Below are 226,291 nucleotides of genomic sequence, written 5' to 3' on the forward strand. Positions count from 1 at the left end.
ACTTCGTGCGCGGGCTTCTCGCGGGATCGACCAAGGGGTAGGTCGGCGCGAGTGGGGGAACGGATGCCGCGGGCTGGGGGGCCTGCGGCATCCGCTCGTCTGGCCCCCCCCCCCCCCCGGCCCCCCCCCCCCCCCCCGCCCGCGGGGGGGGGGGGCCGTGGGGGGCGGGGGGGGCGCGGCGGGGGGGCCGTGGCCGCCCCCCCCCCACTTCTGCGAGTCGACGGCCGTGGGCCGTCCGGTGCTGGCGGGGTGCGAGGAGTCCTCATCTCGCACCCCGCCGGTCGTGAGGGCCCTGAGGCCCGGATGGATCAGATCGCGGCGTCGTCGAGGGCCCGCTGGAGCTCCTCGATGAAGCTGGTCGCGGCCTGCTCCGGGGTGAGCTCGCCGAACAGCACCTTCTGGGTGTGCTGGTCGATGATCGTCTCGACCGCGCCGCCGCCCGGGGGCGTGGCGGGCGGGGCGTCGCCGATCTCGGGGGCGAGGTCGTCGAGGTACTTCACGACGGTCTGGTTGACCTCGTCGAGCTTCGGCGTGATGTACTCGCGGATCTTCTCGTTGGCCGGCACGCCGCGCTCGGCGAGGAGCAGGTCGGCGGCGTCCTCGCTGTTGGCGAGGTAGTCGAGGAAGGTCGCGACCTCGGCGGGGTGCTCGGTCTTGGCCGAACCCGACCAGAACATCGACGGCTTGTAGTACGCGCTGCCGTCGGCCGTGCCCGGGACGCGGAGCGCGACCAGGTCCTGGCCGCTGGCGTCGCGGAGAGCCTGCACCTGGTTCGACCACCACGGGCCGAAGGCCGACTGGTTGGTCGCGGTGAAGGACTCGGCGAGGCCGCCGGACTCGCGCTCGATCGTCGCGGCCGGGTCGGGCGTGGCGCCCGCTTCGGTCGCGTCGAGCAGGGTCTGCCACCACGCGGCGAGGGTGTCCTCGGTCGCGGCGACGTCCGCGCCCTCGTACAGCGACTCGCCGTTCTGGCGCAGCCAGTTGTTCAGGCCGCCGTCTTCGAAGCCCCACGACTGGGTGCCGACGACCGCGCCGCCCGAAGCCTTGCTGACCTCGGCGGACGTCTCGATGAAGTCGTCCCAGGTCCACGTCGAGTCGTCCGGCAGGTCGATGCCGTACTGGTCGAGGAGGTCCTTGTTGGCGATGATCGTGTACGAGTTCACGCCGACGGGGATGCCGTACTGGGTGCCGTCGAGGGCGCCGGTGCCGAGCGTGGCGGCCGGGAAGTCCTCGGTCGACAGGATCGACGAGTAGTCGCCGAGGTCGGCGAGCACCCCGTTCGCGGCGTACGTCGAGAGCTGCTTCTCGTCCATCTGGATGATGTCGGGGGTGTCGCCCGCGGCGATCGTCGTCGACAGCTTGTCCCAGTAACCGGCCCAGTCGGTGTACTGCGGCTCGATCGTGATGTTCGGGTATTCCTCCTCGAACGCGGCGATGATCTCCTCGGTGGCCGCGTGGCGGGTGTCGTTGCCCCACCACGTGAACGAGAGGGTCACGGGCTCGTCACTGAGCTCGAGTGCGGGAGCGTCCGCGTCGGAGGTGCCGGCGTCGTTGCCGGCGCATGCCGTGAGCAGGAGCGTCGCGGCGCCGATCGCTGCGACGAACCCGGCACGGCGTCGTGTGATGCCTCGCATGGTCTGGTCCTTCCTGGTGCTGATTCGGGGTGCTCGGGTGGTGAGCGGGGTGATGCTGGAGGTGGTGCTGGTGGTGCTGGTGATGCTGGTGGTGCGACCCGGGTGTGCGGTCACTTGATCCCCGTCGTCGCGATGCCCTTGATGAGGAATCGCTGGCCGAAGAGGAAGATCAGGAAGATCGGGACGAGCGATACCACGCTCATCGCGAACATCTCCCCGAAGTTCGTGGAGCTCTGCGCGTCCTGGAACGCGTTGAGCGCGAGCGGAACCGTGTACAGCGACGGTTTCGTGAGGAAGATCAGCTGGCTGAAGAAGTCGTTCCAGGTCCAGATGAACGTGAAGATCGTGGTGGTCGCGAGGGCCGGCACCATGAGCGGCAGGATGATCTGCAGGAAGATGCGGGGGTGGCCGGCGCCGTCGATGCGGGCCGCCTCGTCGAGCTCCTTCGGGATGCCGCGGATGAACTGCACCATCAGGAAGATGAAGAACGCGTCGGTGGCGAGCATCTTCGGCACGATCAGCGGCAGGAAGGTGTTGACCCAGCCGAGCTGGGAGAACAGCACGTACTGCGGGACGATGATCACGTGGATCGGCAGCATGATGCTGAGCAGCATGATGGCGAACCAGAACCTCTTGCCGGTGAACTCGAGCCGGGCGAAGGCGTAGGCCGCGAGCGAGCACGAGACCAGGTTGCCGATGATGCTGCCGATGACGACGAGCCCCGAATTCAGGAGGTACACGTTGAACGGGTACGTCAGCGCGTTCCAGCCGTCGGTGTAGTTCGAGAGTTGGAAGCTGTCGAACGACAGGCCCGGCTCGCGGAAGATGAGCTCGGTCGGACGGAACGAGCTCACCACCATCCAGATGACGGGGTAGAGCATCAGCACGGCGGCCGCGATGAGGAACGCGTGGCGCATGAGGCTGGTGAGCGGCTTGCGGAACGGGTTCCGGCGGCGGCGCTGTTCGCGCACCTGCTCGGGCGAGAGGCCGGTCACGACCGCTTCGGTCAGCGGCGCGTCGACGGCGGGGTCAATCTTGGTCATCGTAGAACACCCAATACTTCGAGGCCCAGAAGTTGATCATGGTGAGCGCGGCGACGATCACCAGGAGGAGCCAGGCCATGGCGGAGGCGTAGCCCATGTTCAGGTTCGCGAACCCCTGTTGGTAGAGGTACAGCGTGTAGAACAGGGTGGAGTCGACCGGGCCGCCGGTGCCGCCCGAGACGATGAACGACTGGGTGAACGACTGGAAGGCGCCGATCAGCTGAAGGATCAGGTTGAAGAAGATGATCGGGGTCAGCATCGGGAGCGTGATGTGCCAGAACTGCTGGCGTCGGTTCGCGCCGTCGACGGAGGCGGCCTCGTAGTACATCGAGGGGATCTGCCGGAGGCCGGCGAGGAAGATCACCATCGGTGCGCCGAAGGTCCAGACGTTCAGGACCATCAGGGTGCCGAGCGCGGTCTCGGGGTTCGAGATCCATCCCTGCCCCTCGATGCCGAACCAGCCGAGCGCGATGTTCACGAGGCCGTCGACGCCGAAGATCTGGCGCCAGAGGATGGCGATCGCGACGCTCGAACCGAGCAGCGACGGCAGGTAGAACGCCGAGCGGTAGAACGCCAGGCCCCGCAGGCCCCGGTCGAGCACGAGGGCGAGCGCGAGGGCCAGGCCGAGCTGGAGCGGCACCGAGATGAACACGTACTGGAAGGTGACCACCAGCGACTGGTGCAGGCGGTCGTCCTCGAGCATGCGCACGTAGTTGTCGATGCCGGTGAACCGGGGCGGGCTCAGCAGGTTGTACCGCGTGAACGAGAGCGCGAGCGACGCGACCATCGGCCCGACGGTGATGAGCGCGAGCCCGATGAACCACGGGAGGAGGAACAGGAACGCGGCCTTGTTCTGCTTGCGCTGCTTGGCCGCGGGCTGTCCCTTCACGCGGCGGAGTTCGCCGAGCGCGCTCATCGAACGGCCTCTGGCGTGCCGGGGCCCCGTTCAGGGGCGTCGGCTCGGGTAGGGGAAACCACGGTGTCTCCAGTCATCAGCGTTGATCACATTTCTCAGAAAGCGCTATCTCAGCGCCACGTGACGTTTCTACACGAGGTTTCGGGGGCTTCGCAAGCGCTTTCCCGAAATCAGTGGATGAGAATGCCCCGATCTCGAGAAAGCGCTCTATCAGCGTCCTCCCGCGTCGCCGGTGCGTGCCGCCGCCCCGCGATCGGGGATCAGGCCGTCACGCGGGCGGTGCTTCCGCGCACGATCAGCCGCGTCGCGAGCGGCGCGCCCGAGTCGGGCAGCGGGTCGGCGACGGCGTCGTCGCCCAGCATCCGCAGGGCGACCTCGACGGCGAGGCGGCCCTGCTCGGCCGGCGTCTGCGCGATCGTGGTGAGGTCGAAGAGCGCGGCATGCTCGTGGTCGTCGACGCCGATGACCGAGAGATCGCCGGGCACCGCCAGTCCGAGCCGCTCGGCCGCCCGGATCACCCCGAACGCGGTCTCGTCGCTCGCCGCGAAGACCGCGGTCGGCCGGTGCGCCGGATGCCCCAGCAGCTGCAGTCCCGCCTCGAACCCGCCCGGCATGCCCATCTCGGTCTCGATCACGATGGCCTCGACGTCGCGGGCGGGCGCCGCCCCGTCCGACGCGGCCGCGACCGCCTCGCGGAACCCCGCGGCGCGCAGCCCGGCGACGCTGGCCGGGTCGCCCGCGGCGCCGATGCCGCCGAGATGCGCGATGCGCGTATGGCCGAGGTGCAGCAGGTGCTCGGTCGCGAGCATGCCGACGGCGCGGTCGTCGATCGACAGCCGGGCGGATGCCTCGCCGCTGCCGCCGATGCACACGATCGGCTTCTCTCGTCGTTCGAGCCCTTGCACCTCGGCCTCGGCGAGGTCGACGGCGATCACGATGACGGCATCGACGCGCTTGCGGGCGAGGAAGAAGTCGAAGACGCGCGCCCTGGCCTCCCCGGACACGGGCAGGTTGTAGAGCGTCAGGTCGTAGCCCGCGTCGAGCAGCGTTCGCTCGATGCCCTCGAGCACCTCGCCGAAGAACCAGCTGTTCACGAACGGGATCACGACGCCGACGTTCTTCGTGCGGCCCGTCACGAGGCTCGCCGCGTCGGGCGAGGCGATGTACCCGATCTCGGCCGCCGCGCGCACCACCCTGAGCCGGGTCTGCTCGGCGACGTGGCCGTGCCCGGAGAGGGCGCGGGAGGCGGTCGCCTTGGAGACGCCGGCGAGTCGGGCGACATCGCTGATGGCCGTCATCGTGCCTCCTCCGTCGGGGCAGCATCCGGTTCCGATGGTACCGGCCGAGGGCCGCCTTCTGGAATCGGTTCCGCATGGCGCCGCGTCTCGCCCGTTTCGGCCGAGAGAGCGTTCTCACCCAGCAGTGGCGGATGTCTCGGCATGTGGCCGGATCGTGACCGCAGACGGGTTGTGCGCGCTCGCGCACGTCGCCTAGCGTGGTCGATGGAACCGGTTCCGGTTCCGTCTGCGTCATATTCGGCACTCAACGAGGAGAAGACATGAGAAACGCACGGCATCGCCGATGGACGGCGTCGATCGTGGCGGCCGCAGCGCTCGGCCTCACGCTCTCGGCCTGCACCGGTGACATCGCAGAAGAAGAGGCGGGCGACGTCGATTGCGCCGACTACGAGTCGTACGGCACGTTCGACGGCGCCGAGGTCACGGTCGCCGGCACCATCCTCGACCTCGAGGCCGACAACCTGAACAAGTCCTGGGCCGACTTCGAGACATGCACCGGCATCGACGTCGAATACCAGGGCTCCAGCGAGTTCGAGGCCCAGATCGCCGTGCTCGCCGAGGGCGGCAACGCCCCCGACGTCGGCATCGTGCCCCAGCCCGGCCTGCTCAATCGACTCGCCGGCGGCGGCTGGCTGATCCCGGCATCGCAGGCGGTCGAAGACAACGTCGACGAGTTCTGGTCCGAGGACTGGAAGACCTATGGAACGGTCGATGGTACGTTCTACGCCGCGCCGCTCATGGCGAGCATCAAGGGCTACGTCTGGTACTCGCCGGCCGAGTTCGAGGAGAAGGGCTACGAGATCCCGAAGACCCTCGACGAGCTGACCACGCTCTCCGAGACGATCGCGGCCGAGGGCGACCACAAGCCGTGGTGCGTGGGACTCGAATCCGGCGAGGCGACGGGCTGGCCCGGCACCGACTGGGTCGAGGACTACATGCTGCGCCTGAACGGCCCCGATGCCTACGACCAGTGGGTCGCGCACGAGATCCCGTTCAACGATCCGCAGGTCGCAGCCGCGTTCGACGCGGTCGGCGGCTACCTCAAGAACGAGGACATGGTCAACGGCGGCATCGGCGACGTGTCCACGCAGGTCAGCGAGGCGTTCCAGACCGCGGGCCTGCCCATCCTCGACGGCGAGTGCTCGCTGCATCACCAGGCCTCGTTCTACGAGACCTTCTGGAACCCCGAGGGCGGCGATGACGTGAAGGTCGCGTCCGACGGCGACGTGTTCGGCTTCCTGCTGCCGCCCGCCAACGCCGACGACCCGCTGTCGGTCACCGGCGGCGGCGAGTTCCCCGTGGCCTTCCGCGACGCCGAAGAGGTCGAGGCGTTCCGCGCGTACCTCTCCAGCGACACATGGGCCAACAACCGAGTGAGCCTCGGCGGCGTCATCAGCGCGAACAAGGGCGTCGACCCCCAGAACGCGTCGAGCGAGCTGCTGACGCAGTCCATCGAGATCCTTCAAGATCCCGAGACGACGTTCCGCTTCGACGGGTCCGACCTGATGCCCGGGGCCGTCGGCACCGACTCCTTCTGGAAGGGCATCGTGGCCTGGGTCGGCGGTGAGGACACCGCGCAGGTGCTCGACACCATCGAGGGCACCTGGCCGACCAGCTGATTCATCCTCGTGTCGCGCCCGTCGCAAGGCGGGCCTGCGGCAGAGTCGAGGGGTGGGGTTCGTCGAACCCCGCCCCTCGGTGAACCGGTACAACTGACGGCGGAATTCAACGGAGAACGCGGGAGGCGCGATGACCACGGCCGATCTGCTCGGCAAGATCTTGCAGGTGGTGATGGGGCTCGCGGTGTTCGCCGCCATCGTCGGCCTCCTCATCTTCTTCATCGACAAGGCGCCCAAGCGAGGGCGCGACTACTGGCAGCTCGTCGGGTTCCTCGCGCCCGCGCTGATCCTCGTCTCGGTCGGCCTCATCTACCCCGCCATCCGGACGGCGATCCTGTCGTTCCAGACCTCGTCGGGCGACTTCACGCTCGACAACTTCGCTTGGGCGTTCACACAGCCCGCCGCCATCCGCACGCTCATCAACACCGTCGTCTGGGTGCTGCTCGTGCCCACCTTCGCGACCGCCGTCGGACTGGCCTACGCGGTCTTCATCGACCGCTCGCGGGGCGAGCGCATCTACAAGTCGATCCTGTTCATGCCGATCGCGATCTCCTTCGTCGGGGCGAGCGTCATCTGGAAGTTCGTGTACGAGTACCGTTCGGGCGACCGCGAGCAGATCGGCCTCCTGAACGCCATCGTCGTCGCCTTCGGCGGCGAACCCGTGCAGTGGCTCCAGACCGACCCGATCAACACCATCCTCCTCATCGTGGTCATGATCTGGGTGCAGACGGGCTTCGCGATGGTCGTGCTGAGCGCGGCGATCAAGGGCATCCCCGCCGACCAGCTCGAAGCCGCCCAACTCGACGGCACGAACGGCTGGCAGCGTTTCACCAACGTCATCGTTCCCGGCATCCGGGGCTCGCTGGTGGTCGTGCTCACGACGATCTCGATCGCGACCCTGAAGGTCTTCGACATCGTGCGCACCATGACCGCCGGAAACTTCAACACCAGCGTCGTCGCCAATGAGATGTACACGCAGGCCTTCCGCGCGAGCGAGATCGGGCGCGGCTCGGCGCTCGCGATGATCCTCGTGGTCATGGTGCTGCCGATCGTCATCTACAACGTCAACGTGCTTCGCAAGCAGAGGGAGATCCGATGAGCGTCGCCCCGCCCGACCTGCCGGTCGGCAAGAACCGCGGCAGTCTCGACGCGACCGTCGACGCCCAGGCCTCGGGCTACGTCGAGCCGAAGACGATGCGGGTGAAGAAGCGCCTGACCTCGCGCACCGCCACGATCGCGTCGCTCATCATCGCGGTGCTCTGGACCATCCCGACGTTCGGGCTGTTCATCTCCTCGTTCCGCCCGGCCGAGCTGATCCGCACCACCGGCTGGTGGACCATCTTCTCCAACCCCGGCCTCACCCTCGAGAACTACCAAGACGTGCTGCTCTCGACGTCGTCTTCGTCGCCGCAGCTCGGGTCGTACATCGTGAACTCGATCGCGATCGCGCTCGTGGCCACGATCATCCCGCTCGTCTTCGCGTCGATGGCGGCCTACGCCTTCGCGTGGATGCGGTTCCGCGGGGTCGGCGTGCTCTTCGTGATCGTCTTCGCGCTCCAGATCCTGCCGCTCCAGATGGCGCTCGTGCCGCTGCTGCAGATCTTCTCGACCGTGCTGCGGCCGATGCAGGCGTGGCTGCACGACGTGGTGCCGATCATCCCCGAGCAGAACTACCTGCCGCTCTGGATCGCGCACACGATCTTCGGGCTCCCGCTCGCGATCTTCCTGCTGCACAACTTCATCTCCGAGATCCCGGCCGACGTCATCGAGGCCGCCAGGGTCGACGGCGCGACGCACGGGCAGATCTTCCTCCGCATCGTGCTGCCGCTCTCGGTGCCGGCGATCGCGTCGTTCGCCATCTTCCAGTTCATCTGGGTGTGGAACGACCTGCTCGTCGCCCTGATCTTCTCCGGCGGAACGCAAGACGTCGCGCCGCTGACCCAGCGATTGGCCGAACTCACCGGAACGCGCGGGCAGGACTGGCAGCTGCTCACGGCGGCGGCCTTCATCTCGATCATCATTCCCCTCATCGTCTTCTTCAGCCTCCAGCGCTACTTCGTGCGCGGGCTTCTCGCGGGATCGACCAAGGGGTAGGTCGGCGCGAGTGGGGGAACGGATGCCGCGGGCTGGGGGGCCTGCGGCATCCGCTCGTCTGCCCGCCCCACCCGGCCCCACCCCGCCCCGCCCCTGCCCTGCTGTGCCTCTGCCAATTCAGGTTCGCGCACGTGTCGCGGCCCGGACTCGCGCATGCCGGCCGCCGACACGCCGAGCCCGTCCTGAATTCGCAGAGGGAAGCGGGTGGACGCGACGACCGCGGAAGAGATGCGGATGCCTCGACACGCCCTCCGCCCGCCGCCCGCCGGACGGCGCTCGACGCACACCGCTCGACGTACGCAGCTGCGAAGGCGGGCGGAGTCAGGCCGTGCGCCGCGTCTCGTCGAGCATGGCCCGGACGGCGGCCTCGACCAGATACCACTCGTGCATGACGGTCGAGTAGCTGAAGCGGAGTACCCGGTATCCGCGAGCGGTGAGCAGTGCGTCCCGCCGCCGGTCCTCGTCGTACTGCTCGCCGGTCAGGTGGGTGCGTCCGTCCCACTCGATGACGAGCCATCCGTCGATCACGAGATCCACCCGTCCGACGCCGGCGATCTCCACCTGATGCGCGCCGCGGATGCCTCGCCGGGCCAGCCTCACCCGGGCGACGGTCTCGAGGAAGCTGTGGCAGAGCGCCTCGCGTCGCGGGAGGTCGCGCAGCAGGTGCGGGGGAAGTCGTGCGATCCACTCCTCGAGCCGTTCGCTGCCGACGGGATCGCGCGCGAGGAACGAGTCGTAGGCGGCGACGGCGAACTCGCCGGCCACGCAGTGCGCGAGCTGAACGACGGTCTCGAACGGGTCGGTGACGAGCCGGGACCGGTCGGCGCGCGTCGTCGGCGACATCCAGTGCAGAACGAGGTGGTCGGGGGCGTCGGCGAGGCGAAGTCGCGACGCATTCTCGTGCACGACCACGTGGGTGCCGGCCTTCGGCGGCACGGCCCAGCCGTGGAAACCCGCGGCGGAAGCGCAGGCGAGTCGTCCGCCCACGCGGATGGCGGCCCGCAACGAAGGGTCAAGGGACGGCAGTGCGTACCACCCGCGACGGACCCGGTCGAGCTCGCCCCGGTGCACCGCCGCGCTGAGGGCGACCGGATGCACGCCCGCGGCACGGAGCTCCGCGGTGGTGGCGGCGCCCTCCAGTGCCTCGACGGCGGCACGAGGGTCCGTCCGAACGGAGATGCGGGGATCCGGCATCCTCTCTTCGTAGCCGGTTCGCGGCATCCGCAGCCCTGCTCGAGGCTTCGAGGGGTGCCGTCGTCGGCACAGCGACCGTGTGGAGGAGGAGTCCTCCCGCCCTGCTCCAGGCCCGCGTTCCCGTGCCGGTTCCGCAGGCCCTTTCGCAATTCAGGTCGGCGCTCGGCGCGTCGCCGGGCCGGCGGGGCGCGCCCGGGCACGACACGCGCGCGAACCTGAATTCGCAGTGGTGGCGGAGAGGCGGGGCGGGGCGGGGGTGGATGGGTGGGCGGCACGGCGCGCGCGGGCGGGGGCGACGGGCGGCGAGGCGAGGCGCGGGTGGACGGGGGCGTGGGGTGGATGGGGGCGCCGGGCGGGACGGGCGCCGGGCGGACGTAGGGTTGGCCCATGAGCATGCACGGAGGCGGCGGCGCGCCGGGCGGCCAGACCGGCAAGTTCGGCAAGCCGCGCACCCGCATCTCGGCCGCCGACGAGTCCGCCCAGCGCGCCGAGAACGCCGAGGCGCCCGAGATCCCGAACCTGCTCGGCCGCATCGCCGAGCTCTTCGCACCGCACCGCACCGCGCTGACGCTCACGGTCGTGCTCGTGCTCGTCGCCGCCGGGCTCAGCGTGATCCCGCCGCTGCTCACGCAGCGCGCGTTCGACGACGGGCTCTTCCCGGTGGACCCGTCGGAACCGGGGCAGGTCGTGGCCCCGAACCTCCCGGTGCTCGCGTGGATCGTGGGCGCGATGATCGCCGTCTACATCGTGTCGGCCCTGCTCGCCGTGTGGCAGACGTGGCTCACCGCGACGATCGGAAACAACGTGATGGGCGCGCTCCGGGTGCGCATGTTCACGCACCTCCAGTCGATGGAGCTCAGCTTCTTCACGCGCACGAAGACCGGCGTCATCCAGTCGCGCCTGCAGAACGACGTCGGCGGCGTCGCGAGCGTGCTCACGAACACCGTGTCGAGCGTGCTCGGCAACACGGTCACGGTGATCTCGGCGTTCATCGCCATGTGGCTGCTGAACTGGCAGCTGACCGTCGTGGCGATCGTGCTCATGCCGTTCATGGTCATCGCGCAGCGGCGCGTCGGCAAGGTGCGGGCGCGCATCGCCGGGCAGACGCAGGAGTCGCTGTCCGAGATGACCGCGATCACGCAGGAGACGCTGAGCGTCTCGGGCATCCTGCTGTCGAAGTCGTTCACGCGGCAGCAGAACGAGATCGACCGCTACGCCGACGAGAACCGCACCCAGATCGGGCTGCAGGTGCGCCAGCAGATGACGGGCCAGTGGTTCTTCGCGATGGTCAACATCTTCATGTCCTCGATCCCGGCCATCGTCTACCTCGTCGCGGGCCTGCTCATCGGCGGCGGTGCTGCGGATGTCACGGCCGGGACGATCGTGGCGTTCACGACCGTGCAGGCCCGGCTGCTGTTCCCCCTGATGGCGCTCATGCGCGTCTCGCTCGACCTGCAGACCTCGAGCGCCCTGTTCGCGCGGATCTTCGAGTACCTCGACCTGCGGCCGACCATCACGGATGCGCCGGATGCCCGCGATGCGGCATCCGGCCCCGCGCTCGGCCGGGTCGAGTTCGACGGCGTGACGTTCCGGTATCCGGATGCCACCGACGACACGGCGCCGACCCTCGACGGCGTGAGCTTCACGATCGAGCCGGGCCAGTACGCGGCGTTCGTCGGCCCGTCGGGTGCGGGCAAGACGACCGTGTCGTACCTGGTGCCGCGCCTGTACGAGGCGACCGGGGGCACGGTGCGCTTCGCGGGCGACGACGTGCGCGAGCTGCGGCAGTCCTCGCTGGTCGAGCGCATCGGCATCGTGAGCCAGGAGACGTACCTCTTCCATGCGACGATCGCCGACAACCTGCGCTACGCGAAGCCCGAGGCGACGCAGGCCGAGCTCGAGGCGGCGGCGCGTGCGGCGAACATCCACGAGACGATCATGTCGTTCCCGGCGGGCTACGAGACGACCGTCGGCGAACGCGGGTACCGGCTGTCGGGGGGCGAGAAGCAGCGCATCGCGATCGCGCGCGTGCTGCTGAAGGATCCGCCGGTGCTCGTGCTCGACGAGGCGACGAGCGCGCTCGACACGATCTCCGAGCGCGTGGTGCAGGAGGCGCTCGACGACGCGGCGCGGGGGCGCACGACGATCGCGATCGCGCACCGGCTCTCGACGGTGGTCGCCGCCGACGTGATCTTCGTGGTCGTCGCCGGCCGCATCGTCGAGCAGGGCGTGCACGCCGAGCTCATCGCCGCGGGCGGCGTCTACGCGTCCCTGTACCGGCAGCAGGAGCAGGCGCCGGCGGTGCGCTGACGCGGCCCGTGCGCCCCGTGCGCCCCGGCCGGGGGAGGCGATAGGCTCGCCCTACGGCCGAGGGGATGCGCCGACGGCGGCGAAAAGGGGGGCTCCATGAGTGACGGGTCTGCGGAACGGGATCTGCCCAAGGGCGTGAACGCGAAGGTCATCGGGCTCGCGGCCGCGGGCGCGGTCGGCGGGTTCCTCTTCGGGTTCGACTCCTCCGTCGTGAACGGCGCGGTCGACGCGATCCAGGACGAGTTCGCGCTGTCGGCCGCGGTCACCGGGTTCGCGGTCGCGAGCGCGCTGCTGGGCTGCGCGATCGGCGCCGAGCTCGCGGGGCGCCTGGCCGACCGGTTCGGACGCATCCCGGTGATGATCATCGGCGCGGTGCTGTTCCTCATCTCCTCCCTCGGCGCCGGCTTCGCGTTCGGCGTCATCGACCTCATCGTGTGGCGCGTGCTGGGCGGCATGGGCATCGGCATCGCCTCGGTGGTGGCTCCGGCGTACATCGCCGAGATCTCGCCGAAGGCGATCCGAGGGCGGCTCGCGTCGCTGCAGCAGTTGGCGATCGTGTTCGGCATCTTCGCGGCGCTGCTCTCCGACGCGCTGTTCGCGGCGGCGGCGGGCGGCGCCGATCAGCCGTTCTGGTTCGGGCTCGAGGCGTGGCGTTGGATGTTCATCGCGTGCGCGGTCCCGTCGATCGCCTACGGGGTGATCGCCCTGCTGCTGCCGGAGTCGCCCAGGTTCCTCGTCAAGGCGGGGCGCACGAAGCAGGCCGAGGACGTGCTCGAGCGCATCGGCACGGCCGACCCCGAGAAGGCGGTCTCCGACATCACGGGGTCCCTCCACAAGGACGAGGCGGCCGAGGCATCCGGAACCCTGCGCGGGCCGGTGCTCGGGCTGAAGGGCATCGTCTGGATCGGCATCCTGCTGTCGGTGTTCCAGCAGTTCGTCGGCATCAACGTGATCTTCTACTACTCCACGACGCTCTGGAAGGCGGTCGGCTTCGACGAGTCCGACTCCTTCACGATCAGCGTGCTGACCTCGGTCACGAACATCGTGGTCACGTTCATCGCGATCGCGCTGGTCGACAAGGTGGGCCGGCGGCCGCTGCTGCTCATCGGTTCGACGGGCATGGCGGTCACGCTGACGACGATGGCGGTCGCGTTCGCCAACTCGGTGACCGTCGACGGCGAGGTCAGCCTGCCGGGCGCATGGGGTCCGATCGCGCTCATCGCGGCGAACCTGTTCGTCGTCTCGTTCGGGTTCTCGTGGGGTCCGCTCGTTTGGGTGCTCCTCGGCGAGATCTTCCCGAACAGCATCCGCGGCCGGGCCCTCGGCCTCGCGGCGTCGGCGCAGTGGGTCGCGAACTTCCTCGTCACGGTGTCCTTCCCGCCGATGTCGGAGTTCTCGCTCTTCTGGACGTACGCCATGTACGCCGGGTTCGCGGTGCTGTCGTTCCTGTTCGTGCTCACCAAGGTCCCCGAGACGAAGGGCATGGCGCTCGAGGACTCCGAGTCGGTGTTCGCCGCGGGCACGGCCCGCGATCAACGTCGTCGCGCGAACCGGGCCGCTGCGGGGTAGGGTGATCCCGTGCTGTTCACGTGTCGCTGTTGTCGTCGCCCCTCGCGACCATGACCATTCGCGCCCTGCTCCCGCCGAAGCGGGTCTCGCGGGCGCCGCACGCTGACAACCAGGGGAGACCCCTCGCATGAAGTACGCAGAATCCATCGTCGACCTCGTCGGCGGCACCCCGCTCGTGAAGCTCAACCGCGTCGTCGAAGGCGTCACGGATGCCACGGTGCTGGTGAAGCTCGAATACCTGAACCCGGGCGGCTCCTCGAAGGACCGCATCGCCCGCAACATCATCGAGGCCGCCGAGCGCGACGGCCTGCTGCGCCCCGGTGGGACGATCGTCGAGCCCACGAGCGGCAACACGGGTGTGGGCCTCGCGCTCTTCGCCCAGCAGAAGGGGTACGCGTGCATCTTCGTGTGCCCCGACAAGGTGAGTGAAGACAAGCGCAACGTGCTGAAGGCGTACGGCGCCGAGGTCGTGGTGACGCCGACGTCGGTCGCGCCCGACAGTCCCGAATCGTACTACTCGGTCTCCGATCGCATCGTGCGCGAGACGCCGGGCGCGTTCAAGCCCGACCAGTACTCGAACCCCAACGGCCCGCGGTCGCACTACGAGACGACGGGCCCCGAGATCTGGCGCGACACCGACGGGGCGGTGACGCATTTCGTGGCGGGCATCGGCACCGGGGGCACGATCACAGGCACGGGCCGGTTCCTGCGCGAGGCATCCGACGACCGGGTGCGCATCATCGGAGCCGACCCCGAGGGGTCGGTGTACTCGGGGGGCACGGGGCGGCCGTACTTCGTCGAGGGCGTGGGCGAGGACTTCTGGCCGACGGCGTACGATCCGGCGGTACCGCACGAGATCATTGAGGTGAGCGACGCCGAGTCGTTCGCGATGACGCGTCGGCTCGCTCGCGAGGAGGGCATCCTCGTCGGCGGTTCGAGCGGCATGGCCGTGGTCGCGGCGCTGAAGGCGGCATCCGCCCCCGGGGTCACGGCCGAGGACGTGTTCGTGGTGCTGCTGCCCGACAGCGGTCGCGGCTACCTCGGCAAGATCTTCAACGACAAGTGGATGCGCGCCTACGGCTTCTCGAATGCGCCCGCGGGTCACACGATCGCCGACGTGCTCGCGTCGAAGGCCGATCGCACGGCGCCGCTCGTGTACGTGCACCCGAGCCAGAGCGTGCGCGAGGCGATCGACGTCATGGTCACGGCCGGCGTCTCGCAGCTGCTCGTGCTCTCGGCCGAGCCGCCCGTGGTGCTCGGCGAGGTCTCGGGCGCCGTGCACGAGGACGTCCTCCTCGACCTCGTGTTCACGGGCCGGGCGAAGCTCACCGACGAGGTGGGCGGGTTCGTGGGCGAGGGCCTGCCGCTCATCGGCGTGAACGAACCGGTGTCGACGGCGCGTTCGGCGTTCGCCGAGGCATCCGCGATGCTCGTGACCGACGGCGGCAAGGCGCTCGGCGTCATCACGCGCACCGACCTGCTGACCTATCTCTCGGCCTGACCGCCGCCTGCTTTTCACTTTTCAGGAGCGCTTCGGCCGGTTCGCCCGCCCCGCGCCCTGAATCAATGCTCCAGACTTCACTTCGACCAGAAACGGATGCTTCGACCATGAACCTTCCTGAAAACGGCGACCACGCGCAGGGCGCGCACGGCGCGGGCTTCGACACGCTCGCGATCCACGCGGGGCAGGCGGTCGACCCGACCACGGGCGCGGTGATCCCGCCCGTGTACCTGACCTCGACGTACGTGCAGGACGGCATCGGCGGACTGCGCGGCGGGTACGAGTACTCGCGCGGCGGCAACCCGACGCGCACCGCCCTCGAGACCCAGCTCGCCGCACTCGAGGGCGGGGTGCGCGCGCTGTCGTTCGCGTCGGGCCTCGCCGCCGAGGACGCGCTGCTGCGCTCGGTGCTCGCGCCGGGCGGCCACGTGATCGTCGGCAACGACGTCTACGGCGGGACGCACCGCCTCATCCGCCGGGTGCACGGCGCGTGGGGCGTGCGGCACTCCACGGTCGACCTCGGCGACCTGGACGCGGTGCGCGCCGCGATCGAGCCGGGCGCCACGAAGGTGCTGTGGATCGAGACCCCGTCGAACCCGCTCATGAAGATCACGGATGTCGCCGCGCTGGCCGCGCTCGGACGCGAGGCGGGCGCGCTCGTGGTCGTCGACAACACGTTCGCGTCGCCGGCGCTGCAGCAGCCGATCGCGCTCGGCGCCGACGTCGTCGTGCACTCGACGACGAAGTACCTGGGCGGGCACTCCGACGTCGTCGGCGGGGCGCTCGTCTTCGCGGCGGGGCAGGAGGAGCTGGCCGAGCAGGTCACGTTCACGCAGTTCGCGGCGGGGGCCGTCTCGGGGCCGTTCGACGCGTTCCTCACGACGCGCGGCATCAAGACGCTCGGCATCCGGATGCAGCGGCACAGCAGCAACGCGCTCGCGATCGCGCAGCGGCTCGAGGGGCACGCGGGCATCGCGCAGGTCTTCTACCCGGGCCTCGAGTCGCATCCGGGCCACGAACTCGCGGCCCGCCAGATGTCGGGCTTCGGCGGCATGATCTCGATCGCGCTCGCCGGCGGCGGCGAGGCGGCTCGTCGCTTCGCCGAGTCGACGACGCTGTTCCAGCTCGCCGAGTCGCTCGGCGGCGTCGAGTCGCTCGTGAACCATCCGTGGTCGATGACGCATGCGTCGGTGCGCGGCACCGAGGCGGAGGTTCCCGAGTCGATCGTGCGCCTGTCGGTGGGCATCGAGGATCCCGCCGATCTGCTGGCCGACATCGACGAGGCGCTCGCGCGGCTCTGAGCGATCGGATGCCGCGGGGCGTGCGGCACGCGGCATCCGTCATTGGCAGGAAATCACCGAACAGCGTCAGTGCTGCCAGCGGCTCGAGCGCCGCGGATGCCGCAGAATGACGAGGTGAGCACGAAACCCGCCCTCGACGCCGACGCACCGCACCGCGGCGGCATCGGCCTCGCGCAGGGCACGGCGCTGTACGTCGCGAGCGTGCTCGGCACCGGGATCCTCGTGCTGCCGGGCCTCGCCGTGGGGGCGGCGGGGCCCGCCTCGATCGTCGCGGTCGCCGCCGTGCTGCTGCTCTCGATCCCGCTCGCGGGCACGTTCGCGGCGCTCGCCTCGCGCTACCCCGATGCGGGCGGCGTCGCGAGTTACGTGCGCCGCGCGCTCGGCGACACCGCCGCCCGCATGACGGGGTACTGGTTCTACCTCGGGGTGTGCGTGGGCGCGCCCGTGGTCGCGGTGCTCGGCGGCGAGTACGCCGTCGCGGTCCTCGGCGTCGACCGGTCGGCCGTGCCGATCGTGACGCTCGCGATCTACCTGCCGCCGTTCCTCGCGAACTGGTTCGGCGTGCGCGTCGCCGGCTGGATGCAGTTCGTGCTCACCGGCCTGCTGCTCGCGGTGGTCGTCGGCGTCGTCGCCGTGTCGTTCCCGGTCGTGGCGCCGGGCAACTTCACGCCGTTCCTGCCGAACGGGTGGGCGGGCGTCGGGGTCGCGATCAGCCTGTTCGTCTGGGCCTTCGCCGGGTGGGAGGTCGGCACGCACATCGCCGGCGAGTTCCGCGATCCCCGACGCGACATCCCGCTCGCGACCGGCATCGCGATCGTGCTCGTCGGCATCGCCTACCTCCTGCTGCAGGTCGCGACCGTCGGGGTGCTCGGCGACGCGGCGGGCGACACCACCGTGCCGCTGCTCGCGCTCGTCGAGATCGCCGCGCCCGGCATCGGGCCCGTGCTCGTCGCGATCATCGCCGCGATCGTGTCGGTCGGCGTGCTGAACGCCTACCTGCCCGCGTTCGGCAAGCTCGGCGCCGCGCTCGGCCGCGACGGCGACCTGCCGCGCTTCCTCGCGAAGGGCGCCGCCGACGGCGAGATCCCGCGTCGGGCGCTCGCCGTGACCGGGGTGCTGATCCTCGTGTACTTCGGCCTCATGGTCCTGAACGGCCTCGACCTCACCGCGTTCATCCTGATCCACACGAGCAACATGGTCGCGATCTACGCCCTCGGCATGCTCGCGGCGACGCTGCTGCTGCGCCGCTTCTCGCTCGGCTGGTGGCTCGCGGTCGTCGCGACCGCGCTGACCGCCGGTCTGCTCGTGCTCGCCTGGCAGAACCTGCTCGTGCCGCTCCTGCTCGCGGTCGCCGCCGTCGTCGTGACGCTCGTGCGCCGCATCCGCGGTCGACCGACGCGCGGAAGCGGGCGAGCGGATGCCGCGACCGCCTCGCCCGCGCCCGAGGCGCCCGTGCTCGTGCCGACCGCCCCGGCTGCGGCATCCGTCGTCCCGTCCGCGGCCGGCGCCGCGCCGCCCCCGGCGACGTCCGCGGCACGCACGAGACATCCGCTCGTCGAAGGATCGCCGTTCGGCGCGTGACTGTGGCCGGATGCCCCGCGGTGCGTGAGGATGGGGGGATGATCCCCGAATACCCCCTGCTCGACGGAAACCGCCTCCCAGCGATCGGGCTCGGCACCTACGGGCTCAACGAGCAGAGCGGCATCGAGGCGATCTCGACGGCCATCGGCGACGGCTACCGCCTCATCGACACGGCCTACAACTACGGCAACGAAGACGTCGTGGGCGAGGCGATCCACCGGGCGGGCGTCGACCGGAGCGACCTCGTCATCACCACGAAGCTCCCGGGGCGGCACCACGGGTTCGACGAGACGCTCGCGAGCTTCGAGGACTCGCGCGTCAAACTCGACCTCGAGTGGGTCGACCTCTACCTCATCCACTGGCCGAACCCGCGCATCGACCGCTACGTCGAGAGTTGGAAGGCCATGATCCGCCTGCGCGAGAAGGGGCTCGTGCGCTCGATCGGCGTCTCGAACTTCACCGCGGCGATGCTCGACCGCCTCGAACGCGACACCGGCGTCGTACCCGTGGTGAACCAGGTCGAGCTGCACCCCTACTTCCCCCAGAACGAGCTGCGGGCCTATCACGCCGAGCACGGCATCCGCACCGAGAGCTGGAGCCCGCTCGGCCGCAAGAGCGACCTGCTGAGCGAGCCCGTGCTCGCCGACATCGCCGCGGCCCACGGCGTCACCGTGCCGCAGGTCGTGCTGCGCTGGCACGTGCAGCAGGGCTCGGTCCCGATTCCGAAGTCGTCGGATGCCGCGCGCCGGCGCGCGAACCTCGACGTGTTCTCGTTCGAGCTCGCCGACGCCGAGGTCGCCTCCATCGCCGCCCTCGAGCGCGGGCGCATCTGGGGTGCGGACCCCGACACGCACGAAGAGCTCTGAGGTCGCGCGGAGGCGGTGCGGCGCGGGGTTGCGCTGCGCGGGCTTGACGCGCGGTGCACGGCGTTGCGCGGTGCACGGCGCTGCGCGACGCACGGAGCGGCGTCGGATTGCGGATGCCTCGGTCGGCCGCCGTGTCGTCGGCAGCACGTAGGCTCGATCGAGTGATGCGAGGCGACAGGCGATGAACGACGGGCTCGAGACCGGCGACCACTCGGTCGCACCCGCCGCAGAGGCGTACGCGTCGGCCGAGGCATCCGCTTCCGCTGAGGCATCCGTGGCTGACGAGGCATCCGCCCACCAGGGCTCGACCCGCGAGGGAGGCGCGTCCGAGGCATCCGCCGACGAGGGCGCCGCCGACCCGCTCGACCGCCTGCCCGCCGCGAAGGGGCCGCTCGCGAGGCCGTACACGTGGCTGTCGATCGGCATGTTCGCGACCATCTTCCTCGCCGCGTTCGAGGCGATGGCCGTCACCACGATCATGCCGCTCGTCGTGCGCGACCTCGACGGGGTCGCCCTCTTCGCGCTCGCCTTCGCCGTGCCGCTCGCGGCCGGCATCGTCGGCATGGTGCTCGCCGGCAACTGGACCGACCGCTCGGGGCCGTTGCCCTCGCTCATCACCGCAGCCGTGCTCTTCGTGATCGGCCTCGTCATCGCGGGCACCGCCACCGACATGACCGTCTTCATCATCGGCCGGTTCGTGCACGGCCTGAGCGGCGCCGCCGTCATCGTGCCGCTCTACGTGATCGTCGCGCGCGCCTACCCCGAGGCGCTGCGCGCGCGGGTGTTCGCCGGATTCGCGGCGGCCTGGGTCATCCCGTCGATCATCGGGCCGGCGCTCGCCGGCCTCGTCGCCGAGGCGTTCAGCTGGCACTGGGTGTTCCTCGGCGTCATCGTCATCGTCGTGCCCGCCGCGGCCATGATGATCCCGCCGATCCTCCGCGTGCGCGACCTCGTGCAGGGCGACGCGTCGGTGCCGTGGAGCCTCGGGCGCGTGGGCTGGGCCGTGCTCGCGGCGGCCGCGGCCCTCGCCGTCTCGCTCTCCAAAGAACTCGACGACCCGTGGCGATGGGTCGCGGCCGGCGTCGGCATCGTGGTCGCGGCGTTCGCCGCACGACCGCTGCTGCCGCCCGGCACGCTGCGCGCCGCACGGGGCATGCCGGCCACGGTCGCGGTCAAGTTCGTCGTGGCCGGCGCCTTCTTCGGCAGCGAGGTCTACCTCCCGTACCTCTTCATCGAGCGCTACGACATGACGCCGAGCCTCGCCGGGGTCGTGCTCACCGGCGCCGGCATCACCTGGGCTGCGGCATCATGGCTCCAGGGCCGCCTCACCGACCGCATCAGCGACACCCGGGCGGTCGAGATCGGCACGATCACGCTCGCCGTCTCGCTCGCGATCGTGCTCCTCGTCGCCCTGTTCACGCTCTCGCCCGTCATCGCCTTCGTGGCCTGGGCGCTCGCGGGCGGCTCGATGGGCTTCATGTACCCGAGGTTCTCGGTCTCGGTGCTCGCGCAGTCGCGCCGCGACGAGCAGGGGTTCAACAGCGCGGCCCTGACCATCTCGGAGTCGCTCGGTGCCTCGATCGCGCTCGCGGTCACCGCGCTCGTCTCCGCCGCGGTCGGTGCCGGAGCCTTCTCGGCGGACTTCGCCGTGACGCTCGGCATCGCGATCGTCGCGGTGCTCCTCGCGAGCCGGGTGCGCCCGCCTGCGAGGTCTGCGGGCTGAGCCGCCGCCTCATGACTGCGGCGCGGCGTCCGCCTGCGAGGGCTGCGGGCTGAGTCGCCGCCTCAGAACGCGGGCGCGCCCGTGGACGCCCGCACGATGAGCTCGGGCACGATCGTGCCGCGGTGCTCGAGGGTCGAGGAGTCGATCGTGCCCACCAACAGGGCGACGCAGCGCCGGCCGAGCTCGGCGAAGTCCTGGCGCACGGTCGTGAGCGGCGGCCAGAAGTGCGCGGCCTCGGGGATGTCGTCGAACCCGATGATCGAGATGTCGCGCGGGATCTCGAGGCCCGCGTCGCGCACCGCGTGCATCAAGCCGAGGGCCATCTGGTCGTTCGACGAGAAGATCGCGGTGAAGTCGCGGATCGTCAGCAGCTCGCGCCCGGCGTAGTACCCGAACTCGGCGGTCCAGTCGCCGAGGATCGGCGCCGTCGTGGGCACGTCGCTCGCGCTCATCTCGTCGAGGAAGCCGCGCATGCGCGCCTCGGCCTCGATCCAGTCCTGCGGGCCCGCGAGGTGGTAGATGTCGCGGTGCCCGAGTTCGATGAGGTGCCGGGTCGCGAGTCGGGCGCCCGCGATCTGGTCGACCGAGAGCGCGTGCTCGGGGTCGCGCCCGGTCGACTGGAGGGTCACGTACGGCACGTCGATCGAGCGCTCGGCGAGGGTGTCGAACACGCGCACCTGCGGGGCGATGACGACGAGGCCCTCGATGCCCTGGGCGATGAGGTGGGCGAGCCCGTCGGAGATGGACCGGCCGTCGGTGGCATCGATGTTCGCGGTGCTGACCCAGTAGCCCGCCTCGCGCGCGGCGGCCTCGATCGCGGCGATGCTCGACGCGGGACCGTACTGCGTGCTCGACGCCGCGAGGATGCCGATGGTGTGCGACCGGCTCGTGACGAGCGCGCGTGCGGCGCGGTTCGGCTGGTACTGCAGCTCGGCCATCACGTCGAGCACGCGCTGCTTGGTCTCGGGCCGGATGCTCGGGTGGTGGTTGAGCACGCGCGAAACCGTCTGATGCGAGACTCCGGCGAGCCGCGCGACATCGCGGATGCTCGGCGCTCGGCCTTTGGGCGTCTCCTCTGACACGGCACTTCCTCGTCGGCGTGTTCGGGCATGTGCACGGTCACACGCCGCGCTGCTCATCATTATGCACGCCAGCGCCGGAATGTGACCGTCACACGACGAGCGTCACATGCCTGTCACATCCTCGCCCGGCCGTGCTCGGGCCCGTTCGCGTCGGCGCTCAGGCAAGACTCCGAACTCTTTGCCAATTCAGGATGGCGCCCGGCGTGTCGTCATCCTGCCGCGGAATTCCGGGGCACGACACACCTCCGAACCTGAATTGCGAATGCCGGCGGGGTGGTGGCGGGGTGCTGGCGGGGCGGTGCTGGGGTGCCGGCGGGCTGCGGGAGGGCTGGGTCGGGGTCGGGGCGGCAGCGTTACCGATCCGTGACCGGAGCGAGTTGACAGGCTCGACCGTCGTGGGGTTAACATGAGTGTCGCCATGTGAACGGTCACATCGACTGGCACATGCGAGATCGAAGACCGGCGCAACTGCACCGCAACCGCGCAAGACCATCGACGAGGGAGTCAGGACCGTGAGCCGAGCCGAGCTGCACACGACCGGGGCCGCATGCCGCGCGCCGGGTGCCGGTGCGCCGCAGGCGAGCGCGGATCCGATCGCCCGTGCCGGGTCCGGCGCCCACGCGGCATCCGCAGCGGCCGCCCTTCACGTGGTCCCCCGCATCACGGAGGCGGTCGCATGAGCTCCTACGGGCCCCAGGCCGAGGTCGCGATCGCGCGGGTGCGTACCGAGGTGGCGAAGTTGCATGCCGAGTTGACGCGGTATGGGCTGGTGGTGTGGACGGGCGGCAATGTCAGCGGTCGCGTGCCGGGCGCCGACCTGTTCGTGATCAAGCCGTCGGGTGTGTCGTATGACGAGTTGGCGCCGGAGAACATGATCCTGTGCGATCTGGACGGCAACGTGATCGAGGGCACGCCGGGTGCTGAGCGGTCGCCGTCGAGCGATACGGCGGCGCATGCGTACGTGTACCGCAACATGCCCGAGGTGGGCGGTGTGGTGCACACGCATTCGACGTATGCGGTGGCGTGGGCGGCGCGCAATGAGCCGATTCCGTGTGTGATCACGGCGATGGCCGATGAGTTCGGGGGGCCGATTCCGGTGGGTCCGTTCGCGATCATCGGTGATGACTCGATCGGTCGGGGCATCGTGGAGACGTTGTCGGGGCATCGCAGCCGGGCGGTGTTGATGGCGAACCATGGTCCGTTCACGATCGGGTCGAGTGCGAAGGATGCGGTCAAGGCGGCGGTGATGGTCGAGGATGTCGCGCGCACGGTGCATCTGGCGCGTGAGGCGGGCCCGTTGGTCCCGATCCCGCAGGACGCGATCGACCGGTTGTACGACCGCTACCAGAACGTCTACGGACAGAGCACGGATGCACGGCGGGTCTCGACAGGCTCGACCGGCGAAGGCCGCTCGACCGGCGGAGGCGGCTCGACCGGCGCGACCCGCTCGACCGGCGGATAACTCAACAACAAAGGCTTGCGGCATCCGATCGTCGGATGTCGCGGGGGAGCGGCGTACATGGACACCGTCGCTCCGACTGTCACCAAGACGATGACGTCCATGAATGACACAGTGAAAGGAAACACCGTGAAGAACACGAAGAAGGTGCTTCTCGCTACGATGGCGGCCGCTTCCATGCTCGCACTCGCGGCGTGCTCGGGCGGCTCCGGCGACGGCGGCAGCGGCGACGGCGGTGGCGACGGCGGCCTGATCGGCGTCGCGATGCCGACCAAGAGCTCGGAGCGTTGGATCCAGGACGGCGACGCCGTCAAGGAGCAGCTCGAGGAGCAGGGCTTCAAGGTCGACCTGCAGTACGCAGAGGACGACATCCCCACGCAGGTCTCGCAGATCGAGAACATGATCACCAAGGGTGCTGAGGCCCTGATCATCGCGTCGATCGACGGCACCACGCTCTCGCAGGTGCTCCAGGACGCGGCCGACGCCGACATCCCGGTCATCGCCTACGACCGTCTCATCCGCGACTCCGAGAACGTCGACTACTACGCGTCGTTCGACAACTACGTCGTCGGCGTGCAGCAGGCGACCTCGCTCCTCAACGGCCTCGGCCTGACCGACCTCGAGGGCGAGCCCGCCGCCGACGCGCCGGCCGGTCCGTTCAACATCGAGCTGTTCGCCGGTTCGCCCGACGACAACAACGCCACGTTCTTCTGGAACGGCGCGATCGACACGCTCCAGCCCCTGATCGACGACGGCACCCTGGTCGTCAAGTCGGGTCAGACCGACTTCGAGCAGGCCGCGACGCTCCGCTGGGACGGCGAGGTCGCTCAGGAGCGCATGGAGAACATCCTGACCTCCACGTACTCCGACGGCTCGACGGTCAACGCCGTGCTCTCGCCCTACGACGGCCTGTCGCGAGGCATCATCTCGGCCCTCACCGACGCCGGCTACTCGGTGGGCGACGGCTGGCCGATCATCTCGGGCCAGGACGCCGAGCTCGACTCGGTCAAGGCGATCAACTCGGGTGAGCAGTACGCGACCATCTTCAAGGACACCCGCCAGCTCGCCGAGGTTGCCGTGAACATGGCCTCCGCGATCCTGAACGGCGACGACGTCGAGGTCAACAACGAGACGGACTACGACAACGGCGTGAAGGTCGTTCCCTCGTACCTGCTCGAGTCGCAGATCGTCGTCAAGGACAACATCACCGAGGTCCTGGTCGACAGCGGCTACTGGACCGAAGAGGAAATCAACGGCTGATCGACCCCCGGGTCGACCCGCTGATGGGATGACGCGGCCGGTGCCTGGGGCGAGAGTAGTCTCGCCTCAGGTCCGGCCGCGGCATCCGCGTCCGACAGGGCACCGGCGATGAAGCAGGAGCAGATATGACCACGAACATTCTCGAGATGCGCGGCATCACGAAGACCTTCCCCGGCGTGAAGGCACTCTCCAACGTGACCATCGAGGTCGAGCGCGGCGAAGTCCACGCGATCTGCGGTGAGAACGGCGCGGGCAAGTCCACGCTGATGAAGGTGCTGTCGGGCGTCTACCCGCACGGAACGTACGACGGCGACATCGTCTTCGAGAACGAGACGGTCGAGTTCAAGGACCTGACGGACAGCGAGGCCAAGGGCATCGTGATCATCCACCAGGAACTCGCGCTCAGCCCGTACCTGTCGATCGCCGAGAACATCTTCCTCAACAACGAGTTGAAGGGGCCCATGGGCCTCATCGACTGGAACAAGACGAACTTCGAGGCCGCCAAGCTTCTCGCGCGCGTCGGACTCCGCGAGAACCCGACGACGAAGATCATGGACATCGGCGTCGGCAAGCAGCAGCTCGTCGAGATCGCGAAGGCGCTCTCGAAAGAGGTGAAGCTGCTCATCCTCGACGAGCCGACCGCCGCCCTGAACGACGAGGACTCCGACCACCTGCTCGACCTGATCCTGCACCTCAAGGGGCAGGGCATCACGTCGATCATCATCAGCCACAAGCTGAACGAGATCAAGAAGGTCGCCGACTCCGTCACGATCATCCGCGACGGCAAGACGATCGAGACGATCGCCAAGCAGGAGGTGACCGAGGACCGCATCATCAAGGACATGGTGGGCCGAGACCTCGAGCACCGCTACCCCGACCACACCCCCAACCTCGGCGACGAACTGCTGCGGGTCGAGGACTGGACCGCCCACCACCCGCAGGACTCGAGCCGCGTCGTCGTCGACAAGGTCAACCTGAACGTGCGCGCCGGCGAGATCGTCGGCATCGCCGGTCTCATGGGCGCCGGTCGCACCGAGTTCGCGATGAGCCTGTTCGGCCAGAGCTACGGCTCGCGCATCTCTGGCAAGGTCTTCCTCCGCGGCAAGGAGATCAAGACCCGCACCGTCTCGGAGGCCATCGACCAGGGCATCGCGTATGCGACCGAGGACCGCAAGACCTACGGCCTCAACCTCATCGAGGACATCAAGCGCAACATCTCGATGGCGTCGTTGAAGAAGCTCGAGAACTTCGGCCTCGTGCACGACAACGAGGAGTACAAGGTCGCGACCGAGTTCAAGAAGTCGATGAACATCAAGGCGCCGAACGTGCTGGTGAAGACCGGGAAGCTCTCGGGCGGCAACCAGCAGAAGGTCGTGCTGTCGAAGTGGATCTACTCCGACCCCGACGTGCTCATCCTCGATGAGCCCACGCGAGGCATCGACGTCGGCGCCAAGTACGAGATCTACACGATCATCAACAAGCTCGCCGCGCAGGGCAAGGGCATCATCGTCATCTCGTCCGAGCTGCCCGAACTGCTCGGCATCTGCGACCGCGTGTACGCCCTCTCCGAGGGCCGTATCACCGGCGAACTCCCCATCGCCGAGGCCACGCCCGAGTCGATGCTCAAGCTCATGACCATGGAAAAGCCGCGCTGACGCCCGGGCGCGCGCGAATCACAGGAGATCCCATGTCCAACCCATCTCAGGTCCCGACCACCGAGTCGATCCAGGCCGGCGGCAACGTGAACCCGCCGAGCAACAAGTTCACCGAGCGCATCAGCCACGTGCTGGCCGACCTCGGCAAGAACGGCATCTTCATCGCCCTCATCGCGGTGGTCGTGCTGTTCGCGATCCTCACCGACGGCATCCTGCTGCGTCCGCAGAACATCTCCAACCTGGTGGTGCAGAACGGGTACATCCTCGTTCTCGCCATCGGCATGGTGATGGTCATCATCGCCGGCCACATCGACCTCTCGGTGGGTTCGGTCGCCGCGTTCGTCGGCGCCTGCTCCGGCGTGTTCGCCGTGCAGTGGGGGCTGCCGTGGTGGCTGTCGGTCATCCTCTCGCTCGGCATCGGCGCGCTCGTCGGCGTCTGGCAGGGCTTCTGGATCGCGTTCGTCGGCATCCCGGCGTTCATCGTGACGCTGGCCGGCATGCTCATCTTCCGCGGCCTCGCGCTCGTCGTGCTCGGCAACGCGAACATCGGCTCGTTCCCGGCCGAGTACCGCGCGCTCGGCAACGGCTTCCTGACCGACCTGTTCGGCGAGTTCGAGATCGATCCGCTGACGCTCGGCGTCGGAGCCCTCGCGATCTTGATCCTCATCGTGCAGCAGGTGCGCACCCGCCGCGGCCGTGCGAAGTACGGCCAGGACGTCGAGCCCGTGGTCTGGTTCGTGGTCAAGCTCGTGCTCATCTCGGCCGCGATCGGCTTCTTCGCCTACTCGCTCGCCTCGTACAAGGGCATCCCGATCACGCTGATCATCCTCGCCGTGCTGATCCTCGTGTACGGCATCGTGATGAACCGCACGGTCTTCGGGCGCCACATCTACGCGATCGGCGGCAACCGCCACGCGGCGGAGCTCTCGGGCATCAAGACGCGTCGCGTCGACTTCTGGCTGTTCGTCAACATGGGCACGCTCGCCGCGCTCGCGGGCCTCATCTTCACCGCCCGTCTGAACCTCGCCGGCCCGAAGGCCGGTGACGGCTTCGAACTCGAGGCGATCTCGGCCGCCTTCATCGGCGGCGCGGCGGTGCAGGGCGGTGTCGGCACCATCGGCGGCGCGATCATCGGTGGTCTGATCATCGGCGTGCTGAACAACGGCATGTCGATCATGGGCATCGGCATCGAGTGGCAGCAGGTCGTCAAGGGCCTCGTGCTGCTGCTCGCGGTCGCGTTCGACGTCTACAACCGTCGTCGCAGCGGCGGTCGTTGACCCCCGCGGAGTGAACCGAGCGGAGGGGCGGATGCTGCGGCATCCGCCCCTCCGTCGTTCCGTCAGGCGGCGCACGGCATGGCTCCGCGCCGGCGCGGGTCGGTGAGCCGAACGCGGGGTCAGCGTGCCGGGCGCGGTGCGGCGGTGCTGCGGCCGTGGAGGAAGAGCACGAGCTCGGCGGCGGTGCCCTCGAGCACCGGACCGTGGCCGAAGCTCCAGTCGGCGTCGGTCGCGACGAGGGTGTGCCCGCGGATGACGGCCTTGATCTCGGTGGGCGCCTCGAGGGCGCGACGCAGGGCGACGGCGCCGGTCGCGCGGCCGGGGACCGCGATCGGCAGGTCGAGGGACGCCGAGACGTCGAGCGTCGCGACGACGGCTTCGGCGAGGGCGCCGATGCCGTGCTGGAGTGCTCCGGGCCCGGCGCTCGGCAGATTCGCGAGACGTGCCGGCAGTGCGGTGGGCGAGCCGTCGTCGGATGCCGCGACCCGGCGTGCGATCGCGAGGTCGGCCGCTACGGCGCTGAAGCCCTGCTCCGCGAGGGAGCGGGCGCTCGTGCGCCAACGTTCGCCGCGCGGGGTCGAGAGGCGCCAGGCGAGATGCGCGACGACCTCGTGCACCGTCCACCCGGGGCGCTGCGCGGCGCCGGACCATGCGTCGTCGGGCCGGGATGCGAGCGCGGTGCTCAAGCCGCCGAGCACCTCGGCGAGCTCGGCGTTCCACGACGGATCCACCGAGGACTCGTCGTGCCGCGGCCGGTTCGACAGCGGCAGGTAGCGCGAGAGATCCGACATGCCAGCAGCCTACGCGTGCGGCTGCGCCGCGGCATCCGTCGGTTCAGGCGGCGGAGGAGTCGGGCAGCTGCTGCAGGGTCCAGCGGTTGCCGTCGGGGTCGTGCAGGGTGATGAACCGACCCCAGGCCTGCTCGTCGACCCCCTCGGCCTCGACGCCCTTGGCGCGCAGCTCGGCGAGCACGGCGTCGGCGTCGGGGATGACGACCTGGATCGTGTCCTGGGCGCCGGGCGCCATCGTCATGCCGAGACCCGTGCCGATCGCGATCGAGCAGGCCGACCCCGGCGGGGTGAGCTGCACGAACCGCAGGTCGTCGCTGACCTGCTGGTCGTGGTCGGCGTTGAAGCCGAGCTTCTCGACGTAGAACGCCTTCGCCCGGTCGACGTCGGTGACGGGCACGAAGATGAGTTCGATCTTCCAGTCCATGGTGGAACCTCCGGTGGTCGCGCTCGGGTTCGCGGGATTCGTTCGGTGTCCCTCCATGCTCGCGCGGCCCACCGACATCCGCGGGTTCGAGGCATCCGCTTCGGTGGAAGGATGGGGGAATGGCACTGCACATCACCGGAGACCCTGCCGCCGACGAACTGCTGAGCGGCGACGCGTTCGCACTGCTCACCGGCATGCTGCTCGACCAGCAGGTCACGATGGAGTCGGCGTTCGCCGGGCCCGTGAAGATCCGCGACCGGGTCGGCTCGATCGATCCCGCCGTCATCGCGGACCTCGCGCCCGACGACCTCGTCGCGGCGTTCAAGCAGACGCCGGCCGTGCACCGGTTCCCGGGTTCGATGGCCGAGCGCGTGCAGACGCTCGCGACGGCGGTGCGCGAGGAGTGGGGCGGCGACGCGAGCCAGATCTGGACCCGCGGCGAGCCCACCGGCGCCGAGGTGCTGAAGCGCCTCAAGGCGCTCCCCGGCTTCGGCGACCAGAAGGCGCGCATCTTCCTGGCCCTGCTCGGCAAGCAGTGCGGGCTCGAGGCATCCGGATGGCGCGAAGCCGCCGGCGCCTACGGCGAGGCCGACGCCTACCGCTCCGTCGCGGACATCGTCGACCCCGAGTCGCTCGCCAAGGTGCGCGCGACCAAGCAGGCGGCCAAGGCCGCCGCGAAGGCCGCGAAGGGCTGACGCGGCCGGCTCACCGCGTCGCGTACTCGGCGAGCCAGGCGTCGACCATCCACTCGGCATCCTCCGCCCGGGCCGCCGAGTCCACGAACTCCGCGTCGGTGATCATGAGGAACTCGTTCGCTTCGGGGGCGTCGTTCCAGGTGACGTCGACCGCGCGCCAGGTTCCGTCGACCTGCACCTTGTTCCAGGCGTGCCTGCCGCCCTCGAGCACGTCGCCGGTGACGACCACCGACTCGACCCCTGCCTCGCCCGCGAGGGCGTGGAACGCGTCAGCGTAGCTCGCGCACACGCCGAGGCCCTGCAGCAGGACCCCGTCGGCACGCCACGCATACCGGTCGTTCGGCGCGATCTGACCGCCGTTCGCGTCCCTCGCGGCGAGGGCGCGGTGATCGTATTCGGCGTTCTCGGTCAGCCAGTCGTTCAGCGCGACCACCTTGTCGGCGTCGGTCTGCCCCTCGTCGACGACGGATGCGACGACCTCGGCGACCTTGGCTGCGAGCTCCGTCTGGAGCTGCTGGGCCTCGGCGGTGCGCAGCTGGTACTGGACGCCGACGCGGTCGCCGTCCGCTGAGAACGTGTAGCTCTCCACGCCCATCGCGTACGGGTTCTGCAGGAGCGCCTCGAAGAGGGCGTCGGCCAGGCTCGGCGCGCCGGGCAAGGAGACGTAGGCGGAGACGTCGATCACCGGCGTCTGAGCGATGAGGTGCTTCGCGAGGTAGGTCACCATCTCCGAGCTGCCGAAGACCGGGAGCTCGGTTTCGGGGGCGATCTTGGAACCGGCGGCGACTTCGGCGACGCTGCCCGAGACCGCGCTGAACCCCGTGCCGCCGGTCGTCGGCGCCTCGGCCGCCGCGCGCTCGTTGAACGCGGCGATCGCCGCCGGCAGGTCGGGGGTCGAGGACTTGCTGAGCGGCACCCACTCTCCGATGCGGGTGCCACGCCCCATGAGCGGCAGCACCCAGCGGTCGTCGTAGTCGCGCACCTCGGCGAGGTCGACCGTGGCGACCGTGGATCGGGTTGCGCCGTCGAGCGAGGTGAAATAGACCGAGGTCTGCAGGTTCTCGACGCCGTCGATGTACCCGCTGTCGCCCCACAGCTTCGCATTGCGCGAAGCGTCGAAAGCGATCTCGTACGGGAGCGCGCCGGCGATCTCGACCGCGTCGTAGTCGCGATACGGCGAGTACCGGGTGCCGTCGGTCGCGATGACCCCGAAGTCGTAGTACTCGGTTCGGCCTCCGGTACCCCATCCGGCGATGATGGTGTCGGCGCTCGAGCCGTCGAAGAGATCCATGTCATCGTTCTGCGTCAGGACGAAGGGGGCGTCGATCGCCTCGAGGGTCTGGTCGGTGCTCGTCCACTCGGTCTCGGCGGTCGTGGCGAGCACGGTCTCCATCCTCAAGCTGCTCTCGGTATCCAGCGAGGACGTGTACACGAGATAGCGGGTCGCGCCGGGCACCTCGTTCCACGCCATGTGGAGATCGCCGGTCTGGGCATCGGTGCTGAAGGTCACGATCGGCGCCTCGAACTCGTTGGCGATGGTGAACCGCGTCACGCGAGGCTTGGCCAGAGCCGCACCTTCGTCGTCGAGTCGTTGCACGAGGAAGTACTCGTCGTGCAGGCCCCAGCCGGTGTTCTCCTCGGACTTGTACCGCACGTCGTCGATGGTCATGTCCATCTCTCTGGGCAGTACGGCGATCGGCCTGCCCGGGTCGTACTGGATGATCGTCGCCTCGGCCCGCCTCGTGAAGGCCGGGTCGGTGTAGACGGCCACGGCGAATGACGTGTCGATGTAGCCGGACTCGGGATCGGGTTCGACGTAGTCGGCAGAGATCTCGTCGAGGTCGTAGGCTGCGGGCACCTCGAAGACGTGATCGGGCTCGAGGTCGAGCATCGGCTCGGTCCAGTCGTAACGGTCGTCGAGGTTCTCGGCGGCGGCCGCCGAGGATCCGCCGGCCCCGCCGATGCCGATGACGACGATCGTGGCGGTGACGAGGGCCGCCGCGGTCGCAGCGGCGATGCTGCCGATGAGCCAGCCGCGACGCGCTCGACCCGTCGCGCTCGGTGCCGCCGAGGGTGCGGGGATGGGCGCTGGTTCGGGTTCGGGTGCGGGTGCGGGTGCGAGCGCTGCCACGGGCATCGGCGCGAGATGCTCGGTCCACTGCGTGCCGTCCCAGTAGCGGAGATGTCCGCTGCCGGCGGGGTCGGGATACCAGGCTGGAGGAGAGGACTGCGGCACGGGTGTGCTCCTGTTCGACGGGGCGCGGAACGGTGCGAAGCTCGGGTCGGGTACCGCCTCGTCGTCGGACAGGCAGCCCGTTCAGACTGGCACAACCTCGGCGGCCCGACGATTCCGTGACGTGCGGCAACCCCCCGCCGTCGCATTCCGCGAGTCGGCGCGCGCGACACGCGCACCGCACCCGCGGCAATGTCGGCGGGTGGTGGGAGCATGAGGGCACAACACCATATGTAGGGGTCGCAGCATCCTGAACCCCCCAAGTGTCGTGCGGGCGAGATCTCGCGACACGCCCGGGGGTCCATCCACAAGCTGGAAATCGGTTCGGTCGCCGGCTGTGGATAACCTCGGTCGGCTCCGCGAGAATCCGCGGGTCACCGGGGCATCCGATTGGGGATGGACTGTGGATGAAGCGGTGGAAAACTACAGTGATGTAACTACAGCATGTTGTGTCGGTTCAGTTCGACAGCCACTAGATGTAGTATTGAAGTCGTTGGAAAACCACGGGGGCGGGCTCCTCCGGAGCCCGAGAAGAACAGGGGAGAACATGACGGTCACGGTCTACACCAAGCCTTCTTGCGTCCAGTGCAACGCCACCTACCGGGCGCTCGACAGCAAGGGCATCGAGTACGAAGTGCTCGACGTCTCGGCCGACGAGAACGCGCTTGCACAGGTCAAAGAGCTGGGCTACCTGCAGGCCCCGGTCGTCATCACCGACGAAGACCACTGGTCGGGCTTCCGCCCCGACAAGATCGCCGAGCTCGCCTCGCGCCTGGGCTGATCCCCGATCCGCCGCCCGTGAGCTCAGCAGAGTGAAACGGAACGCGAAGGGAGCGCACAGAGCGTGACGAACCTGGTCTACTTCTCGAGCGTGTCGGGCAACACCGCGCGCTTCATCGAGAAGCTCGGACGCCCGGCCGATCGCATCCCGCTGTTCGCGAAAGACGAGCCCCTCGTGGCATCCGAACCCTTCGTGCTCGTCCTCCCGACCTACGGCGGGGGCGACGGCAACGGCGCGGTGCCCAAGCAGGTCATCCGGTTCCTCAACGACGAGCGCAACCGGTCACTGATCCGCGGGGTCATCGGCGCCGGCAACACCAACTTCGGCACGGGCTACTGCCTGGCCGCAGACATCATCGCGGCCAAATGCCATGTGCCGCCGCTGTATCGCTTCGAAGTATTCGGAACACCTGACGACGTGAACGCCGTCAACGAGGGATTGGACGCATTTTGGTCAACGCAGCAGCTTCTGACAGCGGTGTAGCCGTGATCGACGCACCGCGCGTGGGAATGGACTACCACTCGCTCAACGCGATGCTGAACCTCTACGGCCCGAACGGCGAGATCCAGTTCGACAAAGACCGCGAGGCGGCGCGCGAGTACTTCCTCCAGCACGTCAACCAGAACACGGTCTTCTTCCACTCCCTGAAGGAGCGGCTCGACTACCTCGTCGAGAAGGAGTACTACGAGCAGGCCGTGCTCGACCAGTACTCGTTCGAGTTCATCACGAAGCTCAACGACCTGGCCTACTCGAAGAAGTTCCGCTTCGAGACGTTCCTCGGCGCGTTCAAGTACTACACGAGCTACACGCTCAAGACGTTCGACGGCAAGCGCTACCTCGAGCGCTTCGAAGACCGCGTCGTCATGACCGCCCTCGGCCTCGCGCAGGGCGACGAGCAGCTCGCGGTCAACCTCGTCGAAGAGATCATCGGCGGCCGGTTCCAGCCGGCCACGCCGACCTTCCTCAACACCGGCAAGGCGCAGCGCGGCGAACTCGTCTCCTGCTTCCTGCTGCGCATCGAAGACAACATGGAGTCGATCTCGCGCGGCATCAACTCCGCGCTGCAGCTCTCCAAGCGCGGCGGCGGCGTGGCGCTCTCGCTCAGCAACATCCGCGAGGCCGGCGCCCCGATCAAGCAGATCGAGAACCAGTCCTCGGGCATCATCCCCGTCATGAAGCTCCTCGAAGACAGCTTCAGCTACGCCAACCAGCTCGGCGCACGCCAGGGCGCGGGCGCGGTGTACCTCAGCGCGCACCATCCCGACATCATGAAGTTCCTCGACACCAAGCGCGAGAACGCCGACGAGAAGATCCGCATCAAGACGCTCTCGCTCGGCGTCGTGGTGCCCGACATCACGTTCGAGCTCGCCAAGAACGGTGAAGACATGTACCTCTTCTCGCCGTACGACGTCGAGAAGGTCTACGGCAAGCCGTTCGGCGACATCTCGGTCACCGAGAAGTACCGCGAGATGGTCGACGACCCGCGCATCAAGAAGACCAAGATCAACGCTCGCGAGTTCTTCCAGACCATCGCCGAGATCCAGTTCGAGAGCGGCTACCCCTACATCGTGTTCGAAGACACGGTGAACAAGGCGAACCCCATCAAGGGCCGCATCAACATGTCGAACCTCTGCAGCGAGATCCTGCAGGTCAACACGCCGACGACCTACAACGAAGACCTCTCGTACAACGAGATCGGCAAGGACATCAGCTGCAACCTCGGTTCGCTGAACATCGCCCTCACCATGGACTCGCCCGACTTCGGCAAGACGGTCGACACCGCCATCCGCGGCCTCACCGCCGTGTCGAACATGAGCCACATCACCTCGGTGCGCTCCATCGAAGACGGCAACGACAAGTCGCACGCCATCGGCCTCGGCCAGATGAACCTGCACGGCTACCTCGCCCGCGAGCGCATCTTCTACGGCAGCGAAGAGGGCATCGACTTCACGAACATCTACTTCTACACGGTGCTGTTCCACGCGCTGCGCGCCTCGAATGCCATCGCCAAGGAGCGCGGCGAGACCTTCGACGGCTTCGCCGAGTCCAAGTACGCGTCGGGCGAGTTCTTCGACAAGTACACGGATGCCGCGTGGGTGCCCGCGACCGCGAAGGTCACGCAGCTCTTCGCCGACTCGAACGTGCACATCCCGACCCAAGAGGACTGGAAGGCGCTGAAGGCCTCCGTCGCCGAGTTCGGCATCTACAACCAGAACCTGCAGGCCGTGCCGCCCACCGGGTCGATCTCGTACATCAACAACTCGACGGCCTCGATCCACCCGATCGCGTCGAAGATCGAGATCCGCAAGGAAGGCAAGCTCGGTCGCGTCTACTACCCGGCGGCGTTCATGACGAACGACAACCTGGAGTACTACCAGGACGCCTACGAGATCGGCTACGAGAAGGTCATCGACACCTACGCCGCGGCGACGCAGCACGTCGACCAGGGTCTCTCGCTCACGCTGTTCTTCAAGGACACCGCCACGACCCGCGACATCAACAAGGCGCAGATCTACGCATGGCGCAAGGGCATCAAGACGATCTACTACATCCGTCTGCGGCAGTTGGCGCTCGAGGGCACTGAGTTGGAGATGTGCGTCAGCTGCGCGCTCTGAGTCGATGATCGAGACTATCGAGTGGTCGCCCGAACTCGGGCACGGCGCTCCAGCCGTGGGCGTCGTCTATGGTTTCCGTGTGCGCGCCACGGGCGAATACCGCTACGTCGGGCAGACGACCAAGACTGTGAAACGGCGAGCGAGTGAGCACCGCAAGGTGGCGCAGAGTGGGCGCAAGACCCCGTTCTACCACTGGCTTCGAAAGACTTCGGAGGATGCCTACGAGGTCGTTGTACTCGAGCGCGTCGTGACGACGCGCGAAGATCTCGGGCTTGCCGAGATCGGGTGGATCGCTCTCTACCGTGCGACCGGTGATCGCCTGCTGAATCTCTCGGATGGCGGGCTCGGGCCACTTGGTGTCGTGTGGACCGCGGAGCAGCGCGAGGCGGTGAGTCGTCGATTCAAGGGGCGTCCCGGCGTCTCGCAACCCGGGGTGCTCAATCCGATGTGGGGCCGCTCGCACAGCGATGAGCAGAAGGCGCTGTGGGCAGAAAGCCGCAAAGGTTCGAACGCCGGGTCGCAGAACCCGAACTTCGGCAAATTCGGCTCGGATCACCCGAGCTACGGCCACACGATGTCGGCAGAGTCTCGCGAACGGCTCTCGCTGATGCGACAGGGTGAACTGAATCCGAACTTCGGCAAGACCGCCAGCGAAGAGACTCGCGCGAAGATGTCGGCGGTGCGCAAGGGCCGGCCGATGCCTTCGAGCGTACGGAACGCTCACACGCGTCACCACACGAACAAGGGCGTCTTCAAGGAGACGTGCCAGCACTGCATTGACGATCGCAACGATGAAAGAGACAGCACATGACGCTCACAGATCCCGTGAACTCGGCCCAGAATGACCCCGCGCACACGGGCGGCAAGCTGAAGCTCGTCAGTCACGTCAACGCGATCAACTGGAACAAGATCCAGGACGACAAGGACCTCGAGGTCTGGAATCGTCTCGTGAACAACTTCTGGCTGCCCGAGAAGGTGCCGCTGTCGAACGACATTCAGTCGTGGAACACGCTCACGCCCGAAGAGCAGACGCTCACAATGCGCGTGTTCACGGGGTTGACCCTGCTCGACACGATCCAGGGCACGGTCGGCGCAGTCTCGCTCATCCCCGATTCGATCACGCCGCATGAAGAGGCCGTTTACACGAACATCGCCTTCATGGAGTCGGTGCACGCGAAGAGCTACTCGTCGATCTTCTCGACGCTGTGCTCGACGAAGGACATCGACGACGCGTTCCGCTGGAGCGTCGAGAACCCGAACCTTCAGAAGAAGGCCTCGATCGTCATGGAGTACTACCAGGGCGACTCCCCATTGAAGCGCAAGGTCGCCTCGACGCTGCTCGAGAGCTTCCTCTTCTACTCGGGCTTCTACCTGCCGATGTACTGGTCGTCGCGGGCGAAGCTCACCAACACGGCCGACCTGATCCGCCTCATCATCCGCGACGAGGCCGTGCACGGGTACTACATCGGCTACAAGTTCCAGAAGGGCCTCGAGAAGGTCACGCAGGAAGAGCGCGACGACATCAAGGACTACACGTTCTCGCTGCTGTACGAGCTCTACGACAACGAGGTGCAGTACACCCAAGACCTCTACGACGGCGTCGGCCTGACCGAGGATGTCAAGAAGTTCCTGCACTACAACGCCAACAAGGCCCTCATGAACCTCGGCTACGAGGCGATGTTCCCGAAGACCGTCACCGACGTGAACCCGGCCATCCTGTCGGCCCTCTCGCCGAACGCCGACGAGAACCACGACTTCTTCTCGGGCTCGGGTTCGTCGTACGTCATCGGCAAGGCCGTGTCGACCGAAGACGAGGACTGGGACTTCTAGGGCTCTGATGATCTGGTGACATCCCCCCGCCTGAAGTCGGCGGTTTCCGACGGGGGAGGACGTCGCGCCTGCGGAGCCGATTGGCTCGAGCGCGGTCGAACGCCTCGACGTGGGTCAGTCGGGCAGCGCCGCGACGGCCTCGATCTCGACCAACTGATCCTCGTAGCCCAGGACCGTGACGCCCAGCAGAGTGCTCGGCACATCGTGCTCGCCGAAGGCCTCGTGGACGACATCCCACGCTGAGCCGAGATCCGACCGCTGCGTGGACGCGACCAGCACGCGGGTGCTCACCACGTCCTCCAGCGAGGCCCCGGCCGCTCGCAGCGCCTCGGTCAGATTCTCGACGCACTTGGCTGCCTGCCCTGCATAGTCACCGACGGCCGCGGTCGTCCCATCGCGTTCGAGCGGGCATGCGCCTGCAAGGAAGACCAGCTGCACCCCGCTCTCGACGACCGCTCCGTAGGCGTACGGAGCGTCACAGAGTTCGGCGGATCTGACGAGACGAGCGGGCGACACCATTCGCCCATCCTCTCTCACCGCAGTCCGAGGCCCGCGCCGAGAGTCGTATTCGATGGAAACTGCGGCGCCGGGATTCACTGAGTGGGAATGTTGCCCCGCCCCGCGGCTGTGAGGCATCCGATCGCCTCCGCTTCGCGATAGGCGTTCACGGGGACGGTGGCGGTCCGTGCGGTCAGCACGGTTCCCGACTGATCCACGACGAACGAGCCGGACTGCTGGAGGCCGGCGCGCACGAACAGGCCGACGGCGGCATGGGCGTCGAGCGAGCCGACGATGCGACCCGAGAGCAGCGGATGCCGCGCCGCGACGTTCGCCGTGTCTTGGGCGTCGCCCGGCACGATGACGACGAGGCGTTCGGCCAGCGCGACGTCTTCGACCTCGGTGCGTTCCATCTGTCGCAGGTGGGCGTGGCACACGGGGCAGGTGGGGGTTCGCATGAAGTACAGGAGGGTCCGGTCGGCGTCGAGGAGTTCGCGAAGTTCGACGGGTGCGTCGTCTGGGCGAGTCAGTTCGAAGCGGGGAACGGTGTCTCCTGGGGCGATGGGGGTGGTTCGCGCTTGCATCGTGATCCTTTCGCGAGAGAATAGCAAGGAGGTTGCCCAATTAAGCAACCAGATTGCCTATCTCTTGTCAAGGAGGCGACATGCCGCATGAGGACCTGGTGCGGTTCGCCGAGGCGGCCCACCGCGACCTCGCGACGCTGCTCATGGCGGCATCCCGAGCCGTCAACGAGCAGGCGCTCGCCGCACTCGACCCGGAGGGGAGCTCTGGCATCCGGCTGGCGCATGTGCCTCTGATCGCGGAACTGGAGCCGGGCGGCACCCGACTCGTCACGCTCGCGGGTCGCCTCGGCATCACCCGCCAGGCGGTCGCGGCGCTCGTGCGCGACCTCACCGAGGCGGGCGTCACGACGGTGACGAGCGACCCGAGCGACGGCCGGGCCCAATTGGTGCGCCTCACCGACCTCGGTGCGGCGTTCTGCGGTCGCGCGGCCGACTACCTGGAGCAGCGCGAGCAGCGCTGGCGGGGCGAGTACGGTGACGAGGCCCTCGACGCGGTGCGTGCCGTGCTCGCCGGTTTCGTCGGTACGACGCCGGCCGGGTGACGCAACGGAGGGGGAAGCACCTCAGCCGAGGAAGCCGGCGGAACCCATCACGCGGTCGGGTGCGATCCGGATGACGACGCGGCGCGGGTTCACGCGGGGCTGCCGGTAGCGCTGGGCGTAGAGCGCGACCGCGTGGGCCACCGCATCGGGGTCGCGCTCGATGATCGCCGTGCCCGCGATGCTGAGCCACTGCGGACCCGACACCTGCGCGACCGTGGCCCGGGGGTCGCGCTCGATGTTGCGCACCTTCTGGGTGCCGTCGCTCGTGATGATGCGCACGACCCCCGCGTCGACCGTGTAGCCGACCGCGACGACGTGGAGCCCGCCGTCGAGCCCGATCGTCGAGAGCGTCGCGAGGTGGGAGTCGGTGACGAACCGACGCCCGTCGTCGGTGAGGGAGTCGATCGAGGCCATGAGTCCATCCTGCACTGCGTACGCAATGCGGGAGGTCTCGCCGAAGACATGTGGGAATCACGGATGCCGCGACCGCATGCCGCTCGCTAACGTGGCCGCGTCCTCGACGTCAGGGACCGAACAGGAGCACTCGTGAGAACCCCATCCCGACCCCGCCCGAAGTTCCGATTCGCCGCCGTCGCAGCGCTGGCCGCAGGGGCCGCGCTCGTCGCGGGATCGCTCGCCGCCGCTGTTCCCGCGTCGGCGTCGACGCCGGCCGAGACGCCGACCGAGACGCGGACCGCATCGGCGGCCGCGGCCCAGCCCGCGCAGTGGCTCACCGGCTACTGGCACAACTTCGACAACGGATCCGTGACGATGCGCCTCGGCGAGGTGCCGCAGGCGTACAACCTCGTCGCGATCGCGTTCGCCGACAACCTGGCCGGTTCGCCCGGCGGCATCACCTTCAACCTGGCGAGCGCCGAGCTCGGCGGGTACACCACGGCGCAGTTCAAGGCGGATGTCGCGGCGATCCGCGCGCAGGGGCGCAAGGTCGTGCTCTCGGTCGGCGGGGAGCGCGGCAACGTCATCGTCTCGAACGCGACCGAGGCGAAGAACTTCGCCGACTCCGCCTACGCCGTGATGCAGGAGTACGGCTTCGACGGCATCGACATCGACCTCGAGCACGGCATCAACGCCACATACATGAGCGATGCGCTGCACCAGCTGCGAGCCAAGGCCGGGTCGGGCTTCATCCTGACCATGGCGCCGCAGACGATCGACTACCAGGCGACGACCATGCCCTACTACCAGCTCACCCTGGCGGTGAAGGACATCCTCACCATCACGAACACCCAGTTCTACAACTCGGGGTCGATGATGGGCGCCGACCAGAAGGTCTACAGCCAGGGCACGGTCGACTTCCTCACCGCGCTCACCGCGATCGAACTCGGCATGGGGCTGCGTCCCGACCAGGTCGGCATCGGCGTGCCCGCCGTGCAGCGAGCGGCCGGCGGCGGCTACCAGCCCATGGCGAACGTCGTGAAGGCCGTCGACTGCCTCGAGGTCGGCACGAACTGCGGCTCGTTCAAGCCGGCGTCGCCGTATGGCCGCATCGGCGGCGTGATGACCTGGTCGATCAACTGGGACAAGACGAACGGGTACGACGTGGCGAAGGTCATCGGCGCCCGGCTCGCGAGCGGCCCGACCGACCCGACGGATCCGACCGATCCGACCGACCCGACGGATCCCACGGACCCGACCGATCCGACCGACCCGACCGACCCCGGAACCTGCGCGGCGCCGGCCTGGCAGGCGTCGAAGGTCTACACGGGCGGGGTGAAGGTGAGCCACCAGGGCAAGGAGTACACCGCGAAGTGGTGGACCCAGGGCGAAGCGCCCGGTACGGCCGCCGTCTGGAACGTCGTCGGCACGTGCGCCGGCCCGACCGACCCGACCGACCCGACCGACCCCACGGATCCGACCGATCCGAACGGATGCCCGGCCGCCTGGAGCGCCGGCACCGTCTACCTCGGCGGATCGTTCGCGAGCTTCTCCGGATCGGAATACCGCGCCAAGTGGTGGACCCAGGGCGAGCAGCCCGGCTCCCCGACCTCGAGTGTGTGGCAGCGGATCGGCGCCTGCAGCTGACCCTCTGGGTCGGTGATGACGGATGCCCCGGGGCGATGCCTCGGGGCATCTGCACGCCGAACGGATGCCGCGTCCATGACGCGCGCTCGCGGCATCCGGAACCGAGTCCAACCGCAACGCAGGAGGCGAGCGGATGCCGCGCGCTCAGCGGTTGTCGTCGCCCGTGTCGCCGAGCCCGCTGCCGCCGGTGCCGCTCCAGCTCCAGCCGGTGACCTCGGGGTCGTCCTCGCCGTGGGCGCGCGTGTACGCGCGGGCGCGCAGCCGGGCATCCTGCATCTCCTGGCGGAGCGGACCCTCGCGCTCGGCGAGGCCCGGCACGCGATCGATCACGTCGATCACGAGCTGGAACCGGTCGAGCTGGTTCATCATGACCATGTCGAACGGCGTGGTGGTCGTGCCCTCCTCCTTGTAGCCGCGCACGTGGAGCTGGCCGTGCCCGTGCCGCTTGTAAGTGAGGCGGTGGATGAGCCACGGGTACCCGTGGTAGGCGAACACGATGGGGCGGTCGTCGGTGAAGATCGCGTCGAAGTCGCGGTCGGAGAGGCCGTGCGGGTGCTCGGTGTCGTTCTGCAGGCGCATGAGGTCGACGACGTTGACGACCCGCACCGCGAGCGACGGAATGCGCTCGCGCAGGATGCTCGCGGCGGCGAGCACCTCGAGCGTGGGCACGTCGCCGGCTGCGGCGAGCACGACGTCGGGCTGCTCGCCCGGCCGCTCCGTGCCGGCCCAGTCGAGCAGGCCGATGCCGCGCGTGCAGTGCGCGATCGCCTCGTCCATCGTGAGCCAGTTCGGCGCCGGCTGCTTGCCCGCGACGACGACGTTGACGTAGTCGACCGTGCGCAGGCAGTGATCGTAGGTCGACAGCAGGGTGTTGGCATCGAACGGCAGGTAGACCCGCACGACCTCGGCCTTCTTGTTCACGACGTGGTCGATGAACCCGGGGTCCTGGTGCGAGAAGCCGTTGTGGTCCTGCCGCCAGACGTGCGAGCTCAACAGGTAGTTGAGCGACGAGATGGGGCGCCGCCACGCGATCTTCTTCGACGAGTCCAGCCACTTCGCGTGCTGGTTGAACATCGAGTCGACGATGTGGATGAACGCCTCGTAGGAGTTCAGCAGGCCGTGCCGTCCGGTCAGCAGGTACCCCTCGAGCCAGCCCTCGCACTGGTGCTCGCTCAGCATTTCCATCACCCGGCCCGCCCGGGCGAGGTGGTTGTCGGCGGCGTCGATCGGCCACAGCTCGGCGTTCCACTGCTTGTCGGTCGTCTCGTAGACCGCCTGGAGCCGGTTCGACGCGGTCTCGTCGGGCCCGAAGATGCGGAAGTTCGTCGGGTTCGCCGCGATCACGTCGCGGAGCCACCCGCCGAGCACCGCAGTGGCCTCGCTCACCGTCTCACCCGGCGACGGCACGTCGACGGCGTACGAGCGGAAGTCGGGGAGCCTCAGTTCGGTGCGCAGCAGCCCGCCGTTGGCGACGGGGTTCGCGCTCATGCGCAGGTCGCCCTCGGGCGCCAACGCGGTCGCGAGCGGCACCGGGGCGCCCGCCTCGTCGAACAGCTCCTCGGGGCGGTACGAGCGCATCCACGTCTCGAGCAGCCGCAGGTGCTCCTCGGTGTCGCGCGCGTTGGAGAGCGGCACCTGATGCGCCCGCCAGTTGTTCTCGGCGGGATGTCCGTCGATCTCTTCCGGGCAGGTCCACCCCTTGGGGGTGCGGAGGATGATCATGGGCCACGCGGGGCGGCCGTCGAGCGTGCCGGTCGCGGCATCCGCCTTGATCTGCGCGATCTGGTCGAGCACGGCGTCGAGGGTCTCCGCGAAGCGCCGGTGCACCGCGATCGGGTCTTCGCCGTCGAAGCCGCCCGACACGAGGTATGGGGTGTGGCCGTAGCCGCGCATGAGGTCGAGCAGCTCGGACTCGGGGATGCGAGCGAGCACGGTCGGGTTCGCGATCTTGTACCCGTTCAGGTGCAGGATCGGCAGGACCACCCCGTCTTGCGCCGGATCGAGGAACTTGTTGGAGTGCCACGCGGTCGCGAGCGGCCCCGTCTCGGCCTCGCCGTCGCCGACGACCGCCGCGACCAGCAGGTCGGGGTTGTCGAACGCGGCGCCGTACGCGTGCGAGAGCGAGTAGCCCAGCTCGCCGCCCTCGTGGATCGACCCGGGCGTCTCGGGCGCCGCATGGCTCGGGATGCCGCCGGGAAAGGAGAACTGCCGGAACAGCGCCCGCAGCCCCTCGTCGGAGCGGTCGATGTCGCCGTAGATCTCGCTGTACGTGCCGTCGAGATAGGTGCTGGCGACCATGCCTGGCCCGCCGTGCCCGGGGCCGGCGATGTAGATCGTGCTGAGGCTCCGCTCCTGGATCGCCCGGTTCAGGTGCGCGTAGACGAAGTTCAGGCCAGGGGTCGTGCCCCAGTGGCCGAGCAGGCGCGGCTTGACGTCGTCGCGGGTGAGCGGCCGGCGAAGCAGCGGGTTGTCGAGCAGGTAGATCTGCCCGATCGAGAGGTAGTTCGCCGCCCGCCACCACGTGTCGAGCTGCTCCAGCATCTCGTCGGTGAGCGGCGCGCCGCTGCCCTCGACCCAGCCATGCGTCGCGTTCGTTGCCATGAAGCCGCCCCCTCGGATGCCTCGTCGACGTGTTGCCCGTCTGATGCTCGTTCCAGCGTCGCAGGTCGGCCCGGTCGGCACAACGAGGCCGATGATGCGACCCGGTCGCCCGCTGAGCGGCACCGGCCCGAGACATCCGGGCCGCACGCGCGTATCGTCTGGGGCATGTGCCGCAACATCCGCTGCCTCCACAACTTCGAGCCGCCCACCACCGACGACGAGGTGCGCGAAGCCGCCCTCCAGTTCGTGCGCAAGGTCAGCGGCTCGACGAAGCCGTCGCGCGCGAACACCGAGGCGTTCGATCGCGCGATCGACGAGATCGCCGAGGCCACTCGGCGCATGCTCGACCAACTGGTCACGAACGCCCCGCCGAAGACCCGCGAGGCCGAGGCGATCAAGGGGCGGCAGCGGCACGAGAAGCGCATGGAGCGCGAGGTGCGGATCCGCACGGCGTCGGTGTGACGGTGCCGCGCGCGGCTGGTTCGTCGGCGGCGCTCGTCGGGCGTTGCCACTGGGAACGAGCGGGAGTACTGTCGGTGGTGTCTGACATGCTCGACGAATGAACGAGGCCATCAGGATTGCGCGATCCGCCCGCCGGCACCGGGTGGGAGTGCGACACATGATCGCTGCGCTCGCGCATGAAGTCGCTCGAAGCGAGGGAGGAGACGCCGTGCGGGTCATCGGTATCGACGATCGAGGCGTCGAGTTGGAACTGGTTCTGGTTCCCGACGACCGTCGCGACGGTTGGACCATCATTCACGCGATGCCCACGGCCTACAGGAGGAACCCATGAGCGCGAACAGCCGTCGGCGGTTCGAGTTGCCCGAGCGGCCGACCGTCGCGAGCGTCGAGACCGAAGACGTGATCTACCGAGGCGAGGCGCTGACCGATGATCGGGTCGACCGGATCGTGGCCGACGTGCGCCGCGCGAATCTCGTTCCGGGCGGCAAGTCCCTGAACGGCGACGGCACCCACGCGAAGCCGCTCACCATTCGGCTCCCCGACGAGGTTCGGGAAGAGATCGACCAGATCGCGGAGGCCGAGGGGGTCAGCACCTCGAAAGTGGCGCGCCGCGCACTCGTGGAATGGCTGCAGAGCAGGCGTATCGCCTGACCATGGGCGAGACCTTCGTCGACATCGCGAACGAGCTGTACGAGCTGCCGCCCGCGGAGTTCACCGCGGCTCGCAACTCCCGAGTGCAGGGGTTGCGGGGCGGCGACCGGCTGCTCGCGAAGGGCGTCGGCGAGCTCCGCCGCCCCTCGGCCGCGGCGTGGCTGGTGAACCGCCTCGCGCGCGAGCGCCGCGACGAGCTCGAGCAGCTCCTCGACCTCGGCGCCCGGTTGCGCGAGGCGCAGGCCGAGGTCGATGCATCCGCCCTCGTGGCGCTCGCGAAGCAGCGGCGGGCGGTCGTGCGTGCGCTCGCGCAGCAGGCGGGTGCGCTCGCCGAAGCCGCCGGGCATCCGGTGCGCGCGCCCGTGATCGACGACGTCGCCGACACGCTCCAGGCGGCGATGACGGATGCCTCCGCCGCCGACGCCGTGCGCACCGGCCGGCTCGTGCGCGGGCTCGAGGCGGTCGGCACCGAGGTGGATCTCCGCGACGCCGTGGCCGCATGGTCGGCCGGCGACGCGCCGAACGGGGCGCCGGGCGCGGCGCCGAACGGGGCGCCGGGCGCGGCCCCGCGCGACGAGGTCGGCGAACGCCGTGCGAAGAAGCAGCGGCAGGCCGACGAGGCCGAGGCCGCGAGGCGCGCCGCCGCGATCGCCGACGCCGAGCGGGCGGCGACGGTCGCCGAGGATGCCGAGCACGAGGCATCCGCTCGCTTGGACGATGCGCAAGCCGCGCTCGACGAGGCCGCCGTCGCTCGCGACGAGCTGCGACAGGCGTTGGCCGATGCCGAACAGCGTCTCGCCGACGCGGAGCGTGCGCTCGCCGACGCCCAACGCGCGGCCGACGAACGCGAACGCGAACGCGACGAGGCCGTGCGTGCCGCCGAGGAGGCTCGGGCCGCGGCCGACGCGCTGCGCGCGTCGCACGACTGAGGCGGGCGCGTCGTCGCCGGGCCGTGCGAGACTGCCCCGGTGACGGACATCGAGATGGCGCGCATCGCGGGCGGCACCGTGGGCCTGCACGACGCGCGGCGCAAGGTGCGCTGGAGCGTCGAGCTCGAGCCGTTCGAGATCGGCGTGTTCCCGGTGACGCAGGAGCAGCTCGCCGAACTGCTCGGCGAGACGGCCACGCACCCGCGGCGGCCGGCGACCGACGTGAGCTGGCTGCGGGCGATCCGGTTCTGCAACGCGGCATCCGAGTGGGAGGGGCTCGAGCCCGCCTACACCTACGACGGCGAGGACGTCACCTGGCATGTCGACTCCGACGGGTTCCGGCTGCCGACCGAGGCCGAGTGGGAGTTCGCGTGCCGCGCGGGCTCGACCCGCCCCCACTACGGCCCGCTCGAGGAGATCGCCTGGACGAGCGCCGACGGCGTGGCGCATCCGCAGAACGTCGGCGGGAAGCATCCGAACCTCAACGGGCTCTTCGACACCCTCGGCAACGTGTGGGAATGGTGCTGGGACCTGCTCGATCCGGCCCGCTACGACGAGTACCGGGTGTTCCGCGGCGGCGGGTTCGCCGACGACGCGTGGAGCGTGCGCGCGTCGGTGCGCCGCGGGGGAGCGCCGCGCATGCACCACGACGACGTCGGGTTCCGGGTCGCGCGCGGCGGCTTCGAGACGACGGATGCCGCGCAGGGCTGGTCTGCGGCGGCCGACCTCGAACGCGCCGAGATCGACGGACCGCTGCCGTCGGGATGGACGCCGCGGGGCTGACCGCCGCCCGCCTCCGCGCCTCGCGCGCGCCGGGCGTCTCGCTCGCCTCGGGCGCTGATCAGACCCGGAATCGAGCGTGCGAGCGCGCGCCGAACGGCCCCCTGCGGCTCGCCGCGCCACCCAGGGGCGCCGCCCGCGAATCCGGAGAAAACAAACTCCCATTCGGTCTTGTTTCGGTCATTTCTGATGCAATATGCTCGCCACCGTACCAAAGATGCAAGTTCGATCAGATTCCCTGCACGTCACGATCATCTACGGAAGACGAGGAAGTCACATGCCCATGCTCCACGAGACGCCGAGACGCCAGCGGAAGGGGCAGGGGGCCCTCCGTCGCGTCATCACGGCAGCCCTGACCGTGTTCGCCGTCGGGGCCGCCATGCTGGGAACGGTGCAGCCGGCGGCCGCCGCCGAGGACACCGACTACTACGGCGGCACCTACTCGGCCGACCTCTCGCCGGCGCCGCCGATGGGCTTCAACGCGTGGCTGAGCTACAAGTGCAACGTCAACGAGGACCTGATCGTCGAGGTCGCCGACTACATCGTCTCGTCGGGCCTGAAGGACGCCGGCTACGAGTACATCAACCTCGACGACTGCTGGGAGGGCGCGACCCGCGACGCCGACGGCCGCCTCCAGAACGACCCGGTGACCTTCCCGCACGGCATCGCCTGGCTCGGCGAGTACATCCACTCGAAGGGGCTGAAGTTCGGCATCTACTCGGCCGCGTCACCCGTGACCTGCAAGGGCCGCCCGGCGAGCGACGGCTACTACGACATCGACATGCAGACCTTCGCCGACTGGGGCGTCGACTACATCAAGATGGACATCTGCGGCGCTGCCGGCAACACCGAGATCAAGCAGAACTGCGACAACACGACCATCTCGCGCATGTACGAGGGCCGATTCCGCGAGGCCGCGCAGGCGATCATCGACACCGGGCGTGACATGATCCTCGCCGTCTCGGCGCCCGCCTCGATCGCGGCGCAGTGCGGCTACAACAGCGTCGCCTACGCGGACGCGATGGAATGGACGCCGCACTACGGCCAGCTCTGGCGCACCGCCCGCGACGCCGGTATCAGCTGGGCGAGCATCGCGAAGACCTACGAGCCGAACGTCATCCTCAGCGGCTCGCAGAGCAAGGGCCACTGGAACGACGCCGACATGCTCATGGTCGGCAGCACCCTGCCCCTCGTCGAGCAGCAGACGCAGTTCACCCTCTGGGCCGCGATGGCGGCGCCCCTGCTCATCAGCACGAACGTGGCCGACATGTCGCCCGAGGCGCTCGCGATCCTCAGCAACGAGGACATCATCGCCGTCAACCAGGACCCGCTCGCGAAGCAGGGCACCGTCGTGCAGCAGGGCGACGGCTACGACGTGCTCGCCCGGCCGCTGGCCAACGGCGACCAGGCGGTCGTGCTCTTCAACAAGGGCGAGTCGCAGCGCACCATCACGACCGATCTCACGACGACCGGCATGACCGCAGCGAATCCCGCGGATGCCTACACGCTGAAGGATCTCGTCACGGGCGAGGAGACCTCGACCACCGGATCCATCCAGGCGACCGTTCCCGCACACGGAACCGTGATCTACCGGGTCAGCGCCGGAGCGGATGCGGACGTGATGCCGAGCGTGACCGTCGGGGCGCAGTCGAGCATCGTCGACGCCGACGGCGACTACCCGGTCTCGGTGTCGCTGAGCAACGCCGGCGCGGCCGCGGTGCACGACGTCGCCGTCTCGCTGACGGTGCCGACCGGATGGGGCGTGGCCCCCGCCGCGCGCACGATCGCGACGCTCGCGGCCGACTCCGACAAGACGGTCTCGTTCACGCTGACGCCGCCCGATTCCCTTCCTGCCGGCACCACCACGGTTCCCGTGACCGCCACGGCCGAGTTCACCTTCGCCGGCACGGACCGCGCCCTCACCGCCGGCACGACGGTGATCGCCGAGCACACCTACGCCTCGCTGGCGGAGGCGTTCAACAGCACCGTCATCAGCGCCGACGACGCCACGAAGACGGCGAACTTCGACGGCGCAGGCAACAGCTACTCGGCGAACGCGCTCGCCGAGCTGGGCGCGACGCCCGGCGCTGCGCTCGACGTCGACGGCGCCTCGCTGGTCTGGCCCGACGTGAACCCGGGCGAGCCCGACAACGTGGCCGGCTCGGGAGCCCTGATCCGGGTGCCCGGCCACCAGTTCGGCGAACGAATCGTGTTCCTCGGGGCAGGTCAGCGCGAGGCATCCGGAGAGGTCACGGTCTACTACCACGACGGCACGTCCGAGCAGCGCACGCTCGGGTTCCCGAACTGGAAGATGGACTCCCCGGAGCAGGGGGCCACGTTCGGCGCCCAGCCCGAACTCGTCACGAAGTACCGCAACACCCCGAAGGGGCCGGCGAACTTCGGCCTCGACTACGTCGTCTACTCGAACAGCGTCGACGTCGACCCGACCAAGTCGATCGCGGCGGTGCGGCTGACTTCGAACGCGAGCGTGCACGTCTTCTCGTTCGGCGTCGCCGCCGCTCCCGCTCCTGAGCCGACCCCGCTGACGATCGCCCTCGACGGCGGCGTCGACCCCGACGCGGTCGAGCCCGGGCAGGTCGTGACCGGCTCGTTCACGGGCGGCGACCCGGGCAGCTCGGCCACGCTGAAGCTCGGTTCGACGCAGGTCGCCGAGGCCGAGGTCGACGCCGTCGGCGTCGCGACGTTCGAGTTCTCGGTTCCCGAGGGCGCGGCGGCGGGCCCCATCTCCCTGACCGCCGAGGGCGTCGACCGCAACGGACAGGCGACGACCGGCTCGGTCGAGCTCACGATCGTGGTCGAGGAGGCACCGGCGACGGAGTCCCTCGTGACGGTGGAGCTGCAGTCCCACAGCGGCCGGACCCTGGCCGGCGGGTCGACCTCGGTCTACCTGAACGGCAAGTGGACCGCGGTCACCGACGCCGACCCGACCGACGAGGCGCGCGTGCAGATCAGCCTGAAGCCCGGAACGTACAGCTTCGCGCAGGTCTACAACGGCACCCGCCAGCAGAAGCAGGTCGTCATCGCCTCGACCGAACCGCAGACGGTGCCGTTCCGGACGGCGCTCGTGAACCTCGTGCTGCAGAGCAGCACGGGTGCTGCGCTCGACATCCCGGGCAAGGGTTCCGCTTCGTACTACGCGGGAAGCTGGCAGCCGATCACCGGCGTGAACACCAACAACCGCGCCATGGTGCAGGCCGAGATGCTGCCCGGGACGTACAGCTTCGCGGCGACGTACAACGGCACGCGCCAGCAGAAGCAGCAGACGGTCAAGGTGCCCGACCTCACCGGGAGCGCCAACAGCGTGCAGAGCGTCTACTTCCACGCTGCGCTCGTGAAGATCGAGCTGCAGGACGGCGTCGGCACGGCGCTCGACCTGCCCGGCACCGGGTCGGCGTCGTACTACGCCGGCAGCTGGCGGCCGATCACGACCGCGAGCGCGGGCAACCCGCTCGTCGTCGAGGCCCAGATGCTGCCCGGCACGTACAGCTTCGCGGCGACCTCCGCCGGGGAGCGCCAGCAGAAGCAGCAAACGATCGTGGAGCCGAACATCAACAACCACGAGAACAGCGAGCAGAGCGTGCAGTTCACGTTCTGATCGCCGCCCATGCGGCCGGGCGCCTGCCCGGCTGCGAACCCGAGGGCCGGATGCCGCGAGGCATCCGGCCCTCGGCCGTGTCGGGTGCGCCGTCGCTTGCGTCGACTGGCGCTGATCCGGTAGGGCTCCCACCCGGGCGCCGAGCGAATAGGCTGTTCCCCGTCGACCGGTCGTGGAGCGGTCGAGGTCGGCGTTCGGATTCCCGGGTACCTGAGCGGCGGCGATGCTGCGAGACAGGAGACCGGTGGTGAGTGACGTCGAGAGCGGGGAACGCCCCGAGAAGCTCGGCATCCGCGAGGTCGCCGTACTCGCCGGCGTCTCCCACATGACGGTCTCCCGCGTGCTCAACGGCCACCCGAACATCCGCCCGGCCACGCGCCAGCGGGTCATGGACGTCATCCAGCAGCTCGACTTCAAGCCCAACAGCGCGGCTCGGGCGCTCGCGACGCAGCGCACGCAGCGCATCGGAGTGATCGTCGACAGCTCGGTCGAGTTCGGGCCGACGAGCACTCTGCGGGGCATCGAATCGGCCGCGCGATCCGGGGGGTACTCGGTGGCCTCGGTGGCCATGCAGGATGACGCGAACCTCACGCCCGAAGCTGCGGTCGGCCACCTCATCGCCGAGGGCGTCGACGCACTGTGCATCGTCGCTCCTCGTTCCTCATCGGTGTCGGCACTCCGCCGTATCTCGATCGACGTCCCGGTGCTCGTCGTCAAGGCCGCCAAGGACCCGACCTTCCTCACCGTCAGCGTCGACCAGCAGCTCGGCACGACGCTCGCGGTCGATCACCTCGTCGCGCTCGGACACCGCGACATCCTCCACCTCGCCGGTCCGCTCGACTGGCTCGACGCTCGGGGACGCGAGCGGGCGTTCCACGCGCGCATCGAGCAGTGGGGCCTCAAGGCGCGCCCGATCGTCGTCGGCGACTGGACGGCCGACTTCGGCTACGACTACGCCGCCGGATTCAGCAGCGTGCCCGAGTACACGGCGATGTTCGTCGCGAACGACGAGATGGCCTTCGGCGTCGTCCACGGCTTCCACGACCGCGGGATCCGGGTTCCAGAGGACGTGAGCGTCGTCGGCTTCGACGACCTGCCGTTGTCCCGTCACGCCATTCCGCCGCTCACGACGGTGACGCAGGACTTCCACGCGCTCGGCGTCAAGGCGATGGAGGTGCTGCGGGCAGCCCTCGAGGGCCGGGCGATCCCGCAGCGCTCGAAGATCCCCAGCGAGCTCGTCGTGCGCTCGTCGACCGCGCCTCCGAGGGCATCATGACCACGGATGCCTCCACGCGCCCGGTCGTCGAGATGACGGGCATCACCGTCGACATCGGCGGCACGACCGTGCTGCACGAGGTCGACCTTCGCCTGTTCGCCGGCGAGGTGCATGCGCTCATGGGCGGCAACGGCGCGGGCAAGTCCTCGCTGGTGAAGGCGTTGAGCGGGGCCTACCGCATCGGCGGCGGCGAGGTGCGCATCGACGGAGAGCCGGTCGTGCTCGCGGGGCCGGCGGAGGCCGAGGCGGCAGGCGTCGCCGCGGCCTTCCAAGACGTCGATCTGTGCGGCAATCTCTCCATCGCCGAGAACGTGATGATCGGCCACGAGGAGCGTCGCTGGTTCGGCATCTCCTGGGCTGCGACCCGGCGCCGCGCCTCGGCCGTGCTCGAGGAGCTGGGTCTCGGCGAGCTCGATCCGCGGCGGGCGGTGGCGACGCTGTCGCCCGCCATCCAGCAGCTCGTCGCCATCGCCCGCGCGATGGTGACCCACCCCAAGGTGCTCGTGCTCGACGAGCCGACGTCGAGCCTCGATGCCGATGAGGTCGCGACCCTGTTCCGGGCGCTGCGGCGCCTGCGCGATCAGGGCGTCGCGATCCTCTTCGTCTCGCACTACCTCGAGCAGGTCTACGCCCTCAGCGACCGCATCACCGTGCTCCGCGACGGCCACGGACAGGGGGAGTACGCGACGCGTGAGCTCGACCGCGCCGTGCTCATCTCGAAGATGATCGGCAAGGAGCTCACCGAGCTGCGCCGAATCGGATCGGATCGCCGCGCGCACCGCGTCGAGCCCACCGGAACCCCGGTCTTCCGTGCGGTCGGGGTCGGCCGACGCGGCGAGTTCGCGGCGACCGACTTCGAACTGTACGGCGGCGAGGTCGTCGGCCTCGGCGGACTGCGCGGTTCGGGCCGGACCGAGCTCGGCCAGCTGCTGGCCGGTGTCGCGCGCAGCGACTCCGGCACGTTCCTGATCGACGGCCGCACGGTCGGGCTCCCGAATCCGGCGGCGGCCTTGCGGCATCGGATCGCGTTCGCGAGCGAGGATCGTCGTGAGGGCGGCATCATCGAGGAGCTCAGCGTCCGCGAGAACATCGTGCTCGCCCTCCAGGCGATCCGCGGCTGGGCGAGACCCATCTCGAACGCCGAGCGCGACGCCCTCGTCGAGCGGTTCGTGGAATCGTTCGACATCGTCGCGCCGAGCCTCGACGCACCGGCGCGGCAGCTCTCCGGCGGCAACCAGCAGAAAGTGCTCCTCGCCCGGTGGCTCGCAACCCGCCCGCACGTACTGGTTCTCGACGAGCCCACCCGCGGCATCGACATCGCCGCGAAGGTCGAGATCCAGGCGCGCATCGCCGAGTTGGCGAGGGGCGGCATGGCGGTGGTGTTCATCTCCTCCGAGCTCGACGAGGTCGTGCGGTTGAGCGACCGCATCGCGATCCTCAAGGACCGCCGCAAGATCGGCGAGGTGAGCAACGGGCCGGGGCTCAGCGTGGACACGATCATCGAGATGATCGCGGCCGACGACGAGGACGACGCCTGACCTGAGACCGGAGGGTCCCGAGACCGTTTCCGAATGGTTATGTTTCCGGGAACATTTGTCTTGCGCCGCAAACTTTGTTCCCGGTAACATCGCTGCGAGCACGCCTCGGGCGTGCTGCAATCACTCGGAATCCGCACAGCGGAATCCATCAGCGGAATCCGCTCAGCGGAAAACACCGGCGCACGAGTGCCGGGTCTCAAGGAGGAGATCTCATGTCAGTTCAGAGGCGATTCTCGAAGTTCCTCGGCCTGGCGGCCGTCGGCGCACTCACCGTCGGCCTCGCCGCGTGCTCGAGCGGCGGCGACGGCGGCTCGGAGTCGGGCGGCGACTCGGGCGAGCTCACCACGGTCGGCTTCGTCGCGGTCGGCCCCGAGGGCGCGTGGCGCGAGGCGAACGAGACGAACATCCAGGACACCTTCACGAAGGATGCCGGGTTCGACCTCAAGTACGCTCCCGCGACCAACCTCGACCAGAAGTCGCAGATCGACGCGTTCACGTCGTTCGTCGACGAGGGCGTCGACGTGATCCTGCTCTCGGCGACCGAGGCATCCGGCTGGGAGGACTCCCTCGAGCGCGCTCAGGAGGCGGAGATCCCCGTGATCCTGCTCGACCGCGGCATCGAGCCCGACGACACGAGCCTCTACGTCACCCGCATCGCCCCCGACAACGTCGAGGTCGCCAAGGAGGTCGGCGCCTGGGCCGTCGAGCAGTTCCCCGACGGCGGCAACTACATCACGCTCGAGGGCCCCGCGGGCGTCGGCGTGGTGAACGAGCGCAACGAGGGCTGGAACGAGTCGGTCGAGGGTTCGGCGCTCGTGCAGGTCGCCGCGCAGACCGCCAACTGGTCGGCCGAAGAGGGCAAGAGCGTCACCGAGACGCTCCTCAAGGCCAACGGCAACGACGTGCAGCTCATCTTCGCGCAGAACGACGAGATGGGCCTCGGCGCCGCACAGGCCGTCGAAGAGGCCGGCCTCGAGCCGGGCGTCGACGTCAAGATCGCCACGATCGACGGCACGAAGGCCGCCATGCAGGCGCTCGCCGACGGCCAGCTCAGCTACGTGCACGAGTACAACCCGCTGTTCGGCGACACCGCCCTCGACGTCGTGAACAAGACGCTCGACGGCGAGTCGGTGGACTCGTACATCATCGTCCCGAGCGAGGCGTTCGACTCGGCCGAGGCGGCGCAGGCCGTGCTCGCCGACCGCAAGTACTGATCGGCTGAACGCGTCGTCGCCCCGGCGCGACGCGCGACGCACCCGGTGCGGGGCCTGCTCCTCGAGCGGCCCCGCACCGATCCATTGAACGGCCGGCCGCGGCGAAGCGGTCGAAGCACAGGATGCGAATGCCATGACCGAACCACTGCCCATCGTGGAGATGCGCGACATCTCCATCGAGTTCCCGGGCGTCAAGGCGCTGGACGGGGTGGACTTCCGCCTCTTCCAGGGCGAGGTCCACGCCCTGATGGGTGAGAACGGCGCCGGCAAGTCGACGCTGATCAAGGCCCTCACCGGCGTCTACAAGATCGACGGCGGATCGATCATCGTCGCGGGCCAGGAGCGGCAGTTCCACGGCACGCGCGACGCGCAGAGCGCCGGCGTCTCGACCGTGTACCAGGAGGTCAACCTGGTCACGAACCTCTCGATCGGCGAGAACGTGATGCTCGGCCACGAGATCCGCGGCACATTCGGCGTCAACTGGCGTGCGACCCACGCCGCTGCGACCGACGCCCTCGCCAAGCTCGGCCTGGAGTATCTCGACACCCACAAGCCGCTGTCGACCCTCTCGATCGCCATGCAGCAGCTCGTCGCGATCAGCCGGGCGATGGCCGTCAAGGCGAAGGTGCTCATCCTCGACGAGCCCACCTCGAGCCTCGACGCGGCCGAGGTCGAGGGCCTGTTCGCCGTCATGCGGACGCTCCGCGACCAGGGCGTCGCCATCCTGTTCGTCTCCCACTTCCTCGACCAGATCTACGCGATCAGCGACCGCCTCACGATCCTCCGCAACGGCAGGTACGAGGGCGAGTACCTGACCCGCGACCTCGATCGCCACGCCCTGATCTCGAAGATGATCGGCAAGGACCTCGGCGCGCTCTCCTCGCTCGGCGGCAACCGCCGCGTCGAGCAGCGCGACTATGACGCCGAGGCGCCGCTCCTCGCGGCGAAGGGCCTGGGGCGCCAGGGCTCGATCGAGCCCACCGACCTCGACATCCACACGGGCGAGGTTGTCGGATTCGCCGGGCTCCTCGGCTCGGGTCGCACCGAGCTCGCCCGGCTCCTGTACGGCGCCGATCGCGCCGGAGAAGGAGAACTGACCCTGCACGGCAAGCGGGTCGACCTCAAGAACCCCGCCGACGGCCTCGGCAAGCGCATCGCCTTCTCGACGGAGAACCGTCGCGACGAGGGCATCGTCGCCGATCTCACCGTGCGCGAGAACATGATCCTCGCGATCCAGGCCGAACGCGGCTGGGCCCGGCCGATCCCGCGCAAGGAGCAGGACGAGCTCGTCGAGAAGTACATCACCGCGCTCAACGTGCGGCCCGCCGACCCCAACCGGCTCATCAAGAACCTCTCCGGCGGCAACCAGCAGAAGGTGCTGCTCGGCCGCTGGCTCGCGACGAAGCCCGAGCTCCTGATCCTCGACGAGCCGACGCGCGGCATCGACGTCGGGGCGAAGGCCGAGATCCAGGAGGCGGTGGCCCAGCTCGCCGAGGACGGCGTGTCGGTCGTGTTCATCTCCTCCGAGCTGGAGGAGGTCGTTCGGCTCAGCGAGCGCATCGTCGTCCTGAAGGACCACCAGAAGATCGGCGAGATCGTCAACGGCCCGGGCGTCACGGCCCAGCAGATCGTCGACGTGATCGCGGCGCACGGTGTCGCGGCGGCCGCCGAGAGTGACATCATCGATGCCGAGGCGGACGTCGAGCCGTCCAACGACCCGGACACCGCGCATACGCCCGCTTCGGCGGAGGAGGAATCATGAGCACCGCTGCTCGAACGACCTGGCTGCGCGAGCTCATCCGCAAGCCGTTCTTCTGGGGAGTGATCGCGATCTTCGCGCTCCTCGCCCTGAACGTCATCAAGGACCCGAACTATCTGGCCCTGTCGGTCAACCCGGTCAACGGCAACCTCGTGGGCAACGTCGTCGACATCCTCCGGGCGTCGGCCCCGATCCTGATGATCGCCGTCGGCATGTCGCTCGTCATCGCGACGGGCGGCATCGACCTCTCGGTCGGCTCCGTGATGGCGGTCTCGGGCGCGGTCGCGATGGTGTTCATGAAGGATGCCGGTCAGTCCGGCTCCGTCGGCGTCGCGCTCGGCGCCATCGGGCTCGCCCTCCTCGTGAGCGCGATCCTGGGAGCCATCAACGGCGTGCTCGTCGCCTACATCGGCCTGCAGCCGTTCATCAGCACCCTGATCATGATGCTCGCCGGGCGAGGCATCGCGAAGGTCATCACCGAGGGCCAGAACACCTCGGCCACGAACGACCCGTTCCGGTGGATCGCGAACGGCTTCGTCATCGGCCTTCCCGTCGTGTTCCTCTTCGCGATCATCATCGTGATCATCGTCGGACTCGTCGTGCGCCGCAGCGCCCTCGGCCTCATGATCGAGGCGATCGGCATCAACCCGAAGGCGAGCCGCATGGCCGGCATCAAGCCGACCGGGCTGCTGCTGACCGTCTACATCCTGAGCGCCGTGCTCGCGGGCGTGGCCGGCATCATGTCGGTCGGCACGGTGATGACCGTCGACGTCTCGCGTACGGGCTACCAGATGGAACTCGACGCGATCCTCGCGGTCGTGATCGGCGGAACCTCCCTCGCCGGCGGCAAGTTCTCGATCGGCGGCGCGGTCGTCGGCGCACTGCTCATCGCGACGCTCGACAAGACCATCGTGTTCCTCGGCATCTCGTCGTCGGCCACGCCCGCCTTCAAGGCGATCGTGATCGTCGTGCTCTGCCTGCTGCAGTCCGATCGGGTGCGCGGCTGGTTCGTGCAACGACGCAAGCCCCCGATGCTGCGAACCCCGTCACTCCCCGCCGAGCCGAAGAAGCAGGAGGTGTCGGCATGACCATCGTGCAGAACCCCCAGGCCCCCCAGACCGGCGCGGCCGATGCCGAATCCGGATTCGCGAAGCTGATGTCCCGCGTGAAGCGGGTCATCGCCTCGAACCCGTCGGTGCTGCCCACGGTCGCGGCCATCGTGATCTTCATCGGCATGGTGGTCTACGGCGAGGTGGCCTACGGCCGCATCGTGCAGTACAACACGCTGTCGAACCTCTTCATCAACAACGCGCACCTGATCATCCTCGCGGTGGCGATGACGTTCGTGATCCTGACCGGCGGCATCGACCTCTCGGTCGGCTCGGTCATCGCGTTGTCGAGCGTGGCGGGCGTGATGCTCGCGAACGCCGGCTGGGACCCGATGGTCGTGATCGTCCTCATGATCCTCATCGGCACGGCGATGGGCCTCGCGAGCGGCATCCTGATCCAGTACTTCAACGTCCAGCCGTTCATCGCGACGCTCGCGATGATGTTCCTCGGACGCGGTCTCGCCGCGTTGCTGAGCACCCAGCCCGAGCGACTGGCCGACGACTCGCCGATCCTCTGGCTCGGCGAGCAGTTCAAGGTCATCGACGGCGAGAAGGTCAACGACGTCGTCATCACGCCAGGGGTGATCATCGCCCTGCTCGTCGTGCTGATCGCGTTCTTCGTGCTGCACCGCACCCGCACCGGGCGCACGGTGTACGCGATCGGCGGATCCGAGAGCTCTTCGGCGCTCATGGGACTCGCGGTCCCGCGCACGAAGGTGCTCGTCTACGTGATCAGCGGAACGCTCTCGGGCGTCGCCGCCGTGGTGTACACCTCGCGACTCGGCATCGCGCAGAACATCACCGGCATCGGATGGGAACTCGACGCCATCGCGGCGACGGTCATCGGCGGCACGCTCCTGACGGGCGGGTACGGCTACGTGCTGGGCTCGGTGGTGGGCGCCCTGGTGCTCGGCCTCATGAACGTGCTCATCACGCGCGACGGCGGCATCCCGCCCGAGATGACGACGATCATCACCGGCGGCATCCTGCTGATCTTCGTGCTGCTGCAGCGCGCGGTGACGTCGAAGCGGCGCACGTAGGGGACTCGCGCCGCCGTGTCCGGGGGGACGCCGAGGGTCGGATGCCGCGAGGCATCCGGCCCTCGACCGTGTCGGACGCGAGTCCGGTGGTGTAGAACTGACTGCATCGCGAACCGGGGTGAGGGGAATCGCATGACGGAATCAGGGTCCGAGCACCAGATCTCGCATCGGCGCTTCGACGAGCTCAAGGCGGCGTACTGCCGCAGGTGCGGGCTGCCGGTCTCGCCCTCCGAGCTCCACCTCCACGACCACGACGACGAACCGGCCGATGACATCGCGGGTGCCGCGGACTAGCGTGGCGTCGTGTCCGCGTCAACGATCGACGCACGTACCGCTCACGCCGCCGGCGTCGAACGCCTGCTCGCGAGCTACCGCTCCCTGCCCGCCGACGCCTCGGTGCGGCTCGCGAAGCGCACCTCGAACCTCTTCCGGACCCGCGCGAAGACGGATGCCTCCGGGCTCGACACCTCCGGCCTGACCGGGGTGATCTCGGTCGACGCGGGGGCGCGCACCGCCGACGTCGAGGGCATGTGCACCTACGAGGACCTCGTCGACGCGACCCTGCCGTTCGGTTTGGCGCCGCTCGTCGTCCCGCAGCTGAAGACCATCACGCTCGGCGGCGCGGTGACCGGCCTCGGCATCGAGTCGACGTCGTTCCGCAACGGGCTGCCGCACGAGTCGGTGCTCGAGATGGACGTGCTCACCGGCGACGGCGAGATCGTCACGGCGTCGCCGATCGAGCACGCCGACCTGTTCCGCGCCTTCCCGAACTCGTACGGCACGCTCGGGTACGCGGTGCGGCTGCGCATCGAGCTCGAGCCGGTCGAGCCGTTCGTCGCGCTCACGCACCTGCGATTCCACGACCTCGACGAGCTCGTGGCGACGATGGGCGGCATCGTCGAGACCGGGGCGTTCGAGGGCGCACGCGTCGACTACCTCGACGGCGTCGTGTTCGGCCGCGACGAGGGCTACCTCTGCCTCGGCGCGAAGACCGCGGCATCCGGACCCGTCGGCGACGGCACCGGACGGCGCATCTACTACCGCTCCATCCAGCACGCGGCGGGGGCGAAGCGCGACCGGCTCACCGCGCACGACTACCTCTGGCGGTGGGATGCCGACTGGTTCTGGTGCTCGCAGGCGTTCGGCGCGCAGCATCCGCTCGTTCGCAGGCTCTGGCCCCGTCGGTTGCTCCGCAGTCGCTCCTACGCGACCCTCATGCGGCTCGAACGGCGGTACGGCATCGGCGACCGGCTCGAGTGGCTGAAGGGGCGGCCCGCCCGCGAACGCGTCATCCAGGACGTCGAGGTGCCGATCGGGCGGTGCACCGAGTTCCTCGACTGGTTCCTCGAGCACGTGCCGATCGAGCCGATCTGGCTCTGCCCGCTGCGGCTGCGCGGCGATGACGCCTGGCCGCTGTACCCGCTCGAGCCGCGCAGCACCTACGTCAACGTCGGCTTCTGGTCGACGGTGCCGGTGGGCGCGACCGAGGGGGAGACGAACCGTCGCATCGAGCGCGAGGTCGCCGCCCTCGACGGGCACAAGTCGCTCTACTCCGACGCGTTCTACGGGCGCGAGGAGTTCGACGCGCTCTACGGCGGCGACGCCTACCGCGCCGTGAAGCGGCGCTACGACCCCGACTCCCGACTGCTCGATCTCTACGCGAAGGCGGTGCAACGACGATGACGACGACCAGGGGCGCTTCGACCGGACATCCGGCATCTCCCGATCCGGCACGGGGGGCGGATGCCTCGGGCGGGCCCGAACCGGGCCGGCTCACGCTCGCGCAGATCCTCGAGATCCTCGCGGGCGGCCGGCTCCCGCTGCGGTTCACCGCCTACGACGGCAGTTCGGCGGGACCGATCGACGCGCCGATCGGGATCGAGCTGAAGACGCCGCGCGGCACGACCTACGTCGCGACCGGGCGCGGCGACCTCGGCCTCGCGCGCGCCTACATCGCGGGCGACCTCGAGATCCACGGCGTGCACCCGGGCGACCCGTACGAGCTGCTGAAGGCGCTCGCGGACGAGCTCGTCTTCAAGCTGCCGCCGCCCAAGCTCATGGCCCAGGTCGTGCGCTCCATCGGCGTGGAGCACCTGCGCCCGATCGCGCCGCCGCCGCAGGAGGTGCCGCCCAGATGGCGCCGGGTCGCCGAGGGCCTGCGGCACAGCAAGTCGCGCGACGCGGAGGCGATCCACCACCACTACGACGTGTCGAACACCTTCTACGAGTGGGTGCTCGGGCCCTCGATGACGTACACGTGCGCGTGCTATCCGAGCCTCGACGCCACGCTCGACGCGGCGCAGGAGAACAAGTACCGGCTCGTGTTCGAGAAGCTGCGGCTGAAGCCCGGCGACCGGCTGCTCGACGTGGGCTGCGGCTGGGGCGGCATGGTGCGCTACGCCGCCCGCCGCGGGGTGCGGGCCCTCGGCGTCACCCTGTCGGAGCAGCAGACGGCGTGGGCGAAGCACGCGATCCACGAGGAGGGTCTCGGCGATCTCGCCGAGGTGCGCTACGGCGACTACCGCGACATCCGCGAGGGCGGATTCGACGCGGTGTCCTCGATCGGGCTGCTCGAGCACATCGGGGTGAGGAACTACGCCGCCTACTTCCGTTTCCTGGAGTCGAGGCTGCGCCCCGGCGGCCTGCTGCTGAACCACTGCATCACCCGCCCCGACAACACCTCGCAGCCCTCGGCGCGCGGATTCATCGACCGGTACGTCTTCCCCGACGGGGAGCTGACGGGCTCCGGCCGCATCATCCGCGAGGCGCAGGACGTCGGATTCGAGGTGCTGCACGAGGAGAACCTGCGCGACCACTATGCGCTCACCCTGCGCGACTGGTGCGCGAACCTCGTCGAGCACTGGGACGACGCGGTCGCCGAGGTGGGGCTGCCCACCGCGAAGGTCTGGGGGCTCTACATGGCGGGCTCGCGGCTCGCGTTCGAGACCGGCGGGATCCAGCTGCACCAGGTGCTGGCCGTGCGGCCCGACGAGCACGGCGGCAACGGCGGGCTGCCGCTGCGTTCGTGGTGGGTCGCGTAGCGCGGGGCGGATGAAGCAGGGCGGATGCCGCGAGGCATCCGCTGTTCAGAGCGTGACGGTCTCGTTCTCGCCGCCCTCGTAGCGCTCGCCGGTCGCCTTCGCCTTGACGAAGCTGATCAGCGTCGCGAGGCGTCCGCCCGGGCTGTCCCAGTACTCGCCCGACTCGGCGGTGACCTTGATGAGGATCGCGTTCGGGCTCTGCGGGCCGTCGGGCAGCCATGCCTCGACCGCGGCGTCCCACAGCTCGTCCTTGCGCGCCGCATCGTCGACGAGCTCTGCGACGCCCGCGAAGGAGACGAAGGTCGAGCCCGAGTTCAGGGTCACGCCCACGTTCGCGTTCGCCGAGATCTCGCTCGCGTCGCGCGAGTCGCGTTCGGCGAAGTACCAGATCTCGCCGTCGTCGGTCACCTCGCGGGGCGACATCGGGCGGGAGACCAGCCTGCCGTCGTCGGTCACGGTGGTCAGCCAGCCGAACGGGATGCCGCGCGCGAGTTCGATGATCTTCTGCTGCTCGGTGCCGGGCATGGGTCCTCCTTCGATTCGTCGTACGGTTCCGACGCTAGGCGGGCGGAGATCCGGTCGAAAGGGATTGACTTCACAGGCGGATGCACGGGCGCCTGCGCCGTCGACGACCTCGATGCCGGCGTGCCGGCGCGGCATCCGGGGCCGGTAGAATCGACGGTTCCGCCGCACGAGGGGTACCGACATCAGCAGCAGCCTTCCCACCACGCCGATCGCCGAGGAGCAGGCGGCGCTCGACCGCATCCGCGAGGTCGTCGCCGCGCTCGTCGAGCAGGAGACCGAGTACCTCCGGGCCACCCTCGGGCGACCGAGCGAGGGGCTCAACCTCACCGAGCGCGACGCGCTCGTCGCCCACCACGCGCAGCGGCTCCAGGGCTTGCAGACGGCGTCGTACGGGCTGCTCTTCGGCGGGGTCGAGACCGACGAGGGCGGGCGGTTCCGCATCGGCCGCATCGGCCTGAGCGACCCCGACGACGGCGAGCGGCTGCTCATCGACTGGCGCGCCCCCGTCGCGCGCGCCTTCTACACCGCGACGCCCCTGCACCGCGAGGGCCTGAAGGCCAGGCGGCGCATCACCTCGACCGACCGCACCGTCACGGCGGTGTACGACGAGCCGCTGCTCGTCGACGACCTCGACGACCTCGACGACGGTCGCGATGCCGCGCTCATGGCCGCCCTCGACCGGCCCCGCTCGCAGCACATGAGCGACATCGTGGGCACCATCCAGCGCGAGCAGGACGCGATCATCCGCGGGCCGCTCGCCGGCACGCTCGTCGTGCAGGGCGGGCCCGGCACCGGCAAGACCGCGGTCGCCCTGCAGCGTGCGGCGTACCTGCTCTACGAGCACCGCAACCGGCTGTCGAAGTCGGTCGTGCTCATCGTCGGGCCGAACCTGCGGTTCCTCGAGTACATCTCCCAGGTGCTGCCCTCCCTCGGCGAGGACTCCGCGGTGCTCGTCACGCCGGGCACCCTCGTGCCGGGGGTCACGGCGACCGCGACCGAATCCGGCCCGGCGGCCGAGTTCAAGGGCCGGCTCGAGATCGTCGACGCGCTGAAGCGGGCGGTGCGCGACGCGCAGGTGCCGACCGGCGGCGGCACGCGCGTGCTGCGCCCGGCCGGCCTGAAGCCGATGACCCTCGACGGGCGCATGCTGCACCGCGTGCGCACCCGCGGCCGGTCGGGCGGCACGCCGCACAACGCGGCGAGGCCGAAGTTCGAGAAGGCGCTGCTCACCGAGATCCTCCGGCTCGAAGACGAGGAGCACGGCTCGTCGTCGATGGAGGACTGGGAGCGCCGGGCCGACTGGGCCGAGGATCCCGCCGTGCAGGAGCTCTTCGACGAGCTCTGGCCGCTGCTCGATCCCGTCGAGATGGTGCGCGGGCTGTTCGGCGATGCCGACCGGTTCGACGCCGTGTTCCCCGGTCTCGACCCCGTGCTGCGCTCGGCGCTGCTCCGGCCCCGCGAGCAGGGGCTCACCCCGGCCGACATCCCGCTCGTCGACGAACTCGCCGAACTGCTCGGCGACGATCCGCGCCCGGCCGCGGCCGCCGCAGCGAGTGCCCGTTCCGATCGCGCCACCGACGTCGAGTACGCGCAGAACGTGCTCGACATGGTCACCGACGCCGATGCCGACGCCGACCACGTGAGCGCCCCGGTCTCCATCGTGAGCGCCGCCGCGCTCGCCGACCGGCAGGCCGCGGGCGACGGGCGCACCCCCGCCGAACGCGCGGGCTCCGACCGCGAGTGGGTCTACGGGCACGTGATCGTCGACGAGGCGCAGGAGACGAGCCCCATGCTCCTGCGCGCGCTCATCCGACGCTGCCCGACCCGTTCGATGACCCTCGTCGGCGACGCGAACCAGTACACGGCGACCGACGCCCCCTTCACCTGGGCCGGGCTCCTCGACCCACAGGTGCCCCGCTGGAACCGCACCGACCTCACGGTCAACTACCGCACGCCGGGGCGCATCATGCGGATCGCGACCGGGGTGCTGCGCCGGGTCGACCCCGACGCACCCGAGCCCACGTCGGCCCGTGCCGGCGAGCACGAGCCGCGCGTGGTGCGCGTCGACCCCGCAGAGCTCGGCGAGGCCACCGCCCGCGCGGCCGCCGACGCGCTCGCCGCGAGCGAGGGCACCGTCGGCGTGATCGCCCCGCTCGGCGTCCTGGGCGCGTTGCGCGATCTGCGCGCCGCCGAGGTCGGCAAGACCACGGCGCAGGGCGGGTCCGACCGGCTCTGGGTCGGCACGCCCGACGACGCGAAGGGCCTCGAGTTCGACGCGGTCGTCGTCGCGGTGCCGCGGATGCCCGCGCCCGAGGCGGTGTCCACGGCGACGTGGAAGCGGCTCTACGTCGCCCTCACCCGGCCCACGCAACGGCTCACGGTCGTGGAGGCGGGCGACGCGGTCGGCTGAACCGGTCGCGGTCGCGGTCGCGCGGGCAGGTGCCACGTGCACCTTGGGGCAAACCCGTGCGTCGCGGGCGGTGCGCGCGTAGGGTGAGGGAGCGGGTCATCGCCGCCGGGTTCGAACGAGCCGGCGGCGACCGATCCGGCGGGCACGCCCTGATCCACCGCCCGAACGGAGCCACCGAACGATGTTCCTGGACGACGACCTCGACGCCGACGAGCACGGCGGCCCTCGCCCTGCGCGGCAGCGGGTCACCGGCTGGCGGGTGCTGCGTCTGGCGGCCGCGTACACCGGTGCCGTGGTCGGCGTCGTCGCGCTCGTGGTCGGCGTGGTCGTCGCGGTCAACATGATGGGCACGGCGACGAACCCGGGCGGGTTCGCGGCGCCCGCCGCGGGCGGACCGCGCGCGGCGCTGCCGCCGACGGTCGAGTTGCCCGAGCCCGTTGCCGGCACCGGCGAGGCCGAGGTCGACGCCGCCGCGGAGCCCGCCCCGCTCGAGGAGCCGACCGAGCTGTCGGGGGCTGCACCCGGCGCCACGCCGATCGAGATCATCGACGAGCAGTGGATCGCGACCGTCGCCGCCTCCACCGGCATCCCCGAGCGCGCCCTCACCGCCTACGCGCTCGCGCATGTGCTGAGCTCGGTCGAAGAGCCCGATTGCGGTCTCGACTGGGCCACGATCGCGGCGATCGGCCGCATCGAGTCCGGCCACGCCGGCCACGGGTCGACCGTGCTCGACGAGAACGGCAGCGCCAGCCCGCCGATCATCGGGCGGGCGCTCGACGGTCGCGATACGGCGAAGATCGCCGACACCGACGGCGGGCGCTTCGACGGCGACACCACGTGGGATCGCGCGGTCGGCCCGATGCAGTTCATCCCCTCGACGTGGGCGAAGTGGGGCGCCGACGCGAACGGCGACGGCATCGCCGACCCGAACCAGATCGACGACGCCGCTCTTGCGACCGCGCGGTACCTCTGCGCCTCCGGCCCGATGACGAGCGTCGACGGGTGGCGGGCCGCGGTGTTCTCCTACAACCACGACAACGACTACGTCGACGAGGTGGCGAAGGTCGCGCTCGAGTACGCCGAGTCGGCCGGCTGACGTTCCGTGCACCGGGAGGGCGGCGCGATCGGCGGCCTGAACTCCCGGTGAACTCCACTGACGGGCACTTGCCGGTTCCGTCGGGGTCGCCGAAGCTGTGGGCACGCGCAACGGCTGAGGAGGCCATCTTGTTCGCAGACGAGGGCATGCAGGTGCTCGGCTTCCTGCTCTTCCTGTTCCTGCTGCTCATCGCCACGGTGACCGTCGGCGTGGCCGCCGGTCGTCGGAGGTGAGCTCGCGCGGCACCGGCGTCGCGGTTCGCGCCCCTCGGCGAGCACGCGTCCGCTGGTCGATGCTCGCTGCCGGGCTCTTCCTCGTCTCCGCAGGGCTCCAGCTCGCGGCATCCCTCGAGCGCTGGGTCGTCGCGCGCGATGCGTGGACGCGCACCGACCTCTGGGTCGAGGACCACCGGTTCGACTACTCGTTCCCCGCGGACCCGTGGGAGAACCTCGGCGCGGCGGCGGAGATGTTCGGGGCAGGTACCGTCCTCCTGGCGCTCGGCATCATGGCGATGACCCGGGCCGTCGAGGGCAGCGTCGACGGGCTGATCGGCCTGCTCGCCGGAGTCACCGCCGCCGGCTTCGCCGTCTCCGGCCTGCACGCCCTCCTCTCGGGGCTGATCGACGCCCCATCCCCGCTGCAGTTCCTGCCGGTGCAGCTGTTCCTCGGCGCGATCGGATTCGTCGGCCTCGGCATCCTCGCCTCCATCTGGTGGCGTGCGTCGCCGGCGACGGCCGTGGCGTGCGTGATGCTGCTCGGGGCGACGCTGCCGGGCACCCTGCTGGCTGCGTTCCAGATCGCGCCGGCCATCGTCGGCTCCCAGTCGTACGACACGACCGCGTGGACGGAGACGATCGTCGCGGCCGTGCCGGGCGGGGCCGGGCTGGCGATGCTCACCGCGGCCGCGGCCGCCGCACTGCCGAGGGGCGTCGCGCGCCGGCCGCGGAACCTTTCCGCGGCATCCGGCGGCTGACCCGGACGACCCCGTCTCCTGCGTGCCGCCTGCGAATCCGTCGACGGCACTCCCGGTTCCCGCGATTCCGGGGTAGTCTCACCACACGCGTTATATCGCGTATTGGCGACGTCGTCGGAGTGAACGGGGGTGGTGCTCGTGACGGGCATCGAGGCGATCCTGATCGGGCTCGGCGTGATCGTGCTGTTCTCGTTCTGCGTCATGACGGCGTTCGTGCTCTTCGTGCGCTCGCTCGTGCGGCGGGCGCGCCGCAACCGCGCGCTGAGCGGCGCGACGCTGCGCACGAGAGCCCGCGTCGCGCGCGGCCCCCAGCGCACCGTGCTCGCGCTGCGGGTGCGCCTCGACGAGACCCTGCGGAGCGGAGGCGCCGCCGTCGAGCTCCTCGCCGACGCCTCCCGAAGCGAGCTGCCGCGACTGTTCCGCCGCATCCGCGACGAGGCCTCGGTGCTCGACCTGCAACTGCGCCTCATGGAATCCGAGACCGACGCGGCGGCGCTCGCCGACGAACTCCCGGCCGCACGCAACCGCGTCGAGCAGGTCGAGGGGCTCGTCAAGCAGGTGCGCTCCGCGGTGGCATCCGGCCTCTCCGGCTCGACCGACGATGCGCTCTCGGCGCTGGGCTCCGAAGTCGAACGCGAGGTCGCGGCCCTGCACGCGGGCATCGAACAGCTCCAGGCGCTCAACCGGCGCGACGGCCGAGCCGAGCCGCGCCCGACCACGACATCCGTCCGCAACGAGGGGAACCAGCGATGAGCAACGCCAACAGCAACTCGGCCCGCATGAAGACCATCTTCCGCAGCAAGACCGCCAAGGCGCTCGACCGCATGGAGGATCCGCGCGAGACCCTCGACGACAGTTACGACCAGCAGGTGAAACTGCTCCAGCAGGTGCGTCTCGCGGTCGCCGAGGTCGCCACCGCGAAGAAGCGCATCGAACTGCAGGGCGAGGAGATGGGCGCGCGCTACCAACGGCTCGGCTCGCAGGCCGCCGAGGCGCTCGCGCAGGGCCGGGAAGACCTCGCGCGCGCCGCGCTCGAACGTCGCGCGATGCTCGAGGGGCAGGTGGCGCAGCTCCAGAAGCAGTTCACCTCCCTCCAGCAGCAGACCGCGCAGCTCCAGGAACGCGAGCGGCGGCTGACCGACCAGGTCGCGGCGTTCCGCATCGAGAAGGAGACGATCAAGGCCACCTACACCGCCTCCGAGGCGCAGGTGCGTGCGAACGAGGCCGTCTCGGGCATCAGCAACAGCATCACCGATGTCGGGTCCAGCCTCGACCGGGCCCGCGACCGCGTCGCGCAGATGCAGGCGCGTGCCGCCGCGACCGACGAGCTCCTCGCGAGCGGAGCCCTCACCGACCTCACCGCGGCCCCCGACGCCGACATCGAGCGCCAGCTCGCCGCCGTCTCGGCCCAGGCCGAGATCGAACGCCAACTGCAGGCGCTGAAGGGCGCCGACGCGCCCGGAGCGGGCGGCGGCTCCGCGCAATCGGGATCCGGCGGCTGGCTCGGCATCGGACAGGGCGGCGCGTAGGCCGCGGGGAGCGCTGCCCGATCGGGCACGCCCCGCGGCACCGCCGTCGGCCTCGGCAATCGGAGCGCCCCTCCTTCCCGGACGTATCGTGTCGAGGTGCAGCATGCGACGCATGACCAGCGCGAGCCCCGACGGGACGCGTCCACGACGAGAGCACCCGCTGCGGAGGCATCCGCACGATCGCTCTCGCCGTCGTTGCTGGCCCTCCAACGCTCGGCCGGCAATCAGGCAACGACCGCGTACGTGCAGCGAAGCGTGCTCGACGACCTCTGGAACCGCGGACTGTTCGACGGCTCGATGCTCGCGCAGGCCGACCCCGGCCTGCCCAGGTCGCTCATCAGCCACTACATGTCGGCCGCCGGCGCCGCGTACGCGCTCACGAGAGCGGAGATGATCGAGGTCGACGCGTTCACGAACGTGTTCTCATGGTTTCCTGCGATCGCCGCAGAGCGCAACCGGCTCATCGCCGCCGCCGAAGCCGACCCGGCGCCGCCCAGCGAGTTCCGGCAGTTCACAGCCGTCGTCAGCGGCGCACGCGGTCGCGGCGCGGCGCAGAAGAACCAGACCCTCGGCAACTTCACCGTGACGCTCGAGGGCACGCTGACCGTCACGAAGGGCCCGACTGGGGCCCTCGCCGAGTTCACCGGGACCGCGACCTACTACGACTACTGGGACTTCGATCCGAAGCCCATGGCGACCTTCGTCGACGGCACCAGCGGGCGCAGCACCGCCGGGGAGCTCAAGACCTGGGTGGGTGCGCTCATGGAGGGCACGCCGTTCGCGATCGACAGCGCCGACACCGTGGCCGTCTCACAGCATCAGTTCGACGATCATGCCGCGATCACCTGATGCCGGCCAGGGGCCGCGGGCGCGGTCGCGGTCGCGGGACTACGCGCCCTCGCGGCGGCGCACGATCTCGCCGATCCAGGCCGGCGCGAACGGCGAGGTGCAGTTCGGCGGCGTCGGGTAGTCCTTCAGCACCTCGAGACGCTCGCCGATGTCGAGGGCGCGCGCGCGGAGCCCCGGGTTGAAGATGCCGATGTTCGCGAGGCACTCGTTCATCGCCCACTGCAGGCGATCGGGGGCATCCTTCATCTCGGCCTCGATGAGGTCGAGCAGGCCGGGCAGATCGAGCCCGTCGGGCGACTTCTTCACGCGCTCGGTCGTGAGCGCCCACCCGGCGCTCGCGACCACGGGGTCGGCGTCGTCGAACCAGGCGAGCCGCAGTTCTTCCACGTGCGGGCTCTTCTTCACCACGTAGTTGACGAGCCAATCGTGCACCTTCGGCGCCCGCGCCTCGCGCAGCATCGCGTCGAGCTCTGCCGCGGTGTACTGCTTCGGCCGGCAGATGAGCAACGCGACGAGGCGTGCGGCCGTGTCGTCGGTGTCCCAGAGCCGCCCCGAGAGGTCGTGATCGGTCTTCAGCCGCTTGGCGACGCCCCGCAGCTTGGTCAGGTTGACCCCGTGGTCGTCGCCGTGGCGCTCGTTGACCTCGCGCATCTTCGGATCCTCGAGGCTCGCGAGTTCGGCGAGCACCTCGCCGACGCGGTCGTCGGTGCCGGGTTCGACCGTCGGCGCACCTGTCGTCACGTGGGTCTCCTTCGTCTGCGTCGCCGAGCGTCCGCCCGGGCTTTCAGCCTACGTCGGCGCGCCCGCGCGCGCTCGGCTCCGCATCGGACGGTGCGAGGGCGAGCGGATGCCGCAGCGCGGGCGCTTCGGCGCGGCATCCGTCTATGCTCGATCCGACATCGGGCGAGCGAGGAGGGACGGTTCCATGCAGGCATCCGGCTCCGATCGCGCGGTCGAGGATCGCCCGGTCGAGGATCGCCCGGCGAGCGGACGCGCCGTCGGCGTGCGCGAGGTCGCCGCGCTCGCAGGGGTGTCGCGCCAGACCGTCTCGCGCGTGCTGAACGCGCACCCGCAGATCAAGGAGTCGACGCGGCGCCGGGTCATGGACGCCATCGCCGAGCTCGAGTACACCCCGAACTTCGCCGCCAGGGCCCTCGGCACGAAGCGGTCGCGCACGATCGGGGTGCTCGCCTCCGACTCGCGGCACTACGGGCCGTCGACGAGCATCGCGGCCCTCGAGGCGGCGGCGCGTGCGGCGGGCCACTGGGTCAGCACCGCGTACGTCGACTCCGAGGATCTCGGGTCGGTGTCGGCGGGCATCTCGCACCTGCGGGGGCAGGCCGTCGACGGCATCGTCGTGGTGGCCCCGCATGTGCGCGTGCTCGAGGCGCTCGACGGCCTCCGCCTCGACGTGCCGGTCGTGACCCTGCTCGCCGGCGGCCGAGATGGTCGGAGCCCGGCCGTCGACCAGATCGAGGGTGCGCGCATCGCGACCCGGCACCTCGTCGAACTGGGGCACACGCGCATCGCGCACCTCGCCGGTCCGTCCGACTGGCTCGAGGCCAGCTCGCGCGAACACGGGTTCGCGCTCGAGCTCGCGGCCCACGGGCTCGAAGCCGTCGCCGTCGTGCGGGGCGACTGGTCGGCGCGCTCGGGATATGCCGCGGCCGCCGAACTGTCGGCCGCCCGGCCGACCGCCGTGGTCGCGGCGAACGACCAGATGGCCCTCGGCCTCATGCGGCACCTGCGCGAGCACGGGGGAGCGGTGCCCGAGACGCTGAGCGTGGTGGGCTTCGACGACATCCCCGATGCGGAGTTCTTCTGGCCGCCGCTCACGACCGTGCGCCAGGACTTCGACGAACTCGCCCGCCGCGCGGTCGCGGCGCTGCTCGAGGGCGGCGCCGACGGCGCATCCGGCCGCCCGATGCTCGTGCCCGAGCTCATCGTGCGCGCGTCGACGGCCCCGCGCTGACGCCTGCGCCCTTCTTCGACCTTTTTCAGGAGGGGGTGTGGGGGGGGGGGGGGGGGGCCGCCCCCCCCCCCCCCCGCCCCCCCCCCCCGCGCCCCCCCCCCCCCCCCCCACACCCCCTCCTGAAAAGTGAAATCGGGGAGGAGAGGGGCGGCCGCGCGGATTGACTCGCGGGCCGCCGCTTGGCAGAATGTGACCGGTCACAGTCGCGATTCGCGGCCGGTCGCAACGGAGGACGAACCACGTGAGTGCAGCACCCCGGGCATCGAAGCCCGATCGAATCGCCGAGCGCTACCGGCACGCCGCCGATCGCAGTACGGTTTCAGGCGTGGTGGCGGCATGAGCGGCGGCGCCCTCGAGCACGGGTTCGCCCCCGACGTCGAGGCGGCGATCGCGCGGGTGCGTACCGAGGTGGCGAAGTTGCATGCCGAGTTGACGCGGTATGGGCTGGTGGTCTGGACGGGCGGCAATGTCAGCGGTCGGGTGCCGGGTGCGGATCTGTTCGTGATCAAGCCGTCGGGTGTGAGCTATGACGAGTTGGCGCCGGAGAACATGATCCTGTGCGATCTGGACGGCAACGTGATCGAGGGCACCCCGGGTGCTGAGCGGTCGCCGTCGTCGGATACGGCGGCGCATGCGTACGTGTATCGGAACATGCCCGAGGTGGGCGGTGTGGTGCACACGCATTCGACGTATGCGGTGGCGTGGGCGGCGCGCAATGAGCCGATTCCGTGTGTGATCACGGCGATGGCCGATGAGTTCGGGGGGCCGATTCCGGTGGGTCCGTTCGCGATCATCGGTGATGACTCGATCGGTCGGGGCATCGTGGAGACGTTGTCGGGGCATCGCAGCCGGGCGGTGTTGATGGCGAACCATGGTCCGTTCACGATCGGGTCGAGTGCGAAGGATGCGGTCAAGGCGGCGGTGATGGTCGAGGATGTCGCGCGCACGGTGCATCTGGCGCGTGAGGCGGGCCCGTTGGTCCCGATCCCGCAGGACGCGATCGACCGGTTGTACGACCGCTACCAGAACGTCTACGGACAGAGCAGCGACGCTCGTCGAAAGGAACCCACGGCATGACCGACTCCACCACTCAGCAGACGGATGCCGCGCGCGCGGCGATCCTCGAGGGGCGCACGTCGCTCGGCATCGAGCTCGGCTCGACGCGCATCAAGGCGTGCCTCGTCGATGCCGACGACCCGACCCGCGTGCTCGCCGTCGGCAGCCACGCGTGGGAGAACCAGTTCGTCGACCGCGTCTGGACGTACGCGCTCGAGGACGTCTGGTCGGGCCTGCAGGCGGCGTACGCCGACCTCGTCGCTGACATGCGCGCCCGGTACGGCGCCGACGCGCCCGCGACGTTCGGCGCGATCGGCGTCTCGGCGATGATGCACGGCTACCTCGCGTTCGACGAGGCGGGCGAGCTGCTCGTGCCGTTCCGCACGTGGCGCAACACGTCGACGGGCGCGGCATCCGCCGAGCTCAGCGAGCGCTTCGGCGTGAACATCCCGCTGCGGTGGTCGATCGCGCACCTGCACCAGGCGGTGCTCGACGGCGAGGCGCACGTTCCCGACATCCGCTTCGTGACGACCCTGGCGGGGTACGTGCACTGGAAGCTCACGGGCGAGAAGGTGTTGGGCGTCGGCGACGCGTCGGGCATGTTCCCCATCAGCGCGGCCCCGATCAGCACCGCCCCGATCAGCGCGGCCCCGATCAGCGCGGCCCACGGCTACGACGCGGCGCTCGTCGCGTCGTACGACGAACTCGTCGGCGAGCGGATGCCGCGGCCGCTCCTCGAGCTGCTGCCGGCCTCGCTCGACGCGGGCGCCGACGCCGGCTCGCTCACCGCCGACGGTGCGGCCCTGCTCGACCCGAGCGGAACGCTGCAGCCCGGGATTCCGCTATGCCCGCCCGAGGGCGACGCGGGCACCGGCATGGTCGCGACGAACTCGGTGGCCCCGCGCACCGGCAACGTGAGCGCCGGCACGAGCATCTTCGCGATGGTCGTGCTCGAACGCCCGCTCGAGCACGCCCACCACGAGCTCGACCTCGTGACCACGCCCGCGGGCGACCCGGTCGCGATGGTGCACTGCAACAACGGGGCGAGCGAGCTCGCCGCGTGGGCGGGCGTGTTCGGGCAGTTCGCCGCGGCATCCGGAACCCCGCTCGACGGCGACGCCGTCTTCGAGGCGCTGTTCGCGGCCGCGCTCGAGGGCGAGGCCGACGCGGGCGGGCTCCTCGCCTACAACCACCTCGCCGGGGAGCCCATCGCGGGCCTCGTCGAGGGGCGTCCGCTCATCGTGCGCACGCCCGACAGCCGGCTCACGCTCGCCAACTTCATGCGCGCCCAGCTCTACGGCGTGTTCGGCACCCTCGCGCTCGGCATGCGCGTGCTCTCGGGCGAGGGCGTCGAGCTCGACCGCATGTTCGCGCACGGCGGCATGTTCCGCACGGCGGGGGTCGCCCAGCGCTTCCTCGCGGGCGCGCTCGATGCGCCCGTCGCGGTCGGCGAGACCGCCTCCGAGGGCGGCGCGTGGGGCATCGCGGTGCTCGCGTCGTACCGCTCCCGCGGCGCGGGGCGCAGCCTCGGCGCCTACCTCGACGAGACGGTCTTCGCGAACGCGGCGATCGACACCGTCGATCCCGATCCGGCGGATGCCGCCGGCTTCGCCGACTACCTCGACCGCTACCGGGCCGGCCTCGCCGCCGAGGCCGCCGCCGTCGAAGCACTCTGATCTCTCCCACCCCAGCAGAAGGACTCCTCATGGCACGCACCCCGCTCACCACCTCGCTCGACCAGTACGAGGTCTGGTTCCTCACCGGCAGCCAGCACCTCTACGGCCCCGAGACCCTCGCACAGGTCGCGGCGCAGTCGGAGCAGATCGCCGCGACGCTCGACGCGGCATCCGACGTGCCCGTGAAGGTCGTCTGGCTGCCCGTGCTCACCGACTCGGCCGCGATCAAGCAGGTCGCCCTCGAGGCGAACGCCGCCCCGAACGTCATCGGCGTCGTCGCGTGGATGCACACGTTCAGCCCCGCGAAGATGTGGATCGCCGGCCTCGACGCCCTGCAGAAGCCGCTCGCGCACCTGCACACGCAGGCCAACGTCGAGCTGCCCTACGCCGAGATCGACTTCGACTTCATGAACCTCAACCAGGCCGCGCACGGCGACCGCGAGTTCGGCTACATCCAGACCCGCCTCGGCGTGCCGCGCAAGACGATCGTCGGCCACGCGAGCGACGCGCAGGTGCAGCGCGAGCTCGGCACCTGGCAGCGGGCCGCGGCCGGCCTCGCGGCATCCCGCGACCTGCGGCTCGCGCGCTTCGGCGACAACATGCGCTACGTCGCCGTCACCGAGGGCGACAAGACCGAGGCCGAGCTGCGGCTCGGCGTGCAGGTCAACACGTGGGGCGTCAACGAGCTCGCCGAGGCGGTGGCCGCGGCATCCGAGGCCGAGATCGACGAGCTCGTCGCGGTCTACGAGGCCGAGTACGACGTCGTGCCCGAACTGCGCAAGGGCGGCGAGCGCCACCAGTCGCTGCGCGACGGCGCCGCGATCGAGATCGGGCTGCGCTCGTTCCTCGAGGAGGGCGGCTTCGGCGCGTTCACCACGAGCTTCGAGGACCTCGGCGAGTTGAAGCAGCTGCCGGGCCTCGCGGTGCAGCGCCTCATGGCCGAGGGCTACGGCTTCGGCGCCGAGGGCGACTGGAAGACCGCCGTGCTCGTGCGCATCGCGAACGTCATGGGCGCCGGCCTTCCGGGCGGGGCGAGCCTCATGGAGGACTACACCTACGACCTGACCCCCGGCGACGAGGTCATCCTCGGCGCGCACATGCTCGAGGTCTCGCCCTCGCTCACCGCGTCGAAGCCGAGCCTCGAGATCCACCCGCTCGGCATCGGCGGCAAGGACGACCCCGTGCGCCTCGTCTTCACGGCCGACGCGGGCCCGGCCGTCGTGGTCGCGATGAGCGACATGCGCGACCGGTTCCGGCTCACGGCCAACGTGGTCGAGAACGTCGAGCTGCGGCATCCGCTGCCCAAGCTGCCCGTCGGCCGTGCCGTCTGGAAGCCGGCCCCCGACTTCAAGACGAGCGCCGCGGCCTGGCTCACGGCCGGCGCCGCGCACCACACCGTCATGTCGACGGCCGTCGGCATCGAGGTGTTCCGCGACTTCGCCGAGATGGCCAAGCTCGAGCTGCTCGTCATCGACGAGGACACGACCACCCGCGACTTCCAGCGCGAGGTGCGCTGGAACCAGGCCTACTACCGACTCGCGCAGGGCCTGTGACCTCGGTGAACGAGCTCTCGGGGTACCAGCACGAGATCGCCGCACACGGCTACGCGGCGAGCATCGCGAGCGTGGGGGCGTCGCTGCGCACGCTGACGTTCGAGGGGCGCGACCTGATCGTGCCGTTCGCGGCCGACGAGGTGCGTCCCGCCTACCGCGGGGCGACCCTCGTGCCGTGGCCGAACCGCGTGGTCGACGGCCGGTACCGCTTCGGCGGCGTCGAGCAGCAGCTGGCGCTCACGGAGCCCGAGCGCGGCCACGCCCTGCACGGCCTCGCGGTCTGGCTCGACTTCGAGCCCGTCGTCCGCGAGAGCGCGCGGGTGGTGCTCGCGGCCGTCGTCGAGGCGCAGGCGGGCTACCCGCACCGACTCGAGGTCGAGGTCGAGTTCCGCATCGACGAGGCGGGCCTGCACACGCAGGTCACGGCCACGAACACCGGCTCGGATGCCGCGCCCTACGGCACGGGTCCGCACCCGTACCTCGTGGCCGGCGAGGGCGCGGTCGACGACTGGACGCTCGAGCTGCCCGCCGCGACCGTGCTCGAGGTGACGCCCGACCGGCTGATCCCGACCGCGCCGGCGCCGGTCGCGAAGGAGCGCGACGGCGATTCGTTCGACTACCGGATGCCGCAGCGCATCGGGGCCACGGAGATCGACCACGCCTTCACGGGCCTCGCGTACGACGCCGAGGGCATCGTGCAGGCCAGGCTCACCGCGCCCGACGGGCGCGGCGTCGGCATGCTCTGGGGCGAGGAGTGCCCGTGGGTGCAGATCCACACCGCCGACGGCAGCGGCCGCACCGGCCTCGCCGTCGAGCCGATGACCTGCCCGCCCGACGCGTTCAACTCGGGCACCGACCTCATCGTGCTCGAACCGGGCGCGGCGAGCTCCGCCGGGTGGACGATCTTCGCGATCTGACGCGCCGGCTGGGGCCCGGCCGGCCACCGCTTCTCGACGGGAGCGGTGGTCGACCGGGCCTCAGCCGGGCAGCACCTCGGCGAGGGCGTCGAGCGACCCGAGCCGGTCGTCGCCGACGGGGGCGAGCACGACCGAGCTCGCACCCGCGGCGTGACGTGCGGCGATGCGTTCGCGAACCCCTGCCGGAGTCCCGGCGAGCGAGAGCTCGGCGACCCACTCGTCGGGCATCCGGGCTGCGAACTCGTCGGGACCTGCGCTCTCGAGCCGCAGACGGGCGAGCTCCTCGGCGAATGGCAGACCCACGAGATGCGGTGACCAGTCGGGCTCGCCGACGTACGCGAGGCCGGGGCGCACCTGCGCGAGCGCCGCCGCATCGTCGGCGTGGACCGCCGCGACGTCGTAGCTCACGACGATCGGAGCGGCACCGGCATCCGTCGCCGGCATGCCGCCCTGCACCTGCGCGAGCGCCGCCGCGACGTAGGCCGGGACCGCCGGTTCGGCGAGGACGACGCCGTCGGCCGTCGCGCCGGCCAGGCCGAGCGACTTCGGGCCGCGCACGCCGAGCAGCACGGGAGGCGGAGCGTCGGGCCGTTCGGAGAGGACGACCCCCTCGACGTCGACGTATCGGCCGGCGGCCGGACCGGGCTCGCCGCGGAGCAGCGTGCGCACGGCGATCGTGTACTCGGCGAGCAGGGTCAGCGGGCTGGCGGGCCAGGCGCCGACCTGCCGCATCCACGCGGGCATGCCGTGCCCGATGCCGGCGATGAGGCGGCCGGGGAAGAGCTGGGCGAGCGTGCCGAGCTCCATCGCGCTGAACGCCGCGTTGCGCGCCCCCGCGGGCAGGATGCCGACGCCGACCGAGATGCGCTCGGTCACCGCGAGCACGACGCCGGCCTGGGCGATACCGCCCCGGAAGCCGAGGTCTTCGACCACCCAGAGCTCGTCGAAGCCGAGCGCCTCGGCCCGGCGGGCGTACGGCAGCACCTGTTCGATGGGGAGGTCTCGGGGAAGCATCACGCCGACGCGTGCACGGGGGCTGGTCACGGAGGCATCCTCGCAGATCGGCGGCGCGCCGAGGGTTCCGATGAGCGGCAGGGTCGGCGGGCGGCGCCCCGTGGACGGGTAGCCTGAGAGACGGACCCGCCGGCTCGACGAACGCCGCATGCGGCCCGCGAAAGGACACGCCGATGCTCTACTCCCAGACTCCTGCGACCGAGAAGCGCCGCCTGTTCCGCGAACGCCTGGCATCGGGCGAGCTGCTGCGGTTCCCGGGGGCGTTCAATCCGCTCTCGGCGCGACTCATCGAACGCAAGGGGTTCGAGGGCGTCTACATCTCGGGTGCCGTGCTCTCGGCCGATCTCGGGCTGCCCGACATCGGCCTGACGACCCTCACCGAGGTTGCGGGCCGCGGGCAGCAGATCGCCCGCATGACCGACCTGCCGGCGATCATCGACGCAGACACCGGCTTCGGCGAGCCCATGAACGTCGCCCGCACCATCCAGACTCTCGAAGACGCCGGGCTCGCGGGCACCCACATCGAGGACCAGATCAACCCGAAGCGCTGCGGGCACCTCGACGGCAAGGCCGTCGTCGACGAGAACACGGCGATCAAGCGCATCCGCGCGGCCGCCGACGCCCGCCGCGACCCGAACTTCCTCATCATGGCGCGCACCGACATCCGCGCCGTCGAGGGGCTCGACGCCGCGATCGACCGTGCCAAGGCGCTCGTCGACGCCGGCGCCGACGCGATCTTCCCCGAGGCGATGCGCGACCTCGGCGAGTTCGAGGCCATGCGCAACGCGCTCGACGTGCCGATTCTCGCCAACATGACCGAGTTCGGCAAGAGCGACCTGTTCTCGGTCGAGCAGCTCCGCAGCGCGGGCGTGAACATCGTCATCTGGCCGGTGTCGCTGCTGCGCATCGCCATGGGCGCGGCCGGGCGGGCGCTCGACACGATCGTCGACGAGGGCCACCTCACCTCGAAGCTCGGCGAGATGCAGCACCGCGCCGACCTCTACGACCTCGTCGACTACGAGGCGTACAACCACTTCGACCAGGACGTCTTCAACTTCGAGATCGCGCGCTGAGCGTTCAGCGCGCGAGGTCGTCGAACTCGGCGATCGGGATGCGCCCGGTCGCCGCGTCGCGCAGCACCGGATCGTCGGTGACGAGCGCGTCGGCCTGCAGCACCGCCACCGCCAGGTACTCGGCCGGCGTCACGTCGGGCCAGTCGAGCTGTGTGGCGAGCTTGAACGCGGTCGATCGGGAGACCCGGTCGCCGAGCAGCCGGATCTTCAGCTCGGCGAGCCCCTCGAGCTCGGCACGCGCGGTGCGCTCGTCGAGCCGCCCCGCCCTGACCTCGGTGTAGAGCCGAGACAGCACGTGCGAGCGCAGCACCGAGGGTGCCACGAGCTGTCGGCCGGCGCTCGGCTCGAGCGGGTCGCGGATGAGTCGCAGCGCGACGGCGGCGTCGATGGCGTAGCGGGTCATGCTCCGATCGTCGCAGGCCCCGACGACGACCGACAGCCCCATCGGGACGCGCTCCGCTGAACAGCTGCTGGGACTGCGACCGCGGACGTTGACGCGGCGCGACGCCGGGGCGCAGACTCGCCCCATGGATGAACGCGAAGCCGCCGAACTGCGCAGCGTCGAAGAGGTCGTCGATCGACTCGTCGAGAAGTACCCGGGCGTCGACCGGCGGACGGTCGAGCAGATCGTCGCCGAGGAGCATCACGAGTTCGACGGGCGCCGCGTCCGCGACTTCGTGCCGGTGCTCGTCGAGAAGAGCGCCAAGAAACGGGTCAAGGCGCTGCAGCGCGCCTGACGCGCGCCGTGCGGCGTCAGAAGCGGCTGAGCCCGCTGCCGAGCACGACCACGCCGATCAGCAGCACGATGAGCGAGGTGACGACGCCGCTGTTGCGGACGAGCCAGTCCTGCCAGATGAGGAGCCGCGGTTCCATGCGGTGCGGGGCGATGAGCGTGACGATGATGGGCACCGCGACCGTGGAGGCGGCGATCGCCGCGTAGACGCCGATCGAGATCGCCGAGGCGCCGAGGTCGAGGTCTTCGCCGCGGATCGCGAGGCCGGCGGCGATGGCGAGCAGGATCGCCTTCGGACGGATGTTCAGCACGAGGGCGAGGCCCACGGCCTGCCACGGGCCGATGCGGTCGACCGATCTCAGCCACGCGGGCAGCTCGGTGCGGGTCGAGCGCCGGGCGCGACGCCACGAGACGATCGCCAGCACGATGAGCGCGATGCCGATCGCGGACTCCCACAGGCCGATGGCCGTGTTCGGGCGCAGGCCGAGCTTGGGCGCCGGGATGAGCTGCGCCGAGAGCGTGCAGAGCGAGACGACGAGCAGCAGGCCCGAGACCCACCCGATGAGGAAGGGCAGCGCCGTGCGGCCGCGGTTCGGGGAGAGCAGCAGCACGATGGTGGCCATGATCGGCACGGAGCTGACCGCGGCGGCGACGGCGATCGGGAGCAGGTGTCCGATGGCGGCGAGCATGTCTCGTCCTCGCCGCTCAGTCGCGGGCCGCGTCGTCGGCCGGGCTCGCCGGTTCCGCGGTCTCGGCGGAGGGCAGGGCGGCGACCTCGCCGGACTTCTTCGCGCGACGGGCCGCCCGGCGCGCGGCATCCGAGGTCGCGAGGCTCGCCTTCGCCTCGTCGAGGTCGCCGAGCAGCGGACGTACCCACGGCATGCGCGGGTTGGTGTCGATGAGCAGGAGGCGCACGAGGAGGGTGAGCGGGATCGCGAGGATCGCGCCGGTCGGCCCCAGCACGATCGCCCAGAACAGCACCGAGAAGAACGTGATGGTCTGGCTGAGCGCGACGGCGTTGCCGACGACGCGCGGCTGCACGATCGACTGCACGCCGGCGTTCACGATGCCGTACAGCACGATGACGGCGATCACCGTCTGCCAGCCGCCGGTGAGGGCGCCGAAGACGATGGGCGGGATGATCGCGATGAAGTAGCCGACGTTGGGGATGAAGCTGCAGATGAACGACAGCAGGCCCCAGATGAACGCGCCGGGCACGCCGAGCACCTCGAGGACGACCCAGTTGATGAGACCCTGGGCGATGCCGAGCGCGGTCGTGACCACCATGTAGCGGCGGACGTTGCTCGCGTAATCGGCGACGGCGCGGACGAACAACGGGCGCCGGGTCTCGATCTGCCGCAGCGCGGCCGGCAGGAGCGCGGCGTCCATCGCCATGAGCAGCAGCATCGTGAAGATGATGACGAAGGTCGAGGTCAGGCCCACGAGACCGCCCGCCAACCCCCAGACGACCTGGGCGATCTGCCCGACGTCGAAGCTGCCGAGCGCCGCGCTGATCTCGGCGGAGTCGATGCCGACGGAGGCCAGCCACGTGCCGACGCCCGCGATCCACGCGTGGATCTCGGGGGCGAACTGGGGCAGCAGCTCGGCGAACTGGCTGAGGGCCACGAGCACCGCGTACCCGAACACGAGCAGGAGCGCGACGACGGCGACGATGACCGCGCCCGTGGCGATGCCGCGGGGCACCCCCCGACGTTCGAGGGCGACCCGGAGCGGATGCACGCAGATCGTGAGCACGAGCGCGAGGAACACGGGCGCGACGATCGAGGAGATCTGGGCGAGGCCGATGACGGCCAGCGTGCCGCCGCCGAGTCCCATGAGGATGAACGCATTGCGGTGCAACGGGGTCGCGGCCGCGGCCGCAGCGGCGGCATCCGGGGCCTCATGCTCCGGTTCGGGCTCGGGGTGCTTCCGGTTCCACCACATCGAGGTCAGGCTAGTGCCAGAGCGGCTCGGCGTGGGGGAGATGCGGCGGATGCGTCGTGAACGCGGTCGGGGCTAGGGGCGCAGCAGCACCTTGCCGACCCGTCCGGCGGTCGTGCTCGCGTCGACCGCGTCGGCGATGTCCTCGAGCGGGAAGACGCCCGCGACCGGCAGGGTGAGCTCGCCCGAGACCACGAGCCGCATGAGCTCGCCGAAGAGCCTCGTGCGGGTGGCGGGGTCCATCTCGCGGCTGACCGTGCTGCCCCAGAAGCCCTTGACGGTGGCCTGCTTGAAGATGACGTCGCCCGAGGCGATCTTCATCGTCGGGGACTCCATGGCGCCGAACACGACGAGGGTGCCGTTCACGGCGAGCAGCGACAGCACGTCGCCCGCCGAGGTGCCGCCGACCGAGTCGACGCCGGAGACGATCGGCGCGCCGTCGGTGAGGGCGGCGACCTCGTCGCGCCAGTCGGGGGAGTCGGTCGCGACGATGTTCCCGATGCCCTGCTCGCGCAGTTCGGCGACGCCCTCGGCCCGGCGCACGAGCCCGACGACGTTGACGCCGCGGGCGGCGGCGATCTGCGCCACCATTCGGCCGACCGCGCCGTTCGCGGCGTTCTGCACGAGCCAGTCGCCCGCCTCCAGGCCGAGGAAGTCGAGCAGGCTGAGCGCGCTGAACGGCATCGACACGAGCTGGGCGGCCGTCTCGTCGGCGAGCGCGTCGGGCACGGGGATGAGTCCGGCCGCGCCGGCGACGAAGTACTCGGACCACACGCCGAACGTGCCGCCGGTGACGACGCGCTGGCCGACCTGCAACTCGGTGACGTCGGCGCCGAGCGCGTCGACGACGCCGACGGCCTCGGTGCCGGCGCGCGCCGGGAGGTCGGGCTTGAAACCGTAGGTGCCCCGCACCGTCCACAGGTCGTGGTTGTGGATCGGCGAGAGCAGGGTGCGCACGCGCACCTGGTGCGGCCCCGGCTCGGGGAGCGGGACGTCCTGCACCGCGAGCACGCGCTCGGGGGCGTCGAAGGTGGAATGCATGAGTGCGCGCATGGAGCGGCTCCGTTCATCGGTCTTCGGGTGCGGACGGGGCGATGCCGTCCGATGGACGGCCGGTCGCGACGTGCTCCCCAGTCTGCTGCCCCGAGTTGGCAGCTCCCTGCGAACCCGAACCCGAACCCGCTTGACAGACATTTATGTTTGTTGCAAACTCAATTACCACTTGCAAGGAGGCAGCGTGAAGATCATCATCGTCGGAGCCGGCATCGGCGGACTGGCCACGGCCCTGAGCCTCGAGGCGGCGGGGTACGACGACGTGATCGTCGTCGAACGCGCCAGGGAGCTCCGCCCGCTGGGGGTCGGCATCAACCTGCTGCCGCACGCGGTGCGCGAGCTCACCGAACTCGGACTCGCCGACGCCGTGGCCGCCATCGGCACCGCACCCGGCCGGCTCTCGTACTTCAACCGGTTCGGCCAGCCCGTGTGGAGCGAGCCCCGCGGCCTCGAGGCCGGATACCGCTGGCCGCAGCTCTCGGTGCACCGCGGCGAGTTCCAACTGCTGCTCGCCGAGGAGGTGCGCCGACGCCTCGGCGCCGACGCGATCCGCCTCGGCCTGCGCGCGACGGGCGTCGAGCACGGCGTCGCGGGCGCCGACGGGCGCGTCGTCGAACGGGCGAGGTTCGCGGATGCCGCGGGCGCCGAACTCGTGCTCGACGCCGACGTGGTCATCGGAGCCGACGGCATCCACTCGGCGCTCCGGGCGCAGGCGCACCCGTCCGAGGGCGCGCCGCCGTGGAACCGCCTCGTGCTCTGGCGCGGCACCGCCCTCGCGCCGACGTACCTCGACGGCCGCACCATGATCATGGCCGGCGACGCCGAGCAGAAGTTCGTCGCCTACCCGCTCGTCGCACCGGGCGCGGAGGACGGCCTCACGCGCGTCAACTTCATCGCCGAGCGTCGCGCGCCCGAGGGCGTCGACGAGACCGCCGACTGGAACCACGCCGTCGATCCGGCACCCATCGTCGAGCTCTTCGCCGACTGGCGCTTCGACTGGCTCGACGTGCCGGCGGTCATCGCGGCCGCCGACGAGATCCTCGAGTACCCCATGGTCGACCGCGACCCGCTCGCCTCGTGGACCATCGGCCGCACGACCCTCCTCGGCGACGCCGCGCACGCCCTCTACCCGAACGGCTCGAACGGGGCCTCGCAGGCGATCCTCGACGCGCGGTCGCTCGCCTTCCGCCTCGCGACCTCGGTCGACGTCGACGCCGCGCTCGCCGCCTACGAGGGCGACCGGCGCCCGGCGACCACGAAGCTCAACGCGATGACCAGGCAGCTCGGGCCCGAGCGGGTCATGCAGCTCGCCTACGAGCGCGCGCCGCACGGGTTCGCCGACATCCACGACGTCATTCCCGAGGCCGAGCTGCAGGAGATCGCCGACGGCTACAAGGTGGCCGCCGGATTCCACCCCGAGCAGCTCAACCAGCGCTCCTCGCTCACCCCGCCCGCCCGCGCATGAGCGCGGACGACGCGGCACCCGACCAGATCGGCGACCTCGACGTCGCCCGGCTCAGCGGGCTCATCTCGCCGTTGCGGCGCAGCCTGCTGCGGGCCGCGCGGGCCGCCGAGCACCTGCCCGACATCCCCGACGCGCAGATCGAGGTGCTGCGCGCCCTGCCGAAGGGCGTCATGCGCAGCCCCGTCGAACTCGCCGAGGAGCTCAGCCTGAACCGCACCACGGTGAGCAACCTGCTGAAGGCGATGGAGGCGTCGAGGCTCGTCACACGCGAAGCGGATGCCGCAGACCGCCGCCGCGTCGAGGTGCGCGCCTCGGCCGAGGCCCACGGGCTGCTCGACCGGTTCGATGCCGCGAGCGCGACGCTCCTGACCGACACCCTCGCCGGACTGCCGCCCGCGGACGCGACCGCGCTCGCCGCGGCGCTGCCCGCCCTCGAGCGGCTGCACGAGCGCCTGCAGGCGCAGCAGCGCGCGGCACGCGGCATCCGCCCGACCGCCTGAACTGCTTGCCCGAGGCGCGGCATCCGCCTGCCCGACCGACCTGCCGCCCCGCGAATTCAGGAGATCCGGGCGTACGGATGCCGCAGCGCCGCCGTGACCCGATATCTCCTGAGTTTCGGCGAGCCGACCGTCACAGCGGCTCGCCGGGGCCCACGAGCGTGCGCCAGACCCACTCGGCCGCGGTCTCGACGCTCGGCCGCGGGTCGAGCTCGAGCCAGGCGTGCACGACGGCGAGGCACGAGCCCGCGATGCCCGCCGCGACGATGTCGATGGGCATGCCCTCGAACGCCGTCGTGCCCGAGGAGACGACGCCCTCGCGCGCCTGCTGCTGGAAGCGCTCGCGGATGCGCGCCGCCACGATGGGGGAGCCGCGCTCGCCGAGCAGGCGCCGATAGAGGTCGGCGTCGGCGTCGAAGTGCGCGAGGAACGCGATCATCTCGGGCGGCAGCCGATCGGGCACTCGCGTGGGGTGGGGGAAACCGGCGACCGCCTCCACCTCGGCGGCGTCGATCGCGTCGGCGAGCAGCGTGTCGCGGTCGTCGTAGTGCTGGTAATAGCTCGAGCGGTTCACGCCCGCGGCCTCGGTGATCTCGGCGACCGTCGCGGTGTCGAAGCGGCCCGCGCGCGCCAGCTCGAGCGCGGCCTGCTGCAGGGCGCGGCGGGTGCGCTCGACCCGTGCGTCGACGCGCTCGTCGACACGCTCGTCGTCGTGCGGATCGCTGCGGTGCTCGGTCGATTCGGCCACTCCCGCATTCTTGCAGCACTCGGGCCGTCGAGCCCGTGAGTTCGCCGACAATTGTCGGATATCCGACAGATGACGGTTAGAATTGAGGCATGCAGTTCGAAGCAGAAAAGGAACTCACCATGGCCCTCACCGCCAACTCCACCATCGCCGAATGGCTCGCCGACCCCGCAGGCAAGGCGGCGCTCCAGGGCCTCGTGAGCCAGGGCGGAGGCTCGATCGACCAGCTCGCCCCGATCGCGAGCCTCCCGCTGCAGCAGCTCGTGGTCATGAGCCAGGGTCAGATGCCGCAGGCGGCCGTCGACGAGCTCGTGAAGGCCGTGAACGGCGGGGTCATCCCCGAAGAGTCGGGCGAGTCGAGCGCTTGGGCCGAGCAGATCACCTCCGGCCGCTTCGCCGGCAAGACGGTCATCGTCACCGGCGCCGCCTCGGGCATCGGCCGCGCGACCGCGAGCCGCATCGCGCGAGAGGGCGGGCGCGTCGTCGCCGTCGACATCTCGGCCGAGAAGCTCGACGAGTTCGCCGCCTCCATCCCCGGCGCCGAGATCGTGCCGGTCGCGGGCGACATCACTAAGCAGGAGTCCATCGACGCGATCGTCGCCGCAGCCGGCGACTCGATCTACGGCCTCGCTAACGTCGCCGGCATCAACGACGACTTCTCGCCGATCCACGAGACTCCCGACGCCATCTGGGACAAGGTCATGGCCGTCAACGTCACCGGCACCTTCAAGCTCACACGCGCCGTCGTGCCGTTCATGCTCGAGGCCGGCAAGGGCTCGATCGTCAACGTCGCCAGCGAGGCGGGCCTGCGCGGCAACGCCTCGGGCAACGCCTACACCACGTCGAAGCACGCCGTGGTCGGCCTCACCAAGTCGGCCGCGTTCATGTACGCGCTGCAGGGCGTCCGCGTGAACGCCGTCGCCCCGGGCGGCGTCGCCACCGGCATCCCGTTCCCCCCGCACGTGTCCGAGGTCGGCTCGGCGCGCCTCGCCCCGTTCCAGGGCGCGATCCCCACGGTCGCGACCGCCGAGGCGCTCGCCGCGTCGATCACGTTCCTCCTGAGCGAGGACGGCGTGAACATCAACGGTGCGATCCTCGCCTCCGACGGCGGCTGGTCGGTGCAGTAACCCCGCGTCTCGCGGACATGACGAGCGGGTCGGATGCCTCGGCATCCGACCCGCTCGTCTGCGTGCGCCACGGGGCATCCGCTCGCCCTGCCCGGTTCGGGCGCCGCGCGTTCGCTACTGTCGAGATCGTGAACCCCAGACCGAGCGATCGCGACGACGAGGTCGACCTGCTCATCGACGCGTGGTCGCGAAGGCTGCCCGAGACCGACCTCTCGCCGCTCGACGTCATGTCGCGCCTGCGCCGGGCCGCGAACCGGCTCGCTCGGCTGCGGGCCGCCGCGTTCAAGGACGCGGGGCTCGCATCGTGGGAGTTCGACGTGCTCGCCGCGCTGCGCCGCCAGGAGGAGCCGCACGAGCTCAGCCCCGCGCAGCTGATCGCCGCCACGATGATCGGTAGCGCGGCGATGACGAACCGCCTCGAGAACCTCGTGGGCCGCGGCCTCGTCGAGCGCCGCCCGAACCCGCGCGACGGCCGGAGCGTGCTGGTGCGCCTGCGCGTCGAGGGCGTCGAGCGGGTCGACGAGGCCATGCGCGGCCTCGTCGCGCGCGAGGCCGTCGAGCTCGCGGTGCTCGACCGCGACGACCAGGCCGAGCTCGCCCGGCTGCTGCGGCTGCTCTCGCAGGATCCTGAGGCCGGGTAGCCCCCGGAACCCGCGTCGGCCCTCGTCGCCCCTCGGGCGCCCCGTCTCGTTCGGAGGCTCCCCGATGTCGGTCGGAACTGGGAGAATGGAGCGATTCAGGAGGTCAGCATGGGTGATGTGACGAGCGCGACGACGAACGGCAACGCGGATTCCGCGGGGCTCGGGGCGACCGCGACGCATGTGCACGTCGCGAACGACTGCCCCGAGTGCTTCGTCGAGCTGCAGCGCGACTCCGACTGGTGGAAGGCGAAGCCCGAGGGCTCGCGCCTCGTCGGCCTCGTGGTCGCCCGCGACGACATGCCGCCCATCGTCGAGCAGCGCCGCGACCTCACGGCGTTCGGTGTCGCGATCCCCGATTTCCGGTTCCCGGCGCCCGAGAACGACGACTCGTGGGAGGCGCGACTCGACCGCTTCTTCGGCACGCTGCGCTCGGGCGACGTCCTCGTGGTGGCCAACCGCCATGCGATGGGCCGCAGCGTCGACGAGGAGTCGCGCACCATCGCGGCGCTCCGCCGTCGCGGCATCGTCGTCAAGGTGCTGAGCCACGGCGCGCGCCACCTCGCCGACGCCGAGGCCTGACCGCCGCCGCGAACGGGGCGGCGCTCGAACTACTCTGCGATCGCGGCTGCGAGGCTCTCGCGCACGATCGCGAGGCCGCGGCGCAGTTCGTCGTCGGCGATGGTGAGTGCCGGCAGGAACTTCAGCACCTCGTCGTGGGCGCCCGACGTCTCGATGATGAGCCCGCGCTCGAACGCGAGCTTCGAGATGCGACCCGCGAGTCCGCGGTCGGCGTCGCACGCGAGGCCGTACATGAGCCCGCGGCCGCGCACGACGAACCCGAGTTCGGGGTGCTCGGCGGCGATGGCCGAGAGCTCCTCGGCGAGCAGCGCCGACTTCGTGGCGACGCCGTCGACGAACGCGGTGTCGGCCCAGTAGTTCTCGAGCGCGGCCCGCGCGGACACGAACGCGAGGTTGTTGCCGCGGAAGGTTCCCGTGTGCGCGCCCGGCTTCCAGACGTCGACCTCGGGGCGGAGCAGCACGAGCGACATCGGCAGGCCCGAACCCGAGATCGACTTCGACACGGTCACGAGGTCGGGCACGATGCCGGCCTCCTCGAACGCGAAGAACGCGCCGGTGCGGCCGACGCCGGCCTGGATCTCATCGAGGATCAGCAGGATGCCGCGCTCGGCGGTGACGGCGCGCAGCCGCTGCAGCCACGGGACGCTCGCGACGTTGATGCCGCCCTCGCCCTGCACGGCCTCGACGATGACCGCGGCGGGCAGGTCGACGCCCGACCCCGGGTCGTCGAGCATCTTCTCGAGCAGGTCGAGCGTGTCGACATCCGCTCCGAGATAGCCGTCGTACGGCAGGCGCGTGACATCGTCGAGCGTGATGCCCGCGGCCTCGCGGTAGTGGCTGTTGCCGGTCGCGGCGAGCGCGCCGACGCTCAGGCCGTGGAACGCGTTGGTGAACGCGATGACGTTCGAACGACCCGTGGCCTGGCGGGCGACCTTGAGGGCGGCCTCGACCGCGTTCGCACCCGTCGGGCCCGTGAACTGGAGCTTGTAGTCGAGCCCGCGCGGCTCGAGCACGAGTCGCTCGAAGGCCTCGATGAAGGCCTTCTTGGCCGACGTCGCCATGTCGAGCCCGTGGATGATGCCGCCGCGCTCGAGGTACTCGATGAGCGCGCGCGTGAAGAGCGGGTTGTTGTGCCCGTAGTTCAGCACGCCGGCCCCGGCGAAGAAGTCGAGGTACTCGCGGCCGTCTTCGCCGACGAGGGTCGAGCCGGCGGCCCGATCGAAGACCGTCGGGAAGGCGCGCACGTATCCGCGCACCTCCGACTCGCGGCGGTCGAAGACGTCCAGGGCGTCGCTCATGGCAGGCGTTTCCTCTTTCTGTACGGCAGCGGTGCTCTGAGCCTAGGCGTCTTCGCTGGGTGTCGGCGCCGAGGCGCCCGCCGTGCCGCCGGTGGCCTGTGCCTCGTTCAGGCAGGCCTCGAGCGCGACCCACGAGAGCATCGCGCACTTGACCCGCATGACGTACTTCGAGACGCCGTGGAACGCGATCGCGTCACCGAGGAGGTCTTCGTCGGGCTCGCCCGCCCCCTTCGAGCGGAGCATCGCCCGGAACGCGTCGATGACCTCACGGGCGTGCTCGACGTCGGCGCCGACCACGAGTTCGGAGAGCGCGGATGCCGAGGCCATCGAGATGCTGCATCCGTCGCCCTCCCAGCCGATGGCCTCGACGGTCGAACCCGACGGATCGAGCCGGATGCCGAGGGTGATCTCGTCGCCGCAGGTGGGATTCACCTCGTGGTGCGACGCCTGCGGGTCGGCGAGGGGGCCGTCGCCGACCCGGCGCTTCGAGTGGTCGAGGATGAGCTCCTGGTAGAGCCCGGACAGGTCGCTCATGCGGTTGCTCCGAAGAAGGGCCGGACCTCGGCGAGGGCGCTCGCGAACCGGCGCACCTCGTCGGCGGTCGTGTACACGTAGGCGCTCGCCCGCGTCGTGGCCCGGAGTCCGAGCCGGCGGTGCAGCGGCTGCGCGCAGTGGTGGCCGACGCGCACCGCGATGCCGCGCGAGTCGAGGAACTGGCCGACGTCGTGCGCGTGCACGCCCGGCACATCGACGCTCGCGAGCGCGCCGCGTTCGATGCCCGGACCGCTGCCGACCAGGCGGATGCCGGGAATGCGGGCGACCTCGTCGACGAGCAGGCCCGCGAGTTCGACCTCGTGCTCGTGCACGCGGCGCATGTCGAGCCGTTCGAGGTAGCGCACCGCCTCGGCGAGGCCGACGGCCTGCGACACCGGTTGGGTGCCGGCCTCGAACCGCTGCGGCGACGGCAGGAACTCGGCGCGCTCCATGGTCACGGTCGTGATGGTCGAACCGCCCGTTCGGGCCGGCGGCAGCGCGTCGAGCAGGTGCTCGCGGCCGTAGAGCACGCCGATGCCGTTCGGGCCGAGCATCTTGTGGGCCGAGAACGCGGCGAAGTCGACGCCGAGCGCCGCGAAGTCGGTGGGGCGGTGCGGCACCGACTGGCAGGCGTCGAGCACGACGAGCGCGCCGTGCCGGTGGGCGAGCTCGACCACGTCTTCGACCGGGGCGATGTGGCCGGTCACGTTCGACACGTGCGCGAAGGCCACGAGCCTGGTCTTCGGACCGATGACGGATGCCGCGTCGTCGATGTTCCACGTGCCGTCGTCGTGCACCGCGACGAACCGCAGCGTCGCCCCCGTCTTGGCCGCGAGGCGCTGCCACGGGATGAGGTCGGCGTGGTGCTCGGCCTCGGTCACGACGATCTCGTCGCCGGGGCCGAGACGGAACACGTCGGCCTCCGCGCCGCCGAGCCCGGCCGCGGCATCCGCCATGCCGAGTGCGACGATGTTGATCGCGTCGGTCGCGTTCTCGGCCCAGACGATCTCGCGCTCACCGGCGCCGACGAACCGGGCGACGCTCTCACGGGCCTCTTCGAAGGCGGTCGTCGCGGCGCCCACCAGGGTGGACGCGCCGCGGTGCACGGCGGCGTTCGCGTGTTCGAGGTACTCGCGCTCGGCGTCGAGCACGACGGTCGGCCGTTGCGCCGTCGCGCCCGAGTCGAGGTACGCGAGCGGGTAGCCGTTGAGCTCCTGCGCGAGGTACGGGAAGTCGCGACGGATGCTCGCGAGGTCGAGCGGCTCGGATGTCGTCTGCGTTTCGAAGGTCACGGTGTCTCCTGTGCCGGCTCTCGACACGCGTGGATTCGCATGCGGGGGCACGCTTCAAGTCTCTCGCACTTCGACTGGGAGGCGCCCGCCGGTCGCAAGGTGCGCCCCGCCGGTCGAGGAGGCGCGCCGGCGCCGTCTCGAGACCCGGGCGTGCGTGCGCGTGTGGTCTCGAGACGCTTCGCTCCTCGACCGGCGGGTGGGGGTCTCGAGACGCTTCGCTCCTCGACCGGCGGGTGGGGGCCTCGAGATGCTTCGCTCCTCGACCGGCGGGTGGGGGTCTCGAGACGCTTCGCTCCTCGACCGGCGGGTGGGGGTCTCGAGACGCTTCGCTCCTCGACCGGCGGGTGGGGGTCTCGAGACGCTTCGCTCCTCGACCGGCGCCTAAGCGCGGCCCGCCCAGTCGAGCACGCGCAGCGCCCGCAGCGTGTTGAACGGGCTCGGCTCGCCGGCGGGGGCGTCGAGGCGGAAGAAGACCTCGCCGTTCCACGGCTCGCCGGCCGACCAGCGACCGTCGTCGCGCCGGTGCGAGAGCAGCAGGTCGACGGCGGGCCCGATGCGCGGGTCGGGCGGGGTGCCGTCGGCGATGCCGGCCGCGCGGAAGTGGTCGAGCGCGCGCAGCACGTCGTAGACCCAGTACGGCGGGAAGATGAAGTTCTCGTAGCGTTCGAGCACGATGCCGCCCGTCGACCTGCGGCGAAAGAGGTTGCGCTCGAGCAGGTACTCCTCGCCGCGAAGTCGGGCCTCGCGCACCGCGGGCGCCGCCGCCTCGCCGACCACCTGCTCGTAGGCGAGCAGCCCCTCGAGCACGCACAGCGTCGAGTCGAACGAGGAGCGCACCGACTCCTCGATGGGCTCGCAGTTCCACCCGCCGTCGTCGAGCTGCCCGTCGAGCAGCTCGGCCACCATGGCGTCGGCGCCGTCGCCGAGCACCCCGAAGTAGGCGGATGCCGCGAGCACGCCGCCGTTCACGCACGCCTCGACCTCGCCGTCGAAGAACGGCCGACCGCCGTCGGCCTCGCTGAACCGCACGCCGGCCCGGACCCGGTCGATCGCGGTGCGCACCGCCGCGGCATCCGGATCGACGCCGAGGCGGCGCAGCGACTGGAGCGTCCACATGACGCTGCGCCGGTCGCCGTCGATGCCGTAGGCCTCGCCGCCCCAGTAGCCGTCGTCGGTCTGCAGGTCGAGCAGCCGTGCGCCGAATCCCTCGACGGCGACGCGCGCCCGCTCGGCGGCGACCTCGTCGTCTGGCGCTCCCTGCAGGTCTCGCATGACCTGCCAGCGCACCCCGGGATCGGACTCGAGCAACCACCTGATGACGTCCATGGCTCCATGTTCGCGCACACCGCCGACACGGTCGAGGGGTCGCAGCCTGAGAGACTCGAGGCATGCTGCACGCGCTCGACCTGCCCGTCGACCTCGACACCCGCATCGGCGGTGTCGTGCTGCGGCGCGCACGTCCGGGCGACCTCGGCGCGCTCATGCGGCTGCTCTCCGACGACCCGATCAGCGCGTCGCGAGGCGATGTCGCGGCATCCGACGACGAACCGGCCTACCGTCGGGCGCTCGAGGAGATCCTCGGCGACCCCGCGAACGACCTGCTCGTCGCGGTCGTCGGCGTCGGCGTCGGCGCCGGCGCCAGCACCAGCGACCGTGACGGCGACGGCCGGCTGGTCGGCACCCTGCAGCTCACCCGCATCCCGGGCATGGCGCGGCGCGGCAGCACGCGCCTGCTCGTCGAGGCGGTGCGCGTGCGCAGCGATCTGCGCTCGTCGGGCATCGGCGGGGCCATGATGCGGTGGGTGACGGATGTCGCGGCCCCGGCGCTCGGCTCGAGCCTCGTGCAGCTCACGAGCGACGCCGCCCGCGTCGACGCGCACCGCTTCTACGAGCGGCTCGGGTTCGCGGCATCCCACACGGGGTTCAAGTACCGGGTGCGATAGCGCACGCGCCGACGGGCCGCGCGGATCGCTCCGCACGGCCCGCCGGCCCGCATCACTTCAGGAAGTCGCTGCCCGTGCCGACCTTGCCCGGCGCCGGGTTGCCCGGCAGCGAGAGCACGTACGCGCGCAGGTTTCCCTGCCCGTTCACGGTGGCGGTGAGCGATCCGTTGCCGACGACCTTCACGTCGCCCGTCACGGCGTCGGTGTAGGTGCCGTTCGGGATGCCGCTGAAGGTCGCGCTGTTCGAGACCGTCACCAGCACGAAGCTGTCGACGCCCGTCGCGGCATCCGTGTACCGACGCTTGTACGCCATGTTCCCCGAGACGCCCGTGGTCGAGTACTGCCCCATCTGCAGGGCGGGAACCGCCCGGCGGATGCGGTTGAGCGTCTGCAGGTGCTTCACGAGCGGCTGCTGCAGGGTGGCCGAGACCGCCCCCGATGCCGATGAGACGACGCCGAAGTCGCTCGCCACGACGGAGCCCGCCAGGTGGTCGCCGAAGTAGGCGCGACCGGTCGTCGCGAGCGGGCAGGTGGGCCCGCAGTCGATCGGCTTGCCCGCCTGGAACTCGATCTCGGAGCCGTAGTAGAGCGTCGGGATGCCCCGGAACGTCCACATCAGGCTCATGTTCTCGGCCCAGGCTCCCGTGCCGCCGCTGTAGCGGACCGACGACTTGTTGGGCCCGTAGTCGTGCGAGTCGACGTAGACCGTGTTGTAGGTCGCGTCGTTGTACGAGTCGTCCGAGTCCTTGCCGTTGTGGTAGGCGTTCGACGCGTCGCCGAAGTTCATGTGCATGCGCATGTCGATCACGTTCATGCCCGAGAACTTCGAGTGGTCGGGTGCGTGGTACGTGTTGCCGCCCGAGCCGGTGAGGAACGCGTTGTCGGATGTCGGTTGGTTGCCGGTGCCCTGCAGGTTCTCGTACTCGAACTGCTCGGCGGCCGCCACGACGTCGTCGAGCGAGTACTCCTTGCGTTCCTTCCAGGTGTAGAACTGCGCCGAGTGGTTGACCGACCCGCGGTTCCACTTGTCGTTCACGAACGAGGCGACCTCCCCGAAGACGTAGAAGTCCTTGCCCTTCTCGCCGTGCACCTCCGTGGCGTGCTGCTGGATCGCCGGCAGGAAGCGCCGGTTCCAGGTCACGCGCGGAATGTGCACGGCCGTGTCGATGCGGAAGCCGTCGACGCCCATGTCGATGTAGGAGTTGTAGGCGTCGATCAGGTAGTCCTGCACCGGCTTGGACTCGGTGTTGAAGTCGGCGAGGTCGTCGTGCAGCCAGCAGTCCTGCGCGTCCTTGCCCTCCCAGTTGCCGATCCAGCACTGGTGGTAGAACTTCGACGGGAACATGCCCGACGTGGGCGAGGGCCACTGGCAGTTGTGGATCGTGAACCCCTCGGGGCTCTTGTACTGGGTGGGCGTGCCGAAGTTCGTGCAGGTGTTGCCCGCCGGCGCGGTGGCAGACCAGAGGTCGCCGTTGTACGAGCGACCCTTCGCCATGGCGTTCTGCGCAGCCGTGAGCGTCGGATCGGTGCCGTCGGCCTCGACCATCGGGTCGTACTCCGCGCCCGCGACCTTCTGCGAGTAGAGGCCGTCCCACTGGCCGTCGCGGTCGCCCCAGACGGTCGGCACGAAGAGGCCCTTGGCGCCCCAGCGCGAGGAGTGGTTGTAGACGACGTCCTGATAGATCTTGATGCCGCGCTCGTGGGCCGCGTTGATGAGCTCCTGGTACGAGGCGCCCTCCGACTCGAGTCGAGGGTCGACGCGCGTGAAGTCCCAGCCGTGGTAGCCGTGGAAGTCGTAGTCGGAGCGGTTCAGCACGACGGGCGTGATCCAGATCGCCGAGAAGCCGAGGCCCTTGATGTAGTCGAGCTTGTCGATGACGCCCTTGAAGTCGCCGCGGAACATCGGGTCGTCGTTCGCCGCGTTGCCCGACTTCACGTGCTGCGAGCCGCCGCGGTTGTTGCTCGAGTCCCCGTCGTTCCACCTCGCGGTCATCATGAAGTAGATCGAGTCCTTGCGGGGGTCGCCCCCGAGCGGTTCGCCCGCCGCGACGGGGGTCGTGTCGCTCTTGGTCTTCGCGCCGACGGATGCCGACCATGCCGACGGCTGCCCGTCGGTGTCGATCGCCCGCACGCGGTAGGCGTACGAGGTGCCGGCGACCAGCCCCGTGTCGACCCGGTTCGTCGCGCCCGTGATCGTGAAGACGGCCGTGCCGGCGGGGCCGCCGCTGCGCTCGAGCTCGTACGAGGCCACCCCCTCGTCGTCGGTCGAGGCCTGCCACGAGACCGTGATCTGCGTGGTCGAGGTCGCCGTGGCGCTGATGCCGGAGGGCACCGACGGCGTGGTCACGGGCTCGGGGTCGACGGGCGTGCCCGGGTCCTCGGCGCACGGCGCTCCGGCGGTGAGCTTGCCGGCCGCGAGCTGCCAGGTGCCCTCGGCGATCGCGTAGTTCCGGCCCGCGTTGTTGTCCCATGTGCCCGAGTTGTTGTTGAACACCGCCGTGATTCCCGAGGCGGTGCCGATGTCGATCGTCTTCGACACCCAGCCCGAACAGGCCGCCGCCATGGGGACGCCGGGCACGCTCGTCCACGCGCCGGAGCCGACCTGGTAGTGGATGTTCGTCACGGGCCAGTTCGCGGCGGTCGAGTAGTACACCCGCACCGCGTCGACGACCGGAGGAGAGGTGGGGGTGGGGGTGGGCGTGGGCGTCGTGGCGCAGGGGTCGGCGGTGCCGATGACCCCGCCCTTGACGGTGGCGACGGCTCCGGTGAGCACGTAGTCCCTGCCGCCGTTGTTGTCCCACGTTCCCGTGCCGTTGTTGAAGGCGGCGGTGACGGATGTCGCGGTGCCGACGTCGATCGTCCTGGACACCCACCCGGTGCACGCCGCCGTCATCGCGACGCCGGGGGCGGCGGTCCAGGTGCCGGTGCCGACCTTGTAGTGGATGTTCGTGGCGGGCCATCCGCCGGCGGTCGAGTAGTAGACCTTCATCGAGGAGCCGGGCGTCGGCGTCGGAGTCGGGGTCGGCGTCACCGTCGTTCCCGCCTTCGCGGCGACATGCAGCGCGAGCGCGGCGTTGCCGCCCACCGAGGCGGTGAAGGTGCCGTTCGCGCCGACGGAGATCGTGCCCCCGGCGCTGCATCCGCTGCTCGTGGGCTTGCCGACGATGACGTTGCAGTACTGACCCGCGGGCAACGACGTCTGGAACGTGCGGTCGACCGCGCCGCCCCCGCGGTTGATGACGACGAAGCCCTTGTCGCCGCGACCGAAGGCGATCGCGTTCGAGCCGTTGTCCCACTTGTTCGTCACCGAGGTGCCCGACACGGCGTTGCGGAAGCCGACCATGTTCGCGATCGAGGTCTGCGCGTGCTTGCAGGTCCAGCCGTTCTGGCCGCAGACCGGATCGACGACCTCGCCGTTGCCCGCGAGCGCCGGCCCGGACTCCTTGTTCGAGAACTGGTAGCCGGAGTGCACCGAGGGGGACCCGTAGTTCCACGCGAGCGTGAAGATCTGCGCGAGGTCGTACGTCGAGCCGTCCTTGTAGCTCAGCGTCTCGCCGTTGCGCTCGGTGTCGTGGTTGTCGACGAAGACCGCGGCGTTGGTCTGCGGGAGGAAGCCGGCCCACGACGGCCCGATGCCGGCGCCCGAGATGAGCCAGTTGATGGTGCCGCCGCCGAACGCCTCCTTGAGCTTGCGCGCGAACGCGAACTCGTGGATGTCGCCGTACGCGGTGTACTCCTCGGGCTGGATCGGCTCATTGGCGCGGATGACCTCCTGCACGATGTACAGCCGGGCGCGGTCGTTGACCTTGCTCAGGATGCCCTGCATGTCGGACGAGGCGATGTGCTTGACGGCGTCGATGCGGAACCCGTCGACGCCCAGCGAGACGAGGTCATTGAGGTAGCCCGCGATCTTGCCCTGCACGTACGACGACGACGTGTTCAGGTCGGAGAGGTTCACGAGGTTGCACTCCTGCACCTCCCAGCGGTCCTGGTAGTTCGCGATGTCGCGACGGCAGGAGTGGAAGTCCTGCGACTGGTAGATGCCGGGGTAGTCGTAGTGCGAGAACGACGAGCCGGCCCAGCCGGTGCCGCCGCCGCTCTTGCCCGACATGTGGTTGATCACCGCGTCGGCGATGACCTTGACGCCCGCGGCGTGGCAGGTGTCGACCATGGCCTTGAACTCGGCGCGCGTGCCGAGGCGCGACTCGATCTTGTAGCTGACCGGCTGGTAGTAGGTCCACCACTCCGAGCCCTGCACGTGCTCCTGCGGCGGCGAGGTCTGCACGTAGCCGTAGCCGGCGGGGCCGAGGTTGTCAGTGCACTCTCGGGCGATGGCGTTCCAGGTCCACGAGAACAGCACCGCGGTGGTGTCCTTCGGTCCGGATGCCGCCGCGTCGGCTCTGGTCGCGGCGGCGAACGTGACGCCGAAGGCAAGCAGGCCGGCGAGGAGCGCCCAGATGGCCACGACGGCCGGGACTTGGAAGCGTTTGCGTGCTCGGGGCGCGGGGTGCGCCGGGTGCGGTTCGGTCAACGTCATTGGAGACTCTCAAACATCAGGGCGAGTCGGAACTGCGAGCATTCCGGCATTCGCGCGGGCCGATTGCGACGGTGCATGGGCGCGAGGGTGGCGCCTGCCGATCAACGTAGGGGTGTGACATCCGGGTCGGCAATGGGTAGATTTGGGCCAGTCCCACCATAAAGTGCAAGCGTTTTCATGCCGTTCGCCGTCGGCCACGACGGCGGCTCGGCAGAACGCGAGGCACGGATCGACGGCGAACGGGGGTGTGCATGGATCGCGCCGGCATGGCCGAGCTGCTCCGTCATCGCCGCGAGTCGCTCCAGCCGGAGGACGTCGGACTCGAGCGCGGTGCCCGCCGCCGTCGGGCGCCCGGCCTTCGGCGCGAGGAGGCCGCCGCCCTCTGCCGGATGTCGGCCGACTACCTCAGCCGGCTCGAGCAGCAGCGGGGGCCGCACCCGAGCGAGCGCATGCTGAGCGCGATCGCGACGGGGCTGCGCATGTCGGTCGACGAGCGCGACCGGCTGTTCGTGCTCGGGGGATACGCGCCGCCGCCGCCGGGCGCCGGGCGCGGCCACGTCGACGTGGGACTGGGCACGGTCTTCGACCGCCTGCACGACCTGCCGGCCCAGATCGTCACGGGGCTCGGCGAGACGATCGGGCAGACGCCGCTGGCCGCCGCACTGCTGGACGATCAACTTCCGCATCGCGGGCCGGCGCGCAGCTACACGTATCGGTGGTTCACCAGGCCCGAGACCCGTGCCCGCGTCGCGGTCGAGGACCATGCGCTCGTCGGCCGCGCGCTCGCGGCCGTGCTCCGACGCTCGGCGGCGGCGACCGGCGCGGGTTCGGACGCCGAGGCGCTCGCACGCCACCTCGCGACCGAGAGCGCCGAGTTCTCAGCGCTGTGGAGCGAGGCCACCCCGCGCTTGCCCGGCACGCGGCGCCTCCGCGTCGAGCACCCCGTCGTGGGCCGGGTCGAGGTGCGCTGCCAGCCGCTCGTCGATGCAGCGCTCGACCACTACCTGCTCGTCTACACGGCCACACCCGGTTCGGAGTCGGCGGCGCGCCTGCGAGCACTGGCCCCGCCCGCGGCATCCTGAACCGCGGCCGGCCCGGTCACGAGCCGAGCGGCAGGCGCATGAGCACGCGCGGGAACCCGTTCAGCACCGACGTGGTGTCGGCCGCCTTGCGGAACCCGGCCTTCTGGAACAGCGAGCGGGTGCCGACGTAGGCCATCGTCAGGTCGACCTTCTCGCCGCCGTTGTCGACGGGGTAGCCCTCGACGGCCGGGGCGCCGTGGTCGCGCGCGAAGTCGACGGCGCCCGCGAGCAGGGCGTGCGAGATGCCTTCGCCGCGATGGCCGGGCCGCACGCGGATGCACCAGATCGACCACACGTCGAGGTCGTCGACGTGCGGGATCCTCCGGTTGCGGGCGAAGCTCGTGTCGGCGCGCGGATGCACCGCCGCCCACCCCACGACCTCGTCGCCGTCGTAGGCCAGCACGCCCGGCGGCGGGTCTTCGGCGCACAGCTCGCGCACGCGCTCGCCGCGGGCCGGGCCCGACAGCGCCAGGTTCTCCTTCGACGGCACGCGGTAGCTCAGGCAGAAGCACACGTTCGCGTCGGGTCGCTTGGGGCCGACCATCGTGGCGACGTCGTCGAAGACGGAGGCCGGGCGGATCTCGATCGTCATCGGGCGCCCTGCGCGGGCTCGCCGGGCCGCGCCCGGTCCAGCCGCACCACCGGGATCGTGCGGTCGACGCCGGCCTGGTGCTCGGCGAAGAACGGCGCGAACTGCAGGATCCAGTCCCACGCCGAGTCGTGCTCGTCATGGGTCAGCACCTGTGCGACGGCGTCGTACTCCTCGCCGAGCACCTCGACGTGCACGAGCGGATCGACCTGCAGGTTGCGGAACCACTGCGGATGCCGCGGCGACGCGTTCGCCGACGCGACGACGTGGTCGGCGTCGGGCAGCGGCAACCGCATGAGCGGCGAGGTGTGCCGGTCGCCGCTGCGGCGCCCGGTGGTGGTCAGCAGGAGGAGGCGGTCGGCGTGCATGCCCGGCGGTGTGCGACCCGCGCGGAACGCCGCGACGACCTCGTCGTCGGTCTCGGTCATGGCCCCATGATGCGCCCGATCGGCCGACGCCGACAGGGGGTTGCGGCCGACCGGGGGTTCCGACCGGGCTCGCACCCGACCGGGCCGCTCAGGCCTTCGCGTTCGGGTTCGTCGCGGCCCCGTCGAGCCAGAGCAGGTTGCTCGGATCGCTGTGCGCGGTGCCGCTGCCGACGTGCTTGTCGCTGATCTGCGGGCCCTTCGTGATCACGTGCACGAGCGCCATCGCGTGGCCGCGGCCGAGGCCGTAGTCCTCGGCGAGCCAGGCGACGATCGGGGCCGCCCTCGTCGTCTCGTCGAAGCCCCGCTCGTGCGCGAGCTCGATGAACTGCCGCGGGGTGATGCCGGTCTTCGCCTCGACGTTGTCGAGATAGGCCTGGAATGTCATGTCGGTGTCCTTCTGCGGTGGTGGTCGGGGGCTCAGTCGGCCCAGGTCTGGATGATGACGGGCGAGGCGTGGATGCACAGCATCTTGAGCCTGCCTTCGCCGGGGTTCGTGAAGCGGTGCCACACGCCGGTCGGCACGGTCGCGGTGTCGCCGACGCGGGCCGTGAATCGTCGCTCGCCGATCGAGAGCGAGGCCTCGCCCTCGAGCACGACCCACGTCTCGGGGTACGGATGCCAGTGCAGGTCGGTGCCCTGCCCCGTCTCGTAGTCGACGAAGAAGTACGAGATGCCCGAGCCGTGCTCGGCACCGACGAAGCGGCGCGTGCGGCTCGCGGGGTTGAGGAGCAGGTCGTCGGCGTGCACGAGCGCGGGCACGGCGGGCGCGGAGGCGGGGTCGGTCGTCGGCGCGAGGGTGATCTCGGCCGGGGTCGATGAGGTGATCATGGGGTGCTCCTGAGTCGATGCGGTGCGTACGAACAGGTTCGCGCCGCGGCATCCGCTCGCGTTAGAGTTTCGACGTGAATCGAAACATCGTCGAGTTCCGCCTCGCGCCGGGCGACGTCTCGGCCATCAGGTTCGGCCTCTCGCCGGGGCACGAGTTGTGCAACGCGGTGCGCGTGCTGCAGCGCCCCGAGGAGCACCCGCTGCAGTGGGGCTGGCTCCGCAGCGTGCGATCCCGGATGCCGCGGCAGCCGTTCGACGTGCTGCGCACCGTCATCGGGGCCGAGGGCTACTTCCCCGACTTCTTCACGTCGACGCCGACGTGGGACATGCGCCCGGCCGACGAGTTCGCGCGCCTCCGCGAGGTGCCCGTCGGGCTGATCCGCGCCGACCTGTCGAAGATGCTCGCCCGCTCGACGGGGGAGCGGCAGCGCGCGATCCGGCAGATGCACGACGACCCGCTGCGCGCCCGCGCGATGCTCGCCGACGCGTTCGAGGCGATGTGGGAGGCCGTGCTCGCGCCGCACTGGGTGCAGCTCGAACGCATCCTGCGGGCCGACATCGCGGTGCGTTCGCGTCGCATCGCGACCGACGGGCTCGGCGGCATGGTCGGCTCCCTGCACCGCACCGTCGAGTGGGGTGACGACGCCGTGCGCGTCGAGCTGCGCATGCACCGCGAGGCGCTCGACTGCCGGGGCAGCGGCCTCGTGCTCGTGCCGACGGTGCTCACGTGGACCCACGGATGCTCCGTGCTCACCGAACCCCCCGCGCAGCCCACGCTCTTCTACCCGGCGCAGGGCGTGACCGAGGCGTGGGCGCGGGACCCCGGCTCCTCGGAAGCGGCCCTCGGTGCGCTGCTCGGACCGGCGCGGGCCGGGATCCTGCTCGCCTCGCATGCCGAGCGCACCACCTCGCAGGTCGCCGCCGACACCGGGCTCGCCATCTCGACGGCCTCGCACCACCTCGCGGTGCTCCGATCGAGCGGGCTCGTCGCGAGCCGTCGCGACGGGGCGCGGATGCTGCACCTGCGCACCCCGCTCGGCGAGGCGGTGGTCGGCGCGGCGCTCTGACGGCGCGGGCGTCGCCGCGTCAGCGCTTGGGGCTCGGCGGCCGGCGGCGCTCCCACGCGTCGACGATGTGGCTGCGCATGGCCGCCTCGGCCTCGTCGGCGTCTTGGGCCTCGATCGCGGCGAAGACGCGTTCGTGCTCGCGCAGGGTGATGTCGAGTTCGCTGTGCAGGTGGAAGCGGGCGCTCGCGCGCGCCTCGGTGAAGAGGGTGCGCACGATGGAGTCGGCGAGCCGGTTGGCGGTGATCTCGCCCACGATCTCGTGGAACACGACATCCGCCTGGTTGAAGCTGGGCTCGTCGCCGATGGTCTCGCGCATGAGCACGAGGGCGTCGCGCAGCCGTGCCAGCTCGTTGTCGGTTCGGCGTGTGGCGGCGTCGCGGGCGGTGATCGCCTCGAGCGAGGCGCGCACGACGGCGAGGTCGTCGAGGGTGCCGAGGGTCGCGTCGTTGGCGACGAGCGCGCCGAGCACGGTGGCGTCGACCATGTTCCAGGAGGTGGGCGGGAGCACCGTGGTGCCGCGGCCCTGGGCGACGCTCACGAGCCCCTTCTCTTCGAGGCGCTTCGCGGATTCGCGGATGACAGTGCGGCTCACGCCGAACTGCTCGCAGAGCACGCCCTCGGGCGGCAGGGAGGTGCCGGGCTCGAGGTCGCCGCGCACGATCGCGTCGACGAGGGCGGCGACCACGGTCACGCCGAGGCGCGGGGCGCGGGCCCGTGCGGCGAGCGTCGGATACTCGGCGAGCGGCTCCACCGTGGCGAACGATTCGGACATGCGTCACAGCATACCCATCAACATTGGTAATACCTATGATGTCTGTTGCGGCTACGTAAGACGTATGATGTAATCGCTTCGGCCCCGCTTCCCACGGGTCCCACATGATCGTCAGAGACGCCGACCAGAACAGGATGCGCAATGTCACAGCACTCGTCCTCCCGCCGCCGAGCCGCACGGCTCATCGCGGTGACCGCAGCCGCAGCAGCCGGGCTCCTCGCGCTCAGCGCGTGCTCGTCCGACACCTCGGGCGGCGGTGACTCCTCGTTCGGCTTCACCCAGGCCGAGCAGGTCGCCGACAGCCCGATCACCGTCTGGGTCGACGCCTCGCGCGAGCCCGCCGTCACCGCCTTCGAGGCGAAGTACCCCGACATCGACGTGAACCTCGAGACCTACGACGGCAACGCCGGCGGCAGCGGTTCCTTCCAGAGCAAGATCTCGCTCATGGACCAGGCCGGCGAGGGCTGGCCCGACGTGGTGTTCTCGACCCAGCAGAACGACGCGATCTGGGCGTCGAAGGAGACGACCAACGGCGAGCAGGGCTTCGCCGCCCCGCTGAACAAGGGGTTCATCGAGCAGGACTTCCTCGACGGCTTCGCCGCGGGCTCGCTCGACTACACGACGATCGACGGCACGGTCTACGGCCTGCGCAACGACCTCGCGCAGACGGTCTTCTACTACGACCAGACCCTGCTCGACGAGTTCGGCTACGAGGTGCCGACCACGTGGGAGGAGTACGGAGAACTCGGCGACAAGCTCGCCGCCGAGCACCCCGGCTACATCCTCGGCAGCATGGGCGACAGCTTCATGACCTACGTCTACTACGGCGGCTCCGAGTCGCCGGTGTTCCAGTCGCCCGAGGCGAACGTGTTCCACTCCGACACGGCCGACGCGAACGCCGAGGGCATCTCGAAGATCCTCGACGGCATGCTCGCCAACGGCACGCTCGTGCAGGACAGCTTCTTCAGCGCCGACTTCGCCGCGAAGTACACGGGCAAGCTCGTGGGCGTGCCCGGACCGGTCTGGTACACGGGCGCGATCTTCCAGGGCGGCCTCGCCGTGCCCGCAGGCCAGATCGGCGTCAGCGCCCCGCTCTCGTGGGAGGGCGGCGACGTCGCGGCCGGCAACGTCGGCGGCGGCGTCTGGTACGCCTCGAGCCACTCGAAGAACCTCGACGCGGTCAAGACGTTCCTCGAGTTCGTCACGAGCGCGCCCGAGTTCCAGGTCGAGGCGTCGTCGGGCTACCCCGCGTACACCGAGGCCGCCGAGGGCTGGCTCGACAAGCAGGCCGAGGCCGGCTACTTCGTCAACGACGACTTCAAGACCGTGATGTCGGATGCCGCGGGCCAGGTGTGGACGGGCTGGAACGTCACCTCGTGGAGCCCCGAGACCGCCTGGGCCAAGGTCGTGATCCCCGGCATCGCCGACGGCAAGACCATCGAGTCGCTGCTGCCGGCCTGGCAGGAGGAGCTCGAGAACGAGGCCACCGTCAACGGGTACTCGGTCGAGTAACGTGACCGTCACCGCACCTCCGGTTCCGGTCGACGCCGTCCCCTCGGGGCGGCGCCGGCCGGAGCGCCGGCGCGCCTCGCGCGTGAACGCGGGGCAGTCGCGCTACGGATACGTCTTCGTCAGCGGGTACACCCTGCTGCTGCTCGCCTTCGGCCTGCTCCCCACGCTCTACGCCCTCTACCTCTCGTTCACGCGCAACGGCGCCTTCGTCGGCTTCGACAACTTCGTGAAGGTGTTCGGCGACTACCGCTTCCTGCCGGCCGTCATGCACGTCGCCCTGTACGTGCTGTTCTGGCTCGTCAGCCTCATCGTGCTCGTCGTCGTGCTCGCGATCGTGGTGCACGGCATCCGGGTGCGCTGGCTCGGCAACACCGCCCGCTTCCTCTTCTACATCCCGGGCGCCATCGCCGGCGCCTCGAGCGTGCTGCTCTGGCTCTTCGTGCTCGACCCCTCGGTGAGCCCGGTCTCGGCCCTGCTGCACGCGATGGGCTACGAGTCCCTCGTGAACGTGGTCGCGGTCGGCAACCTGCCGGTCGTCTTCACGATCATCGCCTTCTGGGCGGGCGCGGGCTCGTGGATCGTCATCATGTACGGCGCCCTCAACAACATCCCCGTCGAGGTCATGGAGGCCGCCCGCATCGACGGCGCGGGCCCCGTGCAGACGGCCTGGCACATCCAGCTGCCGATGCTGACGAAGTGGATCAGCTACATGGGCGTCATGTCCTTGGCGGCGGGCACCCAGCTCTTCGTCGAGCCGAAGATCCTCGCGCAGGCGACGAAGAACATCGTGCCCGAGGACTACTCCCTGAACCAGCTCGCCTACCTCTACGCCTTCCGGCAGAACGACTTCTCGGGCTCGGCGGCGATCTCCGTGCTGCTGCTCGTGGTCGCGCTGGGGCTCTCGGCGATCTTCATCTTCCGAGGAAAGCTGTTCGAACGTGACTGACCTGACCACCCGCACCATCGTGACCAACGGGGCCCGGCCCCGCCGGGAGCGCACCGCCCTGACGCCGGGCCAGTGGATCGGCCGCGCGGTCGTCGTGCTCGTGCTCCTCGTGTTCACGGCCTTCTTCATCCTCCCGATCGTCTGGCTCGTGCTCGCGCCGACGAAGACGAACAACCAGCTCCTGCTCGACGGCCCGTTCAGCTTCGGGTCCTTCGACCAGCTCGCCGCGAACTGGAACGAGCTGTTCGCCTTCGGCAGCGGCGTCTTCACGACCTGGATGGGCAACTCGGCGTTCTACTCGTTCGCCGCGCTGGCCATCACGCTCATCGTGAGCATCCCGGCCGGCTACGCGCTCGCGCTCATCGAGTTCAAGGGCCGGCGCCTGCTGCTCGTCACGACGCTCATCGTGATGCTCATCCCGAACACGGCGCTCGTGCTGCCGATCTTCCTCGAGCTGAGCGCGATGCGCCTGATCGGCAATCCGCTCGCGGTCATCCTGCCGTTCTCGTTCTTCCCGTTCGGCGTGTATCTGACGTACATCTACTTCTCGACGGCGGTGTCGCGCGACCTGTTGAACGCGGCGCGCATCGACGGCGCCGGCGAGGTGCGGGTGTTCGCGCAGGTCGCGATGCCGCTCGCGACGCCGGTCATCGCCCTCGTGGGCTTCTTCAGCTTCGTGGCGAACTGGAACAACTACTTCCTGCCCTTCCTCGTGGTCGGCGGAACGAAGATCCCCGTGCAGGTCGGGCTCGCGAACCTGCTCGCGAACGTGCCCGCCTTCAACCCGACCACCGCGTCGAGCATCGTCATCCAACTGCCGACGCTCGCGCTCGCGACGCTCATCTCGGTCGCGCCCATCCTGCTCATCTTCCTGTTCGCGCAGCGCTTCCTCGTCGAGGGAATGACCGCGGGCGGCACGAAGGAATGACGGCGAGAACGACATGAAGATCACCGGATACCGCACCCTGACGGCGCAGCAGCACTGGCGCCGGTCGATCGGCGACGTCAACGGCCACATCAACGAGGCCGTCACCGAGGTGCCCATCGTCATCCTCGAGACCGATTCGGGACTCGAGGGCGTCGGGATCGGCTCGCACGCCGATCTCGGGCGGCTGTTCCCCGCGATCGAGGGGGAAGATCCTCGGGGAACGGCCGCGCTCTTCGACCGCATGCTGGCCCAGGTGTTCAAGAGCGGGCACGCCGGGGCCACCTACGGCGGGATCGCGACGTTCGACGCCGCGATCTGGGACCTGAAGGCGAAGGCCGCCGACGAACCGCTCTGGCGCACGCTCGGGGGGCGCGACCGGTTCGTGCCGGGCTACGCGTCGGGGCTGGACATCGCGCTCGACGACGAGGAGCTCGCGGCGTTCTACGCCGAGTTCGCCGAGAGGGGGTTCGTCGCCGGAAAGCTCAAAGGGGGGCTCGATCTCGACGCCGACCTCCGCAGGCTCGGCATCCTCGGCGACGCGCTCCGGGCGAACACGTCCCGGCCGGGCCTCATGTTCGACTCGAACGAGTCGTGGCAGGTCAAGCAGGCCGTGCGCTACGTCTCGGCGCTCGAGGAGCACGTCGACCTGCTCTGGGTCGAGGAGCCGCTGCGGCGATGGGATGCCAACGGGCACGCCCGGCTGAGCGCCTCGATCCGCGCCGCGGTCGCGACGGGCGAGAACCTGACCGGCGTGGACCAGTTCCGCCCGCTGTTCGACGCGGGGGCGCCGGACATCGTGCAGGCCGGTGCCATCTGGGGCGTGTCGCACCTGCACCGGCTCTCGCTCGCGGCGGCCGCCCGCGACCTGCCCGTGAGCCCGGTCGGGTACAACGCGAATCCGGCGGTCGCGCACGTGATGACCGCGGTGCCGAACCACCTCACGACCGAGGTGCAGGCGTTGACCTTCGCCGACGGCGTGGTCGTCGACCACGAGTTCACCGACGGCGGCATCGTGCTGAGCGATGCGCCGGGCTCCGGCATCCGCATCGACGAGGCCCTCATCGACCGGCACCGGGACGGCGGCGGCTGGGCCGACCCGGCCGGCCCCCACATGCGCCCCACCCGGGCCGGCCTTCGCGTCGTGCTCGACGGGGTCGAGCGCTGAGGAGGACGAACGTGGAACTCCGACCCGGACTGCACCGCATCCAGGCCCCGCTCGGCGAGCGCTTCGTCGCGCTGTACCTGCTGGTGGGCGAGGACGCCGCGCTGCTCGTCGACACGGGCGTGCGCGACAGCATCACCGACCACCTGCTGCCCTACCTCGACGCTGCGGGCATCCCGCGCGAGAAGCTGCGCTGGGCGGTCGACACGCACTGCGACTTCGACCACACGGGCGGCAACGGCGCGCTCAAGGCGGCGATCCCCACGGTGGAGATCGTCGCGCACGAGCTCGACGCCGAGCTCGTCGAAGACGTGCAGCGCCTCATCGACGTGCGCTACGGCGAGTTCCGCGACACCGACGGGTTCGACGACCCGCCCGAGACCACCGCGTACCTGCGCAGCGTCTCCGACCTGGTGCCCGTCGACCGTCGGGTGTCGGGCGGCGAGACGTTCGACCTCGGCGGGCGCAGCGTGCGCGTGCTGCACGTGCCGGGGCACAGCCCGGGCCACGTCGCCGTGCACGACGAGGCGAACCGCGCGCTGCTCATCGGCGACGCCACGCTCGGCACGACCGTGATGCTCGCCGACGGCAGCCCGGCGTTCCCGCCGACGTACCGCGACACCGACCCGTACGTCGAGAGCCTGCGGGCGTTCCGCGCGCTCGACGCCGAACTGCTGCTCACGGCGCACTACCCCGTCTACGAGGGCGAGGCGGTGGCACGCTTCCTCGACGAGAGCGAGGCGTACACCGAGCGCATCGACGAGATCATGACGGAACTGCTGCGGTCGAGGGATGCCGCGGCCGCGCCGCTCACGACGCTCGAACTCGTGCGCGAGGCGGGCTCCGACCTCGGGCCGTGGGGTGCCGATGCGCTGGACTACTCGGTGTTCCCGGTGACGGGCAACCTCGAGCGGCTCGAGCAGCGCGGGCTCGCGGCATCCGATACCGACGCGACCGGCCGCCGCACCTGGCGGTGGGCGCGATGACCGCGAAGGTGCGCCTCGGCGCGGTCGGCGCGGGCTGGTGGGCGACGAGCAACCACTTCCCGATCTTCGCCGCGCGCGAGGACGTCGAGCTCGTGGGCGTGTGCGGCATCGGGCCCGAGCTCGAGACCGTGCGCGAGCAGTTCGGCTTCGGCATGGCCACGACCGACTACGACGAGCTGCTCGCGCAGGACCTCGACGCGATGGTCGTCGCCACCCCGCACGACCTGCACCACCCGCAGGCCGTCGCCGCGATCGAACGCGGGCTGCACGTGCTCGTCGAGAAGCCCGTCACCCTCGACGCCGCGCAGGGCTGGGACCTCGCGGCGAAGGTGCGCGAGCACGGCGTGCACTTCCTCGCGCCATACGGATGGAACTACAAGCCGTTCATCGTCGAGGCCAAGCGCCTCGCCGACGCCGGCCACCTCGGCGAGATCCAGCACGTGACCTGCAACATGGCTTCGCCCACGCGCGGGCTGTTCGCGGGCGACACGAACCACATCCGCGCCCTGTGGGATTCCGAGACGAGCGGCCCCGAGCCGAGCACCTGGCAGTCTCCCGCGCGCGGCGGCGGCTACGCCCACGGGCAGGTCACCCACTCGAGCGCGCTGCTGTTCTGGCTGAGCGGGCTGCGCGCCGCATCCGTCATGGCGAAGACCTCGAACGGCGGTGCCGCGGTCGACCTCTTCAACGCGGCGGTGATCACGTTCGACGGCGGCGCCATCGGCTCGCTCTCGGGTGCGGCGACGGTGCCCGACGGCGACCCGTACCAGGTCGACATCCGCATCTTCGGCACCGAGGGCGTGCTCATGCTCGACACCGAGCGCGAGCGCGCGTGGGTGCACCGCTACGACGGCGCGCGCTTCGACATCGAGGTGGAGCCCGGCGCGGGCGCCTACGAGTGCGTCGTGCCGCCGAACCGGTTCATCGACCTCATCACCGGGGCGAGCACCGAGAACCACTCCGATGTCGAGGTCGCGGCCCGCTCGGTGGAACTGATCGACGCCATGCTGCGCAGCGCCGCTGCGGGAGGGACCGAAGTGAACGTGCACGACGAGGAGCAGGCCGCATGACGGGGCAGGATGCGGGCGCGCGGGGCGTGCTCGCCGGATACCGGGTCATCGACTGCTCGATCGCCATGGCGGGGCCCTTCGCGGCTCAGCGCCTCGGCGACCTGGGCGCCGACGTCATCAAGGTCGAGCCGACGACGGGCGAGTGGCAGCGCCACGCCGCAGCCGGGGGAGCGGGGGGCAACGAGATCAACGTGTCGTTCCTCTCGCTGAACCGCAACAAGCGCTCGGTCGCCCTCGACCTGAAGGCCGACGAGGGCAAGGCCGCGCTCCGCGAGCTCGTCGCTGGCGCCGACGTGTTCCTGCAGAACTACCGGCCGGGCGTCGCCGCCCGCCTCGGGGTGGACTACGAGTCGCTCAAGGCGGTCAACCCGTCGATCGTCTACGTGTCGATCTCGGGCTACGGCGAAGACGGGCCGTACCGCGACCGGCCGGGCCAGGACCTGCTGCTCCAGGCGATGTCGGGCGCGATGTTCTCGGCCGGCCGCGACGGCGACGAGCCCTCGCCCGCCGGGCAGTACCTCGCCGACGCGATCACCGCGTCGACCGCGTTCGAGGGCGTGCTCGCCGCGCTGCTGCACCGCGAGCGCACGGGCGAGGGGCAGCTCGTGACGGTCAACATGCTCGACGCCCTCACCACGCTGCAGATGCAGGAGCTCTCGGTGTTCACCGTCGGCCGCAAGGCGCAGCAGCGCTCGGCCGAACCGCACGCGCACGTCTACATCCGCGCCCCGTACGGCGTCTTCGAGACGAGCGACGGCTACGTCGCGCTCGCCTTCGCCGACCTGCACGAGCTCGGCCGCCTCATCGACGAGCCTGCGTTCGAGGGCTGGTCGAGCGAGGTCGAGGGGTGGACCCGCCGCGACGAGATCCACTCCCGCACCGCGGCGAAGCTCCGGCAGAACACGGCCGCGCACTGGATCGCGACGCTCGGCGCGGCCGGCATGTGGATCGGCCCGGTGAACGACTACGCGCAGCTCGTCGAGGACCCGCAGATCGTGCACAACGGCACCTTCATCGAGTACGAGCACCCCACCGAGGGGCGGGTGAAGACCCCCGGGTTCCCGTATCGGTTCTCGGCGACGCCGCCGCAGCTCTACCGGGGAGCCCCGCTCGTCGGCGAGCACACCCGCGAGGTGCTCGCGGAGGCCGGGTTCGACGAGCCCGCGATCGACGCACTCCTCGCCTCGGGCGCGGCACGGGCGACCGCGAACGCCGTCGTCGGCGTCTGATGCCCGACTACCGGGGCCTCACGTGGGACCACCCGCGCGGACGCCACGCGCTCGAGGCCGCAGCGCGGGCGACGACGGATGCCGCGGGGCAGCCCCTCATCGAATGGGACGTGCACTCGCTCGAGGGGTTCGAGTCCGCGCCGATCGGGGAGCTCGCCGAACGCTACGACGTGATCGTGCTCGACCACCCGCACCTCGGCGACGCGCTCGCGGCCGAGGCGATCCGCCCGATCGAGGACCTCTACCAGCGGGACTTCGTCGCGCGCCTGCGCGCCGACGCCGTCGGCCCGAGCGCCGCCTCGTACACGGTCGACGACCGGCTCTGGGCGCTCCCGCTCGACGCGGCCACGCAGGTGGCCGTCAGCGCGCCCGAACGGGTCGACGTCGCGCCCGACACCTGGCACGACGTGCTCGCGCTCGCCGAGTCGGAGCCCGTGGCGCTGAGCCTCGCGGGGCCGCACGCGCTGCTCACGTTCCAGTCGGTGTGCGTCGCGCTCGGGGCGGCCGACGGCGTCGAACCGCGCACGATCCCGGGCCGCGGCATCGTCGACGCCGACCTCGGCGAGGCGGCCTTCGACCTGCTCGCGACGCTCGCCCGCGGCATCCCGCCCGAGACCGCGACGCTGAACCCCATCGGCCTGCTCGAGCGCATGCGCAGGCAGCGCGACCTCGCGTACATCCCGCTCGTCTACGGGTACGTGAACTACGCGTCGGGCATCGGCGCGCTGCGCTTCGACGACGCGCCCGCCGCGACGCCGGGCGGCCGCCGCGGATCGACGATCGGCGGCACCGGCATCGCGATCACCACGCGCCGCACGCCCTCGCGCGACCTGCTCGCCCACCTCGCCGCGCTGCTCTCGTCGCGCGCGCAGACGGGGTTCATCCCCGAGCACGACGGCCAGCCGAGCCTGCGCGAGGCATGGGAGTCCGCCGAGGTGAACGCCGCCTCGGGCGACTTCTACCGGCGCACGCTCGCGACGATCGAGCAGTCGTGGGTGCGCCCGCGCGTCGCCGGATACACGCCGTTCCAGTCCGAGGCATCCGCCCTGCTGCGCGACGCCCTGCTCGACCGCACCTCGCCCAGCGCGGCCGTCGCCGCCGTCAACGCCCGCTTCGACGCGCTCGCGTCGACCCCCGAACGGAGCCGCCCATGATCGAGTCCGCCAGCGAACACGTGCGCATCGAGGTCGACGGGCACGTCGCCGTCATCACCATCGATCGGCCTGCGAAGCTCAACTCCGTCACGCCCGAGATGTCGAAGGCGCTCGAACGGCTCGTCGAACACGCGGATGCCGCAGCCGAGGTGCGTGCGATCGTGCTCACGGGGGCGGGCGAGCGGGCCTTCTGCGCGGGCTCCGACATCCGCACGCTCGACGACTACGCCACCCCGTGGGAGTTCCGCAATCGCACCGACTACTGCGACGCGATCCGCGCCGCGCGCAAACCCGTGATCGCCGCGATCAACGGGTACGCGTTCGGCGGCGGCCTCGAGACGGCGCTCATCTGCGACATCCGCCTCGCCTCGACGACCGCGAGCTTCGCGGCCCCCGAGATCAAGCTCGGGTGGATCGGCGGCGGCGGCATGTCGACGTTCCTCGCGCACTCGATCGGCCCGTCGAACGCGGCCGTCATGCTCATGACGGGCGACCCGATCGACGCCGAGACGGCGCTGCGATGGGGGCTCGTGAGCGAGCTCGTCGAACCCTCCCGCCTGCTCGAGCGCGCGGTCGAGCTCGCCCGGGTGATCGTGTCGCGCCCGCCCATCGCGGCCGAGACCGCCAAGGCGAACCTGCGCGCCGCGTTCAACATGACGCAGGATGAGGCCATGCGCTACGAGCGCGACCTGCAGACCGTGACCTTCGCGACCGAGGACGCCGCCGAGGGGCGGGCCGCGTTCGCCGAGAAGCGCGCGGGCGAGTTCCACCGGCGCTGAGCGCGTCCCCGCCTGCACTCGCGCCACAGCGCATCACCGACTTCGACGATGACCATGACGACCACGAGGAACCGCATCATGACCTGGCCCGACGCCCGCGACATCCTGCCCGACGACGCCGATCGCGCGACCCTCGTGGGCCGCGCCTGGACGGCCGACGGCCCCACCGTGGTCGTGCTGCGCCCCGAGGGCGTCGTCGACGTGTCGCGCAGCTTCGCCACGATGCGCGCGCTCACCGAGCACGCCGACCCCGTCGCCGCGCTCGCCGCGGCCGCCGGCCCGGTGCTCGGCACCCTCGACGACCTCGTCGCGAACACCCCGCCCGAGACGCGCGATCCGGCCCGCCCGTGGATCGCCTCGCCGATCGACCTGCACGTCGTGAAGGCCGCCGGCGTGACCTTCCCGGTGTCGATGCTCGAACGCGTCATCGAGGAGCGGGCGCGCGGCGACCAGGACGCCGCAGCCTCCATCCGCGCCGAGATCCTCGCCACGATCGGCGGATCCCTCGACGCGCTGAAGCCCGGCTCCGACGAGGCGGCCGCGCTCAAGGCGCTGCTCCTCGAACGCGGGTGGTGGAGTCAGTACCTCGAGGTCGGCATCGGCCCCGACGCCGAGGTGTTCACCAAGGCGCCCGTGCTCGCAACGGTCGGCACCCACGTCGACGTGGGCGTGCTGCCCGCCTCGCAGTGGAACAACCCCGAACCCGAGGTCGTGCTCGTCGTGAGCTCGGAGGGGCGCATCGTGGGCGCGAGCCTCGGCAACGACGTGAACCTGCGCGACATCGAGGGCCGCAGCGCGTTGCTGCTCGGCAAGGCGAAGGACAACAACGCGTCGGCCTCGGTCGGGCCGTTCATCCGCCTGTTCGACGACTCGTACTCGCTCGACGACCTGCGGGACTCGGTCGTGCGCCTCTCGATCGACGGCGAGGAGGGCTACCGACTCGACGGCACGAGCGAACTCGCGCGCATCAGCCGCGACCCCGCCGACCTCGTCGGGCAGGTCGTGGGCGCCCACCACCGGTACCCCGACGGCTTCGTGCTCTACCTCGGCACGATGTTCGCCCCGGTCGACGACCGCGACGTGCCCGGACGCGGCTTCACGCACCGCGACGGCGACGTCGTGCGCATCGCCGAGCGGCGCCTCGGCGCCCTCGTGAACCGCGTGCGGTCGACGGATGCCGCGGAGCCCTGGACCTTCGGCATCGACGCGCTCTACCGCTCGCTCGCCGCGCGAGGCCTGCTCGACGCGTAGCGCGGTCGCGCGTCGCCTCGCCGCGCGTCGCCGCGCGTCGCCTCGCCGCGCGGTGAACTCGATCCGTCGATCTTCGCCCTTCGGGGCGCCGAGTCGGGCAAAGATCGACGGATCAACGACTGAGCTTGCCGCTCAGCGCCCGAGCCACCCGCCGTCGACGGGCAGGATGATGCCCGACACGTAGTCGGACGCGGGGGAGGCGAGGAACACGGTCGCGCCGGCGAGGTCGTCCGCGCGGCCCCATCGACCCGCGGGGATGCGGTCGAGGATCGCCTTCGAGCGCTCGGGGTCGTCGCGCAGGTTCTGCGTGTTGTCGGTCGCGATGTACCCGGGGGCGATGCCGTTGACGGTCACGCCCCGCGCGGTCCACTCGTTGGCGAGCGCCTTCACGAGGCCCGAGACGCCCGACTTGGCCGCCGCGTAGCCGGGCACGTTGATGCCGCCCTGGAAGCTCAACAGGCTCGCCGTGAAGATGACCTTGCCGCGGCCCCGTTCGAGCATGCCGTTGCCGACGGCCTGCGTCAGCACGAACTGGCTCGAGAGGTTGACCTCGACGACGCGGTCCCACCATTCGAGCGGATGCTCCGCGGCGGGCGCCCGCTCGATGGTGCCGGCGTTGTTCACGAGCACCCCGATCTCGCGGGCGCGGAACTCCTCGCCGAGCGCCACCACGGCCTCGCGGTCGGCGAAGTCGACGGTGCGGGCCTCGAACCGGCGTCCGTGCGCCTCGACGGCGGAGCCGATCGCGCTGCCCTCGGGCTCGATCGTGGCGCTCACCCCGATGATGTCGGCGCCCGCCTCGGCGAGGGCCTCGGCCATCGCGAAGCCGATGCCGCGCTTGGCGCCCGTGACGACGGCGGTCGTGCCGGTGAGGTCGAAGAGGGCGCTCATGCGGATGCCTCCTGCCCGACCTGCACGTCGACGAGCACCTTCATCGCCCGCCCGGCCTCGAGGTCCTCGAACGCGGCCTGCGTCTCGGCGAGCGGCACGATCTTCGTGATGAGCAGGTCGCTCGGGATGGTGCCGTCGGCGACGAGCTCGACCGCGCGCTCGAAGTCGGTGCGACGGTAGACGCGAGCGCCGAGGATGCGCAGCTCCCGCCAGAACACACGTTTCAGGTCGATCTCGCGCGGCGTCGGGTGGATCGCGACGACGACGAGCGTGCCGCGCACCTTGGCGAGCGAGGTCGCGCCGAGCACGGCCTGCGCGGCACCGGACACCTCGAACACGACATCCGCACCTGCTCCGCCGGTCCACTCCTCGACCCAGGCGACCTGGTCGGTCTCGCGGGGGTCGAGGGTCGCGAAGCCGAGGCCCGCGATCTGCGCACGCCGGGCGGGGTCGAGCTCGATCACGGCGACCTCGGCGCCGAATGCACGGGCCACGGTCGCGATGAGCACCCCGATCGGGCCGCCGCCGATGACGACCGCCTTCTCGCCGCCCGTGATCTCGGCGCGGCGCACGTCGTGCACGGCCACCGCGACGGGCTCCACGAGCGCGGCCGCGTCGAGGGCGACGCCGTCGGGCAGGGCGACGAGCACGTCGGCCGGCACGTTCCAGAAGGCCTGCAGCGCGCCGGGAGAGTCGATGCCGATGAAGTCGAGGTTCTGGCAGATGTGCTCGTTGCCCGCGAGGCAGGCGGGGCAGGTGCCGTCCCACGCGAGCGGCATGACGGTGACGGGCTGACCGACCTCCCACCCGACCACGCCCTCGCCGAGCGCGTCGACCGTGCCGCTCATCTCGTGGCCGAACACGAGGGGTGTCTGCACCCGGGCGTCCATGCTGCCGTGCAGGATGTGCAGATCGGTGCCGCACAGCCCGACGTAGGCGACGCGGATGCGCACCTGCCCCGCGGCCGGCGGCTGCGGCTCGGCCTCGATGACGTCGATGGTCCGATGGCCCGTGTACGCGGCGGTCAGCATTGATCCTCCAATCGATGGGCGGATTGAGGAGACCAATCGGCCCGCATCGCACCGATTATGCCAGACGAATAGCCACAGTGCCCGAAATCATCTAACCTTTAGGAATCCGCTCTCACGCCTGGAGGAACTCGATGAAGAGTCGCACGCTGCCGTCCGGCCTGTCGCTCACCGAACTCGGCTTCGGCGCCGCGCAGCTCGGCAACCTGGCCAGGGCAACGACCGACGACGAGGCCGCCGCCGCCGTGGCCACGGCGTTCGACCGCGGCATCCGGTACTTCGACACCGCCCCCCACTACGGTCTCGGCCTCTCCGAACGACGGCTCGGGGCAGCCTTGGCCTCGCACCCGCGCGACGAGTACGTGCTCTCGACCAAGGTCGGCCGCCTCATCGTGCCGAACGAGTCGTACGACGGGGTCGCCCGCGACGACGAGGGCTTCGACGTGCCGGCGACCGAGCATCGGCGGTTCGACCTCACCCGCGACGGCATCCGCCGCTCGATCGACGAGAGCCTCGAGCGGCTCGGCACCGATCGCATCGACATCGCCTACCTGCACGACCCCGACGAGCACGGGCCCGAGGCGCACGCGACCGCGATCCCCGCGCTCATCGAACTCCGCGACGAGGGCGTCGTGCGCGCGGTCGGCACGGGCATGAACCAGTCGGCCATGCCCGCCGAGTTCGTGCTGCGCCACGACATCGACCTCGTCATGCTCGCCGGCCGCTACACGCTGCTCGAGCAGGGCGCGGTGGACGACCTGCTGCCCGCGGCGGCCGAGCGCGGGGTCGGCATCGTCGCCGCCGGCGTCTACAACTCGGGGCTGCTCTCGCGCCCCCGCCCGCCGGCCGACGCGCGCTACGACTACGCGCAGGCGCCGGCCGAGGTCATCGCACGGGCGAACGCGATCGCCGACGTGTGCGAGCGGTTCGGTGTCAGCCTGCCCGAGGCGGCGCTCGCGTTCGCGCTGCGGCATCCGTCGGTCGTCTCGGTCGTCGTCGGCATGCGCACCGCCGACCAGGTCGACCAGACCATCGAGCGCGCGGCCGTCGACGTGCCCGACGAGCTCTGGGCGAGCCTCATCGAGCGGGGACTGCTGCGCGATGCCTGAGACGCGCCCCCCGCGCGGTACTTCGTCAGGACGCCGCGGGTTCGTCGTCGGCGAGGGCGGATGCCGCGGCCTCCGCCTCGCCCTCGGCGCCGCCGAACTGGCTCGCCGTGAACTCCTCGACCCCGAGCACGTGCACCTGCATGCGGATGCGCGCCCGGTCGGGGTCGTGTGCCGCGAGTGCGTCGAGGATGGCGCGGTGCTCGCGCTGCGTGGCGTGCACGGCGTCGTGCTGGTGGATCGCGCGCCACATGCGGGCGCGGGCCGTGCGGCTCACGAGCGCGTCGATGATGGCCGCGAACGCGGGGTTGCCGCTCGCCGTGGCGATGAGCCGGTGGAATTCGGTGTCGACGTCGATCGTGCCCTCGAGGTCGATCTCGTCGTCGGCCAGGAGCGCCTCGCCGCGGTCGAGGATGCGGCCGGCCTCCTCGAGCTCCTCGTCGCCGATGCGCAGCGCCGCGTGCGCGGCCGCCTCGGGTTCGAGCACGCGTCGCACGCCGAGCAGGTGAACGCTGTTCTCGGGGCTCTGGAGTTCGGCGAGCATGCCGAGCGGCTCGAACAGGCGCGCCGCGTCGAGCGAGGTCACGTAGGTGCCGTCGCCCTGCCGGGTCTCGAGGATGCCGAGGATCACGAGCGCGCGCACGCCCTCGCGCAACGGCCCGCGCGAGACGCCGAGCCTCGCGCCGAGCTCGCGCTCGATCGGCAGGCGCGACCCTGCGGTGAGCTCGCCGCTCGTGATCATCTGACGGATGCCGTCGATGACGACCTGAGCGCGCGATCGCGCGGGGCCGTCGGCAGGGTCGGATGCCGCGGGGGCGCCGTCCGGCAGGGCGTGCTCGCTCGTCATGGGCACAGCCTAGGCGACCGCAGGCAGCCGGTACGTGAATTCGTCAGATCAATTGGACAGGAGTCCGCATGACCGAGATCATCGACGCCCACCAGCACGTCTGGAACCTCGAACGCGCCGAGTACGCGTGGCTCACGCCCGAGGCCGGCGTGCTGCACCGCACGATCGAGATGCGCGAGGTGCTGCCCGAGTTCGCCGCGGCCGGCGTGACCGGCACCGTGCTCGTGCAGGCCGCCGACAACGACGACGAGACCGACCACATGTTCGAGGTCGCCGCGCAGTCCGCCGCCGACGGCACGCCCGTCGTGCGCGGCATCGTCGGCTACGTGCCCCTGCACGACCCGGCGCGGGCGGCCGAACGCCTCGCCGAGCTGCGACGGCGGCCGCTGTTCTGCGGCGTGCGCAACCTGATCCAGGACCGGTCCGACCCGCACTGGCTGCGCCGCCCCGACGTCGACGAGAGCCTCGGCCTGCTTGCCTCGGCCGGCGTGCCGTTCGACGTGGTCGGCGTGTTGCCCGAGCACCTCGAGGCCGTGCTCGAGATCTCGGCGCGGCATCCGCAACTCGACCTCGTCATCGACCACCTCAACAAACCGCCGATCGGCGTCGACGACGCGTTCGGCACCGGCGCCTGGCAGCCCTGGGCCTCGCTGATCGCCGCGGTCGCGGAGAACCCGCGCGTGCACGCCAAGGTCTCGGGCCTCTACGCCGCGACCGGCGACCCGGCCGGCTGGACCGTCGACGCCGTGCGCCCCGTGCTCGACCACGCCCTCGACGCCTTCGGCGCCGACCGGCTCATGTACGGCGGCGACTGGCCCGTCTCGCTCATCGCGGGCGGCTACACCCGCGTCTGGCGGGGCATGTCGCAGCTCTTCGACGAACTCGGCGACGCGGAACGCGCCGACATCCTCTTGGGCACCGCCCGCCGCTTCTACTCGCTCGCCGACTGACCCGCACCGACCCCGACTTCCCCGCACCGACCCCGACTTCCCCGCAGCACCTCCCGATCGAAAGGCACCCCATGACCGAACCGTTCACCCTCGCCCGACTGGGCGACGCCGGCTCCGAGATCCCCGTCGTGCGCGTCGGCGACCGCGCCCTCGACGCACGCTCGCTCACCGCCGACTTCGACGGCGCGTTCCTCGCGGCCGACGGCATCGCCCGTGTCGCCGCAGCGCTCGACACGCTGCCCGAGCTCGACGGCGCCGGCGGCCTGCGCGTCGGCGCGCCCATCGCCGCGCCCGGCAAGGTCGTCTGCATCGGCCTGAACTACCGCGACCACGCGGAAGAGACCGGGGCAGCGCTGCCCGCCGAGCCCGTGATCTTCATGAAGGACCCGTCGACGGTCGTCGGCCCGTTCGACGACGTGCTCATTCCGCGGAACTCGGTGAAGACCGACTGGGAGGTCGAGCTCGGCGTCGTCATCGGCACGACCGCGCGCTACCTCGCCTCGCCCGACGAGGCGCTCGCGCACGTCGCGGGCTACGCGGTCTCGCACGACGTCTCGGAGCGCGAGTTCCAGCTCGAGCGCGGCGGCCAGTGGGACAAGGGCAAGAGCTGCGAGACGTTCAACCCGCTCGGCCCGGTGCTCGTGCCGGCCGCCGACGTCGCCGACCCGCAGGCGCTCGGCCTGCGCCTCTGGGTCAACGGCACGCCTCGCCAAGCCGGCAGCACCGCGAACATGCTCTTCTCCGTCGCGCACGTGATCTGGTACCTCAGCCAGTTCATGGTGCTGCGCCCCGGCGACCTCATCAACACCGGCACGCCGGCGGGCGTCGCGCTGGGCATCGAGGGCAACCCGTACCTGCGGGCCGGCGACGTCGTCGACCTCGAGATCGACGGCCTCGGCCGCGCGAGCCAGAAGCTGGTGCAGGCATGAGCGGCGCGGGCGAGTTCGCCGGCCTCGTCGCGATCGTCACGGGCGGCGCGTCGGGCATCGGCCTCGCGACCGCGAAGGAGCTCGCCGGACGCGGCGCCGCGGTGGCCGTGCTCGATCGCGCCCTCGACGGCCTGCCCGAACCCCTCGTCGGCTTCACGGCCGACGTCACCGACCGCGCGTCGGTCGAGGCGGCCGTCGCCGCGGTCGCCGAGCGCTTCGGCGGCGTCGACATCCTCGTGAACAACGCCGGCATCAGCGCCGTCGGCACCGTCGCCGAGAACGACGACGCCGAATGGACCCGCGTGCTCGACGTCAACGTCATCGGCATGGCCCGCGTCACCACGGCGGCGCTGCCGTGGCTGCGGCGTTCGGACGCGGCATCCGTCGTGAACGTCTGCTCGATCGCCGCGCTCAACGGCCTGCCGCAGCGCGCCCTGTACTCCGCGTCGAAGGGCGCCGTGCTCGCCCTCACCTACGCGATGGCCACCGACCACGTCGCCGAGGGCATCCGCGTCAACTGCGTCTGCCCCGGCACGGTGCACACCCCCTTCGTCGATCGGATGCTGCAGGGCTTCGCCGATCCCGTCGCCGAGCGCGCCGCCCTCGACGCACGGCAGGCCACCGGCAAGATGGTCGCCCCCGAGGAGGTCGCCGCCGCGATCGCGTACCTCGCGAGCCCGCGCTCGGTGTCGACCACGGGCACCGCGCTCGACGTCGACGGCGGCGTCTCGCACCTGCGGCCCCGCCCCGCCGGAGCCCGCTCGTGAAGCGCCTCGCGTCGGTCATCGGACTGCCGCCCGAGCACCGCGAGGAGTACGAGCGCCTGCACGCCGAGGTCTGGCCCGCGGTGCTCGAACGCCTCACCGCGAGCAACGTGCGCAACTACTCGATCTACCGCCACGGCGACGAGCTCTTCTCCTACATGGAGTACGTCGGCGACGACCTCGAGGCCGACATGGCGGCGATCGCCGCCGACCCCGAGACGCAGCGCTGGTGGTCGGTGTGCGAGCCGCTCCAGCGTCCGTTCGCCGAGCGCGCCGAGGGCGAGTGGTGGATGGAGATCCCCGAGGTCTTCCATCTCGACTGAGCCGGGCCGCCCAAGCTGTGCCCGCTCCGCCCGGGCCACCCGGGCCGTGCCCGCCCCGCCCGGCCCAGCCCACGCAATTCAGGATGGCGCACGTGTCGCCCGGCGTGTTGGCGCATGGCGCGCCGCGACACGCGCGCGCCATCCTGAATTGCGAATGACGGCATGATGGGCCGTATGGCCACCGGCATCCCCGACATCCCCGGCATCACCGAGGTTCCCGACCCGCAGTTCGTCATGAGCACCAACGGGCGTCGCATCGCGACGTACTCGTGGGGCGACGACACCGCCGACACGGTTCTGCTCGTGCACGGGTTCGCGTCGAGCGCGCGCGACAACTGGGTGAACACGGGCTGGGTGCGCGACCTCACGAGGGCCGGCTACCGGGTGCTCGCGATCGATCAGCGCGGGCACGGGGCGAGCGACAAGCCGTACCTGGACCGCGCCTACGTCATGGACCTCTTCGTCGAGGACATCGTCACGGTGCTCGACACCTACCTGCTCGACAGCGTGCACTACGCCGGCTACTCGCTCGGGGCCCGCGTCGGCTGGCAGGTCGCGGTCGCGCACCCCGAGCGCGTCGACCGGGCGGTGCTCGGCGGCATCCCCGACGGGCGGCCGCTCGCGCGCCTCCAGATCGATCAGGCGCGCGCCTACGTCGATCACGGCACCGCCGTCGAGGACCAGGTCACCCGCAACTACGTCACGCTGACCGAGCGCGTTCCCGGAAACGACCTGCGCGCCCTCATCGCGCTCGCCGAGGGCATGCGGCTCGTGGAGGACGCCGACCCCGACCCCTCGAACCCGCCGACGCAGCCGGTGCTGTTCGCGACCGGCAGCGAGGACGCGATCCTGGAGCGCTCGCGGGCCCTGGCGGATGCCACCCCCGGCAGCCGATTCGTCGAACTGCCCGGGCGGCACCACTTCAACGCGCCCGTCTCGCGCGAGTTCCGCGAGAGCGCGATCGCGTTCCTCGACGAGGGCTGAGCGCACGCCGGGAGCGGCGCCGTCTCAGCTCGCGCGGATCGCGCGGTTTCCGCGGACGAGCCCCGAGGGGTCGACCCGCTGCTTCACCTCGGCGAGCCGATCGAGCACGGCGGGCCCGTAAGCGTCGGCGAGCGGGCCAGGGCCGAGCATCGAGGGCACTCCGCCGTGCACGCCGTGCCGCTCGACGAGCGCTCGCAGCGGTTGCAGCGCCGCGACCGGGTCGATGGCCGGGTTCATCAGCAGCACTCCCGCGCTGAGCAGCAGGGGCGCACGGATCGCACCGACGGCCGCGAGCTCGGCGCCCTGCCCCTCGGCGGTCGCGCCGCCCATGGCCCGCAGGCCGCAGCGCAGGAGACCCCGCTCGGCTCCAGCGAGGAACGCCTCGACGAACTCCGCCGCGAACGCGTCGTCGTCGGCGCCGATGGCCGCACCCAAATCGGCCGTCGGCATCGGATCGACGGGTTCGCCGGCGACCGCGGCGAGCGCGCCGATCGTGAACGTCGTGAGCGAATTCGCGATGGGCTCGGCGACGGCGAGCAGCCGGTCGGCGTACCCGCGGCCGGTCATCTCGTCGCCGACGTGCACGAGTGCGATCGAGGCGACGATGCGCCCGCGAAGGTGGGGCGGCATCACCGGCAGGTCGGGGAACTGCATCATGCCGATGTCGAGGCCCAGCTCGGGCACGTCTCGGGCCAGCGCGAACGCGGCCGAGATGACGGGAACCGCCGCCTCGACCGGGAACACGAGGGAGCCGCCGAACAGCTCGGAACCCTCGTGCAGGGCGAGCTCGATCGCCGTGACGACGCCGAACCCCCCGCCTCCGCCGCGCAGCGCCCACATGAGCTCTCCGTCGTCGGCATCGGTGACGCGGCGCAGCCCGCCCGCGGCGTCGACGAGATCGACGGCGACGATCGAGCGGGCCGTGAGCCCGTGGCGCCTGCTGAACATCGAGTGGCCGCCGTTGATCGCGAGCCCGACGACGTTGACCTCGGGGTTCGACCCGGCGAGCGCGATGAGCCCGGTGCCGTCGAGCGCCTGCAGCGCCGCACCCCAGTTGACGCCGGCGCCGACGCGCAGCACCCGTGCCTCGACGTCGACGGTGATCTCGTCGAAGGCCGACGGACGGATGAGGACGACGCCCTCGAGGTCGTCGTCGGCGCCGTGACCGTTGGGCTGGGTCGTCACCCCGAGGCCGGCCTCCGCAGCCGTCGCGAGGACGGCCCGCACCTCGTCGACGTCGGCCGGCACGACGACCGCCGCAGGGTGCTGGTCGACGCTGAGGTTCCACGGTGAGCGTGCCGCGTCGTAGTCGGGCTCGCCCGGCAGCACGAGCGTGCCGCTGAGACGCGTGCGGAGCAGTTCGAGCGCGGCGGTGCGGTCGTCGGTCATCGTGTTCCCCTCGTCGACGGTTCTCCGACGCTACCGCCGCCCGCCGACATCCGCTCGGGCGCAACGCAACGCAACCCAACGTCAGCGGCGGCGGCTAGAGTCGTGCGCGGCCCGCGAAGCCGCATCTGAGAGGATCCAATGCCCGAGTCCGAGCTGCCCGAGTCCGAGTCGACGCCCCGGGAGCCGTCCGCCGAGCCCGCCCCGCTCGCCGAACCCGCCCCGCTCGCCGAGCCCGCCATGCGCGCCCTCGGCGACGAGACCTACGTGAGCCTGCGCAGCTTCAAGCGCGACGGCGGGCACGTCGACACGCCCGTCTGGGTCGCCTCCGTCGAGGGGCGGCTGCTCGCCTTCACCGACGAGACGACCTACAAGGTCAAGCGCATCCGCCGGAACGCGGATGTCGAGCTCGCCGCCTGCTCGATGCGCGGCGAGGTGTCGGGCCCGTGGCATCCGCTCTCCGCACGCATCGTCGACGGCGAACTCGAGTTCGCGACCCGCGCCTACCGCGTCTTCGGCCGCAAGTACGGGTTCCTCTACTGGGCGCTCACCGCGACCTCGCGCCTCACCGGGGCGCTGAAGCGCCGCGTCGTGCTCGAGTTCTCGCCGCGGGGAGCCGCGTCGTGAGCCTGATCCGCCTGAACGACGTCGGCATCGAGTTCGACGGGCGCCCCGTGCTGAAGGAGGCGTTCCTCAAGCTCAAGGCCGGCGACCGCGTCGGCCTCATCGGCAAGAACGGCACGGGCAAGACGAGCCTGCTCGAGGTCGTGCTCGGCCGGCGCGAACCCACCAGCGGCACCCGCGACGTGACCCTCGGCACGACCATCGGCTACTTCTCGCAGTTCTCCGAGCTCGACGGCGAGCAGTCCATCCAGCAGACGCTGAGCGCGCACTTCGCCGACGTGCACGAGACGCAGGCGCGCCTCGACGAGATCGGCACGGCGCTGGCCGAACCCATGGGCGACGACGAGATGACGCGCCTGCTCACCGAGCAGGGCGAGCTGTTCGAGCGCATGGACCACATCGGCGGCTGGACCTACGAGACCACCATCGACACGGTGCTCACGCGCCTCGGCTTCGATTCCGAGCGCCGCGCCCTGCCCGTCGGGCGGTTGTCGGGCGGATGGCGCAACCGGGCCGCGCTCGCGCAGATCCTGATCCAGTCGCCCGACGTGCTGCTGCTCGACGAGCCCACGAACTTCCTCGACCTCGACGGCGTCAAGTGGATCGAGAACTGGCTCCAGGGCTTTGCCGGCGCCGTGCTCGTCGTCTCGCACGACCGGCAGTTCCTCGACGGGGTCGTCACCCGCATCATCGAGGTCGAGAACTACCGCTTGCAGGAGTACGAGGGCGACTACTCGGCCTACGTGCACGCGAAGCAGTCGCGGCTGAAGATGCTCGAGAAGCAGTTCGCCCACGAGGAGGAGCTGCTGGCCTACGAGCAGGCCGCGTCGGCCGCACGCCGCGAGGCCGCCCGCAACCCGTCGAACGCGGTCGCCCGCCGGCTCGCCGACATCAAGAAGCGACGGGCGCCGCGCCCCATCGACCAGATCATCACGGGCATCTACGACGGGTTGCGGGTCAGCAACGACCTGCTCACCGTCACCGGCCTGACCAAGGGATTCGGCGGCGAGCCGCTCTTCGAGGGCGTCTCGTTCGACCTCAAGCGCGGCGACCGGGTCGCGGTGCTCGGCTCGAACGGCTCGGGCAAGTCGACGCTGCTCGACGTGCTCACGGGCGTCACCGAGGCGGATGCCGGAACCGTGCGCTGGGCGAAGGGCGCCCGGTTCGTGTCGTACAACCAGGTGTACGCCGAGCTCGACCTCGCCGACTCGGTCGGCCACGCCGTGAACGCCTACCCCGACTCGCTCGCGTTCACCGCGACGAAGAAGTCGGTCAACCGGTTCCTCGCGATGCTGCAGTTCTCCGAGGCCGACCTGCAGCAGAAGATCGGCACCCTCTCGGGCGGGCAACGGGCGCGCGTCGCGATCGCCCAGTGCCTGCTCTCGGGCGCCGCGGTGATCGTGCTCGACGAGCCCACCAACCACCTCGACATCACGTCGACCCAGGTCATGGAGCGCGCGCTCACCCACTTCCCGGGCGCCGTCGTCGTCGTGTCGCACGACCGCTTCTTCGTCGACAAGCTCGCCGACCGGCTGCTCGTCTTCGAGGGCGGCGGGCGCGTGCGCGAGACGCCGGCGACGGGGGCGCTGTAGCCGGCCCGGTCACGCTGGGCTGAAGACCTTCGGATGCCGCGGCGTGCCGCCCGCGCACGGCGGCGTGTCGCGGCATCCGCCAGCCCGCACCGACCCGTGAAACACCCGCGACATCCGGTCGTCGCAGAATAGTCGGGTGCCCGAACTCGTGATCGACCTCGCCGACCTCGCCGACCCGCGCGTGCTGCGCCTGCTCGAAGACCACCTCGCCGACATGCACGCCACCTCGCCCGCCGAGAGCGTGCACGCGCTCGATGTGGGCGGCCTGGCCGACCCGACGGTCACGTTCTGGGCGGTCTCCGACGGCGAGGGGGCAGGCGCCGCGGTGCTCGGCTGCGTCGCGCTGAAGGAGCTCTCGCCGGTGCACGGCGAGCTCAAGTCCATGCGAGCGGATGCCGCGGCGCGAGGCCGCGGCCTCGGTCGCCGCCTGCTCGAGCACGTCCTCGACGAGGCGCGCGCCCGAGGCTACGCCCGCGTCAGCCTCGAGACCGGCACGGAACCGTTCTTCGCGCCCGCCCGCTCGCTCTACGAGAAGGCGGGATTCTCGGTGTGCCCGCCGTTCGGCTCGTACGTGCTCGACCCCAACAGCGTCTTCTACACGCTCGAGCTCTGACGCCCGGCCCGCTCCGCCCGGCCCACCACGCCCGGGAATCCCGTTGCGGCATCCGAATCCCGTGCGAATCGGATTCCGGCGCGACAACGGGATTCCTCCGCCAGGGGTGGACCGCGCGTGACGCCTCAGCGCCGCGAGGCGAAGAACGCCGCGATGTCGCCGGCGAGCCGGTGCACGCCCGCCTGCGCGTGGCGGCCGCGGCATCCGCGGTGCTCGATCGCATCCATCCGGCGTTCGGCATCGTCGAAGAGATCTCGGCCGACGAATCGATGCTCCTTCACCGGCGCCGACAGCCTCGACACGGTCGCCGCGTATATCGGCATGCTCGGCATGGACTTCACGGTCGAGTCGCCGCCCGAGCTGCGCGACCTGCTTGGGGTCTACGCCGACCGTTACCGCAGGGCGGCCGCCGCGCACACCGAGATCTGACCGCCCGAGTGCGGAATCGGCGCGTGAGTGCGCAAACGGTGCCGCCGATTCGGCACTCAGGCGCCGATTTCGGGTCGAGAACCCGCGGCGGCGCGAGCGGAGGCGGGCGTGGGCGCCGCGCGTGCGGTTGACTGGTGGCATGACGATCGAACTCGACGAGCACGCCGCCCGCATCCTGAACGCCCCCGTCTTCGGGCACCTCGCGACCGTGCGGCCCGACGGCTCCGTGCAGGTGAACCCGATGTGGTTCGAACTCGACGCCGACGCGGGCGTCATCCGCTTCACGCACACGACGAAGCGCGCGAAGTACCGCAACCTGCAGCAGAACCCGCACATGACGCTCGAGGCGCTCGACCCCGAGAACCCGCTGCGCTACGTCGAGGTGCGCGGGCGGCTCGCGACGGTCACGCCCGACCCCGAGGGCGCGTTCTACGTGCACCTCGGCAAGCGCTACGGCAACCCCGAGCAGCAGGCTCCCGATGACAAGGCCGACCGGGTCGTCCTCGAGCTGCGCATCGAGAAGGTCAACGGCCGCTGAGCACGGTGGCGGATGCCGCGGGCCGAGCGGATGCCGCGGGCCGACCGGATGCCGCGGCGCCGGCCCCGCGGCATCCGATCAGGCGTTCTCGAGCTCGGCGATGACGATCTTCTTCTGACGCATCATCGTCTGGATCTGCTCGGGCCGCCGGATCAGCTCGCCCATGTTCGCGGGCACGATCTGCCAGCTGATGCCGAAGCGGTCCTTGCACCAGCCGCACTGCTCGGACTCGGGCACGTGCGAGAGCTTCGACCAGTAGTGGTCGATCTCGGCCTGGTCGGCGCACTGCACGACGAACGAGATCGACTCGTTGAACGTGAAGAGCGGCCCGCCGTCGAGGCACACGAAGCCGACGCCGTTCAGGGTGAACCGCCCGTTCAGCACCTTCTGCGACATGCCCTCGAAGTGCTCGTCGAGCGACTCGTCGGGGTACGGCTCGATCGAGTCGATGCGCGAGTTCGGGAAGACCTCGACGTAGTACTCCATGGCTTCGCGCGCCTGGTCGTCGAACCACAGGCACGGCTGGATGGGCGAGAGCTGCGCCATCGGTGACCTCCTCGTTCGGCGGCGCCGGGGCCGGCGCCGTACCCGGCACACGCTACGCCGCCGTGGCCCGGATGTCAGCCGTCGGCGCCGACGCACGCGGGCGACGGTCGCGCCCACATGCAACTTCACGGTTGCATCGGCAGGAAGTATGTGCAACTCTGGGGTTGCAGCAAGAAGCAACCGAAGAGTTGCACCTCTCATCGAAAGGAACGATCATCGTGAGCATGACCGACAACGAGGCATCCGTCATCGACGAAGCCGCCTACACGGTGCGCCGCACCATCCGCATCGGCGCCGCCGTCGAGCGGGTGTGGCAGGCCATCACCGAACCCGAGCACATCAGCCGCTGGTTCGGGAAGGCGGAGCTCGACGGCTCCGGGCCCGGCGCCAGGGGGAGCCTGACGTTCGAGAACTACGGGCGCGTGCCGCTCGTCATCGAGGCGGTCGACGCGCCGCGCAGCATCTCGTACCGCTGGGGCAACGACGACGCCGCGGGCGAACTGCCCGCCGAGGTCGGCGAGCGGTCGACGGTCTTCACCTTCACGCTCGAGGCCGTGGCCGACGGCACCGAGCTGACCGTCGTCGAGACCGGATTCGACGCCACCTCCGACCCCCGCTCGAACATGCTCGACCACGCCGAGGGCTGGGTCTCCGAACTCGACAAGCTCGTCGCCCTGCTCGAGGGCGACGCGTGACGAGCGGAACGCTGGTCCCGGTGTTCGCCGCATTGGGCGACGAGACCCGCTGGTCCATCCTGGCCGCGCTCGGCGAGGGCGACGCGTCGGCGTCCGCCCTCGCCGGGCGTCTGCCCGTGAGCCGGCAGGCCATCGCCAAGCACCTCGTCGTGCTCCAGGAGGTCGGTCTCGTCGAACCCGTGCGGGTGGGCCGAGAGGTCCGCTTCCGCGTGATCGGCGCGCAGCTGAGCGACACCGCGCGCAGCCTCGAGACCATCGGCGCCCAGTGGGATCGCCGCCTCGCCGCGATCAAGGAGATCGCCGAGGGCCTCTGACCCTCCGGCCCACGTCGTACGGTTGGGGGATGGACGCCTGCGCCGCCCTCGCGGAATCGATCGAGCGACTCGCCGAGCGCGGGTATTCGAACCGTCGGTTCCTGAAGGAGCTCGGTCGCGTCGGCGGCGTGCGCCGCGGGCCGCTGTGGATCACCGACGCCGCCTCGGGCGGCAGCAACCGGCTGCGCGGCCGCGGGTTCCGGGCGCGGGTCGACGACGACACCGACGGCCAGGCCCGTCACTTCGCGGGCACCGTCGCGGTGACCGTGCGCATCGGCGGGCGCCTCTCCGGCTGGTTGACGACGCATGTGCTGCGCGACGGCCCCGGCACCGCCGATGGCCGGCTGAGCGCCGAGGCGATCGAGTTCGTCGGCCTGATCAGGTCCGGCGTGCTCGAGCAGGCGGATGCCGCGAACTGGGTTCGCCGGCGGCTCTGCGGCGCCGGGGCGGGCTCGGGCTTCGGCGACTGACGGCGCTGCACCGCCTCGACACGGGGCGGTCCCCGGCGGTTCACCGTGGAGCCACCTCCCGTTCAGCGCCGAGCGGTCGAGTGGACGGCGACCCCTCACCCCTCGTCAGGAGCGCCTCCATGCCGTCCTCCCCATCCATCCGCCGCGCCTCCGCGATGTTCACGGCCGTCGCCGTCGCGTCCGGCGCAGCGCTGCTCGCGCTGCCGAGCGCGGCGCTCGCCGCAGACGGCGCAGCCGCCGGCGTCGTCGTCAACGAGATCGTCTACGACACCGCCTCGCATGGCACGGTCGACTCGATCGAACTGTTCAACGCGTCATCCGCCGCCGTCGACGTGTCGGGCTGGGCCGTCATGGACGACAAGCGCTCCGAGCGGGGCACGATCCCGGCGGGCACGACGCTCGCGTCCGGCGGATTCCTCGTGCTGGCGAAGGACGCGACGCCGCTCGGGTTCCCGTTCGGGCTCGGCAAGGGCGACGAGGTCGTGCTCGTCGACGCGGCCGACGCCGTCGTCGACTCGTACGCCTACGCGGCGACCGCGCCGCTCGCCGACTGGTCGCGCTGCGCCGACGGCGGCGACTGGGCCCACGCGACGGCGGTCACGCTCGGCGCGGCGAACCTCTGCGACGAGCCCGAGCCGCCGGCGACGCCCGGTTCGGTGCTCATCAACGAGGTCGATTCCGGCCCGGCCGACTGGATCGAGTTCATCAACCCCGGCACCGCCGCCCTCGACCTCGGCGGCTATGAGGTGCGCGACAACAGCGACGACCACCGGTGGTTCTTCGCCGCCGGCACCTCGATCGCCGCGGGTGAGCGTCTCGTCGTCGAGGCATCCGCCATCGGTGCGGATGCCGCGGGCGCCCCGCTCGAGTTCCAGGCCGCGATCGGCATCGGCGGGTCCGACTCGATCCGCCTGTACGACCGCACCGCGACGCTGCTCGACGAGACCTCGTGGAACGGCCACCCGGCCATCGACGGCGACGAGGCCGCGGCGAGCTACGCCCGCTGCCCCGACGCGACGGGCGACTTCGCGCTCGCCCGCGTGACGCCCGGTGCCGCGAACGACTGCGTGCTGCCCGCGATCGCGATCAACGAGGTCGAGTCCAACGGCGACGCGACCGACTGGGTCGAGGTCGTCAACACCGGCACGACGCCCGTCGACCTCTCGGGCTGGACCCTCATGGACAACGACCCGGTCGGTCATGCCGCCGACGTCACGCCCGTGGCATCCGGCACCGTGCTCGCCGCCGGTGAGCGCTACGTCTTCGACGGCGCGACCGACTTCTCGTTCGGCCTGGGCGGGGCGGATGTCGCGACCGTCCGCAATGCGGCCGGGCTCACGGTCGCCGAGTACGGCTGGTCGGCGCACGCCGCCGTCACGTGGGCACGCTGCCCCGACGGCACCGGCGAGTTCGGGGAGAGCGAGACGTCGACGAAGGGCGCGGCCAACGCGTGCGGCACCGACCCGACGGACCCGACGGACCCGACGGACCCGACCGAGCCGGTCGCGGTTGCGTGGCCCGGCTCGGCCGAGGTGACGGTGGTCGACGAGGCCGCGATGTTCATCGAGGACTCGTCGGGGCTCGACACCCAGCAGACGGCCGACGGGGTCGTGCTCTGGGCGGTCGACAACGGCACGGGCACGTTCTGGAAGCTCGACGCGGAGGCAGACGGCGGCGTCGCGTTCGCCGACGGGTGGAGCGAGGGCAAGCGCGTGCGCTTCCAGCGCGACGCGGCCGCTCCCGGCAAGGCGGGCCCCGACACTGAGGGCATCACGGCCGCCGGCGACGGGCGCATCTACATCGCCTCCGAACGCGACAACGCGAACAAGGGCGTGAACCAGAACACGATCCTCGCGGTCGACCCCGAGGCTCCCGGCCCCGACGTCGTCGCCGCGCAGGAATGGGACCTCACGGCCTCGCTCCCGCAGGTGGCCGCGAACACGGGCCTCGAGGCGGTCGAGTGGATCTCGGATGCCGACCTCGCGGGTCTCGTCGACGCGAACACGGGTGCGGTCTACGACCCCGCCGACTACCCCGGCCACGGCGACGGGCTCTTCTTCGTCGCGGTCGAGGACAACGGCGTCGTGTACGCCTACGCGCTGAACGCCGACGGCTCCTTCGCGCAGATCGCCGCGATCGACCCGGGCCTCGGCGGCGTCATGGCGCTCGACTACGACACCGTGCTCGGCGAGCTCTGGGCCGTGTGCGACAACGGCTGCGAAGGCGAGGCGGCGCGCATCGCGTTCACCGGCGCCGAGCCCGCGATCGTGCACGTGGCGCGCCCGGCGGGCATGCCGAACCTCAACAACGAGGGCTTCGCGACCGCCCCGGCATCGCTGAGCTCGGCGGAGCCCGCCCCCTCGCTCGTCACCTCGCGCCCCGTCTGGTGGTTCGCCGACGGCGAGCGCCCCGGCGCGCTCCGCAGCGGCACCCTGCCCGGCGCCGGCTCGGTCGACCCGATCGACCCGACCGACCCGACCGACCCGACGGACCCGACCGACCCGACGGACCCGACCGACCCGACGGACCCGGGCTCCGCTCCGGCGCCGATCGACGAGTCGCTCCTGACCGACGCGAACCGCGGCGGCGTGACCGCGCCGGCGTCGGCCCGGCCGGGGGAGGCCCTGCCGGTCGACGTGGGCACCGCGCACGCCGGTGAGACGGTGTGGGCGTGGGTGTACTCGACGCCGACGCTGCTCGGATCCGCCGCCGTCGGACTCGACGGCGTCGTCACGGTGACCCTGCCCGATGCGCTGCCCGCCGGCGAGCACAAGGTCGTCATCCAGGCGGCCGACGGCACGCTGATCGGCTGGGCGCCGGTCACGGTCGTCGCGGCATCCGACGGTTCGGCATCCGACGGCTCGGACGCCGACGGTGCAGCCCCCGCGGCGACGGGCGACTCGACCGGGCTCGCCGACACGGGCGCCGAGGTCTCGGGCGGGCTCTGGGCCGCCGGCGTCCTGCTCCTGCTCGGCGCCGGCGCGGGCGCGGTCGCGCTGCGTCGCCGTCGCACGGAGGCCGCAGGCTAGCCACCGGCCCCGAACACCCGCGGATGCCGCGGCAGCACGTGCTGCCGCGGCATCCGCTGTGCGCAGGAATCCCGTTGTGCCGTCCGAGTCCCGTTCGATCCGGATTCCACGTGTACTGCGGGATTCCGGCGCGGGCCCGTGCCGCGGGGCGGCTCCGCCGGCGGCTCCGCGGGGCGGCTCCGCCGGGGGAGCGCGTAGCGTGAGCGCATGGCCACCCCAGACTTCGTGCTCGAACTCCGCCGCCACGTCGGCACCGCGCCGCTCTCGCTCGTGGGGGTGACCGCGATCATCGTGCGGGGCGACGAGGTGCTGCTCGGGCGCCGCTCCGACAACGGGGCCCTCACCCCGATCACGGGCATCGTCGATCCGGGCGAGGAGCCGGCGGATGCCGCGGTGCGCGAGGCGCTCGAAGAGGCCGCCGTGCGCATCCGCGTCGACCGCCTCGCGTGGGTGCACCAGATGCCCCGCATCACGTACGGCAACGGCGACGTGGTCGACTACCTCGACCTCGTCTTCCGCTGCACGTGGGTCGAGGGGGAGCCGTATCCGGCCGACGGCGAGATGACGGAGGTCGGCTGGTACCCGCTCGCCGACCTCGCCGGCGTGCAGGAGCAGCACCTGCCGCGCATCGAGGCGGCGCTCGGGCAGGGCGGCGGCCCGAGCCGGTTCGAGGGCGGCGCGGCGCCCGCCTGACGCACGCCCGGCCCCCGCGACCCGGAGTCGCCCGGCCCGCTCTGTCAACCCGTCGTGGGCGCGGCATCCGCTCGGTAGCGTGGCCGCAGACGCACCGCGGCACGGGGTCGCGGTGTTCGAGAAGGGGGACGGCATGTCCATCGGAGACGAAGACATCACGCTCGAGCCGAAAGACGGACGCGAGGGCATCGCCGAGCCGGCGAACGGCAGGCAGGACCTCTCGGAGCCGGATTCGACCGACCGGGGCGGCGAGGGCGCGGCCGACGGCGGCGCGAACCCGAACGGGCACGACGGCGGTGCCGACGGGTCGGCGGATGCCGGCGAGGGAACGGCCGACGGCGGCGCGAACCCCGACGGGCACGACGGCGGTGCCGACGGATCGGCCTGATGGCGGCGGCGGAGCGCGGGCCGGAGTCCCGGCCCGCGCTGTCGCGCTGCATCGGGATCCCGGCGCAGCGGTTCGCCGATGAGGTGTGGGCGCGTTCGGCGCTGCTGTCGCGCGCGCACGAGCTGCCGTCGGGGTTCGACGACCTGTTCGGCGCCGACGCGGTCGACGAGCTCGTCACGCGGCGCGGGGTGCGCACCCCGTTCATCCGCATGGCCCGCGACGGCACGGTGCTCCCGGCCGCGGCGTACACCGGCTCGGGCGGATACGGGGCCGAGGTGGGCGACCAGGTCGCGAGCGACCGCGTGTTCGAACGGTTCGCCGAGGGCGCCACGATCGTGCTGCAGGGCCTGCACCGGCTGTGGCCGCCCATCATCGACTTCACGCGTCGGCTCGCCGACGAGCTGCGGCATCCGGTGCAGGTGAACGCGTACGTGACCCCGCCGTCGGCGCAGGGCTTCGACCCGCACTACGACACGCACGACGTGTTCGTGCTGCAGGTCTCGGGCGAGAAGCACTGGCGCATCCACGCGCCCGTGCACCCGGATCCGCTCGCCTCCGAGCCGTGGAGCGGGCATGCGGGCGAGGTCGCCGAGGCCGCGCTCGGGGAGCCCGTCGTCGACGCCGTGTTGCGGCCCGGCGACGCGCTCTACCTGCCGCGCGGGTGGATCCACTCGGCGACCGCGGGCGGCGACGCGACGTCGGTGCACCTCACGGTCGGCATCTCGACGACGACGCGGGCCGACGTCGTCTCCGCGCTCGTCGCGCGCATCGACGAGAGCGAGCGGTTGCGCGCGTCGTTGCCGCTCGGCATCGACGTCGCCGATCCGGCGCAGTTCGCCGAGGTGTTCCGCGAGACCGTCGAGGCCCTGACGGAGTTCATCGGTGCAGCGGATGCCGCCGGCACGGCCGACGCGCTCGCCCGACGCTTCGAGCGCGACATCCGCCCCGAGCCGGTGGCTCCGCTGGCCACGCTCGCGGCGATGACCCGGCTCGACGGCTCGTCGACGGTGCGCTGGCGCGACGCGCTGCACGCACGCGTCGAGCGCGACGGCGACCGGGTTCGCATCGTGACGCAGGCGAAGACCCTGTCGCTCCCGGCCGAGGCGGAGGAGGCCGTCCGGCGTCTGGTCGCCGGCGATCCGATCGCCGTGGGCGAGTTGCCCGGTCTCGACTCGGAGAGCGCGGTCGTGGTCGCCCGCCGGCTCGTGCGCGAGGGATTCGCGGTGACCCCGGCGGTGACCCCGGCGTGAGCGCCGAGCCGTGGGCGCCGTGCAGCGATCGTGCCCGGGAGCGGGGTGATCCGCTCGCGGGCACGGCGCCGCCGGGCATCCGCTGGCTGCTGGTTGAGGCCGCGACGGGGTGGGGGCCGAACGCGCTCCTCGACCCGCCCTTCGACCCGGCGCTCGGCCGGCAGCTCGTGCGCCGTGCCGAGGCGAACGGGTTCCGGATCCTCGCGATCCGCCGCCCCGGCCGCCGAACGGCCCCGACGTCGCAGCGCTGGGCGATCGTGGACTCCCGCCCCGGCCTCGAGTCGATCGTGTGGGGCGAAGCGGCGGATGCCTCGGAGCTGACCCGGCTCCCGCTCGACGGCTCGACGGGCACGCGTTCGACGCGGCCCGTGTTCGCGGTCTGCGCGCACGGCCGCCACGACCGGTGCTGCGCGGTGCGCGGACGACGGGTGGCCGTCTCGCTCGCGGCCGTCAGGCCGGAGGAGACGTGGGAGTGCTCGCACGTCGGCGGCGACCGGTTCGCCGGCACGATGGTCGTGTTCCCGCACGGGCTGTACTACGGCTACGCCGACGACGGCGATGCGAGCCGCATCGTCGACGCGTTCGACGCGGGCCGGGTGCTGCACGACCGGCTCCGCGGCCGGAGCACGTTCAGCCGTGCCGTGCAGACGGCGCAGCACCACGCGCGGGAGGCGTTCGGCGACGACCGCATCGAGGCGTATCCGCCGCTCGACGAGCAGCCGACCGACGGCGGCGTGCGGGTGCGGCTCGCCGACGCCGACGGCGTGCCGATCGCGGTCGAACTCGCCGAAGCCGTGTCGCCGCCGCTACTCTCGACATGCGCCGCGACGCGGCTCGTGCAGGTGGGCCGGTACGAGCTTCGCGAAGCCCCGCGGCGTCGACCGGAGGAGATCGCATGACCGACAACGGCGGAGTGTCGTTCTGGTTGCAGCAGGTCGGCCTGCCGTCCCCTCGCCCCGCGTTGCCGGGCGACCTGTACGCCGACGTCGCGATCGTCGGGGCCGGCTACACGGGGCTCTGGGCGGCGTACTACCTCAAGCGCGACCGACCCGACCTGCGGGTCGCGGTGATCGAGCGCCGTTTCGCCGGGTTCGGCGCGTCGGGCCGCAACGGCGGCTGGCTGACGAACTCGGTCACCGGCGGGCGCGAGCAGTACGTGAAGCGGCACGGGCGCGACGCCGCGATCGCCCAGCAGGTCGCGCTCAACGACACGGTCGACGAGGTCATCCGGGTGGCCGAGGCCGAGGGCATCGAGGCCGACATCCGCAAGGGCGGCGAGCTCACGGTCGCGAACACGCCCGCCCAGCTGGGCCGCCTGAAGGCGTTCGCCGCCGCCGAGCAGTCGTGGCCGGCGACCGACCTCGAGCTGCTCGACGCGGCGCAGACCTCGGCCAGGGTGAACGTGGCGGGTGCGCTCGGCGGCGTCTGGCATCCGCACTGCGCGCGCGTGCACCCGGCGAAGCTCGCGCTCGGACTCGCCGAGGCGGTCGAGCGGCTCGGGGTCGTCATCTACGAGAACACGACCGTCACCGAGATCCGCGAGGGCGAGGCGCGCACCGATCACGGCACCGTCCGCGCCGCGCACATCCTGCGGGCGACCGAGGGGTTCACCGCCGATCTGCACGGCGAGCATCGCACGTGGCTGCCGATGAACTCGTCGCTCATCGTGACCGAGCCGCTCGCGGCATCCGTCTGGCAGGAGCTCGGCTGGAACGGGCGCGACACGCTCGGCGACATGGCGCACGTCTACATGTACGCCCAGCGCACGGCCGACGACCGCATCGCGTTCGGCGGACGCGGCGTGCCCTACCGGTACGGTTCGCGCGTCGATCAGGACGGCCGAACCCAGGAGCGCACGATCGAGAGCCTCACCGCCCTGCTCGGCCGGTTCTTCCCGGCCGCGTCGGATGCCGCGATCGAGCACGCCTGGTCGGGGGTGCTCGGCGTCCCGCGCGACTGGGCGGCCACCGTCGGGCACGACCGTTCGACGGGCCTCGGCTGGGCGGGCGGCTACGTCGGCACGGGCGTCACCGCGACGAACCTCGCGGGGCGCACGCTGCGCGACCTGGTGCTCGGGCACGACACCGAACTGACCCGGCTGCCGTGGGTGGGCCGCCGCGCCCGCCGATGGGAGGTCGAGCCGTTGCGCTGGCTCGCCGTGCAGGCGATCTACGGCGCGTACCACGCGGCCGACCGGGCGGAGGCGCGCGGGCGCGCGACCACGTCGCCCATCGCGCACGTCGCCGACCTCGTCGCCGGACGGTAGGGCGGGCGGCCATGGGCGCGACGGAGGTCGAGACCTCGACCGGTCTCACGGCGGCCGAGGTCGCCGAGCGCGTCGCCGACGGCCGGTCGAACGCGTTCACGCAGCAGTCGAGCCGCAGCGTGTCGAGCATCGTCCGCGCGAACGTGCTCACCCTGTTCAACGGCATCATCGCCGCGTGCTTCCTCGTGCTGCTGCTGCTCGGCCGCTGGCAGGACGCCCTGTTCGGCATCAGCGCGATCGCGAACACGATCATCGGGTCCGTGCAGGAGTTCCGCGCCAAGGCGGCGCTCGACAAGCTCGCGCTGCTGCACGCGCCACACGCGAGGGTGCGGCGCGACGGGTCCGTGCGCGAGGTGGCCGTCGCCGAGGTCGTGCTCGACGACCGGCTCGTGCTGCGCGCGGGCGATCAGGTTCCGGCCGACGCCCGCGTCGTGGCGTCCGCCCACCTCCAGCTCGACGAGTCGATGCTCACGGGCGAGTCCGACGCGGTCGACAAGGCGCCGGGCGACGAGGTGCTCTCTGGCTCGATCGTCATGGCCGGCGAGGGCGAGGCGGTCGTCGTGCGCGCGGGCGCCGACTCGTTCGCGAACAGGCTCGCCGCCGAGGCGAAGAAGTTCTCGCTCGTCGCGAGCGAACTGCGCTCCTCGATCGACCGGGTGCTGAAGGTCGTCAGCTGGATCGTCGGGCCCGTCGCGCTGCTCGTCTTCAACGCGCAGATGTTCGTGTTCGGCGGCTGGGAGCAGGCGATCTCCTCGGGCGACTGGCGACAGGCCGCGGTGAACACGATCGCGGCGCTCGTCGCGATGATCCCGCTCGGCCTCGTGCTCATGACGAGCATCGCGTTCGCGGTCGGCGCGGTGAAGCTCGCGCGGCAGCAGGTGCTCGTGCAGGAGCTCGCAGCGGTCGAGGGCCTCGCCAGGGTCGACCTCATCTGCCTCGACAAGACGGGCACGCTCACCGAGGGCAGCATCGTCTTCGACGCCGAGCACCCGCTCGCAGCGGATGCCGCAGCACCCGGTTGGCGGTCGGTGCTCGCCTGGTACGGCAGCGAGCCCGACGCGAACGCGACCGCCCGCTGCCTCGCCGAACCGTACCCCGAGGCGCCGGAGGCCGCCCCCGTCGCCCGCATCCCGTTCTCGTCGGCGCGCAAGTGGAGCGCGGTCGAGTTCGCCGGGTCGGATGCCGCGGGGTCGGATGCCGCGGGCAGCTGGGTGCTCGGCGGGCCCGAGATGGTCTTCCCCGACGACCGGCTGGCGGGCGCATCACGCGAGCTCGCGGCATCCGGGCTCCGCACGCTCGTGCTCGCGCACGGCAGCGAACCGCTCGACGAGGCCGCAGAGGCACTGCCCGCCGACCTGGAGCCGGTCGCGCTCGTGACGTTCCGCGAGCGCATCAGGCCGGATGCCGCGGAGACGCTCGCGTACTTCGCCGATCAGGGCGTCGCGGTGCGCATCATCTCGGGCGACAACCCCGACACCGTCGCCGCGATCGCGCGCAGCGTCGGCCTCGACGCGCCCACCGGCTTCGACGCGCGGCAGCTGCCCGAGGACCCGGTCGCGCTCGCCGAGGTGCTCGAACGGCACCTCGTGTTCGGCCGGGTCACGCCGCAGCAGAAGAAGGCGATCGTGGTCGCGCTGAAGCAGGCCGGGCGCACGGTCGCGATGACCGGCGACGGCGTGAACGACGCGCTCGCGATCAAGGAGGCCGACATCGGCATCGCGATGGAATCCGGTGCGGCGGCCACGAAGGCGGTCGCGCGCATCGTGCTCCTCGACGGACGCTTCTCGCATCTGCCGCACGTGGTCGCCGAGGGGCGGCAGGTCATCGCGAACATCGAGCGGGTCTCGATGCTGTTCCTCACGAAGACGGTCTACGCGACCGGCCTCGCGGTGCTCTTCGGCGCGTTCATCCTGGAGTTCCCGTTCCTGCCGCGGCAGCTCTCGGTGATCGACGGGCTCACGATCGGCCTGCCCGCGTTCTTCCTCGCGCTCATGCCGAACGCGAGGCGCTACGTGCCCGGGTTCCTGCGGCGTTCGCTGAGCTTCGCCATCCCGGCGGGCGTCGTCGTCGCCCTCGCGCTGTTCGTCTACAGCTGGGCGGCCACCCGGGCCGGCATCGGCGAGCAGGAGCTCCGCACCGGATCGACGCTGCTGCTCACGATCATCGGCCTCTGGGTGCTGACCGTGCTCTCGCGCCCGATCGACGGGTGGAAGATCCTCATCATCGGCTCGATGATGGTCGGCCTGATCCTCGTCTACTCGGTGCCGCTCGTGACCGAGTTCCTGATGTTCGTGGACCCGTCGGTCGAGACGGCCGCCCTCGTGCTCCTCGTGTCGGTCGTGAGCATCGCGGCGATCGAGGTCATCCGGTTCGCGCACCTGCGGTACGTGCGAAGAACCGCGCGGTTCGACCCGTCCACAACACCGTGACGGCGGATGCCGCGAGCACGAGCTGCGCGATGACGAACCACTGCTCGGGCGAGGCGACGAGGCTCACGACGTCGAGCGCGATGGCGATGCCGAGCAGCACGGTCACGAGCACGCGCGCGTCGCGCCTGGCCCTGGTGAGGCCCGCGGCGATCGAGATCATGAAGAGCCCGAGCAGCACGCCGGAGGAGCCGACGACGGTGACGACGAATCGCTCGCCCTCGGCCGTGTCGGGCGCGTAGCGGGCGAAGATGAGCGCGATGCCCGCGAGGATCATGACGACGCCGTTGAGGTAGCCGAGCACGACCGCGGCGATGAGCTCGGGCGGCGGTCGTTTCGGCATACCCGGACCCTAGCCGACCGGCGCCGCCCCCGCACGGGTGCGTTCGCCGTGCCGCTTGCGCCGTGCCGCCTTGCACAGGCGGCGCCGCGGGCGCAAGGGCTGGCCGCCCGCGGCGGGGTCGGCATATCGTCTGAGCATGACGATCGACAACGGACCTCAGCCGAACGTGTTCGACCTCGAGACGGCGACGAAGCAGAACGACGACTACCGCACGGTCGCGTGGAGCGGCAAGTACCTCCAGGTGACGCTCATGTCGATTCCCGTCGGCGCGTCGATCGGTCTCGAGGCGCACCCCGAGACCGACCAGTTCCTGCGCCTGGACGCGGGTCGCGGCCTCGTGAAGATGGGTCCGTCGGAGCACGACCTGCCCATTCAGGAGGAGGTCTCCGACGGGTGGAGCGTGCAGGTGCCCGCCGGCACCTGGCACGACGTCGAGAACATCGGCGACGAGCCCATGCGCCTCTACGTCGTGTACGCGCCCGTGCACCACGCGGCCGGCATCGTGCAGCCGACGAAGGGCGACGCCGACCGCGACGAGGAGTCGGGCGTCGACGAGCCGCCCGCCTGGGCCGTGGAGCCCGAAGAGGGCCGGCCCGACGAGCACGCCTGAGGCTCGGTCGAGGGCTCGACCCCGGGGCCATCACCCCAACGTCGTGCGCACGATGTCGACGTTGCCGAAGACGAAGCCGTCGAGGAAGAACGGTTCGGTGCCGTCCCACTGGTCGAGCGGGATCGACAGGAACGACACGAGCGTGACGACCGACCAGGCTGCGACGACGGCGACGATGACGATCGCCGTGCGGTCGAGCACCCGGATCGCCGACGCCTGATCGCCCGCCCGGAGCACCCGGCTGATCGCCACGAGCACCGCGACGGCGATGAACACGAACACCAGCCCCGACGGCTTCAAGGTCAGCTGCACGCACTGCGGCACGACCTCGGTCGGATCGCCGTTCGCGTCGAGGTAGCCGCCGTCGCCGGTCGCCCCGCCGGGGCATCCGCCCTTCGAGGCCGTCACGAGCGTGCCGTAGACGAGCGCGGTGACGCCCGCCCAGATCAGCAGGCGACGGATGCGTCGGATCACGGCCGCGCCGGGGATGGTCGCGAGTTCCGCGCCCGGTGCGCGGTCGAGGGTCTCGGGCATGACGCCTCCGAACGTAGGGATGGCGACATGCTGCCAGCGTCGGATGCCGCAGCACAAGGGCGGCGCGGCGGTCACCGCCGGGCGGGCACCGCCCTCGGGCCTACGGGCGCGACGACGGGCGCCCGCCGTCGCGCATGCTCCCGCGGAGGAACGGCAGCGCCGGCGCGCGGTAGGCGAGCGCCGGGGCGTGCTGCGGCTCGAGCGCGAACTCGGCCTGCCCGAAGCGCCAGACGCGGTTGAACAGGTACACCCCGATGAGCGCCGTCTCGCCCGCGGGCACCTGCCACGTGCCGACGCCCCACTGCGCGGGCTGGCCGCGCCCGCCGATGACGAGCGTCGGCCGGACGCCCCAGTAGAGCGCGAACCACGGCCGGTGCAGGGTCAGCTCGATGCGGCGGGTCGCGTGCGGGTCATGGGCGGTCACCGGCCAAGGCTAACCGCCCCGGGGTGAGGCGGCGGAACGGGATGCTCGATGCCGCGATGAGCATCATCACGCCCGCGTCCGGGCAGCCGATCAGGACCTGAGCGGATGCCGCGTCGCGGGCTCGTACGGCCGCCCGCCGGTCGCGAACCAGTCGTCGTAGCGCGTGGGGGCGATCGTCGCGTCGGGGCCGGGCAGGAGCTCGTGCTCGTCGAGATCGGTGCCGAAGTACCGGGCGAGCGGATCGACCACGACGTCGCGCAGGTCGTGCCGGAGGCGCAGCTGCCGGCGGACGAGCTCCTCGAGGCGGAAGCGTTCGGGGCCGGCGAACTCGACCACGCGGCCGAGCGGCGGACCGGCTGCGGTGACCGCCACGGCGGCGGCGACGTCGTCGGCGGCCATGGGCTGGAAGAGCGCGCGCGAGAGCCGGACGACCTCGCGATTCGTGCCGGCGTCGGCGATGTTCGCGATGAACTCGAAGAACTGGGTCGCGTGCACGATCGAGTACGGACGACGCGACTCGCGGATGAGCCGTTCCTGGGCCGCCTTCGCCGCGAAGTACCCGCCCTCGCTGCGGGCGAGACGGTCGGTGCCGACGACCGAGAGCGCGACGTGATGCGCGACGCCTGCCGCGGCGCCGTACGTGAGCAGGTTCAGCGTCGACCCGTAGAAGAACTCGCTCGCCGCGGCCTCGTCGAGGGAGTCGCTGTTCGACACGTCGACGAGGGCGTGCGCACCGGCGAGGGCCTGCTCGAGGCCCTCGCCGGTGTACGAGTTCACGCCGGTCGCCCGTGAGGCGACGACCACGTCGTGTCCGTCGGATTCGAGCCGAGCCACGACCCGGGTGCCGATGAGGCCGGTGCCGCCGATGACCGCGATGCGCATGGCGGGTTACCTCACCGGGGCGGGCCGGGCTGCCAGCCAGTCCGCGAAGGTCGTGGTCGACAGCTGCGCGTCGGGGCTCTCGGGCACGAGCTCGGTTCCGGTGAGCTTCGTGCCGAAGTACGGCGCCTCGGGGTCGCCGATCACGGTGCGGGCGTCACCCTGCGCGGCGAGGGCGATGCGCACCAGCTCGTCCTGGCCGATGCGCTCCGGGCCGCCGATCTCGACGATGCCGTTGATCGGCTCGTGGGCGGCGACGCGGGCGACGGCGGCCGAGACATCCGCCGCGGCCATGGGCTGCATGAGCCCGGTGCTGAGCGTCGCGGTGCCGTCGACGGTCGCCTCGTCGGCGATGCGCCCGACGAACTCGAAGAACTGCGTCGCTCGCACGATCGAGAAGGGCAGGCCCGATTCCGAGATGAGCCGCTCCTGCGCGACCTTCGCCCGCAGGTAGCCGCTGTTCGGCAGCAGTTCGGCGCCGACGATCGAGAGGGCGACGTGGTGGGTCACGCCCGCGGCGCGCTCCGCGTCGAGCAGGTTGGCGGTCGACGCGGTGAAGAACGACATCACGTCCTCGTCGGCGAACGACGGCGAGTTCGACACGTCGACGACCACGTCGGCACCCGCGAGCGCCTCGGCCAGCCCCTCGCCGGTGACGGTGTTCACACCCGAGTTCGGGGAGGCGGCGAGCGCCTCGTGGCCGTGCGCGGCGAGGAGCTCGACCACCTTGGATCCGATGAGGCCCGTGCCTCCGATGACGACGATCTTCATGACTGTTCTGCCTTCCGTCGGGGCGGCGGTGTCTCCGCTGCCGTCATGAAGCTCAGACCGGGCGGCCGTCGCGGATGTGACGGATGCCGCGCAGATCGCTCAGTCGGTCTGGGGTCGGCGACGGTTCCAGGAGGCGAGCTTCCGGGGTGCGGTCGAGATCCACAGGCCTCGGATCGACTCCGAGCCCTCGATGACGGCGACGCCGATCACCCGGCCGTCGGGGCGGCGCAGCGCGAGGCCGGGGTGCCCGTTGGCGTGCACCCGCACGAGCGAGGCATCCGGATGTCTCGCGAGCCGCCCCTCGAGCTCGCGGATGACGTGCGAACGACCGCGGGTCTCGCCTCCGGTCTCATCGCCGGAGTCGACGACCATGCGCACGTCGGGGGAGAGCACGCTCGCCAGTCCGACCTCGTTCCACGGGCGCAGGGCGACGAGGAGGCGAGCGGCGAGGTCATGCCGTGGCACGAGCGGTCACGGCGCCGAGCTTGTCGGGGTTCATCATCCAGAGCACCTGGTCGATGCCGTCGGCGCCCGCGACCACGGCGATGACCGCGAAGACCGTGCCCTCCTTCGACAGGACGAGGGACGGACGGCCGTTCGTCTCGGCCTCGACGACGTCGACCCCCTCCCAGAAGTGCGTGTGGAAGGCGCGCACGAACTTCGCGACCCGCAGGCGCCCGACCACCGGGAACTTCGAGGCGCGCACGCGGCCGCCGCCGTCGGAGTACGACACCACGTCTTCCGCGAAGAGCCGCTCGAGCTCGACGAGGTCGCCCGACTTCGCGGCCGCGAGGAACGCGGTGAGCAGGCGGCGCTGCTCGGGAGGGCTCGCCTCCCGACGGCTCTCGCCGGCGAGGTGCTTGCGGGCACGGCTCACGAGCTGCCGTGCCGCGGGCTCGGAGACCTGCACGATCTCGCAGATCTGCTCGTACGGATACGCGAACGCCTCGCGCAGCACGTAGGCGGCGCGCTCGGTGGGCGTGAGCTTCTCGAGCATGACGAGCACGGCGTAGCCGAGGGCCTCCGCGCGTTCGGCGCCGAGGGTCGGATCGGCGCTCGTGTCGACCGGCTCGGGCAGCCACGGGCCGACGTAGGTCTCGCGCCGCGCCCGCGCCGACTGCAGCGCGTTGATCGCGAGCCGGGTGGTGGCGGTCGCGAGGAACGCCGGCGGATCCAGCACGACGCTGCGGTCGGTGCCCTGCCAGCGCAGCCACGCGTCCTGCACGATGTCCTCGGCCTCGCTCGCGCTGCCGAGCATGCGGTAGGCGATGCCGAAGAGCCGCCCGCGCACGGCCTGGAACGCGGCGAGCGCATCCTCGAGGTTCGCATCCATGTCGTGATCCTGTCAGTCGGCGGCCGGCGCGGCGAGCGCCTTCGCCAACTGAGACCGAACAGGGTGCGGGGTTGTGACGGCTACGCGGCGGCCCGCGTCCCGGTCACGGCGCGCACAGCCTCGAGGATCGTCGCGGCGACCTCTTCCGGCTGCGAGACCGTGATGGCGTGCGAGGCGCCCGCGATCTCGGTGGTTCCGCGTGCTCCGGCCCGCTCGGCTCCGGCGCGGTGCACCGCGACCGGGATGTTGCGATCCTCGCTGCCGAAGACGTGCCACGACGGCCGGTCGGTCCATCCGGGCTTCGCGGCCTGCACGGCATCCGTCAGGGCGGTCTGGGTCACCGGGCGCTGCGTCGCGCCCATCAGGCCGGCGACCGGGGCCGGCACGTCTGCGGCGAACTGCTCGTGGAACCGGTCGCGCCGGATCACGAACTCGACCCCGCCGGTCGCGACCGGATGGGCGTCCAGCGCATCGCCGAGGGTCGAGCCCGGCTCGCTCGCCGACAGCGAGAACGCGGTGTCGCCCTGCTCCGGAACGAAGGCCGCTGCGTACACGAGGGCCGCGACCCGGTCGTCGCCGGCGGATGCCTCGCTGATCACGAGTCCGCCGTAGGAGTGCCCGACGAGCACGATCGGGCCATCGACGGATGCGAGGACGTCGCGCACGTACGCGGCGTCGCCGGCGAGGCTGCGGAGCGGGTTCGCGGCGGCGACCGAGGCGATCCCCTCCGCGTGGAGGCGTTCGATGACGCCGTTCCAGCTGGCGGACTCGGCGAATGCGCCGTGCACGAGCACGACGGTCGGCTTCTGATCTGACATGGCGGTTCCCTTCTCGACTCGTTCCCGCCGTGTGCGGGGGCGACATCAACTCAGACCGGACGCGACGGCCCGATGTGACGACGGGCGCCGCGCCGCGGCATCCGCTCGGCGTGTTCGTCACGATCCGACCTTCTGCGCGGTCCTCGCTCGTGACAGGGTGGAACACGAGCAGAGGAGCGCATGATGAGCACGGATGACCCCGACGTCGTCGCCGCCGAGGTGCGGGAGGTCGATCGGCCCTCGGCTGAGGCCGAGATCGAGATCGAGGTGCATCGCCTCGACGACCGGTACTCCGCCACGATCGAGGGCCGCGAGATGGCGCACCTGAGCTTCGCCGAGAAGGAGGACGGGCGGGTCGTCGTGCTCTCGACGGTGGTCGAACCCGAGTTCCGGGGGCGCGGCATCGCGGCCGACCTCATCGCCGACGTGCTCGACGATCTGCGCGATCGCGGGGTTCGCATCGCCGCGGTGCGCTGCCCGGTCGTCGCGGCCTTCCTGGAGGCGAATCCCCAGTACGCGGATCTGCTCGACGAGGGGTAGCGGGTCGGCGGCGTCGACTCACTCGTCCTCCACAGGGGCTCGATCTGCGGCGTTCTTCACAGGCGATTCTGCTGGTCAGGGGTGATTTCTGCGGCCATTCGGATGTCGGTGGGTCGTGATGCGATGGAGGCACGGAACTCCTCGAGACGGCCGCCTTCCCCGGGCGCACGAGCGATCTCGAGGCGACGCTGCAGGTCGACCTGGCGGCTCATCTGGGGGCCGACCTGCGGGCGATCTCCGATCTCGAGCGCGACATCCGCATCGCCCGGGCCGAGCAGTTGCGGCTGGTGGCCGCCGCCCGTGAGCGGGCGGCCTTGCTCGAGGGCGTGCACGACGGCAGTTCCGCCGCCGATCGGGCGTTCGCGACGCGCGCGTTCGTCGCCGAGTTGGCCACGGCGCTCGTCGTGCCCGCCGCGCGGGCGTCCGGCATGGTCGGCGACGCGATGCGGCTCGAGCAGCTTCCGGCGGTCCGGGCCGCGTTCGCCGCGGGCGACGTGGGGCACGAGCATGTGCGCGCCGTCATCGAGGTCACGACCGGCGCCTCGTCCGAGCTGACCGCCCGGCTCGAGGCCGAGGCCGTCGAGCGGGCGTCACACCAGACCGGCGCGTCGCTGCGTCGCAGCCTGCTCCGGCTGCGCGAGCGCCTCGAGCCGCGTCCGCTCGAACTGCGTCGCGCCGACGCCGAGCGCGAGCGCCGGGTGTGCATCGAACCGGCGCGCGACGGCATGGCCTGGCTCAGCGTCTTCATGCGGGCCGAACGCGCCCACGCCGTCAAGGCGCGGCTCGACGCGATCGCCGCCCGCGCCGAAGACGGAGCCGCGACGCACCTCGGTGCGCCCGCACCCGCACCCGGCCTCGCCGACCGCACCACGCCGACCCAGCGGGCCGCCGACCTCGCGGGCGAACTCCTGCTGGCGGGCGAGCTCTCCGCCGAGCTCCCCGGCGAGGCCGCGGTGTCCGGCTCGGCGCGCGGCTCGGCGCCCGGCTCGGCGCGCGACTCGACCGGCCTCGCGCGGCTCACCGCGCTCGGAGCCGTGGTGCCGCGCATCCTCGTGACGGTGCCGGTGCTCTCGCTGCTCGGCCGCACCGACGAGCCGGCCGAACTCGACGGCTACGGCCCGATCGACGCCGAGACCGCCCGTGAGCTGGCCGCGCATGCGCCGAGCTTCCAGCGCATTCTGACCCACCCCGAGTCCGGCGCCTTCCTCTCCTACGGGCGCACCGCGTATCGGGTTCCCGCAGATCTCGCCGGGTATCTCGCCGTCCGCGACGGCGGTTGCCGGTTCCCGGGGTGCGGGCGTCGTGCCCGCCAGACCGATCTCGACCACACCGTCGACTGGGCTCGCGGCGGACAGACCGGCCACGAGAACCTCGCGCATCTCTGCCGTTCGCACCATCGTCTGAAACACCGGACACGTTGGCGCATGGTGCAGGAGCCCGGCGGCGTGATCCGCTGGACCTCCCCGAGCGGGCGCGAGATCCGCACCTCCCCCGAGCGCCCGTTCGTCGCGCCCGCGCGCGAGGCCCGGCAGCCCGAACAGACTGGCTGATCACGACGTGATGGCACCCTGCGCTCGAGCCGCCCGACCCCTCAGATCGCGCGAACGCGGTTGTTCCGCGCGTCGTGCGTGAGCTCGACCAGGCCGAGTGCTTCCAGCAGCGGCGGCAGGTACATGCCGAACCGCCCACGGTAGCCCTTGCGCAGGCCGTACCACCCGCCCACCGGGTTGCCGGGGTCCCGGCCCCACGCCTCCACGGTGCCCGCGACGGGATCCTTCTTCTCGTCGGCCGCGCCGAGCGGAACCCAGTCGCCCTGCTCGCGCAGCCACGCGTGCAGGTCCTCGATCGCGCTCACGCGGTACTTCAGCGTCGTCGAACCGACCTGGCAGACGAGCGCCGGCGGATCCGACGCGTCATCGCGGTACATCTCATACCCGCTCGTGCCCGGCGCCGTGTGCAGCCGCCACGGGTCGTCCTTCGTGCCGGTGCCGTTCGTCATCGTCGTGCTCCGTTCCCAGATGTCGGGGTGCCGCCGATGCTCCTCCGGGTGCGCGGCCGTGACATCCGTCCCGTCGAACTCGGGACATCCGACTCTGCCGAGCCGAATCCCTCGTTCGTAGCGTCGAAGGCATGAACGAGACGACCACGCAGATGACCTCGGCACGCAACGCCGAACACGACCGAGCGGATGCCTCGAGCCGAGCCCGCCGCCGGATCAGGAGGGCCGTGACACTTGCCCTGGCGGTCGTGTTCCCGCTGCTCGTGTGGGCGGCCGCCGTACCGCTCGCGGGCCTCGACCTCATGGTGGGTTCCGGGGCCGCCGCCCAGAGGGTCGCACCGCCGGCGATCGTCGTCGCAGCGCTGTTCGCCGGATGCGCGGCGTGGGCCGTGCTCGCCTTGCTCGAGCGGTTCACGCGGAGCAGCGGCCGGATCTTCGCCGTCATCGGGTGGACGGTGCTCGCGCTCTCGCTGCTCGGCCCCGTGCTGACCGGCGCGAAGCCTGCGGTACTCGGCGTCCTGCTCGCGATGCACCTCGTCACGGGGGCGACGCTCATGATCGGGCTGCCGAGGCCGGCCCGGCGACACAGGACCACGGCGGAGGGGCGTGACGTAGATTGGCGACGGGACGAGACTCCGACCAGACCACGATTCCCGAACGAGTGAGACGATGACGACGATCGACGAACTTCACGGCTCCACGCCACGGCCGACGGCGACATGGCTCGCCTACCGGCCGGGCCCGTGGCTCTCCCTGATCGCCGCACCGGTCCTGCTGCTCGCCCCGCTCGTCTCGGCGATCTCGGCGGGCGACTGGGGGCGAGCGGCGTACGTGTTGCTGCTCGGCGGCGTGTTCGCCGTGGCGGTGACGCTTCCGTTCGGGTCGCGTCGCCGCCCCACCGTCGTGACCGAGCTGCTCTTCGCCCTGCTGCTCCTCCTCTGCACCGGCTACCTCGTGCTCTGGCACGTCGACGAGGCGCTGCTGTTCCCGCTGCTCGCGGTCGCGGCGTCGCTCGCGGTGCGACGCCGGTGGGCGATGGGCGTGGTCGGTTCGATCGCGGTCACGGGCGCGATCGCCGTCGGCCTCGACACGCGATCGCTCGGCGCGGCGGTGCTCGTGGGATTCGCCGCCTTCGCGGGCGGGGCCGGGAACTTCCTCGTGCAGTACTACGTCGCCCTGGCCCGCGAACTCGATCGCACCAGGGGGCGGCTCGCGGTCGCCGCGGTCGCCGAGGAGCGCCTGCGGTTCTCCCGCGACCTGCACGACCTGCTCGGGCACTCGCTCTCCGTCATCGCCGTGAAGTCCGAGGTGGCTCGGCGCCTCATGGAGCGCGATCCGGATGCCGCCGGCGCACACATCACCGAGGTCGAGGCGATTGCGCGCGAAGCGCTGCGGGAGGTCAGGACCGTCGTCGTCGGTTCACGGTCGGTCAGCCTCGCGCACGAGATCGCGGGCGCCCGGCGTGCCCTCGAGGACGCGGGCGTCGAGACCGAGGTCTCCGTGCCCGACCGGCCGCTCCCGCTCTCCGTCGACGCGGTACTCGGCTGGGTGGTGCGCGAGGGCGCGACGAACATCCTGCGGCACGCTCGGGCGCGCATGTGCACGATCGAGGTGACGGTCATGGGCCGACGCGCCGGCATCGAGGTCGCCGACGACGGGCCCGCGCGGGCCGACGCGCGCCGGGTCCCGGCATCCGATCCGAACGGAAGCGGACTCGAAGGCCTTCGCGAACGCGTGGCGGCGGCGGGCGGCGAATTCGCGGTCGAGGTCTCGGCGACGCGGTTCCGCATCACGGCGTCGGTACCGCTGCCCGGGGAGGAGCAGCCGTGAACGATCCGACGACGATCCTCATCGCCGAGGACCAGCGCATGATGCGGTCGGCGCTCGCCACGCTGCTCGAACTCGAGGACGACCTCACCGTGGTGGGCGCCGTCGGGCACGGCGACGAGGTGCTCGCCGCCGCGCAGCGACGGCGCCCCGACGTCGTGCTCCTCGACATCGAGATGCCGGGACAGAGCGGGCTCGACCTGATCGCCCCGCTCATCGCGGCCCGGCCCGAGTGCGACGTGGTCGTCGTGACGACCTTCGGCCGACCCGGATACCTCGCGCGCGCGCTCGCCGCAGGGGCGCGGGGGTTCCTCGTGAAGGACGACCCGGTCGAACAGCTCGCCGCGGCGATCCGGCGGGTGCGCGCCGGCGAGCGCGTCGTCGACCCCCAGCTCGCCGTCGAGTCCATCGGCCTCAGCGAGAGCCCGCTCACCGCGCGCGAGGCCGACGTGCTTCGGGCGTCCGCCGACGGCTCGACGATCGAGGACATCGCCGGGCGGCTCTCGCTCTCGTCGAGCACGGTGCGCAACTACCTCTCCAACGCCATCGGCAAGCTCGGCGCCCGCAACCGTCTCGAGGCCTTCACCGCCGCCCGCGATCGCGGCTGGCTCTGAGCCCGGGCTCGCGCGCGACGCGAGAGGCCGTGACACGAGGCATCCGCTCGCTCGCGCGTCTACGATTGGCGGGTGGACCTCTCCTTCGCTTTCACGCCCGATCTCATCGCCGTCTTCGTGACCCTGTTCGTGCTCGAGATCGTGCTCGGGGTCGACAACGTCATCTTCATCTCGATCCTCGCGTCGAAACTGCCGAAGGAGCAGCAGGCCCGCGCACGCAACCTCGGCCTCACGCTGGCCATGGTGATCCGCGTGATCCTCGTCTTCTTCGCCGGCTGGATCATCACGCTGAAAGAGGACGTCGTCGTGCTCTTCGGCATGGGCTTCTCGGTGAAGGACTTCATCCTCATCGCGGGCGGGCTGTTCCTCGTCTACAAGGCGGTCACCGAGATCCACCACAAGCTCGAGGGCGCCGAAGAGGAGCACGGCGCCGCGCCGAAGCGCATCACCTTCGGCTCGGTGCTCACCCAGATCCTGCTGCTCGACATCGTCTTCTCGCTCGACTCGGTGATCACCGCGGTCGGCATGACCGAGAACCTCATCGTCATCGTCACGGTCGTGGTGCTCTCGTTCGGCATCATGCTGTTCGCGTCGCGGTTCATCTTCACGTTCGTCAACCGCCACCCCACGGTCAAGATGCTCGCGCTGTCGTTCCTGCTGCTCATCGGCGTGTTCCTCATCGCCGAGGGCTTCGGCGTGCACATCGACAAGGCGCTCATCTACGCGCCGATGGCGTTCGCGATCCTCGTCGAGGCGCTCAACCTGGCGGCCGCGTCGCGCAAGGCCAAGCGCGAGGCGCGCGAACGCAAGCCGGTGCAGCTGCGCCCGCAGTATCCCGACGTCGACGAGTCCGTCGCGGTCGCGGCCGCACTCTCCACCGAGGAGGGCAAGGGCTCGGTCGGCCTGTCGAACCGGCCGGTCGAAGGCGAATCGGATGCCGCGAAGGGGTCGACCTCGGAGGGCCGCGCCGGCCTCGGCTGAGCCGGGCTCAGCCCACCCGCTCGAGGAACGCGAGCACGCGCTGCATGAGCAGTCGCGTCGCGTCGGCGTCGTAGCTCGGCAGGCTCGAGTCGGCGAAGTAGTGCTGGTCGCCCGGGTACAGGAAGAGTTCGGCGTCTTCGGCCAGATCGACGAGCTCGCGGGCGGCATCGACGTCGCCCTCGTCCATGAAGATGGGGTCGTGGTCGGCGCCGTGCACCTGCACCGGCACCCCCTCGGGCCAGACGCCGAACTCGGCGACGGGCACGCAGGAATAGAACAACAGCGCACCCTTCGCGCCGGATCTCGTCTGCGCGAGCATCTGCGCGGGCAGCACGCCGAGCGAGAAGCCCGCGTAGACGAGGCCCTCGGGCAGCTCGGCGGCGGCGCGCTCGCCACGCGCCATGATCTCGCCCCAGCCCGTCTCGCGCGCGTAGCCCACGCCTTCGTCGATCGTGGCGAACGTGCGGCCCTCGAACAGATCGGGGGTGTGCACCGTGTGCCCCGCCGCACGGAGCTCGTCGGCGAACGCCTCGAGGCCCGCGTTCGGGCCGAGCGCGTGGTGGAACAGCAGGACGTCGGACATGGTGTCTCCCTCCGGATGCACCGCACGTTACCCGCTGCCGCCGACATCGTCACGGCGCGGGCGTGCGCGGGCGTGCGCATCGACCCAGCGACACCGGCCCGCATCGGCCAGATCGGGCGCACAATGGGCTCATGGTCGAGATCTCCGATGACGAGTTCGAACGCATGGTGGCCGACGTGTTCGACGAGCTGCCCGACGAGATGGTGCGCGGCCTCGAGAACGTCGCGATCCTCACTGCCGATCAGCCGGCCGGCGAGCGTCCGCGGCTCTACGGACTGTACAGCGGGCGTCCGCTGAAGACCCGCGGGGTGTACGGCTACGGCGAGCTGCCCGACCGCATCACCCTGTTCCGCAACACGATGCAGGAGCACAGCGCCGACCTCGACGCGCTGCGCGCCCGCGTGCGCATCACGCTCGTGCACGAGATCGGCCACTACTTCGGGCTCGACGACCAGCGGCTGGGGGAGCTGGGCTGGGCGTAGACGGGGTCGGTGGTCGCCGTGCCGGTCACCGCCCGACGAGAACGTCGTCGCGTCGCATTCGCGACCAGCACGCCCGCCACGAGCAGCACGCCGCCGAGCACCTCCCAGGCGTTCGGTACCTGCCCGAGCAGGAGGGCCGCGGAGATCATCGCGACGACGGGCGCGAGGAGCGGCCACGGCACCACGGCCGCCGAGCGGTTGCGGGCGAGCAGCCCGTTGAAGATCGCGTAGCCGATGAGGGTGCAGAGCACCGCGGTGTAGAGCGTCGACACGAAGGGGCGCCAGTCGAACGCGGCGATGCCGGCGGCGATCGCGTCGGGGCCCTCGACGATCGCCGAGAGGCCGAGCGCGGGCAACGGCACCACGAGCGACGCCCACACGGTGAGCGACAGCGCGCCGAATCGTTTCGCCGGCGCGACCGGCCCGGCCTTGCGCGAGATCACGTTGCCGATCGCCCACGAGAGCGCGGCGAGCAGGCACAGCGCGACGGCGAGCGCGGGGGCGTCGCCGCCGCGACCGAGCGCGACGATGCCGAGCCCGACGGTGCCGATCGCGATGCCCGCGACCTGCAGGCGGGTCGGCCTCTCGTGCAGGGCGAAGGCGGCGACCACGATGGTGAGCACCGCCTGCGCCTGCAGCAGCAGGGCGGCGATGCCGGGTTGGAGGCCGAGCGCCATCGAGGTGTACAGCAGGCCGAACTGGCCGAGGCTCATGAACAGGCCCACGCCGACGATGGTCTTCCAGTTCGCGAGGGGGCGCGGCACGAACAGTGCGGCGAGGGCGACGACCCCGAAGCGCACGGCGACGAAGAACAGCGGCGGGATGCCGTGCATGCCCCAGTCGATCACGACGAAGTTGAAGCCCCACAGGGTTGCCACCAGGGCGGCCAGAAGCATGTCGCGTCTCGTCATGGATCAAGGTTCGCGCGCGGCATCCGGAAATACCAGCGATCATTTCTGCTCCTGATTCGGTAGCATCACTGCATGATCGATCTCGAAGCGGTGGTCGCGCTGCGGGCGGTGGCCACGAGCGGCAGCGTCGCGGCGGCGGCCGACGCCCTGGGGTTCACACCGTCGGCCGTGTCGCAGCAGATCAAGCGGCTCGAGCGCGGCACCCGGGTCGCGCTGCTCGAGCGGGCCGGCCGCGGTGTGGTGCTGACGGATGCCGGCCGCCACCTCGTGACCTCGTCGGCCACGGTGCTCGCCGATCTCGAGCGACTCGAGGCCGACCTGCATCTCGCGGGCGGCGCGCAGGGGGCGGATGCCGCGGCGGGCCGCCGCATCTCGGGGGAGGTGCGCATCGGCGCGTTCTCGTCGGCGGTGCGCGGCATGCTCACCGGCGTGCTCGCGAGCCTGCGCGACGAGCACCCCGACCTGCGGGTGCCCCTGCGCGAGAGCGAGCCGTGGGAGAGCGTCGCGCTCGTGGCATCCGGTCAGCGCGATCTCGGCATCGTGCACCGCTGGGGCGGGCTCGCGCTCGCGATGCCCGACCACCTGATCGAGACGCCCCTGTTCACGGATGTCGCCGATGTCATCCTGCGCCGCGACCATCCGCTGGCCGGCCGGCCCGAGCTGACCCCGCACGACCTCGCCGCCGAGCCGTGGATCGCGACGTTCGACTCGACCATCTGCCGCCAATGGCTGCGGCGCCTCTTCGACGGCGTCTCGAACGCGCCGCGCATCGTGCACGAGTCGATGGAGTTCGAGAACCACCTCGAACTCGCGCGCGCGGGCCTCGGCATCGCGCTCGTGCCGCGCCTCGGCCGCCCGCCGCTGCACCCCGATCTCGTGGCCGTGCCCACCGTTCGCCCCGCGTCGACCCGCGACATCTCGGCCGTGCACCGGCGCAGTCAGGCCGACTCGCCCGCGTTGCAGGCCGTGCTCGATGCGGTGCGGGATGCCGCGGGGTCGCTCAGCGAGGCCGGGGGGACCTGAGCGGCAGGAGCCGCACCCTCAATCGGCGAGCAGCTCGCGCATCTCGTCGATCTCGGCGGTCTGCGCGCGCATCATCTGATCGGCGTCGCGGGCCGCTGGGCTCACCGAGGGCATGATCGTGCTTCGAAATTTCGTCGCGAGGGTTGACAGCCGGCGTCGTCCTGATTAGTTTTCCAACATGGTAAATAAAAGCCTCGCTGGCGCGGCTAGCCTCGGGAGCATCGCGGTTCGCTCGCACAACCGTCGTGTCCTCCTGCAGCTGCTGCGGACCAACGGCGCCCGGTCACGGCGGCAACTCGCCGAGGCATCCGGGCTTAGCTCCGCAGCGGTGACCAACGTCGCCGCCGAGCTCCTCGAGGCCGGGCTCATCACCGAGGTGGCCCCCGAGAACCGTGGCACGCAGCTCGGCCGCCCGACCACGCGACTGCAGCTCACCCCCGCAGAGCACTTCGTGCTCGCGGTGCAGATCGGTGCCGGCGTCCTGCAGGTCGGCGTCGTCGACCTCACGTCGCACGTCGTCGGCTCCGAACTCACCGACTTCGCGCTTCCCGCGACGCCGGAAGCCGTCATGGGCCTCGCCGTCGTCATGCTGCGCCGGGTCATGGGCTCCGCCGGTGTCGGCATGCACCAGGTCGTGGGGCTCGGCGTGGGCGCCGCGGGCCTCGTCGACCAAGAACAGCGCATCAACCTCAACTCGCAGAACCTCGGCTGGGCCGACGTTGCGATGGCCGACTACTTCGAACGCGAACTCGGCGTCGACGTGCTCGTCGACCACAACGTTCGGGCGATGGCCGCGGGCGAAGCGCAGTACGGCGTGGGTCGCGGGCTCGAGAGTCTCGTCTTCGTCTACGTGCGAACGGGCATCGGCGCCGGCCTCATCCTCGGCGGTCGCGAGTACCGCGGCGGCACGCACGGTGCCGCCGAGATCGGGCATATGCGCGTCGAACCCCAGGGGCGCGAGTGCAACTGCGGCGGCATCGGATGCTTCGAGACCGTGTTGAGCGACCGGGTGATCCCAGCTCGCATGGTCGAGGAAGGGCTTCTCGTGAAGCTCCCCGAACCCAACGACCGCACCTGGCCGGCAGCGCTCGTCGCCGCTGTGCAGCGCGACGAGCCCCGTGCCATCGCGCTTCGCGACGAGATCGTGCAGTACACGGCGAGTTCCCTGCTGAACATCATCAATCTGCTGAACCCGCAGGTCATCGTGCTCGGCGGGCTGTTGCACGACCTCGCCCCGATCATCCTCGACGATCTGCGGTCGAGCATCCCCCCGCAGGTCCTTCCGCGACTTCGTGACTCCATCCGCATCGAGCCGGCGAGCTTCGGCACCGAGGCCGGCATGATCGGCGCCGCGACCGTCGCGCTCGACCGATTCGTCTTCGGCGAACACGTGCTCCAGACGACTCGCTAGCCGCACCCGACCAGCTCGACGACAGACCAGACCAACCGCAAATCCGCACTCACATCGCAACGAAGGGATCGTGTTCGTGACTGACATCAAGGCGCAGATGGAGGCGGTGTCGATCTCCGACGGCTCCCGCGCCCCGGGCGCCGCGCGACCCAAGTCCCAAGGCAAGCGCGGCAGGGACAAGCCGCTGACCTGGCTCTACGTCACCACGCTCGTGCTCGGCATCGCCATCTGGTGGCTCGGTGCGCTGCTCGGGAACAACGTGCTGGCACCCACCCCGCCGCAGGTCGTCGAGAGCTTCATCGAGGGCTTCTCCGACGGATCGCTGCTCATGAACACCTGGGCGAGCGTGCAGCGCGTGCTCATCGGCTTCGTGCTCGGCGTCGCGGTCGCGATCCCGGCCGGTTTCCTCATGGGCTGGTACCGCTGGGCTCGCGGCCTGCTGGAGCCGTGGGTGCAGTTCTTCCGCACGGTTCCGCCGCTCGCGCTGATCCCGCTCGTCATCGTGTTCCTCGGCATCGGCGAGCCGGCGAAGATCTTCGTCATCTTCCTCGCGGCCTTCCTCTCGTCGGTGCTCGCCACCTTCCAGGGTGTTCGCAACGTCGACGTCACGCTGATCAACGCCGCACGAGTACTGGGTGCAGGTGATGGAACGATCTTCGTGAAGGTCGTGATCCCCGCGTCGCTGCCGTTCATCTTCGTCGGCACCCGCGTCGCGCTCGGTGCCGCATGGGCGACCGTGGTCGCCTCCGAGCTCATCGCCGCCGCCTTCGGGCTCGGACGCATGATGCAGTCGGCATCGCAGTTCCTCGACACCCCGCGCATCGTCGTGGGCATCATCATGATCGGTCTGCTCGGGTTCGTCATGGACCGACTCCTGCTGCTGCTCGAACGCAAACTCACCGGATGGCAGGAGACCCGCTGATGAACTCGATGATCTCCGTACGAGGCGTCTCCAAGCACTACGAAACCGCGCGCGGTCTCGTCAGAAGCCTCGAGAACGTCAGCCTCGAGGTCGAACAGGGGGAGTTCATCACCCTCGTCGGCCCCAGCGGCTGCGGCAAGAGCACGATGCTCAACCTCATGGCCGGTCTGCTCGAACCCACGAGCGGCGAAGTGCTGGTCGACGGCAAGGTCGTCACCGGCCCGGGCCCCGACCGCGGCGTCATCTTCCAGCAGTACGCGCTCTTCCCCTGGCTCACCGCGCTTCAGAACGTCGAGTTCGGCCTGCGTCTGCAGCACATGAAGAAGACCGAGCGCCGGGAGTTGGCGCAGCACTATCTGGACCTCGTGGGTCTCGGCGAGTTCGCTCACGCGCTGCCGAAGGAACTCTCCGGCGGTATGAAGCAGCGGTGCGCCATCGCACGTGCGTACGCGGTGCAGCCGTCGACCCTGCTGATGGACGAACCGTTCGGCGCCCTCGATGCGCTCACCCGCGTCAATATGCAGGAGAACCTGCTCGAGACCTGGCAGCAGGAGCGCCGCACCGCGGTGTTCATCACGCACGACGTCGATGAGGCGGTCTTCCTTGCGACGCGCGTCGTGGTGATGAGCCCTCGACCCGGACGGATCTCGGAGATCATCGACGTCCCGCTGGCCTACCCCCGTACCGAGGAGATGCGTCTCTCTCCGGAGTTCGCCGAGCTTCGCGCCCGTGTCTGGCGTGGAGTGCACCACCACGCCGAAGAAGACGCGGCCTGATCGAGGCGTTCACGCCTCAGGACACCGCCCACCCGCTCCACACCACCGAGAAATCCGATCAGAACAGTAAGGACCCAACGATGCGTTCCCTCCACAGCCGCGGCATCATCGCCGCAACGGCGGCGGCAGCCGCACTCTCCCTCACCCTCGCCGGCTGCTCTTCGAGCGGCTCGACGGGCACCGACTCGGATGCCTCCGAAGCCCCACGTGAGACCGTCTCGCTCAACGTCGGCTACATCGACACCAGCATCAACGGTGTCGGCGTCATCGCCCCGGCGAACGAGCTCGGACTCTGGGAGAAGTACGGCATCGACGTCACGCTCATCCCGTTCACGAACGGCCCGACGCAGATCCAGGCCATGCAGGCCGGCCAGATCGACGTCGGCTACATCGGCGGCGGCGCGATCTGGATGCCCGCTTCGGGGCAGGCGACGGTCATCGCTCCGAGCGAGGAGTCGCAGGGCGACGTCGTACTGGCTCGCGCCGGCAGCGGCGTCGAAGAGCCCGCCGACCTCAAGGGCCAGAAGGTCGGCGTTCCCGAGGGCGGATCCGGCGAGATGATCCTCGCCCTGGCGCTGCTCAGCGCCGGTCTCACCATGGACGACGTCGAGAAGGTCGTGCTCGATCCGCCGAGCATCGTCAGCGCCTACGTCGGCGACCAGATCGACGTGGCCGCCATCTTCTCGCCGCTCAGCGCGCAGATCATGGACAGCGTGCCCGACACCGTCACCGTCGCGCAGAACACGGACTTCCCCGACACGTCGTTCCTCGGCGCGTGGGTCGCGTCGAACGAGGCCGTCACCGACAAGGCCGACGCCGTGGAGCGCTTCCTCGAGGTCTACGCCGAGGTCAACGACTACCGCATCGAGAACACCGACCAGGTCGTCGAATGGTCGTCGACGGCGTCCGGTGCCCCGGCCGACCAGCTCGCGCAGCAGGCCGAGGTCTCGAAGTGGACTCCGTCCGACGAGATCCTCGCGAACAACGAGGACGGCACGACCTTCGACCAGTTCGAGTCGCTCGAGGAGGTCTTCGTCGAGACGGGCCGCATGGATGCCGTCAACGACCCGTCGACGTTCGTGAACGTCGACCTGTTCGCTCAGGCCATGGCAGCCCGTTCATGACCTACGAGAACGCTGCGCCGCCGGTGCGGCTCGGGATCGTCGGTGCGGGATTCGTCGCAGATTTCTATCTGCAGGCGCTCCAGCAGGTTCGCGACCACACGGTGACCGTGATCTCGGCCCGCACCCTCGATCGGGGCCGGGCGCTGGCGGATCGCTACGGCATCCCGTCGGTGGTCGACTCCACCGAGGAGCTCGTGAACCGCGACGACGTCGACATCGTCGTCGTCGCGGTACCGCACGACGTGCACGTCGGCGTCGTGCAGGCAGCCGCTGCCGCCGGCAAGGCGGTGATCTGCACCAAGCCGCTCGGCCGCAACAGCGCCGAGGCGGCTCAGTGCCTCGCCGCCGTCACCGAAGCAGGCGTCTGGCACGGGTACGCCGAAACCGCAGTGTTCTCGTCAGCGGTGGCTCGGGCCAAGCAGTTGGTCGACTCGGGGGCGGTCGGCCGCGTGCTCACGGTTCGTGCCCGCGAAGCCCATGGCAGTCCGCACGTGCACGCGCGTTCGAAGGAACGCATGGGCGGGGGACCGCTGCGCGGTCTCGGATGCCACGGCGTCGCCGTCGGCCGGTTCTTCCTCGAGGGTGCGACCCCGGTCGAGGCCTTCGCCTGGGGTGCCCGACTCGATCGCGACGACGTCGAGGTCGAGGACAACGCCGTGATGCTCGTTCGTTTCGACGACGGGCGCATGGCGCAGGTCGAAGCCGGCTGGACGCATGTTCCGGGTCTCGACGTGCGACGCGAGATCCACGGTTCCGCAGGTTGGCTGGGCGTCGACGAGACCGGTGCTGCCGGGCTCGCCGCGTTCGCCGGTGTCGACAGCGGCTACGTCATGGAGAAGGCCGGTTCGACGAGCGGATGGCTGCGGCCGGTGCTCGATGAACCGCGAGCGTACGGCTATCACGGCCAGTTCGATCACTTCATCGCGAGGTACCGCGCCGGCGAGATGCCCATCCAGACCCTCGCCGACGGCGTGATCGACAACGCCGTCATCGACGCGGGGTATCGCTCCATGGAATCGGGAGTGTGGGAGTCGATCGACCTCAGCGCACTCACCGCATCCGACTCAGCAGAAACCGCGGGCGCAGCCCGCGAATGAAAGGCAGTACTGTGACGACCCGACGACCGAATATCGTCCTCATCCTGACCGATGATCACGCGGCTCACGCCATCAGCGCGTACGGCTCCGTCGTGAACACGACACCACGCATCGACGAGATCGCCGAAGCCGGTCGTCGGGTCGATCACTGCTACTGCACCAACTCGCTGTGCACCCCGAGCCGGGCCACGATCCTGACCGGAACGCACAGCCACATCAACGGGGTCTCGACCCTCTCGACGCCCATCGATGCGAGCCAGACCACGTTCGTGTCGCTCCTGCGCGAGGCCGGATACCGCACCGGCATCGTCGGCAAGTGGCACATGGGCGAGGGCGAGGGGCACAACCCCGAGAACTTCGACTACTGGGCGGTGCTGCGAGATCAGGGCGAGTACTTCGACCCGCAGATCCTCACCGAAGACGGCGTGCGAATCGAGCCGGGGTACGCGACCGACATCATCACCGATCTCTCGCTCGGCTGGGTCGACTCGCTCGAGGGCGACGAGCCGTGGTGCCTGCTGATCCATCACAAGGCCCCGCACCGCTCGTGGGAACCCGACGCCGCCCACGCCGACATGTACACCGATCCGATCAGGGTGCCCGACACGTTCGACGATGACTACGCCGGTCGTTCGAGCGCGGCCAAGCACGCGACCATGCGCATCGCCGAGTACCTGACGATGGAGGACCTCAAGGTCTACCCGCCCGAGGGACTCGACCCCGAGGAGCTCGCGCTCTGGAAGTACCAGCGCTACATGGAGGACTACCTGCGCTGCGTCGCCTCGGTCGACGACAACGTCGGCCGGGTCATCGACTGGTTGAAGGAGCGCGGCGACTTCGACGACACGATGCTCATGTACACCTCCGACCAGGGCTTCTTCCTCGGCGATCACGGCTGGTTCGACAAGCGCTTCATGTACGAGGAGTCGATTCGGATGCCGCTGGTGATCTCCTGGCCCGCTCGCATCGAGCCCGGCGAGCCGCTCCAGCAGATGGTCACCAACGTGGACTTCGCGCAGACGATTCTCGACGCGTGCGACGTGCCCGCCGTCGAGCGGATGCAGGGCATGAGCTTCCTGCCGCATCTGACGACCACTCCCGATGCACCGACGCGCGACGGCGTGTACTACCGGTACTACGAGAACGACGACCAGCACCACCACGCGCTGGCGCACTACGGCATTCGCACCGAGCGCTACAAGCTCATCTACTTCTACAACGACGGCATGGGAATCCCGGGATCATCGGGTCTTTCGTACGCGCCCGAGTGGGAGCTCTACGACATGGAGCAGGACCCCGACGAGCTGCACAACGTGTATCACGCGGAGGAGTACGCCGAGATCCGCGAGCAGCTCAAGGTGCAGCTCTGGCACCTGCAGGCCGAGCTCAAGGACGAGCCGCACCACACCCAGCCCCGGCCCTCGCTGCTCGCCGCCTGCTGAGCGGCGCCGTGGTGGCCGGTCCTTCCGGCGACGACGCCTAGTTCCAGTCGTCGCCGATGGTCGCGGTGGCTGTCGCCCACTGGTCGTAGTCGGCAGGGCAGATGTATGAGACGCCCAGCACGCTGATGCTCACGAGGTTCGTCGTCAGCGGGTCGACCTGCTCGGCGGGAACACCGACGAGGAGGGCGTCGACCAACGGGCTGGATGACACATGCGCGAGCACGGTCTGTTCGTCGATGTCGTGACCGTTCAGGATCGAGGTCTCGCACGCGTCCATCGTGAGCGCCAGGGAGTAGGTTTCGAGCTCGGGGCTCCACTCGCCGCCGTTGGCTTCGACGGAGGCACTCGCCTCATCGATGAACGCCTGCTGCTCGGGCGTCTGCGCCGTGAGCGGCGAGCCGTCGGTGGGCTGCAGTTGGGCGAGGAGGAACTCGTCTCGTTCGACCAGGACGTCGCCGTCGAAGAGACCCTCGTCGCCTTCGGCGGGCGGAGCGTCCGAGATCTCGGGCAGCGCCGTGGCCGGCCCCGTGGTCGAGCCGGCGAGGGTGTTGCTCTGCAGCGACGCCGAGATGAGTCCGATGGCGAGCACGAGCACGCCGACGATCGCACCGAGGACGAGAACGGAGCCGACCACGATCCCGCCGATCAGGAGGCCCTTGTTGCTCCTGCCCGGCGCAGCGGCGGGCGTCGTGGCGGGAGCCGCCTGCCCCGCGGCATCCGCTCGGCTCCGCGCGTCGCTCGCGGCGATCGGCGCGACCGAATCCGCGGCCTGAACATGCGCGGTCCACTGCGCGCCGTCCCACCATCGGATCGCCCCCGATCCGTCGGCGTACCAGCCGGCGGGGGTGCCGCTCGCGTCGGGCATCGTCGGTGTGTCGCTCATGCTGCAAATGTACTGGGCCGCGATCGCGCGCCCGTGCGCGGCGGAACCCCGCTGAGCGGTGGTATCAAGGTGGTATCACGCGCACGCTGGTGCTCGACGAAAGGACCGTGCCATGGCCATGACTCTGCGCCTTGACGAATCCCACGACGCGCTGCTCGAAGCGTTGGCGGCGAAGTTCGGCCGTTCGAAGACCGAGGTCGTGCAGATCGCACTCGACGACCTCGCGGCTCGTGCCGACAAGTCCGCCCGTACGCGTACGGCGTTCGATCGCGTCCGCACCCGCGATGCCGACCTGCTCGAGCGTCTCTCACGGTGACATCCGGCGAGGTCGAGTACCTGGATCCCGAAGACGTCGAGGTGCTGCTCGATCACGAGGGGTTCGACCTCAGGGCCGCGGGCGCGGTCGACCTCGACGGGATCGCCGCGTGGATGCAGGCTTGCGTGAAGCCGCTGGGGTGACGGTGCGGCTGGCAACCCCGGGCCCCGTCGCCCACGCCGGTTTCGTGCGCGACGGAGCTGGGGTGCCGTCCTGCGCTATTCCTCCACGATCCTCAACCTCCGATGTGGACTCGGATGTTCGTCCAGTTCGCCGCGGGCGAGGTCGGCAGTTCGGTCGTCCCGGAGATCGACGGCATGGCGTTCCACGTCACTCCGAAATCGGTCGAGACCTCGGCGTATGTGGAGTTCGCGGTATCGCCGGCCACCATGGTCGTGCGGAGGTAGCCGCCGAAGAGCGGCGCGATGCCTTCCCACCCGGGGGAATAGGAGAGCTGGCTCCCGATGAGGTACCGAGGATCCGTCAGCATCGCCGAGGAGGAGCCAGCGGGACCGACGATGAGCCACTGCGTCCGGCCGAAGAACGCCTGCTGACCCAGCTGGTGATGGAGGAACTTCGCGTGGTTGGCGGGCACGATCTGAAATCCGCCCAGCAGGTCTGACTGGGTGTTGTAGTTGACCCAGCCGACGCGCGGGGATGTCGAGATCGTGATCGCGCCAGGGTGGTTCGTGGTGAGCTGGCCGACCTTTGCGAACTCTGTGCCGTGGAACCGCCCGGTGCCGGCCACACGCTGGAGCACATCGGCGATGTGGACTGGAGCGAGGGCGGGGTAGTGCAGCAGGATTCGTCCGTTCTGCGCCTTCGTCACGCCTGCGACCGTATCGCCGGCTGCCCAGTTCTCGAACTCGATGTAGTCGATCGTCCCGTTCTCGGTCGTCGGCTTGTACACGGAGAAAAGGAGGTGCCCGGGCACGGGCTTGGCCCAGTTCCCGTCGCTGTAGTACTCGGTGATCGGCTTCCACGTGCCGCCCGCCAGATACTTGACCGAAGATCCGCTCGGAGGAGACGAGTACCCGCCGAAGATCTGGCTGCCACCGGCGATGTCGGTGTACAGCGTCGATGCGGAGTACGTGCCACCGGAGTTGGCGTGGAACTCCTTCGGGCGCACGGTGAAGATCCGAGCGGTCCATGCCTGCGGGTCGGCGGGATCGTATGCGCTGTCCGGGCCGACCTTCACGTGGAGCGCGTAGACGGAGTTCGCGACGAGGACCGAGCGAGTGCCGTCGAGGGCCTTGTCGTACTTGGTCGCCCAGAAGCCGGCATCGGCGGCGGTCACGGCCGTGACGGGCCGGAGCACATTGCCGGCTCGGGTGTGAACGCTTCCGACGACCTTGTCGATCGCGCCGCCCACGATGTTGTTGATGTAGATGTCGTATTGATGGGTGAGCGTCGGGTCGTTCTCGCTCACCACAGATGCGGGGATCGCCGAACCCAGGGTGTTGCCCGGACCGGGGTCCGATGCCGAGTCGGCGAAAGCGGGTCCAGCACCGAATCCGGCGCTTGCGAGCATGAGCACGAGCAGCGTGGCGATACGGGTCTTCCTCATTTGCTTCCCTTCTCTGGGGCCTTCAACTCGGGCGGTCGCCCGGGTAACCGTCTCATCAATTGGTTCGAGTTCCGGCCGCCGCCTCGATGAACGACGGCAGGACTTCCGATATGGAGGACGTGTCGTGCCCCAGCACGACGGCTCCGAGCAGAACCGCATCTGCCCCCGCGCCGAGGAGGACCGCGACGTCGTCGGGACGCAGTCGGTGCTGGCTGGGAACGACCAGCGGCACCGAAACGCTCGCCCGAATCGCACGGATCCTCTCGAGGGTGCTCTCCGCGAGGGGCGACCCGTACAACTCCGGTCGCAACGTCGAGACCTCGAACGCGCGGACCCCGGCTCGCTCGAGGCGGGCGGCGTCCTCTGGTGTGTCATCAGGACCGAGCGCGACCATCGGCGCAACCGTTCCGCACGCGTCGACGTATTCGTCGGGCATCTCCGAGGCGTACAGGTCGAAGTACGCGAACGGCCGTTCGGCGGCGAGACGGATCGTCCTGACATCCACTCGGTCTCCGGAGCCCACGACGAGACCGACCGGGAGGCCCAGATCGAGGATCTGATCGATGTTCGCGCGTTCGTCGTTCCAAGGCCCGAACGAGTGCCCGGATGCACGGTGATGCACGTCGGTGTGCGTCTTCAGCCCGTCGGCCCCGAGATCCTTCGCGATTCGAGCGAGTTCGACGTCGTTCCGAGGCAGGCTGACATGGATGCCGCGGATGTTGCGGTTCATCAGTAGTACCTCACGTCGGGCCAGCGGAGCTCGACGCCACTGGACGTGAGGCGGCGCTGCAGGTCCTCGATCCGCTCGATCGAAGACGTCACGGCCTGCGGCTCCGTGCGGTTCGCAAGGCTGTAGCTCGCGAGTACACCCGCCGCCTCGCCGATGCCCCACTCCACCGGGTGCAACCGATAACAGCCGTTCGTGATGTGGGTGGTTCCGATGTTCTTACCTGCTGCGATGAGATTGCGCACTCGCTGCGGCACGAGAGCCCTGAGCGGGATCTCGAACGGCCAGGCCGGAACATCGATGTAGTTGTCACCGCCGGTCGATGGGTGGAGATCGATCCGGTACGCGCCGACGCCGACGCTGTCCTCGTACTGCACCGCGCGCTGCTCGCCGCGAACGTCGACGGCGAGATCGAGTTCGGTGATCTGGTACTCCGCCTTGATGCGCCGGGACTCGCGATAATACGGCCGCTTGGCGAACCCGTCGTCGGTGCCGGACACGTCTGGGCGGATGCGGAGACCGCGCCAGCCGGTGCCGCCATCGAGTCGCGGGGCATCGTGCTGAAGCCAGTAGAGGAAATTGAGGCTCTGCCTGCGGGCAGCGGTCGCGTGTTCCGCGGCATCCTCCGTGTCGAAGAGGGGGCCGCCGAGATAGTCGATCATCGGCCAGTTCACGACCGTGATATCGCTGTCGAACGTGCCGTCGAGGAAGTGGTTCCGAGCGATGATCCGTCGGAAGCGCCACAGTTCATCGGCACCGTTGTCCTTGCTCTGGTCCGCCGTGAACGACCAGGGTCGGTCTGCGGGATTCGGGAGGAACTCGTAGGTCCTCGGCGCAAGCGTGTGCGGGTGGGGCGCGGTCCAGCCGAACTGTGGGCCGTGCCAGAAATCGGGCTGGATCGCCATCCATTCGTCGTAGTCGGCCGGACGGTCAATCCGGTGGTCTTCGCCCTCGTGATGAGACACCGCGAAGCAGACGGAGGCGGCCTGCATGTTGAGCGGGTCGGCCACGTCGGGCGCGTGGGGTTCACCCGTCTCGGTCTGGCTTTCGGCCCCGGTGACGTACTCGACTCCGGCGAGCGGAAGGAGGGCTCCGGTCTCCGTCGCATCGAGAACGATGTCGCCTTCGACGGTGAACAGTTCGCCGTGGGAGCCCCGAAAGGAGACAGCGCCGATGCGATCACGGTCAACGAGGTCGACGCCGACCGGTTCGGCCTCCATTCGGATCACGAGACGCCCGGCGGCGATCCAGGGCGAGAGCATTCCCGCGAGCACGAGAGCGCTCACGCGCGGTTCGTGGCAGAGCGCGCTCACGCCGCCCGCGCCGGGATTGAGCGCGTCGTTGGCGCTCGACTCGGCCTTGAGCGGGTACCAGCGTCGGTAGAATTCCCGCACCTCTGCCCGGAACGCTCGATAATTGCGCGACGCTCCGAAGCGCTCGATCCAGGTGTGTTCGTCGGGCGGCACCATCTGGCTCGAGAGCTGGCCGCCGAGCCAATCGGTCTCCTCGGTCAGGAACACTCGCGATCCCTGTTGCAAAGCGGACAGGGCTGCGGCGACGCCGCCCACCCCGCCGCCGACGATGAGGATCTCGGTCGCGTGCTGGTTCATGCATTCCTTCGGTGCTGTGGCAATGGAGCGACGGTTCGCCCCGCGGCGAAACCGGTGGGCAGGACGCGGCGGATCGGCGCATGCTCGGGATCATCGGACTCGAGTTGGTCGATGAGGAGGTCGAACGCCATCGCGCCCATCTCTCGTCGGGGAATCCGAAGACCGCCGATCGAGGGGTCGTCGTCGGGCGGGTCGTTCAGTGCGAGGATCGAGACGTCGTCGGGCACCCGGATGCCGCGGAGCGCAAGTGCGGCCTCCACCTCGATCGCCGTCTCGGCGTAGTGCGTGACGACCGCCGACGTACCCGTTGCGATGAGCTCGGCGAGACTGCCCGCGAGCCCGTCTGCTGATTGCGAGCCGTCGAGTTCGACGACGGTCAGGGCGGCCGCCGCTTCCTGATAGCCCGCTTCGCGTTCGTGAGCGGGATGTGTGTCGTCGCTGCTCGAGACGTACGCCACGTGCGTGTGGCCGAGTCGCGCCAGCTCGGCGAAGGCGTCCACGGTTCCGCGCCGGTAGTCCGCGGTGACATAGGGCACCTCGCCGGGGATGTCACGGCGTCCGACGAGTGTGAACGGGTATCCCTCGTTTCTCAACGACACGATCTCCTCGGTCCGCATCTCCCGTCCGAGGATGATCGCCCCATCGGCCAGGCCGATGCGGTTCTGGCCGTCGACGAAGATCCCGCGCTCGCCGGAGGTTCCGGTCGCGCTGGTGAAAAGGACGAGGTCGTAACCGTGGCGTTCAGCCTGTTCTTCGATTCCCACGAGGAACGGATGGTAGAAGTCGTGATGGCTGAGAGGGAACACCGATTCGTACGTGAAGATTCCGATGAGGCGGTTGCGTCCACCGGCGAGCCGGCGGGCGGCAGGGTCGGGTACGTATCCGAGCTCGTGCGCGACGCTGAGCACTCGATCTCGGGTCTCGTCGAGGATTCGGCCAGTGCTGGCGCGCCCGTTGATGATCAGCGAGACGGTGCCCTGCGAGACACCCGCCAAGCGGGCTATGTCGGCCTGGCGGGGCCTGGTGCTCTCCGTGCCGTGCTTCCGGTTCATCGTGTTTCCTCCAGGATGATCGGCTCCAACTCGAAATCGACTTCGAACAGACGATCCCACGGCAGGCGGGCGTTGCCGCCCGCGAGACGCCAGCGACGGCCGATGGCGCCCAGCCCGAGGGCGAAGCGGCCGAGCTCTTCGCCGAGTCCGAGTTCGAACGTGCGGCGGTCAGCGGCGTCGGGGGCCAGACGCGCCGAGAGCTCCGCACGGCGTGTGAGGGACTGGTATCCGACGTCTTCGATGATGCGGTGGGCGAGCAGCCGCTCCTGCGCGCGGGGATCGGCCGTCGGTGCGGTCAGCGCGACGCCGGAGGCGAGTGCGGTGCCGAGCGTGTTTCCGGCAGTGTTCCAACCTGCGTATCCGGAGAGGCGCTCGAGAAGCCCATCGTCGATCAAGGTGCGGATGAGTGCCGGGTTTCCGCCGTTCGCGTGGGCCACGTCGGCCACGACGACGCGGCGGCCTGCATCGAGCTCATGCCGGATTGCGTCGGCGAACGCCTCGTCTCCGCTGCTGGGTGCCCGTCGCTCCTGACGCGCATGGCGGTACCAGTCCCATGGATCCGAGGAGGGTGTGCTGAGCGCGAGCACGAAATCCTCGTCGGTGTCGACGATCTCGATGCCGGCGGTACGGCACTGGTGGGCGAGGGTGTCGGAGAGTGCGACGTCCTCGAACGCTGCGACTCGCGCGAGACCATCCGGGTCGTCGACGATGAGCCGCATGCGGGTGGGTGCGCCTCGCCGAGTCGAGATCACGCCGGCCAGCAGCGCGACGGCGACCTCGTCGGCGCCCGGGTAGCAGCGGACCCGGTCTTCGACGCCGAGTCGGCGGGTCCAGGCTTCGAGCCATTCGCGTTCGCTGGTCGACACGCTCTCGACTTTGGAATCCTCGACCGCGACGACGAACTGGGTTACCGTTCCGTCGATGACCGCCTCGATCGCCGAGAGCTGGAGGGCGTGCAGGCGCAGCCGCCTGAGGTAGAAATCGGAGAGGTGCGGCGCCGGGACGACGGTCTCCGGGCGCCACGGCGCCCCGTGCTCGGCCGCGTAGGCGGCACCCGAGTGCTGCGCGATATCAGCACCGTGCTGCTCCCAGTACGCGGGCTCGGCGGATCCGTCGTTGACGTCCTTCGTGCGCATGAGCGTGACGAAGGCATGGATCGGCAGGCCAGGTCGACGTCTGCGGATTGCACGAAGCACGTCGAGGCGGGGCAGCAACTGTTCGATCGGCTCGATGAAGCGCCTCGAGGCCACGTACCCGCCGAACACGAGCTGGTTGAGGTTGACGATGAGTGCGTCGGCGTCGTCGGCGACGTGTTCGAGCCAGTCCGCCAGTCGCGGGTCGACGGATGTCTGGTCCTTCCCACGGATGATGCCTGGCGGGGGTGTCAGCACCGTGACGCCGGCGGCTGCAGCGACGTCCGAAAGCAGTCGGGTGTTCACGGGTCGGTCGTCGAGCGGGACGACGGCGATGCGCAACGACCCGCTCATCCCTTGACGCCTCCTGCACTCAGCCCGTTGACGAAGTGGCGTTGGGTCAGCAGGAAGAGCACGACGACCGGGAGGGAGGCGACGATCGCGCTCGCCATCATCGGGCCGTACTGCACCGCGCCGCTCGAGGTGAACGAGCTGAGGACGAGCGGGAGCGTCTGCATCGAGGAGCTCGAGGTGGAGACGAGCGGCCAGAGGAAGTCCTCCCATGCCCCGGTGAACGAGAGGATTGCGATCGTCGCGACGATCGGCTTCGCGAGCGGAAGGTAGAGGTTCCAGAAGATGCGGAACTCGCTCGCGCCGTCGATGCGGCCGGCATCTGCGATCTCGTCGGGCATGTCGAGGAAGTACTGCCGCGCCAGGTAGATGTTCAGCGGCTGGATGAGCAGCGGGAGGGCAAGGCCGAGGTGGGTGTTGAGCAGGCCGGTGCCGCCTTGTCCGATGACGTCGTTCCCGCCGACGAGGGGAACGTCCTGCACCAGCAGGAAGAGCGGAATCAGCTGCACGACGGCGGGCACCATGGCGGTGGCGAGCACGAGGAGGAAGAGCAGCTTGGATCCGCGGAAGTCGATCTTCGCGAAGGCGTAGCCCGCAGCGACGGCCCCGATGCAGTTCCCTGCGACGGCGAGTACGGCGACGATCAGGCTGTTCACCATGCCGACCGACAGGTTGGAGACGGTCCACACCTGGACGAAGTTCTCCCAGGTCGGGCTCTCGGGAATCAGCTTCGGGGGATACGAGTAGGTCTCGGTCGGTCCTTTGAAGGCGATCGAGATCATCCACATGAACGGAATCATGAGGAGTGCCGTGACCAGGCCGACGATCACCGTTCGGGACCAGCCGGCGGAGAATCCCGAGTGAGAGGGGGCGCGCCGTCGAGCCCCCGGCTGCTGGTCGGTCGGCTGCGGCGGAGTCGAGCGTTCGGTGCTCGGCGCGAGCGGTGAGAGCGAGGCGGTCATGCGTGGACTCCTCGACGGGAGAGGACTCTGGTGCTGAACAGGCTGAGGGCGAAGATCAGGGCGAAGAGGATGAATGCCATCGAACTGGCCTCTCCGAGGCGGAAGTACTCGAACGCCTCTTTGTAGATGAGCATGTTGACCACCGTCGTCGAGCCGAGAGGTCCACCTGAGGTCAGCACGTAGATCTCGGAGAACGATTGGGCGAGGTAGATGAGGTCGACGGTGACCACGTAGGTCGTGATCGGCACCAGGAGAGGCAACGTGATGTGTCGGAAGGACGCCCAGCGCCCGCAGCCGTCGATCGAGGCTGCCTCGTAGAGGTCGCGCGGCATGGCCTGGAGCCCGGCGAGGAAGATGATCATGCTCCCGCCGAGAGCCTTCCAGGCCCGCATCACGATGAGCGACACGAGCGCCGTGTTCTCGTCGGTGAGGAAAGAGATGGGCGCGAGCCCGATGACGTCGAGGACGTAGTTCAGCAGGCCGTCGCGCGAGTAGATCCACAACCAAATGGTGCTCACGGCCACGAGCGACACGACACGCGGCAGGTAGAGCAGCGTGCGGAAGAGCTTCACGCCGCGAAAGGTGCCGTTGACCAGCATCGCGAGGGCAAGCGAACCCGGCACCGCGATCGCGAGGGTGCCGAGCGCATACGTCAGCGTGATGCCGATCGAGGACCAGAACGCGGGCATCCCGAGCACTCGGATGTACCCGTCGAGGCCGTGGAACGTCGGGGCCGCGCGTTCGACCGGGTTGTAGTCGGTCAGGCTCAGGTAGAAGCCGTAGAAGATCGGGACGACTGTGACGGCGAAGAGCACGATCAGTGCGGGGGCCAGCAGGATGCCGGCAGCACGGGCCTTCGTGCGCGCCGAGCCGCTCTTGCGGCCGGGCGTCAGGCGCCCGCCCTTGCGCGCATCGATCATGGTCGTCATGCGGTCCTCCGCCGTCACAGTCATTGCCGGGCCTACTCGCTGAGGAGTTCCTGGCCGGCCTTCGCCGAACCGGTGAGCGCCTCCTCGGGCGAGACGGCACCGTGCAGCGCCTTCTCGAGCTCGACCGAGAGGAGGTCGCGCAGCTGCGTCCAGGCCGGGACGTTCGGGTTGCCCTGGAAGTAGGGCAGCGCGTCGGCGAACGGCTTGATGTAGGGAACGGCTGCAAGGTCCGCGTCATCCGCGAGCGATGCGCGTGCAGGGATGCCGCCGACGACCTGGACGTACTCCTTGGCCTTCTCGGCGGACGTGAGGAACTCGATGAACTCCCACGCGGCATCCGGCGCCTTCGAGTCGGCGCTGATGAAGAGACCGTTGCCTGCGCCGCCGAACGAGGCCTGCTTCTCCTCCTCGAGCGGTGGGGCGACCGCGATCTTCTCGGCGATCTCGGGAGCCTGCTCGTAGATCGTCTTCAGCGTGGCGTCATCGACGAATGCCATCGCGGCACGGCCGGTTGCGAGCGGATGCTGGGCGCCGCTGCCCGCGATGGGCTCGTTGAGTCCGGTCGCGACGGCGTCGTCGCCGTTGTAGAGGCCGACCAGGAAGTCGAGCGCCTCGATCGCCTCGGGCGAGTCCCACGTGACTTCGGTTCCGTCCTCGCTGAGGAAGTCGCCGTCGTTCTGGAACAGGGCGGAACCGAACGCCTGCGACATGCTCGTCGGGTTGTCCGCCGTGATGATGACGCCCGAGCGCGTGATCTGGTCGCCTTCGCGCACGGTGAGCTTGTCGGCGGCGGCCTGCAGGTCGGCCCAGTCGGTCGGCGCTTCGTCGATGCCGGCTTCTTCGAGCAGATCGGTGCGGTACGCGAGCAGCTGGCCGAATCCGCGCAGGGGAACGATGTACTGGCTCCCGTCGACCTTGCCGTGGTCGAGCAGCACCATGTCGTCGACGTCGGCGGGGTCGAGCGTCGCCACGTAGTCGTCGAGATTCAGCACGCGGCCGGCGTCGGCGAAGCCGGCGGCCGCGGCGTTGCCGTGGCCGAAGACGTCGGGAGCGGTGCCACCGGCGAATGCGGTGGACAGGCGCGTGGACAGGTCGCCCCAGTCGACGAACTCGACGTCGACGGTGACGCCCTCGTTCGCCTCCTCGAACTCGGGGACGACCGTCGTGTTGACCCATTCGATCTCGCTGGCCAGGTTGCCGGGGAACCAGACGGTGAGGTGCGTCGACTCCTGATCGGTGGAGGTCGCGGCGGGCGTGCTGCACGCGCTGAGCGTGAGTGCGGTTGCGACGGCCAGTCCGGCCGCAGCGAGTCGTTTGGTCATGGGTTCTCCTCTTTGAGCGGGGTGGTGGGCGACGGGTTCCGCCTCCGATGGTCTGTTGCTTAGAAGGGACAGTAGGTGCAAATACGCATTTGCGCAAATGCGCATTTTCGGCGGTTGTTCGGCGCTCGATTTCTGGGGAGGCGCACCTGTTCGCGTTGCTCCACCGAAGTGCACGCGCGGCTGCGGTCACCGTCTCTCGACCTGGCGCGGATCCGCCAACGCGCTCCGAGTTGGAGGCCGCGGTCGGCGTGCATGCCTGAACCGCTGTCGATTCTGCGGCTCAGCGGTCGGTCCGCAGGTCCTTCCATCCGAACCCGCCCGGCTCCGGCAAGCTCTCGCAGATCTGCTCGGCCGTGGTCCGTGACGTACCCTCAGGGAAGGACGCCGGTACGACGGACGGCGGTTCACCCGTGGTCTACACCTGCCATGACGGATGCCGGTGAGCGAGCTCGAGCCGACACCGGCAGCCGCACAACTGGAGCCCACATGAACACGCCGACACCCGCTCTCCTCACACTCGGGGTGCTGGTCACCTCGCGCAAGACCGACGAGCGGCGACTGCCGATCCATCCCTCCCACCTCGAACGGATCCCCGCCGACCTGCGCGCGAACATGATCCTCGAGCACGGCTACGGCGAGCGTTTCGGCTTCTCCGACGAACAGCTCGCTCCGTTGGTGGGCGCGATGGCCAGCCGCGAGGCCATCATCGCCGAGGCCGACGTCATCGCCCTGCCGAAGCCGCTCGCATCCGACCTCGCCGAATTCCGCGACGGACAGGTGCTATGGGGCTGGCCGCACTGCGTCCAGGACCGGGACATGACCCAGTACGCCATCGACAAGGGCCTCACGCTCATCGCGTGGGAGGCCATGAACCACTGGAAGGCCGACGGCGGGTTCGGGCTGCACGTGTTCCACAAGAACAACGAGATCGCAGGGTACTGCTCCGTGCTGCACGCCCTGCAACTGTGCGGCTCGACGGGCGACTACGGGCGGCGGCTGAACGCGGTGGTGATCGGGTTCGGCGCGACCGCGCGCGGCGCCGTCACGGTGTTGAACGCGCACGGCGTCCACGACGTGCGCGTGCTGACCAACCGTGACACGGCTGCCGTCGGCTCCCCGATCCCGTCGGTCGACATCATCCAGTTCGAACACGACCCGGAGGCGCCGTTCGCGAGCACCGTGAACACGGAGGACGGCCCGGTCGCACTCGCCCCGTTCCTCGCCGCGCACGACATCGTCGTCAACTGCACCCTGCAGGATCCGAACGCACCGCTCACCTACCTGCGCACCGAGGACCTCGGGGCCTTCCGCCCTGGCAGCCTCATCGTCGACGTCTCGATCGACGAGGGCATGGGATTCGAGTGGGCGCGGCCCACCTCGTTCGCGGATCGAGCCGCCATACCGACTCGGGTACGCGGATCCCCAGTCGGGCCGTGACTGCAGGAAGCTCGCATGATGACCTTGCGCACCCCGGCGCGCTTGGCAGCTTCGATCACGTTCGCGGTGCCCTCGATGTGCCAGCGGCCAGTAGGACAACGAACTGGTCATGCGACCGCTACGTTGTGGCGTCAACTCGGCTCAAACAATGTGCCGCTACTCTCGAAGTGCTGCTTTTTCATAGCCCTATCGCTCGTCGGAAGGCAACTGCATGTGGATTTCGAGGGTTCGGGTCACGGGTGGATTCCTTCGTGGGCTCGATCTTCAGTTTGGTCGGGGACTGAACGTCATCATCGGCGCTCGTGGTGCGGGTAAGACGACGCTTCTCGAATTGGTTCGTCATGCGCTTGGCGCTGAGCACGCTGACCAGAGCAACGCGAAGCAGCGGCAGCAGTTCTTGGACGCGGTGCTTGGTGCGGGCGAGATTGAGATCGACCTGCACACGGCTGAGGGCGGACGTCGACTAGTAGTCGATGCGCGAGGCGGGGGCCGGCACGCGGAGTTTGCAAATTCGGCCCTCGTTCTGGGACAAAGTGAGCTCGAAGAAATTGCCTCTGATCCCCTCAGTCGCCTTCGGCTGCTTGATCTCCGGATTGGCTCTGAGGCGCAGCCATCGGAGATGCCGGATCCCGGCGCGCTTTCTGGTGAATTGTTCCGGTTGCGAGAGGAGATGGCTGACCTGCAAGACGTCATTGCTCATCGAGACCGCTTCCGCGCCGAACGCGACTTGCTGAGTTCCCAAGAAGAGATGATCCTGGGTGGAGGCTCGGTTGAACTCGCATCGAAGAGGGAAGAATTGCGTTCCGCCGAGGAGCGCATCACGAGGACTGGGCGCGAGCTCGATGGCTTCTCTTCATTAATTTCCGGCGCAAATGATGCCCTCGACCGTCAAACGGCTCAAGGCTCGCGCCTCGCGGATCTCTTGGCACAGGCGCAGTCCCTTCCGCTATCGGAGCGGTCGCGAACTGGGCTTCAGCGCGCTCGTGATCTTTCCACCGCAACTCTTGATGCGATTGCACGGTTGCGTGATTCAATCGCGCTCGATGTTGAGGAGACGCGGGCGCTGAACGTTCGAGAGCGCGAAATCGCTGCGCCCTTGCGAGGGTTCCTGGAGGAGGCTGAGTCGGGACTCGGCCAGCTCACCGCACAAGCGCGAGTAATCGAAACTGAACTGGAGGCCATTTCATCCAAGGAGCAGCGTCTTCGCTATCTTGAGGGGCGATATGCCGAACTCTTGGCAGCACGTAACGAGGTTTTTCAGGCAATCGAGGCGGCAGAGGAATCAAAGTTCGTCGCACGCTCCTCGGTGGCCAAGGCGATTACGGGCGCTATCGCCAACAACGTAGTTGTCGTGGTAGATCACTTCGCCGATTCCGGGGAACTCAGATCGTTCTTGAGCATTGCGCTCCGTGGGAGTAACACGCGATCCAGTCTTTCGGACGCGATCGCAGAGCGCGTTCTTCCCCGACACTTGCTGGAACTTGTCGAGGCACAGGATGCTGCGCAATTGTCGGCTGTGGCCGGCGTTGGCATCGACCGGGCGGCGAAAGTCCTTGATCATCTCCACACTCGGAACGGTGTGGAGGCGCTCGCACGGGTGCAGTCGAAAGACAGCGTGGACTTTCGGTTGAGAGATGGTGCCGTTGACAAGGGAGTCGAGTCGCTCTCGACTGGACAGAAATGCGCCGTTACGTTGCCTATCTTGCTGTCGGAACGCTCCCGTGCGCTCGTTCTTGACCAGCCGGAGGATCATCTCGACAACGCATTCCTAGTCAGCAATGTAGTCCGGGGCCTAATTGATCGGTCGCGGGATGGGGCTCAGACGATTGTCGCTACGCATAACGCCAATATTCCGGTTCTTGGATCTGCGCCGCACGTGGTCGTCCTGTCTAGCAACGGGCTGAACGGTAGCGCCCTGGCCTCGGCTCCGTTCGATGACCCAGAGATTGTGGATGCCATCACAAGCCTGATGGAAGGTGGGCGCGAAGCGTTCGCGAGAAGGTCCGATTTCTACCAACGTCACGGTGGTCTTTATGGATGAAGGCTCGCTTGAAGAGGAACTGAAATCGGCGCTGCCGATCGAACGGTCACGAGCCGCGGCTTCCTTGATGCAGGATCCGCACGCCGTTTCGACCAAGTCGCTGGTACGCGCTGTTCAGATGGAGACCGTGCCCGGTATACGGCGAGTACTAAATGAAGTGCTCCGACTACGACAGAACACCCCTGAGGTCCTCCGCGTGGAGACTTCGATCACCGACCTTAGGCCCGTCCGTGAACAGCCGGCGGGGGCACTTGATATTGCCTCGCTAATCCGGCACGAGCTATCGCCAGCGGTTGGCTGGGTTCGGTTGGCCGCGGACGGCGAGATAGAGGATTTCGATTCCAGCGCCACGAACGAGGCGATCCAGAAGCTACAACGACGGGTGAACGGGCTCGTTACGCTCGCGAAAGAACGCGGACCAGCAAATAATGATGAGATCGGCATTCGGGAAGCTCTCGCTCAAAATTGGCCACATCCCAGTGCTGATCTCCAGATTGAAGGTCCCCCTGATGGGGTAGAGATCGCGCTTGACTACGATCTCTTCTCGTTGCTCCTTTTCAACGTTTTCCAGAACGCTATCGACGCGTCGATGGGAGCCGTGGGAGCCGCAACTGTAAGCGTGGTTTTTGGTAAGACACACGAAAGCTACTGGATCAGATTCAGTAACCCATTCGATGGAAACGCGTTCTCGCTGGGCGATGTTATCGCAACCGGTAGATCTACGAAGCGATCCAGCCGTGGCCAAGGCCTCGCGCTGATCAATTCGATCGCAGACCAGCTAGACCTACGTATCGATCTCAAAGGGCAAAGTGGGACTGCTGTGTTCACTCTTATTGGGAAGTTGTAATGCCGAATCCGATTGCAGTCTTGGTTGAGGACGATCCCGAGCAGTTCGAAGTTACGGCGGGGATCTTGACGGGCGGTGGATTCGAAGTGCGTGGCCACCAGTCAATGCAGGCGGCGGCCGAGGCTCTGGAGGCCAATACCGACGTTGTCGATCTCTTCGTGCTCGACCGTCGTCTTCCAATGCTTCCGGCCGAGGTCGCAACTGACGAGGTTGGTGACGAACTCCTCCGCCGCGTCCGCTCTGAGTATCCGGACGCCCGCTTGATCGTGTTCACGGGCTACGCAAGCATTCGCCAAATGCAGCAAGCCATGGGCGGCGGGGGACTGCTACCAGCGAATGGCTCACCTGCGATTGACCGAGTCAGCGTCCTCGAGAAGAGTCAGACCCTCGAGTTTCGCAAGCAGGTGGTCGAGTACAGGGAACTTCTCCAACAACTTGAGAACATCGAAATTCGATCGTCGATGCTGCACGAGATGCAACCTCGAGAGAAACGAATACTGCGCCGTGTTGCTTTCGAGTATCGAGCGATTTCGATCGAGCCCACTGACTTGGGCGGTGGATTGACAGGGGTAGCGGTCTGGCGCTGCGAGCTCACGCGACTAGAAGGCTCCGTCGGCACCGTCGTAGTCAAGCAGTCGAAGAAAACAATCGAACCAGGCGGCCTGCCTGAACTCTTAAGACGCGCGAGCGTAACCACAACTGTCGGTACCATTTCCGGGCTAATGGACGGCACGCTCTTAACAGTGCTACAAGTCGCCGCTGCCAAGCCTGTTTCGCTGATGTCGCTTCTGCAATCAGATCCAGACCTTGCGGCTGCATCGGTGAAGGACCTTCTGGTCGAGTTGGCAGGCGTTGGGGAGCGAGATACGACCGTCACGATCGCCAGCATTTGCGGTCCACTGATTTCTTGGGAGGATGTGGCCTCGCGAGCACGAGAGTTTGGCATTGACGTGCCGTCCGGCGATCTCGTTGCGACCACTCGCATTGGGATGCGCCATGGCGATCTTCACCCAGGAAATATCCTGCTTGACGACGGCAAGCCGGTCTTGATCGATTTTGATAGCTCCGAGTTTGGTAGTGGGTTGATAGACCCTATTACGTTGGCGCTTTCTACATTGGTGCACCCTGCTTCACCGATCCGGGGGGAGCGCTGGCCGGGCCGTGAAGAAATCCGGGCCGAGTTTGGTCGCCCTGACTTTGCTGGGACGCACTCTCATAACGCTTGGTTTGCGACAGCATTCGGATGGGCAGAATTGCGGCGGGCCAGCGAACGAGAGTACTGGGCTCTTGTCCTCGCATACTGTATTCGCCAGTTGGGATTCGATGACGTCGTTTCTGAGGACGCAGTGCGGGAGCGCGTGATCGAGATCGCGCGCCTCGCGGCGATCAACCTGCAGAGTTCGTAGATCCGGTACAGCGGTGAACGGGAATACCCACGCCCCCGCCGCGTTGAAGTTGAGCGTATGCCACTCAAGTTCCAGGAGGATTGGTGCCCGAAGACTTCAACCCCGAAGCCGGTGCGAGCTCGTTCGACGAGTTTCTGAGCCGGTACCTCGCGGGTGAGCAGGCTCGCCAGGCTCGGTCGATCGACCTCAGCCGGTTCCTGACCGCCCGCACGCAGAGCATCCTGCAGCGCGCCGGACGCTTCGCGCTCGAGCGCGGCCAGACCGAGCTCGACGCCCTGCACATCCTGCGCGTCATCGTGGAGGACGACAGCGTCAAGCAGGCGATCGCCCGCATCGGCGTCGCCCCCGAGCGCATCATCACCGCGACCGAGGCGCGCCTGCCCGCGGCATCCGCTGGTTTCGATGAACTCAACCGACGCGAGGCGGCCAACGCCGCCACGATCACCCCGAGCGCTTCCCGCGCGCTGTTCCACAGCTACCAGGTGGCGCGCTCGGCCGGCTCGACGTACATCGACCCCGAGCACCTCTTCTTCGCACTCGTGCTCGGGCAGGACGCCCCCGCTGGGCAGGTGCTGGCACGGGCCGGGGTGACGGCCGAGGCGCTGACGCAAGGGCTCGGCACCGACGTCGACGGCGAGGGCGCCGGTTTCGAGACGCGCCCTGAGGGCGCTCCTCAACCCGCGGAGTCCGCGACCCCGATGCTCGACAAGTTCGGCACCGACCTCACCGCACTCGCGGCCGACGGCGAACTCGACCCCGTGATCGGGCGCGTCGACGAGATCGAGCAGACCATCGAGATCCTCAGCCGCCGCACGAAGAACAACCCGGTGCTCATCGGCGAGGCCGGCGTCGGCAAGACGGCGATCGTCGAGGGCCTCGCCCGCGCGATCGTCGAGGAGAGCGTGCCCGAGGCGCTGCTCGGCAAGCGCGTGATCTCGCTCGATCTGCCCGGCATGCTCGCCGGCACCCGCTACCGCGGCGACTTCGAGGAGCGCCTCACCAAGACCATGGAGGAGATCGCCCAGAGCAAGGGCGAGTTCATCGTCTTCATCGACGAGATCCACACGGTCGTCGGCGCGGGCGGCTCGGGCGACGGCGGCACCGACGCGGGCAACATCCTGAAGCCCCGCCTCGCGCGCGGCGACCTGCACCTCGTGGGCGCCACCACGCTCAAGGAGTACCGCACCATTGAGAAGGACCCCGCGCTCGAGCGCCGGTTCCAGCCGGTGAAGGTCGGCGAACCGTCGATCGAAGACGCGGTGCTGATCCTGCACGGGCTGCGTTCGGCCTATGAAGAGCACCACGGCGTGCAGTACACGGATGCCGCGCTGCGGGCCTCCGTCGAACTGTCGGCCCGGTACCTCAGCGACCGCGTGCTTCCCGACAAGGCCATCGACCTGATCGATCAGGCCGGGGCGCGCCTGCGGCTGAAGCTCGGCAAGAAGACGGATGTCTCCGCGCTCATCGCGCGCCTCGCCGACCTCGAGGCCGACAAGAACGCCGCCGTCGGCGCCGAGCACTATGAGGAGGCCTCGCGCATCCGCGACGAGATCGCCAAGGTGCAGGCGCGGCTCGACGAGGCCACCGACGCCGCCGGTCGAGGAGCGCAGCGTCTCGAGACCAGCGCCGACGGGGGTCTCGATACGGGCGCTGGAGCGCCCTACTCGACCGGCGAGCGCAGCACCGTCATCGACGAGGCGGAGATCGCCGCCGTGATCTCGCGGGCCACCGGCATCCCGGTGAACCGCCTCACCGAGTCCGAGCGCGAGCGCCTCGGCGACCTCGAGGGGGAGCTGCACGCGCGCGTCATCGGTCAGGACGACGCGGTCACCGCGGTCGCGAAGGCCGTGCGCCGCAGCCGGACCGGCATGGGCGACGCGCGACGCCCGGTGGGGTCGTTCCTGTTCCTCGGCCCGACGGGTGTCGGCAAGACCGAGCTGGCGAAGGCGCTCGCGTCGAGCCTGTTCGACGACGAGGCATCCGTCATTCGCTTCGACATGAGCGAGTTCGGCGAGCGGCACACGGTGTCGCGACTCGTCGGCGCCCCTCCCGGCTACGTCGGTTACGACGAGGCCGGGCAGCTCACCGAGCGCGTGCGGCGCAACCCGTACTCGATCGTGCTGTTCGACGAGATCGAGAAGGCGCACCCCGACGTGTTCAACCTGCTGCTGCAGGTGCTCGACGACGGACGCCTGACCGACGGCCAGGGCCGCACGGTCGACTTCCGCAACACGGTGATCGTGATGACCTCGAACCTCGGTTCGGAGTTCCTCGCGTCGCGCTCGGGCGCGCTCGGATTCGTCGCGTCGACGGATGCCGCAGCCAACGGCTTCTCGTCGATGAACGACGTGCGCCAGCGCGTCATGGGCAAGGTGCGAGAGGCCATGCGCCCCGAGTTCCTGAACCGCATCGACGAGATCGTGCTGTTCCAGAAGCTCGACCAGCCGCAGCTCGCGCAGATCGTGCGCCTCATGCTCGGGGCGACCGAGGCTCGCCTCGCCGCGCGCGAGATCGCCTTCGAGGTGACGGATGCCGCGGTGGCGCTCCTCGCGGAGCGCGGTTACGAGCCCGAGTACGGTGCCCGCCCGCTGCGCCGCGTGATCCAGCGCGAGATCGACGACCGCATCAGCGACCTGCTCGTGAGCGGTGCGCTGGGCGACGGCGAGGGCGTGCGAGCGGATGCCGCGGGCGGCGAGTTCGTCGTCACGCCCGTTCCCCGCGCGACCGTCGAGCTGCCGCTGGCCGCGTAAAGCCGGTCGAGGAGCGAAGCGTCTCGAGACCCCGCCCCGTCGGTCGAGGAGCGAAGCGTCTCGAGACCCCGCCCCGTCGCTTGAAGGGCCGGGATCCATTGCGATCCCGGCCCTGGCCTCGGGGTCGAGTTCAGGGTTTCTCCGGATGTCTCGCGTCATAGATCGCGGCAGGCTGCATCTCTAGAGGCAGGAGCGTGCATTTCACACGCCGAGCTGAGAGATCGAGGAGCCTTCGTCATGCCGACCCACCTGGAGTACGTGGCCGGGCCGCTGGGCGACTGGAGCGCGCTGCCGTGCGCCTGCGGACGCACCGCCGACCACCGCCGCCCCGGGTCGTCGACGTACGCGGCAATGGGCGCGGGCGTGGCGGGCGCTTCGGCGGCGACGCCGGACTCGGCGGCGGGCGCTCGTCGTCGCCGCATGTCGCGGGCCGTCGTGCGCCGTCTCAGCGTCGGCGCGGTGCGGCTCGACGCGCTGCGCTCGCGCACGGCCGCCTGACGCCGCAGCGCCCCCCATTCGCGGGACTGGCGGAAACCTCGGGATCGGAGGATATTCCGTGCTGTTCCGCGTCGCATGACGACCCTGCTCGGCGGATCCCTGCGACGACCGCCCCACGAGGAGGCAGCATGTCGCACGCGTCGAGTCCGCACACCGTCGACGTCGGTTCGAGCGGTCGGATGCGGCATCCGCGCCACGCGCTCATCCTCCTCGCGCTCGCAACGACGTTGCTGGCGCTCGCCGCGCTGTCGGTCGCCTTCGCGTCGCCCTCGCGGGCGGCGACCGGGTGGACGCCGGACGCGCGGGCGGATGCCGCGGCATCCGCCCTGAACACGACGAGACCGCTGCCCGTGCAACCCGAGACCCAACTGCGCTCCGCGTGTGCACTGAAGGGAAGCGGTCTGCTGCGGGCGGCCACCTCGCCCCAGGACTGCTGGTCGAGGTTCGAGACCGCCGTCGCGATCTGGCCCGGGCCGACCACGCTCTGCATGCAACTCGGCGTCGTGCGCGCCGGGCTCTCCGCGACGGCATGCACCAGGGCGAAGCCGAAGGGCACCGTGCTCGTCGTGCCCAGCGCGACCGGGCAGACGGCGACGTTCTGCGCGGGCATCACCGGTCTGCTTCGCTCGGTGAGCGCCTCGACGCGCTGTCTTCCCCTCGAACGGCGTTACATCGTGTCGAACCAGGCGCCGACCGGGCTCACCCTCTCGGGCACGTCGGTGGCCGAGAACCGGCCCGCCGGCACCGACGTCGGCGCGTTCGCCCTCACCGATCCCGATCCGGCGGCCACACCCTCGTTCGCGCTCGTCGCGGGAGCCGGCAGCACCGACAACGGCGCCTTCACGATCGTCGGCGCGACGCTGCGCACGGCCGCGAGCTTCGACTTCGAGGCGAAGTCGAGCTACGCGATCCGCGTGCGCGGCTCCGACGGATACGGCGGAAGCATCGAGAAGGCCTTCACGATTCGCGTGACCGACGTGGTCGAGAACGTCGCGCCCGTCGCGGGAGATGACGAGTTCACCGCCGCCGACGCGGCCGTCGGCAACACCGTGCTGGTCGTCGACGATCCGAGCGACGGCGCGCCCGCGGCATCCGGCCCCCACAAGAGCATCGCGGGCGACCTGCTCGCCAACGACGTCGACGCCGACGGCGACGCGCTCGCGATCGTAGCCGGCACCGTGACGACCGAAAGCGGCGGCACCGCCGAACTGCAGGTCGACGGCGACTTCGTCTTCACGCCGGCCGCGGCGAGCAGCTGCACGGATGCCTCGGACGCGTTCGAGTACACCGTGACCGACGGCATCGCCACCGACACCGGGCGGGTGAGCATCGCCCTCGACGGATGCGTCTGGTACGTCAGCAACTCCGCCCCGGGCGACGCCGGCACCTCGACCGAGCCGTTCGACACCCTCGCACAGGCGGAGGCCGCCGGAGCCGGAGACATCTTCGTGTTCGCGGGCGACGGAACGCCCGCCGGCCTCGACACGGGTGTGCGACTGGACGCCGGGCAGCGGCTCATCGGCCAGGCCGCCGATCTCGTCGTCGACGGCGCGACGCTGTACGTGAGCGACGGCTCGTTTCCGGCGATCACCGCGCCGGCGGGCACTGACGCGGTCGAACTCGATCACGCGAACACCGTCGCGGGCATCATCGTGTATGCGCCGCACGGCGGCGTCGGCATCGCGGGCGGCAGCGGAGCCGCAGACGGCGAACTCCGATGGCTCCGCGTGCTCCGGCTCGGCGAGGCCGTGCCCCGGCAGGCCGTCGAGCTCGACGGCACGAGCGGAACGTTCACCATCGCCGGGCTCTACGTCTTGGCGGACACGGGCGTGCGACTGCACGACGCCGGAACGGTGGAGTTCACGCCCGACTCGGGCAACGACTTCCTCGCGCTGCGCGCCGCGCCCCTCGTCGTCTCGGGCACCGCGCTCGGCACGAGCGGCATCGACAGCCTCCGCACGTTCTTCTCGAGCAGCGGCGGACTGCGCATGGCGGCGACGACGGGCACGCTCACCATCGACCACCTCGACCTGATGACGTTCGCGGAGCCGGCGGCACTCCAACTGGAGGACACCGGGCCCGTGGTCATCCGGAGCGGATCGAGGATCTGGGCGGCCGACGGCGTCGCGGTCGACATCGACGGGTCGGACGGCGAGATGGCCTTCGACACCCTCACCTCCCACGGTGCCGACGCGGACGCCATCTCGATCGAGGACTACGCCGGAACGTTCACGGCGACCGCCGGGGGATCGCTCGGGCCGAGCGAACTCGCCGGGGCGGCGGGCACCGCGTTCCGGGTCAGCGGCGGGGACGGTGACATCTCGTACGCCGGCTCGATCGCCGACGGCGGCGGCCCCACGAGCGTCGAGATCACCGGACGCACCGGCGGCACGGTGACCCTGTCGGGCGCCGTCGTCGACGGGCCTGACGCGGGCGGCGGCATCCGCGTCACCGGGAACACCGGCGGGGCGACCGTGTTCTCGGGCGCCGGCACGACGCTGCAGACCGGGAGCGCCAGGGGCGTCGAGTTCAGCGCCTCCGACGGCCACAGCCTGTCGTTCACCGGCGGTGGACTCGACATCCGCACGACGAGCGGCCAGGCGTTCCTCGCGACGTCGTCGGGAAGCGTCGCCGTCACCGGCGAGGGCAACGTGCTCGAGAGCGGTACCGGGATCGCGCTGAACATCGTGTCCACCGACATCGCGGCATCCGGCGCGACGTTCGAACGCGTCTCCGCCGATGGTGCGAACACCGGCCTGCAGCTGTGGTCGACGGGCAGCGCCGGGAGCCTGACGGTCACGGGCAGCGGCGACACCAGCAGGGGCGGGGATGCCTCGGGCGGCACGATCGCCGGCACCTCGCAGTCGGGCGTCGTGCTCTACGACACCCTCACCCCCTCGCTCACGAACATGCGCGTCGAATCGGCGGGCGGACACGGCATCGGCGGATCCGAGCTGCGCGGGCTCTCGCTCCGCCACAGCACCGTGGCCGACGCCGGCAACGCGGACGCCGTCTTCTTCGCGCTCGCCGGGCGCACCAACATCACGGGAACGGTGGACCTCACGGGCAACGTCTTCACCGACGCGATCGGCAACGGCATCATGATCGTGAACGCCGGCGGCACCATCGACTCCCTGACCATCGCCGACAACCTCATCGCCAAGGACGCGCCGACGTCAGCCGGCGCCGCGATCCGCCTCGGTATCGAGGGCACCGTGACCGGAGCAGCGTCACTGACCAGGGCGGAGATCGCGTCGAACACGATCCGCGGCTTCGCCGAGGGCACCGGACTCGACATCACCGCCGGCAACCCGGCCGGCCCGACCGCAGCGCAACTCGGCACCCCGAACGACCCGACGAAGCTGATCGCCGTGACCGGCAACCGCATGGACGGCGGAACCGGAGGACTCGACCATCAGCCGGACTCCTTCGCGCGGGTGGCGTTCACCGGCAATGCCCGCGGCAACGTCGACGTATCCGACAACGGGGTGGCCGGCGCGCCGCTCCGCAGCCTCGACTGCACGGCGATCGACATCACGGCCGCCGGACTGGCGAACGTCACGGCGAAGGCCTCGAACAACCTGATCGATGCGGGCTCCCGACCGGGTTGCCCGGGCATCTCGGTCTCCGCGGAGGGGCTGCCGGGAGGCGCGACCTCGGTCGTCGCCGCGTCGGTCGTCGGCAACTCGATCAGTCGCACCGGAGGCCCGGGCATCGCGGTCGAGTCCGCGTCGACGGGGAGCGAGGTCGTCGCGCGGGTGACGAACAACGTCGTGACGCCGCCGACCGGATTCGGGTACTCGGGCATCGAGTTCATCTCCGGCGCCGCCGGGCAGAACGCCCGCCTCTGCGCCGCGATCACCGGCAACACGACCGCTGGGGGCGTCGGCCCGACCGGTCCGGAGCGCGGCATCCGCCTCGTCAAGTCCGGCGCCGACCCGAACGTGAACGCGTTCGGGATCCAGGGGCTCGCGCCGTCGCCCGCCGGAGCCGAGGCCGTCGAGCCCTACCTGACCGCGCAGAACACGAGCACCGGCGGCATCGCGATCTCGGGAGCGGCGAGCGGGTTCACCGCCTGCACCCCGGCGCCGTGACGCGACGCGATCCAGCCGTCGACGGGAGCGAGCGGCGCAGGCGGCTCAGGCTCCCGGCGCGGACGCGGCCGCGACCGGCGGCGGCGCGGCATCCGTTCGCTCGTTCGCGCCCCGGATCACGAAGGCGACGACCGCGAGACCGATGACGCCGGCGATCAGGTACAGGATGTTCGCGACGCCGAGGAGCGCACTCGGGTTGCCGACGCCGACGGCGAAGACCGAGAAGTCCCAGAGGCCGTGCAGCACCATCGCCCAGATGAGCGAGCCGGTCGTGCGGCGCAGGATGTAGAACGCCGTGCCGCCGAGGAACGCCGAGGCGACCTGGAACGCCGTGTTGAACACGGGGGCGCCGAGCGCCACGTTGATGAAGTGCGAGAGTGCGAACAGCGCCGAGCTGAGGAACCACACCCAGCCCTCGCCGAGGCGACTGCGCAAGCCGACGACGAGCAGTCCGCGATCGACGATCTCCTCGGTGAATCCCACCAGCAGCAGCACGACGGATGCCGCGAAGAACGCGCCCGTGTAGCTGCCCCAATCGACGGCCGAGAGGTTCAGGAGGGCCGCCACGGCGACGACGATCGGTACGAAGATGGGCCAGCGGTGCCGGCTGCGCTCCCGATCGAACAGGGCGGGCCGCCACCATCCGAGGAGCGACGTGGTGATGACCAGCAGCACCGTCGCGATGATGAGCGACATGCCCGCGCCGAAGAAGAGGTTGGTCGCGTTCGCACCCCAGTCGTCGTACGGGATGCCGCTCGCGAGCTGGATCGCGAGCACCACGAGCATGTAGCCCAGCCAGATGGCCAGGCCGATCCAGATGCGCGGGCGAACCCGCAGGGCGGAGGCGGTCGTCGTGGTCATGGGAGTCCTCTCGAGCCGAGTGCGGTGCCCGGGCGGCGTTGCCCCGTGGACGGTGCGGTTCTCCGAATGTAACCGCCCGACCGGGCGCCGCACGGTAGCAGGCCTCGGTGAACATCCGTGTCATCCGCCATTCACGCCGGGGCAACGATCGGTCCACGACGCCGTCATGCCCGCTCGCTTCGATGGGTGCGTCAACCGGGCGCCGTGTGCGCCTGATCGCACCGACGAAGGAATGACATGACGAAGACGATGACGACGCGACGGGGGAGGCGGGCGGCGGCATCGGCGCTCATGCTCGCCCTCGTCGGCGGCGCGATCGCGGTACCCGCCGCGGCATTCGCCGACGAGCCCGAGACCGAGGTGCCCACCGCGCCCGTGGTCGACGCGAACACCTCCTGGCGCTACCTCGACGACGGCAGCGACCCGGCCCGCGGCGACGCGAACCTGCGCGTGTGGACCACGACCGGCTACGACGACTCCGCGTGGAAGCAGGCGCAGGGCAGCTTCGGCGCCAAGGGTGGCAAGCTCGCCGCCGTCGGCCCGCGCATGCCGAAGACGCTGCTGAACCAGTACCTCGACGGCGTCAAGGCGCCCGACGTGCCCACGTTCTTCTTCCGCACGAGCTTCACCCTCGACGCCGGCGTCGCCGACCACGTCGACGAGGTGCTCGGCGACCTCGTCTACGACGACGGCGCCATCGTCTGGATCAACGGCGAGAAGATCGCCGGCCTCAGCGACGAGCGCGTCACCGGCACCACCAACCAGGAGTATGCCGGCGCCGGCATGTCCGACCCGCTGAGCGGCAGCTTCGAAGCCTCCGGCGACCTGCTCGTGGACGGGGTCAACACCGTCGCCGTCGCGCTCTACCAGGACCGCGAGACGTCGAGCGACATCTACCTCGAGGTGCCCTCGATCCGCCTCACCGAGGCCGCCGACCCGACCGAGCCCGTCGACGCGCCCCCGTCGCGCGTGATCCTCACGCCCACCGAGACCCCCGAGACGTCGCAGTCGTTCTCGTGGCTCGCCGGTGACGCGACGCAGACCACGGGCCGCGTCGAGATCCGCCCGACGGCCGGCGGCGACATCCGCTCGATCGACGCATACGCCGCGGGCACGGTCAACGGCAACCCGCTGCAGCACTTCTCGGCCACCGTCGACGGCCTCACCGCCGGCACCGACTACACCTACCGCGTCGGCACCGACACCGGCTGGAGCGCGTGGACCGAGTTCACGACCGCCGACCCCAACGACGACGAGTTCCAGTTCGTCTACTACGGCGACGCCCAGATCGGCCTCGACACCACGTGGCCGAAGGTCGTGGCCATGGCCGAGGCATCCGCCCCCGACTCGATCGGCTCGGTGCACGCCGGCGACCTCATCAACACCGGCAGCAACGAGGGCGAGTGGGTCAACTGGTTCAAGGGCATGCAGACCTCCGCGGCCACGACCAACGTGATGGCCGCCCCCGGCAACCACGAGTACTCGGGCGACAAGCTGCTGAAGTCGTGGAAGGCGAACTTCGAGTACCCGCTCAACAACCCGACGACCGAGACCGTCGGCGCGCTCGCCGACCTCGCCGTCGGTGGCACGGATGTCGCGAAGCAGTACGCCGCGTACTTCGAGCACTGGAGCCAGTTCGCCGCCGAGACGGTGTACTTCGCCGACTACCAGGGCGTGCGCTTCATCACCCTGAACGCGACGCGCGACAGCACGTTCCTCACGCCCGACAACCTGCCGGCGTGCTCGGGCGCCGAGTGCCCGTCGACGAAGATCGCGTCGCTCTGGCCCGAGTTCCAGGCCGCCTGGCTCGACCACGTGCTCGAGCAGAGCCCGTCGAAGTGGAACGTCGTGACCTTCCACCAGCCCGTGTACTCGGCCTCGGCCGGGCGCAACGAGCCCGAACTGCGCAAGTACTGGGTGCCCGTGTTCGAGAAGCACGACATCGACCTCGTGCTCATGGGCCACGACCACACCTACGCGCGCGGCTACAACAACGACGACGTCACCGAGACGCCCGGCATCACCGACGGACCGGTCTACGTCGTCTCGAACGCGGGTGCCAAGCACTACGACCTCGAGACCGACGAGAAGAACGTCTGGACGAACAACAACGCCACGCAGGTGCTGCGCGGCGCGGGCGTCACGACCTACCAGGTCATCGACGTCTCGGACGACCAGCTCCACTACCGTTCGTACCTGGCCGAGAAGACGGCGGATGCCACGACCGACCTGCCCGTCGGCGCGGTCTACGACGAGTTCACCGTCACCAAGCACGACGACGGCGAGAAGTGGGTCACCGAGGCCGGCGTCGAGCCGCCCGTCGAACAGCCCGACACGACGCGCCCCGAGGTCTCGCTCGTCGCGCCGGTCGCCGCGGGTCCGTTCAGCGCGCTCCAGGTCCAGGTCGACGCGACCGACGACCGCGGCCTCGCCCGCATCGTCGCGAACATCTACCAGGACGGCAAGCTCGTCAAGAGCACGCAGACCAAGGTGGCGGATGCCGCGAAGTCGGGTTCGCACCGGGCGACCGTGACGCTGCCCTCCGGCGAGTACACGATCAAGTACAACGCGCAGGACGTCGCGGGCAACATCTCCAAGACGAGCACCTTCGCGGTGACCGTCGACGCGACCAAGCCCACCGCGACGATCAAGGGCGGCGCCTCGTACACGGCGAAGAGCGGCGAGGCCTACAGCCTCATCAGCTTCAAGCTGTTCGACGCCGGCAAGATCGACAAGGTCGTGCTCAACGGCAAGGTGAAGGACCTCTCGAACAACGCCTGGTCCGACGTCAACTTCATCAAGCCCGGCGTCTTCGGCGCGGTGCAGGGTGCGAACACCCTCGTCGTGCACGACGTCGCCGGCAACACGTCGACGTACGAGTTCATGCTCGGATGACGACGTGGGCGTCTGACGCTCGCCCGACGCGCTGCGCCCCGCCGATTCCCGGCGGGGCGCAGTCGCGTGTGCGCCGGTTCGCGCTACCGCGCTCGCCGGGCCAGCAGGGTCGCGTCGTGCACGTCCATGCGCTCGCCGTGGCGCACCATCGAGCGGGGGCGCTCTTCGGCGACGAGCACCTCGAAGTCGGCGGGCAGCGCGGGCACGAGATCCTCGGCGAGGAACATCGCATCGCGGTGGCTGTCGGTCAGGTGCGTGAACGCCGGCGAGGGCGCATGCCCGACCACGAGCAGGTGCCCGCCGGGAGCCACCGCGGTCGCGAGTCGACGGGTCACCTCGGCCATGCCCGCCTCGGGCGGATGCAGGAAGTGCGTCGTGACGAGATCGAACTCCCGCCCGTCGGCGGCGAACTCGCGCGCGTCGACCTGCCACCAGTCGGTGCGCTCGGCGACGCCCGCTGCTTCGGCGTGGCGCGCCGCGCGGGCGAGTCCGTTGGCCGAGAAGTCGGCACCCGTGACGCGCCACCCCCGCCCGGCGAGCCAGATCACGTCGCCGCCCTCGCCGCAGCCCACGTCGAGCGCGGTGCCGGGCGGCAGGGCGGATGCCTCGGCGACGAGCTGCGGGTTCGGCTCGCCGCTCCACACCTGCTCGTCGCCCGAGTAGCGCTCGTTCCAGGCATCCGGTTCGAACATCTCGGCTGCGTCGTTCATGTGGCGTCCTTCTGCTCGGGTCGGCTCGGCTCGGGTCGGCTTCGAGCGTACGGTTCGGGCATCGATTCGGCGCCTCCGCTTGCGGTTCCGGCAACTTCTGCGGGGTCGCCGGTCGCGAGCGGGCGGGGGCTTCGGTTCGGAAACGATGTAGCGATGTAGCGATGTAGCGATGTAGCGATGTAGCGCCGGTTTTCGAACCGACAACCCCGCATGGGCGGTCTGCGGCCGAGGCGCGATCGGTGCCGCCCGGGGCGCGAGGCGCGACGCGCGATCGGCGCCGCCCGCGGCTCACCAGCCCGACGACCCCGGCACGCCTTTGAAGGGGCCGACGACGGTCGAGGTGATCCAGCCGCCGTAGAAGCCGCCGGGCTGCGGCACGACGACCTCGCCGTCGACCATGCAGCGGTCGACCAGGCCGGCGTAGACCGCGATGCGCCCTGCGAGCACTTCGTACCCGGGGGCGGGCGACGGGTACTCCCAACCGGCGCGCGCCGCGGTGCGGGCTCCGGCGACGAGATCGTAGTAGCGGGCGGCGCCCTTGAACTCGCAGAACGACGAACCCTGCGCCGGGAGCAGCGATCCCGCGGTGAACGCCGCGATCGGCAGGTAGTAGACCGGCGGATGGCTCGTCTCGAGCACGCGGACCACGTCGTACGTCTGCACGACGACCTGCCCGTCGAGGGTGATCGACACCTCCGCGTCGACGGTCTCCACGCGGGGCGGGCGCGGGTAGTCCCACACCGACTCCTGGCCGTCGTCCGTCGGCAGCGGCGCCGGATGCCGCGGCCCGCGTTCCGTCGTGAATCCCGCCGGGAGCCCCGTCGAAGCACCCGCGGAAATCCCCGCCGAGAACGGATGCCTCCGGCCGGCATCCGCTCGGCTCGGATGGGTCTCGACTCGGCCGCGGGCCATGATGCACTCCAGTTGTGATCGCGATGGATCGCTCACCGTACGCCGCACGGATGCGAACCGCATGGGAATCGCGAGCCTCGTTTCCGACAGCCCGCTGGGACTTCGCTCGCAGTGCGCCGAACCCGCTCGCGGCGGGCGGCCGGTCGGCGTAGCGTCGCACCCACATCCGCGGCCGGTCAGGCCCCGGGTGAGGCGAGGTTCTCCCGCCGAACGAGCGCCCGGTTCTCGACGCACCCCCCACGCGCGGAGCCGGGCGCTCCCCGCGCGCACCCGAGCCGGGGCCGACCGGGGTCGACCGGGCCTCAACGCTCGCGCGACTCGATCGCCCAGATCGCGAGCTCGACGCGGTTGCGGGCGCCCACCTTCGCCATGACGCTCGCGAGGTGGGTCTTCACCGTGCTGAGCGAGATGTGCAGTTCGCGCCCGATCTCCGCGTTGCCGAGGCCGCGGGCGACGGCGGCGAGCACATCCTGCTCGCGGTCCGTGAGCGGGGTCGCCGGGGTCGCCGGTCTCGCCGGGATGCCCGGCGCGCCCTCGGCTCCGCGCACGCCGCCGCGACCCGTGCCCGCGAACGCCTCGAGGAGGCGCACCGTCACGTTCGGGTCGATGAGCGCGTCGCCGCGTGCGGCCGCGTGCACCGCCTCGCGCAGCAGCGTCGGCCCGGCGTTCTTCAGCAGGAACCCCCGCGCACCCGATCGCAGCGCCTCGTAGACGTACTCGTCGAGGTCGAACGTCGTGACGACGACGACGGGCATCGGGTCGGCGACGCCGGGCCCCGCGAGCTCGCGGGTCGCGGCCAGGCCGTCGGCCCGCGGCATCCGGATGTCGAAGAGGCACACGTCTGGCCGCAGCCGCCGTGCCATCTCGATCGCCTCGACCCCGTCGCGCGCCTCGCCGACGACCTCGATGCCGGGCTGCGCGTCGAGGATCATCCGCAGCCCGGCCCGTACGAGTTCCTGGTCGTCGGCGATCAGCACGCGAACGCTCATGACGCCACCCCGTCGCGGCCCGCGATCGGCAGGCCGTCGATCGGCAGCACGGCCGCCACGACCCAGCCCGCCTCGCCGCGGCCCGCCGGACCGGCCGTGCACGTGCCGCCGACGAGGGCGGCCCGCTCGGCCATGCCGGTGAGCCCGTAGCCGGCCCGTGGCGCCGACGCAGGGCCGGCGGATGCCTCGACTGCGCCGTCATCCCGGACCACGACCCGCACCCGCTCGCCGTCGACCTCGACCCGCACGTCGATCCGGGTCGAGTCGCGTGCGTGCCGTCGCGCGTTCGTCACCGCCTCCTGTGCGATGCGGAACACCGTCGCGCCGAGCGCGGGCGGGAGCGCGCCCGTGTCGCCGCGGACGTCGACCGCGACGATCGGGCCTGCGCCGCCCGGGGCCGTCGCGAGCGTCGCCACGTCGGATGCCGCGGGGGTCGGCCCGAGCTCGGCGGGCCCGCCCTCCCGGCGGAGCACCCGCACCATGGAGCGCATCTCGTCGAGCGTGCGGGAGGCCTCGACCTCGATGATCCGCAGCACGTCGGCCGCGGCATCCGGGTCCGTCTCGATGACCGAGGTGCCCGCCTGCGCCTGGATCGCGATCGCCGAGACGTGATGGGCGACGGTGTCGTGCAGGTCGCGCGCGAACCGCTCGCGCTCGACGAGGCGCAGCCGCTCGAGTTCGCGCGCGCGGGCGCCGGCTCGCCACCGGAAGGCGATGCCGAGGGCGCACACGGCGACCACCACGGCGATGCCCCCGATCACGTCGCCGGGCGTCGGCGACTGGGAGACGAGGGAGAGCAGGGTTCCGGCGCCCACGAGGGCGACGCCGCCCAGCATCGCGCGGCCCGAGCCCCAGCGGAGCACGGCGTAGGCGAGCACGAGGAAGTAGGCCGTCGTGAACAGCTGCGGGTCGTCGCCGACGACGAGGCCGACCGCCGTGCCGACCGAGAACGCGACGGCGAGCATCGTGAACGGTCGCGTGCGTCGCCAGAGGAGGGTCGGCACGAGGGCGACGAGCACGACCGCCCAGAGCCAGCGCCACGGGACATCCGCTCGCAGCGCGGCCTCGACGAGGATGAGCGGCACGAGGACGCCGACCAGCACCCAGTCGCGCGGCACCCGCCGGGGCGGCGGCGGCACGGCGGCCGGTGCGTTCCACAGCGACCGCACGGGGCTCGTCATGCCCTCATGATAGGCGCGCGGCCGTGGCGGGCGCGGCGGCGGATGACGACCTCGGCGACCGCGAGGTTGATCGCCCAGCCGAGCGCCATGAGGAGCGTGTACTCGAGTTCGCCCGGCTCGCCGACGAGGAGCGCCCACGGCATGATCGTGAGCACCTGCGTGCCCGCCCCGAGCCCGATCGCGTAGGCGCGGGTCATCCACGCGCTGTGCGTCGGGACGTCGCCGCGTCGGATCGCGAGGAACGCGAGTACGATCGCCGCGCCCATCGCGGGCGCCAGCACGACGCGGATCGCCATGAGCGCCGGCCCGCTGTTCGCCGGAAGGTCGTACGCGACCGCCATCCAGAGACCGGATGCCGCGGAGACGAGCCCCGCCGGCGCGACGACCCGCCCGGCGAGACGGTGCCAGCGGCGCCGACGCAGCGACGGCGCGAACTGGAGCGCGCCGAGCAGGAGGAACACCGTGGAGCCGACGATGTGCGCGATCACCGGCACGGGGGAGTCGAAGAAGCGCGCGTTCTCGGCGGTCACGGTCGCTCCGGTGCCGAGCTGGGTGAGCCGGCTCGCCCCGGCGGCCATCGGCACGAGGGTGAGGGCGATGAGGCCGGCGGGGGCGAGCCATCCGACGAGCCGTCCGGGGCGGCGGGCGCCGGGGCGCAGGGCGCCGGGGCGCAGGTCGCGCGGGCGGCGGGAGCGGGTGGGTGCCGGGGTCTGCTGAGCGGTCATGACCCGATGGTGGCGCGGCGGCGGCCACGCGACATCCGCCGTCCGGCTCGAATCAGGTCGGCCGATCGGCCGATGCGATCAGTCGCCGTCCTCTTCGCCGCCGTGGAGTTCGAGCATGAGGCCGGCGATGTCGCGCACGAGATCGAGCGGCAACGGCTTGGAGTACGGCAGGTTCACGGTGTCCTTCGCGGCACGCCACGGCGCGATGCGCGCCTCGAGCTCGTCGTCGGCGCGCGGCACGGGGTAGAGGCCGATGTGCTGCTTCCAGCCGGCGAAGTGCAACCAGTACCGGCCGCGGATCGAGACGGCCGGGATGTCGTAGCGCAGCTTCTCCTCGGCGCCGGGCAGCACCTCGTGGATCGCGGCACGCACCGCCGCGAGGCGCTCGGCGGCCTCGCCGTCGAACGCGGCGAGGTACTCGTCGACGGTGGTCGGCTTGCCTTCGGCCGGCATCTCATCTCCTTCTATCGGTCAGCGTTTCGGCGCGGTCGTGCTTCGGCGAGGTCGGCGTGCCGAGCGCCCGCTCAGGCCACGTCGGCCGCGCCGGGGGAGCCGACCGGATGCTCGGCGTCGGCCTCGGCTTCGGCGTCGACCGCGGCGACCCCGGCATCGGGCTCGGCGTAGACCGCGTCGACGAGGATCGGCAGGTGGTCGCTCGACCCGCGCGGCAGCGTCTCGACCTTGCGGATATCGAAGCCCGCCGAGGTCGCGAGGTCGAAGTGGCCGCGGAAGAACTTGTACCTGGTGTAGGTGCGGCTGTCGCTGAGCGTGAGGTCGTAGCCGGCCTCGCGCACCTTCTCGGCCAGGTTGTCCTTGAAGATCGGGTAGTTGTAGTCGCCGACCATGAGCGTGGGCAGGTTGGGCCCGAGCAGCTGCAGTTCGGCGAGCGCGGCGTTGATCTGGTGGCGGCGCAGCGAGTTCAGCGCGGTGAGGGGCGCGGCGTGGAACGACGCGACGATCGCCTCGCGGTCGTGCTCGCGGTCGTAGAGCCGCGCGCCGAGCAGTCGCTCGTGCGCGGGCTTCGCGATGCGGTCGTGCAGCGACTTCTTGAGCGCGACGGTGCGAAGGCTGCGCACCTCGATGCGGTCGGGCCGGTAGTACACGGCGAGGCCGAGGCGGTTGCCCACCGTCGAGTGCGCGAGGCGCAGGCGCCCGACGTGCTCGGCGAGGTCTTGGGTGTCGCACTCCTGCAGGCACACGAGGTCGGGCGAGTAGCGCTCATCGAGCGCCGCGAGTTCGGAGATCGCGCGATGCTTGCGGAGGTTGTAGCTGATCACCAGCATTGCTCCAGCGTAGGCCTCGAGTGTGGGTTTCGGCTGGGGGTTGCGCTGCGAGTTCGCCGGGGATTCACCCCTGGATCGAGCGGCGGATGCCTCAGACCGGCGCCGTGGCGCTGCGCCGGGTTCCGGCAGCGGTCGCGGCGACGGCGGCGGCCACCTCGGCGGCGACGAGGTCGGCGTTGATCGCGGCGCCGGCCGCGTTGCCGGCGGCCATCGCGAACGGCACCGACGACCGGGGATCGGTCACGTTGCCCGCGGCCCAGACGCCGGGCACGCTCGTGCGGCCCATCGGGTCGACCGCGGTGAATTCGCCGCCCATGGGGTGCGGTGCGCGCACGGCGCCGAGCGCGCGCAGCAGGCCGTCGTCGGGCACCTGCTCGGGCGCGACGAAGAGGGCGTCCACGTCGAGTTCGTCGCCGTCGTCGAGCCGCACGCCGGTGAGCCGGCCGTCGGCGTCGGCGAGGATCGCGACGACGCGGCGTTGCTCGAGCGGGATGTCGCGGGCGAGCAGCCCGGCGCGGTCGGCCGCGGTGAGCTGGGCGCCCTCCGCGAACACGCGCACGTGCGCCGAGAGCTGCCGCATGAGCTGCGCCTGGTGCATGCTGCCGGCGCCCGTCGCGAGCACGCCGATGCGCCGGTCGCGGTGCTCCCAACCGTCGCAGTAGGGGCAGAGGAACGCGCCGCGCCCCCACTGTTCGGCGAGGCCCGCGATGTCGGGGAGCACGTCCTGCACGCCCGAGGCGACGAGCAGGCGGCGGGCGGCGTGCCGGGTGCCGTCGTCCAGCTCGACGAGAAGGCGGGGCCCGTCGCCGGTCGCGTCGTCATCGCGGTCGACGGATGCCGCGGCGACGGCGCCCTCGCGCACCTCGACGCCGTCGTAGCGGGCGAGCTCGACGCGGGCGTCGGCGAGCAGGTCGAGCGGCGAGGTGTGGTCGCGGCCGATGACGCCGTGCATGTGCCCGGCGAAGCGGTTGCGCGGCCGGCGCGCGTCGACGACGAGCACGCGCCGACGCGAACGGCCGAGCATGAGCGCGGCGCTGAGTCCGGCGCTGCCGCCGCCGACGATGATGACGTCCCACGAGTTCTGCTGCATGCATCCGAGTCTCTGGGCGCCGTGGGAGAATGGCAACGACGCTTGCCGAAGCGGCAAAGGAGGCATCGTGACCCACTGGCACGCCGAGAACACGACCGGGCAATCGGGCGGGCAATCGACCGGGCACCCGGTCGAGTCAGACGACGCCGTCGACCGCACGCTCGACGGCGTCGGGGCGAGGCTGCGCGCGCTGCGAGCCCGCCGCGGCCTCACGCTCGCCGAGCTCTCGGAGCAGACCGGCATCTCGGTCAGCACGCTCTCGCGCCTCGAGTCCGGCGGGCGGCGCCCCACCCTCGACCTGCTCATGCGCCTCGCCGCCGTGTACCGCGCGAGCCTCGACGACCTCGTGGGCGCCCCGCAGATCGCCGACCCGCGGGTGCACCCGAAGCCGTTCTACCGCGGCGGGCGTGCCATCATCCCGCTGACCCGGAGCAACCCCGACGTGCACGCGTTCAAGATGGTGCTGCCGGGGCATCCGCTCGATGCGCCCGTCGAACAGCGCGCGCACGAGGGATACGACTGGATCTACGTGCTGAGCGGCCGGGTGCGCCTCGCGCTCGGCGACGAGGAGCTCGTGCTCGAGCCGGGCGAGGCGGCCGAGTTCGACACGCGCGTGCCGCACGGCCACGCGAGCGCCTCGGCGACCGAACCCGCCGAGGTGCTCAACCTGCTGAGCACGCAGGGCGAGCGCGTGCACCTCCGGGGCACGGGCGCGGGCTCGGCCGCCGACGCGTCCTGACGCATCCTGACGCGCGTGCGGCCGAGTGGCAGGATGGCAGACATGCTGCGTCGCGACGTCGGGAACCGCCCATGACCGCCGTGGCCGACGCCCGGGCCGAGCTGGTCGCCCTCTGCGAACGCGGCATCACCTGGCACACCGACCTTCCCCGGTGGGCGACGGATGCCTCGGCCAGGCGCCCGGCCGCCGTGCTCGTGCTCTTCGGGGTGCTCGACGACCTGCCCGCGCGGGCGGGCGGGCCGGGTGACGGCAGCGCACCGGTCGCGCGCGACCTCGACGTGCTGCTCCTCCGGAGGGCGTCGACGCTCGGCAGCCACCCGGGCCAGATCGCGTTCCCCGGCGGGCGCATCGAGGAGAGCGACGACGGGCCGATCGCGGGCGCGCTGCGCGAGGCGGTCGAGGAGACCGGGGTCGACCCGGCCGACGTCGAACCCCTCGGCACGCTCGCGCCCCTGCCGATCCCGGTCAGCAATCACCTCGTGACCCCCGTGCCGGCGTGGTGGACGAAGCCCTCCGAGGTCGCGGCGGTCGACCACGACGAATCCGTCGAGGTGTTCCGCGTGCCGGTGGCCGACCTGCTCGATCCGGCCAACCGCGGCAGCACCGAGATGACCTTCGGCGGCAGGGTCTACCGCGGGGCGGCGTTCACGGTCGGCGGCCGGGTCGTGTGGGGGTTCACCGCGCTCGTGCTCGCGCGCATGTTCGACGAGCTGGGCTGGACCGAGCCGTGGAACCCCGACCGCATCGTCGAGCGCGACGACCTCGAGCAGTGACCCTGCCGACCGGTCGAGAAGAGGAGGAACCAATGAGGATCGCCGTCGCCGGAGGAACCGGCACCGTCGGACACCGAATCGTCGAAGCCGCTCGCGCACGCGGGCACGAGGCCGTCGTGCTCACGCGGTCGAACGGGATCGACCTGATCTCCGGCACCGGGGTCGCGGCGGCGCTCGAGGGCGTCGACGCCGTGATCGACGCCGCGAACGCGACCACCCTGTCGGCGGGCGCCTCGACGGCGTTCTTCTCGATGGTCTCGAAGACACTGCTCGACGCCGAGCGGGCGGCCGGCGTCGGCCATCACGTCGCGCTCTCGATCGTCGGCGTCGACCGGGCGCCCCACGGCTACTACGCCGGCAAGATCGCGCAGGAGCGCGCCGTCGAGGCCGGCACGGTGCCGTACACGATCATGCGGGCGACGCAGTTCCACGAGTTCGCCGAGCAGATGCTCGGCTCGCTCTCGTTCGCGGGCCTGCACCTCGCGCCGAGGATCCCGTCGCAGCCGGTCGCCGCTCGTGAGGTGGGGGAGCGGCTCGTGCTCCTCGCCGAGCAGGGGCCCGCAGGGCGAAGCCCCGACTTCGCCGGCCCGCGGCGCGAGGACATCGGCGACATGGTGCGCCGCCTGGCCCACGCGCGCGGCCTGCGCGGCCCGGTCGTGCCCGTCACGCTGCCCGGCCGGCAGTTCGCCGCCATGCGCCGCGGCGACTCGCTGCCGGGCGCCGACGCCGTGCTCGGCGTGCAGACGTTCGACGACTGGCTGGGCGAGCACGCGGTTCGCGCCGTGGCGTGAGGCGCACCGTCGCGTCGGAATCCCGTTCGTGCGGCGGAATCCGGCCCTCGAGGGACTCCACCGCACGAACGGGACTCCGCTGCGAATCGGCCCGCGCTACTTGGACATGTCGAACCCCGTGACGGCGGGGCCGGCGGGCGCGTAGACGAGCAGCGTCGCCCCGCTCGGGAAGGCGCGCGGCGGCTGCGCGAGCGCGAACGCCGCCGGCACGCCGAAGTCGCCGTCGAAGAGGCGCTTGCCCGAGCCGAGCGCGACCGGATACAGGTACAGGTTCAGCCGGTCGACGAGCCCCGCCGCGAGCAGCGAGCGTGCGAGGTCGCCGCTGCCGACCACGTGGATGTCGTCGAACCGCTCCTTCAGGGCGCCCACCTCGGCGACATCCGACAGCGCGGTCGTGCCCGCCCACCCGGGGGCGTCGAGCGTGCGCGAGACCACGAACTTCGGCATCGCGTTGAACTTCACCGCGATCGGCTCCTCGCCCCGGTGCGGCCAGAACGACGCGAAGATCTCGTATGTGCGCCGGCCGAGCAGCAGGGCGTCCATGCGCTCGATGCCCTCGCCGATGGCCTCGCCGTTGGCCTCGTCGAGATAGGCGCCCTGCCAGCCGCCGTGCTCGAATCCGCCCGACTCGTCTTCGTCGGGGCCGCCCGGACCCTGGTAGACCCCGTCGAGCGTGACGAACAGATCGACCGAGACGGTGCCCATGGCATGCTCCTTCGCAATCGGATGCCGCGGCCGCCCGGTCTCGGCGCGACCATCATAGGAACCCGGCGCGGATGCCGCGAGCCCGAGTCAGCGCATCAGGAAACGCCGCACGGCCTCGGCGGCCACCTCGTGGTCGATCACGTCGGGCTCGCCCGAGACCGTGACGGAGCCCACGAGCTCGCCATCGACGCGGATCGGCAGGGAGCCGCCGTGCGCGCGCAGCGCATCGTGGTCGATGTCGTCGCGCTCGCCGAAGGGCGTGCCCGCCTCCTCGTGGCGGCGGCGCACAAGCAGCGACGGCTCGCCGAAGCGTTCGACGACCGCGGCCTTCGCGGCGAGCCACTCGTCGTTGCCGGGGCCGGTGTCGCGCAGTTTCGCGAGGAAGACCTCGTCGCCGCGCAGCAGCACGCGTACGGCCAGGTTCAACCGCCGCGTGCGGATGACCTCGATGGCCGTCACGCCGAGGTCGACGGCATCGTCGTTGACGAACGACGCGACGTCGAGCTGCGGTTGCGCCTCGAGGTCGGCCACGGTGAAGACGGGAAGCTCGGACATGTCGACTCCTCACGTGCGGTTCGCTCAGCGTAGCCGGACGCACGGGCGCCGCGTCGGTGGTCGGTGCCAGACTGGGCCCGTGCTGCTCGACGAACTCGTCACCGCAACCGACGCCGTCACCGCGACCCGCTCGCGACTGGCGAAGGTCGATGCGCTCGCCGCGCTGCTCGTCCGGCTCGAACCCGACGAGATCGAGCCCGCGATCGGGTTGCTCGTCGGCAAGCCGCGCCAGGGGCGCCTCGGCGTCGGCTGGCGCGGCATGCAGTCGGTGCTCGCCACGGCCGAGCCCGCCGAGGTCGCGACGCTCACGGTCGCCGCACTCGACGCCGCGCTCGAACGGCTCGCCGCGGCATCCGGCACTGGCTCGAACCTCGAGCGCGGTCGCGAACTGCACGACCTCGTCGCCGCGGCCACGGCGCGCGAGCAGCAGTTCATCGCCCGCGCCGTGCTCGGCGAGATGCGCACGGGCGCGCTCGAGGGCGTGCTCGCCGACGCCATCGCCTCGGCCGCCGACCGACCCGCCGCGAGCGTGCGCCGCGCGGCGATGCTGCAGGGCGACCTCGGCGCGACCGCCCGCCTCGCGCTCACCGGCACGCCCGACGAGCTCGACGCCGTCGGCCTCGTCGTCGGGCGTCCCGTGCAGCCCATGCTCGCGGCCACCGCCTCGAGCGCCGCCGCCGCGCTCGAGGTCACCGGCGAGGCCTCGGTCGAGCACAAGCTCGACGGCGCGCGCATCCAGGTGCACCGTCGCGGCGACGACGTGCGGGTCTTCACCCGCACCCTCGCCGACGTCACCCACCGGCTGCCCGAGGTCGTCGAGATCGTGCGCGGCCTGCCGGTGCACGACGTGATCCTCGACGGCGAGACCCTGGCGCTCGACGACGGCGGCGCGCCGCGCCCCTTCCAAGAGACGATGTCGCGGTTCGGCGCCGAGGTCGCGCGCGAGACGCTGCTGCATCCGTGGTTCTTCGACGTGCTGCACGTCGACGGGCGCGACCTGCTCGATGAACCGCTTCGCGCACGCCTCGGCGAGCTCGAGCGCATCGCCGGACCGTACCGCATCCGCGGCGAGGTCACCGCCGATCCCGCGGTCGCCGAGCGGGTCTCGCGCGAGGCCCTCGCCGCGGGGCAGGAGGGCGTCGTCGTCAAGGCGATCGACGCGCCGTACGCAGCGGGGCGGCGGGGCAGGAGCTGGGTCAAGGTCAAGCCCGTGCACACCTACGACCTCGTGGTGCTCGCGTGCGAGTGGGGGTCGGGCCGGCGCACGGGGCTGCTGTCGAACCTGCACCTCGGCGCGCTCGACCCGGTCGGAGAGTTCGGCCCGCCGGGCGGCTTCGTCATGGTCGGCAAGACCTTCAAGGGGCTCACCGACGAGCTGCTCCGATGGCAGACCGAGCGGTTCCCGCAGATCGAGACCCGTCGCACCGCGGGCACCGTGTTCGTCGAGCCCGTGACCGTGGTCGAGATCGCGATCGACGGGGTGCAGCGCTCGAGCCGGTACCCGGGCGGCGTCGCCCTGCGCTTCGCGCGGGTCAAGGGGTATCGCGACGACAAGCCGCCCGCCGAGGCCGACACGATCCAGGCGCTGCGCGGGCTGCTGCGCGAGTAGCGGCCCGGGGTTCGTCCGCGAGGAGTCGCGAGGGTTCGGGCGGCGGGGTTTCCGCCGATTCGGGCGGCGGCACGGCCCGGGCGCGCCGATCGCATGGTCGGGACTTGACGCGTCTGCGACCGGTCGCTATCTTTGGTCAACAGATTTCAATCGATTGAAATCGCCCGCCCCCTTCGAACGAACGACATCAACGGAGATGAACATGACCACGGTGCACACAGCGAGCGGTGCCCCCGGCGGCACCCCCGCCGCGGGATCGACCCGCCCCGAACGCGTCGACTGGAAGCGCGTGATCCTCGCCTGCATGGCCGACTACCTCGACGCCGGCGCGATCGTCGCGGCATCCGCCGGACTCGTGTTCTGGACGGCGGCCTTCGGCTTCAGCCCGACCGTGCTCGGCCTGCTCGCGGCGCTCGGCGTGAACGCCGGCTCCTACGCCGTCGGCGCGCTCGTCGGCGGCTACCTCGGCGACAAGGTCGGCCGCAAGCGCGTCTACCAGTACGACCTCCTGCTTTACGTGCTCGGCGCCCTGCTCGTCGCGTTCGCCCCCGAGGGCTGGGTCATCTTCGTCGGCCTCATCATCCTGGGGCTCGCGGTCGGCGCCGACGTGCCCACGTCCTGGGCGCTCATCGGCGAGATCGCGCCCGCCAAGAAGCGCGGCAGCCTCATGGGCATGACCTCGATCTTCTGGAGCCTCGGTCCGGTGGTCGTGCTGCTGCTCGCGCTCGCCCTCGCCGACCTCGGGTTGCTCGGCATCCGCATCGTCTTCGCCCACCTGGCCCTCGTGGCGCTCATCACCTGGATCCTGCGCCGCAAGCTGAAGGAATCCGAGATGTGGGTGGCCGCCCGCGCGAAGTCGCAGATGTCGGCCGCGCAGCTCCGGATGCTGTTCAAGAACTACGGCGGTCGCCTCTTCTTCGTGTTCCTCGTGCACTCGCTCGGTGCGATCGCGCTCGGCACGTTCGGGTTCTTCCTGCCCTTCATCCTGAGCACCGTCGGCGCGCAGGGCCAGGCCGCGAGCGTGGGCTTCAACGCGCTCTACTTCGGACTCACCGGCATCGGCGTCGCCGTGCTCTTCATGCCCATGGTCGACCGGGTCAACCGCCGGTGGCTGTACGGCATCGCGGGTCTGTTCACGGCGCTCGCGCTGCTGATGATGATCTTCCTGCCCCTCGACAACCCGTGGGTCGTGCTCACCTTCGTCGTGGTCTTCGCCCTCTCCGCCTCGTGCGGTCAGGAGCAGCTCTACCGGGTCTGGTGCCAGGAGCTCTTCCCGACGATGGTCCGGTCGACCGCGCAGGGCGTCATCATCTTCGGCCAGAAGGTCGCGCTGGCCGTGTGGAGCCTGTTCGTGCCGCTCATCATCGCCGTCAGCTTCGACGCGTTCGCGTGGGTGCTCTTCGCCGCCGTCGCCTCGAGCGTGCTCATCGGCGTGATCTGGATGCCGAAGCGCCCCGACAGCCTCGAAGAGGTCGGCGAGAGCGAGCCCGTCGCGGTCGCGGCGTAGTCGCCGTCCCGACCCCCGGCCGCACGAGCACCGCCGGCAACACCGTCACCACCGCAAGAGGAGCAACACCGTGACCACCCCAGCGCGTCCGAACGTCCTGATCATCTTCGCCGACCAGCTGCGCGCGGATGCGCTGGGGTGCTACGGCAACACCATCGTCGCGACCCCCGCCCTCGACTCGCTCGCACGGCAGGGCACGGTGTTCGACTCGGCGTACACGCCGTCGCCGGTGTGCGTGCCGTCGCGTTCGGCGTTCATCACCGGGCTCGAGCCGCAGCACGGCGACTGCTTCGAGAACGAGATGCCCACGGCATCCGCCTCGACCTTCATGGACGACCTGACGGCCGCCGGCTACCGCACCCACGGCATCGGCAAGATGCACTTCACACCCGACATCACGGCGCTCCGCGGGTTCCAGAGCCGCGAGATCGGCGAGGAGTTCGGCACCGCCGAGACCGACGACTACCTGCGATTCGTCGAAGAGCACGGGTTCGAGTTCGTCGAGCACCCGCACGGGCTCCGCGACGAGATGTACTACGTGCCCCAGCTCTCGCCGGTGCCCGAGCACCTGCACCACTCGCACTGGGTGGCCGATCGCAGCGTGGCCTTCCTCGAGTCGCACGCCGGGGGAGCGGGGGAGCCGGGCGCGGCGGACGACGGCACGCCCTTCCTGCTCTGGTCGAGCTTCATCGCCCCGCATCCGCCGTTCGCCCCGCCGTCGCCCTGGCACCGCCGCTTCGAGCCGTCGACGATGCCAGATCCCTTCGTGCCGCAGGGCTCGGAGTCGCTCGAGACGATCTACAACCGGCTGCAGAACCGCTACAAGTACCGCGACGGCGGCCACGACCGGCGCCTCGAGCAGCTGCGCACGGCGTACTACTACGCCTCGGTCAGCTACCTCGACACGCAGGTCGCCCGCATCCTCGCCGCGCTCGACGCGTCGGGCGAGCGCGAGAACACGATCGTCGTCGTCACGGCCGACCACGGCGAGTTCCTCGGCGACTACGGGTTCTACGGCAAGCGGTCGTTCCTCGACGCGGCGGCGCGGGTTCCGCTCATCATCAGCGGACCGGGCTTCGAAGCCGAGCGGATGCCGCACCCGGTCAGCCTCGTCGACGTCCGGGCCACCCTGCTCGAGGCGACCGGCACCGCGGGGGATCCGCGCGACGGCCGCTCGGTGCTCGCCGGCGACGAGCCCGGACCCGTCTACGGCCAGTACCAGCAGGGCGATGCCGGACTCTACGCGGTGATCACCGAGGAGTGGAAGTACATCTGGTCGGCGTTCGACCGCCGCGAATTCCTCCTCGACCGCGTGCGCGACCCGCGCGAGAGCGCGAACCTCGCATACAACCCGCGCCGACGCGACACGCTCGTCGCGATGCGCGACCTCGCCCGGACGCACTTCGCCGACCTGGCGGACGCGGACTTCGACACGGCCTCCTCGAACGTCTCGTTGCGGCTCGGCATGCGACCCGATGACGAGACCCTGCGCAGCATGGCCGCGCTCGAGCTCGACGCCGAAGCGGCGACCCTGGTGGTCCGCGGCGGGCCGTGGTCTCCCGAACGGGACTGAGACGCACCGGCGCCCGGAAGACGGGCGCGTGACAAGATGAGTACCGTGACGGATGCCGACCCCACCGCTCGTGAGGGCGCCGCGCAGACCATGCAGGACGTCGCCTCCTCGCTCGGGGTCTCCGTCTCGACCGTCTCGCTCGCGCTCCGCGGCAATCCGGTCGTGTCCGAGGCGACCAGGGCGCGCGTGCAGGCCGAGGCGCTCCGGCTCGGGTACGTCTACAACCGGTCCGCGGCGAACCTGCGCACCAAGCGCCGCCACCTCGTCGGCTTCGTCGTGCCCGACGTCGCGAACCCCTTCGTCGCGGAGTCCGCGCTCGGTCTCCAGGCCGCCATGAGCGAGGGTTCCCAGTTCGTGGTGCTCGCGAACACGCATGAAGACCTCGCCGTGCAGACCGGGATCATCCGCGAGCTCGCGGAGGAGCGGGCCGCCGGACTCGTGCTGATCCCCGCGATCGGCACGGGCCCCGACGAGCTCGACGCGCTGCGCGCGACGCAGATGCCCGCGGTCATCATGAACCGGCATCTGCCCGGCGACCGGTTCCCGTACGTCGGCGCCGACGACGAGGCGGTCGTCGACATCGCCTGCGACCACCTCTTCGGCGTGCATGCGTCGCGCACGGTCGCCTACTTCGGCGGCATCGACGACGCCGTGCCGCATGTGCTCCGTCGGGCGCGCTTCTCCTCGAACGTGCGGGCCGCCGGGCTCGTCGAGGCGATGGAATGGGGAGTGCCCACGCGCCCGAACTCCGATTCCGCGTACGAGGTCGCCTCGCGCCTGATCGCCGAAGGCACGCGTCCGCCCGAGGCGGTCGTCTGCCACAGCGACATGATCGCGATCGGCGTGCTGAAGGCGCTGAACGACGCGGGCATCCCGCCCGCCGAATGCCGGGTCGTCGGCATCGACGGCATCCGGCTCGCTTCGATGACGACGCCCGGCCTCACCACCGTCTCGGTGCACGCGCCGAGCCTCGGACGGCTCGCCGGGGAGCTCCTGCTGCACGGCACGGGTGACGACGAGACCGTGCGCTCGCTCGTGCCGCAACTCGTCGTGCGCGAGTCGTGCGGCTGCCGAACCTGACCGGAGGAGAGGGACCGAGATGACCGAACCGACCCAGCCGACCCAGCAGGCCCGAGGCGTGCGCCAACTGCGCCTCGTCGTGGAGGCCGAGGACTTCGAGGCGGCGCTGGCGTTCTACCGCGACGTGCTCGGCATGCCGACGCAGGAGGCGTACAGCGGCGACGACGGCGCCGAGGTCGTGATCCTCGACGCCGGGCGGGCCACGCTCGAGCTCTCCAACCCCGCCCAGGTGCGCTTCATCGACCGGGTCGAGGCCGAGGGTCGGCCGAGCGACCACCTGCGGGTCGCCCTCGAGGTCGACGACGCCGTCACGGTCACCGCGCGGCTCGTCGAGGCCGGGGCCGAGCTCATCGCCGAGCCCCGCGAGACGCCGTGGCGGTCGATGAACTCGCGCCTCCGCGGACCCGCGGCCGTGCAGCTCACCCTCTTCGAAGAGCTCGACTGACCGGTCTGGCGCTCGGTCTGGCGGAGGTCGGAGGCGGCGGGTAGCCTGTGCCGCATCGGGCGCCGCCGCTCGCCGAGGCGGTCATGCACGCGGCATCCGATTCGCCGTCGTCCGCACGCATCAGGGGGAGATCATGGCCAACCTCGTCGTCCACTTCGAGATCCACGCGACCGAGCCGCAGCGGCTCGTCGACTACTACACCGCGCTGTTCGGGTGGCGGTTCACGCAGTTCGGCGACGCGCCCTACTGGATGATCGACACGGGCGAGGGCGCCGTCGGCAACGTCGACGGGCGGGCGGGGCACGGCATCAACGGCGGTCTGACCCAACGGCAGGGACCCCGGCCAGAGCCCGGCGCGCCCGTCAACGGCGCGAACTTCGTGGTCGGCGTCGACGACGTCGAGGCGTCCTTCGCGAGCGGCATCGAGCTCGGCGGCACCGTGGCATCGCCGCTCGAAGACATGGAGGGCGTCGGCCGCGGCGGCTACCTGCTCGACCCCGACGGCAACCTCTTCGGCATGCTCTCGCCGGTCATGTCCGACGGCACGGTCGCGATGGGCGGCTGACCGCGCCGACGACGCTGCGAAGCCGCGTGCGACCGGCGGGTGGTGGGCGCCTTCCCAGCCGCGTCTGCCTAGGGTGGAGGTCATGCTCGCGCTCATCCGCCACGGTCAGACCGATTGGAACGCTGCTGGCCGTCTTCAGGGCCGCACCGACATCCCGCTGAACGATGTGGGGCGGGCGCAGGCCCGCGCCGCGGCATCCGCCTTCTCCGGCGGCCTCTGGCAGAGCGTCGTGAGCTCCCCGTTGGGGCGCGCCCGCGAGACGGCCGAGATCCTCGCCGACGCGCTCGACCTGCCGATCGGCGGCACCTACGACGAACTGCTCGAGCAGGAGTACGGCGAGGCCGAGGGCGTGCACGTCGCCGAGATCGCGTCGCGCTGGCCCGACCGTGCGATCCCGGGCAAGGAGCCCGAGGCCGAGGTCGCCAGGCGGGGGCTGCGCGGCCTCGAGCGCATCTCGGCCGACCACGGCGGCGCCCCGGTGCTCGCGGTCGCGCACGGCAGCTTCATCCGGTACACGCTCTCGGGCATCTCGGGGCACGACCCCCGGCACTACCCGCGGTTCGAGAACCTGTCGAGCTCGCATGTGCGCTTCGAGGATGCCGCGTGGCGCGTGCACACCGTCGCGGGCGTCGAGTTCGCCGAGGTCCTGCTCGACCTCGAGGCCCGCGCGGCCGAAGACGAGCGCGCCGCGTAGTCCTCGGCGTCGTGCCGACGTAGACTCCGAAAATGGAGCCACCGGTCAGCACGACTCTGGTCGTGGTCGGCGACGAGGCGTCGCAGGCCATCCGCTCGCTCGAGCGGTTTCCGAACGTTCAGGCGGCGAGCCTCGCGGATGCCTCCGACGACGAGGTCGTGCGCTGGTCGGCCGGATCGAACGCCCCGTACGTGGTGCACGACCACGATCCGCTCGGCCACGTGGCCGCGGCGTGGGTGGAGTTCTTCGACGACCAGTCGACGTTCGGGGTGCTCGAGCTCGAGATCGAGCGGGCCCTCGACGCCGCCGGTCGCCGGGAGATGAACGTGCCCGACTACTACGTCGTGCTGCACCCCGAAGACCTGCCGGTCACCTGGAAGCACTGGTGGCTCGGCGTGCTCGCCGCGGAATCGCCCACCAGGGTCATTCCGTGGCCGGCGGCGGATGCCTCGCTCGCGGGGCTCCTGCGCCGCCTTCCGACCGGCCGGGCGTGGCCCGAGGTGGGTTCGTGGCTGCCGCGGGTGCCGATGTCGGTGCCAGACCGGGTCGGACTGCCGGGCTCCGACGCCTGAGCGCCGGTCGAGGAGGCGCGCCAGCGCCGTCTCGAGACCGTGGTGCGGTGGTCTCGAGACGCTGCGCTCCTCGACCGGCGGGGACGCTGTGGCGATCTGTTGCACGCCCGACTCGCACCGCTCAGGCGGCGGCGCTATCGTCGAGGCATCCGTCGCCCCGCCGCGACCCGAACGTGATCGCCCCCAGCACCGTCGGCCCGCCGGGGTCGTCTGCCCTCCGGAAGGATTCCACCGCGCGATGACCGAGACCGCCTCGAAGACCTCGCGCGCCGCCGAGTGGGTGAAGTCGCGTCGTCGACTCGTCGGCTGGACGACCCTCATCTCCGTCGTGGCGGTGGTCGTGATCGTGCTCGTCGCACGCTGGCTGCGGCAGAGCCCGGCCGGCGAAGACTTCATCGCGGCGTACCCCGGCATCGTGCCGCCGCCCGAGGGCACGCCCGTCGGCATCCCGGCCTGGCTCGGGTGGCAGCACTTCCTGAACACGTTCTTCCTGGTGCTCATCGTGCGCACCGGGTTCCAACTGCGCTCGAAGCAGCGCCCGCCGGGGTTCTTCACCCGCGACAACAGCCGCTGGCCGCGCACGAAGCGCGCCCCGCGCCGACTCGGCATCTTCCTCTGGCTGCACCTCTGGCTCGACGCGTTCTGGGTGCTCAACGGGGTGCTCTACCTCGTGCTGCTCTTCGCGACCGGCCAGTGGCTGCGCATCGTGCCGACCGACTGGGCGGTCGTGCCGAACGCGCTCTCGGCCGCGCTGCAGTACGCCTCGCTCGACTGGCCGACCGAGAACTCGTGGGTCGTCTACAACTCGCTGCAGCAGCTCGCGTACTTCGCGGTCGTGTTCGTCGCGGCGCCGCTCGCGATCCTCACCGGGCTGCGGCTCTCGTCGGTCTGGCCGCCCGAGGGCCGCCTCGCCCGCGCGGTGCCCGAACGCCTCGCGCGGGCCGTGCACTACCCGGTGATGCTCTTCTTCCTCGTGTTCACCTTCGTGCACGTGGTGCTCGTGTTCACCACCGGCGCGCTCCGCAAGCTCAACCAGATGTACACCGCGCGCGACGCCGACGACTGGATCGGGCTCGTCGTGTTCGCGGCATCCGTCGCCGTCATCGCGGTCGCCTGGGTGCTTGCCAAGCCGCCGCTGCTGAAGCGCATCGCGGCGAAGGGCGGCACCGTCCGGGGCTGACCGAACGACCGGGCGTGCCGCGGATGCCTCGGGGCTGACGCCGTCGGCGCCCCCGGGTATCGTGGCCCGGCGTGGACGTGATCACGAACGACGACCTCGACGACCTCGAACGTGAGCTCATCGGCCGCGTGCGGGGCCGTGTGCTCGAGATCGGCGCGGGCGACGGCGAGAACTTCGGCGCCTTCCATCCCGACGTCGTCTGGACGGGCCTCGAACCCGACGCCGGCCGCCGCGCCGAACTCGCGACGAGGGCGCGCGAGTGGCGGCACGCGTCGACGCCGCTCGGGGCGACGGCCGAGCACATCCCGTTGCCGGATGCCGCGGTCGATGCCGTCGTCGGCACCTACGTGCTCTGCTCGGTGCGAAACGTCGCCGTCGTGCTGGCCGAGCTGCGGCGGGTGCTCGTGCCCGGCGGGCGGGTCGTCTTCGTCGACCACGTGGCCGCGCCGCGCGGCACGTTCAAGCGGGCGGTCCAGAACGTCGCGACCCCGCTGTCGGCGAAGCTCGACCACGGCTGCCACTGGAACCGCGATCCGCAGCCGCTGCTCGAGGCCGCGGGGTTCGCGGGCGTCGACGTGCGTCGCCTCCGGGTGCGCTCGTTCCCGCTCGGCCCGGTGCCGGTGCTGCTCTACGAGGGCGTCGCGCCGCGCTGATCGACCGGCGGTGCGGGGCGCGCCGCGACATCATCGAGCACGCCGCGCGCGAGCATCGTCGCGCCCGCCACGGCCGCGGGCATCGTGAAGATCGCGCCGAGCGGAACCATGAAGCAGAGCTGGGTCGCGATGCCGAACCCGAGCAGCCGCGAACGATGCCCGCGCAGCAGCGCCGAGCGCTCGTCGGCCCCGATGCCGCGCGACTCGAAGGCGCGGCCGGTGAGCTCCCACGCGAGCAGCCGCCCCGAGAGCACGACGCCGAGCACGGGGGCGAGCACGCCGCCGACGATCGGCAGGAGCCCGCTCAGCGCGACCCCGATCGAGACGAGCATGCCGAGCGCGATGAAGCCGGCCGCGTCGCCCGCCGAGCGCCAGAACCCGATGCCCTCGCCGGTGGGCTCGCCGCCGAGGTCGGCCTCGACGGCACGCCAGATGCGCTCGTAGAACGGGTCGCCGACCATGAGCGTGAGCCCCGTGAACGTGACCGCGGCGAGCACGATCGCGCCGCCGAGCACGACGGCGCCGACGGCGGTGCGCACGATCGTCGCCCACGGCTCGACCCAGCCCGCCGCGAACGGCGTGGCCCAGACGGTGATGCCGGGCAGGCTGAAGCCGAGCGCGACCAGCGCCGTGAGCACCACGACCCAGACGATGGCGGCCGGCACGAGGCCGAGCATCATCGTGCCGGGCTGGCGGCGCCAGAAGCCGAATCCGCGCAGCAGCGTGCGCACCCCGAGCAGGAACCGTTGGATCATCGCCGTCCAGCCTAGGCTGGTGCTCCGCGGGACGCGCCGCCGGACGCGCCCGCGCCCGTGCCCGAAGGAGGAGCGCCCGTGCTCGCATCGATCGACGTGAACCTGCCCGGCGGGGGCGTGCTGCGTGCCCACGACGCGGGTACGGTGGCGGATGCCTCCTCCGGCCCGGTGCTGATGTGGCACCACGGCTCGCCGCAGACGGGTGCCCCGCTCGAGCCGGTCGCGGCCGCGGCGGCGGCACGCGGCATCCGGCTCATCTCCTACGCACGCCCCTCGTACGGCGGCTCGAGCGCGAGGCCGGGGCGCGACGTGGGCTCCGCGGGCGACGACGCGACCGCCGTCGCCGACGCGTTCGGCGTCGACCGGTTCGCCACGATGGGCGCCTCGGGCGGCGGGCCGCACGCGCTGGCGGTCGCGGCGCGGCATCCGCAGCGGGTGAGCGGCGTCGTGACGCTCGCCGCACTCGCCCCGTTCACCGCGCGCTTCGACTGGTTCGGCGGCATGCGGGCCCCCGGTGGGCTGCGGTCCGCACGGGAGGGCGGCCGTGCCGCGAGGGCGCGGTTCGCCGAGGCGGACGAGTTCGACCCCGAGCAGTTCCTGCCCGCCGACTTCGCCGCGCTCGAGGGCGCCTGGTCGGATCTCGGGGCGGATGTCGCGAGGTCCGCCGAGTTCGGCGACGACGGGCTCATCGACGACGACGTCGCCTTCACCTCGGACTGGGGATTCGAGCTCGCCGAGGTCGTCGCGCCCGTGCTCGTCGTGCAGGGCGAGGGCGACCGCGTCGTCCCGCGCACGCACGCGTCGTGGCTGCTCGCGCACCTGCCCGATGCGACGCTCTGGATGCGCCTCGACGACGGGCACGTGTCGGTGCTCGACGTCGTGCCCGACGCGATGGACTGGCTGCTCGAGCACTGACGCGGCGAGCCGGTTCAGGCGGCGCGCCGGGTCAGGCGCCCGGCGCGCTCGGGCCTGGGAGGGCCGATCCGCGGTCGTCGCCCGGATCCGAGAGCGAGTCGAGCGCGGCGACCAGGTCGCGGTGCAGGTCGTCGACGTGCTCGAGCCCGACCGAGAGGCGCACGAGCCCGTCGGGGATGGTCGGCTGCTCGAGCTGCCACCGGCGGCGGCGCTCGAACGTCGACTCGACGCCGCCGAGGCTCGTGGCGTGCACCCAGAGCGCGGTGCGCTGCACCAGCCGGTCGGCGGGTTCCTTGCCGCCGCGCACGACGATCGAGATGATCGCGCCGAACCCGGGGTAGCGCACCTCGTCGAGCTCGTCGTGCCCGGCCAGGCGCGTCGCGAGCTCGCGTGCCGTGGCCTGTGCGCGCTCGAGCCGAACGGGCAGGGTGCGCAGCCCGCGCAGCGCGAGGTAGGTCTCGAACGGGCCCGGGATCGCGCCGAACAGCGAGCGGTGCGCGACGATCTTCTCCGACAGCTCGTCGCTCGCCGTGATCACGGCGCCCATGAGCACGTCGCTGTGACCCGAGATGTACTTCGTGGCCGAGTGCACCACGAGGTCGGCGCCCGACTCGAGCGGCCGCTGCAGGAGCGGCGTCGCGAAGGTGTTGTCGACGGCGACGAGCGCGCCGTGCTCGTGCGCGGCCGCGACGAGCTCGGGGATCTCGGCGATCTCGAGCGCGGGGTTCGTGGGCGACTCGATCCACACGAGCGCGGCGCCGGCGAGGGACGCCGCGACCGCTGCGGTGTCGCTGATGTCGACGTAGTCGACGCGGAGGCGGCCCTTCGACGCGAGCTGGTCGAGCTGCGCGACCGTGCCGGTGTACGAGTGACGGGGCGCGACGACGGTGCCGCCCTCGGGCACGAGGTCGAGCACGGCCGTGATCGCCGCCATGCCGGAGGCGAACGAGGTGCAGCGCCCGCCCTCGAGCCCTCCGAGCGCGTCTTCGAACGCCGTCCACGAGGGGTTGCCGTAGCGCGCGTACTCGAGGTCGCCGCCCGCGACGTAGGTCGAGGTGAGGTGCACGGGCACGTTCATGGGCTGGTCGGGCTCGTGGGGCGGCCGGCCGGCGATGATGAGGCGGGTCTCGGGGTGGAGCGCCGGCGCAGCCGAGGTCGAATCGGGCACGGGGAACCTCCATGGGGCGAACGGATGCCGCGTGCCGCGCGCACGGGCCCAGCCAGCGTAACCCGCACGGCCGGGCGGCCCCGACGCCGTGACCGGTCGTGACGACGCCGGGCTCCGGCGCGGGGAGTCGGAGACCGCAGCGACCCCGCGCGTCCCCGTACGTCAAGGGGGGTGACAGGCGGGGGAGGGTCGCCTAGCGTCGGAGCATGAGCGACGAACGCACCTCCACGGTTCCCCGCACGATCGGGCGCTGGCTGCTGGCCGGCCTGCTCGTGTTCGCCGGCATCAGCCACCTGACGTTCGCGCGCAAGGAGTTCCGTGCGCAGGTGCCGACGTGGGTCCCGATGGACGCCGACGGCGTCGTCGTCGCCTCGGGCGTGGTGGAGGTGGCGCTCGGCAAGGCGCTGGTCGTGCTCCCGAAGGAGCGCCGCCGCATCGGGTGGATCGTCGCGGCGTTCTTCGTCGCCGTGTTCCCGGGCAACATCGCGCAATGGACCGAGGGCCGCGACGCGTTCGGGCTCACGAGCGATCGGGCCCGCCTCATGCGCCTGCTGTTCCAGCCGTTGCTCGTCGCGCTCGCGCTCTGGTCGACCGCGCCGCGCAAGCACTGAGCCGGCCCGACCGGGCCGACCGCCCGGGATCAGGCCTTGGGCGCCTTGACGAGCGACAGGATGGCGGCGACGAGGCCGACCCCGCCGACGAGGGCGATGACTCCGAGCACCGACCAGATCACGGCTTCAATCGACATGGTGAGACCCCTTCGCGGTTGTGCTCCCATTCTGGCCCGCGCGCCGCGGGGTGCCAACCGTCGGCCAAGGCGGATCGCTTCAGAGCGACGTTCGCGCAGATCGTTATGCCCTGCTCGTGGAGGTAGCCTCACCTCATGAGCGAGCTGCCGCCGGAGCGACGGGTCATCCGTCTCTTCCCGGACTACTCGCGGGACTGGCCGCTGTGGGAGAACTCGACGCCGACGTGGGACGTCGGCTACACGACGACGCCCGCCATGTATGGCCTGTCCGCGGATCTGACGACATCGATCGCGGCGTGGAACTCGTTCTGGGAAGCACATTTCAACGATGCAGATGGATGGGACGGCGTCGACGCCCGCGACCAATGGGGTGCCGACGGGGAAGAGATCGCTCGACGTCTGAGTGAGGAAGTCGCAGAGTTCGCCGACGTGCAGTACGAGCCCTGGCCCCTACGCGGCCCCATCCGGCCGGCCTAGATCCTCCAGCGACTCCGTCGCCGACTCAACCGATGATGAGTTGCGGCACGAAGATGACGGCAACCACTACGACGGGAATGAGCGCAAGCATGAGAAGCGCTCCGTTGATCCTCCGCCGGCTGACGGTGCCCTTCTCAAATGACGAGTGGCTGAGCTTGTCGAAGTTCGGCAAGAGCGCCTGATAGGGCGGCTCTCGGTCCGCAACGTGTTCGGCCGGCGTGCTGGGGTCGACTTTGTCTCCCATGAGACGACCGTAGCCCTGATACTCGCTCGATCAGGGGTCTTTCGTCAGATCCTTCGACAGCCCCCCTGAGGGGATCGCTGTGCGCAACGGGAAATCCGACCTGGTGCCGAAATCTCGTCTATGACCGGCACTACCGGCCAGTGAACGTCGCCTGCGTTGGGTCGGGTCGGCCGCTGAGTTCGCCTCGGAGTAGCTCGCGTGCACGCGCATATCGCGACCGAGCCGTCGACGGCGATGTACCGGTCACGGCGGCCGCGTCTACGAGGCTGAACCCGTCCCAGTGGATCAGGCGTACGAGCTCTTGAAGTCGGGGTGGCAGCCTCGCGATCGCGGCGCGTACGTATTCGGCTTCTTCGAGGGATTCGACCTCGTTCGGTGCGACGAGATTCGCGCGGGTCAGCTCGTCGCGTAGCCGTTGGACGGCCTCGTGTCGACGACGCTTGGTCCGATGGGAGGCGAGGAGTACTCGTGCGGCGATGCCGAACATCCATCTGCGGGCCTCGCTGTCGTCGGCGGGAAGGCGGTCGACGCGCTTCCACGCGACGATCAGGGTCTCGCTGAGCAGGTCGGCCGCGTCCGCGCGTGGAAGGACTCGCCTTTCGAAGTAGACCAGGAGATCGGGAGCACTCGTTCGGATGATCTGCTCGAGTCTCGCCTCGCTCGCGAGGGCCGCCCGGGTCATCGTCGGCCTTCGCAAACGCCGCCCGACTCGATGGAGATATCCGAGGTGGGTAGGCCGAGCGCGGCGACGTGCGTGATCGTCATGTCGTAGATCAGCGTGCTGCGGGCAACCGACTCAGGGTTCCGGGACCGGCTGCCGTCTTGAGCGTCTTCGGCAAGCTGGGCACTGAGGTCGATGGCATCGATATCGAGTGATGCGAGGTACTCGCGTGCGGCCTGCAACGAAGGCGAATCACCGTCGCTGCTCTCGGACGCTGGCACCACCCGAAACCCCTCGTCGCACCGTTCGTCACCGTGCGAGTAGGAGGTCGTGTTGTCGGTCCACCCGAACCAGGCGAGCACTCCGGGCGCGGCTGCGGCAACCGAGGCGCCGCCCGCCAGCGCGAAGACGATGAAGCTTCCCGCGAGGACCGGTCGCCAACGCTGGCGTCGAGGCGGATGCGCTTCATCGAGAAGCCGGTCGAGGGCTTCGGTCAGCCCAGTGGATCTCTCGGCAACGTCGGGTTTCGAGCGAAGCAACAGCCTGTCGAGGTCATCATCCACTGCCGACTCCGTTCCGTTCTTGTGCTTTCACACGTATATGTCCGCTCGCACCCGGAACGTCCATGATCATCGCGATTCGCACCGCGAATTGTGCATCAGTCGTCGGCGCTCGTCGCGGTCGGCCTCCTGTTCGCCGCGGTGTTGGGATCAGGCCGCAGATGTCACGAGCTTCCGTTGTCGTCAGTCCTCGTAGTGCAGGAGATCTCCGGGCTGGCAGTCGAGGACTCGGCAGATCGCGGCGAGTGTGGAGAATCTCACTGCCTTCGCGCGGCCGTTCTTGAGCACGGCGACGTTTGCCGGCGTGATGCCGATCGCCTCGGCGAAGTCGCCGACGCTCATCCGGCGCTCGACGAGCATGCGGTCGATCGAGATGCGGATCGGCATCAGATCACCTCCTCCAGTTCGGCACGCATGAGCGTCGCGCGGCGAAGCAGCGATCGGAGCACGAGCGTGACGCAGCCCACTACGACGAGGACGAGAACGACCATCACCTGAATGAGCGCGAGGAACGGACTCCCTGCCTGCCCGTTGCTGATCACCACGAAGCTCGTGACCACGAGCGCGACAGCGCACGCGAGGGAGGCGATGAGGACGTCGACCCAGAGCAACGACGCTCGGGCCAGTACGGTTCCGCGGTAGATGCGGTGCACGAGCAACGAGATCATCGCCAGCGCGATGAGCGCGAGGGCAATGAAGGCGATCGCCAGAGCGAGGAGCGGTCCGCGCAGATCCGAGTACTCAGGCAAGCTCTCCGCGAGATCCGCACTGACGCCGGGCAGGACCACGAGGGCCCCGATACCAGCGAGGAACAGCACCCCAAGCAGCGCCTGAGTGATGATGACGAGACTGCGAGAGGGGCGCGGGAGGTCGAAATCCATGGATCGATTGTCGAGAGATCGCCTATCGAAAGTCAATAGATGGAGTGGCTCAGCGAGCATCGCCGGTCGGACTTCGCCCGGGTGTCGTCGTCGTAGTCGGGTTTGCCTTCGTTCTGAGCTGAGAGTCGAACCTTCAACTCCTCGTAGCGAGCCCGCACCAGCGAGTCTGCTCGGAGGAGATCCCGGAACGCGACCGCATATCGACCCCATGGGGAATCGAGGCGGCGCACGTGAAGAATGACGTCTTCGTCGGGATGCACGAAGAGCGACTTCACCCAGACGTGCTCATCGACGACGTCCGATCTCGGCGGTCAGGTGAGGCTGGCCTAAGAAGAAAATCAGCATTGATCTGGGGAAAAGCGGCCGGAATGCGTGGCGGTCTCCGGGGGCTCGGGCGTAGCATCGCGATACGCATCCGAGCCGCATGGAGGTCCCCATGAGCATGACCCTCGACGAACTGCCCGCCGTCTCCGAGTGCTCGGTGGCCGGCTGTTCCTACAACGACCACTCCCACTGCCATGCCGCGGCCGTGACGATCGCGGGCGCCGTCGGCGACGCCGAATGCGCCACGTTCATCCCGCTCGGCACGCGCGGCGGGCTCGACAAGGTCGTCACGCACGTGGGCGCGTGCCAGCGCTCCGAGTGCGTGCACAACGACTCGCTCGAGTGCACCGCGGCATCCGTGCGCATCGGTGCCGGCGCCGACAGCGCCGACTGCCTGACGTACGAGGCCTCGTAGGCCCTCCTCCACTCGACCTCGAGCCCGGCGCGCCCCGCGTGCGCCGGGCTCAGCCGTGCTCGCGCAGGTAGGCCAACTGGGCGCGCACGGAAGCCTCGGCGGCCGGCCGCACCGCGGCATCCGTCTCGGCGTAGACCGTGTCGACGACGCCCGCCACCGTCTCGGGATCGGCCGGGTCGGCGCCCAGGCCGCGCAGCACCGCCCGCACCTGTTCGAGGCGCTCGGCTCGGTGCGCGAGGTACTCGTCGCAGATGTCGCCGAGGTCCTGCAGCACGGGGCCGTGCCCGGGGAGCACCGCGACGTGACCCGACCGCGCGCGGCCGAGCTCGCGCAGGCGCTCGAGCGAACCGAGGTACGGCCCGAGCGCACCGTCGGGGTCGGCGATGATCGTCGTGCCGCGGCCGAGGATCGTGTCGCCCGTGAGCACCGAGCCGTGCGGCGCATCGTCGGGCAGCGAGAAGCACACCGAGTCGGCCGTGTGCCCCGGCGTCACGAGCACCTCGATCGCGAGCCCGGCCGCCGCGATGCGCTCGCCGTCGACGAGCGGCCCGGCGCCCACGCAGAACGCGGGGTCGACCGCGCGCACGGGAGCCCCGGTCAGCTCGGCGAAGCGCGCGAGGCCGTCGCGGTGGTCGCCGTGATGATGGGTGAGCAGCACGAGCTCGACCGTGCCGAACTCGGCCAGGCGCGCCAGATGCGCCTCGTCGAGCGGCCCCGGATCCACGACGACCACGCCGGCCGAATCCGGTGCCCGCAGCACGTACGAGTTCGTGCCGTCGAGGGTCATCGGGCCGGGGTTCGGCGCGAGCACGCAGGTGGCGAGCCGCGAGACGGCCGCCGGGGGAGTCAAGGCGCGAACATGGTGCCGTTGCCGATCGCTCATGCTCCGAAGCATACGGCGGCCGGCCCGCTCGCGACACCGGGTGCGGATCGGCGCGGACCGTTCTACTGTGGGGAGATGTCCGCAGAGCTCGACGCCCTCATGGACGACTCGGTCGACGGGTTCGCCGCCACCGTCGTGCTCCTGCGCGACGGCGAGCGCGGCGTCGAGGTGCTCCTCGCCGAGCGCCCGCACCGCGGCTCGTTCGCCGACGCCTGGGTGTTCCCGGGCGGGGCCGTCGATGCGGCGGATGCCTCCGACGGCGTGCTCGACGGCGAGGCGGCCGCGCGACGCGCCGCCGTGCGCGAGACGTTCGAGGAGGTGGGCCTCGTGGTCGAGGCCGACGACCTCGTGGCGTTCTCGCACTGGACCCCGCCGCCCGGCTCCCCGAAGCGCCTGCGCACGTGGTTCTTCGCGGCGCGTGTTCCCGAGGGCGAACTGCGGCTCGCGCCCGACGAGGTCGTGGCCGTGCAGTGGATCCGACCGATCGACGTGCTCGAACGGCATGCGACCGGCGGCATGACGCTCTGGCCGCCCACGTGGGTGACGGTGCACGGGCTCACCCGCGCGGCATCCGTCGACGAGGCGCTCGCCGAACTCGCCGCGGGCGAAATCCGTCCGTACGTCTCGCGCTACAGCGACGACCGCACCGCCGTGCTCTGGCAGGAGGACGAGGCGTTCGACGCCGACGCCGAGCACGCCGCCTCGCACGCCGTGCCCGACGACGGGCCCGACGCCCGCGGCGATCGGCACCGCCTGGTGATGGACCGCCTGCCGTGGATCTACGTCAACACGCTCGGCGCCGGGTTCTGAGCCCGTGACCGACGTCACGGTCGTCGGCAGCGGCCCCAACGGTCTCGTCGCGGCCGTGGTCGCGGCGCGCGCCGGGCTGTCGGTGCGGGTGCTCGAGGCCGCTCCGACGCTCGGCGGGGGCGTGCGCACGGCCGAGCTCACGCTGCCCGGGTTCCGGCACGACGTCGGGTCGGCGGTGCATCCGGCCGGGCTCGCGTCGCCCGTGTTCCGGCGGCTCGGGCTGCTCGACCGCGTCGAGTGGGTCGTGCCGGAGGTCTCCTACGCGCACCCGCTCGACGGCGGCCGCGCGGGCATCGCGTGGCGCGACCTCGACCGCACCGTCGACGGACTCGGCTCGGCCGGGCCTGCCTGGCGCCGCCTCGTCGCGCCGCTCCTCGCTCGCGAACGCGGCGTGGTGCAGCTCACCGGGTCGCAGCTGCTGCGGGTGCCGCGCGACCCCGTTGCCGCGCTGCGCTTCGGCCTGCGGGCCCTCGAGCAGGGTCTGCCGTGGCTGTGGGACCGCCGGTTCGCGGGCGCGGGCGCCGGCCCGGGCGGCGACGGCGAGGCCGCGGAAGCCCTGCTGGCCGGGGTCGTCGCGCACGCCGGCCCGATGCCCTCGCTCGCCTCCGCGGGGGCCGGGCTGCTGCTCGCCATGCACGGTCACGGCGTCGGCTGGGGGTTCCCGCGGGGCGGTTCGCAGGCCATCGCCGACGCGCTCCTCGACGAGTTGCGCGAACGCGGCGCCGAGATCGTGACGGATGCCCCGGTGCAGCGCCTCGCCGAGGTGCGCGACTCCCGCGCAGTGCTGCTCGACACGACCCCCGCGCTGCTGCTCCGCGAGCCCGACCTGCCCGCGGGCTACCGCCGCGCGCTCGAGCGCTACCGCTACGGCTCGGGGGTGGCGAAGGTCGACTTCGCCCTCGACGGGCCCGTGCCGTGGTCGAACCCGCTCGTCGGCCGTGCGCCGACCGTGCACCTCGGCGGCACCCGCGCCGAGATCGCGGCCGCCGAGCGGGCCGTGCACGCCGGACGCCAGCCCGGGGTCGGCGGTGCGCCGCGGCATCCGTACGTGCTCGCGACCCAGCCGAGCGTGCTCGACCCGACCCGTGCGCCCGCCGGCAAGCACGTGCTCTGGGCCTACACGCACGTCCCCGCCGGATCGACGTTCGACGCGACCGAGCTCATCACCGCCGAGATCGAACGGTTCGCGCCGGGGTTCCGCGACCTCGTGCTCGCGTCGGCGTCGAGCAGCGCCGCAGACATGGCGAGGCGCAACGCCAACCACGTCTGCGGCGACATCTCGGCCGGGGCGCTCAGCCTCGCCCAGCTCGTGAAGCGGCCCGTGGTGTCGACGGCGCCCTGGCGCACGCCGATCCCGGGCGTGTACCTCTGCTCGAGCGCGACGCCGCCCGGCCCGGCCGTGCACGGCATGAACGGCTGGTGGGCCGCGCGGCTCGCCCTGCGCGAGCGGTTCGGGCGGTGAACGGCCCATGCCCTGGCAGGACTGGTTCGGCTGGTTCGACGCGACCGACTACGAGATCGCCCGCGAGGTGCTGCAACGCGGCGTCGCCGCACTCGCGCTCGTCGCCTTCGTCTCGACGCTGAACCAGTTCCGCCCGCTGCTCGGCGAACACGGCCTCCTGCCGGTGCCCGAGCTGCTGAATGCCACCGGCGGGCGCCTGCGCGGTCCGAGCGTGTTCCGCTGGGGGTACACGGATCGCCGGCTCGTGGCCGTCGCGACGACGGGCATCGTGCTCGCGGCATCCGTCGTGCTCGGCCTGCCCCAGCTCGGACCCCCGTGGCTGCCGCTCGTCGTGCTGCTCGCGCTGTGGCTGCTGTACCTGTCGATCGTGAACGTGGGGCAGACCTTCTACGGCTTCGGCTGGGAGATGCTGCTCTGCGAGGCGCTCTTCACCGTCGCGTTCCTCGGCTCGCAGCAGGTGCCGCCGCCGCTCCTCGTGCTCATCGCCGTGCAGTGGCTGGTGTTCCGCCTCGAGTTCGGCGCCGGCATGATCAAGATCCGCGGCGGCCGCGAGTGGCGCGACCTCACCGCGCTCATGTACCACCACGAGACCCAGCCGATGCCTGGGCCGCTCAGCCGGCAGGCGCACCTGCTGCCGCCCTGGTTCCACCGGGGCGAGGTGATCGGCAACCACTTCGCGCAGCTCGTCGTGCCGTTCCTGCTGTTCGTGCCGTGGATCGGGCCGGTGCCGGTCGGCGCGATCGCGGCCGCCGTCGTGATCCTCACGCAGCTCTGGCTCATCGCGACCGGCAACTTCGCCTGGCTCAACTGGATCACCGTGGTGCTCGCCGCCGCCGCGATCCCCGACACCGTCTGGCACGCGGTGATCCCCGCGATCCCCGCCTCGTCGTGGGCCGGATCGGGGGCGGATGTCACGACGAGCCCGCCGTGGTGGATCGCCGTCGTGCTCGCGGCATCCGCCCTGCTCCTCGTGCTCAGCTGGTGGCCGCTGCGCAACCTCGTCGCCCGCCGTCAGCTCATGAACGCGAGCTTCAACCGGTGGATGCTCGCGAACGCCTACGGCGCCTTCGGCACCGTCACGAAGCGGCGCATCGAGATCGTCGTCGAGGGCACCCTCGCCCGCTCGCCCGGCGACGGCGGCGCCGAACTCGACGAGGACTGGCACGAGTACGCGTTCAAGGGCAAGCCCGGCGACGTGCGCGCGGTGCCGCGGCAATGGGCGCCCTACCACCTGCGGCTCGACTGGCTCATGTGGTTCCTCCCGCTCGGGCGCATGTGGGAGCCGTGGTTCGAGGTGTTCCTGCTGCGCCTGCTCGAAGCGGATGCCGCGACCCTGCGCCTGCTCGCGCGCGACCCGTTCGACGGCGCGCCGCCCGCGAGGGTGCGGGTCCGGGCCTACCGCTACCGGTTCGCCACGCACCGCGAATACCGTGCCTCGCGCGTGCGATGGGTGCGGACCCTCGAGGGGGAGGTCCTCGCGCCCGCCTCGCTGGGATCGCCGGTCGAGGACTGAGCGCGGTGGACGTCTCGAGACCCTGGCGTCTCGATGCGCGCCCTCCTGCGTCGGGTGCTACTCGACCGGCGTCGTCGCCTCGGCAGGACGGTGCTCGACGTCGTCGACATGCGCGCGCGGCATGGCGATGCCGCCCGCGATCGTGACCACCGCGGCGACGAGCACCGCGACGAACACCGAGGTCGACGCCGCGTGGATCGCCACGGGGGACTGCTCGCCGAGCCCCGAGCGGGCGATCACGCCGTTCGCGACCGCACCGAAGATCGCCACGCCCACGGCGCTGCCCATCGAGCGCAGGAACATGTTCGCCCCGGTCACGACGCCGCGTTCCGACCACGGCACCGAGGACTGCGCGGCGATGAGCGTGGGCGACGCCACGAGGCCGAGACCGAGGCCGACGACGAAGCACGCGATCGCCGTGGTCCAGACGTTCGGCTCGAGCGAGGCCGCCACGAGCGCGGCCGCGCCGAGCACCGTGATCGCGAGCCCGATGAGCGCCGTGCGGCGGAAGCCGATGCGCAGGAAGAGCCGCCCCGACTGGCTGGCCGCGATCGGCCAGCCGAGCGTCAGCGCCGCGACGGCGAGCCCCGACACGAGCGGGCTCGCCCCGGCCGTGGCCTCGAGGAACGTCGGAACGTAGGAGGTCAGCCCGATGAGCACCGCGCCCACCCCGAGGGAGATGAGCGAGGTCGTGACGATCAGGCGGCGCGAGAACACCCAGAGCGGCAGCACCGGCTCGGCCGCCCTCCGTTCGATGAACACGAACCCGACGAGGAGCAGCGCACCGACCGCGAACGCGCCGATCGACTGCCACGACAGCCACGCCCAGGCCTGACCGCCCTCGAGCACGGCGAGGATGATCAGCGTCGACGCGATCGTCAGCGCGGTCGCGCCCGCGTAGTCGATGCGGTGCCGTTCGCGTGCGACGGACTCGTGGTAGCCGCGGATCAGCATGAACGCCGCGATGAGGCACAGCGGGATGTTGACGAAGAAGATCCACCGCCACGACGCGAACTCGGCGAACAACCCGCCGAGCGTGGGGCCGACGACGGAGGAGACCGCCCAGACGCTCGCGATGTAGCCCTGCACCCGCGCACGCTCGCGCACCGTGTAGATGTCGCCCGTGATCGTGATGGAGACCGGCAGCACGGCGCCCGCGCCGAGCCCCTGCACCGCACGGAACACGATGAGCGAGGTCATGTCCCACGCGAAGCCGCAGAGCACCGAGCCCACGAGGAACAGGCCGATGCCGATGAGCATGATCGGCTTGCGGCCCACGGTGTCGGAGAGCTTCGAGTACACCGGGACCGAGACCGCCTGCGCGAGCAGGTAGATGGAGAACAGCCACGGGAACTGGGTGAAGCCGCCGAGATCCGCGACGATCGACGGCACGGCGGTCGCGAGGATCGTCGAGTCGATCGCGATGAGCCCCGTCGCCAGCATCACGGCGACGAGCACCGGGCCCCGCTCGGACCGGAACCCCACAGCAGCCGTCTCGGACACGTTCCCCCTCACGTGCGGGCGCGTTGGACCGCCACAGAGGAGGACAACGCGCTCGCCGCGGATTCATTCCGCGCCGCGCTCGCCGCGCCGTGGCGCCGCACCCTCCCGATGCCCGCCTGCCCGAAGATCACCGGCGCGGCAGGCTACCGCCCGGGCGCGTCACCGCGTAGCGTCGCATCCATGTGGAGATCACCGCGAGCGCGCCAGGCGCCGCCGCCGGCCGCCCAGGTCACGACCGACAGCGCGTCGCGGGCACCCGAGGTGAAGATCCGCTCGTTCCGCATCGGCTTCGTCGGCGCGCTCGGCGTGCTGCTCGCGATCCTGCTCGGCGGCATCATCTCCCAGCTCGGCACCGTGCTGCTCTACGTCGCGCTCGCGCTCTTCCTCGCGCTCGGCCTCGACCCCGTGGTCAGCTGGCTGCAACGACGCGGGCTGCCCCGGTGGGGTGCGATCCTCATCGTGTTCGTCGCGGTCATCGGCCTCTTCGTCGGCCTCATCGCGGCCATCGTGCCGATCGTGGTCTCGCAGACGAAGCTCATCGTCGAGAACTGGGAGGACATCCGCGACAACGTCCTGAACAGCGACTTCGTCGCCTGGCTCAACGCCCTCGGCGGCGGAGATCACGCGATCGACGACGCGATCGCCTCGGCCGGTGACTGGCTCGCCGATCCGGCCAACCTCGGCGCCCTCGGCGGCGGCATCCTCGCGGTCGGGGTCGGCATCGCCGGCGGCTTCACCGGCGCGACCATCGTGCTGATCCTGACGCTCTACTTCCTCGCCTCGCTCGACTCGATGAAGCGCTACTCCGAGCGGTTCGTGCCCGCCAGCTCCCGCCGCAGCTACCGCGACGTCACCGAGGAGATCACCGGATCCGTCGGCCGGTACGTCATCGGCCAGTTCTCGCTCGGCGCGATCAACGGCGTGCTGAGCCTGATCTTCCTGTCGATCATCGGGGCGCCCGCGCCCATCCTGCTCGCGTTCATCGCGTTCCTGCTCTCGCTCGTGCCGCTCGTCGGAACGCTCACGGGCGCGGTCATCATCTCGCTCGTCTGCCTCGCCGCCTCGCCGCTCACGGCACTCGTCGCGGCGATCTACTACCTCGTCTACATGCAGGTCGAGGCCTACGTGCTGAGCCCGCGCATCATGAGCCGCGCCGTGGCCGTGCCGGGCGCGCTCGTCGTGATCGCCGCCGTCGCGGGCGGAACCCTCGGCGGGGTGCTCGGCGCGCTCGTCGCGATCCCGGTGGCGGCGTCGCTCATCATCATCGTCGAGAAGGTCATCTTCCCGAGGCAGGATGCCCACTGACGAGACCGGCACGCCCCGAGGCGGGTGGGCCGGCAACCTCTGGGCGGGTCTGCGCGGATCCGCCGCCGACGGCCTGCGCAGCATGCGGGGGCTCTTCGACCGTCGCACCCTGAAGTCGGATGTCTCGTCGGGACTCGTGCTCGGCCTCGAGAGCGTGCCCGACGGCCTCGCCTCGGGCCTGCTCGCGGGCGTCAACCCGCTGGCCGGGCTCTACGGCTACATGTTCGGCATGGTGGGCGCCGCGTTCGCCACCGGCAGCGCGTTCATGGCCGTGCAGGCAACCGGCGCGATGGCCCTCGTCGTCTCCGACAGCGGGCTCGAGACCCGACCGGATCCCGACCGCGCGCTGTACACGCTCGCGATCCTCACGGGCGTGTTCATGATCATCGCGGGCGTGCTGCGCGCCGGCCGGCTGCTCCGCTTCGTGCCCACCGCCGTCATGACCGGGTTCATCACCGCCGTCGGCGTGAACATCATCCTCGGGCAGCTCTCGAACTTCACCGGGTACGAGGCCGAGGGGTCCAACCGGGTCATCCGCACGTTCGACCTCATCACCCACTTCTGGCGCGTCGACCTCCCGACGACCGTCGTCGGGCTCGTCACCGTCGTGCTCATCGTGTGGCTCCAGCGCACCCGCCTGCGCTCGCTCGGCCTCGTCGTCGCCATCGTGCTCGGCTCCGCGCTCGCCGCGGCGTTCGACGCCTGGTTCGACGCCCCGGTCATGACGATCCAGCAGATGGTCGACGTGCCGCGCGGCCTGCCCGGCGCGGTGCTGCCCGTGATCGACGACATGATCTTCCTGCTCGTGCCGGCCCTCTCGCTCTCGTTCGTCGGGCTCGTGCAGGGCGCGGCCGTCTCGACGGCGTTCCCCAACCCCGACGGCCGCCCGGTGCCGCCGTCGCGCGACTTCATCGGGCAGGGCGCGGGCAACCTCGTCGCCGGCCTCTTCCAGGGCATGCCGGTCGGCGGCTCGATGTCGGCCTCGGCGCTCGCCGTCGCGGGCGGTGCCAAGACCCGGCTCGCGATGTTCATCGCGGGGCTCGTGATGGCCGTCACCCTCCTGCTGCTCTCGGGGGTCGTCGGCTACGTCGCGATGCCCGCCCTCGCGGCCCTGCTCATCGTGGTCGGGTTCGGCACGATCAAGCCCGCGCAGGTGTACTCGGTCGCCCGGTCCGGTGCGTTCCCGCTCACGATCATGGCGGTGACGTTCACGCTGACGCTCGTGATCCCGCTCCAGTTCGCCGTGCTCGTCGGCGTGGCCCTCGGCATCGTGCTCTTCGTCGCCGACCAGTCGAACTCGGTGCGCGTGCGCCAGCTCGAGCTCATCGACGACGGACGCATGCGCGAGGTCGCGCCCGCCGAGCGCATCGGGCCGAAGCGCGTCGTCGTGCTCCAGCCGTACGGCAGTCTCTTCTTCGCCAGCGCGCCGAGGTTCGAGTCCCAGCTGCCCACGATCGACGAACGGACCCGCCGCGCCGTCGTCGTCATGCGCCTGCGCGGCATCGACCAGCTCGGGTTCGCCGCGATCGAGGTGCTGAAGCGCTACGGGCGCGACCTCGACGAGCACGGCTCGCGGCTCGTGCTCGTCGTCTCGAACGACCGCGTCATGACCCAGCTCGAGCTCGCGGGCCTCGCGGGCGAGCTCGGCGACGGCGGCATCGTGCGCGGCAACGAGTGGATCGGCGCCGGCGTGCGCGACGCCGTGCACGACGCCCGCACCTGGGTGCGGGCCGACCCCGACCGCGGCTGACGGCGCGTCCGCCGACGGCGCGCCCGCGCCTGCCGTCGGCACGCCCCGGCGGGCGTCAGAACCAGATGCTGAGGTGCGGGGTGCGGGGCGCGTGGAACAGGCGGTCGGCGACCGCGAGCGACCCCGGCGCGAGTTCGGCGAGGCGTCCGGCGCGGGCCAGCACCGACGGTCGGGTGCCGCCGAGGTAGATCGACGCGAGGTCGCGGGCGTCGATGCGCAGCCCGTGGGCGGCCTGCGCCCGGGAACGTCGGCCCGAACGCGGGTGGCTGCTCGCGGCATCCGCCTGCGCATCGTGCCGTGCCTCGGGGCGCGCGCCGTTCGCGGCATCGGGACGGGCGTCGCCGGTGCGTCGCACCTCGGCGTGCCCGTCGCCCGAGACGTCGAGGACGAACGTGCCCTCGGCGTGGCCCAGGGGGTCGGCGATCTCGAGCGTGAGCGTGCCGGCCGTGCCGTAGTCGCGCGCGGAGAGGGCCGCGACGGGGTCGAGCACCCGCAGCCAGAGGTGGTCGGAGATCTCGTGCAGGCTCACCGCTCGCGGGTCTTCGAGAAGCCAGGGCAGCGGCTCGTCGACGCTGCGCAGGCGCACGCGCGCCTCGGTCACGAAGTCCTGCTCGACGAGGAAGCGCCAGAGCTCGCGCTCGGCGTCGTCGGTCGCCGCGACGAACACGTCGCACTCGAGCGCGCCCGGCTCGTCGGGCGCGCGAACCACGCGGAACGCGACGAACCCCTGGGCCTGCCCGGCGGCGTCGTCGTACCGTGCGACGCGCAGGGCGCGCGCGTCGGCGCTGCCGGGGTCGACGAGCCCGAAGTGCCGCTCGAGGAGCCCTGGCCAGCGGTCGATCTCGCCCGGGGTGCGCGCGACGGCGCGGCGGGCGATCGCGGGCGCCTTCCCGATCAGGTCGGCCGGTTCGACGAACTGGACGCGGCCGGGCGATTCCGGGCCGATCCAGTGCGCGCGACGGCGATCGACGTGCACCGTCGCCGCGGATGCCGCGGGGCCGAAGCCGTAGCGGCCGTAGATCGTCGCCTCGGTCACCGTGAGCATCGCGAGCGCGGCCCCCGCCGCCTTCGCGTAGCGCAGCTGGGCCTCGAGCAGCGCCCTCGCGATGCCGCGGCGGCGGTGGGTGGGGGAGACGGTCACCGAGCTCACGGCCCACGCGTCGACGCTTCGCCCGCCGGGAACGCTGAGCCCTGACGGCCATCCGTCGACGGTCGCGACCGGCACCTGCGGGTCGTGCGCCGTGGGGTCGTAGACGCCGCGGACGTTGCGCTGACGCGAGACCTGCAGCGCCCGCCGCAGCTCGGGGGCCTCGGGCCTCGCGTGGTGGAACCCGCGCGTCTCGGCCTGCACCCACGCCTGCAGGGCGGGTTCGTCGGCGGGGTCGACCCGCCGGTACTCGAGTCCGCGTGCGGCGAGGGCGCTCGTCGCGAGGGGATCGGCCGGAACGCTGTGCGGATCGAACATCACCCCAGCGTACCCAGCGGCGGGAGGAGTCCGCCGATCGCGACGGTCTCCTCCCACGGCGACTACGCCGGCGCCCGCAGGTGGGGCGCGACGGCGGCCCCGAATGCCCGCGCGGTGCGCTCGACGACGTCGGGCCACGCGGCATCCCAGATCTCCTGGTTGAAGATCTCGACCTCGATGTCGCGGTCGTAGCCCGTGGCCTCGACCGCGGCCGTGAGGCTTGCGAAATCGATTACGCCGTCGCCCGGCTCGTGCCGCGAGAGCAGCACGTCGGCGGCGAGCGGGGTGGCCCAGTCGCACACCTGGTAGGTCGCGATGCGTCCGGATGCCCCGGCGCGCGCGATCTGCGCGAGCACGTCGGGATCCCACCACACGTGGAACGTGTCGACGGTGACGCCCACGACCTCGGGCGCGAACGGCTCCGCCAGGTCGAGCGCCTGCCCGAGCGTCGAGACCACCGCGCGGTCCGACGCGTACATCGGGTGCAGCGGTTCGATCGCGAGCGTGACGCCGGCGGATGCCGCGTGCGGGGCGAGCTCGGCGAGGGCGTCGGCCACGCGCGAGCGCGCGCCGACGAGATCGCTCGATCCGTCGGGGAGTCCGCCCGCGACGAGCACGAACACGGGCGTGCTGCCGGGTGCGCCCGCCGCCGCGAGGGTCGCCGTCTCGTCGATGCCGCGACGGTTGTCGTCGATCGACGCGCGCCGGTCGGGGCCCTCGGGCATGGTGAAGAACCCGCCGCGGCAGTACGTCGACAGGCGCAGGCCCGAATCGGCGAGGCGGCGGGCCGACTCGGCGAGCCCGACCTCGAGCACCGGCTCGCGCCAGAGCCCGATCGACGCGTAGCCGCCCTCGGCGGTGACCCGCAGGGCGTCGTCGAGCGACGCGTGCTTGATCGTCGCCTGGTTCATCGACAGGCGCGGATGGGCGCTCACGCAAGCACCTCCGCGCGGTCGTCGGCTGCGGCATCCGTCGGCTCGCCATCGGATGCCGCGGATGCCGCGGCGACAGCCGGGTCGAGTCCGTTGAGGGTGAGCATCGCGTGCCACCGCGCGGCCGCGAGCTCGGGGCGCTCGAGGGCGCCCGAGGCGTTCGCGAGCTCGACGATGCGGGACAGGTGCGGCAGGCTGCGGGCGGCGTGCAGGCCGCCCACCATCTGGAACGCGGCCTGGTGCCCGTTCAGCCAGGCGAGGAACGCGACGCCCGTCTTGTAGTAGTACGTGGGCGCGGCGAACACCTGCTGCGAGAGCGGTTCGGTCGGGGCGAGGATCGCGCGGTAGGCGTCGACGTCTCCGCGGTCGAGCGCCTGGATCGCGGCCGACGCGTTCGGCGCGAGGCACGAGAACGCGCCGAGCAGCGCATCGGAGTGCCCGACCTCGTCGCCCTCGATGAGCCCCACGTAGTGGAAGTCGTCGCCCGTGAACATGCGCGCTGACTCGGGCAGCCGGCGGCGCACCGAGATCTCGGCATCGGCGTCGAGCAGGCTCATCTTCACGCCCTGCACCCGGTCGGCGTGCTCGTCGATGATGGCGAGCAGCGTCTCGGCCGCGGCATCCGTCGCCTCCGAGCCGAAGTAGCCCGCGAGCAACGGATCGAACGCGGTGCCGAGCCAGTGCAGCACGACCGGCGTGCTCGCCGCGTCGAGCACCTCGCGGTACACGCGGCGGTAGTCGTCGGCGCTCTGCGCGGCGCGCGCCAGGTGGCGGCTCGCCATGAGCACGACGCCCGCGCCGGCGTCTTCGGTGTGGTGCAGCTGCTCCTTGTAGGCGTCGATCACCTCGTCGAGCGAGAGGTGCTCGGCCTCGACGTGGTCGGTGTTCACGCCGACGACGAGCGCGCCGCCCACGGATGCCGCTTCGGCGGCGCTCCGCGAGATCAGCTCTCGCGTGGCCGCGGCGTCGAGGCCCATGTTGCGCTGGGCGGTGTCCATGGCGTCGGCCACGCCGAGCCCCCACGACCACACGTGGTGGCGGAACGCGAGCGTCGCGTCCCAGTCGATCTCGGCCGGCTGCCCCGGCGTGTTGTCGGCGTGCCCCTTCGGCACCACGTGCGCGGCCGCGTACGCGACCCGGCTCTGCAGCGGCCGACGCGGCTTCGAGAACGTCGGGGCCTCGGCGAGCTGCACGGTGCGCAGTGCTCCGTCGGCGCCGACGAGCGTGAGCGAGGTCATGGTCAGCGCGCTCCCGCGAACTCGGCCTCGGCGGCGGCGATCGCCGCGGTGTCGGATGCCGCAGCGTCGGATGCCGCGGCGCCCGCCTCGAGCGCGACGACCGGGATCTCGACGCGACGGCCCTCACGGCTCGACACGAGGCCCTGCTCGGCGAGGAGCACCCCGCGGGCGCCCGCGAGGAAGTCGAACTCGTTGGGCGCGTCCTCGACGACGTGGCGGATGAACTCCTCCCACTGCGTCTTGAAGCCGTTCTCGAACTCGCGGTTGCCGGGGCTCTCGATCCAGTCGCCGGCGTAGTCGTGCTCGTCGGCGAGGTCGGGGTTCCAGACGGGCTTGGGCGTGGCGTTGCGCGGCTGGATCTTGCAGCCGAAGAGGCCCACGACGGCCGACCCGTGGGTGCCGTCGACCTGGAACTCGACGAGCTCGTCGCGGTTGACGCGCGTGGTCCAGCTCGAGTTGAGCTGGGCGACCACGCCGCCCTCGAGCTCGAAGATCGCGTA

The 226,291-nt window shown here is 70.6% G+C and carries 217 protein-coding genes and 1 pseudogene (1 of these 218 cut by a window edge); 135 read left to right on the forward strand and 83 right to left on the reverse strand.

The window, feature by feature from the left end; genetic code table 11:
- Positions 1-308 precede the first annotated feature (308 nt).
- The 4 genes from GQQ92_RS08610 to GQQ92_RS08625 all read right to left on the reverse strand — a co-directional run bounded on the left by GQQ92_RS08610 (position 309) and on the right by GQQ92_RS08625 (position 4,891).
- A complete protein-coding gene (locus GQQ92_RS08610; RefSeq protein WP_156998853.1) occupies positions 309-1,634 on the reverse strand; it encodes an ABC transporter substrate-binding protein in 1,326 nt (441 codons plus the stop codon).
- A gap of 110 nt (positions 1,635-1,744) precedes the next feature.
- Positions 1,745-2,677 carry a carbohydrate ABC transporter permease gene (locus GQQ92_RS08615; protein WP_156998854.1) on the reverse strand — a complete coding sequence of 311 codons (933 nt, stop codon included), beginning with the start codon at positions 2,675-2,677 and terminating at the stop codon, positions 1,745-1,747.
- Positions 2,664-3,593, reverse strand: a complete 930-nt coding sequence (locus GQQ92_RS08620) for a carbohydrate ABC transporter permease (protein WP_156998855.1) — start codon at positions 3,591-3,593, stop codon at positions 2,664-2,666. The genes GQQ92_RS08615 and GQQ92_RS08620 overlap by 14 nt, the downstream gene beginning before the upstream one ends.
- 260 nt (positions 3,594-3,853) lie before the next feature.
- Complete coding sequence (locus GQQ92_RS08625) at positions 3,854-4,891, reverse strand: LacI family DNA-binding transcriptional regulator (RefSeq protein ID WP_156998856.1); 1,038 nt, start codon at positions 4,889-4,891, stop codon at positions 3,854-3,856.
- A 260-nt stretch (positions 4,892-5,151) separates the two neighbouring features.
- Between GQQ92_RS08625 and GQQ92_RS08630 the strand changes: the two genes are divergently transcribed.
- From GQQ92_RS08630 to GQQ92_RS08640, 3 genes are all read left to right on the forward strand, one after another.
- A complete protein-coding gene (locus tag GQQ92_RS08630) occupies positions 5,152-6,510 on the forward strand; it encodes an ABC transporter substrate-binding protein (RefSeq protein ID WP_156998857.1) in 1,359 nt (452 codons plus the stop codon).
- 130 nt (positions 6,511-6,640) lie between these two features.
- The gene (locus GQQ92_RS08635) at positions 6,641-7,609 is read left to right on the forward strand and encodes a carbohydrate ABC transporter permease (RefSeq protein WP_156998858.1); all 969 of its coding nucleotides are present in this window, start codon (positions 6,641-6,643) and stop codon (positions 7,607-7,609) included.
- Positions 7,606-8,604, forward strand: coding sequence for a carbohydrate ABC transporter permease (locus tag GQQ92_RS08640; RefSeq protein WP_156998859.1), 999 nt, complete (start codon positions 7,606-7,608; stop codon positions 8,602-8,604). Before GQQ92_RS08635 ends, GQQ92_RS08640 begins: the two co-directional genes overlap by 4 nt.
- A gap of 321 nt (positions 8,605-8,925) precedes the next feature.
- On the opposite strand, the gene GQQ92_RS08645 is transcribed toward GQQ92_RS08640, so the two are convergent.
- On the reverse strand, positions 8,926-9,798 hold the full coding sequence (locus tag GQQ92_RS08645; RefSeq protein ID WP_197738169.1) for a type IV toxin-antitoxin system AbiEi family antitoxin domain-containing protein: 873 nt from the start codon (positions 9,796-9,798) through the stop codon (positions 8,926-8,928).
- Between the two features lie 387 nt (positions 9,799-10,185).
- Between GQQ92_RS08645 and GQQ92_RS08650 the strand changes: the two genes are divergently transcribed.
- The 7 genes from GQQ92_RS08650 to GQQ92_RS08680 all read left to right on the forward strand — a co-directional run bounded on the left by GQQ92_RS08650 (position 10,186) and on the right by GQQ92_RS08680 (position 20,649).
- Positions 10,186-12,108 (forward strand): ABC transporter ATP-binding protein, encoded by a 1,923-nt coding sequence (locus GQQ92_RS08650; RefSeq protein WP_156998861.1) that lies wholly within the window; start codon positions 10,186-10,188, stop codon positions 12,106-12,108.
- Between the two features lie 96 nt (positions 12,109-12,204).
- Entirely contained in the window at positions 12,205-13,677 is a 1,473-nt protein-coding gene (locus GQQ92_RS08655; RefSeq protein ID WP_156998862.1) for a sugar porter family MFS transporter, read from the forward strand.
- Between the two features lie 127 nt (positions 13,678-13,804).
- Positions 13,805-15,178, forward strand: coding sequence for a cystathionine beta-synthase (locus GQQ92_RS08660; RefSeq protein ID WP_156998863.1), 1,374 nt, complete (start codon positions 13,805-13,807; stop codon positions 15,176-15,178).
- Between the two features lie 107 nt (positions 15,179-15,285).
- On the forward strand, positions 15,286-16,479 hold the full coding sequence (locus GQQ92_RS08665) for a cystathionine gamma-synthase (protein WP_156998864.1): 1,194 nt from the start codon (positions 15,286-15,288) through the stop codon (positions 16,477-16,479).
- A 114-nt stretch (positions 16,480-16,593) separates the two neighbouring features.
- A complete protein-coding gene (locus GQQ92_RS08670) occupies positions 16,594-18,060 on the forward strand; it encodes an APC family permease (RefSeq protein WP_232057592.1) in 1,467 nt (488 codons plus the stop codon).
- 38 nt (positions 18,061-18,098) lie between these two features.
- Positions 18,099-18,926 (forward strand): aldo/keto reductase, encoded by an 828-nt coding sequence (locus GQQ92_RS08675; protein WP_156998866.1) that lies wholly within the window; start codon positions 18,099-18,101, stop codon positions 18,924-18,926.
- 181 nt (positions 18,927-19,107) lie between these two features.
- Positions 19,108-20,649, forward strand: a complete 1,542-nt coding sequence (locus tag GQQ92_RS08680) for an MFS transporter (protein WP_232057593.1) — start codon at positions 19,108-19,110, stop codon at positions 20,647-20,649.
- Positions 20,650-20,711: 62 nt separating this feature from the next.
- Here the strand turns inward: GQQ92_RS08680 and GQQ92_RS08685 are convergent, their stop codons facing one another.
- The gene (locus GQQ92_RS08685) at positions 20,712-21,788 is read right to left on the reverse strand and encodes a LacI family DNA-binding transcriptional regulator (protein ID WP_156998867.1); all 1,077 of its coding nucleotides are present in this window, start codon (positions 21,786-21,788) and stop codon (positions 20,712-20,714) included.
- Between the two features lie 619 nt (positions 21,789-22,407).
- Between GQQ92_RS08685 and GQQ92_RS08690 the strand changes: the two genes are divergently transcribed.
- From GQQ92_RS08690 to mmsB, 4 genes are all read left to right on the forward strand, one after another.
- A complete protein-coding gene (locus GQQ92_RS08690) occupies positions 22,408-23,193 on the forward strand; it encodes an L-ribulose-5-phosphate 4-epimerase (RefSeq protein WP_232057595.1) in 786 nt (261 codons plus the stop codon).
- A gap of 159 nt (positions 23,194-23,352) precedes the next feature.
- Positions 23,353-24,450 carry a multiple monosaccharide ABC transporter substrate-binding protein gene (gene chvE / locus GQQ92_RS08695; RefSeq protein ID WP_156999119.1) on the forward strand — a complete coding sequence of 366 codons (1,098 nt, stop codon included), beginning with the start codon at positions 23,353-23,355 and terminating at the stop codon, positions 24,448-24,450.
- Between the two features lie 125 nt (positions 24,451-24,575).
- Positions 24,576-26,105 carry a multiple monosaccharide ABC transporter ATP-binding protein gene (mmsA, locus tag GQQ92_RS08700; protein WP_156998868.1) on the forward strand — a complete coding sequence of 510 codons (1,530 nt, stop codon included), beginning with the start codon at positions 24,576-24,578 and terminating at the stop codon, positions 26,103-26,105.
- A 32-nt stretch (positions 26,106-26,137) separates the two neighbouring features.
- Entirely contained in the window at positions 26,138-27,382 is a 1,245-nt protein-coding gene (mmsB, locus tag GQQ92_RS08705) for a multiple monosaccharide ABC transporter permease (protein WP_156998869.1), read from the forward strand.
- 119 nt (positions 27,383-27,501) lie between these two features.
- Here the strand turns inward: mmsB and GQQ92_RS08710 are convergent, their stop codons facing one another.
- Positions 27,502-28,173, reverse strand: a complete 672-nt coding sequence (locus GQQ92_RS08710) for a maleylpyruvate isomerase mycothiol-dependent enzyme family protein (protein WP_156998870.1) — start codon at positions 28,171-28,173, stop codon at positions 27,502-27,504.
- A gap of 43 nt (positions 28,174-28,216) precedes the next feature.
- Positions 28,217-28,597 (reverse strand): glyoxalase superfamily protein, encoded by a 381-nt coding sequence (locus tag GQQ92_RS08715; RefSeq protein ID WP_156998871.1) that lies wholly within the window; start codon positions 28,595-28,597, stop codon positions 28,217-28,219.
- A gap of 119 nt (positions 28,598-28,716) precedes the next feature.
- On the opposite strand from GQQ92_RS08715, the gene GQQ92_RS08720 reads away from it, so the two are divergent.
- Complete coding sequence (locus tag GQQ92_RS08720; RefSeq protein ID WP_156998872.1) at positions 28,717-29,292, forward strand: HhH-GPD-type base excision DNA repair protein; 576 nt, start codon at positions 28,717-28,719, stop codon at positions 29,290-29,292.
- Between the two features lie 10 nt (positions 29,293-29,302).
- On the opposite strand, the gene GQQ92_RS16800 is transcribed toward GQQ92_RS08720, so the two are convergent.
- On the reverse strand, positions 29,303-31,528 hold the full coding sequence (locus tag GQQ92_RS16800) for a DUF2510 domain-containing protein (RefSeq protein WP_156998873.1): 2,226 nt from the start codon (positions 31,526-31,528) through the stop codon (positions 29,303-29,305).
- 544 nt (positions 31,529-32,072) lie between these two features.
- On the opposite strand from GQQ92_RS16800, the gene nrdH reads away from it, so the two are divergent.
- From nrdH to nrdF, 5 genes are all read left to right on the forward strand, one after another.
- A complete protein-coding gene (nrdH, locus tag GQQ92_RS08730; RefSeq protein WP_156998874.1) occupies positions 32,073-32,306 on the forward strand; it encodes a glutaredoxin-like protein NrdH in 234 nt (77 codons plus the stop codon).
- Positions 32,307-32,369: 63 nt separating this feature from the next.
- Positions 32,370-32,789, forward strand: coding sequence for a class Ib ribonucleoside-diphosphate reductase assembly flavoprotein NrdI (nrdI, locus tag GQQ92_RS08735; RefSeq protein ID WP_156998875.1), 420 nt, complete (start codon positions 32,370-32,372; stop codon positions 32,787-32,789).
- 26 nt (positions 32,790-32,815) lie between these two features.
- Positions 32,816-34,921: a class 1b ribonucleoside-diphosphate reductase subunit alpha gene (nrdE, locus tag GQQ92_RS08740; RefSeq protein WP_156999120.1), complete on the forward strand. Its 2,106-nt coding sequence runs from the start codon at positions 32,816-32,818 to the stop codon at positions 34,919-34,921.
- 4 nt (positions 34,922-34,925) lie between these two features.
- Positions 34,926-35,732, forward strand: a complete 807-nt coding sequence (locus GQQ92_RS08745; protein WP_156998876.1) for an NUMOD3 domain-containing DNA-binding protein — start codon at positions 34,926-34,928, stop codon at positions 35,730-35,732.
- Positions 35,729-36,751, forward strand: coding sequence for a class 1b ribonucleoside-diphosphate reductase subunit beta (gene nrdF, locus GQQ92_RS08750; RefSeq protein WP_156998877.1), 1,023 nt, complete (start codon positions 35,729-35,731; stop codon positions 36,749-36,751). The genes GQQ92_RS08745 and nrdF overlap by 4 nt, the downstream gene beginning before the upstream one ends.
- Before the next feature lie 114 nt (positions 36,752-36,865).
- Here the strand turns inward: nrdF and GQQ92_RS08755 are convergent, their stop codons facing one another.
- On the reverse strand, positions 36,866-37,270 hold the full coding sequence (locus GQQ92_RS08755; protein ID WP_156998878.1) for a RidA family protein: 405 nt from the start codon (positions 37,268-37,270) through the stop codon (positions 36,866-36,868).
- A gap of 74 nt (positions 37,271-37,344) precedes the next feature.
- Positions 37,345-37,833: a redoxin domain-containing protein gene (locus GQQ92_RS08760; protein WP_156998879.1), complete on the reverse strand. Its 489-nt coding sequence runs from the start codon at positions 37,831-37,833 to the stop codon at positions 37,345-37,347.
- Between the two features lie 80 nt (positions 37,834-37,913).
- Between GQQ92_RS08760 and GQQ92_RS08765 the strand changes: the two genes are divergently transcribed.
- Positions 37,914-38,375, forward strand: coding sequence for a MarR family winged helix-turn-helix transcriptional regulator (locus tag GQQ92_RS08765; RefSeq protein WP_156998880.1), 462 nt, complete (start codon positions 37,914-37,916; stop codon positions 38,373-38,375).
- Between the two features lie 21 nt (positions 38,376-38,396).
- Here the strand turns inward: GQQ92_RS08765 and GQQ92_RS08770 are convergent, their stop codons facing one another.
- Positions 38,397-38,789: a PPOX class F420-dependent oxidoreductase gene (locus GQQ92_RS08770; protein WP_156998881.1), complete on the reverse strand. Its 393-nt coding sequence runs from the start codon at positions 38,787-38,789 to the stop codon at positions 38,397-38,399.
- 132 nt (positions 38,790-38,921) lie between these two features.
- Between GQQ92_RS08770 and GQQ92_RS08775 the strand changes: the two genes are divergently transcribed.
- Positions 38,922-40,418, forward strand: a complete 1,497-nt coding sequence (locus GQQ92_RS08775) for a carbohydrate-binding protein (RefSeq protein WP_197738170.1) — start codon at positions 38,922-38,924, stop codon at positions 40,416-40,418.
- Between the two features lie 144 nt (positions 40,419-40,562).
- Here GQQ92_RS08775 and GQQ92_RS08780 read toward each other — a convergent pair whose 3' ends face one another.
- On the reverse strand, positions 40,563-43,019 hold the full coding sequence (locus tag GQQ92_RS08780) for a phosphoketolase family protein (RefSeq protein WP_156998882.1): 2,457 nt from the start codon (positions 43,017-43,019) through the stop codon (positions 40,563-40,565).
- 165 nt (positions 43,020-43,184) lie between these two features.
- On the opposite strand from GQQ92_RS08780, the gene GQQ92_RS08785 reads away from it, so the two are divergent.
- The 15 genes from GQQ92_RS08785 to GQQ92_RS08855 all read left to right on the forward strand — a co-directional run bounded on the left by GQQ92_RS08785 (position 43,185) and on the right by GQQ92_RS08855 (position 60,434).
- Positions 43,185-43,481 (forward strand): DUF2277 domain-containing protein, encoded by a 297-nt coding sequence (locus GQQ92_RS08785; RefSeq protein WP_156998883.1) that lies wholly within the window; start codon positions 43,185-43,187, stop codon positions 43,479-43,481.
- A gap of 97 nt (positions 43,482-43,578) precedes the next feature.
- Positions 43,579-43,812, forward strand: coding sequence for a hypothetical protein (locus tag GQQ92_RS08790; RefSeq protein WP_156998884.1), 234 nt, complete (start codon positions 43,579-43,581; stop codon positions 43,810-43,812).
- Positions 43,809-44,132 (forward strand): ribbon-helix-helix protein, CopG family, encoded by a 324-nt coding sequence (locus tag GQQ92_RS08795; protein WP_156998885.1) that lies wholly within the window; start codon positions 43,809-43,811, stop codon positions 44,130-44,132. The genes GQQ92_RS08790 and GQQ92_RS08795 overlap by 4 nt, the downstream gene beginning before the upstream one ends.
- Positions 44,105-45,061 (forward strand): transposase, encoded by a 957-nt coding sequence (locus GQQ92_RS08800; protein WP_156998886.1) that lies wholly within the window; start codon positions 44,105-44,107, stop codon positions 45,059-45,061. Before GQQ92_RS08795 ends, GQQ92_RS08800 begins: the two co-directional genes overlap by 28 nt.
- Positions 45,062-45,100: 39 nt before the next feature.
- On the forward strand, positions 45,101-45,844 hold the full coding sequence (locus GQQ92_RS08805) for a formylglycine-generating enzyme family protein (protein ID WP_197738171.1): 744 nt from the start codon (positions 45,101-45,103) through the stop codon (positions 45,842-45,844).
- Positions 45,845-46,118: 274 nt separating this feature from the next.
- Complete coding sequence (locus GQQ92_RS08810; protein ID WP_197738172.1) at positions 46,119-49,457, forward strand: NEW3 domain-containing protein; 3,339 nt, start codon at positions 46,119-46,121, stop codon at positions 49,455-49,457.
- A 247-nt stretch (positions 49,458-49,704) separates the two neighbouring features.
- Positions 49,705-50,733: a LacI family DNA-binding transcriptional regulator gene (locus GQQ92_RS08815; protein WP_232057596.1), complete on the forward strand. Its 1,029-nt coding sequence runs from the start codon at positions 49,705-49,707 to the stop codon at positions 50,731-50,733.
- Positions 50,730-52,271, forward strand: coding sequence for a sugar ABC transporter ATP-binding protein (locus GQQ92_RS08820; protein ID WP_156998889.1), 1,542 nt, complete (start codon positions 50,730-50,732; stop codon positions 52,269-52,271). The genes GQQ92_RS08815 and GQQ92_RS08820 overlap by 4 nt, the downstream gene beginning before the upstream one ends.
- Before the next feature lie 212 nt (positions 52,272-52,483).
- Positions 52,484-53,485: an ABC transporter substrate-binding protein gene (locus GQQ92_RS08825; RefSeq protein WP_156998890.1), complete on the forward strand. Its 1,002-nt coding sequence runs from the start codon at positions 52,484-52,486 to the stop codon at positions 53,483-53,485.
- Positions 53,486-53,618: 133 nt separating this feature from the next.
- Complete coding sequence (locus GQQ92_RS08830) at positions 53,619-55,247, forward strand: sugar ABC transporter ATP-binding protein (protein WP_156998891.1); 1,629 nt, start codon at positions 53,619-53,621, stop codon at positions 55,245-55,247.
- Positions 55,244-56,332: an ABC transporter permease gene (locus GQQ92_RS08835; RefSeq protein WP_156998892.1), complete on the forward strand. Its 1,089-nt coding sequence runs from the start codon at positions 55,244-55,246 to the stop codon at positions 56,330-56,332. Before GQQ92_RS08830 ends, GQQ92_RS08835 begins: the two co-directional genes overlap by 4 nt.
- Entirely contained in the window at positions 56,329-57,393 is a 1,065-nt protein-coding gene (locus tag GQQ92_RS08840) for an ABC transporter permease (RefSeq protein ID WP_372493354.1), read from the forward strand. The genes GQQ92_RS08835 and GQQ92_RS08840 overlap by 4 nt, the downstream gene beginning before the upstream one ends.
- A gap of 132 nt (positions 57,394-57,525) precedes the next feature.
- Positions 57,526-57,687: a hypothetical protein gene (locus tag GQQ92_RS08845; RefSeq protein ID WP_156998893.1), complete on the forward strand. Its 162-nt coding sequence runs from the start codon at positions 57,526-57,528 to the stop codon at positions 57,685-57,687.
- Between the two features lie 9 nt (positions 57,688-57,696).
- The gene (locus tag GQQ92_RS08850) at positions 57,697-59,076 is read left to right on the forward strand and encodes an FAD-binding oxidoreductase (protein WP_156998894.1); all 1,380 of its coding nucleotides are present in this window, start codon (positions 57,697-57,699) and stop codon (positions 59,074-59,076) included.
- On the forward strand, positions 59,073-60,434 hold the full coding sequence (locus GQQ92_RS08855; protein ID WP_156998895.1) for a class I SAM-dependent methyltransferase: 1,362 nt from the start codon (positions 59,073-59,075) through the stop codon (positions 60,432-60,434). The genes GQQ92_RS08850 and GQQ92_RS08855 overlap by 4 nt, the downstream gene beginning before the upstream one ends.
- Positions 60,435-60,479: 45 nt before the next feature.
- On the opposite strand, the gene GQQ92_RS08860 is transcribed toward GQQ92_RS08855, so the two are convergent.
- Positions 60,480-60,959 (reverse strand): pyridoxamine 5'-phosphate oxidase family protein, encoded by a 480-nt coding sequence (locus tag GQQ92_RS08860; protein ID WP_156998896.1) that lies wholly within the window; start codon positions 60,957-60,959, stop codon positions 60,480-60,482.
- A 373-nt stretch (positions 60,960-61,332) separates the two neighbouring features.
- Here GQQ92_RS08860 and GQQ92_RS08865 point away from each other — a divergent pair, with 373 nt between their 5' ends.
- The 6 genes from GQQ92_RS08865 (at position 61,333) to GQQ92_RS08890 (ending at position 67,816) form a co-directional block, all read left to right on the forward strand.
- Positions 61,333-63,369: a HelD family protein gene (locus GQQ92_RS08865; protein WP_156998897.1), complete on the forward strand. Its 2,037-nt coding sequence runs from the start codon at positions 61,333-61,335 to the stop codon at positions 63,367-63,369.
- Positions 63,370-63,550: 181 nt separating this feature from the next.
- The gene (locus tag GQQ92_RS08870; protein ID WP_232057597.1) at positions 63,551-64,465 is read left to right on the forward strand and encodes a lytic transglycosylase domain-containing protein; all 915 of its coding nucleotides are present in this window, start codon (positions 63,551-63,553) and stop codon (positions 64,463-64,465) included.
- Positions 64,466-64,757: 292 nt separating this feature from the next.
- Positions 64,758-65,438 (forward strand): hypothetical protein, encoded by a 681-nt coding sequence (locus GQQ92_RS08875; RefSeq protein WP_156998898.1) that lies wholly within the window; start codon positions 64,758-64,760, stop codon positions 65,436-65,438.
- A gap of 129 nt (positions 65,439-65,567) precedes the next feature.
- On the forward strand, positions 65,568-66,191 hold the full coding sequence (locus GQQ92_RS08880; protein WP_156998899.1) for a hypothetical protein: 624 nt from the start codon (positions 65,568-65,570) through the stop codon (positions 66,189-66,191).
- A complete protein-coding gene (locus tag GQQ92_RS08885) occupies positions 66,188-66,967 on the forward strand; it encodes a PspA/IM30 family protein (protein ID WP_156998900.1) in 780 nt (259 codons plus the stop codon). Before GQQ92_RS08880 ends, GQQ92_RS08885 begins: the two co-directional genes overlap by 4 nt.
- Before the next feature lie 96 nt (positions 66,968-67,063).
- Complete coding sequence (locus GQQ92_RS08890; protein WP_156998901.1) at positions 67,064-67,816, forward strand: hypothetical protein; 753 nt, start codon at positions 67,064-67,066, stop codon at positions 67,814-67,816.
- A gap of 39 nt (positions 67,817-67,855) precedes the next feature.
- Here the strand turns inward: GQQ92_RS08890 and GQQ92_RS08895 are convergent, their stop codons facing one another.
- A complete protein-coding gene (locus GQQ92_RS08895; RefSeq protein ID WP_269149163.1) occupies positions 67,856-68,557 on the reverse strand; it encodes a DNA alkylation repair protein in 702 nt (233 codons plus the stop codon).
- Positions 68,558-68,741: 184 nt separating this feature from the next.
- Here GQQ92_RS08895 and GQQ92_RS08900 point away from each other — a divergent pair, with 184 nt between their 5' ends.
- The 5 genes from GQQ92_RS08900 (at position 68,742) to GQQ92_RS08920 (ending at position 74,990) form a co-directional block, all read left to right on the forward strand.
- Positions 68,742-69,788: a LacI family DNA-binding transcriptional regulator gene (locus GQQ92_RS08900; protein ID WP_156998902.1), complete on the forward strand. Its 1,047-nt coding sequence runs from the start codon at positions 68,742-68,744 to the stop codon at positions 69,786-69,788.
- Positions 69,789-70,124: 336 nt separating this feature from the next.
- The gene (locus GQQ92_RS08905) at positions 70,125-70,865 is read left to right on the forward strand and encodes an L-ribulose-5-phosphate 4-epimerase (RefSeq protein ID WP_156998903.1); all 741 of its coding nucleotides are present in this window, start codon (positions 70,125-70,127) and stop codon (positions 70,863-70,865) included.
- Positions 70,862-72,520 carry a xylulokinase gene (locus GQQ92_RS08910; protein ID WP_156998904.1) on the forward strand — a complete coding sequence of 553 codons (1,659 nt, stop codon included), beginning with the start codon at positions 70,862-70,864 and terminating at the stop codon, positions 72,518-72,520. Before GQQ92_RS08905 ends, GQQ92_RS08910 begins: the two co-directional genes overlap by 4 nt.
- Before the next feature lie 29 nt (positions 72,521-72,549).
- Positions 72,550-74,073, forward strand: coding sequence for an L-arabinose isomerase (araA, locus tag GQQ92_RS08915; RefSeq protein ID WP_156998905.1), 1,524 nt, complete (start codon positions 72,550-72,552; stop codon positions 74,071-74,073).
- A complete protein-coding gene (locus GQQ92_RS08920) occupies positions 74,070-74,990 on the forward strand; it encodes an aldose 1-epimerase family protein (RefSeq protein ID WP_372493353.1) in 921 nt (306 codons plus the stop codon). The genes araA and GQQ92_RS08920 overlap by 4 nt, the downstream gene beginning before the upstream one ends.
- 60 nt (positions 74,991-75,050) lie before the next feature.
- Here the strand turns inward: GQQ92_RS08920 and GQQ92_RS08925 are convergent, their stop codons facing one another.
- Positions 75,051-76,034 carry an LLM class flavin-dependent oxidoreductase gene (locus GQQ92_RS08925; RefSeq protein WP_232057598.1) on the reverse strand — a complete coding sequence of 328 codons (984 nt, stop codon included), beginning with the start codon at positions 76,032-76,034 and terminating at the stop codon, positions 75,051-75,053.
- A 143-nt stretch (positions 76,035-76,177) separates the two neighbouring features.
- On the opposite strand from GQQ92_RS08925, the gene prpB reads away from it, so the two are divergent.
- Positions 76,178-77,077 (forward strand): methylisocitrate lyase, encoded by a 900-nt coding sequence (gene prpB, locus GQQ92_RS08930; protein ID WP_156998907.1) that lies wholly within the window; start codon positions 76,178-76,180, stop codon positions 77,075-77,077.
- Between the two features lie 4 nt (positions 77,078-77,081).
- Here prpB and GQQ92_RS08935 read toward each other — a convergent pair whose 3' ends face one another.
- Entirely contained in the window at positions 77,082-77,480 is a 399-nt protein-coding gene (locus GQQ92_RS08935; protein ID WP_156998908.1) for a PIN domain-containing protein, read from the reverse strand.
- A 124-nt stretch (positions 77,481-77,604) separates the two neighbouring features.
- On the opposite strand from GQQ92_RS08935, the gene GQQ92_RS08940 reads away from it, so the two are divergent.
- Positions 77,605-77,814, forward strand: coding sequence for a three-helix bundle dimerization domain-containing protein (locus GQQ92_RS08940; RefSeq protein WP_156998909.1), 210 nt, complete (start codon positions 77,605-77,607; stop codon positions 77,812-77,814).
- A gap of 16 nt (positions 77,815-77,830) precedes the next feature.
- Here the strand turns inward: GQQ92_RS08940 and GQQ92_RS08945 are convergent, their stop codons facing one another.
- From GQQ92_RS08945 to GQQ92_RS08955, 3 genes are all read right to left on the reverse strand, one after another.
- A complete protein-coding gene (locus GQQ92_RS08945; protein WP_197738173.1) occupies positions 77,831-78,499 on the reverse strand; it encodes a GAP family protein in 669 nt (222 codons plus the stop codon).
- A gap of 16 nt (positions 78,500-78,515) precedes the next feature.
- The gene (locus tag GQQ92_RS08950; protein ID WP_156998911.1) at positions 78,516-79,754 is read right to left on the reverse strand and encodes an AI-2E family transporter; all 1,239 of its coding nucleotides are present in this window, start codon (positions 79,752-79,754) and stop codon (positions 78,516-78,518) included.
- Positions 79,755-79,826: 72 nt separating this feature from the next.
- The gene (locus GQQ92_RS08955; RefSeq protein ID WP_156998912.1) at positions 79,827-80,804 is read right to left on the reverse strand and encodes a zinc-binding dehydrogenase; all 978 of its coding nucleotides are present in this window, start codon (positions 80,802-80,804) and stop codon (positions 79,827-79,829) included.
- 184 nt (positions 80,805-80,988) lie between these two features.
- Between GQQ92_RS08955 and GQQ92_RS08960 the strand changes: the two genes are divergently transcribed.
- Together GQQ92_RS08960 and GQQ92_RS08965 are read left to right on the forward strand one after the other, a co-directional pair.
- Positions 80,989-82,269: a flavin-dependent oxidoreductase gene (locus tag GQQ92_RS08960; RefSeq protein WP_156998913.1), complete on the forward strand. Its 1,281-nt coding sequence runs from the start codon at positions 80,989-80,991 to the stop codon at positions 82,267-82,269.
- Positions 82,266-82,769 (forward strand): MarR family winged helix-turn-helix transcriptional regulator, encoded by a 504-nt coding sequence (locus GQQ92_RS08965; RefSeq protein ID WP_156998914.1) that lies wholly within the window; start codon positions 82,266-82,268, stop codon positions 82,767-82,769. The genes GQQ92_RS08960 and GQQ92_RS08965 overlap by 4 nt, the downstream gene beginning before the upstream one ends.
- Positions 82,770-82,899: 130 nt before the next feature.
- Here GQQ92_RS08965 and GQQ92_RS08970 read toward each other — a convergent pair whose 3' ends face one another.
- Positions 82,900-83,514: a TetR/AcrR family transcriptional regulator gene (locus tag GQQ92_RS08970; protein WP_156998915.1), complete on the reverse strand. Its 615-nt coding sequence runs from the start codon at positions 83,512-83,514 to the stop codon at positions 82,900-82,902.
- Between the two features lie 89 nt (positions 83,515-83,603).
- Between GQQ92_RS08970 and GQQ92_RS08975 the strand changes: the two genes are divergently transcribed.
- From GQQ92_RS08975 to GQQ92_RS08985, 3 genes are all read left to right on the forward strand, one after another.
- Complete coding sequence (locus tag GQQ92_RS08975; RefSeq protein ID WP_253820900.1) at positions 83,604-84,638, forward strand: SDR family NAD(P)-dependent oxidoreductase; 1,035 nt, start codon at positions 83,604-83,606, stop codon at positions 84,636-84,638.
- Between the two features lie 17 nt (positions 84,639-84,655).
- A complete protein-coding gene (locus GQQ92_RS08980) occupies positions 84,656-85,279 on the forward strand; it encodes a MarR family winged helix-turn-helix transcriptional regulator (RefSeq protein WP_156998916.1) in 624 nt (207 codons plus the stop codon).
- 108 nt (positions 85,280-85,387) lie between these two features.
- Positions 85,388-85,858, forward strand: coding sequence for a recombinase family protein (locus GQQ92_RS08985; RefSeq protein WP_156998917.1), 471 nt, complete (start codon positions 85,388-85,390; stop codon positions 85,856-85,858).
- Between the two features lie 29 nt (positions 85,859-85,887).
- On the opposite strand, the gene ectB is transcribed toward GQQ92_RS08985, so the two are convergent.
- From ectB to GQQ92_RS09005, 4 genes are all read right to left on the reverse strand, one after another.
- Complete coding sequence (gene ectB, locus GQQ92_RS08990; RefSeq protein ID WP_156998918.1) at positions 85,888-87,156, reverse strand: diaminobutyrate--2-oxoglutarate transaminase; 1,269 nt, start codon at positions 87,154-87,156, stop codon at positions 85,888-85,890.
- A 42-nt stretch (positions 87,157-87,198) separates the two neighbouring features.
- Positions 87,199-87,690 carry a Fe-S cluster assembly sulfur transfer protein SufU gene (sufU, locus tag GQQ92_RS08995; RefSeq protein ID WP_156998919.1) on the reverse strand — a complete coding sequence of 164 codons (492 nt, stop codon included), beginning with the start codon at positions 87,688-87,690 and terminating at the stop codon, positions 87,199-87,201.
- On the reverse strand, positions 87,687-88,982 hold the full coding sequence (locus tag GQQ92_RS09000) for an aminotransferase class V-fold PLP-dependent enzyme (RefSeq protein ID WP_156998920.1): 1,296 nt from the start codon (positions 88,980-88,982) through the stop codon (positions 87,687-87,689). The genes sufU and GQQ92_RS09000 overlap by 4 nt, the downstream gene beginning before the upstream one ends.
- Before the next feature lie 381 nt (positions 88,983-89,363).
- The gene (locus GQQ92_RS09005) at positions 89,364-90,308 is read right to left on the reverse strand and encodes a prenyltransferase/squalene oxidase repeat-containing protein (protein WP_156998921.1); all 945 of its coding nucleotides are present in this window, start codon (positions 90,306-90,308) and stop codon (positions 89,364-89,366) included.
- Positions 90,309-90,370: 62 nt separating this feature from the next.
- Between GQQ92_RS09005 and GQQ92_RS09010 the strand changes: the two genes are divergently transcribed.
- Positions 90,371-90,925, forward strand: a complete 555-nt coding sequence (locus GQQ92_RS09010; protein WP_156998922.1) for a GNAT family N-acetyltransferase — start codon at positions 90,371-90,373, stop codon at positions 90,923-90,925.
- Positions 90,926-90,977: 52 nt separating this feature from the next.
- Here GQQ92_RS09010 and GQQ92_RS09015 read toward each other — a convergent pair whose 3' ends face one another.
- Positions 90,978-95,462, reverse strand: coding sequence for an alpha-amylase family glycosyl hydrolase (locus GQQ92_RS09015; RefSeq protein WP_156998923.1), 4,485 nt, complete (start codon positions 95,460-95,462; stop codon positions 90,978-90,980).
- Positions 95,463-95,713: 251 nt separating this feature from the next.
- Here GQQ92_RS09015 and GQQ92_RS09020 point away from each other — a divergent pair, with 251 nt between their 5' ends.
- Positions 95,714-96,544: a helix-turn-helix transcriptional regulator gene (locus GQQ92_RS09020; RefSeq protein ID WP_156998924.1), complete on the forward strand. Its 831-nt coding sequence runs from the start codon at positions 95,714-95,716 to the stop codon at positions 96,542-96,544.
- 16 nt (positions 96,545-96,560) lie between these two features.
- Here GQQ92_RS09020 and GQQ92_RS09025 read toward each other — a convergent pair whose 3' ends face one another.
- The 4 genes from GQQ92_RS09025 to GQQ92_RS09040 all read right to left on the reverse strand — a co-directional run bounded on the left by GQQ92_RS09025 (position 96,561) and on the right by GQQ92_RS09040 (position 98,389).
- The gene (locus tag GQQ92_RS09025; RefSeq protein ID WP_156998925.1) at positions 96,561-97,136 is read right to left on the reverse strand and encodes a GNAT family N-acetyltransferase; all 576 of its coding nucleotides are present in this window, start codon (positions 97,134-97,136) and stop codon (positions 96,561-96,563) included.
- Positions 97,133-97,561: a nitroreductase/quinone reductase family protein gene (locus GQQ92_RS09030; RefSeq protein ID WP_156998926.1), complete on the reverse strand. Its 429-nt coding sequence runs from the start codon at positions 97,559-97,561 to the stop codon at positions 97,133-97,135. Before GQQ92_RS09030 ends, GQQ92_RS09025 begins: the two co-directional genes overlap by 4 nt.
- An 88-nt stretch (positions 97,562-97,649) precedes the next feature.
- The gene (locus tag GQQ92_RS09035; protein WP_156998927.1) at positions 97,650-97,946 is read right to left on the reverse strand and encodes a DUF4287 domain-containing protein; all 297 of its coding nucleotides are present in this window, start codon (positions 97,944-97,946) and stop codon (positions 97,650-97,652) included.
- A gap of 32 nt (positions 97,947-97,978) precedes the next feature.
- Positions 97,979-98,389 (reverse strand): cupin domain-containing protein, encoded by a 411-nt coding sequence (locus GQQ92_RS09040; protein WP_156998928.1) that lies wholly within the window; start codon positions 98,387-98,389, stop codon positions 97,979-97,981.
- A 74-nt stretch (positions 98,390-98,463) separates the two neighbouring features.
- Between GQQ92_RS09040 and GQQ92_RS09045 the strand changes: the two genes are divergently transcribed.
- Entirely contained in the window at positions 98,464-99,456 is a 993-nt protein-coding gene (locus GQQ92_RS09045; RefSeq protein WP_156998929.1) for an ArsR/SmtB family transcription factor, read from the forward strand.
- A gap of 19 nt (positions 99,457-99,475) precedes the next feature.
- Here the strand turns inward: GQQ92_RS09045 and GQQ92_RS09050 are convergent, their stop codons facing one another.
- On the reverse strand, positions 99,476-100,228 hold the full coding sequence (locus GQQ92_RS09050) for a FadR/GntR family transcriptional regulator (RefSeq protein ID WP_156998930.1): 753 nt from the start codon (positions 100,226-100,228) through the stop codon (positions 99,476-99,478).
- Between the two features lie 141 nt (positions 100,229-100,369).
- Here GQQ92_RS09050 and GQQ92_RS09055 point away from each other — a divergent pair, with 141 nt between their 5' ends.
- The 10 genes from GQQ92_RS09055 to GQQ92_RS09100 are packed head-to-tail and all read left to right on the forward strand — an operon-like array spanning position 100,370 to position 111,245.
- Complete coding sequence (locus tag GQQ92_RS09055) at positions 100,370-101,740, forward strand: ABC transporter substrate-binding protein (protein ID WP_156998931.1); 1,371 nt, start codon at positions 100,370-100,372, stop codon at positions 101,738-101,740.
- A 1-nt stretch (position 101,741) separates the two neighbouring features.
- Positions 101,742-102,686, forward strand: a complete 945-nt coding sequence (locus GQQ92_RS09060) for a carbohydrate ABC transporter permease (protein WP_156998932.1) — start codon at positions 101,742-101,744, stop codon at positions 102,684-102,686.
- A complete protein-coding gene (locus GQQ92_RS09065) occupies positions 102,679-103,614 on the forward strand; it encodes a carbohydrate ABC transporter permease (protein ID WP_232057599.1) in 936 nt (311 codons plus the stop codon). The genes GQQ92_RS09060 and GQQ92_RS09065 overlap by 8 nt, the downstream gene beginning before the upstream one ends.
- Before the next feature lie 13 nt (positions 103,615-103,627).
- Positions 103,628-104,779, forward strand: coding sequence for a mandelate racemase/muconate lactonizing enzyme family protein (locus GQQ92_RS09070; RefSeq protein WP_156998933.1), 1,152 nt, complete (start codon positions 103,628-103,630; stop codon positions 104,777-104,779).
- A gap of 11 nt (positions 104,780-104,790) precedes the next feature.
- Positions 104,791-105,762, forward strand: a complete 972-nt coding sequence (locus tag GQQ92_RS09075; protein WP_197738174.1) for an MBL fold metallo-hydrolase — start codon at positions 104,791-104,793, stop codon at positions 105,760-105,762.
- On the forward strand, positions 105,759-106,832 hold the full coding sequence (locus tag GQQ92_RS09080; RefSeq protein ID WP_156998935.1) for a Gfo/Idh/MocA family protein: 1,074 nt from the start codon (positions 105,759-105,761) through the stop codon (positions 106,830-106,832). Before GQQ92_RS09075 ends, GQQ92_RS09080 begins: the two co-directional genes overlap by 4 nt.
- A complete protein-coding gene (locus GQQ92_RS09085; RefSeq protein WP_156998936.1) occupies positions 106,829-108,061 on the forward strand; it encodes a CaiB/BaiF CoA transferase family protein in 1,233 nt (410 codons plus the stop codon). Before GQQ92_RS09080 ends, GQQ92_RS09085 begins: the two co-directional genes overlap by 4 nt.
- On the forward strand, positions 108,061-109,215 hold the full coding sequence (locus GQQ92_RS09090; protein WP_156998937.1) for a type 2 periplasmic-binding domain-containing protein: 1,155 nt from the start codon (positions 108,061-108,063) through the stop codon (positions 109,213-109,215). The genes GQQ92_RS09085 and GQQ92_RS09090 overlap by 1 nt, the downstream gene beginning before the upstream one ends.
- Positions 109,212-109,994: an enoyl-CoA hydratase/isomerase family protein gene (locus tag GQQ92_RS09095; RefSeq protein ID WP_156998938.1), complete on the forward strand. Its 783-nt coding sequence runs from the start codon at positions 109,212-109,214 to the stop codon at positions 109,992-109,994. The genes GQQ92_RS09090 and GQQ92_RS09095 overlap by 4 nt, the downstream gene beginning before the upstream one ends.
- A 48-nt stretch (positions 109,995-110,042) precedes the next feature.
- Positions 110,043-111,245, forward strand: a complete 1,203-nt coding sequence (locus GQQ92_RS09100) for a fumarylacetoacetate hydrolase family protein (RefSeq protein ID WP_232057600.1) — start codon at positions 110,043-110,045, stop codon at positions 111,243-111,245.
- A 132-nt stretch (positions 111,246-111,377) separates the two neighbouring features.
- Here GQQ92_RS09100 and GQQ92_RS09105 read toward each other — a convergent pair whose 3' ends face one another.
- Positions 111,378-112,136, reverse strand: coding sequence for an SDR family oxidoreductase (locus GQQ92_RS09105; RefSeq protein ID WP_156998939.1), 759 nt, complete (start codon positions 112,134-112,136; stop codon positions 111,378-111,380).
- Positions 112,133-113,167, reverse strand: coding sequence for a zinc-dependent alcohol dehydrogenase (locus tag GQQ92_RS09110; RefSeq protein ID WP_156998940.1), 1,035 nt, complete (start codon positions 113,165-113,167; stop codon positions 112,133-112,135). Before GQQ92_RS09110 ends, GQQ92_RS09105 begins: the two co-directional genes overlap by 4 nt.
- Positions 113,168-113,298: 131 nt before the next feature.
- Here GQQ92_RS09110 and GQQ92_RS09115 point away from each other — a divergent pair, with 131 nt between their 5' ends.
- Complete coding sequence (locus GQQ92_RS09115) at positions 113,299-114,273, forward strand: aldo/keto reductase (protein WP_156998941.1); 975 nt, start codon at positions 113,299-113,301, stop codon at positions 114,271-114,273.
- A 25-nt stretch (positions 114,274-114,298) separates the two neighbouring features.
- Here the strand turns inward: GQQ92_RS09115 and GQQ92_RS09120 are convergent, their stop codons facing one another.
- Positions 114,299-115,117 (reverse strand): FadR/GntR family transcriptional regulator, encoded by an 819-nt coding sequence (locus tag GQQ92_RS09120; RefSeq protein ID WP_156998942.1) that lies wholly within the window; start codon positions 115,115-115,117, stop codon positions 114,299-114,301.
- 68 nt (positions 115,118-115,185) lie between these two features.
- Here GQQ92_RS09120 and GQQ92_RS09125 point away from each other — a divergent pair, with 68 nt between their 5' ends.
- The 5 genes from GQQ92_RS09125 (at position 115,186) to GQQ92_RS09145 (ending at position 119,067) form a co-directional block, all read left to right on the forward strand.
- Positions 115,186-116,067 (forward strand): amidohydrolase family protein, encoded by an 882-nt coding sequence (locus GQQ92_RS09125; protein WP_156998943.1) that lies wholly within the window; start codon positions 115,186-115,188, stop codon positions 116,065-116,067.
- 71 nt (positions 116,068-116,138) lie between these two features.
- Entirely contained in the window at positions 116,139-116,996 is an 858-nt protein-coding gene (locus GQQ92_RS09130; protein ID WP_156998944.1) for a fumarylacetoacetate hydrolase family protein, read from the forward strand.
- Positions 116,993-117,763, forward strand: coding sequence for an SDR family NAD(P)-dependent oxidoreductase (locus GQQ92_RS09135; protein WP_156998945.1), 771 nt, complete (start codon positions 116,993-116,995; stop codon positions 117,761-117,763). The genes GQQ92_RS09130 and GQQ92_RS09135 overlap by 4 nt, the downstream gene beginning before the upstream one ends.
- Positions 117,760-118,083: an L-rhamnose mutarotase gene (locus GQQ92_RS09140; RefSeq protein ID WP_156998946.1), complete on the forward strand. Its 324-nt coding sequence runs from the start codon at positions 117,760-117,762 to the stop codon at positions 118,081-118,083. The genes GQQ92_RS09135 and GQQ92_RS09140 overlap by 4 nt, the downstream gene beginning before the upstream one ends.
- 162 nt (positions 118,084-118,245) lie before the next feature.
- Positions 118,246-119,067 carry an alpha/beta fold hydrolase gene (locus tag GQQ92_RS09145; protein WP_232057601.1) on the forward strand — a complete coding sequence of 274 codons (822 nt, stop codon included), beginning with the start codon at positions 118,246-118,248 and terminating at the stop codon, positions 119,065-119,067.
- A 24-nt stretch (positions 119,068-119,091) separates the two neighbouring features.
- On the opposite strand, the gene GQQ92_RS09150 is transcribed toward GQQ92_RS09145, so the two are convergent.
- Positions 119,092-120,456, reverse strand: coding sequence for an FAD-binding oxidoreductase (locus GQQ92_RS09150; RefSeq protein ID WP_156998948.1), 1,365 nt, complete (start codon positions 120,454-120,456; stop codon positions 119,092-119,094).
- Between the two features lie 138 nt (positions 120,457-120,594).
- On the opposite strand from GQQ92_RS09150, the gene GQQ92_RS09155 reads away from it, so the two are divergent.
- The 3 genes from GQQ92_RS09155 (at position 120,595) to GQQ92_RS09165 (ending at position 123,282) form a co-directional block, all read left to right on the forward strand.
- The gene (locus GQQ92_RS09155) at positions 120,595-121,080 is read left to right on the forward strand and encodes a PPOX class F420-dependent oxidoreductase (protein WP_156998949.1); all 486 of its coding nucleotides are present in this window, start codon (positions 120,595-120,597) and stop codon (positions 121,078-121,080) included.
- The gene (locus tag GQQ92_RS09160) at positions 121,077-122,669 is read left to right on the forward strand and encodes an ABC-F family ATP-binding cassette domain-containing protein (protein WP_156998950.1); all 1,593 of its coding nucleotides are present in this window, start codon (positions 121,077-121,079) and stop codon (positions 122,667-122,669) included. The genes GQQ92_RS09155 and GQQ92_RS09160 overlap by 4 nt, the downstream gene beginning before the upstream one ends.
- Before the next feature lie 136 nt (positions 122,670-122,805).
- Positions 122,806-123,282 (forward strand): GNAT family N-acetyltransferase, encoded by a 477-nt coding sequence (locus tag GQQ92_RS09165; protein ID WP_232057602.1) that lies wholly within the window; start codon positions 122,806-122,808, stop codon positions 123,280-123,282.
- 125 nt (positions 123,283-123,407) lie between these two features.
- Here GQQ92_RS09165 and GQQ92_RS09170 read toward each other — a convergent pair whose 3' ends face one another.
- A complete protein-coding gene (locus GQQ92_RS09170; protein ID WP_156998951.1) occupies positions 123,408-123,563 on the reverse strand; it encodes a hypothetical protein in 156 nt (51 codons plus the stop codon).
- A gap of 287 nt (positions 123,564-123,850) precedes the next feature.
- Between GQQ92_RS09170 and GQQ92_RS09175 the strand changes: the two genes are divergently transcribed.
- Positions 123,851-124,249, forward strand: a complete 399-nt coding sequence (locus GQQ92_RS09175; RefSeq protein ID WP_156998952.1) for a PPOX class F420-dependent oxidoreductase — start codon at positions 123,851-123,853, stop codon at positions 124,247-124,249.
- A 78-nt stretch (positions 124,250-124,327) separates the two neighbouring features.
- On the opposite strand, the gene GQQ92_RS09180 is transcribed toward GQQ92_RS09175, so the two are convergent.
- Entirely contained in the window at positions 124,328-124,795 is a 468-nt protein-coding gene (locus tag GQQ92_RS09180; RefSeq protein ID WP_156998953.1) for a VOC family protein, read from the reverse strand.
- Positions 124,796-125,019: 224 nt separating this feature from the next.
- Here GQQ92_RS09180 and GQQ92_RS09185 point away from each other — a divergent pair, with 224 nt between their 5' ends.
- The 10 genes from GQQ92_RS09185 to GQQ92_RS09230 all read left to right on the forward strand — a co-directional run bounded on the left by GQQ92_RS09185 (position 125,020) and on the right by GQQ92_RS09230 (position 136,329).
- Complete coding sequence (locus tag GQQ92_RS09185) at positions 125,020-125,490, forward strand: SRPBCC domain-containing protein (protein ID WP_156999130.1); 471 nt, start codon at positions 125,020-125,022, stop codon at positions 125,488-125,490.
- Positions 125,487-125,804 (forward strand): ArsR/SmtB family transcription factor, encoded by a 318-nt coding sequence (locus tag GQQ92_RS09190; protein WP_156998954.1) that lies wholly within the window; start codon positions 125,487-125,489, stop codon positions 125,802-125,804. Before GQQ92_RS09185 ends, GQQ92_RS09190 begins: the two co-directional genes overlap by 4 nt.
- Positions 125,805-125,833: 29 nt before the next feature.
- Positions 125,834-126,274: a hypothetical protein gene (locus GQQ92_RS09195; protein ID WP_156998955.1), complete on the forward strand. Its 441-nt coding sequence runs from the start codon at positions 125,834-125,836 to the stop codon at positions 126,272-126,274.
- A gap of 119 nt (positions 126,275-126,393) precedes the next feature.
- Positions 126,394-129,303 carry a lamin tail domain-containing protein gene (locus GQQ92_RS09200; RefSeq protein WP_156998956.1) on the forward strand — a complete coding sequence of 970 codons (2,910 nt, stop codon included), beginning with the start codon at positions 126,394-126,396 and terminating at the stop codon, positions 129,301-129,303.
- Between the two features lie 207 nt (positions 129,304-129,510).
- Positions 129,511-129,996 (forward strand): NUDIX hydrolase, encoded by a 486-nt coding sequence (locus GQQ92_RS09205; protein ID WP_156998957.1) that lies wholly within the window; start codon positions 129,511-129,513, stop codon positions 129,994-129,996.
- 133 nt (positions 129,997-130,129) lie between these two features.
- On the forward strand, positions 130,130-130,384 hold the full coding sequence (locus GQQ92_RS09210; protein ID WP_197738175.1) for a BatC protein: 255 nt from the start codon (positions 130,130-130,132) through the stop codon (positions 130,382-130,384).
- Positions 130,384-131,634, forward strand: coding sequence for a cupin domain-containing protein (locus tag GQQ92_RS09215; protein WP_156998958.1), 1,251 nt, complete (start codon positions 130,384-130,386; stop codon positions 131,632-131,634). The genes GQQ92_RS09210 and GQQ92_RS09215 overlap by 1 nt, the downstream gene beginning before the upstream one ends.
- The gene (locus GQQ92_RS09220; RefSeq protein ID WP_156998959.1) at positions 131,631-132,533 is read left to right on the forward strand and encodes a sucrase ferredoxin; all 903 of its coding nucleotides are present in this window, start codon (positions 131,631-131,633) and stop codon (positions 132,531-132,533) included. Before GQQ92_RS09215 ends, GQQ92_RS09220 begins: the two co-directional genes overlap by 4 nt.
- The gene (locus tag GQQ92_RS09225) at positions 132,530-133,900 is read left to right on the forward strand and encodes an NAD(P)/FAD-dependent oxidoreductase (protein ID WP_156998960.1); all 1,371 of its coding nucleotides are present in this window, start codon (positions 132,530-132,532) and stop codon (positions 133,898-133,900) included. The genes GQQ92_RS09220 and GQQ92_RS09225 overlap by 4 nt, the downstream gene beginning before the upstream one ends.
- 11 nt (positions 133,901-133,911) lie before the next feature.
- Positions 133,912-136,329, forward strand: coding sequence for an HAD-IC family P-type ATPase (locus tag GQQ92_RS09230; protein WP_156998961.1), 2,418 nt, complete (start codon positions 133,912-133,914; stop codon positions 136,327-136,329).
- Here the strand turns inward: GQQ92_RS09230 and GQQ92_RS09235 are convergent.
- Positions 136,262-136,669: a hypothetical protein gene (locus GQQ92_RS09235; protein WP_156998962.1), complete on the reverse strand. Its 408-nt coding sequence runs from the start codon at positions 136,667-136,669 to the stop codon at positions 136,262-136,264. The two genes, GQQ92_RS09230 and GQQ92_RS09235, sit on opposite strands and share 68 nt — an antisense overlap.
- Positions 136,670-136,805: 136 nt before the next feature.
- Here GQQ92_RS09235 and GQQ92_RS09240 point away from each other — a divergent pair, with 136 nt between their 5' ends.
- Entirely contained in the window at positions 136,806-137,279 is a 474-nt protein-coding gene (locus GQQ92_RS09240) for a cupin domain-containing protein (RefSeq protein WP_156998963.1), read from the forward strand.
- Positions 137,280-137,309: 30 nt separating this feature from the next.
- Here GQQ92_RS09240 and GQQ92_RS09245 read toward each other — a convergent pair whose 3' ends face one another.
- The 7 genes from GQQ92_RS09245 to GQQ92_RS09275 form a co-directional block, all read right to left on the reverse strand.
- Entirely contained in the window at positions 137,310-137,813 is a 504-nt protein-coding gene (locus GQQ92_RS09245) for a hypothetical protein (RefSeq protein ID WP_156998964.1), read from the reverse strand.
- Between the two features lie 100 nt (positions 137,814-137,913).
- A complete protein-coding gene (locus GQQ92_RS09250; protein WP_156998965.1) occupies positions 137,914-138,237 on the reverse strand; it encodes a hypothetical protein in 324 nt (107 codons plus the stop codon).
- A gap of 90 nt (positions 138,238-138,327) precedes the next feature.
- Positions 138,328-139,119, reverse strand: a complete 792-nt coding sequence (locus GQQ92_RS09255; protein WP_156998966.1) for an SDR family oxidoreductase — start codon at positions 139,117-139,119, stop codon at positions 138,328-138,330.
- A gap of 6 nt (positions 139,120-139,125) precedes the next feature.
- Complete coding sequence (locus tag GQQ92_RS09260; RefSeq protein WP_156998967.1) at positions 139,126-139,887, reverse strand: SDR family oxidoreductase; 762 nt, start codon at positions 139,885-139,887, stop codon at positions 139,126-139,128.
- 99 nt (positions 139,888-139,986) lie between these two features.
- Positions 139,987-140,352 (reverse strand): sigma-70 family RNA polymerase sigma factor family protein, encoded by a 366-nt coding sequence (locus GQQ92_RS09265; RefSeq protein WP_156998968.1) that lies wholly within the window; start codon positions 140,350-140,352, stop codon positions 139,987-139,989.
- Positions 140,339-141,220 carry an RNA polymerase sigma-70 factor gene (locus GQQ92_RS09270; protein WP_156998969.1) on the reverse strand — a complete coding sequence of 294 codons (882 nt, stop codon included), beginning with the start codon at positions 141,218-141,220 and terminating at the stop codon, positions 140,339-140,341. Before GQQ92_RS09270 ends, GQQ92_RS09265 begins: the two co-directional genes overlap by 14 nt.
- Positions 141,221-141,300: 80 nt before the next feature.
- Positions 141,301-142,038: an alpha/beta fold hydrolase gene (locus GQQ92_RS09275; protein WP_156998970.1), complete on the reverse strand. Its 738-nt coding sequence runs from the start codon at positions 142,036-142,038 to the stop codon at positions 141,301-141,303.
- 183 nt (positions 142,039-142,221) lie between these two features.
- On the opposite strand from GQQ92_RS09275, the gene GQQ92_RS09280 reads away from it, so the two are divergent.
- Entirely contained in the window at positions 142,222-142,578 is a 357-nt protein-coding gene (locus tag GQQ92_RS09280) for a GNAT family N-acetyltransferase (RefSeq protein WP_197738176.1), read from the forward strand.
- 56 nt (positions 142,579-142,634) lie between these two features.
- Here the strand turns inward: GQQ92_RS09280 and GQQ92_RS09285 are convergent, their stop codons facing one another.
- Positions 142,635-142,910: a hypothetical protein gene (locus GQQ92_RS09285; protein ID WP_156998972.1), complete on the reverse strand. Its 276-nt coding sequence runs from the start codon at positions 142,908-142,910 to the stop codon at positions 142,635-142,637.
- Here GQQ92_RS09285 and GQQ92_RS09290 point away from each other — a divergent pair.
- Positions 142,893-144,128, forward strand: coding sequence for an HNH endonuclease (locus tag GQQ92_RS09290; RefSeq protein WP_156998973.1), 1,236 nt, complete (start codon positions 142,893-142,895; stop codon positions 144,126-144,128). The genes GQQ92_RS09285 and GQQ92_RS09290 overlap by 18 nt on opposite strands.
- Before the next feature lie 41 nt (positions 144,129-144,169).
- On the opposite strand, the gene GQQ92_RS09295 is transcribed toward GQQ92_RS09290, so the two are convergent.
- Positions 144,170-144,577 (reverse strand): DUF6855 family protein, encoded by a 408-nt coding sequence (locus GQQ92_RS09295; protein ID WP_156998974.1) that lies wholly within the window; start codon positions 144,575-144,577, stop codon positions 144,170-144,172.
- A 131-nt stretch (positions 144,578-144,708) separates the two neighbouring features.
- On the opposite strand from GQQ92_RS09295, the gene GQQ92_RS09300 reads away from it, so the two are divergent.
- From GQQ92_RS09300 to GQQ92_RS09315, 4 genes are all read left to right on the forward strand, one after another.
- Complete coding sequence (locus GQQ92_RS09300) at positions 144,709-145,242, forward strand: DUF6069 family protein (protein ID WP_156998975.1); 534 nt, start codon at positions 144,709-144,711, stop codon at positions 145,240-145,242.
- A gap of 4 nt (positions 145,243-145,246) precedes the next feature.
- Positions 145,247-146,407, forward strand: a complete 1,161-nt coding sequence (locus GQQ92_RS09305) for a sensor histidine kinase (RefSeq protein ID WP_156998976.1) — start codon at positions 145,247-145,249, stop codon at positions 146,405-146,407.
- Entirely contained in the window at positions 146,404-147,018 is a 615-nt protein-coding gene (locus GQQ92_RS09310; RefSeq protein WP_197738177.1) for a response regulator transcription factor, read from the forward strand. The genes GQQ92_RS09305 and GQQ92_RS09310 overlap by 4 nt, the downstream gene beginning before the upstream one ends.
- A 72-nt stretch (positions 147,019-147,090) precedes the next feature.
- Positions 147,091-147,999 (forward strand): TerC family protein, encoded by a 909-nt coding sequence (locus GQQ92_RS09315; protein ID WP_156998977.1) that lies wholly within the window; start codon positions 147,091-147,093, stop codon positions 147,997-147,999.
- Positions 148,000-148,006: 7 nt separating this feature from the next.
- Here GQQ92_RS09315 and GQQ92_RS09320 read toward each other — a convergent pair whose 3' ends face one another.
- On the reverse strand, positions 148,007-148,603 hold the full coding sequence (locus GQQ92_RS09320) for a dienelactone hydrolase family protein (RefSeq protein WP_269149164.1): 597 nt from the start codon (positions 148,601-148,603) through the stop codon (positions 148,007-148,009).
- 110 nt (positions 148,604-148,713) lie between these two features.
- Here GQQ92_RS09320 and GQQ92_RS09325 point away from each other — a divergent pair, with 110 nt between their 5' ends.
- Positions 148,714-149,064: a metallopeptidase family protein gene (locus GQQ92_RS09325; protein ID WP_156998979.1), complete on the forward strand. Its 351-nt coding sequence runs from the start codon at positions 148,714-148,716 to the stop codon at positions 149,062-149,064.
- Here the strand turns inward: GQQ92_RS09325 and GQQ92_RS09330 are convergent.
- Positions 149,016-149,975 (reverse strand): EamA family transporter, encoded by a 960-nt coding sequence (locus GQQ92_RS09330; protein WP_156998980.1) that lies wholly within the window; start codon positions 149,973-149,975, stop codon positions 149,016-149,018. The two genes, GQQ92_RS09325 and GQQ92_RS09330, sit on opposite strands and share 49 nt — an antisense overlap.
- Positions 149,976-150,047: 72 nt before the next feature.
- Here GQQ92_RS09330 and GQQ92_RS09335 point away from each other — a divergent pair, with 72 nt between their 5' ends.
- The 7 genes from GQQ92_RS09335 to GQQ92_RS09365 all read left to right on the forward strand — a co-directional run bounded on the left by GQQ92_RS09335 (position 150,048) and on the right by GQQ92_RS09365 (position 157,770).
- Positions 150,048-150,998: a LysR family transcriptional regulator gene (locus GQQ92_RS09335; RefSeq protein WP_156998981.1), complete on the forward strand. Its 951-nt coding sequence runs from the start codon at positions 150,048-150,050 to the stop codon at positions 150,996-150,998.
- 178 nt (positions 150,999-151,176) lie between these two features.
- Complete coding sequence (locus GQQ92_RS09340; protein WP_156998982.1) at positions 151,177-152,409, forward strand: ROK family transcriptional regulator; 1,233 nt, start codon at positions 151,177-151,179, stop codon at positions 152,407-152,409.
- A 76-nt stretch (positions 152,410-152,485) separates the two neighbouring features.
- Positions 152,486-153,331 (forward strand): ABC transporter permease, encoded by an 846-nt coding sequence (locus tag GQQ92_RS09345; RefSeq protein WP_232057604.1) that lies wholly within the window; start codon positions 152,486-152,488, stop codon positions 153,329-153,331.
- Positions 153,331-154,107 carry an ABC transporter ATP-binding protein gene (locus GQQ92_RS09350; RefSeq protein ID WP_156998983.1) on the forward strand — a complete coding sequence of 259 codons (777 nt, stop codon included), beginning with the start codon at positions 153,331-153,333 and terminating at the stop codon, positions 154,105-154,107. Before GQQ92_RS09345 ends, GQQ92_RS09350 begins: the two co-directional genes overlap by 1 nt.
- Before the next feature lie 80 nt (positions 154,108-154,187).
- The gene (locus GQQ92_RS09355) at positions 154,188-155,231 is read left to right on the forward strand and encodes an ABC transporter substrate-binding protein (protein WP_156998984.1); all 1,044 of its coding nucleotides are present in this window, start codon (positions 154,188-154,190) and stop codon (positions 155,229-155,231) included.
- The gene (locus tag GQQ92_RS09360) at positions 155,228-156,328 is read left to right on the forward strand and encodes a Gfo/Idh/MocA family protein (protein WP_197738179.1); all 1,101 of its coding nucleotides are present in this window, start codon (positions 155,228-155,230) and stop codon (positions 156,326-156,328) included. Before GQQ92_RS09355 ends, GQQ92_RS09360 begins: the two co-directional genes overlap by 4 nt.
- On the forward strand, positions 156,325-157,770 hold the full coding sequence (locus GQQ92_RS09365; protein WP_156998986.1) for a sulfatase family protein: 1,446 nt from the start codon (positions 156,325-156,327) through the stop codon (positions 157,768-157,770). Before GQQ92_RS09360 ends, GQQ92_RS09365 begins: the two co-directional genes overlap by 4 nt.
- Before the next feature lie 37 nt (positions 157,771-157,807).
- Here GQQ92_RS09365 and GQQ92_RS09370 read toward each other — a convergent pair whose 3' ends face one another.
- Complete coding sequence (locus GQQ92_RS09370) at positions 157,808-158,653, reverse strand: DUF2510 domain-containing protein (RefSeq protein WP_232057605.1); 846 nt, start codon at positions 158,651-158,653, stop codon at positions 157,808-157,810.
- A gap of 112 nt (positions 158,654-158,765) precedes the next feature.
- Here GQQ92_RS09370 and GQQ92_RS09375 point away from each other — a divergent pair, with 112 nt between their 5' ends.
- Both GQQ92_RS09375 and GQQ92_RS09380 read left to right on the forward strand, forming a co-directional pair.
- Entirely contained in the window at positions 158,766-158,969 is a 204-nt protein-coding gene (locus GQQ92_RS09375; RefSeq protein ID WP_156998987.1) for a TraY domain-containing protein, read from the forward strand.
- On the forward strand, positions 158,966-159,112 hold the full coding sequence (locus tag GQQ92_RS09380) for a hypothetical protein (RefSeq protein WP_156998988.1): 147 nt from the start codon (positions 158,966-158,968) through the stop codon (positions 159,110-159,112). Before GQQ92_RS09375 ends, GQQ92_RS09380 begins: the two co-directional genes overlap by 4 nt.
- A 92-nt stretch (positions 159,113-159,204) precedes the next feature.
- Here GQQ92_RS09380 and GQQ92_RS09385 read toward each other — a convergent pair whose 3' ends face one another.
- The 8 genes from GQQ92_RS09385 to GQQ92_RS09420 form a co-directional block, all read right to left on the reverse strand.
- The gene (locus GQQ92_RS09385) at positions 159,205-160,536 is read right to left on the reverse strand and encodes a hypothetical protein (RefSeq protein ID WP_156998989.1); all 1,332 of its coding nucleotides are present in this window, start codon (positions 160,534-160,536) and stop codon (positions 159,205-159,207) included.
- A 55-nt stretch (positions 160,537-160,591) separates the two neighbouring features.
- On the reverse strand, positions 160,592-161,158 hold the full coding sequence (locus GQQ92_RS09390; RefSeq protein WP_156998990.1) for a beta/alpha barrel domain-containing protein: 567 nt from the start codon (positions 161,156-161,158) through the stop codon (positions 160,592-160,594).
- A gap of 107 nt (positions 161,159-161,265) precedes the next feature.
- Positions 161,266-162,873 carry an FAD-dependent oxidoreductase gene (locus GQQ92_RS09395; RefSeq protein ID WP_156998991.1) on the reverse strand — a complete coding sequence of 536 codons (1,608 nt, stop codon included), beginning with the start codon at positions 162,871-162,873 and terminating at the stop codon, positions 161,266-161,268.
- Positions 162,870-163,985 (reverse strand): LacI family DNA-binding transcriptional regulator, encoded by a 1,116-nt coding sequence (locus tag GQQ92_RS09400; protein WP_156998992.1) that lies wholly within the window; start codon positions 163,983-163,985, stop codon positions 162,870-162,872. Before GQQ92_RS09400 ends, GQQ92_RS09395 begins: the two co-directional genes overlap by 4 nt.
- The gene (locus GQQ92_RS09405; RefSeq protein WP_156998993.1) at positions 163,922-165,412 is read right to left on the reverse strand and encodes a DUF4127 family protein; all 1,491 of its coding nucleotides are present in this window, start codon (positions 165,410-165,412) and stop codon (positions 163,922-163,924) included. Before GQQ92_RS09405 ends, GQQ92_RS09400 begins: the two co-directional genes overlap by 64 nt.
- A complete protein-coding gene (locus tag GQQ92_RS09410; protein WP_156998994.1) occupies positions 165,409-166,371 on the reverse strand; it encodes a carbohydrate ABC transporter permease in 963 nt (320 codons plus the stop codon). Before GQQ92_RS09410 ends, GQQ92_RS09405 begins: the two co-directional genes overlap by 4 nt.
- The gene (locus tag GQQ92_RS09415; RefSeq protein ID WP_197738180.1) at positions 166,368-167,300 is read right to left on the reverse strand and encodes a carbohydrate ABC transporter permease; all 933 of its coding nucleotides are present in this window, start codon (positions 167,298-167,300) and stop codon (positions 166,368-166,370) included. Before GQQ92_RS09415 ends, GQQ92_RS09410 begins: the two co-directional genes overlap by 4 nt.
- A 32-nt stretch (positions 167,301-167,332) precedes the next feature.
- Positions 167,333-168,622, reverse strand: coding sequence for an ABC transporter substrate-binding protein (locus tag GQQ92_RS09420; RefSeq protein ID WP_197738181.1), 1,290 nt, complete (start codon positions 168,620-168,622; stop codon positions 167,333-167,335).
- 486 nt (positions 168,623-169,108) lie between these two features.
- On the opposite strand from GQQ92_RS09420, the pseudogene GQQ92_RS09425 reads away from it, so the two are divergent.
- The 7 genes and pseudogenes from GQQ92_RS09425 to GQQ92_RS09455 form a co-directional block, all read left to right on the forward strand.
- A pseudogene (locus tag GQQ92_RS09425) lies at positions 169,109-170,011 on the forward strand (alanine dehydrogenase); the annotation flags it as partial.
- 259 nt (positions 170,012-170,270) lie between these two features.
- Complete coding sequence (locus tag GQQ92_RS09430) at positions 170,271-172,100, forward strand: AAA family ATPase (RefSeq protein WP_156998998.1); 1,830 nt, start codon at positions 170,271-170,273, stop codon at positions 172,098-172,100.
- A complete protein-coding gene (locus GQQ92_RS09435) occupies positions 172,093-172,947 on the forward strand; it encodes an ATP-binding protein (protein ID WP_156998999.1) in 855 nt (284 codons plus the stop codon). Before GQQ92_RS09430 ends, GQQ92_RS09435 begins: the two co-directional genes overlap by 8 nt.
- Positions 172,947-174,353: a response regulator gene (locus GQQ92_RS09440; RefSeq protein ID WP_156999000.1), complete on the forward strand. Its 1,407-nt coding sequence runs from the start codon at positions 172,947-172,949 to the stop codon at positions 174,351-174,353. Before GQQ92_RS09435 ends, GQQ92_RS09440 begins: the two co-directional genes overlap by 1 nt.
- An 83-nt stretch (positions 174,354-174,436) precedes the next feature.
- Complete coding sequence (locus GQQ92_RS09445; protein WP_156999001.1) at positions 174,437-177,103, forward strand: ATP-dependent Clp protease ATP-binding subunit; 2,667 nt, start codon at positions 174,437-174,439, stop codon at positions 177,101-177,103.
- Positions 177,104-177,340: 237 nt separating this feature from the next.
- Complete coding sequence (locus GQQ92_RS09450) at positions 177,341-177,601, forward strand: hypothetical protein (protein WP_156999002.1); 261 nt, start codon at positions 177,341-177,343, stop codon at positions 177,599-177,601.
- Positions 177,602-177,729: 128 nt separating this feature from the next.
- Complete coding sequence (locus GQQ92_RS09455; protein ID WP_156999003.1) at positions 177,730-181,695, forward strand: cadherin-like domain-containing protein; 3,966 nt, start codon at positions 177,730-177,732, stop codon at positions 181,693-181,695.
- Between the two features lie 45 nt (positions 181,696-181,740).
- Here the strand turns inward: GQQ92_RS09455 and GQQ92_RS09460 are convergent, their stop codons facing one another.
- Entirely contained in the window at positions 181,741-182,556 is an 816-nt protein-coding gene (locus GQQ92_RS09460) for a CPBP family intramembrane glutamic endopeptidase (protein WP_232057606.1), read from the reverse strand.
- Between the two features lie 237 nt (positions 182,557-182,793).
- Between GQQ92_RS09460 and GQQ92_RS09465 the strand changes: the two genes are divergently transcribed.
- A complete protein-coding gene (locus GQQ92_RS09465; protein WP_232057607.1) occupies positions 182,794-185,451 on the forward strand; it encodes a fibronectin type III domain-containing protein in 2,658 nt (885 codons plus the stop codon).
- 83 nt (positions 185,452-185,534) lie between these two features.
- Here the strand turns inward: GQQ92_RS09465 and GQQ92_RS09470 are convergent, their stop codons facing one another.
- From GQQ92_RS09470 to GQQ92_RS09505, 8 genes are all read right to left on the reverse strand, one after another.
- Entirely contained in the window at positions 185,535-186,161 is a 627-nt protein-coding gene (locus GQQ92_RS09470; RefSeq protein ID WP_156999004.1) for a class I SAM-dependent methyltransferase, read from the reverse strand.
- A gap of 288 nt (positions 186,162-186,449) precedes the next feature.
- A complete protein-coding gene (locus tag GQQ92_RS09475; protein ID WP_232057627.1) occupies positions 186,450-186,929 on the reverse strand; it encodes a DUF427 domain-containing protein in 480 nt (159 codons plus the stop codon).
- A gap of 446 nt (positions 186,930-187,375) precedes the next feature.
- Complete coding sequence (locus GQQ92_RS09480; RefSeq protein WP_156999006.1) at positions 187,376-188,062, reverse strand: response regulator; 687 nt, start codon at positions 188,060-188,062, stop codon at positions 187,376-187,378.
- Positions 188,059-189,243, reverse strand: coding sequence for a sensor histidine kinase (locus tag GQQ92_RS09485; protein ID WP_156999007.1), 1,185 nt, complete (start codon positions 189,241-189,243; stop codon positions 188,059-188,061). The genes GQQ92_RS09480 and GQQ92_RS09485 overlap by 4 nt, the downstream gene beginning before the upstream one ends.
- Entirely contained in the window at positions 189,240-189,968 is a 729-nt protein-coding gene (locus GQQ92_RS09490) for a DUF2306 domain-containing protein (RefSeq protein ID WP_156999008.1), read from the reverse strand. Before GQQ92_RS09490 ends, GQQ92_RS09485 begins: the two co-directional genes overlap by 4 nt.
- Before the next feature lie 78 nt (positions 189,969-190,046).
- Positions 190,047-190,421: an iron chaperone gene (locus GQQ92_RS09495; RefSeq protein ID WP_156999009.1), complete on the reverse strand. Its 375-nt coding sequence runs from the start codon at positions 190,419-190,421 to the stop codon at positions 190,047-190,049.
- A 71-nt stretch (positions 190,422-190,492) separates the two neighbouring features.
- On the reverse strand, positions 190,493-191,251 hold the full coding sequence (locus GQQ92_RS09500) for an endonuclease/exonuclease/phosphatase family protein (RefSeq protein WP_156999010.1): 759 nt from the start codon (positions 191,249-191,251) through the stop codon (positions 190,493-190,495).
- A gap of 91 nt (positions 191,252-191,342) precedes the next feature.
- Positions 191,343-192,341, reverse strand: a complete 999-nt coding sequence (locus GQQ92_RS09505; protein ID WP_156999011.1) for an NAD(P)/FAD-dependent oxidoreductase — start codon at positions 192,339-192,341, stop codon at positions 191,343-191,345.
- 67 nt (positions 192,342-192,408) lie between these two features.
- On the opposite strand from GQQ92_RS09505, the gene GQQ92_RS09510 reads away from it, so the two are divergent.
- The 3 genes from GQQ92_RS09510 to GQQ92_RS09520 all read left to right on the forward strand — a co-directional run bounded on the left by GQQ92_RS09510 (position 192,409) and on the right by GQQ92_RS09520 (position 194,644).
- Positions 192,409-193,080, forward strand: coding sequence for a helix-turn-helix domain-containing protein (locus GQQ92_RS09510; protein WP_232057608.1), 672 nt, complete (start codon positions 192,409-192,411; stop codon positions 193,078-193,080).
- A 71-nt stretch (positions 193,081-193,151) separates the two neighbouring features.
- Positions 193,152-193,853 carry an NUDIX hydrolase gene (locus GQQ92_RS09515; protein ID WP_156999013.1) on the forward strand — a complete coding sequence of 234 codons (702 nt, stop codon included), beginning with the start codon at positions 193,152-193,154 and terminating at the stop codon, positions 193,851-193,853.
- 32 nt (positions 193,854-193,885) lie between these two features.
- Positions 193,886-194,644, forward strand: coding sequence for an SDR family oxidoreductase (locus GQQ92_RS09520; RefSeq protein WP_156999014.1), 759 nt, complete (start codon positions 193,886-193,888; stop codon positions 194,642-194,644).
- A 96-nt stretch (positions 194,645-194,740) separates the two neighbouring features.
- Here GQQ92_RS09520 and GQQ92_RS09525 read toward each other — a convergent pair whose 3' ends face one another.
- Entirely contained in the window at positions 194,741-195,349 is a 609-nt protein-coding gene (locus GQQ92_RS09525) for a dihydrofolate reductase family protein (protein WP_156999015.1), read from the reverse strand.
- Between the two features lie 87 nt (positions 195,350-195,436).
- Positions 195,437-195,904, reverse strand: a complete 468-nt coding sequence (locus GQQ92_RS09530; protein WP_156999016.1) for a heme-degrading domain-containing protein — start codon at positions 195,902-195,904, stop codon at positions 195,437-195,439.
- A 79-nt stretch (positions 195,905-195,983) separates the two neighbouring features.
- Here GQQ92_RS09530 and GQQ92_RS09535 point away from each other — a divergent pair, with 79 nt between their 5' ends.
- The 10 genes from GQQ92_RS09535 to GQQ92_RS09580 all read left to right on the forward strand — a co-directional run bounded on the left by GQQ92_RS09535 (position 195,984) and on the right by GQQ92_RS09580 (position 205,782).
- Complete coding sequence (locus tag GQQ92_RS09535) at positions 195,984-197,513, forward strand: ATP-dependent DNA ligase (RefSeq protein WP_156999017.1); 1,530 nt, start codon at positions 195,984-195,986, stop codon at positions 197,511-197,513.
- A gap of 202 nt (positions 197,514-197,715) precedes the next feature.
- Positions 197,716-199,020 (forward strand): MFS transporter, encoded by a 1,305-nt coding sequence (locus tag GQQ92_RS09540; protein WP_197738182.1) that lies wholly within the window; start codon positions 197,716-197,718, stop codon positions 199,018-199,020.
- A 70-nt stretch (positions 199,021-199,090) separates the two neighbouring features.
- Positions 199,091-200,593, forward strand: a complete 1,503-nt coding sequence (locus GQQ92_RS09545) for a sulfatase family protein (RefSeq protein ID WP_156999019.1) — start codon at positions 199,091-199,093, stop codon at positions 200,591-200,593.
- A gap of 45 nt (positions 200,594-200,638) precedes the next feature.
- On the forward strand, positions 200,639-201,673 hold the full coding sequence (locus GQQ92_RS09550) for a LacI family DNA-binding transcriptional regulator (protein ID WP_197738183.1): 1,035 nt from the start codon (positions 200,639-200,641) through the stop codon (positions 201,671-201,673).
- A gap of 19 nt (positions 201,674-201,692) precedes the next feature.
- The gene (locus GQQ92_RS09555; protein WP_156999021.1) at positions 201,693-202,118 is read left to right on the forward strand and encodes a VOC family protein; all 426 of its coding nucleotides are present in this window, start codon (positions 201,693-201,695) and stop codon (positions 202,116-202,118) included.
- 133 nt (positions 202,119-202,251) lie between these two features.
- Positions 202,252-202,683 (forward strand): VOC family protein, encoded by a 432-nt coding sequence (locus GQQ92_RS09560; RefSeq protein ID WP_156999022.1) that lies wholly within the window; start codon positions 202,252-202,254, stop codon positions 202,681-202,683.
- A gap of 82 nt (positions 202,684-202,765) precedes the next feature.
- Positions 202,766-203,377 carry a histidine phosphatase family protein gene (locus GQQ92_RS09565; RefSeq protein WP_156999023.1) on the forward strand — a complete coding sequence of 204 codons (612 nt, stop codon included), beginning with the start codon at positions 202,766-202,768 and terminating at the stop codon, positions 203,375-203,377.
- A gap of 32 nt (positions 203,378-203,409) precedes the next feature.
- The gene (locus GQQ92_RS09570) at positions 203,410-203,949 is read left to right on the forward strand and encodes a hypothetical protein (RefSeq protein WP_156999024.1); all 540 of its coding nucleotides are present in this window, start codon (positions 203,410-203,412) and stop codon (positions 203,947-203,949) included.
- A 238-nt stretch (positions 203,950-204,187) separates the two neighbouring features.
- On the forward strand, positions 204,188-205,129 hold the full coding sequence (locus GQQ92_RS09575) for a cytochrome b/b6 domain-containing protein (RefSeq protein ID WP_156999025.1): 942 nt from the start codon (positions 204,188-204,190) through the stop codon (positions 205,127-205,129).
- 71 nt (positions 205,130-205,200) lie between these two features.
- Positions 205,201-205,782 (forward strand): class I SAM-dependent methyltransferase, encoded by a 582-nt coding sequence (locus GQQ92_RS09580; RefSeq protein ID WP_156999026.1) that lies wholly within the window; start codon positions 205,201-205,203, stop codon positions 205,780-205,782.
- On the opposite strand, the gene GQQ92_RS09585 is transcribed toward GQQ92_RS09580, so the two are convergent.
- Positions 205,758-206,537: an EI24 domain-containing protein gene (locus GQQ92_RS09585; protein ID WP_156999027.1), complete on the reverse strand. Its 780-nt coding sequence runs from the start codon at positions 206,535-206,537 to the stop codon at positions 205,758-205,760. The two genes, GQQ92_RS09580 and GQQ92_RS09585, sit on opposite strands and share 25 nt — an antisense overlap.
- A 78-nt stretch (positions 206,538-206,615) precedes the next feature.
- Between GQQ92_RS09585 and GQQ92_RS09590 the strand changes: the two genes are divergently transcribed.
- Positions 206,616-207,452, forward strand: a complete 837-nt coding sequence (locus GQQ92_RS09590) for an alpha/beta fold hydrolase (RefSeq protein WP_232057609.1) — start codon at positions 206,616-206,618, stop codon at positions 207,450-207,452.
- 31 nt (positions 207,453-207,483) lie between these two features.
- Here GQQ92_RS09590 and GQQ92_RS09595 read toward each other — a convergent pair whose 3' ends face one another.
- Positions 207,484-208,620, reverse strand: coding sequence for a trans-sulfuration enzyme family protein (locus GQQ92_RS09595; RefSeq protein ID WP_156999028.1), 1,137 nt, complete (start codon positions 208,618-208,620; stop codon positions 207,484-207,486).
- Positions 208,621-208,826: 206 nt separating this feature from the next.
- Here GQQ92_RS09595 and GQQ92_RS09600 point away from each other — a divergent pair, with 206 nt between their 5' ends.
- Positions 208,827-209,231, forward strand: coding sequence for a DoxX family protein (locus GQQ92_RS09600; RefSeq protein ID WP_156999029.1), 405 nt, complete (start codon positions 208,827-208,829; stop codon positions 209,229-209,231).
- Positions 209,232-209,503: 272 nt separating this feature from the next.
- Positions 209,504-209,845 (forward strand): hypothetical protein, encoded by a 342-nt coding sequence (locus GQQ92_RS09605; RefSeq protein WP_156999030.1) that lies wholly within the window; start codon positions 209,504-209,506, stop codon positions 209,843-209,845.
- A gap of 25 nt (positions 209,846-209,870) precedes the next feature.
- On the opposite strand, the gene GQQ92_RS09610 is transcribed toward GQQ92_RS09605, so the two are convergent.
- From GQQ92_RS09610 to GQQ92_RS09635, 6 genes are all read right to left on the reverse strand, one after another.
- A complete protein-coding gene (locus GQQ92_RS09610; protein WP_156999031.1) occupies positions 209,871-210,089 on the reverse strand; it encodes a hypothetical protein in 219 nt (72 codons plus the stop codon).
- Between the two features lie 130 nt (positions 210,090-210,219).
- Positions 210,220-210,771 carry an RNA polymerase sigma factor gene (locus GQQ92_RS09615; RefSeq protein ID WP_156999032.1) on the reverse strand — a complete coding sequence of 184 codons (552 nt, stop codon included), beginning with the start codon at positions 210,769-210,771 and terminating at the stop codon, positions 210,220-210,222.
- On the reverse strand, positions 210,768-211,313 hold the full coding sequence (locus tag GQQ92_RS09620) for a hypothetical protein (RefSeq protein ID WP_156999033.1): 546 nt from the start codon (positions 211,311-211,313) through the stop codon (positions 210,768-210,770). The genes GQQ92_RS09615 and GQQ92_RS09620 overlap by 4 nt, the downstream gene beginning before the upstream one ends.
- Positions 211,314-211,493: 180 nt before the next feature.
- Positions 211,494-211,697 (reverse strand): helix-turn-helix domain-containing protein, encoded by a 204-nt coding sequence (locus GQQ92_RS09625; RefSeq protein WP_156999034.1) that lies wholly within the window; start codon positions 211,695-211,697, stop codon positions 211,494-211,496.
- A complete protein-coding gene (locus GQQ92_RS09630; RefSeq protein ID WP_197738184.1) occupies positions 211,697-212,191 on the reverse strand; it encodes a DUF2975 domain-containing protein in 495 nt (164 codons plus the stop codon). Before GQQ92_RS09630 ends, GQQ92_RS09625 begins: the two co-directional genes overlap by 1 nt.
- A 32-nt stretch (positions 212,192-212,223) precedes the next feature.
- On the reverse strand, positions 212,224-212,466 hold the full coding sequence (locus GQQ92_RS09635; RefSeq protein ID WP_156999036.1) for a GrpB family protein: 243 nt from the start codon (positions 212,464-212,466) through the stop codon (positions 212,224-212,226).
- Positions 212,467-212,627: 161 nt separating this feature from the next.
- Here GQQ92_RS09635 and GQQ92_RS09640 point away from each other — a divergent pair, with 161 nt between their 5' ends.
- The gene (locus GQQ92_RS09640; RefSeq protein WP_156999037.1) at positions 212,628-212,930 is read left to right on the forward strand and encodes a DUF1540 domain-containing protein; all 303 of its coding nucleotides are present in this window, start codon (positions 212,628-212,630) and stop codon (positions 212,928-212,930) included.
- A gap of 49 nt (positions 212,931-212,979) precedes the next feature.
- Here GQQ92_RS09640 and GQQ92_RS09645 read toward each other — a convergent pair whose 3' ends face one another.
- Complete coding sequence (locus GQQ92_RS09645) at positions 212,980-213,813, reverse strand: MBL fold metallo-hydrolase (RefSeq protein WP_156999038.1); 834 nt, start codon at positions 213,811-213,813, stop codon at positions 212,980-212,982.
- Positions 213,814-213,888: 75 nt separating this feature from the next.
- Between GQQ92_RS09645 and GQQ92_RS09650 the strand changes: the two genes are divergently transcribed.
- From GQQ92_RS09650 to GQQ92_RS09660, 3 genes are read left to right on the forward strand one after another with little or no spacing between them, the layout of a single operon-like run.
- A complete protein-coding gene (locus tag GQQ92_RS09650; protein WP_197738185.1) occupies positions 213,889-214,623 on the forward strand; it encodes an NUDIX hydrolase in 735 nt (244 codons plus the stop codon).
- 4 nt (positions 214,624-214,627) lie between these two features.
- On the forward strand, positions 214,628-216,085 hold the full coding sequence (locus tag GQQ92_RS09655; protein ID WP_156999040.1) for a phytoene desaturase family protein: 1,458 nt from the start codon (positions 214,628-214,630) through the stop codon (positions 216,083-216,085).
- A gap of 7 nt (positions 216,086-216,092) precedes the next feature.
- Positions 216,093-217,598, forward strand: a complete 1,506-nt coding sequence (locus tag GQQ92_RS09660; protein ID WP_156999041.1) for a lipase maturation factor family protein — start codon at positions 216,093-216,095, stop codon at positions 217,596-217,598.
- A 57-nt stretch (positions 217,599-217,655) separates the two neighbouring features.
- Here GQQ92_RS09660 and GQQ92_RS09665 read toward each other — a convergent pair whose 3' ends face one another.
- Positions 217,656-219,041, reverse strand: a complete 1,386-nt coding sequence (locus GQQ92_RS09665; protein WP_156999137.1) for an MDR family MFS transporter — start codon at positions 219,039-219,041, stop codon at positions 217,656-217,658.
- Between the two features lie 240 nt (positions 219,042-219,281).
- Between GQQ92_RS09665 and GQQ92_RS09670 the strand changes: the two genes are divergently transcribed.
- Positions 219,282-220,406 carry an AI-2E family transporter gene (locus GQQ92_RS09670; protein WP_156999042.1) on the forward strand — a complete coding sequence of 375 codons (1,125 nt, stop codon included), beginning with the start codon at positions 219,282-219,284 and terminating at the stop codon, positions 220,404-220,406.
- The gene (locus GQQ92_RS09675) at positions 220,396-222,156 is read left to right on the forward strand and encodes a SulP family inorganic anion transporter (RefSeq protein ID WP_232057610.1); all 1,761 of its coding nucleotides are present in this window, start codon (positions 220,396-220,398) and stop codon (positions 222,154-222,156) included. The genes GQQ92_RS09670 and GQQ92_RS09675 overlap by 11 nt, the downstream gene beginning before the upstream one ends.
- A 55-nt stretch (positions 222,157-222,211) precedes the next feature.
- Here GQQ92_RS09675 and GQQ92_RS09680 read toward each other — a convergent pair whose 3' ends face one another.
- From GQQ92_RS09680 to GQQ92_RS09695, 4 genes are all read right to left on the reverse strand, one after another.
- The gene (locus GQQ92_RS09680) at positions 222,212-223,621 is read right to left on the reverse strand and encodes a GNAT family N-acetyltransferase (protein WP_156999043.1); all 1,410 of its coding nucleotides are present in this window, start codon (positions 223,619-223,621) and stop codon (positions 222,212-222,214) included.
- 62 nt (positions 223,622-223,683) lie between these two features.
- Positions 223,684-224,556 carry a sugar phosphate isomerase/epimerase family protein gene (locus GQQ92_RS09685; RefSeq protein WP_232057611.1) on the reverse strand — a complete coding sequence of 291 codons (873 nt, stop codon included), beginning with the start codon at positions 224,554-224,556 and terminating at the stop codon, positions 223,684-223,686.
- Positions 224,553-225,791 carry a dihydrodipicolinate synthase family protein gene (locus GQQ92_RS09690; protein WP_156999044.1) on the reverse strand — a complete coding sequence of 413 codons (1,239 nt, stop codon included), beginning with the start codon at positions 225,789-225,791 and terminating at the stop codon, positions 224,553-224,555. The genes GQQ92_RS09685 and GQQ92_RS09690 overlap by 4 nt, the downstream gene beginning before the upstream one ends.
- Before the next feature lie 2 nt (positions 225,792-225,793).
- A protein-coding gene (locus tag GQQ92_RS09695; protein ID WP_156999140.1) for a Gfo/Idh/MocA family protein crosses the window boundary here: on the reverse strand, positions 225,794-226,291 show its 3' end. Its footprint extends 714 nt past the window's final position; the window shows 498 of its 1,212 coding nt (coding positions 715-1,212); its start codon lies beyond the right edge, outside the window; the stop codon is at positions 225,794-225,796.

The sequence above is a fragment of the Agromyces terreus genome, assembly GCF_009749465.1.
GTDB lineage: Bacteria > Actinomycetota > Actinomycetes > Actinomycetales > Microbacteriaceae > Agromyces > Agromyces terreus.

Coding starts and splice junctions, on each gene's coding strand:
- GQQ92_RS08610 (WP_156998853.1), bottom strand. CDS start 1,634: ATGCGAGGCATCACACGACGCCGTGCCGGGTTCGTCGCAGCGATCGGC.
- GQQ92_RS08615 (WP_156998854.1), bottom strand. CDS start 2,677: ATGACCAAGATTGACCCCGCCGTCGACGCGCCGCTGACCGAAGCGGTC.
- GQQ92_RS08620 (WP_156998855.1), bottom strand. CDS start 3,593: ATGAGCGCGCTCGGCGAACTCCGCCGCGTGAAGGGACAGCCCGCGGCC.
- GQQ92_RS08625 (WP_156998856.1), bottom strand. CDS start 4,891: ATGACGGCCATCAGCGATGTCGCCCGACTCGCCGGCGTCTCCAAGGCG.
- GQQ92_RS08630 (WP_156998857.1), top strand. CDS start 5,152: ATGAGAAACGCACGGCATCGCCGATGGACGGCGTCGATCGTGGCGGCC.
- GQQ92_RS08635 (WP_156998858.1), top strand. CDS start 6,641: ATGACCACGGCCGATCTGCTCGGCAAGATCTTGCAGGTGGTGATGGGG.
- GQQ92_RS08640 (WP_156998859.1), top strand. CDS start 7,606: ATGAGCGTCGCCCCGCCCGACCTGCCGGTCGGCAAGAACCGCGGCAGT.
- GQQ92_RS08645 (WP_197738169.1), bottom strand. CDS start 9,798: ATGCCGGATCCCCGCATCTCCGTTCGGACGGACCCTCGTGCCGCCGTC.
- GQQ92_RS08650 (WP_156998861.1), top strand. CDS start 10,186: ATGAGCATGCACGGAGGCGGCGGCGCGCCGGGCGGCCAGACCGGCAAG.
- GQQ92_RS08655 (WP_156998862.1), top strand. CDS start 12,205: ATGAGTGACGGGTCTGCGGAACGGGATCTGCCCAAGGGCGTGAACGCG.
- GQQ92_RS08660 (WP_156998863.1), top strand. CDS start 13,805: ATGAAGTACGCAGAATCCATCGTCGACCTCGTCGGCGGCACCCCGCTC.
- GQQ92_RS08665 (WP_156998864.1), top strand. CDS start 15,286: ATGAACCTTCCTGAAAACGGCGACCACGCGCAGGGCGCGCACGGCGCG.
- GQQ92_RS08675 (WP_156998866.1), top strand. CDS start 18,099: ATGATCCCCGAATACCCCCTGCTCGACGGAAACCGCCTCCCAGCGATC.
- GQQ92_RS08680 (WP_232057593.1), top strand. CDS start 19,108: ATGAACGACGGGCTCGAGACCGGCGACCACTCGGTCGCACCCGCCGCA.
- GQQ92_RS08685 (WP_156998867.1), bottom strand. CDS start 21,788: ATGAGCAGCGCGGCGTGTGACCGTGCACATGCCCGAACACGCCGACGA.
- GQQ92_RS08690 (WP_232057595.1), top strand. CDS start 22,408: ATGAGCTCCTACGGGCCCCAGGCCGAGGTCGCGATCGCGCGGGTGCGT.
- chvE (WP_156999119.1), top strand. CDS start 23,353: ATGGCGGCCGCTTCCATGCTCGCACTCGCGGCGTGCTCGGGCGGCTCC.
- mmsA (WP_156998868.1), top strand. CDS start 24,576: ATGACCACGAACATTCTCGAGATGCGCGGCATCACGAAGACCTTCCCC.
- mmsB (WP_156998869.1), top strand. CDS start 26,138: ATGTCCAACCCATCTCAGGTCCCGACCACCGAGTCGATCCAGGCCGGC.
- GQQ92_RS08710 (WP_156998870.1), bottom strand. CDS start 28,173: ATGTCGGATCTCTCGCGCTACCTGCCGCTGTCGAACCGGCCGCGGCAC.
- GQQ92_RS08715 (WP_156998871.1), bottom strand. CDS start 28,597: ATGGACTGGAAGATCGAACTCATCTTCGTGCCCGTCACCGACGTCGAC.
- GQQ92_RS08720 (WP_156998872.1), top strand. CDS start 28,717: ATGGCACTGCACATCACCGGAGACCCTGCCGCCGACGAACTGCTGAGC.
- nrdH (WP_156998874.1), top strand. CDS start 32,073: ATGACGGTCACGGTCTACACCAAGCCTTCTTGCGTCCAGTGCAACGCC.
- nrdE (WP_156999120.1), top strand. CDS start 32,816: ATGGACTACCACTCGCTCAACGCGATGCTGAACCTCTACGGCCCGAAC.
- GQQ92_RS08745 (WP_156998876.1), top strand. CDS start 34,926: ATGATCGAGACTATCGAGTGGTCGCCCGAACTCGGGCACGGCGCTCCA.
- nrdF (WP_156998877.1), top strand. CDS start 35,729: ATGACGCTCACAGATCCCGTGAACTCGGCCCAGAATGACCCCGCGCAC.
- GQQ92_RS08755 (WP_156998878.1), bottom strand. CDS start 37,270: ATGGTGTCGCCCGCTCGTCTCGTCAGATCCGCCGAACTCTGTGACGCT.
- GQQ92_RS08760 (WP_156998879.1), bottom strand. CDS start 37,833: ATGCAAGCGCGAACCACCCCCATCGCCCCAGGAGACACCGTTCCCCGC.
- GQQ92_RS08765 (WP_156998880.1), top strand. CDS start 37,914: ATGCCGCATGAGGACCTGGTGCGGTTCGCCGAGGCGGCCCACCGCGAC.
- GQQ92_RS08770 (WP_156998881.1), bottom strand. CDS start 38,789: ATGGCCTCGATCGACTCCCTCACCGACGACGGGCGTCGGTTCGTCACC.
- GQQ92_RS08780 (WP_156998882.1), bottom strand. CDS start 43,019: ATGGCAACGAACGCGACGCATGGCTGGGTCGAGGGCAGCGGCGCGCCG.
- GQQ92_RS08785 (WP_156998883.1), top strand. CDS start 43,185: ATGTGCCGCAACATCCGCTGCCTCCACAACTTCGAGCCGCCCACCACC.
- GQQ92_RS08790 (WP_156998884.1), top strand. CDS start 43,579: ATGAACGAGGCCATCAGGATTGCGCGATCCGCCCGCCGGCACCGGGTG.
- GQQ92_RS08795 (WP_156998885.1), top strand. CDS start 43,809: ATGAGCGCGAACAGCCGTCGGCGGTTCGAGTTGCCCGAGCGGCCGACC.
- GQQ92_RS08800 (WP_156998886.1), top strand. CDS start 44,105: ATGGCTGCAGAGCAGGCGTATCGCCTGACCATGGGCGAGACCTTCGTC.
- GQQ92_RS08810 (WP_197738172.1), top strand. CDS start 46,119: ATGCCCATGCTCCACGAGACGCCGAGACGCCAGCGGAAGGGGCAGGGG.
- GQQ92_RS08820 (WP_156998889.1), top strand. CDS start 50,730: ATGACCACGGATGCCTCCACGCGCCCGGTCGTCGAGATGACGGGCATC.
- GQQ92_RS08825 (WP_156998890.1), top strand. CDS start 52,484: ATGTCAGTTCAGAGGCGATTCTCGAAGTTCCTCGGCCTGGCGGCCGTC.
- GQQ92_RS08830 (WP_156998891.1), top strand. CDS start 53,619: ATGACCGAACCACTGCCCATCGTGGAGATGCGCGACATCTCCATCGAG.
- GQQ92_RS08835 (WP_156998892.1), top strand. CDS start 55,244: ATGAGCACCGCTGCTCGAACGACCTGGCTGCGCGAGCTCATCCGCAAG.
- GQQ92_RS08840 (WP_372493354.1), top strand. CDS start 56,329: ATGACCATCGTGCAGAACCCCCAGGCCCCCCAGACCGGCGCGGCCGAT.
- GQQ92_RS08845 (WP_156998893.1), top strand. CDS start 57,526: ATGACGGAATCAGGGTCCGAGCACCAGATCTCGCATCGGCGCTTCGAC.
- GQQ92_RS08855 (WP_156998895.1), top strand. CDS start 59,073: ATGACGACGACCAGGGGCGCTTCGACCGGACATCCGGCATCTCCCGAT.
- GQQ92_RS08860 (WP_156998896.1), bottom strand. CDS start 60,959: ATGCCCGGCACCGAGCAGCAGAAGATCATCGAACTCGCGCGCGGCATC.
- GQQ92_RS08870 (WP_232057597.1), top strand. CDS start 63,551: ATGTTCCTGGACGACGACCTCGACGCCGACGAGCACGGCGGCCCTCGC.
- GQQ92_RS08875 (WP_156998898.1), top strand. CDS start 64,758: ATGCTCGCTGCCGGGCTCTTCCTCGTCTCCGCAGGGCTCCAGCTCGCG.
- GQQ92_RS08885 (WP_156998900.1), top strand. CDS start 66,188: ATGAGCAACGCCAACAGCAACTCGGCCCGCATGAAGACCATCTTCCGC.
- GQQ92_RS08900 (WP_156998902.1), top strand. CDS start 68,742: ATGCAGGCATCCGGCTCCGATCGCGCGGTCGAGGATCGCCCGGTCGAG.
- GQQ92_RS08905 (WP_156998903.1), top strand. CDS start 70,125: ATGAGCGGCGGCGCCCTCGAGCACGGGTTCGCCCCCGACGTCGAGGCG.
- GQQ92_RS08910 (WP_156998904.1), top strand. CDS start 70,862: ATGACCGACTCCACCACTCAGCAGACGGATGCCGCGCGCGCGGCGATC.
- araA (WP_156998905.1), top strand. CDS start 72,550: ATGGCACGCACCCCGCTCACCACCTCGCTCGACCAGTACGAGGTCTGG.
- prpB (WP_156998907.1), top strand. CDS start 76,178: ATGCTCTACTCCCAGACTCCTGCGACCGAGAAGCGCCGCCTGTTCCGC.
- GQQ92_RS08935 (WP_156998908.1), bottom strand. CDS start 77,480: ATGACCCGCTACGCCATCGACGCCGCCGTCGCGCTGCGACTCATCCGC.
- GQQ92_RS08940 (WP_156998909.1), top strand. CDS start 77,605: ATGGATGAACGCGAAGCCGCCGAACTGCGCAGCGTCGAAGAGGTCGTC.
- GQQ92_RS08945 (WP_197738173.1), bottom strand. CDS start 78,499: ATGCTCGCCGCCATCGGACACCTGCTCCCGATCGCCGTCGCCGCCGCG.
- GQQ92_RS08950 (WP_156998911.1), bottom strand. CDS start 79,754: ATGTGGTGGAACCGGAAGCACCCCGAGCCCGAACCGGAGCATGAGGCC.
- GQQ92_RS08955 (WP_156998912.1), bottom strand. CDS start 80,804: ATGCGCGCACTCATGCATTCCACCTTCGACGCCCCCGAGCGCGTGCTC.
- GQQ92_RS08965 (WP_156998914.1), top strand. CDS start 82,266: ATGAGCGCGGACGACGCGGCACCCGACCAGATCGGCGACCTCGACGTC.
- GQQ92_RS08975 (WP_253820900.1), top strand. CDS start 83,604: ATGCAGTTCGAAGCAGAAAAGGAACTCACCATGGCCCTCACCGCCAAC.
- GQQ92_RS08980 (WP_156998916.1), top strand. CDS start 84,656: ATGACGAGCGGGTCGGATGCCTCGGCATCCGACCCGCTCGTCTGCGTG.
- GQQ92_RS08985 (WP_156998917.1), top strand. CDS start 85,388: ATGGGTGATGTGACGAGCGCGACGACGAACGGCAACGCGGATTCCGCG.
- ectB (WP_156998918.1), bottom strand. CDS start 87,156: ATGAGCGACGCCCTGGACGTCTTCGACCGCCGCGAGTCGGAGGTGCGC.
- sufU (WP_156998919.1), bottom strand. CDS start 87,690: ATGAGCGACCTGTCCGGGCTCTACCAGGAGCTCATCCTCGACCACTCG.
- GQQ92_RS09005 (WP_156998921.1), bottom strand. CDS start 90,308: ATGGACGTCATCAGGTGGTTGCTCGAGTCCGATCCCGGGGTGCGCTGG.
- GQQ92_RS09010 (WP_156998922.1), top strand. CDS start 90,371: ATGCTGCACGCGCTCGACCTGCCCGTCGACCTCGACACCCGCATCGGC.
- GQQ92_RS09015 (WP_156998923.1), bottom strand. CDS start 95,462: ATGACGTTGACCGAACCGCACCCGGCGCACCCCGCGCCCCGAGCACGC.
- GQQ92_RS09020 (WP_156998924.1), top strand. CDS start 95,714: ATGGATCGCGCCGGCATGGCCGAGCTGCTCCGTCATCGCCGCGAGTCG.
- GQQ92_RS09025 (WP_156998925.1), bottom strand. CDS start 97,136: ATGACGATCGAGATCCGCCCGGCCTCCGTCTTCGACGACGTCGCCACG.
- GQQ92_RS09030 (WP_156998926.1), bottom strand. CDS start 97,561: ATGACCGAGACCGACGACGAGGTCGTCGCGGCGTTCCGCGCGGGTCGC.
- GQQ92_RS09035 (WP_156998927.1), bottom strand. CDS start 97,946: ATGACATTCCAGGCCTATCTCGACAACGTCGAGGCGAAGACCGGCATC.
- GQQ92_RS09040 (WP_156998928.1), bottom strand. CDS start 98,389: ATGATCACCTCATCGACCCCGGCCGAGATCACCCTCGCGCCGACGACC.
- GQQ92_RS09050 (WP_156998930.1), bottom strand. CDS start 100,228: ATGTCCGAATCGTTCGCCACGGTGGAGCCGCTCGCCGAGTATCCGACG.
- GQQ92_RS09055 (WP_156998931.1), top strand. CDS start 100,370: ATGTCACAGCACTCGTCCTCCCGCCGCCGAGCCGCACGGCTCATCGCG.
- GQQ92_RS09070 (WP_156998933.1), top strand. CDS start 103,628: ATGAAGATCACCGGATACCGCACCCTGACGGCGCAGCAGCACTGGCGC.
- GQQ92_RS09080 (WP_156998935.1), top strand. CDS start 105,759: ATGACCGCGAAGGTGCGCCTCGGCGCGGTCGGCGCGGGCTGGTGGGCG.
- GQQ92_RS09085 (WP_156998936.1), top strand. CDS start 106,829: ATGACGGGGCAGGATGCGGGCGCGCGGGGCGTGCTCGCCGGATACCGG.
- GQQ92_RS09090 (WP_156998937.1), top strand. CDS start 108,061: ATGCCCGACTACCGGGGCCTCACGTGGGACCACCCGCGCGGACGCCAC.
- GQQ92_RS09095 (WP_156998938.1), top strand. CDS start 109,212: ATGATCGAGTCCGCCAGCGAACACGTGCGCATCGAGGTCGACGGGCAC.
- GQQ92_RS09100 (WP_232057600.1), top strand. CDS start 110,043: ATGACCATGACGACCACGAGGAACCGCATCATGACCTGGCCCGACGCC.
- GQQ92_RS09105 (WP_156998939.1), bottom strand. CDS start 112,136: ATGAGCGCCCTCTTCGACCTCACCGGCACGACCGCCGTCGTCACGGGC.
- GQQ92_RS09110 (WP_156998940.1), bottom strand. CDS start 113,167: ATGCTGACCGCCGCGTACACGGGCCATCGGACCATCGACGTCATCGAG.
- GQQ92_RS09115 (WP_156998941.1), top strand. CDS start 113,299: ATGAAGAGTCGCACGCTGCCGTCCGGCCTGTCGCTCACCGAACTCGGC.
- GQQ92_RS09120 (WP_156998942.1), bottom strand. CDS start 115,117: ATGACGAGCGAGCACGCCCTGCCGGACGGCGCCCCCGCGGCATCCGAC.
- GQQ92_RS09125 (WP_156998943.1), top strand. CDS start 115,186: ATGACCGAGATCATCGACGCCCACCAGCACGTCTGGAACCTCGAACGC.
- GQQ92_RS09130 (WP_156998944.1), top strand. CDS start 116,139: ATGACCGAACCGTTCACCCTCGCCCGACTGGGCGACGCCGGCTCCGAG.
- GQQ92_RS09135 (WP_156998945.1), top strand. CDS start 116,993: ATGAGCGGCGCGGGCGAGTTCGCCGGCCTCGTCGCGATCGTCACGGGC.
- GQQ92_RS09145 (WP_232057601.1), top strand. CDS start 118,246: ATGATGGGCCGTATGGCCACCGGCATCCCCGACATCCCCGGCATCACC.
- GQQ92_RS09150 (WP_156998948.1), bottom strand. CDS start 120,456: ATGACCGACGACCGCACCGCCGCGCTCGAACTGCTCCGCACGCGTCTC.
- GQQ92_RS09155 (WP_156998949.1), top strand. CDS start 120,595: ATGCCCGAGTCCGAGCTGCCCGAGTCCGAGTCGACGCCCCGGGAGCCG.
- GQQ92_RS09175 (WP_156998952.1), top strand. CDS start 123,851: ATGACGATCGAACTCGACGAGCACGCCGCCCGCATCCTGAACGCCCCC.
- GQQ92_RS09180 (WP_156998953.1), bottom strand. CDS start 124,795: ATGGCGCAGCTCTCGCCCATCCAGCCGTGCCTGTGGTTCGACGACCAG.
- GQQ92_RS09185 (WP_156999130.1), top strand. CDS start 125,020: ATGACCGACAACGAGGCATCCGTCATCGACGAAGCCGCCTACACGGTG.
- GQQ92_RS09195 (WP_156998955.1), top strand. CDS start 125,834: ATGGACGCCTGCGCCGCCCTCGCGGAATCGATCGAGCGACTCGCCGAG.
- GQQ92_RS09200 (WP_156998956.1), top strand. CDS start 126,394: ATGCCGTCCTCCCCATCCATCCGCCGCGCCTCCGCGATGTTCACGGCC.
- GQQ92_RS09205 (WP_156998957.1), top strand. CDS start 129,511: ATGGCCACCCCAGACTTCGTGCTCGAACTCCGCCGCCACGTCGGCACC.
- GQQ92_RS09210 (WP_197738175.1), top strand. CDS start 130,130: ATGTCCATCGGAGACGAAGACATCACGCTCGAGCCGAAAGACGGACGC.
- GQQ92_RS09215 (WP_156998958.1), top strand. CDS start 130,384: ATGGCGGCGGCGGAGCGCGGGCCGGAGTCCCGGCCCGCGCTGTCGCGC.
- GQQ92_RS09225 (WP_156998960.1), top strand. CDS start 132,530: ATGACCGACAACGGCGGAGTGTCGTTCTGGTTGCAGCAGGTCGGCCTG.
- GQQ92_RS09230 (WP_156998961.1), top strand. CDS start 133,912: ATGGGCGCGACGGAGGTCGAGACCTCGACCGGTCTCACGGCGGCCGAG.
- GQQ92_RS09235 (WP_156998962.1), bottom strand. CDS start 136,669: ATGCCGAAACGACCGCCGCCCGAGCTCATCGCCGCGGTCGTGCTCGGC.
- GQQ92_RS09240 (WP_156998963.1), top strand. CDS start 136,806: ATGACGATCGACAACGGACCTCAGCCGAACGTGTTCGACCTCGAGACG.
- GQQ92_RS09245 (WP_156998964.1), bottom strand. CDS start 137,813: ATGCCCGAGACCCTCGACCGCGCACCGGGCGCGGAACTCGCGACCATC.
- GQQ92_RS09255 (WP_156998966.1), bottom strand. CDS start 139,119: ATGCGCATCGCGGTCATCGGCGGCACCGGCCTCATCGGCACCCGGGTC.
- GQQ92_RS09260 (WP_156998967.1), bottom strand. CDS start 139,887: ATGAAGATCGTCGTCATCGGAGGCACGGGCCTCATCGGATCCAAGGTG.
- GQQ92_RS09270 (WP_156998969.1), bottom strand. CDS start 141,220: ATGGATGCGAACCTCGAGGATGCGCTCGCCGCGTTCCAGGCCGTGCGC.
- GQQ92_RS09275 (WP_156998970.1), bottom strand. CDS start 142,038: ATGTCAGATCAGAAGCCGACCGTCGTGCTCGTGCACGGCGCATTCGCC.
- GQQ92_RS09280 (WP_197738176.1), top strand. CDS start 142,222: ATGAGCACGGATGACCCCGACGTCGTCGCCGCCGAGGTGCGGGAGGTC.
- GQQ92_RS09295 (WP_156998974.1), bottom strand. CDS start 144,577: ATGACGAACGGCACCGGCACGAAGGACGACCCGTGGCGGCTGCACACG.
- GQQ92_RS09300 (WP_156998975.1), top strand. CDS start 144,709: ATGAACGAGACGACCACGCAGATGACCTCGGCACGCAACGCCGAACAC.
- GQQ92_RS09305 (WP_156998976.1), top strand. CDS start 145,247: ATGACGACGATCGACGAACTTCACGGCTCCACGCCACGGCCGACGGCG.
- GQQ92_RS09325 (WP_156998979.1), top strand. CDS start 148,714: ATGGTCGAGATCTCCGATGACGAGTTCGAACGCATGGTGGCCGACGTG.
- GQQ92_RS09330 (WP_156998980.1), bottom strand. CDS start 149,975: ATGACGAGACGCGACATGCTTCTGGCCGCCCTGGTGGCAACCCTGTGG.
- GQQ92_RS09335 (WP_156998981.1), top strand. CDS start 150,048: ATGATCGATCTCGAAGCGGTGGTCGCGCTGCGGGCGGTGGCCACGAGC.
- GQQ92_RS09340 (WP_156998982.1), top strand. CDS start 151,177: ATGGTAAATAAAAGCCTCGCTGGCGCGGCTAGCCTCGGGAGCATCGCG.
- GQQ92_RS09350 (WP_156998983.1), top strand. CDS start 153,331: ATGAACTCGATGATCTCCGTACGAGGCGTCTCCAAGCACTACGAAACC.
- GQQ92_RS09355 (WP_156998984.1), top strand. CDS start 154,188: ATGCGTTCCCTCCACAGCCGCGGCATCATCGCCGCAACGGCGGCGGCA.
- GQQ92_RS09360 (WP_197738179.1), top strand. CDS start 155,228: ATGACCTACGAGAACGCTGCGCCGCCGGTGCGGCTCGGGATCGTCGGT.
- GQQ92_RS09365 (WP_156998986.1), top strand. CDS start 156,325: ATGAAAGGCAGTACTGTGACGACCCGACGACCGAATATCGTCCTCATC.
- GQQ92_RS09370 (WP_232057605.1), bottom strand. CDS start 158,653: ATGAGCGACACACCGACGATGCCCGACGCGAGCGGCACCCCCGCCGGC.
- GQQ92_RS09375 (WP_156998987.1), top strand. CDS start 158,766: ATGGCCATGACTCTGCGCCTTGACGAATCCCACGACGCGCTGCTCGAA.
- GQQ92_RS09385 (WP_156998989.1), bottom strand. CDS start 160,536: ATGAGGAAGACCCGTATCGCCACGCTGCTCGTGCTCATGCTCGCAAGC.
- GQQ92_RS09395 (WP_156998991.1), bottom strand. CDS start 162,873: ATGAACCAGCACGCGACCGAGATCCTCATCGTCGGCGGCGGGGTGGGC.
- GQQ92_RS09405 (WP_156998993.1), bottom strand. CDS start 165,412: ATGAGCGGGTCGTTGCGCATCGCCGTCGTCCCGCTCGACGACCGACCC.
- GQQ92_RS09410 (WP_156998994.1), bottom strand. CDS start 166,371: ATGACCGCCTCGCTCTCACCGCTCGCGCCGAGCACCGAACGCTCGACT.
- GQQ92_RS09415 (WP_197738180.1), bottom strand. CDS start 167,300: ATGACGACCATGATCGATGCGCGCAAGGGCGGGCGCCTGACGCCCGGC.
- GQQ92_RS09420 (WP_197738181.1), bottom strand. CDS start 168,622: ATGACCAAACGACTCGCTGCGGCCGGACTGGCCGTCGCAACCGCACTC.
- GQQ92_RS09430 (WP_156998998.1), top strand. CDS start 170,271: ATGTGGATTTCGAGGGTTCGGGTCACGGGTGGATTCCTTCGTGGGCTC.
- GQQ92_RS09435 (WP_156998999.1), top strand. CDS start 172,093: ATGGATGAAGGCTCGCTTGAAGAGGAACTGAAATCGGCGCTGCCGATC.
- GQQ92_RS09440 (WP_156999000.1), top strand. CDS start 172,947: ATGCCGAATCCGATTGCAGTCTTGGTTGAGGACGATCCCGAGCAGTTC.
- GQQ92_RS09450 (WP_156999002.1), top strand. CDS start 177,341: ATGCCGACCCACCTGGAGTACGTGGCCGGGCCGCTGGGCGACTGGAGC.
- GQQ92_RS09455 (WP_156999003.1), top strand. CDS start 177,730: ATGTCGCACGCGTCGAGTCCGCACACCGTCGACGTCGGTTCGAGCGGT.
- GQQ92_RS09460 (WP_232057606.1), bottom strand. CDS start 182,556: ATGACCACGACGACCGCCTCCGCCCTGCGGGTTCGCCCGCGCATCTGG.
- GQQ92_RS09465 (WP_232057607.1), top strand. CDS start 182,794: ATGACGAAGACGATGACGACGCGACGGGGGAGGCGGGCGGCGGCATCG.
- GQQ92_RS09470 (WP_156999004.1), bottom strand. CDS start 186,161: ATGAACGACGCAGCCGAGATGTTCGAACCGGATGCCTGGAACGAGCGC.
- GQQ92_RS09480 (WP_156999006.1), bottom strand. CDS start 188,062: ATGAGCGTTCGCGTGCTGATCGCCGACGACCAGGAACTCGTACGGGCC.
- GQQ92_RS09485 (WP_156999007.1), bottom strand. CDS start 189,243: ATGACGAGCCCCGTGCGGTCGCTGTGGAACGCACCGGCCGCCGTGCCG.
- GQQ92_RS09490 (WP_156999008.1), bottom strand. CDS start 189,968: ATGACCGCTCAGCAGACCCCGGCACCCACCCGCTCCCGCCGCCCGCGC.
- GQQ92_RS09495 (WP_156999009.1), bottom strand. CDS start 190,421: ATGCCGGCCGAAGGCAAGCCGACCACCGTCGACGAGTACCTCGCCGCG.
- GQQ92_RS09500 (WP_156999010.1), bottom strand. CDS start 191,251: ATGCTGGTGATCAGCTACAACCTCCGCAAGCATCGCGCGATCTCCGAA.
- GQQ92_RS09505 (WP_156999011.1), bottom strand. CDS start 192,341: ATGCAGCAGAACTCGTGGGACGTCATCATCGTCGGCGGCGGCAGCGCC.
- GQQ92_RS09515 (WP_156999013.1), top strand. CDS start 193,152: ATGACCGCCGTGGCCGACGCCCGGGCCGAGCTGGTCGCCCTCTGCGAA.
- GQQ92_RS09520 (WP_156999014.1), top strand. CDS start 193,886: ATGAGGATCGCCGTCGCCGGAGGAACCGGCACCGTCGGACACCGAATC.
- GQQ92_RS09525 (WP_156999015.1), bottom strand. CDS start 195,349: ATGGGCACCGTCTCGGTCGATCTGTTCGTCACGCTCGACGGGGTCTAC.
- GQQ92_RS09530 (WP_156999016.1), bottom strand. CDS start 195,904: ATGTCCGAGCTTCCCGTCTTCACCGTGGCCGACCTCGAGGCGCAACCG.
- GQQ92_RS09540 (WP_197738182.1), top strand. CDS start 197,716: ATGACCACGGTGCACACAGCGAGCGGTGCCCCCGGCGGCACCCCCGCC.
- GQQ92_RS09555 (WP_156999021.1), top strand. CDS start 201,693: ATGACCGAACCGACCCAGCCGACCCAGCAGGCCCGAGGCGTGCGCCAA.
- GQQ92_RS09560 (WP_156999022.1), top strand. CDS start 202,252: ATGGCCAACCTCGTCGTCCACTTCGAGATCCACGCGACCGAGCCGCAG.
- GQQ92_RS09565 (WP_156999023.1), top strand. CDS start 202,766: ATGCTCGCGCTCATCCGCCACGGTCAGACCGATTGGAACGCTGCTGGC.
- GQQ92_RS09570 (WP_156999024.1), top strand. CDS start 203,410: ATGGAGCCACCGGTCAGCACGACTCTGGTCGTGGTCGGCGACGAGGCG.
- GQQ92_RS09575 (WP_156999025.1), top strand. CDS start 204,188: ATGACCGAGACCGCCTCGAAGACCTCGCGCGCCGCCGAGTGGGTGAAG.
- GQQ92_RS09585 (WP_156999027.1), bottom strand. CDS start 206,537: ATGATCCAACGGTTCCTGCTCGGGGTGCGCACGCTGCTGCGCGGATTC.
- GQQ92_RS09600 (WP_156999029.1), top strand. CDS start 208,827: ATGAGCGACGAACGCACCTCCACGGTTCCCCGCACGATCGGGCGCTGG.
- GQQ92_RS09605 (WP_156999030.1), top strand. CDS start 209,504: ATGAGCGAGCTGCCGCCGGAGCGACGGGTCATCCGTCTCTTCCCGGAC.
- GQQ92_RS09610 (WP_156999031.1), bottom strand. CDS start 210,089: ATGGGAGACAAAGTCGACCCCAGCACGCCGGCCGAACACGTTGCGGAC.
- GQQ92_RS09615 (WP_156999032.1), bottom strand. CDS start 210,771: ATGACCCGGGCGGCCCTCGCGAGCGAGGCGAGACTCGAGCAGATCATC.
- GQQ92_RS09625 (WP_156999034.1), bottom strand. CDS start 211,697: ATGCCGATCCGCATCTCGATCGACCGCATGCTCGTCGAGCGCCGGATG.
- GQQ92_RS09630 (WP_197738184.1), bottom strand. CDS start 212,191: ATGGATTTCGACCTCCCGCGCCCCTCTCGCAGTCTCGTCATCATCACT.
- GQQ92_RS09640 (WP_156999037.1), top strand. CDS start 212,628: ATGAGCATGACCCTCGACGAACTGCCCGCCGTCTCCGAGTGCTCGGTG.
- GQQ92_RS09645 (WP_156999038.1), bottom strand. CDS start 213,813: ATGAGCGATCGGCAACGGCACCATGTTCGCGCCTTGACTCCCCCGGCG.
- GQQ92_RS09650 (WP_197738185.1), top strand. CDS start 213,889: ATGTCCGCAGAGCTCGACGCCCTCATGGACGACTCGGTCGACGGGTTC.
- GQQ92_RS09660 (WP_156999041.1), top strand. CDS start 216,093: ATGCCCTGGCAGGACTGGTTCGGCTGGTTCGACGCGACCGACTACGAG.
- GQQ92_RS09665 (WP_156999137.1), bottom strand. CDS start 219,041: ATGCTGGCGACGGGGCTCATCGCGATCGACTCGACGATCCTCGCGACC.
- GQQ92_RS09670 (WP_156999042.1), top strand. CDS start 219,282: ATGTGGAGATCACCGCGAGCGCGCCAGGCGCCGCCGCCGGCCGCCCAG.
- GQQ92_RS09675 (WP_232057610.1), top strand. CDS start 220,396: ATGCCCACTGACGAGACCGGCACGCCCCGAGGCGGGTGGGCCGGCAAC.
- GQQ92_RS09680 (WP_156999043.1), bottom strand. CDS start 223,621: ATGTTCGATCCGCACAGCGTTCCGGCCGATCCCCTCGCGACGAGCGCC.
- GQQ92_RS09690 (WP_156999044.1), bottom strand. CDS start 225,791: ATGACCTCGCTCACGCTCGTCGGCGCCGACGGAGCACTGCGCACCGTG.